Raw genomic sequence first — 224,541 nt, forward strand, 5'->3', positions numbered from 1 at the left:
CACCGAGATCTACACCCATGTTCTCGAGGAACGGCTGCGCGAGCTGGTGATGACCCACCATCCACTCGCCCGCGACTGACGGGGCCCGCGCCGGGACGCGGGCCTTGAACCCGCGCGACGCCACCCCCATAACCCTCCGGACCACACAACACAGCGAAAGATCATGGACGCCAGCACCGCCGCCACCGCAGGATTCGACGCAGCTCTCTGGATCACCGGCGGAGCGATCATCCTCCTGATCCTGATGTCGGCCTTCTTCTCGGGATCCGAGACCGCGCTGACCGCCGCATCGCGCGGCAAGCTGCGGGCCGCACAGGACCGCGGCTCGAAGGGTGCCCAGACCGCGCTGAAGATCACCGAGGACAGCGAACGCCTGATCGGCTCGGTGCTGCTCGGCAACAACCTCGTGAACATCCTCGCCACCTCGCTGGCGACCGCGCTTTTCACCGCGCTCTTCGGCGACAGCGGCGTCGCACTTGCCACGCTCGTCATGACGCTGCTGGTGCTGATCTTCGCCGAGGTGCTGCCGAAGACCTATGCCATCACCAATCCCGAGACGGCCGCCGCCGGGGTGGCGCGGCCGATCTCGCTCATCATCCTCGTGTTCTCGCCCATCGTCGGCGCGATCCGCGCGCTGGTGAGGATGCTGCTGCGGCTGGTGGGCGTGCAGACCGATCCCGACAGCCAGATCCTCGCCGTGCGCGAGGAAATCGCCGGCGCGCTGCAACTCGGCCACTCCGAGGGCGTGGTCGAGAAGGAGGACCGCGACCGTATCCTCGGGGCGCTGGACCTTGCCGAGCGCACCGTCGAGGAGATCATGCTGCACCGCTCGAACATCGAGATGGTCGACGCCGAGGCCGAGCCGCGCGCGATCCTGCAGCAGATCCTCGAAAGCAACTACACGCGCCTTCCGATCTACAAGGGCGACCAGGAGAACATCATCGGCGTCGCCCACGCCAAGGACCTGATGCGCGCCCTCTACGAGACCATTTCTGAGGCCGGCGACAAGGCTTCCGAGGCGCTCGACGTCTTCGCCATTTCCGACGTGATGATGAAGCCCTACTTCGTCCCCGACACCACGACGCTGGCCGACCAGATGCGGAACTTCCTGCGCAAGCATACCCATTTCGCGCTGGTGGTCGACGAATACGGCTCGCTCGAGGGGCTGATCACGCTCGAGGACATCCTTGAGGAAATCGTCGGCGAGATCACCGACGAGCACGACCCGGATGCCGAGCACCAGGTAAAGGCCGGCGAGGATGGCTGGTTCTGGCTCGACGGTGCGATGACCATCCGCGATCTCAACCGTGCGACCGACTGGTCCCTGCCCGACGACGAGGCCAACACCATCGCCGGGCTGGTGATTCACGAGGCCCAGATGATCCCGACCGTGGGCCAGCGCTTCAGCTTCCACGGCTTCCGCTTCGAGGTCATGGAGCGCGAGAACAACCGGATCACTCGGCTGCGCGTGCGGCCTCTCGAAACGCTGTCCCGCTGACGCCGTCGGAATTGCCCGACGACTCGGCGCTCAGCTCGATCGGAAGCTCTGCGCGCAGCACGTAGCCGTGCGGCTCGCGGCGCTGGTCGAGCCGCCCGCCGACCTGTGCCGCCGCGGCCTCCATCATGCGACCACCGAGCGCCGTCGAGGACCACTCCGGCACGCTGTCTTCCTCTGAAACAAGACGGTGGACGCCGTTGTCCTCGCAGACCAGCGTCATTTGGTTCACGCCGGTCCGGTTCAGCGAAAAGCGGATCTGCAGCGGCTCGCCCTGCTCGGGGTGGGCATACTTGGTCGCATTGGCCGCGAACTCGTTGGCGATGATCCCCAGCGACGCCGCCACGCGCGAGTCGACCTCCAGCGCCTCGGCGTAGGTCTCGATCCGTGTGCCCGACGGCGCCTGCCTTTGCAGCAGATGCCCCACCCGCTCGAGATAGGTGTCGAGCCCGACATGATGCATCTTCGAGGTGAGGTTCAGCTCGGCATGCAGCTGCGAGATCGCGTCGACCCGCCGCGCCACGGCATCCAGCGCCTCGCGCGCATCGTCGCTGTCCAGCCGGGCCCGGTAGAGCCGGATGGTCGACGCGACGGTTTGCAGCGAGTTCTTGACCCGGTGGTCGATCTCGCCGCGCAAGATTTCCTTGTTGCGCAGGGCACGCTGAAGGTCGAGCTGGCGCATGACCTGCCGGGCCATCACCAGGATAAGCTTCTTCTGGCGTTGCGAGAGTTGCCGGGGCACGGTGTCGAGTACGCACAATGTGCCAATGCGATGCCCCGACCGGGTGACGAGCGGCGCGCCGGCGTAGAACCGCATGTCCGACAGCGTGCCGCAGCAGAGCGGGTTGTCGGCGGTCCGCGGATCGGCGAGCGTGTCCTCGATCACCAGCAGCCCGTCATCGAGGATGGCATGGCCACAGATCGACTGGTCGAGCGGGGTCTCGGAGGGCTCGAAGCCATGGCGCGCACGGAACCACTGGCGGTGTTCGTCCACGAGGCTGATAAGCGTCACCGGCATGTCGAGCATGCTCGCCAGAAGGTCCACGACCTCGTCGAACGCGGGGTCGGGCGCGGTATCGAGCACACCGAAACTGTGCAGCTCGGCGAGCCGCTCGGCTTCGTTCTCGGGTTTGATCGGCATGACCATTGGAAAAGCGCCTTCGTTCGATTTCCCGGCGGTACACCCTACGGACAGGCGATTGCGGGTCAACCATCGGTGCGCGGCGGCCCCGGTTTCGGCCGAAAGTTGCGCGGAAAATATACCTTAATCCCCTGCCCCCCGGTAGCGTCAACAGGAGTCACCTTGACCCGCGCAGAAATCCTGCACGCGCTCCGGTTGTTTGCGCTATAAGGGCCCCATGGGAGGAACAGCCGTATTGATTCCCGCGGCCGGCGCCAGTCGCCGGATGCGCGGGGCCGACAAGCTTCTGCGCGAGGTCGAAGGCCTGCCCTTGCTGCGCCGACAGGCGCAGGAGGCGCTTCGGGCCGCCGATCATGTCGTGGTGACCCTGCCCGACCATGACCACCCGCGTGCCGCGGCGCTTCAGGGGCTTCCCGTGCAACTGGTCGCGGTGCCCGACGCTCATCTCGGTATGTCGTCGTCGCTGCGGCGGGGGGTCGGACTGCTGCCGCAGGGCATCGACGCGCTGATGGTGCTGCCCGCCGACATGCCGGACCTTACCGCGCAGGATCTTGCGGCGGTCATCGCCGCCTATCGCGCGATGCCGCAGGCCACCCTGCAGCGCGGCACCGCCGAGGACGGCACGCCCGGCCACCCGGTGCTTTTCCCGCGCGACTGTTTTCCGGCGCTCTTGGCGCTCAGCGGCGACATGGGCGCGAAGGCGGTGCTGGCGGCGAACATCCACCGGGTGCGCGACGTGCCGCTGCCCGGTCGCCGCGCGCTCACCGATCTGGACACGCCAGAGGCGTGGCAGGCGTGGGAAGCGGCGCAGGCCGCCGAGTGAGCCGCCCACCTCAGTCCATCGACCGGATCAGGATCGCGCGGAAGTCATTGACGTTGGTGCCGGTGGGCCCCGGCACGAAGAGCGCGCCGACGCGGTCAAACGCCTCCCAGGCGGCATTCCGCCCGAGCAGCGTCATCGCGTCCTCGCCACCTGCGCGCAGCGCTGCGGCGACCGTGCCGTCTGCAAAGGCGCCGGCGTTGTCCTCGGTGCCGTCGATGCCATCGGTGTCGGCCGAAAGCGCATGGATGCCGTCGATGCCGTCGATGGCATGGGCGAAGGCCAGCAGGAACTCGGTGTTGCGCCCGCCCTTGCCGCCGTCTCCCCGCAGCGTGACCGTTGTCTCGCCGCCGGACAGCAGCACCACGGGCGGTGTGAACGGCCGGCCCCGGGCCGCAACCTCGCGGGCGACAGCGGCGTGAACGAGGCCCACGTCGCGCGCCTCGCCCTCGATCGAATCCGACAGGATCGCGGCCGGTATGCCCTCGGCCTCGGCGGTGCGCGCCGCCGCTTCGAGCGACAGGCGGGCCGAGGCGACCACATGCACCTCGTTGCGGGCGAAGCAGGCATCGTCCGGCATCGGTGCCGCCGACGCAGGGCTGCGGATATGGTCGAGGATCCTGCCGGGCAGCTCGATCCGCCACGCCGAGATCATCCCCAGCGCGGCGCGGGCATCGACCGTGTCCGGCACGGTCGGACCGGAGGCCACCTGCGCCGGGTCGTCGCCGGGCACGTCGCTCACGATCAGGCTCACCACCCGCGCCGGCGCGCAGGCGGCGGCCAGCCGCCCGCCCTTGATCCGGCTGGCGTGCTTGCGGATCGCGTTCATCACCCCGATCGGCGCGCCCGAGCCCAGCAGCGCCCGGTTCAGCGCCTGCTCGTCCGCGAGCGTGAGCCCCTCGGGCGGGGCCGGCAGCAGCGCCGAGCCGCCGCCGCAGACCAGCGCGACCACCAGATCGTCCTCGGTCAGCCCCGAGACCGCCGCGAACAGCGCGTCGCTGGCGGCGAGACCGGCCTCGTCGGGGACCGGATGCGCCGCCTCGATCACCTTGAGGTGCCGGCAGGGCGCGGCGTAGCCGTAGCGGGTCACGACGACACCTTCCACCGGTGCGCCCCAGAGCCGCTCGAAGGCGGCGCCAAGTTGGGCTGCCCCCTTGCCGAGACCGATCACCACCGTGCGCCCCTTCGGCTTCTCGGGCATGGCCTGCGCCAGCGCGCGCTCCGGGTCTGCCGCCGCGACCGCGGCCTCGAAAAGCCGGGTCAGGAATGCTGTTTCGTCCGTCATGCGTGATGGTCCTCGCCTGATCCCTGCCTGTCGTCTCAGCCCCCTGCGGCGCGCACGCGCAGGCCGCTCGCCCGCGCGCCGCCGGTCTGACCGGGATCTAAGGACAGCTCTAGCTCGACGAGCGCGCCATTCTGGGCAATCACGTAATCCTGCACCGAGAGCACCGCGGGAACAACCGCTGCGGCGGCCTGCGCGTCGAGCCCCAACTGCGCGAGCAGCGCCTGCGCCTCGCCCGCCCGCAACGGCAGCAGTCCGGTGGCCCGCTCGAGCCCGCGGGAAAACCCGAGGACATAGCCAAAGGACGGTTGCGCCGCGATGTGCAGCCGCAGCTCCAGCTCGGCGGGATCGGTCGCGGGGCCAACCTCAACGCCCTCGGCGGCAAGGCTCGCATGGACCCGCGCGGTGTCGATCCCCTCGCCCGACTCGGTGCCGCCAACCGGCATGAAGAGCGGCGCGGGATGCCGCAGCGGCCCGCCAAGCGTGACGCAGGCCTGCAGCGCCTCGAAGGCGGCGGCGAGACCGGCAAGCGGGATGAGCCCCTGCGCCATGAGCGCCTCGGCGCGTGCCTCGGGCATGCCCTCGGGCAGCGTCGAGACCAGCGCCAACGGCATCCCGACGCGGTGGCGCGCGTCGGCCGCGGCCTCGGCCAGATGATCCCAGGCGGCGTCGGGGCATCGATCTTCGCGCGGGCACTCCATGACGAGAAGCGTCAGCACCGCCCGTCCCGACATGGTCTCGACCACGATCCGGGTCAGCTCCGGCGCAGGCAGGGTCACCGCCTCGAAGGCGTCGATGGGGTTCTCGGGCGGCTCCGCGAGCCCGAGCGCATCGCTCAAGGCCCGCTGCTGCGCCGGCGAAAAGGCGGGAAAGCTCAGCCCGCGACCGGTGCCGAGTTCACGGATCAGGCTTGCGGCGCAGCCCCCGAAGGACAGCGCGGCCAGCGTGTTGGCGGGCAGCGCACCGGTGACATGCAGGATCTTCAGCGCCTCGAGAAACGCCTCGGGCGTGCGCACCCGGGCCATGCCGCCCCGCGCGATCAGCGCTGTTGCGCCCGGCTCTTCGCCGGCGCGCAGCACGACGACCGATTTACCCAGCCGCTCCGCCACCTGCGCGAGCGACAGGAACAGCTCGGGGCCGCCGAGATCCTCGGCCTGCACCCCCAGCGCGGTGATGCGCTCGTCCTCGAGCAGCGCCCGCGCGAGAACAGCCATGCGGGTCTGCGCCGGCCCCGGGGCGGCCACCACCATGCAGGCAATCGGCAGGCCACGACGCTGCATGGTGAGCGTCTGCGCAAGGCTCGGGCTGCGGGCAAGAATGGCGACCCCGCGCCGCACCGGGTGCAGGCCGTGGGGCCCGTCCCAGATCGCGGCACGCTCCATGGCGTTGATCATGCCGCGACAACCGGGCCCCAGCAGCAGCATCTCGCCAGCGGCCTTGGCAAGCTCTGCCGCGTCGGCTTCGCCCGGCACCAGCGTCGCGCCGGTTCCAAACTCGGCCAGCGACGCGACCAGCGCCACCGCCGCCTCGCCCTCGGCACCGACGAAGGCCAGGTCCGGCGCGTCGGGCAGCCCCTCGACCGCCGCGAAGGCCCGAAGGCCGCCGACCGTGCGTTCCCCCGGCACCACGGGCCAGATGTCCCAGACGTATCCCATCTCGCGCAGGTTGGAGATCACGTCACGGCACCAGTTCTCAGACCCCAGGAGGGCGACCGAGCGCGGCTTCAGCAGGCGTGAATAATCTCGCGTCATGGCGGCAATGTCCGTGCACGGGCGCCTCCCATTGCGCCCTGACATAAGTTTTGCGTGAAGTGGCAGGGCGTTGCGAGCACTTTCGATCTGCCGTTACGGCAACCTCTCGCAGCTGCCGCATATTTCAGCGAGCCCGAGGGCGCGACCCTCAGCCGCGGTTCAGCCTGGCCAGATCGTAGCCGTACCAGCGCAGGATCTCCTGCGCCGCGCCAAGCCGCTCTCCGGGGCGCCCTGTGCGGTCCATGATCCAGACGCGTTTTCCGTCGGGATCGCCGAGCGCGGCGGTGCGGTTGTCGGCATCGAGCCAGTGCACCCAGATCCGTTGCCCTCCGAGCGTGAAACGTCCCTGGCCCTGCGCCTCGAATGGCATGGTCATCCCGTCGACGGCGATGCGCCCGGATGAAAAGCGCAGACGCGTGCCGGGCGCGATGCCGCCGCCCTCGACCACCACCCAGTCGCCGTCCAGCCTCGCCCCGGTCACGTCCGACTGGCTGGCGACCGGTGCGGTGGGATTGCGAAGCGGGATTGAAACCTCGGGCAGCGGAGCCTTGCCGGCACAGGCACCGAGCAGCAGGGCGAGAACCAGCGCGCGTCTCATGCCAGCCCCGCCAGCTCGCCGGTCACGGCGCCTGCCATGACCTCGCCGAAGCGCTCGTGCTCCGCGGCCTCCCAATGAACGCCGTCGCGGTCCGATACCGCCACATGCGCCCCGGCAGCGAGAAATGCGCAGCCGTGCCGCGCCGCGACGGCCCCGAGGTGATGCTCGAACATGGCCTGCCGCGCCTCGGCGCCGGCGAAGGCATCGCGCAGCGTGCCGATCTCGCGCACGGGCGCCGGGCAGACGATCACCTGCCGCCGGGTAACCGCCTCGGCGCGGGTGGCCAGCAACAGGCGTTCGACCGACCGTGCGATTTCGTGAGCCGTCACCGAGAAGCGCGGCTTGAGGTCGTTCGTTCCCAGCATCAGCACCATCAGGTCGATTGGCTTGTGACTGTGAAGAATGGCCGGCAAGACCTTGATGCCACTACGTTCTCCACCCTCGACAGGATCGTCGTGAACGGTCGTCCGGCCCGGCAGCCCCTCGGAAATGACGTCGTGCGCCGGACCCAGCCTGCGCGCCATGACCTCCGGCCAGCGCTGCATCTTGGGGTGCCGTTCAGAGACGCCGGCCCCCCGCATCGGCATGGTGCCATGCGTGTTGCTGTCGCCGTAACAAAGGATGACCGCCATGCACCTGCCCGTTCTTTTTTGCCTCCCCGGAAACATGGGCCAGCGCCTCGGGCGACACAAGGGCGACAGGGTTACGGCTCACTGCCGCGCAACCCGGGGGGCGTTTACGCGTTGGTAAGCGAGATTCGTCAGACTTCCCTGGAGGAGAAGACCGATGACCGCACAGATCCGCGCAACGGAAAGGGCCCGCGCTGAGCGCTTGCCGAGCGCAGCCGCCACCGAGCCTGCGCGCCCTTTGAAACGGCACCCGAGCGCCTTGCCGTCGCTGCGCATTCTGGCGCGGCTGCAGCAGATTGCCGAGCGCCGCGAAGCGCTGCGAGCGAGCGAGGGCTTCGAGGAAGAGCCCGCCCTTCCCGATAGTGTCGCGCGAGAATTCCAGGAACGTGGCGCCGCCTCGTTGCGCCCGCGAGACTAGCCGCGAAAGCCGGTCGCGACCACGAATTTCTCGGAAGAATCCGAACGACTTGCCGGCGGCTTCACGTTCGCGACCTTGTCGAAGCGCTGCTTGAGCAACGCCTGCAGCCCCTGCTCGGCGCCGCCCGCCAGCACCTTGGCGACGAAGGTGCCGCCCTCTTCCAGAACGTCGAACGCAAGTTCGGCCGCGGCCTCGCACAGCGCAATGATCCGCAGGTGGTCGGTCTGCTTGTGCCCCGAGGACGAGGCCGCCATGTCCGACATCACCACGTCGGCATTGCCGCCGAGCCACTCCTTGACCTTGTCGTCGGCGCCTTCGTCCATGAAATCGAGCTGGTAGATCTCGGCACCCGGGATCGGCAGCACCTCCTGCAGGTCTACACCCAGCACGAAGCCCTGCGGCTTGTTCTTCTTCTCCCCCAGCGCGTTGACCCGCGGCACTGCCACCTGGCACCAGCCACCCGGCGCGCAGCCAAGGTCGACCACGCGGGCGCCCGGCTTGAGGAAATGGTACTTCTCGTCGAGTTCGAGGATCTTGAAGGCCGCCCGTCCCCGGAAGCCCTCGTCCTTGGCACGCTTCACGTAAGGGTCGTTCAACTGACGCTGCAGCCAGCGGGTCGAGCTGGTCGTGCGCCCGCGCGCCGTCTTGACCTTCACCTTGAGGTCACGCTGCCCGCGTCCGGAGGTGTTCTTTCCCGTGGGTTTCTTCGCCATGGCCCGTGTCGTCTTTCATCGCTGCTTGCAGGGTCACATGGCCCCACAGGCGGCATTGTGCAACCAGATCAGCCCGGAGCCAACGACGCTTTCGACTCCTCGAGCAGCCGCGCGGCCTCGGACCCCTGGATTTTCGCGATGTCGTCCTGGTATTTCAGGATAGCACCGAGCGTGTCCGAGATCACCTCGGGCGACAGGTCGACCACGTCGAGCGCCAGCAGGCATTTCGCCCAGTCGATGGTTTCCGCCACGCCCGGCTTCTTGAAGATGTCCTCGGTTCGCAAGGCCTGCACGAAGGCCACGATCTCGCGGCTGAGCTCTGCCGCGATGGCCGGCTCGCGCGCAGTCAGGATCTCGACCTCGCGGGCGAAATCCGGGTAATCGACCCAGTGATACAGGCAGCGGCGCTTGAGCGCGTCATGCACCTCGCGCGTGCGGTTCGAGGTCAGAACGACGATCGGCGGCTCGGGCGCCGCGATGGTGCCAAGCTCGGGGATGGTCACCTGGAAATCGCTGAGGGCCTCGAGCAGGAAGGCCTCGAAGGGCTCGTCGGTGCGGTCCAGCTCGTCGATCAGCAGCACCGGCGGGCCGTTCTCGTCGGGGCGCATCGCCTGCAGCAGCGGCCGCTCGACAAGGAAATCGGGCCCGAAGAGCTCGCGCTGCAGCAGGTCGCGGTCGGCGTTGCCATCGGCCTCGGCGGTGCGGATGGCAATCATCTGGGCCGGGAAGTTCCACTCGTAGACCGCGCTGGACGCGTCGAGCCCTTCGTAGCACTGCAGCCGGATCAGCCGCCGTCCGAGCGACGCGGCCAGCGCCTTGGCGATCTCGGTCTTGCCGACACCGGCCTCGCCCTCGAGAAACAGCGGGCGGCCGAGCTTCAGCGACAGGAAGACGACCGTGGCGAGCGCCCGTCCGCAGACGTAGCCGGTCTGCGACAGCATCGCCTGCACGTCATCGATGGAATTGGGGTTCTTCATATGCGGCCTCCTCCTCGTGTTCCGGAGTGCCCGCCCGCGCCGGCCCGGTCAATACCCCCAAGGTCGCAGGTCCGCCGCTTCATTCCGGCAACACAACGCAGTGCGCGCGCCGCAAGATTGACGGTTCGCAACCCGAATGCAATGTTTTGCCGTGTAACAAGGCGCCACGGAGGCCGAACCTCCGGACAGGACGGACCGGGCAGGCCCATGGGTGACGAGACCGCGAAGGCGCAGGCATGCGCATAACCGCCGTGACATGCGTGAAGAACGAGGGCCCTTTCCTGCTGGAATGGGTGGCCTACAACCGGCTGCTCGGCGTCACCGACTTCCTGATCTACTCGAACGACTGCAGCGACGGCACCGACCGGCTGCTCGACGCGCTCGCGCCCCATGGCGTCGTGCACCTGCCGAACCCGGCCCGGGGGCGCAACTACCAGATGGAAGCGCTCAGGCACGCGGCCAAACAGGACATCGTGCGGCAGGCGGACTGGCTCTGGATCGCGGATGTCGACGAGTTCCTCAACATCCACGCGGGCAACCACACGATCCCCGCACTGATCGAGGCCTGCGGCGACCCGCAGGCGATCTCGGTCACCTTCCAGTATTTTGCCAATGGCGGCGTCGATCGCTTCGAGGACCGCCCCGTGATCGAACAGTTCACCCGCTCGCACAACCCCGACCTGTGGTGTGCCGAGACGGCGATCGAGGTCAAGACACTGGTGCGGTCGGATTTTCCGGTGCACTACCTCGGCGCGCACCGGCCGTTCTTCCGCAAGGGTCTCGATCCCGAGGGCATCCCCCGCTGGACCGATGGCTCGGGTCGCGAGGTGCCGCAGAAGTTCCTCGTCGCCGCCAACCCGCGCCGCATGCGCAAGTTCCCGGCGGCCGGAGCGCGGCAGCACGCGACGCTGAACCACTATGCGCTGCGCTCGCTCGACAGCTACCTCATCAAGACCGACCGTGGCGACGTGAACCGGAAGGACCGCGTCTTCGACGATCTCTACTGGCGCGAACGCAACGACCCCGCGTGGGAGGATCGCTCGATCCAACGCCACCTGCCGGCGCTGCAAGGCGTGCTCGAGGACATGAAACGCGGCGAAATCGGCGCGCGCCACGACGATTGCGTGCGCCTTCACCGCGCCCGGCGCGATGCGCTGATGGCGGACCCTGCCTACGCCCGGATGCATGCAGACCTGCGCGCCCTCCCGACGCTGCCGCCCGGAGAGCCGGAGCTGATGCGCGAACTGGGGCTTGCGCCATGACGGTGCGGGTCATCAACCTCGGGCTACCCAAGACCGGCACCACGACGCTTGGCGTCGCGCTCGACCGCGCGGGCCTCGTGGTCGCCGATTTCAAGCTCAGGCGTGGCAGCTGCCCCGACCGCCGCATCGCCGGCAGCTTCGTGGCGCGGCAACTCTACGACGGCTATTTCCGCTCGGGCGACCCGCTGGAACGGCTGGGGAGCATCGACGCGCTGACCGAGATTTCGGTCCTGAACGGCACGCTGTGCCTCTGGCCGCAGACCGATTTCGGGCTGATCGAGGCGCTGCGCCACCACCATCCCGCCATTCGCTTCGTCGCCTCGTGGCGCGACCCGGCCGAGACTGCGCATTCCATGCTGCGCTGGTCCGATCTCGGCACCCGGCGACTGCCGCAGGGCAACATTCCGGGGCTGCCCTCCGGCTACGGCGAAACCCGGCTGGAACGGGCGCAATGGGTGGCGCAGCATTACGCCTTCCTGCGTCGGATCTTCGCCGGTGATACGCGCTTCCTCGAGTATGACACCGCTGACCCGCAGGCCCCCGAGATGCTTTCGGCGCATCCCGGCATCACGCTGCCCTGGTGGGGCAAGGCGAACGAGAACCGCTCGATGCGATCGGTGGATACGCCATGAGGATCCAGCTCCACATCGGACCGGACGCGCTGTCCTCGGACCGGCTGCAAGCGGTGCTGCACGCCAAGCGCGACCGGCTGAGAGCCCAGGGCGTGCTCTACGCGCGCTCGGCCGGAGCGAAGAACCACACGCGGCTCTTCATGGCGGTGAGCGATCCGGCGGCGGTGGACGCGCTGCGGTTCTACCGAGGCTACACCGCGCCCGAGACACAGGCCGCGCTGCGCGAAGAGGTGATGCGCCAGCTCACCCGCGAAGTGAGGCAGGCCCGACCAGAGACGCTCATCCTGTCGGCGCACCAACTGGGTGGTCTCCTGACGTCCCAAAGCGAAATCAAACGGTTGAAGGGCGTTCTTTCACCGCTTTCGGAAGACATCCACGTGGTCGCGCATATCGACGATCCGGCGCGGATGCTGGTCCGGCGCTATGCCGCGCAGCTCATGGACGGGCGTGTAACCGGGCTCGATCTCGAGCTCGGGCTGATCGACCGCCCCGACTGGTGGCAGGCCGCGCTCGACACGCGCGCGGCGCCCAACCCGCGCACGGGACGGTTCACCGAGGCGCAATCGGCCGTCTTCTGGCTCGATTACAAACGGTTGCAGGCCGAATGGGAGGCCGTTTTCGGGACGGGCTCGGTCCGGTTCCGCAGCATCGACATGGCGCGGCTGCATGGCCCCAACGCCGCCGAGGAACTGCGCGCCGCCTTCGACATCCCCGAAAGCATCGGCCGTGCCGATCCGGAGCCGCTGCCCGAACCGGCCTCTGCGGCATGGCTCACGCGCCAGCGGCTTCTGAACGATGCGCTTCTGCGGCTGCTCGCACGGCGCAAGAGCATTCTTCCGCGCCAGGCGTGGCGGCAATGTCTGAACGAAATCAGGGTTCAAGGCGGCGACATTGATCCCGGCAGCCTCTACGCCATTTCCGACCGGTTCGCAGAGGACATCGCCGATCTCTGCGCCGCACACCCGGGCCTCGATCCGGCCCCGATGGCGCCGGATGCCCCTGCGCCGGAGTGGCGCGAGCCCGATCCGACCCTCGGTTTCCGCGCGACGCAGTATCTCATGGCCTTCCGAAAACGCATCGAGAAGGCCAGCCGCGAGGAAACAGTCGCAAGGGCTGCCGATCTTGCCGCGCTGCGGCCCGCTCCAGAGCCCATTGCGACCGTGTCCCACTCGTCCAAGGACGCGGCTCCCTCGGCGCAGGCCCCCACGCCGGAGCTTGTCCGTCAGACCCTCGAGACGCTCCGCCGCTCGTCGTTCGCACCGCACAACCGGCTGGGCTCGGTCGACGAGGAACAGGCAACGGCTAGCTTTCCGCCCATGCCACCGCGGGCGCTACCCGGGGGCAGCAGCGGCAACGTCATCGTTGCCTGCATGAAGAACGAGGCGCCCTATATCGTGGAATGGGTGGCCTATCACCGCGCCACCGGTATCGACAATTTCCTGATCTACACCAACGGCTGCGAGGACGGCACGACCGAGATCCTCGACCGGCTCGCCGCGATGGGCGTGGTCGAGCACCGCTCCAACGACGACTGGGCGGGCAACTCTCCGCAGCAGCATGCGCTCGACAAGGCGCTGTCCGAGCCTGTGATCCGCAATGCCTCTTGGATCGCGCATATCGACGTGGACGAGTTCATCAACGTGCGCTGCGGCAACGGCACCCTGCCCGATCTCTTCGCCCGCGTGCCCGACGCCACCAACATCGCGATGACCTGGCGGCTCTTCGGCCACGACGGCGTGACCCGGATCAAGGACCGTTTCGTCATCGACCAGTTCCAGAGCTGCGCCCCCAAGTTCTGTCCCAAGCCGCACACGGTCTGGGGTTTCAAGACGCTGTTCCGGAATATCGGCGCCTACGGCAAGCTCTCGTGTCACCGTCCCAACAAGCTTGCCGAGGGTTTCGCGGATCGGGTGAAATGGGTGAACGGTTCCGGCGCCGACATGACCGCCGAGGTGCTGAAGAACGGCTGGCGCAGTTCGAAGCGAACCATCGGCTACGACCTCGTGCAGCTCAACCATTACGCTTTGCGCAGTGCCGAGAGCTTCCTCATCAAGCGCCAGCGTGGACGGGCGCTGCACGTCGACCGCTCGATCGGTCTCAACTACTGGATCCGCATGGACTGGTCCGATGTCCGCGACGTGACCATCCGGCGCAACCTGCCCCGCCTGCGCGCCGAGTACGACCGGCTGATGACCGACCCCGGGCTGAAGGCATGGCACGCGCGCGGGCTCGACTGGCACCACACCAAGGCGCGCGAGCTGCACGCGACCCCGGAGTTCGAAGACCTCTACCGGCAGGCCGTGGCGCTGCGTCTCACCGAAACCGAGCGGGTGGCCTATGCGCTCGCCCTCGACGTGGAAAGCTGACCCGATGGACGGCACCGGCGCCCGCAACCCTGTCATGCTCTCGCGCGGACTGCGCATCCCCAAGCATCCGCAAATCACCACCGGCCGCATGCGCGGCGCGCTGCGCGAGGGCACCTACGAGCGCAAGGAATGCGACGCGGTCACCCGTGTCGTGCGCCCCGGTGACCGGGTGCTCGAGCTCGGCGGCGGCATCGGCTACCTCTCGACCCTGCTTGCGGTCAGGAAGAAGGTGGGCCGCGTCGTCAGCTACGAGGCCAACCCCGCGCTCATTCCCTATATCGCCAGCCTCCTCGCGGCGAACGCGGTCACGACGGTCGAGGTGCGCAACGCCCTGCTCACCCCCGAGGGCGGTGACCCCGTGGATTTCCACCTGCGGCGCAATTTTCTCGGCTCCTCGATGGACCGGGAGGCGGACCCCGAAAGCATCGTCGAGACGGTGAAGGTCGACCGGGACCGGCTGGGCGACGTGCTGTCCGAGGTCGCGCCGGACGTTCTGGTCTGCGACATCGAAGGGGCCGAGGCAACGCTGCTGCCCGCCGGCGACTGGTCGGGCCTGCGCTGCGCGGTCATCGAGTTGCACCCGCAGTGGATCGGTCAGTGCGGGGTTGAGGCGGTGTTCGACGCCATGCACCGGGCGGGGCTGACTTATTTCCCCAAGGCGTCGGAGGGCAAGGTGGTCACCTTCCGCCGGGGATGGTGAGCGCATGAGGATCACCGCCGTGCTCTGCGTCCGCAACGAGGGCGCCTTTCTGCTCGACTGGCTGGCGCATCACCTCGCCTGCGGCGTGAGCCACGTGGTCGCGCTGTCGAACGACTGCGACGACGGCACCGACGCGCTGCTCGACCGTCTCGAGGTGCTGGGGCACGTGACCCACATCCGCAACGACGGGCCGCACGACAAGGGCGGCATCCAGTTTTCGGGGCTGAAGCGCGCGGACCGGACCGAGGCGGTCCGGCAGGCCGACTGGCTGATCGCGCTCGATGTCGACGAGTTCGTCAATGTCCACGTCGGCACGCGCACCCTGCCCGACCTCATCGCCGCGCTACCCGAGGCCAGCGCCATCACCCTCACATGGCGGCTTTTCGGCAACGCCGGCGTCTTGCGCTACGAAGACCGCCCGATCCCCGAGCAGTTCACCCGGGCGGCGCCGGCGCGGATGCTCTGGCCGTGGCGCGCGTCGATGTTCAAGACGCTCTACCGCAACGACGGCACCTACGGCCGGCTCGGCGTGCATCGCCCGCGACAGCCCGAGCCCACACGCATCGAACAGGCCCGCTGGTTCGATGGCGCCGGACGCGCGCTGGAGGCGCAGTTCCGCACTCGCCGGATCTTTACCGACGTCGGGCGCGAGAGCCATGCGCTGGTTCAGCTCAACCACTATCCGCTCGGCGCGATGGAAAGCTACGTGCTCAAGGCCGACCGTGGGCGCGCGGTGCATTCCGACCACGCGCTCGGGCTCGACTACTGGGTCGAGCGCAATTTCAACGTGGTCGAGGACCGGTCGATCCTGGTTCTGGCGCCGCAGGTTGCCGAGCGGCGCACGGCGCTGGCCGCCGATCCCGAGCTGGCGCGGCTGCACGCGCAGGCGGTGGATTGGCGCCGCGTCCGCTTCGAGGCGCTGATGCGGCAGGAGCCCTACCGCGCACTCATGGGCCGGCTGATGATGACCCCGCCAAGCCGCCCGCTGGGGCCCGATGCAGCGGCGCTTCTGCATGGCCACGCGCTGCGGGCAAAGGGGGCGGACAGCTGAACCCTCGCCGCATGGTGTCGCCAAAACTTACCCCTGTTTCAGCACATTTCCGCCCCAAAGACAGGGCAATGTTTCGGTTAACCAAAATTCCGGCGATGCCACCGCGCATGCGGTGAAGTGACAAGTGGCAGGCGACAATGCAGGATGAAACCGACCTCTCGGCAGTGGATCTTTCCGGCGTCCGGCGGGGCCGATGGATCGGGGCGATCTCGGAGATCGGCGAGACGGACGGTTTCGCCGAACCGCTGGGAAAGCGCCACCACGGCGTCTTCGTGGAACGCGGCGACACGCTGCTGGTGAGCTTCGAGACCCTTCCCGGGATCGAGGCATTGTCGCCCACCTCGACCCCGCTCGGCTGGACCATGGCAATCAGCGAAGGCTGGTCGTCGCTGTCCGTGATCTCGGCCCGAGATACGTGGTTCCGCGATCCGCTGGTCTACGGCTTCTTCGACCAGTTGCTCGACGACGGCTTCTTCGACGAGTTCGACCGGGTGATCTTCTACGGGGCCGGACCCTGCGGCTATGCCGCTGCCGCCTACTCGGTGGCAGCGCCCGGCGCGCGCGTGCTGATGCTGCAGCCGCAGGCCACGCTCGACCCGCGCGTGACCGAGTGGGACGACCGGTTTGCCGACAAGCGGCGGCTCGATTTCACCACGCGCTACGGCTACGCGCCCGACATGGTCGACGCGGCGCAGCAGGCCTACCTGCTCTACGACCCGCGCGAACGGCTCGACGCGATGCACTCGGCGCTGTTTGCCCGGCGCAACGTCACCCGTTTCCGGCTGCCGTTCATGGGCAGCGCACTGCAGGGCAACCTGCTGGAGCTGGAACTGGTCGCGCCACTGCTGGTGGCCGCGGCCGACGGCACGCTGGATGACCTCAGCTTCGCCCGGCTGATGCGCAAGCGGCGGGACTACCCGCCCTACCTGCGAAAACTGCTGGCAAGGCTCGAGGGCGAGGGCCGGCTCGGCCTTGCGCAGGCGCTCTGCGAGAACGTCACGCGCCGGCTCGAGGCGCCGCGTTTCCGCCGACGGCTCGAGGTACTGCGCCAGGCCCGCGCCGAAGCCGGCACCTGACCGGCCTCAGCCCGCGATGGCCCGCAGCGCCCTTGCGCGGGCCGGCGGGATCGCCGCGACCTCGACGGCGGTGAAGACATGCAGCGTGTTCATCTCCCGATCGACCACGGCGTGGTCGCTGACCCATCCGCCCATGCCGAGGTAGGTCCGTAGCAACGGCGGAATCAGCCGCATCGCTGCGCGGGCGTCGGCCCCGGTCTGAGGGAAGCCCACGCGCTCGGGCGCCTTTTCCCCGACCCGCCAGGCCTCGGGCGCCAGGTGACGGCCGCGCAGATGCGCGAAGGCCGGCGCGTAGCGCTCCGGGTTCGTGCCGGCGAAGCTCGCGCATCCAAACAGAAGTCGCGCGCCGCCACGGTCCACCAGCGCGGTGATCGCAGCCCACGCAAGGCGCAGGATGTCGGGATCGTTCGACCCCGGCCGCAGGCAGAAACGGCCCAGCTCCATAGCCGGCCCGTCGAACGCGGCGAGCCGGTGCAGATCGTAGTACTGCGCCGAATAGCTGTCGGTGATCGCCGCACCATCGCCAAGCCAGAGATAACGGAAGCAGGCCACGAGAGCGCTCTCGGCCGTATCCTCGATGAGCACGTGCCGGCAGAGACTGTCGAAGCGGTCGATGTCCGGGGGGCCGTCCGGTCCGAAGAAGGCCTGCCCGCGCAGCGCCTGCGCGGCAGGGATCTCGTCCGGCACGGCGTGTCGAGCGCGGTAACGCCCGCGCCGCAGAAGCTCGGAGCGTTCCGTCCCGGCGGCGTCTGTGCTTGGCCGGGCTTGCATGACGGCGGCCCTACTGGTCGACGAACTGGCTGAGCGACAGCCCGCCGATGTTGCCGAAGAGCCTGCGGATGAAGCTCGTCTCGCCATCGCTGGTGCGGGTGATCCGGCGCGAGATCGGTACGACGTTGCCATCCTCGAGACCGTAGCGCGTGATGTTGTCGACGACGCCCGCGTCGTCGAAGGTGATGGCCAGAACCTCGCGGTCGACCACTTCCGGCGCCTGCCAGGCGAACTGCCGCATCTCGCTTTCGATGTAGTAATAACCGCCTTCGTTCAGCACGCCCGAGGCGGTCGGCACGCCGATCACGTCCTCGACGGTGCCGCGCGTGTCGACACCGGGCACGATCTGCTGCAGATCCTCCTCGGAGGGGGTGTAGCCGTGGGAGCGATATTGTGCGGTGCAGGCCGCCAGCCCGAGCATGGCCGCCATGGCCACCATCGCCTGTCTTCCGGGTTTTGCCATGGACTGCGTCCTGCCCTCTTGTCTTGGCCCTTGCGGGTCTTCTATCCCCGATTACATAACCAAGCCATGCGCTTCAAGCAAAGGAAAGGCGGCCCATGCCAAGAACCGGGTCACAGCCCGAGCGACTGAGAGTCGCGGCCCTGCGAAACACCGGCCCGACCAGCTTCGACATCCGGCCAGACGAAGCCGCGCGGGCGGCGCTGGCCGAGGAACTCGGCCTCTTGTCGCTGCGCAAGCTGCGACTGTCCGGCGAGATCCGGCCCGTGGGCCGCGACGGCTGGCAGCTCGACGCGATGCTTGGGGCGACCGTCACGCAGCCTTGCGTGGTCACGCTCGATCCGGTGACCACCCGTATCGACGAGCCGGTCGAACGTCTCTGGCGCCCTGACGAGGAGCTGCCCCAGCCCGAGGAAGGCTCGGAGATCGAGACACCCGAGGAAGACGCCGACCCGCTGCCCTCCGTCATCGACCTCGGCGCTGTGCTGTCGGAGGCCCTGTCGCTGGCGCTGCCGCCCTACCCGCACAGCGAGGCCGCCGAAGAGGTTGCCGAGGAACTGGCGGAAGCGGCCGAGCCCGACCCCGAGGACGAGCGCCCGAATCCCTTCGCGGCGTTGTCGGGATTGCGCGACCAGCTTGCCGAAAGCCCGAAAAAGGGTGAGAAGGACGACGACTAGCCCCGTCGGGCGCGAAATATCGCTTGCGATTCCTCGCGAAGTTTCTATTTTCGCGCCTTCATCGGAATTCCGGGTTGCCATGGCCCCTGCCTACAGACTAAGAGGCCGGGCACGCCCGAACGGAACCGGGCAACGAATTGCCCCCACACGCGAAAGATCGAGGTTGAGACATGGCCGTCCAACAGAACAAAGTATCCAAATCGCGCCGCAACAACCGCCGGGCGCATGACGCTCTCGTTGCCGGCAACCCCAACGAGTGCGACAACTGCGGCGAGCTGAAGCGCCCGCACCACGTCTGCCCCTCCTGCGGTCACTACGCCGAGCGCGAAGTCGTCGCCGTGGCCGACGAGGTCGATCTGGACGAAGACGCAGCCTGAAACAGCTCGAAGGCCCGCGCCGCATGACATCCGCTCAGGAAAAAACGCAGGCAAGCGGGCCTCTGGTGCTATCCATCGACGCCATGGGCGGAGATCGGGGGCCGGCAACCATCGTTGCCGGCCTTGGCATCTTTGCGCGTCGGAACAAGGATGCGCATTTCATCCTGCACGGCCCCGCCGAGGAGCTTCGCCCGCTGGTCGAAAAGCGCAAGCTTGCCGACCGCTGCGAGATCCGCGACGCGCAGGGTGTCGTCTCGATGGAGGACAAGCCCAGCCACGTGATGCGCAACGGGCAGGACACCTCGATGTGGTCCACGCTCGATTCGGTGCGCAACAAGGAAGCGGCCGTGGCCGTGTCCTGCGGCAACACCGGCGCGCTCATGCTGTTGTCGATGGTGCGGCTGCGCAAGCTGCCGGGCGTGAACCGCCCCGCCATCGCCGTGCTCTGGCCATCGAAGAACCCGCAGGGCTTCAACGTGATGCTCGACGTCGGCGCCGACATCCGCGCCGATGCCGAGGACCTGCTGAAATACGCGCTCATGGGCGTGTCCTACGCCCGCAACGGGCTGTCGCTCGAACGGCCGCGCGTCGGCCTGCTGAACGTCGGCACCGAAGAGCACAAGGGCCGCGCCGAGCTGAAGCAGGCGCATGAGCTGATCGCCGCACAGGCGGATTCCGCCGGCTTCGAGTTCGTCGGTTTCGCCGAGGGCGGCGACCTCTCCGGCGACCGCTGCGACGTGGTCGTCACCGACGGTTTCACCGGCAACATCGCGCTGAAGACCGGCGAAGGCACCGCCTCGCTCATCGGTCAGTTCCTGCGCGAGGCCTTCGCCTATTCGCCGCTGTCGCGGCTGGCCTCGCTGCTCGCGCTGACCTCGCTGAAGCGGCTTCAGGCGCGCATCGACCCGCGGCGCAAGAACGGCGGGGTCTTTCTCGGCCTGAACGGCACCGTGGTGAAGTCGCATGGCGCGGCCGACGCGACAGGTGTGGCAGCCGCGGTCGAACTGGCCTACGATCTGGCCCAGTCGGGCTTCGGTGCCCGGCTCGCCGAACGCATCGCAACCGCCGCCGGTGCAGCTGAAGACGGCGCCGCGGAAAGCGGCCTCGAGCAGAAGAAAGACGGAACGGATCCATGACCATACGGGCGCAGGTGGCAGGGGTCGGGCACTATCTGCCCGAGCGCATCGTCCCCAATGCGGAATTCGAGAAGACGCTGGATACCACCGACGAGTGGATCGTCAGCCGCTCCGGTATCGAGCGCCGACATTTCGCGGCCGAAGGTCAGGCTACCTCCGAGCTCGCAGCCCATGCAGCCGAAGCGGCGCTTGCCGATGCGGGCCTTCAGGCCTCGGACATCGACGCGCTGATCGTCGCGACCTCGACCCCCGATCTCACCTTCCCTTCCGCCGCCACCATGGTGCAGGCGCGGCTCGGGATGGAGACCGGTTTCGCCTTCGACGTGCAGGCGGTCTGTGCCGGCTTCGTCTACGCGCTGGCCAACGCCAACGCGCTCATCACCTCGGGCACCGTGCGCCGCGTGATGGTCATCGGGGCGGAGACCTTCTCGCGCATCCTCGACTGGGAAGACCGGGCGACCTGCGTGCTCTTCGGCGACGGCGCAGGTGCGCTGATCCTCGAGGCTGCAGAGGGTGACGGCACCCCTGACGACCGTGGCGTGCTGTCCGTCGACCTGCATTCCGACGGCCGCTACCGCGAGCTTCTCTACGTCGATGGCGGGGTCAGCACCAATTCGATCGGCCAGCTGCGAATGGAGGGCAAGGAGGTGTTCCGCCACGCGGTCGCCAAGCTCGCCGCCACCGCCGAGGCCGCGATGGACAAGGCCGGGATCACCGCCGCCGACGTCGACTGGATCGTGCCGCACCAGGCCAATATCCGCATCATCGCCGGCACCGCGAAGAAGCTGGGTCTGCCGATGGAGCAGGTCATCGTGACCGTGCAGGACCATGGCAACACCTCCGCGGCCTCGATTCCCCTCGCGCTGTCGGTCGGCAAGGCAGAGGGCAAGATCAAGCGCGGCGACATGGTCGTGACCGAGGCGATCGGTGGCGGTCTCGCCTGGGGGGCGGTCGTCCTGCGCTGGTAAGCGCCACGGCACGCCTTTTCCGGCCCGGAAAGCCGTTCTCCAAGTGCTTGATATTGACTCGGAAAATTCCGGCCCCCATGCTGTGCCAAACCGGGAGGGATGGGTATGAGCGAAAAGACTCTGACACGCATGGACCTGAGCGAGGCCGTCTTCCGCGAGGTTGGCCTGTCGCGCAACGAGAGCGCCGATCTTGTCGAGTCCGTGCTGCAGCACATGTCCGACGCGCTGGTGCGCGGCGAACAGGTCAAGATCTCGTCGTTCGGCACCTTCTCGGTGCGCGACAAGGCGGCGCGCGTGGGGCGCAACCCCAAGACCGGCGAAGAGGTGCCGATCCAGCCGCGCCGCGTGCTGACCTTCCGTCCCTCACACCTTATGAAAGAGCGCGTCGCCGCCGGCAACAAGAGGTAACGTCACATGAGCAAGTCCCGCGATGCCTTCCGCACCATCAGCGAGGTTGCGGAGCTGCTGGACACGCCCGCCCATGTGCTGAGGTTCTGGGAAAGCAAGTTCACCCAGGTGAAGCCGGTGAAACGCGCCGGCGGGCGCCGCTACTACCGACCCGGCGACATCGGCCTGCTGGCCGGCATCCGCAAGCTGCTGCACGACGACGGCATGACCATCAAGGGCGTGCAGAAGATCCTGCGCGAGCAGGGGGTGAAGCACGTCGCCACGCTCGCGCCTCTGCCGCTGGATGAGGAGAACACGCCCGAGACCATCGAGAGCGCGCCCTACATCGAGGCCGAGCCCGAAACCGGTACCGTGCTGCCCTTCGCGCCCCTTCAGCCCGCCGAGGCAGCTGAGCCCGCCGTCGCGCCGGAAACCTCGTCGGAGCCTGCGCCCGTGCCGGAGGCTCCCGTGCCTGCCGAGGCAGCCGCAGAGCCCACCGAGACCGAAAACGATGCCTGGCCCGCCTCTGCGGATAAGGCAGACGCCCCGTTCGATCACGCCGAGGCCGACATCCCCGACGCCCCGATGATGGCAGCGCATGAGGATACCGTTCCTCCGGTCGCAGACCACGAGGCGGTCCCGCAAGAGGACCACAGCGCCCCGATCACCGACGCGCCGCTCACCCCCGCCGATGACGGCGCGCATGCCCTGCCCGCCTTTCTCACGCACTCGCTCGAAGAGCGGACGACCGAGCCGGACACGCCGCTCATGGCCAGTGAGGCACAGGACGACGCCCCAGCCCCGGCGTGGCCTGAAGACGCGCCCGAAGCGACGCCTCGGGAGAGCGCAGCCGAGCGTCCGACGGAGCCCCCGCAGAGCCCCGAGGCGCCCGAGACAGACTCGCCCGAGGACCCTGCGACGGGGGCAATGGGCTCTTCCGAGGGTGGCCAACAGGAGCCCGTCGCCGACCAGCCGCCCCTCGCGGCAGAGAGCGAGGGCGTCGACGAAAAAGAGCCGGCACTAGATACAGTGGAAGCCACCGCCGATGCAGCGCCTATCACCGAGGCTCAGATCACCGAACCCGACGAGCACGCCGTCGAATCGGAGCCCATGGTGATTCCCGAGCTGCCGGATATCGACAATCTGCCACCGGCGCCGCCGGGACTGCTGACCCATCTTTCGCGCGTCGAGACGCTGTCCGCGGCGCAGGCCCGTGCCATTGCCCCGCAGGTTCAGGCGCTGCGCGACTGGCTGGCATCGAAGCAGGACGCCGCCCGCGACTGAATTGAAATCATGCTCGCTTTTCGCGCAATTTGGGGTTGCCCCTGCGCACAGAAACGGTATGACACGGCTCACAAGAAGTCGGGCTATGGCGCAGCCTGGTAGCGCGTCCGTCTGGGGGACGGAAGGTCGCAGGTTCGAGTCCTGCTAGCCCGACCAAATTCTCCCAACATGAAAATCCGAACACGCGGACCCCGCGTGTTGCCGGCGTGCGAGCCTCTCGCAGGCATGCGGGATTTTCGGCTCCCCTTCGGCTGCACCGCTTGCTAAGGACGGCCGAAGCAGAGGAGAGAGCGATGACCGGGGTGCTCGCAAACCAGCAGATCGCGACGATGATCGACGACGGGCGGATCATGCCCGGCGCAGCGCTGGCCGATGGCCAGATCCAGCCGGCGAGCCTTGACCTGCGTCTCGGGACCGAGGCGATCCGGGTGCGCGCGTCCTTCCTTGCCGGCACCGGGCGCAAGGTGTCGGACCGGCTCGACGAGTTCGAGATGCATCGCGTCGATCTCACGCAGGGGGCGGTTCTGGAAAAGGGCTGCGTCTACGTCGTGCCGCTGCTCGAACGTCTTTCCCTGCCCCAGGGTCTCACCGCCGTCGCCAACGCCAAGAGCTCGACCGGGCGGCTCGACCTGCTTACCCGCACGATCACCGACGGCGGCGCCGAGTTCGACCGCGTCTCCGATGGCTACGACGGCCCGCTCTACGCCGAGATCTGCCCGCGCAGCTTCTCGGTGCTCGCGCGCACTGGCATGCGCCTGAACCAGATCCGCTTCCGGCATGGCCAGTCAGTCCTGACCGATGCCGAGCTCACCGCGCTGCACGAGGCCGAGACGCTGGTCACCGGTGGCCCCGCCGTCATCGACCAGGGACTCGGCTTCTCGGTCGATCTCATGCCTGCCGAGGACACGCTCGTCGGCTGGCGGGCCAAGCCGCACACCGGGGTCATCGACCTCGACCGGCTCGGTCACTACGACCCGCTCGAGTTCTGGGATCCGCTGCGCAGCAATCGTGGCCAGCTGATCCTCGATCCCGATGCCTTCTACATCCTCGTCAGCCGCGAGGCGGTGCATATTCCGCCTGCCTATGCCGCCGAGATGGCGCCCTACCTCGCCATGGTCGGCGAGTTCCGGGTGCATTACGCCGGCTTCTTCGACCCGGGCTTCGGCCATGCGGGCGCCGGTGGCACCGGCTCGCGCGGGGTGCTCGAGGTGCGCTGCCACGAGGCCCCCTTCGTGCTCGAACACGGGCAGGTCGTGGGCCGGCTCGTCTACGAACGCATGGACGAACTGCCCACCCAGCTCTACGGCGCCGGGATCGCCTCGAACTACCAGGGCCAGGGGCTGAAGCTCTCCAAGCATTTCCGGGCCTGACCGGCCGGGATCTGCCGCTGTCCGCCCCTGTTCGTCGATCACAGTCACGCGTACGTCGCCTGACGCCGCGACTTTTTTCGCGGCGGCTCTCCATGCCGGTGTCGGCCTTGATAGAAGCCCTCCTGACCCCGAAGCCTCACGCAACACTCAACCTAAGATGGAATCTTGCGCATAGAGAGCTGCCTTCGTCTCCGGCGCAATTCGCCCGCATCTCCGCACGATTGGCACGCTCAAGCCAAAATATTCGAATGTGTCCCGGCCTTTTCCAAGTGCGCCGGGGAACGCCGTGAATGCGTTCACGTCTTTGGTTCCCACCACCTGAGGCTGTAGCAGCGAAGCGCCGTTTGCGAGTAATGGAATGGCGCTTTCCCGCTGATATGAAACGACTTTTCAGACAGCTCCGGAACCGCTTCACTGGATGGGCCGTTGTGGGCTCCAGATGGCAGCGGCATCCGTCGCAGCCCGAACAACATGAAAGGTAGTCCCATGTCCTTCGCGAAACCTGCACTGCTCTCCACCGCCATCGTCGGTATCCTTGCCTCCCCCGCAGCCGCTGCGCTCAGCGCGTCGGCGACCACCGAGCTCAACCTGCGCGCGGGTCCGGGGCCGCAGTACGAGATCCAGAACGTGATCCCCGCCGATGCCGAGGTCGACGTGGCCGGCTGCCTCGATCAGGCGGAGTGGTGCGAGGTGAGCTATGACGGCACGCAGGGCTGGGCCTACGCCGCCTACCTGACGACGCCCGTCGAGGAAGAGCCCGTGGTCATCTACGAGAACACCGACCGGCTCGAGGTCGAGACGGTGACATACGAGGATGACAGCGACGCTGCGATGGGTGCAGCCGCCGGTGGCACCTGGGGCGCAGCAGCAGGCGCGCTGCTTGTCGGCGGCCCGCTTGCCGCAGCCGGCGGTGCCATTCTGGGCGCAGGGCTCGGCGCGAATGCCGAGGTCGAGGAAAAGACCGTCACCTACGTGCGGCAAAACCCGGTCGAGCCGGTCTACCTGACCGGTGAGGTCGCCCAAGGCGCGGGCATCCCCGAGGAAATCGAGGTCTACACCGTTCCCGAGAGCGACTATGCCTACCTGAACGTGAACGAGATCCCGGTTGTCGTGGACCCCGAAAGCCGCCGCATCGTCCGCGTTATCCGGTAAGATCCGAACACGAAATCTTTCCCGCGAGCGATGCAGCGCGGGGCAGATCGGCGCCGGGGCCAGAAAGCCCCGGCGTTCAGTCTTCGAAAAGCTCGCTCTGACCGGGGGCGTCGCCCTCGTCTTCCGCGTCCTCGTCGCGTGTTCTGCCAAGCGGCGTCGTGCCGGGCGGCGGTCTATTGTCCAGCAAACCGGCGGCGCGCAACTCCTTGAGACCCGGCAGGTCGCGGGCGTTCTCGAGGCTGAAGTGATCGAGAAAGGTCTCGGTCACGACAAACGTCACCGGCCGCCCCGGCGTCATCTTTCGGCGCCCGAACCGGATCCACTCCATCTCGAGCAGCTGATCCACCGTCCCGCGCGATACGCTGACACCGCGGATCTCCTCGATCTCGGCACGGGTCACCGGCTGGTGGTAGGCGATGATCGCCAGGGTCTCGATCGCGGCGCGGCTGAGCTTGCGGGTCTCGACGGTCTCCTTCTGCATCAGGAACCCGAGGTCGGCCGCCGTGCGGATCGCCCAGGCGTCGCCGACGCGCACGACCTGCACACCGCGCCCCTCGTAGCGGGCCCGCAACTTCACCAAGGCCTCGGCAGGATCGCTGCCATGCGGCATCCGTGCTTCGAGATCGCGCAGGGAGACCGGCTCGGCAGAGGCAAAGAGCACGGCCTCGACCATGCGCTCCTGCTCATGCATCGTCGGCGCTTCGAAAAGCACGCCGGATGCCGCTTCGGAGGCCGTGGTCTCGGCCCCCTCCGGGGCGGTCTCGTTGGTGGTGTCTTGCTCAGGGATCATGGCGTTTCTCCCGTTTGCGCAGATGAATCGGCGCGAAGGTGTCCGACTGCCGTATCTCGGCATGGCCCTCCTTCACAAGCTCCAGCGACGCGGCAAAGGTCGCCGCCGTGGCCGAGCGCCATTTCACCGGGTCCGCATCCCAGCCGTCCGGCAGCCACGAGGAAATATCCGTCCACTGCCCTGCGAACCCGAGCAGCCCGCGCATCCGGTCGAGCGCCTCTTCCATCGTGTAGACGCTGTCGCGGTCCATCACGAACGGGCGGAACTCGTCGCGGGTGCGCAGCCGCGCGTAGGCCTGCATGAGATCGAGCAGCGTCGCGCTGTATTGCACGCTGCGCACACGCTCGACGGTCTCGACCTGCCCGCGCGCGAACACGTCGCGGCCCAGCCGGTCACGCGCCATGAGCCGTGCCGCGGCGTCGCGCATCGCCTGCAGCCGCTCCAGCTGGAAGGCCAGATGCGCCGCCATTTCCTCGCCGCTCGGGCCCTCGTCCTCGGGGTCCGGAGGCAGCAGCAGGCGGGATTTCAGGAAGGCGAGCCAGGCCGCCATGACGAGATAGTCGGCGGCCAGTTCGATGCGCAGCTCGTTCGCCTTTTCGACGAAGGCGAGGTATTGCCGGGCGAGCTCGAGCACCGAGATCTTGCGGAGGTCGACCTTCTGGGTGCGCGACAGCGTCAGAAGCAGGTCGAGCGGCCCCTCGAACCCGTCGACATCCACGATAAGCGCCTCGGCCGCGAGACGTTCGGCGACCGAGAGCGACTCCACGTTGCTCTGCGCGCGGTCCTCCGCCATCAGCGATGCCCGTTCAGAAGCGCCTCGCGCTCCGCGTGCAGCTCGGCCAGATCGACCTCGGCCGGGATCGTGCGGCTGGCAAGCGCTGCCTCGGCACGGGCGCGGGCCGGCTCGGACATCTCGCCCGCCCGGCGCATGAGCGCCACCATCTCGTCCATCTCGCCGTTGCAGTGCAGCACGCAGTCGCAGCCGGCAGCCAAGGCCGCCTCGCCGCGCTCGGCGACACTGCCCGACAGCGCCTCCATCGAGATGTCGTCGGTCATCAGGAAGCCGGTGAAGCCGATGTCCTCGCGGATCAGCCGGATCATCGCCGGGTCGATCGTGGCGGGCTCGGTGTTCAGCCCCTCGAAGACCAGATGCGCGGTCATGCCCAGCGGCATTTCGTGGAACGGGCGGAAGGCCTCGAAGTCGATGCGGTCGAGCTCGTCGCGGGGCGCGTCGATGCGCGGCAGGTCGAGATGGCTGTCGAGCTGCGCGAGACCGTGCCCCGGCAGATGCTTGATGACCGGCAGGACGCCGCCCTGCATCAGGCCCTGCGCCACGGCGACACCGATCTCGGCCACCCGCTCCGGGGTCTCGCCGTAGCAGCGGTTGCGCAGGAAGCGGTGGGTCTGGGGCCGCGCCACGTCGAGCATGGGCGCGCAGTTGCCGTCGATCCCGAGGCCCAGCAGCTCGGCGGCTGTGATCCGGTAACGCAGCCACATGGCGCGCGGCGCGTCGGCGCCGTAGCGGGAGACGTCGTCGAGCGGCGGCAGCCACTCGGTCGCCAGCGGCGGGCGCAGGCGCTGGACCCGGCCGCCCTCCTGGTCGATGAAGATCGGCGCGTGCCAGCCCACCACCTCGCGCAGATCCGAGGTCAGCGCGCGGATCTGGTCCGGCGTCTCGAGGTTGCGGGTGAAGAGGATGAAACCGAAGGGATCGGCGTCGGCGAAGAACCGGCGCTCGGCCCCGGTCAGACGCAGCCCTTCGGGCGCGAGGATCGCGGCACCACGACCGCCGCTCACCGCGTGGTCACCGGGATGCAGTCCGCCTGCTCGGCCACCAGCGCAGCGCAGAAACGGCGAGCGTCGGACAGGTCGGCGAAGCCATGGGCGCGGAGGCGGTAGAACACCCGCCCGCCCGAGGTGGCACGTTCGATGACACGGTCCTTGCCGTCCATGAATTCTTCGAAACGCGCCGAGAAGCGGCGCCACTCGCTGCGCGCGGTCTCGGGGCTGTCATAGGCCCCGAGCTGCGCGAGCCGGGTACCGGCGGGCAGCGTGTCGGGATCGACCTCGGTGGGGCCGGCCTGCGATTGCACGGCGGCCGCGATCATCGCGTCGGCAGACGGTTGCGTCGGCAGCGAGGCGGGCCGGACTTGCGGACGTAGCGAGCGCAGCAGCGCGCCGGCCGGGGCCGGTGCGGCATCCTCGGCCTCGGCGACCTCCTCGGCGTCGGGATCGGACAGTTCGGTGACGACCTCGGAGTCCTCGCCCGGCGCAAGATCCGACAGCGGCACCGCGTCGGCGGCGATCTTGTCGGCCAGCGCCTCCATGGGATCGACGCCTTCGGGCAACGGCTGGGCGCCCTCGGGGTCGCCGAGTGTGATCTCGGCATCCGACTGCGCGGCGCCGGTCCGGGTCGCGGGCGTGTCCTGCGGTGACAGTTCGGAAAGCGCCACGTCCTCGTCGCTCAGGCCGGAAGCTTGCGGTGCAAGAAGAAGCTTGTCCGGCACGGGCGCCGCGGTGCCGGTGCCGGCGACACCGTTGACCGCCAGCCCCTGATGATCCGCGAGCGTGCCGCCCGGGTCCTCGGGGGCGATGCGCATCGGGCCCTCCATGGCCTGCACGACCGGGATGCCTGTCACGTCACGCACCAGCAGCTTGTAGCCCCAGACACCGACGCCGCACATCAGCGCCAGCGACACCGCCGCGCCTGTCCAGTTGGCCAGGTTCGCAACCCTGCGCCCGCCCGGCGCCTGCCGTCCGGCAGGCCCCTCGTAGGTGAAATCCGCCATGTCTGCCTCGCTGCCCCGCGCCCGTCGAGATCGCGGTCTCTTGCTCTGCCCGTCAGTCCCCGGGGCGGCGCGGCATTCTTCGGCTCAGCGCATTTCTTCCACCGGGGTCACGCCCAAGATACCAAGGCCCGCGGAAATGACAACCGCGACGGCCCGGGCCAGTGCGATTTTGCTCTGGCTGGTGGCGGCGTCATCCTGCAGGAACCGAAGCGCCGGCTCGTCGTGCCCCTTGTTCCAGAGCGCGTGCAGGTCCGAGGCCAGTTCATTGAGCCAGATCGCGACCTTATGGGGTTCGTGTCCCTTCGCGGCGATCTCGACGAGACGCGGCCATTCGGCGAGTTTCTTCATCAGGCCGAGTTCGGACTCGTGGTCGAGCACCGACAGGTCGGCACCGCCGAGCGCCGCGTCCGAGACGTCGATCCCGGCCTCGGTCGCCTTGCGCATCACCGAGCAGATCCGTGCGTGGGCATACTGCACGTAGAAGACCGGGTTCTCCTTGGACTGCTCGACGGCCTTGGCGAAGTCGAAGTCGAGCGGCGCATCGTTCTTGCGGGTCAGCATGACGAAGCGGGTCACGTCGGGGCCGACTTCCTCGACCACGTCGCGCAGGGTGACAAACGTGCCGGCCCGCTTCGACATCTTGAACGGCTCGCCGTTCTTGAAGAGCTTCACCAGCTGGATCAGCTTGATGTCGAGCGGCGTCTTGCCGTCCGACAGCGCCGAGACCGCCGCCTTCATCCGCTTGACGTAGCCGCCGTGGTCCGCGCCGAAGACGTCGATGAGCTGGTCGTAGCCGCGCGTCACCTTGTCGTAGTGATAGGCGATGTCCGGCGCGAAATAGGTCCATGCCCCGTCCGACTTCATGATCGGCCGGTCGACATCGTCACCGTGTTCGGTCGACTTGAAGAGCGTCTGCTCGCGCGGCTCCCAGTCCTCGGGCAGCTTGCCCTTGGGCGGCTCGAGCGTGCCGCGGTAGATGAGGCCCTTGCTGCGCAGATCCTCGATCGCGGCCTCGATCTTCCCGGTGCCGTAGAGCGACTTCTCCGAGAAGAAGGTATCCATCTTCACGCCGAGCATCGCGAGATCCTCGCGGATCAGCGACATCATCTCCTCGGTGGCAAAATCGCGCACCTCTTCCAGCCAGACGGACTCGGGCGCGCCGACGTAGCGGTCGCCGACCTTTTCCTTGAGCTTCTCGCCCACCGGGATCAGGTAGTCGCCCGGATAGGTGCCGTCGGCGAACTCGACATCGTGGCCCTGCGCCTCAAGGTAGCGCAGGTAGACCGACCGCGCGAGCACATCCACCTGCGCCCCGCCGTCGTTGATGTAGTATTCGCGAGTGACGTCGTAGCCTGCGAAATCCAGCAGACTCGCCAGCGCGTCACCGAAGACCGCGCCGCGGGTATGGCCGACGTGCAGCGGACCGGTGGGATTGGCCGAGACGTATTCCACGTTGACCTTCTCGCCCTGCCCCAGGTCGGAGCGGCCGAAGTCGGTGCCCTGCCCCAGCACGGTCTCGGGCAGCGCCTGCCAGACCGACGGCGCGAGCCGCAGGTTGAGGAACCCCGGCCCCGCCACCTCGGCGCTGACGATCCGGTCGTCGGCACCGATCTTCGCGGCCAGCGCCTCGGCGATGTCGCGCGGCTTCTGCTTCGCGGGCTTGGCAAGCACCATCGCGGCGTTGGTGGCCATGTCGCCATGCAGCGGGTCTCGGGGCGGCTCCACCGTCACGGGGGCGGTGTTCAGATCGGCGGGCAGCGCGCCCTCGGCCTGCAGCGCCTCGATCGCCTGCAGCACAAGCGCGCGGATGTCGGTGAAGAGGTTCATCTGTTCTGTCTCCATGCGGTCGGCGCTTCCTCTATCACTTCGGCGGGCGGGGTCAAATGCCGGCCGTGCGCAAGAGCCGGCGAGACTACACCGGGGGCGCTGCCCCCGTCCGCGTTCCGCGGACTCCCCCGGGATATTTTCAGCCAGAAGAAACACCGGGCGCGTTGACCAGGGTTTCTTCTGGCCGAAAAATATCCCCGCCGGAGGCCGGCCGGACCGATCGGCCGGGCACGGGTTATGGATCGGAGCGCCGGTGTCAGCCCTTGGCAGCGACGCTCTTCATGGTGTCGTTGCCGTTCTCGTCCCGACGGTCCTCGGCGCGTTCCTGGCGCTTCGGCGCGACCACCACGAGGCGGGTGCCCTCGGTGTCCTTCACCTTGTCCTCGGGGCCGCGCAGCCGCAATGTGCCATGCGGGCCGAGGTCGGCGATCACGATGGCCTCGGGGTTCTTCTCGCGCCATTGTTCGAGCGGGAACTCGGCCGAGATCTTCGTCACGCGGATTTCCCAGCCGTCGGCGAGCCGCGCGTTGGCCTCGAAGTAGGACTCGTCCGCGCCGATCTTCTGCCCGCCGAGCGTTGCCGGCAGCGCGTGCCGGGCGGAGGCGTGGCGCATCCGCTTGAGCTGGAAGACGTGCTCGCGACCGAACTCCGGCGCGAGGTCGGTGGCCACCAGCGTGTTGTAGGCATCGTTGTCGGTGGCGGCGATGACCTTGTCGTAGGTCACGAAGTCGAGCTTGTGCTCGGCCGCCTCGGAGAGGATGTCGCCCCAGAAGGTGTCGAGCCCGGCCTCGCGCGCCTGCCGCAGATGCGCGTGGTTCGGGTCCGCGATCAGCACCGGCAGGTCGAGCTTGCGCAGCGCCATCCCCAGCGCCGTCGACCAGCGCGAGCCGCCGACGATCATCACGCCGGGCGTCTCGGTCGCGGTCAGCCCGAGCAGCCGCGCGAGCGGCGTGAGGGTGAAGCCATGCAGCACCACGGTCGCCGCCACCAGAGCGAAGGCCAGCGGCGCGACGCGGTCGCCATCGGACACTCCGAGCGCCGACAGCCGTTCCCCGAAGAGACCGGCCACGGCGACGAGGACGACCCCGCGCGGCCCGGTGAAGGCGACGAGCAGCCGTTCGCGCCACGGAATGTTGGAGAAGGCCAGCGCGGCGAGCACCGGCAGCGGCCGCGCGAGCAGGATCACCACCACGACGAAAAGCGCGGCGGACCAGTCGAGCGAGGCCAGCGTCTCGCGGCTCATGTTGGCGGCGAGCAGGATGAAGATCCCCGAGACCAGCAGGATCGTGGCGTGCTCCTTGAAGCGGCGCAGCTCGGCGTAGCTCGGCAGGTCGGCATTGGCGATCCAGAGGCCCATGATCGTGACCGCGAGCAGCCCGCTTTCGTGCAGCAGCGCGTCCGAGAGCGCGAAGACCATCAGCAGCAGCACGAAGAGCACCGGCACCTTCATGTATTCCGGAACCAGCGCATTGCGGAAGGCGCGGCTCAGGCCCCAGCCCCCGGCGATGCCGAGAACCAGCGCGCCGACGATGCCCACGGCCATGTCGACCGCGGCGGCGCTGGCGGATTCGGCGTTCTGCATGACGACCACGATCTCGAAGGCCAGCACCGCGGCGAGCGCCCCCACCGGGTCGTTGAAGATCGCCTCCCACTGCAGCAGCGCCGCCGGGCGGCGCTTGAGCCGGGCCTGACGCAACAGCGGCGCGATCACCGTCGGGCCGGTGACGATCATGATGCCGCCGAAGACCGCCGAGGTCTCCCACGAGATCCCGACGCCCCAGTGCAGCGCCGCACTCGAGGCGGCCCAGCCCAGCGGTCCGCCGACCAGCACGAGCCGCCGCACGCCGGTGGCGGCATCGCTGAGCGACTCGAAGTTGAGCGTCATGCCGCCCTCGAACAGGATGATCGCCACGGCGATGGCGAGCATCGGCTGCATCAGCGACCCGAAGTCCTCGGACGGGTCGAGCACGCCGAGACCCGGGCCCACGGCGAGCCCGGCCAGCAGCATCAGCACGATGGCGGGCAGCCGCAGCCGCCATGCCAGCCATTGCGAGCCGACGCCCAGCACGCCCACCAGCGCAAATCCGAGAACCGGGGCGATCCCGGCGGTTTCAGCCACAGCCATACACACTCTTCCTTTTGAAGCGGCCCCTGTCCGCGCAGCCGCTCACAGGAGATGACCCGTTTGCCGCCCCTGTCCAGTCCCTTCGCCGCAGCCATGCGCGAGGGTGTTACCGGATGGCATCCACGCGGGATGCGGCGGGGGTCAGCGGATGTCGTGAAGGACGTCGATATCCAGCAGGTCGGCGTGTGCCTGCAGCGCGAAACGGTCGGTCATGCCGGCGATGTAGTCCCCCACCAACCGGGCGAGCTCGGCCTCGTCGCGGGCGCGGTCGATCTCGCTGCGCCAGCGCTGCGGCAGTTTCTCGGGCTCGGCCATGTAGAGTGGAAAGAGATCGCGCACCACCTGCGTGACCTTGCCACGGATCTCCATGACCGAGGGCGCGCGATACATGCGGCGGAACAGGAAGCCCCGGATTTCCTTGAGCTTCTCCCACATGTCGTCGGAGAAGGCGATGACCGGGCGGCCCAGCTGGCGGATGTCCTCGGCGCATTGCGGGGCGGCATCCTCGAGCCGGGCACGGCTGGTGTCGATCACGTCCTCGACCATGTAGCCGAAGACCCGGCGCAGCGCCTCGTGCCGGCGGCGGTAAGGATCGAGACCGGGATACTTCGCGTCGACCTCGGCGTAGGCGGGCGCGATGAGCGCGAGTTCCGCGATCTCGTCCTCGGTGAAGAGCCCGGCGCGCAGGCCGTCCTGCAGATCGTGGTTGTTGTAGGCGATGTCATCCGACAGCGCCGCGACCTGCGCCTCGCCGCTCGCGTGGGTGTGCAGTTCGAGATCGTGGCGCGCGTTGTACGCGGCGAGCGTCACCGGCAGCGTCTCGCCCTCGGCCAACGGCAGCAGTGGGCCGTTGTGCTTGGCGATGCCCTCGAGCGTGTCCCAGGTCAGGTTGAGCCCGTCGAACTCGGCGTAATGGCGCTCAAGCGCGGTGACGATGTGCAGGGCCTGCGCGTTGTGGTCGAAGCCGCCGTAAGGCGCCATCAGCTCGGCCAGCGCGTCCTCGCCGGTGTGGCCAAAGGGTGTGTGGCCAAGGTCATGCGCCAGCGCCACCGCCTCGGTCAGGTCGGTGTTGAGCCCCAGCGCGTTCGACATGGTGCGCGCCACCTGCGCCACCTCGATGCTGTGGGTCAGCCGCGTGCGGAAGAAGTCGCCCTCGTGCTCGACGAAGACCTGTGTCTTGTGCTTCAGCCTGCGGAATGCGGAGGAATGGATGATCCGGTCGCGATCGCGCTGGAAGCACGAGCGAAAGGCGCTCTCTTCCTCGGCGAAGAGGCGCCCGCGCGCCTGGTCCGGATCGCAAGCGTAGTTCGCCATGCGCTGTGCCCTTGTCTGCGGCGGCCCTGCCGGGGGTCTCCCGGTTGCCGGCTGTCCTTGAGATCCCTATATTACGGCTGTCTGCCAAGTTAAACCGTTGAGAGGGCTCATAGATGAACCTGCCCCCGAAAGTGACCGAACGCGCCTTTGCCCGTCTCCACGAGATCGGTGCCAGCGCCCAGGGCAAGGCCCTGCGCGTGGCGATCGAGGGGGGCGGCTGCTCGGGCTTCCAATACGAGATCAAGCTCGACGATCCGGGCGACGACGACCTCGTTCTCGAGGGCTCGGGCGAGCGTGTCGTGATCGACGAGATCTCGCTGCCGTTCCTGACCGACGCGGTGATCGACTTCACCGAAGAGCTGATCGGCGCGCGTTTCACCATCGAGAACCCGAACGCCACGAGCTCTTGCGGCTGCGGCACGAGCTTCTCAATGTGATGCATCATAAGTGTGCCACAACATTCTGATTTAAATGAAGAAACGCCGCGATTTTTGTCGCGGCGTTCTTGCTTTTGACGGCGCGTCGGAGCGCCTGATGCAGCGCTCAGGGCAGGCTGACCGCGTCGGGCGCCGCGCCTTCCAGTGCAGCCGGGGCGAAATGCTCCAGCATCTGCTCCTGCGAGACCGGCTCGCCGCGCACGACCCCCTGCTCGAGGATCCAGTCGGCCTCGCTTGTCAGGAGCTCGGCCAGACCTGCATCGAGCTTCAGGCCGATCTCGACGTCCTGCCACATGGTCGCCAGCGCCTCGGGGGTCATGGCGCCCTGCATCGACTTGCTGACGGCGGCCATCGCGGCCTCGGGGTCGGCCTGAACGTCGGCGTCGGCCTTCGCGAGCGCGCCCATGAAGGCCGCGAGCGTCTCCGCCCGGTCGCCGGTCATCTCGGGCGTCGCGGCAAGGATGTAATGCACCTCGTAGCCCGGCACGCGCAGTTCGCCGTAACTGTCGCCAAGGGTCGATTTCGCGGCGCCGTAGAAGGTCGGGAACGGCACGATGCCATCGAGATCGCCGCGCGCCAGCGCCGGCACGAGATCGGGCGGCGCCGCGCCGACCACCTCTGCCTCGACGCCCGCGTCCTTCAGCACGCTGTCGAGATAGTAGTTCACGTTGGTGCCGATGGTGGTGCCGATGCGCTTGCCGGCAAGATCCGCCGGGCTGTCGTAGCTGCCGCTCTCGGTGTTGACGATCACCCGGCTGCCGGTAAAGCGGGCCAGGTCGCCGACGACGGCAAACTCCTGCCCGGTGAGCGCGCCCACGGCGGCGGGAAACTCGGCCATGAAGGTCACGTCGACCTGCCCGCCCAGCATTGCCTCGAAGCCCTCGCGGCCGGTGCGGAAGGCGACGAACTCGATGTCGAGCCCGGCGTCCTCGAAGTATCCCTTCTCGATGGCGACATCGACCTGTGGGGTCTGCGGGTTCGGAGTCCAGGCAAAGGTCAGCTCTTCGGCCGAGGCGAGAGCGGGCGTGAGAAGCGACGCGGCAAGCGCGGTCGTGGTCAGGATTTTCATGGATGCCTCCTTCAGGCAGTCAGCTCTGCGAGCGTGTCGAGGGGCGGGCGCAGAAGGCCCAGGATGTCTTCGCGGATGGTCAGCAGGTCCGAGCCGGAGCGACTGAGCGCGCGCGGCCGGGGCTGGGTCATCTCGTAGTGGCGGATCAGGCGGCCGGGGGCCTGGCTCATCACCCGCACGTCGTCGGCAAGCAGCAGCGCCTCGTCGACGTCATGGGTGACGAACAGCACCGTCGCGCCATGCTTGCGCCAGACGTTCAGCAACAGGTCGTGCATGACGAGCCGGGTCTGCGCGTCAAGCGCGCCGAAGGGTTCGTCCATCAGCAACACCCGCGCGCCGGTGGCAAAGGTGCGGGCGATGGCGACCCTCTGCTTCATGCCGCCGGACAGCTGCTGCGGATACTTGTCCGCATGCCGCCCCAGCCCGACCTCGTCGAGCGCCGCGCGGGCCCGGTCGATCTCTTCCCGTTTCGACAGGCCGAACTGCTTCAGCCCGAAGCGGACGTTCCCGAGCGCGGTGAACCAGGGGAACAGCGCGTACTGCTGGAAGATCACGCCGACCTCGGGCGAAGGCCCGGTGATCGGGCGCCCGTCGAGGGTGATGACCCCCTCTGCCGGCGCGACGAAGCCCGCGATGGCGTTCATCAGCGTGGACTTGCCGCAGCCCGACGGGCCGATCAGCGCGGTGAAGGTGCCGGGCTCGAGCGTGAGCTGGGTCCGGTCGAGCGCGGTCACCTCGCCCTGCTTGCCGTTGAACCGGATCACCACGTCGTTGACATGAACGCGGCCGGTGGATTGGTCGTTGCTGCCGGTCATGTGCCCTGCTCCCAGTGTACGAGTGCCTTGCCGATGCGGTGCACGATCAGGTCGGCCACCGCGCCGAGGATGCCGAGGATGATCAGCAACGAGAACATGCGGTCGGTGCGGATGTATTGCCGCGCCTCCTGCAGCCGGAACCCGAGCCCCGAGGACGCGCCCGAAAGCTCCGCCGCGACCAGGCTGAGAAAGGCCAGCGCCACGCCCAGACGGATGCCCGCGAAGATATGCGGAGCGGCGGCGGGCAGCACCACGGTCACGAACTCGCGCAGCCGCGAGGCGCCGAGCGAACGCGCCGCCCTCAGGTAGGTCTCGGGGACGTATTCCATGCCGTGGTGGGTGTTGAACCACACGGTAAGAAAGACGGTGTAGGAGACCACGAAGTATTTCGAACCCTCGCCGATCCCGAACCAGACGATGGCCACCGGCACCAGGGCGATGGCCGGGATCGGTCGCAGCAGGTTCAGGAACGGGTTGAGCAGCGTCCGCACGAGCGCCACGCGTCCGGTGAGCAGCCCCATCGCCACGCCAAGCGTCGCGCCGATGGCAAAGCCGATGCCGGCGCGGCCCAGCGACACGCCGAGATCTTTCTGCAGCGTGCCGTTCCGCCACATCTCGACCGTGGCGGACCACACCGACCAGGGCGCCGGGAAGATCGCCTCGGAGATCACGCCGGAGAGGCCGACGATGCTCCAGAGCCCGAGGATGAAGATGAACGACACCATCGGCAGCCCCACGCTGCCGCCGGCCGCCGCGAACTGCGCGAAGCGGGCACTGGCGGGCGGCTTGGGCCGGGTTGTCTTGTCGGGATGTTCCGTCACAGCCATGGCACCTGGCTTTCGGCGTAGCGGTGGGCGCGGAAGCAGGTGTTGTGCGCCCCGCGGATGAACTGGTTGAGCGGCGCCGGATACTCGGCGAACTCGGGGATGACGTATTCCCAGACGACCTCGCCCGCCGGCGTCACCTCGAACAGGCGACCAAAGGCGCTTTCGCAGATCAGCGTGTTGCCGTTGCCGAGCCGCTGCGCGCTGCCCATGAAGGGCGAGAAGAACGACGGCGCGTTGGGGTCGGTGTAATCCCAGGTCGTCTGCATGATCTTCGGGTCGAACTGGATGGCGCGCGAATAGGGGTTCGAAGATCCCGGCCGCAGGTTGCCGTTGTCGAACACGAGGATGCTTCCGTCGTCCATTTCAACCGGGGTGTGCTGCTGGAACACGACGTCGGGTCCGGCATGCCAGACGATCCGGCCCGTCGCCTTTTCAACCGCGATCACGCCCGAAGTCGTGCGCAGGCTCATCAGCACCAGCCCGTCGCGGGTTTCCGACACGCCGTTGATCATCGGCCAGTGACGCCGGTCGAAGATCGGATGAATCGGCAGGTCGGCCGGGTCGATATGATCCCAGATACGCCATTCCCACACGGTTTCGCCCTTGCGGTTCACCTCCTTAACGATATCCGACTGCACCACGCCGTCGGCACCGTCCTTGCGCGGGTCGCCCCCGCAGACGCGGGCGGCCTTGTCCGCCGGCAAGGGCGCGGCGACGGTGTAGAGCAGGTTGCCGTTCTTCAGCCATTGTCCGTCATGGTGATGAAGAATGTCTTCATGCCGCCAGACGATCTCGCCATCGGGGGTCGCCTCGTAGAAATCGCCCCCGTGCCAGAGGTCCCACGCCGGATAGAGCGCGGCCGAGGTCGCATGGCTGCCGTTGTAGCCGAGGTTGCCGTTCGGCAGGAGCACCGCGTCACGGCCCGGCCGCACCGGCATACACCACTGGTGGGCCACCTGCCCCTCGATATCCACCAGATCGACGACACCACCGCCGGTCTGCCGTGCAAACAGCGTATAGCCGCCGGCGGTCCGCGCGCGGTCGAGCGCCGTAAGACCCAGCCTTCGCCGGCAGAGCGTGATCTGCGAGACCTCGGTGCCGGTCTCGGAAAGTGTCAGTGCAGTATCGGGCATGTGCATGTCCTCCGCGCCATGTAAAACGTTTTAATGACTTGTAGACGTCACAACCGAATTGTTAAAACGATTTAACGATACGAATTGTCAGTTTTTCTTGCCTAGCAAGTAAATCAGGCGCATTCGCAACCTCAAAGCACAAGAAAATGGCACAGATTTCATGAACGGCCCCGACGGCACGACTCGCAAACGCATCACGGTCAAGGATGTCGCCCGCGCGGCGGGGGTCTCGCCCGGCACCGTCTCGAACGCGATCAGCGGCAAGCGCAAGGTCGATTCCGAAACCCGCGCCCGCATCGACGCGGCGATCCGCGATCTCGGTTATGTCCCCAACCTCGCCGCGCGCGGGATGCGCACCGGGCGGGCGAACACCATCGCGATCTTTTCCTCGATGCCCACCGCCGTCGCGGCCGGCCCGTCGAAGCTGGGCTTCCTGATGGAAATCGCCGCCGCCGCCGCGATTACCGCGCTCGAACGGAACGTCGCTCTGGTATTGGTGCCGCCGATCGAAGACCCCGAGACGGCGCTTGCCACCATCCCCTTCGACGGCGCGATCCTGCTCGAGCCCGAGCAGGACGACCCCTATACCGCGATCCTACAGGCGCGCGGCGTGCCCGTGGTTGCCATCGGCCCGGTGCCCGGCACCCCTGCCCCGGCGGTCCGGCTCGATCACGCGGAGACCGCCGGCGCGCTCGTCGATCATCTGGTCGAAGCGGGCGCCCGAAGCTTTCCGCTGGTGGTCGGTCTCAGCCAGCGCCAGTCGAACCGGGTCTTCCGCGAGGTCTACGCCGCCCGCATGGCCGAGGCCGGGCTGCCCTGCCGGATCGTGGAGGTGCCGGAAGCCGACGCCATGGCCGGAGCGGAAGCGGCGCTTTTGCGCGAGATCGACGATAACGGCCCCATAGACGGCGTCCTCGCACCGATCGACGCCATGGCCACCGGCGCCATGGCCGCATTGCGGGCGCGTGGCCTGCGGATCCCACAGGATGTCAGGGTGGCGACGCGCTACGACGGCATCCGCGCCCGCAGCGAGACACCGCCCCTCACCGCCATGGACCTGAGGCTCGATGACGTCGCGCGCCTCGCCACCGAGGCGCTGCTCGACCTGCTCGACGGCTCGGAGGCAGAACAGATCATCGACGCCCCGGCGCCACGGCTGGTGCCGCGCGGCTCGACCGGGTCGGCGTAGCGCGGCCCTCAGGCCGCGGCGGCGGCCTGCTCGCGGATGCGGTCGACCATGGCGCGCAGCCCGTTCGAGCGTTGCGCGGACAGGTGATCGTTGAGCCCAAGCCGCCCGAGCTCGGCCCGCGCGTCGAGCGCACCGACCTCGCCCACCGGCAGCCCGTCGTAGAGCCGGTGCAGCACGGCGATCAGCCCGCGCACGATCATCGCGTCACTGTCGCCCTGGAAGTGATAGGTGCCATCCTCTATCTGCGGATGCAGCCAGACCTGGCTGGCGCAGCCCTCGACCTTGGTGGCGGGCACCTTCAGCGCGTCGGGCATCGGCTCCATCGACTTGCCCATTTCGATCACCATGCGGTAGCGGTCTTCCCAATCCTCGAGAAACTCGAAATCCTCGACCACTTCTTCGAAGGCTGCCTGTGCCATGCGCGTCTCCTGTTCTTGCCCCACAGGTAGGCAGGCCGGGCGCAAAGGTCCAGCCCTCGCAAGGGGTGCTTTTCAAGCCATGCACAATGCGATAACCCCTTGGTGCAGACAGGCAGGGGGCAGCGGCACCATGAACAGAACTCTAACGGTCCTGATCCTCTCGGGCGTCGTGCTTTCGGGCTGCGCCACGGTGCGCGACTCGCGCGTCAACCCGTTCAACTGGTTCGGCTCCAGCACGCCTGCACCGGTAAACGTGGACCCCGAGGCCACCGGCGCCGCCAATCCGCTGATCCCGCAACGCCGTGCCTCGATCATCTGGGGCCGCGAACGGGAATACGCCGGTCGCCCGGTCGCCAATATCGACGAGCTGCTGATCGAGCGCCGCCCCGGCGGCGCGATCATCCGCGTCACCGGAATCGCCGACCGCGCCGGCCCCTTCGACGTGCGCGTCATCAAGGACGAGACGCTGAGCGATACCGATACGCTGGCCTACACCTTGAGCGCACTGCAATCGGCGGGCCCGCGCAACGTCGGGCCGCGCGCCCGCATGGTGACGGCGGCGGTCTGGCTCACCGACCAGGAACTCTACGGCATCCGCGAGATCCGCGTCGCAGGCCGCGACAACGCGCTGGCCACCCGCCGCTAACTGCACTCCGGATCTTCGTAAGGCTGGCGGCGCCCCTACGGGCGATCGCCTGTCTTTGAGCGGGCGCTGGCTGGTTCGGCATGGCCAGACCCGCCGAATGCCTGCAATCCAAAGCACATCGCCGCAGGGTGGGTTTCCACCCACCGCTCCGGCGAGCCTTGGTGCGAAGATATCAGATCTCGAAGACCTCGACGTCGCGCCCCTTCACGGCAAGACCGATCTCGCCGTCGCAGAGCCGCAGCGCGTCTTCGCCGAAGACCTCGCGGCGCCAGCCGGTCAGCGCCTTCACGTCGCGCAGCCCCGCCGCCATCGCGTCTAGATCCGACGCCGGCGCGATCAGCCGCGCGGCGACGCCCGACTGCTCGGTCCGCGCCTTCAGCAGCACCCGCAGCAGGTCGGCGAGCGCCGGGTTCACCTGCAGCTGGTCCTTGCGTCCGTCGATTTCCGGCAGGTCTTCCTTGGGGCAGTCCAGACCGGTCTGGATCGCCTTCAGGATGCCTTCGGCGATGGCGCCCTTGCGCGCCTCGCGCAGCAGCAGCCGCGAGCGCCCGAGATCCTCCATCGTCGCCGGCTTGGTCGAGGCAAGCTCGGTCAGCGCGTCGTCCTTGAAGACCCGGTTGCGGGGAATGTTGCGCGACTGCGCGTAATCCTCGCGGAAGGCCGCAAGCTCGCGCACCAGCGCGAGGAACCGGCGTGACGACGAGCGTGTCTTGACCCGCTGCCACGCATCCTGCGGCCGGGTGATATAGGTTTCCGGGTCGGTCAGCACGCCCAGCTCCTCGGCGACCCAGCGCGCCCGGCCGGTGCGCTCGAGCTCGGCGGCGAGGTATTCGTAGATCACCCGCAGGTGGGTCACGTCGGCCAACGCATATTTCTTCTGCGCGTCGGTCAGCGGACGGCGCGACCAGTCGGTGAAGCGCGAGCTCTTGTCGAGCGACTGCTTGGCCACCTTCTTCACCAGCGTCTCGTAGCCCACCTGCTCGCCGAAGCCGCAGACCATCGCCGCGACCTGCGTGTCGAAGAGCGGCTCGGGAATGACGCCGTGATCGATGAAGAAGATCTCGAGATCCTGCCGTGCCGCGTGGAACACCTTGACCACGGCAGTGTTGCGGAACAGTTCGAGCAGCGGGTCGAGCGACAGCCCGTCGGCCAGCGGGTCGACGAGAACGGCGTTCTCCTCGCCCTCGCCCGGCATTGCGAGCTGCACGAGGCAGAGTTTCGAATAGTAAGTCCGTTCCCGGAGAAATTCCGTGTCGACGGTGACGTAATCCACATGTGCTGCTGCCTCGCAGAACGCGGCAAGCTCTTCCGTCGTGGTGAGTGTCTTCATCTGGGCTCCGGCGGCTTCTTTTCTCTGTCCTCGATGCGCTCTCCTACACCTCACGGCGAGCGAGAGCAAAGGGAGGCCGAACAAAAGCCGGACAGCGATGCACCGTTGCAAAGGCACTCCGCCGATCCATTCCCAACCTTGATGGGGATGTTGCCAAACATTCATTTTCGAAATGGATTTCGCGGGCGTAGGGAAGCCGCAGTCTCGTCCCCACTTCAGGAGCTTCCCGCATGACCCTTCTCGATCACTGCCCCGCCCCCGCACGGCACGCGTCCCGCGTGGCCACCGCTGATATCGCGCAAATCGCCACGGCGGTGGCGCTGCTGCTGGTGTTCGGCGGCACCGCCCTGCTCGCGCCCGCCTCCGAGGTCGATCCGGCTGGCTGGCGCGGCAATGCCGCACCCTACGCGGTCACCTCGCGCTGAGACGCAGCATCTCGCGGTCGCCCTCGGCAAAGCGGCGCAGCACCGCCGGGTATAGCCGGTGCTCCTGCACCAGTACCCGCGCGGCGAGCGTGTCGGGGGTATCGTCCCGCAGCACCGGCACCACCGCCTGGCCGAGGATCGGCCCGTCGTCGAGCTCCGGCGTGACCTCGTGCACGGTGCAGCCGTGCTCGGTGTCGCCCGCCTCGAGCGCGCGGGCATGGGTGTGCAGCCCGCGGTATTTCGGCAGCAGGGAGGGGTGGATGTTGAGCATCCGCCCCTGCCATTTCGACACGAACCCGGCGGTGAGTACCCGCATGAACCCCGCGAGGCAGAGGATATCGGGCGCGGCCTTTTCCAGCTCGGCCTGAAGCGCATCTTCGAACGCCGCGCGGTCGCCCTTGAAGGGCCGGTGATCCACGACCGCCGTCGGCACGCCCATCTCGGCGGCCTTCGCCAGCCCGCCCGCGTCGGCGCTGTTGGCCAGCACCAGCACCGGGCGCGCCGGGTGATCGCCGGTCATGCTCTCGACCAGCTTCACCATGTTCGAGCCACCGCCCGAGATGAAGATGGCGACGCGCTTCACGACAGGCTGCCCTCGTAGGCCACGCCCGGCGTGCCGGTGACGCGGCCCAGCGTAGAGACCGTCTCGCCCTCGGCGCGCAGGAGATCTGCCAGCGCCTCGGCACGGTCGGCCGCGACCGCCAGCACCATGCCGATGCCGCAGTTGAAGGTCTTGAGCATCTCGGCCTGCGAGATGCCGCCCGTCTCGGCCATCCAGCCGAAGACCGGCGGCAGATCCCACGCACCGAGGTCGATGGTCGCGCCACAGCCCTCGGGCAGGACGCGCGGCAGGTTCTCGGTAAGACCGCCGCCGGTGATATGCGCCAGCGCATGCACGCCGCCCGCCTGCACCGCGGCCAGCGCGGGCTTCACGTAAAGCCGCGTCGGCGTCAGCAGTTCGGCGCCCAGCGAGCCCTCGGCCCAGGGGCAGTCCGCCTCCCAGCCAAGTCCCGAGACCTCGACCAGCTTCCGCACGAGGCTGTAGCCGTTCGAATGCACCCCGTCCGAGGCGAGCCCAAGCAGCACGTCACCCTCGGCCACGCCCGCAGGCAGCTCGGTGCCGCGCTCCATGGCGCCCACGGCGAAGCCCGCGAGGTCGAAGTCGCCCGCCGGATACATGCCCGGCATCTCGGCGGTCTCGCCCCCGATCAGCGCGGCGCCCGAGCGCACGCAGCCCTCGGCGATGCCCTCGACCACGCGTGCGGCGCTGTCGGTGTCGAGCTTGCCGGTGGCGAAGTAATCAAGGAAGAACAGCGGCTCGGCGCCCTGGCAGACAAGGTCGTTCACGCACATCGCCACGAGGTCGATGCCGACGCCGTCGAGATGGCCGGTGTCGATGGCGATGCGCAGCTTGGTACCGACGCCGTCGGTCGCCGCGACCAGCACCGGGTCGGAATAGCCCGCCGCCTTGAGGTCGAAAAGCGCGCCGAAGCCGCCCAGCCCCGAGACGGTGCCCGCCCGGTCGGTCCGCTTCGCCGCGGGTTTGATACGGTCCACGAGCGCGTTGCCCGCGTCGATGTCCACGCCCGCATCTGCGTAGGTGATGCCGTTCTTGCCGTCGCTCATGCCGCCCTCCGGATGTCTTGGCGGCGGCTTTAGCGCATGACCGGCACGAAGGAAAGCGCCAAGCCGCACCCCAGCACGCGCCCGAAATGCCTCCAGGGCCCACTCCGGAGCCAAGGCCTCCTCTTCCCATTCCGGCCAAGCCTACCAGGGGCACACCGTCCCTCGCCGCTTACCGCAACCGCGCACCACCGCCACCGAAGCGCACCGCCAGCCCCTTCTTCTCTTTCCAAATACCTCCGCCGGAGGCGGTCCTGCCCCTGCCGCCTCATATCCCGCCGAAAAGACGCGCGGATTTCCGCATTCCCCCCTTTGAAACCGCGCAGAACCTGCCTATATTCAAGTCGTCCCTTCGGGGACTATGGGCATAAACGCGCATGTAATAAGCGGATCGGACCCGGGGGCGGTACCCGGCGGCTCCACCAATAACCCTCGTTGGGGGATCATGGGGCCGAAACAGGATCGACGAACGTGTAAAGATGTAGCTTTGTCCCGGTGAGATACCACCGTTATCGGTTCACATTGCATAATTGCCAACGACAATCATGCTCCGGTTGCAGTTGCTGCGTAAGCGGCAACAAGACCGAAATCTTAAGCCCTTGCGCCTAGCAGCGTAAGGCGGGGTTCGCAGGCACCTGGCAACAGAAGCCTGCACTTTCCTCTCCTTTAAATCCTGCGGCCCGACCCGCCCATCGGACGGATTGACCGGCGGCACCCGTCCTTTAAGCTGCGTCGCCATGCTGCGCGCGCTCTGCCTCTGTCTCGCCTGTCTTGCCCCCGCGCCATCGCGCGGCTGCGAGACGGCGCTGCTGCTGGCGATGGACGTATCGAACTCGGTCGACGCCGCCGAGTACCGGATGCAGGCCGAGGGGCTCGCTTGGGCGCTCTCCGACCCCGAAATCGCCGAGATCCTCGTTGCGGACGGTGTCTCCATCGCCGTGCTGCAGTGGGCAGGCACCGACCGGCAACAGCTCTCGCTCGGCTGGACCAGCATCACCGCCCCCGCCGACGTGGTCGCGCTGCAGGCCCGCGCCCGCACCATGGCGCGCGCCTTCCTGCTCTCGGACACCGCACCGGCCTCGGCCCTGCACCGCGCGATCGACGCCTTCGCATCGGCGCCCTCGTGCAAGCGGCGGATCATCGACGTGTCGGGCGATGGCACCCCCAACGCCGGCGGCTCCGTGGCGGGCGCCCGACAACGCGCCGAGCGCGCCGGGATCACCGTCAACGGACTCGCCATCGAGGCCGCCGGCTACGGCCAGCCCGTCACCAACTTCTACCGCCGCCAGCTCGTGACCCGGGACGGCTTCGTCATCACGGCGCGCGGTCATCGCGCCTTTGCCGAGACGCTCCGCCGCAAGATGCTGCGCGAACTCTCGCGGGTCACGGGCTGAAACGCGATGTCATCATGCCGTCACGCGTCTCGGGCAGACCACTGACATGATTCCCCTCTCCCGACTGTTCATCGACTTCGGCCGTATCGGCCTGCTGAGCTTCGGCGGCCCCGCCGCGCAGATCGGCCTCATGCACCGGGTGCTGGTCGAGGAGCGCGGCTGGCTGAGCGAACGTCAGTTCCTCTCCGCCCTGAGCTTCTGCATGCTGCTGCCCGGCCCCGAGGCGATGCAGCTGGCCACCTATGCCGGGTGGCGCCTGCGCGGAACGGTCGGAGGGCTGATCGCGGGCACGCTTTTCGTGCTGCCCGGCGCGCTGGTGATCGGCCTTCTGGCGTTTCTCTACGCGGCATGGGGCAGCCATCCGCAGACCGAGGCGCTGATGCTCGGGGTCAAGGCGACGGTAATCGTCATCGTGCTGCAGGCGTTGGTGCGACTGGCGAAGAAGGCCCTGACGGGGCGCACGGCGGCCGTGATCGCCGTGCTGGCCTTCGCGGGGCTCTACTTCTTCTCCGTGCCCTTCCCGGCGGTGATCGCCGCCGCCGGTCTCTACGGCTGGGCGCGCATGGGCACCTCGGACACGTCCGGCCCGGCGCCGGAGCATGCAGCGCCCACCCTGCCCCGCATCGCGCTTTGGGCGGTGCTCTGGCTCGCACCACTACCGCTGCTTCTCGTGGCGGGACAAACGCTGCTGTTCGACCTCGGCCTGTTCTTCGCCAAGCTCGCCGTGGTCTCCTTCGGCGGCGCCTACGCCGTGCTGGCATGGATGGCGCAGGAGGTCGTGCAGCTGCGCGGCTGGCTCTCGCCCGAACAGATGGTCGACGCGCTCGGGCTGGCCGAGACGACGCCCGGGCCGCTCATCCTCGTCACCCAGTTCACCGGGCAGCTCATCGGTCACGAGGCCGGCGGCTGGCCGCTGGCGCTCGCGGCCTCGGTGCTGACGCTGTGGATGACCTTCCTGCCCTGCTTCCTGTGGATCTTCGCCTTCGCGCCCCACCTCGAGCGGCTGCTGGCGCGGCCCCGGCTGCAGGGCGCGCTTTCCGCCATCACCGCTGCCGTGCTGGGCGTCATCGCCAACCTGTCGCTGTGGTTCGCGCTGCACGTGCTCTTCGCGCGCACGGAGACGCTGCCCGCGCCGTTCACGGCGGTGGTTCCCGATATCACCAGCCTGCGCCCGGATGCGGTTGCGCTTGTGGCGCTCGCAGCCGTTCTCCTGCTCTGGCTGAAGCGTCCGGTACCGCTTGTGCTGGCCATCGCGGCGGCCGCCGGGTGGCTGATCGGCTAGCTCCCGGCCAGCGGCGCGGGCGGACGACCTCGCGAAAGCTGTCGAAATTTCCGGCCGCGAAGCCTTTTCCTCGCCGCCAAATCTAATAAGGTGGCGAGAACGACCACAAGGAATGGCACCATGTCTCGCGGCATCGACTACGGAAACCTCATGCATCGTGCGATGCGCGGCCTGATTCAGGACGTGCTGACCGACGTCGTGACTCGCGGCCTGCCGGGCGAGCATCATTTCTTCATCACCTTCGACACCCAGCATCCCGATGTCGAGATCGCCGACTGGCTGTCGGACCGCTACCCCGGCGAGATGACCGTCGTGCTGCAGCATCGCTATGACGACCTGGAAGTCACCGACGACGGATTCGCCGTGACCCTCAGCTTCGGCGAGGCACCGGAACGGCTGTATATTCCGTATGATGCCATCCGCACCTTCGTCGACCCCTCGGTCGAATTCGGCCTGCGTTTCGAGTCGAACGAAGAGCACGACGAGGACGATCCGACCCCGCCCGAGGACGATCCCGACGGCAGCGACGAGGGCGAGCAGCATCACGATGCCGAGGTCGTCCGGCTCGATTCCTTCCGCAAGACCTGATCCCGCGGCTTCGGGCCGCCCGCTCCGCGCGACGCCCCGAATGTTAACGGTATCCCTTGGTATGCAGCCTTGCCTTTCACGGCCCAAGGCGTAAGACATTGCGCGACCCGTGATCAGAGGAGGTTCCCCGTGACCCAGACCCGCACCGAAACCGACAGCTTCGGCCCGCTCGAGGTTCCCGCAGACAAGTACTGGGGCGCGCAGACCCAGCGCTCGATCATGAACTTCCCGATCGGCTGGGAAAAGCAGCCGGTGCCGATCATCCGTGCGCTCGGCGTGGTGAAAAAGGCCTGCGCCATGGCCAACAAGGCCAACGGCGCGATGGAGGCCGAGATCGCCGACGCGATCATCGCCGCCGCCGGCGAGGTGATCGACGGCAAGTTCGACGACAACTTCCCGCTGGTCGTCTGGCAGACCGGCTCGGGCACCCAGTCGAACATGAACGCGAACGAGGTGATCTCGAACCGCGCCATCGAGATGCTCGGCGGCGAGATGGGCTCGAAAAAGCCCGTGCACCCGAACGATCACTGCAACATGGGCCAGTCGTCGAACGACACCTTCCCGACCGCGATGCACGTTGGCATCGCCATGCAGGCACGCGACGTGCTGCTGCCGGGCCTGGAAAAGCTCGCCGCAGCGCTGGAAGCCAAGCGCGATGCCTTCGAGGGCATCATCAAGATCGGCCGCACCCACACCCAGGACGCGACGCCGCTGACGCTCGGCCAGGAATTCTCGGGCTACGCGCACCAGGTCCGCAAGGGCATCGAGCGCATCAACGCCTGCCTGCCCGACATCTACGAGCTGGCGCAGGGCGGCACCGCCGTGGGCACCGGGCTCAACACCAAGAAGGGCTGGGGCGAGGCCGTGGCCGCGAACATGGCCGAGATCACCGGCCTGCCCTTCGTCACCGCGCCCAACAAGTTCGAGTCGCTCGCGGCGCATGACGCGATGGTCATGTTCTCCGGCGCACTCAAGACCGTGGCCGCGTCGCTCTTCAAGATCGCCAACGACATCCGCCTGCTCGGCTCCGGCCCGCGCTGCGGTCTCGGCGAGCTGCTGCTGCCCGAGAACGAGCCCGGCTCGTCGATCATGCCCGGCAAGGTGAACCCGACCCAGGCCGAGGCGCTGACCATGGTCTGCGCGCATGTCATGGGCAACGACGCCGCCGTCGGCATCGCCGGCAGCCAGGGCCACTTCGAGCTCAACGTCTACAACCCGATGATGAGCTACAACGTGCTGCAGTCGATGCAGTTGCTGGGCGACAGCGCCTCGGCCTTCACCGACAACATGGTGGTGGGCATCGAGGCCAACGAACCGCGCATCGAGAAGCTGCTGCATGAATCGCTCATGCTGGTGACCGCGCTGGCCCCGACCATCGGCTACGACAACGCCACCAAGGTGGCCAAGACCGCGCACAAGAACGGCACCACGCTCAAGGAAGAGGCCATCAAGCTCGGCTTCGTCGACGAAGAGACCTTTGACCGGGTCGTCCGTCCCGAGCAGATGATCGGCCCCAAGGACTGATCCCCTTCCGGACCGGCCCCCGTCCCGGCGGGCCGGTCCCCTAGCGCGAACGTGATGCCGCGAGCGTTGCCCTTCGCGACGGATGCGACAAGCTCAGGGGCATGAAACGCCGCAGCTTCCTAGCCTCCGCCCTCGCCCTCCCTGCCCTTGCCCCGAGCCTTGCGCGCGCGCAGGACGCGCCGTCGCTCGAACGTGCGCTTGAAGGGGAAGACCAGCTTCACTCGATCCAGGTTCTGCGCGGCGACGAGCTCCTGCTGGCCGAAGCGCCGCGAGGCCCCGGCCTCGACCAGCTTGCCAACATCAAGTCCTGCTCCAAGAGCCTCGTCGCGCTGATGCTGGGACAGGCAATCGAAGCGGGCGCCATTGCCTCGGTCGATGCGTCCCTGAGCGAGGTCGCGCCCGGGCTCGTTCCCGATAGCGCCGACGAGCGCGTCGCGGCGATTACCATGGAGGATCTCGTCACCCTGCGCGCCGGGCTCGAGCGCACGTCGGGCGGCAACTACGGCGGCTGGATCGCCTCGGACAACTGGGTGGCGAACGCGCTGTCGCGGCCCATGGTTGCCACGCCCGGCGGGCGGATGCTCTATTCCACCGGAACCACCCATGTTCTCGGGGCCGCGCTTGCAGAGGCCACTGGCGAAAGCCTGCTCTCGCTGGCCCGCGACGGGCTCGGCCAGCCCTTGGACATCGAGATTCCGGCCTGGACCCGCGACCCGCAGGGCTACTACCTCGGCGGCAACCAGATGGCGCTGACCCCGCGCGCGATGCTGCGCGTGGCGCGGATGATGCGCGATGGCGGCCGCTACGAGGGCACGCAGGTCGTGCCCGCCGACTGGGTCGCGGCCTCGACCGAACCGCGCACCCGCTCACCCTTCTCGGGGATGTCCTACGGCTACGGCTGGTTCCTGACCGATTCCGGTTTCGCGATGGCGCGCGGCTACGGCGGACAGGTCATCGCCTTCCACCCGGAACGCGACCTTGCCGTGGCGATCACCTCGGACCCGATGCGGCCCGCCCGCTCGCAGGGCTATTTCGGAACGATCATGGCATTGATGGATGGCCCGATCCTCGCGATGAGCTAACTTTGAGGGACGCGAGGGAAACGTCATCATTGCGTGCCCTTGTACAAGTCTACATGGTGTCGGCATGAGCAATCTCATCAACCTGAACAAGGCCCGCAAGGCCCGCGCCAAGACCCGGAAGCGTGCCGAGGCGGACGAGAACGCCGTGCGCCACGGTCGCACCAAGGCGCAGAAGACGCTCGACAAGGCCAACGCGGACAAGGCCAACCGGCATCTCGACGGGCACAGGACCGAGGAATGACGGGACGGCCGGTCAAGCACTCCCTGAGCCTGCGTGGCCACCGCACCTCGGTTTCGCTCGAAGAGGCGTTCTGGAACGAATTCCGTGACATCGCCAAGGCCGAGGGCAAGGCGCTGAACCAGCTTGCCGCCGAGATCGACGAGACTCGCGGCATGGACGCCGGTCTGGCATCGGCCATCCGCGTCTACGTGCTGCACGCGCTGAAGGCCCGCGTCGACGATTGATCAGGGCCCGCCCCTTCTCTCGTAAAAACAAAAAGGCGGCGCCACGGCACCGCCTTTCTCATTTCTCACGCGCGTCCGGCGTCTCAGGCCTCGGCGAGCTTCTTCTCGCGGGCGTCGCGCAGGCGGGCGAAATCGTCACCGGCGTGGTAGCTCGACCGGGTCAGCGGCGTGGCCGAGACCATCAGGAACCCCTTGCCGTAGGCCGACTTCTCGTAGTTCTTGAACTCGTCGGGGGTCACGAAACGGTCGACCGCGTGATGCTTCGAGGTCGGCTGCAGATACTGGCCGATGGTCAGGAAGTCGACGTCGGCGGCCCGCATGTCGTCCATCACCTGGATCACCGCCTGGCGATCCTCGCCGAGGCCGACCATGATGCCCGACTTGGTGAAGATCGACGGGTCCTTTTCCTTGACCCGCTGCAGCAGCCGCAGCGAGTGGAAATACCGCGCGCCGGGCCGCACCTCGGGGTAGAGCCCCGGCACGGTCTCGAGGTTGTGGTTGAACACGTCCGGCTTGGCAGCCACGATGATGTCGAGCGCCTCGGGGCCGCACTTCAGGAAGTCCGGCGTCAGGATCTCGATGGTCGTGTCGGGCGAGCGATGCCGCACGGCGCGGATGGTCTGGGCGAAATGCTCTGCCCCGCCATCGTCGAGATCGTCCCGGTCGACCGAGGTGATGACCACGTGGTTCAGGCCGAGCTTCTGCACCGCGTCGGCTACGCGGCCGGGCTCGAACACGTCGAGCGCGTCGGGGCGCCCGGTGGCGATGTTGCAGAACGAACAGCCGCGCGTGCAGATGTCGCCCATGATCATCATGGTGGCGTGGCCCTGGTTCCAGCACTCGCCCGCGTTCGGACAGCCCGCCTCTTCGCAGACGGTGACGAGCTTGTGCTCGCGCATGATGCGATGGGTTTCCTGGTAGCCCTTGCCGGTGGGCGCCTTGACGCGAATCCAGTCCGGCTTCTTGGGCTGCGGATTGTCCTTGCGATGCGCCTTTTCCGGATGACGCTGGCCCGGGATCTTGATGTCGCGCAACGGTATATCCCCGCGATGTCTTGGCAATTCGCCCTGAACATATAGCACTCACCGGGGAGTTGCCAGTACGCTGCGCCGCCATCGTCCGGCCCGGCGGTCACGTTGCCGCGTTTTCCCGCGGTGCCACTCGCGGATGCGGTCATTTCCCGCTGGACGGGCCGCGCCCCCTTGGGTAGATCGAAAGACGGATGCGGGCGTGGCGGAATGGTAGACGCGTCGGATTCAAAATCCGATTTCCGAGAGGAAGTGTGGGTTCGATCCCCACCGCCCGTACCAATTTTCCTTGTCACAGGCGCTGCCCAGCAGACATGGCGCGGCTCCACCACGTCCTTTCAGCAAGCGCAGGACTGCCATTGCCAGCCCTTTGGGGCGCGGCGGCGCAAGCGCGCCTTGTTACCGCCCCCTTGGACTGATCCCTCCGAGCCGCCTTTGATGCGTTACTCGGTGGTCTCGACGATCAGCAGTTCGCGCTCGGAGGCGTCGCGCGCGTGGCTCAGTGCCTCCTGGTATTCGGGCGAATGATAGCAAGCCTCGGCGGCCTCGACGCTCTCGAACTTCGCGACGACGTTGCGCGGCCGGTCCTTGCCCTCGAGCTGAACGTAACGGCCCCCGCGCGCGATGAACTGGCCACCGTGCTTGGCGATGGCCGGACCGGCAAGCTTGGCGTATTTGCCGTAGGCGTCCTCGTCGGTCACGGTGACATGGGCGATCCAGAGTGCGGGCATGGTCAGAGTCCTTCCACGATGACAATGTCGCGCTTCGAGGCGCGCAGCGCGAACGGCAGGATGCGCTGGTATTCCGGTGACTCGAACCAGCGCATCGCGGCCGCCCGCGACGGGAATTCGATCACCACATGACGGCTGGGCGCTTCGCCCTCGACCACCGTCTGCGGCCCGCCCTTGACGAGGAACCGCCCGCCGAACTTCTCGGCGAGCGCGACCGTCTGGCCGGCGTAGATCGCGTATTCCTCATGGTCGGTGACGTCGATGCGGGCGATCATGTAAGCGGTCATCGGATCAGCCCTCCAGCACGGCTTCCGCCGCCTTGATGGCCTCGTCCGCCTGCGTCGCATCCTTCGCGCCGCCCTGCGCGAGATCCGGACGGCCGCCGCCGCCCTTGCCGCCGAGCGCACCCACGGCCGCCTTCACGAGATCGACCGCCGACAGCTTCTCGGTGAGGTCCGCGGTCACGCCCGCGGCCACCGCCACCTTGCCGCCGGTATCCGCGATCAGCAGCACCGCGCCGGTGCCGAGCCGTTCCTTGTGCTCGTCGATGAGGGGCGGCAGATCCTTGCCCGACACGCCCGACAGCACCTGCGCCACGAAGGGCACGCCGTTGACCTCGCGCGCCTCGGCGCCGCCGCCCTGCCCCGGTCCGCCAGCCATCGCGAGCTCGCGGCGCAGCTGCGCCACCTCGTTGTCGAGCTTGCGCCGCTCGTCGATGAGCGATGCCACGCGGGTGACAGCGTCGGGGCCATGCGCCTTGAGCAGCGTCTCGATCGCCGAGAGCGCCTTGTCGCGACCGCGCAGCTCGGCCATCGCGGCCTCGCCGGTCAGCGCCTCGATCCGGCGGACGCCCGCGGCCGACGCGCTTTCCGAGGTCAGGACGAACGCCCCGATCTCGCCGGTCTGCGCGACGTGGGTGCCGCCGCAGAGCTCGATCGAGTAGGTCTGCCCGTCGGCGCCCTTGCCCGAGCCGCTCTGCGTGCCCATCGACACGACGCGCACCTCGTCGCCGTATTTCTCGCCGAAAAGCGCCTGCGCGCCGATCTCGCGCGCGTCGTCAGGGGTCATGATCCGGGTCACCACCGGCGAGTTCTGCCGGACGTAGGCATTCACCTCGCGCTCGACCTGCGCCACCTCGTCAGCGGTCAGCGCCTTGGCGTGGCTGAAGTCGAAGCGCAGCCGGTCCGGCGCGTTCAGCGAGCCGCGCTGTGCGACGTGATCGCCAAGCGCGCGACGCAACGCCTCGTGCAGCAGGTGCGTGGCCGAGTGGTTGGCGCGGATCATGGCCCGCCGCTTGTGGTCGACCTCAAGCCCCACGGCCTCGTTCTTCGCGAAGCGGCCCGACTTGACGGTCACCTGGTGCGCGAAGACCTTGCCGCCGCCCATCTTCTGGGTGTCGGTCACCTCGGCCATGTCGTCCTCGTCCTCGAGCCGGCGCATCCAGCCGGTGTCACCGACCTGCCCGCCGCTCTCGCCGTAGAACGGCGTCTGGTTGAGGATGATCCAGCCGGTCTCGCCCGCTTCGAGCGCGTCGACCTCCTTGCCGTCGCGCACGAAGGTCAGCATCTGGCCCTCGGCGGTCTCGGTGTCGTAGCCAAGGAAGTCCGTCGCGCCCTGCGCTTCCGCGATGTCGAACCAGATGGCGAGATCCGCCGCCTCGCCCGATCCCGACCATGCGGCGCGGGCCTTGGCCTTCTGCTCGGCCATGGCGCTGTCGAAGCCCGACGTATCCACGGTGCGCTGACGCTCGCGCAGCGCGTCCTGCGTCAGGTCGAGCGGGAAGCCATAGGTGTCATAGAGCTTGAACGCGGTCTCGCCCGGCAGCGCGGCGCTGTCGGGCAGATGCGCAAGCTCTTCGTCGAGCAGCTTGAGACCGCGGTCGAGGGTCTGCTTGAAGCGGGTTTCCTCGAGCTTCAGCGTCTCCTCGATCAGCGGCTGCGCGCGGTGCAGCTCCGGGTAGGCGGCGCCCATCTGGCGGACCAGAGCCGGCACCAGCCGGTGCATGACCGGATCCTTCGAGCCCAGCATGTGCGCATGGCGCATCGCGCGGCGCATGATCCGGCGCAGCACATAGCCGCGACCGTCGTTCGAGGGCATCACGCCGTCGGCAATCAGGAACGAGGTCGAGCGCAGGTGGTCGGCGATCACCCGGTGATGCGTCTTGCCCGGCCCGTCCGGGTCGGTCGAGGTCGCATCCGCCGAGGCCTCGATCAGCGCGCGGATCAGGTCGGTGGCGTAGTTGTCGTTGGTGCCCTGCAGCAGCGCCGCGACCCGCTCGATCCCCATGCCGGTGTCGATCGACTGCATGTCGAGCTCACGCATCGAGCCGTCCTCGAACTGCTCGTTCTGCATGAAGACGATATTCCAGATCTCGACGAAGCGGTCGCCGTCCTCTTCCGGCGATCCCGGAGGGCCACCCCAGTATTTCTCGCCGTGGTCGTAGAAGATTTCCGAGCACGGGCCGCAGGGGCCGGTCGGCCCCATCATCCAGAAGTTGTCGCTGGTGGCGATGCGGATGATGCGGTCCTCTGGGACACCGACGCTCTTCCAGATCTCGGCGGCCTCGTCGTCGGTGTGGTAGACCGTGACCAGCAGCCGCTCGGCCGGGATGCCGAATTCCTTGGTCACCAGCTGCCACGCAAAGGGGATGGCCTCGCGCTTGAAGTAGTCGCCGAACGAGAAGTTGCCCATCATCTCGAAGAACGTGTGGTGCCGGGCCGTGTAGCCCACGTTGTCGAGATCGTTGTGCTTGCCGCCCGCGCGCACGCATTTCTGCGCGGTGGTGGCACGGGTGTAGTCGCGGGTCTCGACGCCGGTGAAGAGGTTCTTGAACTGCACCATGCCCGAATTGGCGAACATGAGCGTCGGGTCGTTGCGCGGCACGAGCGGGCTCGAGGGCACGATCTGGTGCCCCTGTTTCTCGAAGTAACCCAGAAAGGTGGAGCGGATATCGTTCAGGCTCGGCATGATTGTCCTTGGCTGGTGTCTCAGCGGTCCGCGCAGGTGTATCGCCCAGCCTGCGCTCTGTCCATAAGCCGTGATGCATAAGGAGCGCCCGTGCGGGGAAGCCCGAGGGCTCACGCTTCCGGCGCGCCTTTCGCGGCGGCCGCGCGCCTCCCCGAAGCCGGGCGCGCAACGAAAAAGCGCCCTCGTGGGGCGCTTTTCCATGTCATGATTTTATGCCTCGAGCTGGGGCGCGGGCCTCAGTCGTCCTCGACCATGTCGGGGTCGTCTTCGGCCATGTGGAACTCGAGCCCGTGCGCGGCACGGATCTTGTCCTCGATATCGAGCGCGACGCGGCTGTTCTCGCGCAGGAAGTTCTTGGCGTTCTCTCGCCCCTGCCCGATCCGCTCGTCGCCGTAGGAATACCAGGCGCCCGACTTGTCGACCACGCCGGCCTTCACCCCGAGGTCGAGCAGCTCGCCCATCTTCGAGATGCCCTCGCCATACATGATGTCGAACTCGACCTGCTTGAACGGCGGGGCAACCTTGTTCTTCACCACCTTCACGCGGGTCTGGTTGCCGACGACCTCGTCGCGGTCCTTGATCGACCCGATGCGGCGAATGTCGAGACGCACCGAGCTGTAGAACTTCAGCGCGTTGCCGCCGGTGGTGGTTTCCGGCGAGCCGAACATCACGCCGATCTTCATCCGGATCTGGTTGATGAAGATCACCATGCAGTTCGAGCGGCTGATCGAGCCGGTGAGCTTGCGCATCGCTTGGCTCATCAGGCGCGCCTGCACGCCGACGCTCGAATCGCCCATGTCGCCCTCGAGCTCGGACTTGGGCGTCAGCGCCGCCACCGAGTCGACCACGACCATGTTGACCGCCCCCGAGCGCACCAGCGTATCGGTGATCTCGAGCGCCTGTTCCCCGGTGTCGGGCTGCGAGATCAGCAGCTCGTCGAGGTCCACGCCAAGCTTCTTGGCATATTGCGGGTCGAGCGCGTGCTCGGCGTCGACGAAGGCGCAGACGCCGCCCTTTTTCTGCTGCTCGGCGACGCAATGCAGCGTCACCGTCGTCTTGCCCGAGGATTCGGGGCCGTAGATCTCGACGATGCGGCCCATCGGCAGGCCACCGATCCCCAGCGCGATATCGAGCCCGAGCGATCCGGTCGAGCTTGCCTCGATGTCCTTGAAGGCGTTGTCGCCCCCGAGCTTCATGATCGAGCCCTTGCCGAACTGGCGCTCGATCTGAGCCAGTGCCGAGTCGAGTGCCTTTTGGCGGTCTGCGTTTTTCTTGCTGTCCATAGTCAGAAGATCTGCCGTTGCCATGCGTTTCGATCCTTATTCCACACCCGCGCCAGAGCGGCAATCGCCCCTTTTGTTCGCGACTTGTTCTCACCCGATATGAGATCAAAACCGGAACATTACAAGAGATATTTTCGTGGACCACTCTTTCCCGCCAAGGTTAAAGAGTGGTTTACGAGCGAAAGAAACGACGGGGGCGGGCCATGCTGGTGTTCTGGAAAGCGCGGCTGGTGATGCTGGCGGTGCCCAAGACGGGCAGTTCCGCCTACGAGACGGCGCTTGCGCCCCACGCCTCGATGACAGTGCTCGATCCGCCCGAATTGAAACATGCACCGGTCTACCGGTACAACCGCTTCTTCCGGCCCATGCTCGAAAAAGTCGGCGGCAAGGACATGGAACTGATGGCCATCGTGCGCGAGCCCGTATCCTGGCTCGGGTCGTGGTATCGCTACCGGCAGCGCGGCTTTCTCGCGGGCCGCCCGACCTCGACCAGGGGCATGAGCTTCGACGCCTTCGTCGAGGCCTATACTCGCGGCGAGCGCCCGCCCTTTGCCAACGTCGGCAGCCAGGCGAAGTTCATCGAGCCCCGTCCCAATGGCACGGCCGTCACCCATCTCTTCCGCTACGAGCACCAGGCAAAAATCATCGGCTTTCTCGAGCAGCGGCTCGGCGTGACGGTCGACCTGCCGCAAAAGAACGTCTCCCCAGGTGCGGACCTCGCGCTTTCAAGGGAGACCGAGGCAAAGCTGCGGCGCAAATGCGCCACGGACTTCGAAGTCTGGGAGCGCGCCCTCTGATCCAGCCCCGGGGCGGGCCAGTCAGGTCATCTGCTGATGAACGGTCTCGGTCAGCTGACTGAGCGAGAAGGGCTTCGGCAGGAAGACCGACTCGGGCACGCGCTCCGTGCCTTCCTCGAACATGTCCTCGGCGTAGCCGGAGACGAAGACGACCCGCGTGTCGGGGCGCGCCTTCAGCGCCTCATTCACCCAGGTCGGGCCGTCCATACCCGGCATGATCACATCGGTCACGAAGACATCGACGCTGACGGCATCGTCCGAAAGCGTCTCGAGCGCCTCCTCGGCGCTGGCGGCCTCGAGCACCGTGTAGCCGCGCATACGCAGCGCGCGGGCGGCGAAGGCCCTGACCGGCGCCTCGTCCTCGACCAGCAGCACCACGCCACTTCCGGCCCTGGGCATGCGCCGCCGCTCGGGCGGGCGTGGCGGCACCTCTGCACCCACTGGCGGCGTATATGCCGGGAAGAGCAACGTGAAACAGCTCCCTTCGTCGGGCGTGCTGTCGACGAAGATGAACCCGCCGGTCTGCTTGACGATGCCGTAGACCGTCGAGAGACCAAGCCCCGTGCCCTCGCCCGTGCGCTTGGTGGTGTAGAACGGTTCGAAGACCTTCTGCAGGGAGTCCTGCGCGATGCCCACGCCGGCGTCACTTACCTTGACCGAGGCGTATTCGCCCGGCTCGACCATCGCCCGGTCGCGCTTCAGCGGCTCCAGCAAAAGACGACGCTCGGTCTCGATGCGGATCGTGCCGCCGTCGGGCATGGCGTCCCGCGCGTTGACGACGAGGTTCATCAGCACCTGCTCGAGCTGCCGCCGGTCGCCCCGGATTGCCGGGAGCACCGGGTCGTGGCTGAGCGTGAGCTCGATCTTCTCGCCCACCAGGCGGTTGAGCAGGTGGGTCAGATCCGAAAGCGTATCGCGGAGGTCAAGAAGCTCCGGCCGCAGCGTCTGCTTGCGCGAGAACGCCAGAAGCTGACCCACGAGTGCGGCAGCGCGGTTGGCGTTCTGGTTGATCTGCACTAGGTCGGCATAATCCGGGTCCCCCTGGTCGTGGCGCAGGAGCAGCAGGTCGCAGTGACCGGAGATGGCGGTCAGCAGGTTGTTGAAATCATGCGCGACCCCGCCCGCAAGCTGGCCGATTGCCTGCATCTTCTGGCTCTGGACGAACTGCGCCTCGAGCGTCTTGAGCTCGGTGGCATCGTTGAGCACCGCGACAAGCTCGCTCTTGCCGCCGACACGCACTCGGTTGAGCGTGACCTGCACGAACACCTCGCGGTCGGACCGGGCGAGGCGCAGGAACTCTGACCGCTGCAGGCCACGCCCGACCGCCGCCTCGCCAAGCCAGCCCTGGATCGAGCGCCCCAGACCCTCCATGAACTCGGCGATGTTGCGGCCATCGGCGCTGGCCGTGTCCAGCAGCCTGCAGGCGACGGCGTTGGCACGCAGGATCGTGCCGTCGCGGTCGAGCCGCAAAAGCGGCACCGGAAGGTCATCGAATCCCGACGGGGCCTCGGGCGCGTCGTCCTCTGCGGCGACCGGATCAAGCACCAGCTCCTGCCGGCCGATCCCGGCCTCGAGACAACGCGCGATGAAGCGCCGCGTGCCCTGCGGGGTCCTGAACCCGTGTTCGCGACCGGGGTGCAGGGGCGGATCCTCGAGCACGTCGTCAAGCTGCTTGATGCGGCGCCCCAACATGGATCGGGCCCGGCCGTTCATGAAAAGCACCGCGCCGCTGCGGCCAAGGGTCAGCACGGGCGGTTCGTCGATCTCGGGCTCGGTCTCGGGCGGGGTCAGCCCGGCCTCGATCCGCCAGAGCCCGTGTCCGCGCGCGAGCCGCCTCACCGACAGCTTAAAGCGGTCAGTATGTGTCGAAACGCTTTCACGTGCGAAGCCCTGCTCACTGGCCAGATCGTCCAGACGTCGCAGCACTGCATCGGCACTGACGATGCTTCGGCCGAGAATCTGCGGAAGGCCGCCGCCCCTGACCTCACCGAATTGCTGGCGCGCAGCGGCATTCGCCACGATGACGGTCTGGGCCCGGTTCGTCACCATGATCGGCGTGGCCGAATCCTCTGCCAGCCGATGGATCGTCTCGATCTCGAGTGCGGTGCGGTAGCGCCTCAGGCCGGCGGTTGCGGCGAGCAACACCGCCATCGCGGCAAAGGCTGCGGCAGCGGTGACCAGCGCAACCCCGAGGCCCGTGCCATCCTTCTGCACCGACAGGAGGGCACAGAGGGAGGCCAGCGCCAGCAGAATGCCGGCGCCGCGCAGGAAGCCGAAGGCCCTGCCCCGGTCGTGCTGAAGCTTTGCCGCGAACTCCGTCACCTGGCCCCCTTTCGCCGGTCAGCCTGCCCCGCCCTGTGTCGCACGGGGAAGCTTAACCAAAGGTAAACCAAAACAAAGTCCCTGTCCTCAAGCCCCTGGGCCGGCCCCGATCAATCGGTTCGGGTGAGGCAGGACAGGAAGAAGCCGTCGCCGCCGTCGCGCGGCAGGAACTGGCGTCGCAGCGTTTCGGACCAGCCGACATGTTCGGAGAGAAACGCATCGACCTGCTCGCCATTTTCCGGCGCGAGCACCGAACAGGTGGCATAGGCAAGCGTGCCGCCGGGCGAGACGAGCGGTGCGACCTCGCGCAGGATTTCGGCCTGCGTGGCACGGAGACGGTCGAGCCCCTCCGGGGTCAGCCGCCACTTGCCCTCCGGGGCCCGGCGCCAAGATCCGCTGCCGGTACAGGGCACGTCGCAGAGCACGAGATCGTAGGGCCCTCGCGGCTTGTCCTCCCGCCGGATCTTGGCCCCGGCCCGTGCGGCCCTTGCGGGCAGATCCGACATCCGCGCCGTGTTCGCATCATGCGCGTCGACAGGCCCCGCGAGACGAGCGGCCATGGCAAGCGCCTTGCCCCCGCCCCCGGCGCAGTAGTCGAGCACACGCATGCCGGGGCCGAGCGGCAACGCCTCGACAACCGCCTGGCTGGCGGCGTCCTGAAGCTCGACGAGGCCTTCGGAAAAGGCGCGCGAGCGGGCGACCCGACGGGCGCCCTCGAGCACCTCGAGCGCGGTGTCGGCCAGCGGATATGGCCGGGTGACGATGTCTTCCTCGCCCAGCGCGGCCTGGGCCGCGTCGCGCGAGGTGCGCAGGATGTTCACACGCAGAAAGACCGGCGCGCGATGCCGTAAAGCCTCGGCGGCCACGGCGGCCTCGCTGCCGAGCGAGCTTTCGAACAGCGGCGAGAGCCAGTCGGGCAGATCGAGAGCAACGGCGCCATCCGGCGCCTCGCCGGCGCTGCGCTCATCCGCGTCCAGTTCTTCCGGCGCGTGGCGGGCGCCGGTGAACAGCGTATCGGGGTCGATTTCCTGCTGCCGCAAAAGTCCCAGCATCCGCGCCCGCCCGGTCTCGCCGCCGCCCAGCGCCGCGGTCGAGCGCCAGCGGCGCAGCACGTCGAAGACGTGATCGCGCACCGCCGCACGGTCCTTGGAGCCCGCGAAACGCGCGCCCCGCGACCAGCCGAGCAACGCCTGCTCGGCCGGGGTGCCGGCGGCGATGCGGTCGAGGATCTCGGCCGCCGCCTGCACACGTGCCGCCGGGGTCATCCGATGCGGTAGTTCGGGCTTTCGCGGGTGATCGCCACGTCGTGCACGTGGCTTTCGCGCAGCCCGGCGTTGGTGATCTTCACGAAGTTGCAGTTGTGGCGCATTTCCTCGACGGTCGCGCAGCCGGTATAGCCCATCGCCGCGCGCAGGCCGCCAACGAGCTGGTGGATGACCGCGCCGGCCGAGCCCTTGTAGGGCACCTGCCCCTCGATCCCCTCGGGAACCAGCTTGTCCGAGGCCGCGTCCTTCTGGAAGTAGCGGTCGGCGGAGCCGCGCGCCATGGCGCCGAGGCTGCCCATGCCGCGATAGGATTTGAAGCTGCGGCCCTGGTAGAGGATGACCTCGCCCGGGGACTCGTCGGTGCCCGCGATCATCGAGCCGACCATGGCGCAGGAGGCGCCGGCGGCGATCGCCTTGGCGAAATCGCCCGAGAACTTGATGCCGCCGTCGGCGATCACCGGAACGTCTCCGGCCGCGCGCGAGCATTCCATCACCGCGGTGAGCTGCGGCACGCCGACGCCGGCGACCATCCGGGTGGTGCAGATCGAGCCCGGGCCGATACCGACCTTGACCGCGTCGGCGCCCGCGTCGATGAGCGCCTTCGTGGCCTCGGCGGTGGCGACGTTGCCGGCGATGACCTGAAGCTCGTTCGACATCCGCTTGGCGCGGGTGACAGCGTCGATCACGCCCTGAGAATGGCCGTGGGCGGTGTCGATCACGAGGATGTCGACGCCCGCGTCGACCAGCGCCTCGGAGCGCTCGAAACCCGCCTCGCCGACGCCGGTGGCCGCCGCGCAGCGCAGCCGACCGAGGTGGTCCTTGCAGGCAGTGGGGTTCACCACGGCCTTCTCGGTGTCCTTCAACGTCAACAGGCCGGTGAGCTTGCCGTTGGCATCGGTGACCAGCAGCTTCTCGATCCGGCGCGCGCGCATAAGGCTGATCGCCTCCTCGCGGTCGGCGGGCTCCTGCAGGATGGCGAGGTTTTCCGAGGTCATCATGACCCGCACCGGCGTGTCGTCCTTCTGGGCGAAGCGCATGTCACGGTTGGTGACGATGCCGACCACGTGTTTCTCGGCGTCCACCACCGGGAAGCCGGTGAAGCCGTAGCGCTCGGTCAGCGCCTTCGCGTCGGCGAGCGTCTGGTCGGGGGTCAGCGTGACCGGGTTGTAGACGATGCCGCTTTCGAAGCGCTTCACCCGGCGGACCTGCTGGGCCTGCTCGTCGACGGTGAAGTTCTTGTGGATGACCCCGATGCCGCCGGCCTGCGCCATGGTGATGGCCATGCGGGCCTCGGTCACGGTGTCCATGGCCGAGCTGAGCAGCGGGATGTTGAGGGCGATGGATTTCGTCACCTGCGTACGCGTGTCTGCGGTGCTCGGCAGAACGCCGGACGCCGCGGGAACGAGAAGAACGTCGTCGAAGGTGAGGGCCTCGCGAATCTCCATGGGGGTGGCTCCTTGGGAGGGGATCGGTTGGCACGTCCCTATTGCATGGATGCGCGGGAGGGGAAAGCCCCCTTCGGGCCGGTTGTTTCCCGGTCCCCTCCATCGCCCGGCGCGGCTGTCGGCGTATCGGGGGGCTCTGCCCCCGTCCCGGCGGGCGCCGGGACTCCCCCGAGGGTATTTGGGAAACCGGAGAAGAGGCGGGCGCCGGCGCATCGGGGGCAGCGATTGCGAAGCCGCGGCGGACGGCGCAGGGTGGCGGCACCGGACACTGATGGAGGGATCGACGTGGCACATGGATACGACGGCGGGCGGCTGAACCTGCCCTTTACCGGGATCTGCACCTTCGCGAAGAAGCCGTTCGTGGAGGACTGGACCCGGATCGAGGCGGATGCGGCAATCCTCGGGGCGCCGTTCGACGCGGGCACGCAGTGGCGTGCGGGGGCGCGGTTCGGGCCGCGCGGCGTGCGCGAGGCCTCGACGCTGTTCTCCTTCGGGCACGCGGGCGCTTACGACCACGAGGACGACGTCACCTATCTCGGGCCGGAGGTGCGGATCGTCGACATGGGCGACGCGGACATCGTGCATACCGACACGGTGGCGAGCCACGGCAACATCCGCGCTGGGGTCGAGGCGGCGCTTTCGGCGGGGACGCTGCCGGTGGTGATCGGCGGCGACCACTCGATCAACATACCCTGCATCGAGGCCTTCGAGGGGCATGCGCCCTTTCACCTGTTGCAGATCGACGCCCATCTCGATTTCGTCGACGAGCGCCACGGGGTGACGCGGGGCCATGGCAACCCGATGCGGCGGGCCGCCGAGAAGCCCTGGGTGAGCGGGCTCACGCAGGTCGGCATCCGCAACGTGAGCTCCATCGCCAAGGACGGCTACGACGCGGCCCGGGCGATGGGATCGGACATCCTCTCGGTCCGGCAGGCGCGCGTGCTTGGCGCGGCCGGTGTCGCGGAGCGGCTGCCGGCGGACGCGCCGGTCTACATCAGCATCGACATCGACGGCTTCTGCCCCTCGATCGCGCCAGGCACCGGCACGCCGAGCCATGGCGGGTTCCTCTACTACGAGGTGCTGGAGATTTTGCAGATCGTGGCACGGGAGCACCGGATCGTGGGCATCGACCTCGTGGAGGTGGCGCCGGACTACGACCCGACCGGGTCGACCTCGATCCTCGCGGCGCAACTGCTGATGAACCTGCTGGGCTTCGTGTTCCACGCCCGGGCGGCGCCGTAGTGGTCACATCGGCGGGGCGCCCCCTCGCCGTGAACGACCTGAAGCTGTGCCGACCGGCCGAGGCTCGCGCGTAACGGGTGGCGCAGAAACCGCGGGCGGGCCTAGCGAATCTCTTGCGCGGTTGGGGGCGGCTGCGTGAAGCTGGGACGGAGCAGTCACGGACATCAGAGAGCCAAAGGCCCATGTCGCTTCCCCTTGCCGGCGTCACCGTCGTCGATTTCAGCCGGATTCTCTCCGGTCCCTACGCCACCATGATCCTCGCCGACCTCGGCGCCGCCGTCATCAAGGTCGAACGCCCGGGGCGCGGCGACGGAGCGCGCGCGCTGCCGCCGCTGAAGGACGGCAAGAGCGCCTATTTCGCCACGCTGAACCGAGGGAAACGCTCGATCGCGCTGGATTTCGAGGACGAGACCGACCGCGCCCTGCTCGACCGCATTCTGGCGCGCGCCGACGTGGTGGTCGAGAACTTCCGCCCCGGCGTGCTGGCACGCCACGGGCTCGACTGGGAGACGCTGCACACACGCTTCCCCGCGCTCATCCATGCCTCGGTCAGTGGCTACGGCCAGACCGGGCCGGATGCGAAACGCCCCTCCTACGATGCGGTGGCGCAGGCTCGAGGCGGCATGATGGCGATGACCGGTGCGCCCGGCACACCGGCGCGTGCCGGCGGATCGGTGGCCGAGCTCGCCGGGGGCATGTTCCTCGCGCACGGGGTGCTCGCGGCGCTCTACGACCGGGCCCGCAGTGGCACGGGGCGACGGATCGACGTGGGCCTGCTCGACGCGCAAATCGCGATGATGGAGCAGGCGGTGACGCAGGCGGCCGTCGGCCCGGCGCCGGAGGCGGCCGGCACGCGGCACCCCTTGATCGCGCCCAGCGAGGCGGTGGCGGCCTCGGATGGGCCCTTCGTGGTGAGCGCCGGCACCGACGCGCAGTTCGAACGGCTGTGCATGTGCCTGCAGCTGCCCCTCTCCGACGACCCGCGCTTCGTCGACAACGCCGCGCGGCTGGCCCATGCGCGGCTGCTGAAGCGGCTGATCGAGGCGGCGACGCTCGAGCATCCCCGCTCCTACTGGCTGTCGCGGCTCACCGCGGCGGGGGTGCCCTGCGCCCCGATCCAGGACATGGCGCAGGTGTTGAAGGACCCGCAGCTCATGGCGCGCAACATGATCGTCGACGTGCTCGACCGCTTCGGACGCGCGACGTTCAAGGCGCCAGGCAACCCGATCAAGATCTCGGGGATGGAGGATCGCCCTGCCCGGCCCGCGGCGCCCGAGCTCGACGGCAACCGGGCCGACATCCTGCGCTGGCTCGGCGACGGGTGAGCGAGACGCCTTCGGACTTGCGTCGAAGCCGCGACTTTTCCACAAGGTGCCTACAATGCGCGCAGGAAAGGATCTGCCATGTCCAAGGACCCTCTCGTCGTCTTCACCCCCTCCGGCAAGCGCGGCCGCTTTCCCGTGGGCACGCCGGTGCTCACCGCCGCACGACAGCTGGGGGTCGATCTCGACTCGGTCTGCGGCGGCCGTGGCATCTGTTCGAAATGCCAGGTGAAACCCGCCTTCGGGGATTTCTCGAAGCATGGCATCCATTCGTCCGAGGACGCGCTCTCCGAATGGAACTCGGTCGAGGAGCGTTACGACGAAAAGCGCGGGCTGAAACCGGGGCGGCGGCTGAGTTGCCAGGCACAGATCCGCGGCGACGTGGTGATCGACGTGCCGCCCGAGAGCCAGGTGCACCGGCAGGTGGTGCGCAAGGCGGCTTCGGCACGGGTGATCGAGATGGACCCGGCGACGCGACTCTACTACGTCGAGGTCGACGAGCCGGACATGCACGAGCCGACGGGTGACCTCGAACGGGTGCAGCGCGCACTGCGGGCGCAGTGGGATATCCCCGAGGTGTCCACGGAGTTTTCCACATTGTCCGGACTGCAGCCGATCCTGCGCAAGGGCGGCTGGAAGATCACCGTGGCGCTGCACAGCACCGACGCGGAGGCGGTGCCGCGCATCGTCGCCGCCTGGCCCGGCCTGCTCGAGACCGGGATCTTCGGGCTTGCCATAGATCTCGGCTCGACCACCATCGCCGCGCATCTGACCAACCTCGACACCGGCGAGGTCGTCGCGTCCTCGGGGATCATGAACCCGCAGATCCGCTTCGGCGAGGACCTGATGAGCCGGGTGTCCTACGCGATGATGAACCCCGGCGGCGACGCCGAGATGACCGCCGCCGTGCGCGAGGCGATCTCGACGCTGGCCGAGGAGATCGCCGCCGAGGCCGGGATCGAGACCGCGCAGATCCTGGAGGCGGTCTTCGTCTGCAACCCCGTGATGCACCACCTGCTGCTGGGCATCGACCCGGTGGAACTGGGACAGGCGCCCTTTGCGCTTGCGACGTCGTCGGCGCTGAACCTGACCGCGGCGGATCTCGCGCTGACCTCGCTGCGCAGCTCGGCGCAGGTCTACGTGCTGCCCTGCATCGCCGGCCACGTCGGCGCCGATGCCGCCGCGGTGGCGCTGTCGGAAGAGCCGGGCAAGTCCGAGGACCTCGTGCTGGTGGTCGACGTCGGCACCAACGCCGAGATCCTGCTTGGAGACACCAGCCGGGTGCTCGCCTGTTCCTCGCCCACGGGGCCGGCCTTCGAGGGCGCGCAAATCAGCTCCGGCCAGCGCGCCGCGCCCGGCGCCATCGAGGCGGTGCGCATCGACCCCGAAACCAGGGAGCCGAAGTTCCGCATCATCGGCTGCAAGTTCTGGTCCGACGAGCCGGGCTTTGCCAAGGCGGCGGCACGCACCGGGATCACCGGCATCTGCGGCTCGGGTATCATCGAGGCGGTGGCCGAGATGCGCATGGCCGGCGTGCTGGACGCCAAGGGGCTGATCGGATCGGCCGAGCAGACCGGCACGGCGCGCTGCATCCCCGAGGGGCGGACGCACTCCTACGTGCTGCACGACGGCACCGCCGAGGGCGGCCCGCTGGTCAGCGTGAGCCAGGGCGATATCCGGGCGATCCAGCTGGCAAAGTCGGCGCTCTACGCGGGCGCGCGGTTGCTGATGGACGAGCGCGGCGTCGACAAGGTCGACCGCGTGGTGCTTGCCGGCGCCTTCGGGGCGCATATCTCGCCGCTACACGCGATGGTGCTCGGGATGATCCCCGACGTGCCGATCGACAAGGTCACCTCGGCAGGCAACGCGGCCGGCACCGGGGCACGCATCGCGCTGTGCAACCTCGCTGCACGGAGGCAGATCGAGCGCGACGTGCGCGAGATCACCAAGGTCGAGACCGCCATCGAGCCGCGCTTCCAGGAACACTTCGTCGCCGCCAACGCGTTGCCTCACGCCGTTGACCCCTTCCCCGAACTGCTTGCGCAGGTGACTCTGCCAGAGGTGAGTTTCAACACCGGCGGCGGCGAGGGTGGCGGTCGAAGGCGCCGGCGGCGCGGCTGAACGCTCGATCCGACCGCACACCTCATTTATGCGATCCGGCAGGAGGGGCGCTGCCCCTCTGCGCCTCACGGCGCATTCACCCCGGGGATATTTTTAGCCAGAAGAAGCACAGGGGGTGCGCGTCGTGGCCTCTTCTGGCTGCAAATATCCCCGCCGGAGGCAGGCCGGCACGTGCCGCCGGGCGCAGTTCCGGGGCCCCGGAGCCGATGTCGGTTTTCGGCAGTCCTGCTCACCGGCGGAGACAAGAAGCACGGAGCGTCGGATGCGGTAGGATTGCTCCCTGCTTGCGCAGGATGCAGCCCTCGCGTCACAGCGCATCGCGGAACACCATTTCGTCTGTTGCACCCCGCCGCCCCCCATGCTTCCTGCAAGGCGGACAACCGGAGACCTTGCTCATGCTGCGCCGCCTCTACGACTGGACCATGTCGCTTGCAGACCATCCCAAGGCGCTCTGGGCGCTGGCGGCGGTGTCCTTCATCGAGGCCTCGGTCTTCCCGATTCCGCCGGACGTGCTGATGATCCCGATGATCCTCGCCGCGCCCCGCCGGGCGTGGCTGATCGCGCTGGTGGCGACGGTGTCGTCGGTGCTCGGCGGCCTGCTGGGCTACGGCATCGGGCATTTCTTCTTCGAGGGCATCGGCCGGCCGATCCTCGAGGCGCTGGGCAAGGGCGACCACATTGCTGCCTTCAACGCGCGCTTCAACGGCGTGGGCTTCTGGGCGGTCCTGATCGCCGGCATCACGCCCTTCCCGTTCAAGGTGATCACCATCATGTCCGGCTGGACGGCGATGCCGATGGCCACCTTCGTCGTCACCGCCATCATCGCCCGCTCGCTGCGGTTCTTCGTGGTGGCGGGGCTGCTCCGGGCCTTCGGTGCGCCGATCCGCGATTTCATCGAACGGCGGCTCGGCCTTGTCTTCACCCTCTTCGTGCTGCTGCTGGTCGGCGGCTTCTACCTCGTGAGGTACCTGTGACCCTATCGCGCAACATTCTCATCCTGCTCGCCGCGGCGGGATCCGCCGCCGTGCTGCTCGGCGCCTTCGGCTTCCAGTTCCTGGGCGACCTGCCGCCCTGCAAGCTGTGCATCTGGCAGCGCTGGCCGCATGCCGCCGCCGTCGTCATCGGCGCCGCGGCGCTGGCCACGCGCGGCCCGGCGCTGCCGCTGCTCGGCGCGCTCTCGGCGCTGACCACCGCCGCCATCGGGTTCTACCATACCGGCGTCGAGCGCGCCTGGTGGGAAGGGCCGACCACCTGCACCTCCTCGGCGCCGGTCACCGGCATCAGCGCCGACGACCTGCTCAACCAGATCATGTCGGCCGAGATCCAGCGCTGCGACGAGGTCCTGTGGGATTTCCTCGGCCTCTCGATGGCCAGCTGGAACACCATCGCGAGCCTCCTGTTCGTCGCGCTCTGGATCGCCGCGGCCGTTAAGAAGAAGGCCTGAACCAAAGTTGCAGGCCGTCCGATCTGCACCTGGCGTCCGATGGCGCGGGGCGGATCGGGCGGGCATCTCCTGAAGCACCGGACAGGGGCACTCCCGCCCCCGACACGCTCCGGCAACACAGGAGATACCGCATGAAACGCCAGATCATCGCAGCCCTCGCCGTCCTCAGCTTCGCAGGCCCGGCGCTGGCCTCGCCCGAGATCGACGCGGACACCAAGGCCAAGGTCGAGCAGAAGCTCACCGCCGAGGGCTACGAGGTGCGCCGTGTCGACAGTGAAGACGGCATGATCGAAGTCTATGCGCTCAAGGACGGCGCCCGGCTGGAACTCTACCTCGATTCCGACCTCAACATCGTGAAGACCAAGGGAGAGGACTGAGCCCGCGCCCGCGGCGCTGCCCGCCGGATCCCCGCCGCCCCCTGTCCCGGGCCGGGCTGCGCGGGCCGCGCCGCCCCCTTCACAGGACATCGAGACCATGACGCATCACCGTATCTGGGACCCGCTCCTGCGCGTGTTCCACTGGAGCCTTGCGACCTTCTTCGTCGCCAACGCCTTCTTCACCGACCCCGAGGCGGACCTTCACCACTACGTCGGCTACATCATCGGCGGGCTGATCGCCTTCCGCCTGCTCTGGGGCTTCGTCGGGCCGCACTCGGCGCGCTTCGCGAGTTTCCTGCCCAACCGCGACCGCGTGCGGACCCAGCTTTCCGACATGGCCACCGGCCGGCGCCGCGTGCACCTCATGCACACGCCGCTCGGCGCGCTGATGATCTACAACCTGCTGCTGACGCTCGCCGCCATCGTGGCCACCGGCTACATGATGACCACAAACGCCTTCTGGGGCGTGGGCTGGGTCGAGGAAACCCACGAGCTGCTGGTCGACTGGGCCGAGATCTCGGTGCTCATGCACATCGCCGCGGTGCTGCATGAAAGCCGGCGCACCGGTGTGAACCTGCCCGGCGCGATGATCACGGGTGTCAAACATGTTCCCGATGGTGCAAACATCGAGTCATGAAGGACAAAGCCGCTGCCACGACGGAGCGGGCCAGCCCGCTCCTCGCGCTGATCACCGTGCAGAGCCTCTGCGCGGTCTTCTTCCTTGCCGATGTCGCCAGCGACGGGATCGAGATCGGCTGGCCGCCGTTCACGCACTGGCACTTCATGGTGGAGCTGCTGGCGGCGCTCGGGCTGATCGCCGCCGTCTTCGTCGAAACCCGCTGGCTGATGGGGCTGCTGCGGCGCAAGGTTCACCTCGAGCGGCAGCTCTCGCTCGCCGCCGGCGCTTTCCATGACATCGTCGACGCGCAGTTCCGCAGCTGGGCGCTCACGCCCTCCGAGCAGGACGTGGCGATGCTGATGCTCAAGGGGCTGTCGATCCCCGAGATCGCGCAGATCCGCGGCTCGGCCGAGGGCACGGTGAAATCGCATCTGAACGGGATCTACCGCAAGGCGGGCGTGACCGGCCGGGGCGCCTTCCTGAGCCTCTTCATCGAGGACCTGATGAGCACGCCGCTCGCGCCGCCGCAGGGCGAGGCCGCACCACGCACGGCCCCCTCGGGACAAGGCGCGAGAGAACAGGCGTGACAGCGCCCCCGGGCTCTGGCAAGACGCATCGCATGACCAATCGGCTCGCGATCTGGATCGGGCTTCTGATCCTTGCCGCCCTCGCGGTGGATGTCTGGGCGTTCGGCTCGGAACATCTGGTGTTTCTCGGGCGAAAGCTCTTCGTGCTGCTCGATTGGATGGCCTTCTGGCGCTAAACGGCGACAGGGCGCATCCGGGCCGGTTGACTTACCCCGGGCAACCTGCTGATTTGCGCACGAACGCCGCCTTCCGAAAAGCGAGGAGAACACCATGACCGTCAAAGTCGCCATCAACGGCTTCGGACGCATCGGCCGCAACGTGCTGCGCGCCATCATCGAATCCGGCCGCAACGATATCGAGGTCATCGCCATCAACGACCTCGGCCCGGTCGAGACCAACGCCCACCTGCTGCAGTTCGACAGCGTGCACGGCCGCTTCCCGGTCGAGGTGAAGGTCGACGGCGACACAATCGACGTCGGTCGCGGCCCGATCAAGGTCAGCGCCGAGCGCAACCCCGCCGACCTGCCCTGGGGCGACGTCGACGTGGTGCTGGAATGCACCGGCATCTTCACCGCGCGTGACAAGGCCGCACTGCACCTCGAGAACGGCGCGAAGCGCGTGCTCGTCTCGGCCCCCGCGTCGGGCGCCGACAAGACCATCGTCTTCGGCGTGAACCACGACAGCCTGACCGCCGACGATGTCGTCGTGTCGAACGCGTCGTGCACCACCAACTGCCTGTCGCCGGTCGCCAAGGTGCTCAACGATGCCATCGGCATCGAAAAGGGCTTCATGACCACGATCCACAGCTACACCGGCGACCAGCCCACGCTGGACACGATGCACAAGGACCTCTACCGCGCCCGCGCCGCGGCGCTGTCGATGATCCCGACCTCGACCGGTGCCGCCAAGGCCGTGGGCCTCGTGCTGCCCGAGCTGAACGGCAAGCTGGACGGCGTCGCGATCCGCGTGCCCACCCCGAACGTGTCGGTCGTCGACCTCGTCTTCGAGGCGAAGAAGGACACCACGGTCGAGGAAGTGAACGCCGCGATCCGCGCCGCCGCCGACGGCCCGCTCAAGGGCGTTCTGGGCTACACCGACAAGCCCAACGTCTCGATCGACTTCAACCACGACCCGCATTCGTCGATCTTCCACCTCGACCAGACCAAGGTCATGGACGGCAAGATGGTCCGCATCCTGACCTGGTACGACAACGAGTGGGGCTTCTCGAACCGCATGTCGGACACCGCCGTCGCGATGGGCAAGCTCATCTGATCGCACCGGACAGCGGGCCCACGGGCCCGGTTGGAACCGCTTCGAGGGGCGGGGTCGGAAACGGCCCCGCCCCCTTTTGCGTGAAAAAACGAGGTCTTGGCAGTGGCGCCGCTTCGCCCTGTGCGCGCCATGCAATTTCTGCAGGTCGGAGATCGGGTTTCGGAAGTTGTGCTGCGTTGCGGCATCGCTAGGTTAGCGCCAACGGCAACCGAAAAGGGGGGAGACGATGGAGACGCCCATGACCCACCTCTACGACAGCTTGAAGACCCGCCTCGAACGCCACGCCCAATACCGCCGGACCCTGCGCGAGCTGCGCAGCATGCCGCTCGACGTGGCACTCGATCTCGACATCGACAAGGGCGACGCACAGCGCATCGCCACCCGCGCCGTTTATGGCCAAGCCAGCGCCTGATCGCGGGCGCCAACCCCAAGGATGGATGACATGACCGTTCTGAACACGCTCTACCGCCGCTACGCCTACGACCGCGCCATCAACACGCTGAAGACACTGCCCGAGCGCACCCGCATGGATTGCGACATCGTCGGCCACGAGGCGGAACTTGCCCGCCGCGCTGTCTACGGCGCCTGATCGTCCGGCGCGAAGCGCTCTTGCAGCGCCTTGTATACCGGCGGCGTAACGAACTTGCTCACGTCGCCACCAAGCCGGGCGATTTCCTTGACCAGCTTCGACGCGATCGCCTGGTGCCGGGCTTCGGCCATCAGGAAGACGGTCTCGACACTCTGGTCCAGCGCCCGGTTCATGCCGACCATCTGGAACTCATACTCGAAGTCGGCCACCGCGCGCAGCCCGCGCACGATGATCTGCGCGCCCACGTCGTGGGCACAGTCGATGAGCAGGTTCTCGAAGGGATGGGCGACGATCTCGGTGCCGGTCTCTTCCGAGAGCGCGCGACATTCCTGTTCGATCATCGCGACCCGCTGCTCGAGCGTGAAGAGAGGCCCCTTGTCACCGTTGATGGCGACTCCGATCACGAGCCTGTCGACCAGCGCCGCGGCGCGGCGAATGATATCGATATGGCCCAGCGTGATCGGGTCGAAGGTGCCGGGATAAAGACCGATGCGCATGGGGTTGCCCCTCATCTACCGTTTTGCGGCACGCAACAATATTGCGTCGATGAATGCAACCCCCGGCGTTCGGTTTCCTTGAGCCTCAATAGCCCATGATCATGCCTTGCAGGGCATCCTTTTCCATCGCCAGTTCCGCGATCTGCGCCTTCACCACGTCGCCGATGGTGATCATGCCGACCATCACGCCGTCCTCGACGACCGGCATGTGACGGAAGCGGCCTTCGGTCATGCGGGCGAGAACGACGTTGCTGTCCTCGGCGCAGGTGCAGGTCTGCAGCGTCTTGGTCATCAGCTGGTCGACCCGCATCGACAGCACCTCTGCCCCCTCCGAGGCCAGCTGACGCACGATGTCACGCTCGGACAGGATCCCCTGCGCGGTCTGCCCATCCTCCGAGATCACCACGCCGCCAATGCGCCGCTCGGAAAGGACGCGCGCCGCCTCGGCAACGGTGGCGCCGGGGCCGACGGTGACGACGCCGTCGTCGGCCTTGTCCTTGAGAATCTGTTGAACCTGCATCCGGCTCTCCTCCAATCGCTCTTCTGCACGTGCAAACAGCGTCGCGGAGGGTGCGACATTTTGTCAAGTCATACCTTCGAGGCGGGTTAATTCCCGCCGCACGCCCTGGTGCAGTGCCTGTGCAAAGGTATTGAGCCGCCCCAGGCGGCGGTCGTCGGCGTGACGGATCAGGTAGAAACTGCGCGACAGCGCCACGTCGTCGGGCAGCACCTTGCGCAGGCCCGGCCCCGCCGGCAGCGCGAAATCATGCACGATTCCCAGGCCCGCCCCCTGCCGCAGCCAGTGGAACTGAACCGACACCGAGTTCGACGCCAGCCCCACCCGCTCGAGCCCGAGGTCGGCGAGGTAGTCGAGCTCCTTGTCGAAGATCATGTCGGGAATGTAGCCGACGAAGCGGTGCCCCTTCAGGTCTGCCCGCGTGCGGATCGGCGGATGCTGCGCGAGGTAGCCCTCGGAGGCGGCGAGATGCAGCCGGTAATCGGTGAGCTTCTGCACCACCAGCCGCCCGGCGGTGGGCGCCGAGACGCCGATGGCGATGTCCGCCTCGCGGCGGGACAGGTTCACGATGCGCGGCAGCGCGACGATCTGGATCTCGAGGTCGGGGTTCTGCGCGCCGATCTCGGCGCAGACCTGCGGCAGCAGGAAGTTGGCGCAACCGTCCGGCGCGCCGATGCGGATCTGGCCGGACATGCCCTCGCCGGTGCCGCGCACCGCTTCGGCACCCTGCCCCAGCGCCTGCTCGGCTTCTTCCGCATGGCTCATCAGCCGCGCCCCGGCCTCGGTCAGCGCGTAACCCTGCGGGCTTTTCGCAAAGAGCGGTTGGCCCAGCGCCTCCTCGAGCCGCGCCACCCGGCGGCCGACGGTCGCGGGATCCATGCGCAACACGCGCCCCGCGCCCGACAGGCTGTCGCCACGCGCCACCGCAAGGAATATCCGCAGGTCGTCCCAGTTGCTACGCATCGCTCACCTTTGCGAAAATGCAAAACCTTTTTGCCCGATTACCTCTGTTTCCTGCATTTCCGCAAGACTAAGGTCTGGCCAACCCCGACTTCCAGGAGGAGCGACCATGAAAGAACTGACGCATTTCATCAACGGACAGCACGTGAAGGGCACTTCGGGCCGCTTCGCCGAGGTGTTCAACCCGGCCACCGGCGAAGCCATCGCCAAGGTACCGCTTGCCAGCCAGGAAGAACTGAACGATGCCGTGGCCAAGGCCGCCGAGGCGCAGATCGGCTGGGGCAACACCAACCCGCAGCGTCGCGCGCGGGTGATGATGAAGTTCGGCGCCCTGATCAACGAGCACATGGACGAGCTGGCCGAGCTCGTGTCGCTCGAGCACGGCAAGACCCTGCCCGACGCCAAGGGCGACGTGCAGCGCGGTCTCGAGTTCGTCGAGGTCTGCATGGGCGCGCCGGCGATGCTCAAGGGCGAGTTCATGGACAACGGCGGGCCGGGCATCGACCTGTATTCGATGCGTCAGCCGCTCGGCGTGGTCGCGGGCATCACGCCCTTCAACTTCCCGGCGATGATTCCGCTGTGGAAGATGGCCGGCGCCCTCGCCTGCGGCAACGCGATGATCCTCAAGCCCTCCGAGCGCGTGCCCTCGACCGCGCTGCGCCTCGCCGAGCTGCTCATCGAAGCAGGCCTGCCCGAGGGCGTGCTGCAGGTGGTCAACGGTGACAAGGACATCGTCGACGGCATCATCGACCACGAAGAGATCCCGGCAGTGGCCTTCGTCGGCTCCACCCCGATCGCACAGTACATCTACGGCCGCGCCTGCTCGAACGGCAAGCGTGCCCAGTGCTTCGGCGGCGCCAAGAACCACATGATCATCATGCCCGACGCGGACATCGACAAGGCCGCCGACGCGCTGGTCGGTGCCGGCTTCGGCGCCGCGGGCGAACGCTGCATGGCGATCTCGGTCGCGGTTCCGGTCGGTCAGAAGACCGCAGACGCGCTGATCGAGAAGCTGGTCCCGCGCATCGAGGCGCTCAAGGTCGGCCCCTACACCTCGGGCGACGACGTGGACTACGGCCCGGTCATCACCCAGGCGTCGAAGGACCGCATCAACGGGCTCATCGCCTCGGGTGTCGAGCAGGGTGCGAACCTGGTGGTCGATGGCCGCAACTTCGAGCTGCAGGGCTACGAGAACGGCTTCTTCGTGGGTCCGTCGATGTTCGACAACGTCACGCCGGACATGGACATCTACAAGGAAGAGATCTTCGGCCCGGTCCTGAGCCAGGTGCGCACCGAGACCTACGACGAGGCGCTCGACCTGGTCATGAAGAACGACTACGGCAACGGCACGGCGATCTACACCGCCGACGGCGACACCGCGCGCGACTTCGCGCACCGGGTGAACGTCGGCATGGTCGGCATCAACTTCCCGATCCCGGTGCCGCTGAGCTACTTCACCTTCGGCGGCTGGAAGAAGTCCGGCTTCGGCGACCTCAACCAGTACGGCCCCGACGCCTTCCGCTTCTACACCAAGACCAAGACCGTCACGGCGCGCTGGTTCTCGGGCATCAAGGAAGGCGGCGAGTTCAACTTCAAGGCGATGGACTGACCTTCCGCATCGCATTGCATGCCTCACAGGAGCCCGCGCCACTTCGGCGCGGGCTTTTGCTTTCTGCAAAAGTGGTGCCCGCTCCCCAGAGCCGCGGCCCGTGCGACCGGAAGCGGCACCCGCCGCGGACGCCAGCCCGGTGACCTGCCTGCCTTACAAGGTGTCGACGCTCCCCCTCCTGCACTCACGGAAGGACGCGAGATGGTGCTGCTGGTTCAACAGGAGGATCCGCAAGGCGCTGATACTGATCGGCGTCGTTCGGAACAGCCTCACAGAGCTTCTTATGGACAGTCGCTGACGGCCCGGACAGCTAGGCAGCTACAGTCGCACCCCACGGCTTGATTTAAGATATATTCCATATACCTGTTTCTCGAGGAGGCCCCATGCCCGTCGAGACCGCCATCTTCGCAAGGCGCAACGTCGCCTACCAGCATTTCCACGGCACGATCGGCCCGGTAGACCATCTCGATGGTCTGCGCCGCGCTCTCGATGCTCCGCTCCACCGGACAGACACGGCACAGCTCGCCGACCTCTCGGCGGTCGATCACGTCTACACGGATTTCATGCGGACCCTGACCTTGGTCGCTCTCGAGGCAAGGCTCGCGAAAAGGGTGGATCCCGGGACGCGCTACGCGCTCTTCGCGCCGGACGATCTCAGCTTCGGCGCGGCGCGGATGTTCCACCAGATCGCCGAGACCGTGCTGCCCTACCACTTCGACGTGTTCTCGCGGCAGCAGCCAGCGCTCGCCCATATCCGGCAGCCCGAAAGCACGCTACGCGCCTTCCTGCGCGCCGCGCGCTGACCGGCCCCTTGCCCGAAACCCGCCGCTCTGCTTTCCTGACCCGCAGCGCAAGGGACACCGGAGGGCGCAGCAGATGCAGACGCCGGAATTCACGCTCGGCATCGAGGAGGAGTATCTTCTCGTCGACCGCGAGAGCCTTGCCTTGCACGAAGCGCCGCAAGACCTGCTGGATGCCTGCCGCGCCGAGCTCGGCGACCAGGTCAGCCGCGAATACCTGCAATGCCAGATCGAGATCGGCACCTTGCCCTGCACCGACATCGCCGCTGCCCGCGACGACCTGAAGCGCCTGCGCGCGACGATCTCGAAACTTGCCGCGCGGCACGGGCTCGCCCCCATCGCTGCCTCCTGCCACCCGCTGGCGCACTGGAAGAACCAGCACCACACCGACAAGGACCGCTACAACGACCTGCGCCGCGATCTCGGCGGCGTGGTGCAGCGCCTGCTGATCTGCGGCATGCACGTGCACGTCGGCCTCGGAGACGACACGTTGCGCGCCGACCTGATGCGACAGGCGAGCTACTTCCTGCCGCATCTGCTGGCGCTCTCCACCTCCTCGCCGTTCTGGCAGGGGCAGGACACCGGCCTTGCCAGTTACCGGATCTCGGTCTTCGACAACCTGCCCCGCACCGGCCTGCCGCCGCAATTCGCCAACTGGCAGGACTACCGCCGCTCGGTGCAGGTGCTGGTCGACCTCGGCGTGATCGAGGACGCCTCGAAGATCTGGTGGGACATGCGCCCCTCGGCCAGCTTCCCCACGCTCGAGACCCGGATCATGGACGTGCAGCCCCGCCTCGAGGACGCGCTCATGCTCGCCGCGCTCAACCAGTGCATCCTGCGGATGCTCTGGCGGCTCCGGCGCCGCAACCTGCGCTGGCGTATCTACGAGAACGTCCTGATCGCCGAGAACCGCTGGCGCGCGCAGCGCTACGGTGTGACCGAGGGGCTGATCGACTTCGGCGCCGCCTCGATCACCCCCTTCCCGCAGCTCGTCGAAGAGCTGATCGCGCTTCTCGAGGAGGACGCACGGGCGCTCGGCTGCCTGCCCGAGATCGAGCGCGCCCGCGAGGTCGTCGCCCGGGGCACCTCCGCCAGCCGCCAGCGCGCGGTCGCCGCCGCCGAGACGGGAGACGATGACGCCCGCATGCGCGCGGTGGTCGGCCACCTCATCGACGAATTCCACGACGGGCTCTGACCCGGGCAGCGGCCGCCCCTTGCACGGGGCGCCCCGGACGGGCATCTAGACCCGGTCCGCAGACCCGGGAGCGCCCATGAAGACCTGCATCGTCACATCCGACTATTTCGTCCCGGGCGAGACCTTCATCAACCGCCACATCGAACACATCTTCGGTGGCGACACCTGCGTGCTCGCCGGCCGTAGCAACGGCACCGACCCGCTCGGCAAACCGCTGTTCGTGCGGCGCGCACCGCTCAGCCCCGGTGACCGGCTGCGTGCCCCCTTCGCCATGGGCTGGAATGCCGCCGTCGAGGGCACCGGCCGCCTGCCCTTCGGCGACGCCAGGGCCCGCCTCGCAGCCTGGCTGCGCGCTGAACGGGTCGAGGTCATCCTAGCCGAGTTCGGCACGCAGGCCCTCGTGGTCGCGAAGCTCGCGCAGGAGCTCGGCATCCCCTGCTTCACCTACTTCCGCGGCACCGACGCCAGCTTCGCGCTGCGCTCGCGCCAGATCGTGCGCGCCTACCGCCGCATGATGCCGCGGCTCGCCGGCGTGTTCTCGGTCTCGCGGTTCCTGCTCGACAACCTCGCGCGGCACGGCGTCACCCATCCCAACGCGCATGTCGTGCCCTCCGGCGTCGACATCCGCCGCTTCACCCCGGGCGAAAAAAGCCCCGGCTCCTTCCTCGCCGTCGGCCGCATGGTCGAGAAGAAGGCGCCCCAGGTCACGCTGCGCGCCTTCGCCGCAGCCGCCCGCGACCGCGACGCACATCTGACGATGATCGGCGACGGCCCCCTGCTCGAGACCTGCCGCAGCCTCGCCAAAGATCTCGGCATCGCACCGCAGGTCACCTTCACCGGCGCCCTGCCTCATGACGCCGTGCGCGATCACCTCGCCCGGACCGAGGTCTTCCTGCAGCATTCCGTTACCGCGAAGAACGGCAACACAGAAGGGCTGCCCACCGCCATCCAGGAAGCGCTGGCCTGCGGCTGCATCACCCTCTCGACCCTGCACGCCGGCATTCCGGAAGCGGTCGAGGACAGCGTCAACGGCCTGCTGGTGCCGGAATGGGACGAGAGCGCCTTCGCCGACCGCATCGGCCAGCTGCTCGACATGGCCGACCGCAGCGCCATGACCCGCGCCGCCCGCGACACCGCCGTCGCCCGCTTCGACAACGCAAGGCTCCTCGCCAAGGTCGAGACCACCATCCGCGACACCCTCGCCGCCCGCGCCTGACCCAAGGGTCTTCTCCGGTTTCCAAATACCCTCGGGGGACTGCGCCCGCAGGGCGGACGGGGGCAGAGCCCCCTTTTCCCCGCAAGCCACAGGCGCACCCATCCGACGCAGAGCGCGCGGGGCTCACCCCGCTCACGCGCCTCCGCTTTCCCGCTTGCATCGCGGCCCGACTCCCGACACAATCTGAACAGTTGTTCAATTTCCATCATGGCAGGGAGGGCCGGACATGGATTTTGGTCTGAGCGAGGAGCAGACGGCGATCTTCGACATGGCCTACGGCTTCGGACAGGAGCACGTGACGCCAAAGGCGGCGGAATGGGAGACCGCCGGCACCATCCCGAGGGAGCTCTGGCACGAGGTCGGCCAGCTCGGCCTCGGCGGCATCTACGTCAGTGAGGACCACGGCGGCTCCGGGCTCGGACGGCTCGACGCCACGCTGGTGTTCGAAGCGCTGTCCATGGCCTGCCCCTCGGTCGCGGCCTTCCTGTCGATCCACAACATGTGCGCCAAGATGCTCGACCTCTACGGCTCCGAGGATCTGCGCGCGCGGTTCCTGCCGAAGGCGCTGACCATGGAGACGGTGTTCTCCTACTGTCTGACCGAACCCGGGTCGGGCTCGGACGCGGCGGCGCTGCGCACCCGTGCCGACGCGCAGGGCGACGCCTACCGGCTCGAGGGCACCAAGGCCTTCATCTCCGGCGGCGGCTACTCCGATGCCTACATCGTCATGGCGCGCACCGGCGGCGACGGCCCGCGCGGAATCTCGGCCATCGTGGTCGAGGACGGCACGCCGGGGCTCTCCTTCGGCGGGCTCGAGCAGAAGATGGGCTGGAAATCCCAGCCCACCCGGCAGGTCCAGATGGACGGCTGCACCGTACCGCGCACGAACCTGCTCGGCGACGAGGGCAAGGGCTTCCGCTACGCCATGGCCGGGCTCGACGGAGGGCGGCTCAACATCTCGGCCTGCTCGCTCGGTGCGGCACAGGCGGCGCTCGACGCGACCCTCGCCTACATGGCCGAACGCCAGGCCTTCGGACAGAGCATCGACCGCTTCCAGGCGCTGCAGTTCCGTCTTGCCGACATGGAGATCGAGCTTCAGGCCGCCCGTACCTTCCTGCGACAGGCGGCGTGGAAACTCGACCAGGGCAGCCCGGACGCGACGAAATACTGCGCCATGGCCAAGAAATTCGTCACCGAGGCCGGATCGAGGGTGGCCGACCAGTGCCTGCAGCTCCATGGTGGCTACGGCTATCTCGCCGACTACGGCATCGAGAAGATCGTCCGCGACCTGCGGGTCCACCAGATCCTCGAGGGGACGAACGAAATCATGCGGCTCATCGTGGCGCGCAGCCTGGTCTCGGGCTGAACGACCGGCAGCGCGCGCCCGCGACCGGGTCGCCAGACAAGAGACGGGAGCATGACAGACATCCACATCCGAAAGCAGGGCCGCGCCGGGCGCATCACCCTCACCCGCCCCAGGGCGCTCAACGCGCTGACCTATGACATGTGCATGGCGATCGAGGCCGCGCTCGACGAGTGGCGTGACGACGACGCCGTCTCGCTCGTGCTTCTCGACGCCGAGGGCGACAAGGCATTCTGCGCCGGCGGCGACATCGCCGAGATCTACCGGCAGGGCAAGGCCGGCGACTTCGACACCGGCCGGCGGTTCTGGCGCGACGAATACCGGATGAACGCGAAGCTCGCTGAATACGCCAAGCCCATCGTCAGCTTCCTGAACGGCTTCGTCATGGGCGGTGGCGTCGGGCTCGGCGGCCATGTCTCGCACCGCGTGGTCGGCGAAAGTGCCCAGATCGCCATGCCCGAATGCGGCATCGGCTTCGTTCCCGACGTCGGCGGCTCGCTGCTGCTGTCACGCGCGCCCGGGCGGCTGGGCGTCTACCTCGGCCTTACCGCCGCGCGCATGGGCCCCGCCGACGCGCTCCACGCCAATTTCGCGGATGTCTTCCTGCCCGAGGAGAAGTGGGAAGGCATCAAGACCGAGCTTGCCGACACCGGCGATCTCGAGGCGCTCGAAGAGGACGGCTACCCGCTGCCCGAAAGCCCGCTCGCCGCCGCCCAGCCCGAGATCGACCGGCTTTTCGCAGCCGGCGACCTTGCCGGGATCGCCACCGCCCTGGAGGGGGCCGAGGGCGAGCTCGCGGCACGTGCCCGCAAGGCGGTCGGGCGCAACTCGCCGCTCTCGATGGCGGTGACGCTCGAGATGCTGCGCCGGCTCCGGGCGGAGGCCGACCCCGACATTCGCACCGCATTGCGACAGGAATACCGCGTCTCGCACCGCATCGCATCCGAAGGCGACTTCCTCGAAGGCGTGCGCGCGCAGATCATCGACAAGGACCGCGATCCGCACTGGCGGCTCGCGCTCGACGAGGTGACCCCCGAGACGGTCGCCGCCATGCTGGCCCCGCTCGGAGAGGATGAACTGGCGCTCTAGAGGAGGCGCCGCCAAGGGGAGGAGAAGACATGAAGATCGCATTCATCGGGCTCGGCAACATGGGCGCGCCCATGGCGGCCAATCTCGCAAAGGCCGGCCACACGGTGACCGGCTTCGACGTCGCCGGCGCCACCGCCGAGGGCGTCGCGCAGGCCGGCTCGGGCCCGGAGGCCGTGGCGGAGGCCGAGGTCGTCATCACCATGCTGCCCAACGGCGCCATCCTGCGCAGCGTTGCCGACGAGATCATCCCCGCCATGGCGCCCGGCGCGGTGCTGCTCGACTGCTCCACCGTGGACGTCGACAGCGCCCGCGCCGTGGCCGACCAGGCCGCGGCTGCGGGTCTCGGCGCACTCGACGCGCCGGTCTCGGGCGGCATCGGCGGAGCGGCCGGCGGCACGCTCACCTTCATGGTCGGCGGCTCGGAGGAGGCCTTTGCCAAGGCGAAACCGCTCTTCGACATCATGGGCCAGAAGGCCGTGCACTGCGGCCCCTCCGGCAACGGCCAGGCGGCGAAGATCTGCAACAACATGATCCTCGGCGTCACGATGATCGCCACCTGCGAGGCCTTCGCGCTGGCCGACAAGCTGGGCCTGTCGCGTGAGGCGATGTTCGACGTGGTCTCGACCTCGTCGGGTTCGTCGTGGTCGATGAACACCTACTGCCCGGCGCCCGGCGTGGGGCCGACCTCGCCCGCCGACAACGGCTACAAGCCCGGGTTCGCGGCCGAACTGATGCTCAAGGATCTCGGCCTTTCGCAGCAGGCCGCCGAAACCGCCGACGCGGACACACCCATGGGCCAGCGCGCGCTCGAACTCTACCGCAGCTTCGTCGAGGACGAGGGCGGCAAGGGGCGCGACTTCTCGGCCATGCTGCCGAGGTTCGAGGGCCGCGGCAGAGGCTGAGCCGCAACAGGCTGCCCCGCGCCCGCCGATCATCGGATCAGTCAGCCGCGCCACATCGGGTGCTTGGCGGGTGCGGCACCCGGACCGGGCGCACGTGCTTCTCTTCAGGTGCAGGACGATGCATCCTGCGCCCAAGGAGACACCGCGCACATGACCTGGACCGGAACCGCGCCCGCCCTCGCAACGCTCGCACCGGAGAACCGCGCCGCCCTTGATCGGCTCGCACCATTCGCCGCACCGCGCGGGACCGTTCTGTTCCGCCCCGGTGACTCGGTCGAGGGATTCGTCATCGTCCTGTCCGGCCGTATCGACGTGTTCCTCACCGGCCCCACCGGCCGCGACATCCTGCTCTATGCCGTGGAACCCGGGCAAAGCTGCATCCAGTCGACGCTGGGACTGCTCGGCGGCGACGATTACTCCGGCGAGGCGGTCACCCGCAGCGACTGCCGGCTCGTGCTGATCCCGCGCGGCGTGTTTCTCTCCCTGATGGGCCGCGACGAGGGCTTTCGCACCTTCGTCTTCCACGCCTTCGCCCAGAGGATGCAGAGCATGATGCACCTCCTTGAAAAGGTTGCCTTTCAACGCATCGAATGCCGCTTGGCCGAAACGCTTCTGCAGCGGGCCGAGAATGGCGTCCTGCATGCCACCCATGCCGAGATCGCCACGATGATCGGTTCCGCGCGCGAGGTGGTCTCGCGCCGGCTCGACGCGTTTTCGCGGCGTGGAATTGTCGCGCTGGAACGTGGCAATGTCCGACTGCTCGACGAGGCGACGCTCCGGGGGATCGCGGACACCGGCGGTTGAGGTCACAGCCCCTTTCCCCGGTCGCTTCTCTCTCCGTGCCCTGCTAGAAGAGCCCCAAAAGGACGTACACGCATGGTCACGCTCGACATATTCTCCGATCCGATCTGCCCCTGGTGCTACATCGGCAAGGCCTATCTCGACCGCGCGCTTCTGGATGCGCCGGATCATCCCTTCACGATCCGCTGGCGCCCCTTCATGCTGAACCCCGAAATGCCGCCCGAAGGCATGGACCGCCGCGCCTACCTCGAGGCGAAGTTCGGCGGCAAGGCGCAGGCGGTGGAGGCCTACCTTCCGGTCACCGAGCATGCGCGCGACGCGGGGCTGGCGCTGGACCTCGACCACATCGCACGCACGCCGTCGACCGTCGACGCGCACCGTCTGATCCACTGGGCCGGCATCGAAGGGGTGCAGACCGCCGTGGTGTCCTCTCTCTTCCGCGCCTATTTCGAAGAGGGCCGCGACATCGGCGACCGAGAGGTTCTCGGCGACATCGCCGACGCCTGCGGACTGGACGCGAGCCTGGTCCAGCGGCTGCTCGCCTCCGACGCCGATCGCCGCGAAATCGTGGAAATGGATGCAGCCGCCCGCGGCATGGGGGTTACCTCGGTGCCGACCTTCGTCGTTGCCGGGCAGCATGCCGTGCCCGGCGCCCAGCCCACCGACCTCTGGTCCCGGGTCATCGCGGAACTTCGCGAGGGCGGCGCGCAGCCGGCACTGCCCTGACCGTTTCCTGACCGCTTCACCGCTGCGTGTGGCGCGCCAGCCATGCACCCGATGCATGGCTGACTTGCCACTTACCCCAAGGGTCGAGCGGTTGTGCCGGTATACCAATTCCCGTAGCCCGACGACAACGGCGGCGCACCGGCGAGCCAAGCACGCAGCGGCACCTCCGATCACCAAGGAGACAGAGGTTTCATGCGGACTGCCCCGGGACGAGTCGAATTCATCGCGCTGCTCGCGATGCTGTTTGCCACCATCGCCTTTTCCATCGACGCAATGCTTCCCGCGCTTCCCGAGATCGGCGAGGCGCTGACGCCCACGGACCTGAACCGGGCGCAGCTTGTGGTGACGAGCTTCGTTCTCGGCATGGGCATCGGCACGTTCTTCACCGGGCCGCTGTCGGACAGTTTTGGTCGCAAGCCTGTCGTCCTTGGCGGCGCCGCGCTCTATATCGCCATGTCCGCGCTCGCCGCGCAGGCGGAATCTCTCGAGTTGTTGCTGGCCGCGCGCCTCGTTCAGGGGCTTGGCGCGGCGGGCCCGCGCGTGGTTGCACTCGCCATCGTGCGCGACCTTCACTCCGGCCGCGACATGGCGCGGATCATGTCCTTCGTGATGATGGTCTTCACGCTCTTCCCGGCGCTTGCGCCCTCGATCGGGGCCTTCATCATTCATCTCGCAGGCTGGCGCGGGATCTTCGGTGTCTTCATCTTCTTCGCGACGGTCTCGTCGCTCTGGCTCATGCTTCGCCTGCCCGAGACGCACCCTGCCGAGAAGCGACGCCCCTTCAGTTTCGCGGTGATCGGTGCGGCAACCCGCGAGCTTCTCGGTCACGAGGTCGTGCGCATTTCGATTGCCGTGCAGGCGCTTGTCTTCGCGATGCTGTTCTCGATGATCTCCACTGTGCAGCAGATCTACGACATCAGTTTCGGCCACGGCGACAGCTTTCCGCTTTGGTTCGGGGGCGTGGCGATCCTCGCTGCCTCGGGCAGCGTGTTGAACGCGACGCTGGTCATGCGGCTGGGGATGCGGTTTCTCGTGACGACCATGCTTGCGATCCAGTCGGTCATGGCCGGCATCGCGCTTGTCCTGTTCGCCTTCGGTCTGACCGGGCCGATCGGCTTCGCCGCGTTTTTGGTCTGGCAACTTTCGGTGTTCTTCCAGATGGGGCTGACCGTCGGCAACATCAACGCAATCGCCATGGAGCCGGTGGGCCATATCGCCGGCCTCGCCGCATCGGTGATCGGCGCGCTCGCCACGGTCTCGGCGGTGATCATCGCGGTTCCGAACGGACTGATGTTCGACGGCACCCCCCTGCCGCTTGCTGCCGGGATCTTCGTCGAAGCCGTGCTGGCGCTGCTGCTCATGCGTCGGCTTGCCCGGGTCGAGGCTGCGGCGGGGCGCTGAACCGGGTGATCGCGGGTCATGCCCGGCGGCGCTGGTCGGAGCTGGCGTCGGAGCCGAGTGAAAAGGCGCCCATCTCGCCCAGAAGCTCCCGCGCATGGCCGCGCAGCCGCAGTCCCATGGCGGCCATCTCTTCGCTGAGCCCCGCGGTGTCCTGCGTTTCGCTGTCGAGCCGCGACAGGGTTTCCGAGAGTTTGGCCATCTCGCCCGACTGACCGCGGCTTTCGTCGCGGATGGTCGAGATCATGCCACTGACCGCGCTTACCTCTTCGACGATTGCGGAAAGCCTGGTTCCCGCCTCGTTGACCAGCCGCGCCCCGTTCGTCACCTGCGCTTCGCTGTCCATGATGAGCGTCTTGACCCCGGCCGCGGCCTCGGACGTGCGCTGCGCAAGCTGCCGAACCTCCGAGGCGACGACGGCAAACCCCTTGCCGCTCTCCCCGGCGCGCGCAGCCTCGACCCCGGCATTCAGCGCCAGCAGGTTGGTCTGGAACGAAATGTCGTCAATCAGGTCGATGATCTTGCCAACCTCCGAGGAGCTCTTCTCGATCAGGCGCATGGCCTCGATCGCCTCGTTCGTGACCGAGCCGCCCTGCTCGGCGCTCTCGCGCGCAACGCGGGCCCGATCGGAGGCGGTGCCGGCCTGATCCGCAGTGCCGTTCAGCGCCCGCGTGATCTCGGTGATGCCGCCGGCAGCCGCGCTCAGGTCGTGGGCCTGGCGTTCGCTGCGTGCGGAAAGGTCGCCGGTGACCGCCTCAAGCGCCTGCGCTTCTTCCTCGAAGGCCGTGGCTTTGTCGGTCGCGCCGCCAAGCGCCTCCTGGAGCTGGCTGACGGCCTGGTTGAAGTCGGCGCGCAGGCCCTCGAAGGCCTCGGGCATCTCGCCACCGATCGCACACCCGAGGTCCCGGTCTGCAAGGCGATGGAGATGCCGGTTGAAAAGCGCGACCACTTCGCGCGTTTCCCGCGCAGCGGCCTCGGCCCGGGCCTGTGCCTCTGCCGCCCTGTGGCTTTCGTCGGCTATCAGCTCACGGCTTTCCTCGAGCCGCGCGGTGGCGGCATTGCGCTGCAGGATCGCCATCGTGAGAATGGCCGTTTCCATCAACACGATGCCCCCGTGAAGAGCTGTCCGCATGATGTTCTCGACCAGCTCAATCGACGGATAGACCAGTGCCGGCAGGAAGAGTGTAAACGTTGCATGGTGCAGCGCCACCAGCGCGGCGGCATAGAGCAGCACGCTGACACGGCCCATCACCGAGATCCCGGCCAGCATCACGAAATATACCATGTGCGTGTCGATCTGCCATGGATGCAGCTGGTAGACGGCCGTCAGCACCATGACCTCGGCCACGACGGAGGTTGCGATCACGTAGTCGCTGAGCCGGCTTCCGATCCGCAGTGACATGATCGCGGCACCGACCAGACCCAGCGAGGACAGCGTGCCGGGCATCGCCGAGTTGCCAAGATAGAGATCCGAGGCGACCTGGACCGGGATCAGCATGATCCCGAGCAACAGGACGAGCATGGGCTCTCGCATGGTCCGGACACGGGACAGAAGCTTGGCGATCATGAAGATACTCCGCAGAGAGAGGCAAGCGTGCGCGCGTCCCGCACGGTCCAAGCACCCAGCGCCGCAAGTCTTTCGAGCGGCACCGGCTGGTCGAAGACCGCAAGCGTTCCGAACGGTGCGGCAAGGGGCCCGACCGGCTGGCCGCCGGCGGCCAGCACCAGCGCGGCAGCGGCCTGCCCCCAGGGCGGCGCGACCACGAGCACCGGCACCCCGGGCGTGCGGACTTCGGGCCCAAGCGCCGCAACAAGGCTGCTTCCGACCCCGGCGACAAGCGCCAGCGACATGAGCAGGGCATCGAGAGAAAGGCGAACACGCGCAGACATGGCTTGCCTTTAGCAGCCATGTTCTTTCCAATTTGTTACGGGCTGCCGAAAATTCCGGCAGGCGCCGTCACATTTCGTATACCAATGCATACATATCTTTTGCTCATGGCGAATCTGGTCTAATCCGCCACTGTCAGCACATGCCAAAGGAAAGGGATCCGCATGTCCAAGATCAAGGTTGAGAACCCGATCGTCGAAATGGACGGCGACGAAATGACCCGGATCATCTGGGACTTCATCAAAAAGAAACTGATCCTGCCCTACCTTGATCTCGACCTGCTCTACTATGACCTCGGGATCGAGACGCGTGACGAAACCAACGACCAGATCACCATCGACGCCGCCGAGAAGACGAAGGAGATCGGCTGCGCCGTCAAATGCGCGACCATCACCCCCGACGAGGCGCGGGTGGAGGAGTTCGGCCTCAAGAAGATGTGGAAATCGCCCAACGGCACCATCCGGAACATCCTCGGTGGCGTGGTGTTCCGTCAGCCGATCATCTGTCGCAACGTGCCGCGGCTGGTGCCGGGATGGACCAAGCCCGTGGTCATCGGCCGGCATGCCTTTGGCGACCAGTACAAGGCCACCGACTTCCACTTCCCCGGCTCGGGCACGCTGACCATGAAGTTCGTGGGCGACGACGGCGAGGTCATCGAGCGCGAAGTCTACCAAGCCCCGTCGGCGGGCGTCTACATGGGCATGTACAACCTTGACGCTTCGATCATCGACTTCGCCCGCGCCTCGTTCAACTACGGGCTCAACATGGGCTGGCCGGTGTATCTCTCAACCAAGAACACCATCCTCAAAGCCTATGACGGGCGCTTCAAGGACCTCTTCCAGAAGGTCTACGAGGAAGAGTTCGAGGCGGCCTTCAAGCAGAAGAACATCTGGTACGAGCACCGGCTCATCGACGACATGGTCGCCTGCTGCATGAAGTGGAACGGCGGTTTCGTCTGGGCCTGCAAGAACTACGACGGCGACGTGCAGTCCGACACGGTGGCGCAGGGCTACGGTTCGCTCGGGCTGATGACCTCGCAGCTGATGACGCCGGACGGCAAGATCGTCGAGGCCGAGGCGGCGCACGGTACGGTGACCCGCCACTACCGCCAACACCAGGAGGGCAAATCGACCTCCACCAATTCGATCGCCTCGATCTTCGCCTGGACCGGTGGTCTCAAGCACCGCGCAAAGCTCGACGACAACACCGCGCTCATGGCCTTTGCCACGACGCTCGAAAAGGTCGTGGTCGAGACCGTCGAATCCGGCTGGATGACCAAGGACCTCGCGCTGCTGGTGGGGCCGGACCAGAAGTGGCTGACCACGATGGGCTTCCTCGAGAAGGTGGACGAAAACCTCAACAAGGCATTGCACGGCTGAGCCCGGGGCCGGCCGCCTTACGGCGGCCCCCCTTGTCCACGTCGTCAGCTGCGACCCGGCGTCCCGCCCTGCTCCACACCCCGAACGGAAGCTGCAAGTCTGCACAGCCAGTCGCAGCTGCGGGGCGGGCTACCGCACGATCCAACACGTACGACCGACCTTTCTCGTCCCGAAAACCCCACGGCTCAACCAAACGACGAACCCAAGATGGCTTGACGGAGCGCCAAAAGGTCAGCATGACTGCCTCATGCAGATCCTTGGTAGCCCCCCGCCCGATCGCCACACGCTTTGGGAAGACGTTCAGGCGATGCTCGTCGGCACGACGCTCGTCGCGTTGTCGATCCAGTTCCTGCGCGCATCCGAGCTGTTCACCGGCCAGATCGCCGGGCTGTCCCTAGTGGTGTCCTATCCGACCGGCCTGCCCTTCGGCGCGATCTTCTTCGTGCTCAACCTGCCGTTCTACCTTCTGGCGATCCGGCAGCTCGGCTGGCGCTTCACGATCAAGAGCTTCACCGCGGTCGCGATGATGTCGGCCATCGCAGAAGGCCTGCCGCATGTGCTTACCATCAACGAGCTGCACCCCGCGCTTGGGGCGGCACTGTCGGGGATGCTGGCGGGCGTCGGCCTGCTCATGCTGTTCCGCCACGGCGCGACGCTGGGCGGCGTCGGCATCGTGGCGCTCTGGGCGCAGGACACCAAGGGCATCAAGGCGGGGCACGTGCAGCTGGGTTTCGACCTCTGCGTCTTCACCCTTGCGCTGTTCCTCTTCGACTGGGAGCGCGTGCTCTGGTCGCTTCTGGGCGCCGTCGTGCTGAACCTCCTGATCACGGTCAACCACCGCCGCGACCGCTACATCGCACGCTCCTGACACGCCGGGTCGGACCGCCCCAGAGGGGAATCGAGGGCGGCCAGCCGTGTCAGTCCGCGCGGGAAAGCATCCCCTTTTCGCGGCCTGCCGCGACCTCGCGTTCGCTCAGAAGCCCGTCGCCGTCGCTGTCCAGGTAGAGAAAGCCCTCGGTCGTGACCTCGGGCCAGACCTCCTGAACCTCGAACACCGTCAGCACGCCGTCGCCGTTGCGATCCGCCTCGCCGAACGAGGCGGCAGCCGCCGGAAAGGCGGCGCCGATCGCGAGAAAGGTCGTCAGCGTCCTTGTCATGCGGGGTCCTTCCGCGGTCCGTGAGTGGTGGCGAGATCGCCTGTGCCCATGTTGCCGAAACCGCGCCACACGGAAAGGCGCCCACCGTGACCGGTACGAAACGCGCGGGCCCCTGCCGGAAGCCGCCGGGACCGGCGGCGGCCCGTCGCCCATGCAAATGACACAGCCGTGGATCGGCGGAGTTCCACCGGGGCCCTCGCCCACCGCAGGGGAAGAGGGGCCGCGGCAAAACAAAAGGCGCGCCGCCGAAGCGACGCGCCTTTCCGCAAGCCGGTGGTGTCTTGGCTCAGACCGAAGCCTGGTAGATCTTGTCGATGTTGCTTCCGAGCGCGGCGTTGAAGTCGTCGTCCGACTGCTTCTTCGACAGGCCCTCGGCCAGCGCGCGGCTGAAGGAAGCGATCATCTTCGGCTGCTTGGCGAGCTTCTCGCAGGCGACGTCGGTCGAGTAGCCGCCCGAGAGCGCCACCACGCGCACGACGCGCGGATGATCGGCCAGCTCGTCGTAAAGTCCGTCGACGGTCGGGATCGTGAGCTTCAGCATGACGTCGTCGCCCTCTGGCAGCGCGTCGAGATGGGTCTTGATCTCGGCCTTCAGCATCTCTTCGGCCTCGGCCTTGGTGGGCGAATTGATATCGACCTCCGGCTCGATGATCGGCACCAGACGGGCGGCGACCACGGTCTTGCCGACCTCGAACTGCTGGTCGACGATGGCCTTCACGCCCTCGGCGTTGGCTTCAAGGATGACCGAGCGTTCCTTGGTGCCGAAGATCCCGAAGGTCTCCTTGGCTTCCTTGAGCAGATCCTCGAGACCCGGCATCGGCTTCATCAGCTGAACTCCGTTTTCCTTGTCGGCAAGGCCCTTGTCGATCTTGAGGAACGGCACGACGCCGCGCTTTTCCCAAAGGTACTGGGCGGTCGGGATGCCCTCGACCTCGCCGCGCATGGTACGCTCGAAGAGGATCGCGCCGAGCACCTTGGCGTCGGTGAAATCGGGAGCGGTGATGATGCGGCTGCGCATCTTGTGGATCTCGCCGAACATCTCGGCCTCACCGTCGTATTCGTCTTCCTCGACGCCGTAGAGACGCAGTGCCTTGGGGGTCGATCCGCCCGACTGGTCGAGCGCGGCGATGAAGCCCTTGCCGGTCGCCATCTTCTCTTTCTGTGCTTCGAAAACGCTCATGAGGAACCCTCTCTCCCATGCTGTAAATGCCTGTTTGCCAAAGGCATAGACGAGTGCGCACGGGATGGGTAGGTGGCCCGGAAAGGTTTAACGCTAACGTAAACCGCTAACGTGGGTCGACGCGCAGATTGATGCCGTCGCGGGCACGTACGGTCAGGAACGCGACCGGCTCGGGCACGCGGTCGGGCAGCGCGGTGAGCTTCAGGTCACGCAAAATGAGCGACAGCATCAGCGGCCCCTCGACCATCGCGAACCCCGCCCCGGTGCAGACCCGCGGCCCGGCGGAAAACGGCATGTAGGCGTCGCGCAGGCAGGCGCGACCGTTCTCGGTGCTCCAGCGCGCGGGATCGAAGCCGTCGGGGTTGTCCCAGAGCCGCGCGTGCCGGTGTTGGTGCCACGGCGACAACACGATCTGCGCGCCCTTCGGAACGTCCCGGTCGCGGAACCGCTCCGGGCAGGTCGTCTCGCGCACCATCATCGGCACCGGCGGATAGAGCCGCAGCGCCTCGCGGAACACGTCACGCGAAAGGCGCAGCTTCGCCATGTCCCCGAAGTCGGGCGTGTCGCCGAGCACCTGCGCCTCGTCTGCCAGTCGTGCCTGCCACTCGGGGTGCGTCGCGACTAGGTAGAGCGCCCAGGCCAGCGCCGAGGCCGAGGTCTCGTGCCCCGCCAGGAAGAAGATCGCCACCTGGTCGACCATCTCTTCGGTCGAGAAGGTCTCGCCGGTCTCGGGGTCGCGGGTCGTCATGATCTTGGTGGCAAGGTCGTCGGGCGCGGTGCCCGCCGCGATCTCGGCCATGCGCCGCTCGGTCAGCTCGGTGATCAGTGCGCGAATGCGCTTCGCGGCGGCCTTCGTGTCCGAACGGAAGAAACGCGGCATCCAGCGCGGCAGCGGCACGAAGGCCGCGAGGTTCAGGATCGGCTGGGTGCGCTGGTAGGCGCGGAACTCGTGGAACACCTTCTGCGCAAGCGCGTCCTCGATGGGGATCGAGAACAGCGTGCGGAAGATGATGTCGGCGGCGGCGTGGCTGGTGTGCTCCTCGATCTCGACGACGCCGCCCGCCTGCCCGCGAAGCCGCGCCAGCGCCGCCTGCGCGGCCTCCCACATCGCGGGATATGTCTCGCGCAGGCGCCCGCCCTCGAAGGCCGGGTCGATGATGCGTCGCTGCCGCTGCCATTGCGCGCCGTTGGTCAGAAAGACCGAGTCGCCCAGCAGCGGGCGCAGCCCCTCCGATATCCGGGATGACTTCGGAAAATCGAGCGGGCGTTCCCTGAGCACGGTCCTGACCAGCTCCGGCTGGTTCACGAGATAGGAGCGGAAGAACGGCGTGCGGAACTCCGCCATCCACGCCCGGTAGAGCCGCGCCGGCTGCGCCGAGAGGATATCCTCGCGGAAGAGCTTCACGTAGCGCCGCAGCGACACCCGGTCGGGGCGCGATTTCGGTTTCGGCGGCGTCATGACGCTCGCGATACGTCTTGCGAGACGAATTTCGACACCGGCGCGTCGATGCGGCTTTTGGACGGCGGCCGGTCGGCGTAGCGGCTGGCAAGGCTGAGAGGTCCGGCCGTGATCCGGAAGTAATCGTAATCGAGCGGCCGGTCGAAGGCGCAGAGATACTGGAAGTGCAGCCGGAAGAACCGCCAGCGCAGTTCGTTCCAGCGCGCCGGGCTCAACGAGCGGGTGAACTGCGCCGAGAAGACCAGCGGCCAGCGCTTGTCGGGCGGCGCCACGCCGCTCACCGCGACCGGATCGCAGAGCGCGAAGGCGCAGCCGTCACCGGGCGCCGTGACGTCGACCCAGGTCAGCTCGGGACGCGCCGAGAGATAGGCAAGGTCCGCCCGCAGCCGGTGCGCCTCGCGCAGGAAAGAGACCATGGGCACCACCTGCCCGAGGCTCAGGAACGCCAGTCGCGGCCCGTTGGCGGGCACCCTGCCCTGGCGGATGAGATCGGCGAGAATCGACACCGCGAGATGCGCGCCCGAGCTGTGACCCACCACCAGAACCTCGTCCACCTCCGCGCCGAACGCCTCGGCGATGGTGTCGGTGAAGACCGCCATGCGCGTCTCGAGCTCGGGCGGGTTGGCGCCCCGGAACTGCGCCGAGAAGGCATAATCGTGCATGAGGTAATAGGCGAAGAGCTTTCCGTCCTTCTTCTTGAACCGGCGCAGCAGCCAGACCGCCACGGTGGCCCATGCCCCCGCGCCGAGCAGCGGCGCGAAGACCCCGATCCACGGCTGCGCAAACAGCAGCAGGGCAAAGACCGCCCAGCCCGCGAACAGCGCCAGCAGCAGTTGCAGCAACAGCATCCCCACAGGGTAGAGCGCGGCGATCACCGGCCCCTTGCGCAGCCGCATCAGCCGCCGAAGGGCGCCCGTCGCGATGTATTCCCACGCGGTGCGGACCAGTTGCAGGTAGGTGGCGGGGATCGTCGTCGACATGCTGTCGCGCACGATGTCGGACCAGACGAGCACCTCGACATCGGCCTCGACATCGGCGCCATCCATGGACCCGGTGACATGCCAGCCGTAGCGACCCCCGGTCGCTTTCGGTTTCAGCCCGATCTCGTAGCCCGAGATCGCCGCCTGCGCCGCGCCCTCCTTGCGGTAGAGCTCGCGGTAGCGGCGCGGATGGATGGGGTCGTAGCCGGGGATGTAGAACACCCGGCGCCGTCTGATCTCCTGCCCGTCCAACGGCTCCATGACCCCTGCTCCTGCGCTTTTCCGCAAGCTTGCTTAACAGATCATGAGGGCAAGACTAAGGCAGCCCTGCGCGCGTCAGCCGAGTTCGCCGAGCGCCGGGAAGGTCTCGAGCAGCCAGAAGGAAAAGGCCGAGAATGCGCCCGTGAGCAGCGCGAGACCGACCGCGATGAGCAGCAGGCCCATGACCTTCTCGATCAGCCCCATGTGGCGCTTGAGCCGGTTCATCACGCCCATCGCCCGGCTGAGGAACACCGCCGCCAGCAGGAACGGCAGGCCCAGCCCGGCGGCGTAGACCGCGAGCAGCGCGGTGCCGCGCGCGACCGAGGTTTCCGATGCCGCCATCGATAGGATCGCGCCGAGCTGCGGCCCGATGCAGGGCGTCCAGCCGAAGGCGAAGGCGAGCCCCAGCAGGTAGGCACCGAAGGCCGAGCCTCCGGTATCGCCGGTCTCGATGCGAGCTTCGCGGTCAAGAAACGGAATGCGGAAGACGTGCAGGAAATGCAGGCCGAAGACGATCACCACAACGCCGGAGATCCGCGCCAGAAGCACCTGGTTCTGCAGGAAGAACATGCCCAGCCACGAGGCGGTGAAGCCAAGCAGCACGAAGACCGTGCTGAGCCCCAGCACGAAGAACAGCGCCGCGAGAAAGGCGCGCAGCCGGGCCCGGCCCCCCGCTTCCATCTCGGCGATGCTCACCCCCGACATGAAGGCAAGGTATGGCGGCACGATGGGCAGCACGCAGGGGCTGAGGAACGAGACAATCCCGGCGGCGAGCGCCACGAGCATCGCCGGCAGAAGACTGGCGTCTATGAGGTCGATTCCGAACATATGCTCTCGATAGAAGATACCGACGCCCGCGTCACGCGGCGCAGCGTCACATCCTCGTTGCCCCCGTTGGCGCGCGGGTTTCCGGACACAGCCCCCGGGGCCGACACGAAAAAGCCCCGGCGCGGGGCCGGGGCTTCCTGGTGTTCAGCATGTGGGGGCGATCAGAGACCGACCGACCACCAGCCGCGCCGCTTGGGCTTGCCGTCGTCCTTGTCCTCGCCGGCGGTTTCCGCGACCGGCTCGGGCTGACGCTCTTCCTCGGGCGCAGGCGCGCTCTCGGTCGCCTCTTCCGCCGGTTGCGGCGTCTCGGCCGGCTCCTCGGCTTCCTCGGCGGGTGCGGCTGCCTCCGGCTCGGCGGGCGCGTCTTCCGACGCAGGCTCGACGGCCGGTGCCTCCGCTTCCGGCGCAGGTTCGACTGCCGGAGCTTCCGCTGCCGGTGCCGCGACCTCCTCGGCCGCCTCCGGCTCGGGGTCCGCAACAGGTGCGGGCTCAGGCTCTGCTTCAGGCTCGGGCGCTTCGCTCACCTCGGCGGCAGGCGCTTCGGGCACGACCTCGGCGGTAGGCTCGGCCACCGGCGCGGCAGTTTCCTCGACCGCAGATGCGGGCGCGGCGTCGGCTGCGGGCGCGTCCGAAGCGTTCTCGGTCGCTGCCTCGGTTTCGGCCTTTGCAGGCTTCCGCGAGCGGCTGCGCGACCGGCTGCGCTTGGGCTTGGCAGGAGCCTCTTCCTCGGCGGCGGGCGCCTCGCCACTGGCGTCGGAGCTTGCCTCCACCGGCGCATCCGCAGCGGCTGCGACCGGCTCGGCAGGGGTTTCGCCCTTGTCCTTGGCCGTCTCTGCCGGCGCCTGCTCGGTCTTGTCCTCGGAGCCCTTGTCTTCGCCATTGGGGGCGGAGTCGTCACCGTTCTGGCCGTTCTCGCCGTTGTCCTTGTTCTTGGACCGCGAGCGACGGCGACGACGACGACGCTTCTTGGGCTTGCCCTCGTCCTCGCCTTCGGCCTCGGGGGCCGGCGCGGCGGCCTCGGCCACGGGTGCGGGCGCCTCCTCGGGGTCGACCTCTTCCGCCTCGGCGCTGTCCTCGTCGATCTGGTCCATCAGCGAGGTGTCGACCGACACGACCGGCGCGACCACCTCGGGCACGTTCCGGGTCGCCGTCTTGAACTTCTCCATGGTGAAGTCGGGCGAGACCAGCGCGGTGTCACCTTCGATCCGCACGGCCATGCCGTAGCGGGCCTCGATCATGGCGACGTGTTCGCGCTTCTGGTTCATCAGGTAGTTCGCGATGCCGACCGGGCACTTCACCAGAACCTCGCGCGAACGGCGGCGGGTGCCCTCTTCCTCGATCTGGCGCAGGATGTTCAGCGCCATGTTGTCGTCGGAGCGGATGAGACCGGTGCCGTGGCACGCGGGACACGGCTGGGTCGTCGCCTCGATCATGCCGGGGCGCAGACGCTGGCGCGACATCTCGAGCAGGCCGAAGCCCGAGATCCGGCCCACCTGGATGCGGGCACGGTCGGTCTTGAGCTTGTCCTTCAGCTTCTTCTCGACGGCGGTGTTGTTCTTCCGCTCGTCCATGTCGATGAAGTCGATGACGATCAGGCCGGCAAGGTCGCGCAGACGCAGCTGGCGCGCCACTTCCTCGGCGGCCTCGAGGTTGGTCTTGAGCGCAGTCTCCTCGATGGAGCCCTCTTTGGTCGCCCGGCCCGAGTTCACGTCGATCGCGACCAGCGCCTCGGTCACGCCGATGACGATGTAGCCGCCGGACTTGAGCTGCACGGTCGGGTTGAACATCGAGCTGAGGTAGCTCTCGACCTGGTAGCGCGCGAAGAGCGGCATCGGGTCGACGTAATGCTTCACGTTCTTCGCGTGGGACGGCATGATCATCTTCATGAAGTCCTTGGCGATGCGGTAGCCCTTCTCGCCCTCGACGTGAACCTCGTCGATCTCGCGATTGTAGAGGTCGCGGATCGAGCGCTTGATGAGGTCGCCTTCCTCGTAGATCTTGGCGGGCGCGACCGACTTGAGCGTCAGCTCGCGGATCTGCTCCCACAGACGCTGAAGATATTCGTAGTCGCGCTTGATCTCGGTCTTGGTGCGCTTGGCGCCCGCGGTGCGGATGATCAGCCCCGCGCCCTTCGGCACGTCGATCTCCTGCGCGATCTGCTTGAGCTTCGAGCGGTCGGTGGCGTTGGTGATCTTGCGCGAGATGCCGCCGCCACGGGCGGTGTTCGGCATCAGCACGCAGTAGCGACCCGCCAGCGACAGGTAGGTGGTCAGCGCGGCACCCTTGTTGCCCCGCTCTTCCTTGACGACCTGCACCAGCATGATCTGGCGCACCTTGATGACTTCCTGGATCTTGTACTTCCGGGCGCGCGGCTTGCGGCGCGGACGGATCTCTTCCTCGGTGTCGTCATCGGCGACCGACTCGATGCTGTCGTCCCGGGGATCGCTGTCGCCGTCATCGTCGTCGCAGTCGTCGCCCTCGTCCGAGACATCCCGCGCGGCGGGCTGCGCCTCGGCGGCGGGCGCCGTTTCGGTGCCGGCGTCGCTGTCGTTCGCCGGAGCCGGATCGGCCACGGGGGCGTCGGCCGCGCCTGCGGCGATGGTGTCCTCGACGACGTCGAGCGGCGTGTCACCGGCGCCCTCGGTCTCGAGGTCGATGGTCTCCATCCCCTTGATCTCGGAGACGTCCGCGCTGGCGGTCTTGTCGTCGTTGCCGGCGGTCTCGGCCTTGGAGCGCGAGCGCGACCGGCGCGACCGCGACTTGGAGGACCGCGAGCGCGACTTTTCCTTGTCGTTCTCGTCGTCGTCCTCGGCGGCGAGTGCGGCTTCTTCCTCCATCAGGGCCTGACGGTCCGCGACGGGGATCTGGTAGTAATCCGGGTGGATTTCAGAGAAGGCGAGGAAGCCGTGGCGGTTGCCGCCGTAATCGACGAAGGCGGCCTGGAGCGAGGGCTCCACGCGGGTGACCTTCGCGAGATAGATGTTGCCGGCTAGCTGACGCTTGTTCTCCGATTCGAAGTCGAATTCCTCGACCTTGTTTCCGTCGACCACCACGACGCGGGTTTCCTCCGCGTGGGTGGCGTCGATGAGCATTTTCTTTGCCATGTTGTCCGTCTGCACGGCGCGACGACGCCCTCCCCTGGCGGGTGAAGACGTGAGGCGGCGTGGCTTGTCTGGGCGAGTTGCGGCGCGCAGGCACGGGAAGACGCTCTGTCTTCGCCCGGGTGCCTCCATTGCGTCGCACGCTTCATCGCGGTTCTTCTCCGACGCTTGCACGGTGCGTCCGTGTAGCGCCTGTTTGCAGCCCGTCGCCTGAGCGGTCCGGGCGGTCTTCGGGTGGCCTTGCGGCCCGATCGGTCTGTTCCGGGTCCTTGAAGGGGACGCGCCGGAACAGCGAAACTCTCTGTGGCCTCTCGCAGGGCGGAGGTCCGGCGTTCAGCATAAAGGATCATCTGTGGAAAACACAATATGGAATGTGCGTCCGCGCGCAACATGTCCAAGGGTGTCCCGCCGGGTGCAACCGCAGCCGCACTGACGCGTTGAGGGACCAAGCGCCCGCATCGCGGGCGATCACCGAAACCGAAAAGGAGCACGACATGATCCAGAAAAAAGGGTCCGCGAACTGGAAAGGCAGCCTGACCGAGGGCACCGGCACGATCTCGACGGAGTCGCGCGTTCTGGAGAACGTGAACTACGGCTTCAAGAAGCGCTTCGAGGGCGAGCCGGGCAGCAACCCCGAAGAGCTGATCGGCGCGGCGCACGCGAGCTGCTTCTCAATGGCACTGAGCATGATCCTCGGCGAGGCGGGTTTCACCGCCGATGACATCTCGACCGAGGCCACCGTGTCGCTCGAGAAGAACGACGACGGGTTCGCCGTCACCAAGAGCCACCTCGACGTGAAGGCCTCGGTGCCGAACGCCACCGCGGCGGATTTCGACAAGGCCGCGCAGACCGCCAAGGAGAACTGCCCGATCTCGAAGCTGCTCGACACCGAGATCACGATGAAGGCAGAACTGGTCTGAGACCGCATTCCGGGAGGGGGCTCTGCCCCCGTCGCGCGCCGGGGCGCGCGCCTCCCCCGGGATATTTCCAGCCAGAAGAAACGCGCGCCCGGCACTGAGCGGGGCGCGCGTTTTTTCATCGGAGCGGCGGTGAGCTCAGCCGAGCGCCTTGAGCCGCTTGATGAGCGAAGAGGTGTCCCAGCGGCCGCCGCCCATGTTCTGCACGTCCTTGTAGAACTGGTCGACCAGAGCGGTGACCGGAAGCGAGGCGCCGGTCTCCTCGGCGGTGGCGAGGCAGATGGCGAGGTCCTTGCGCATCCAGTCCACCGCGAAGCCGTGGTCGAACTCGTCGTCGAGCATGGTCTCGAAGCGGTTGACCATCTGCCACGAGCCGGCGGCGCCGCCACCGATGACCTCGACCACCGCGCGGCCGTCGATGCCGGCCTTCTCGGCAAAGGCCAGCCCCTCGGACAGGCCCTGCACCAGGCCCGCGATGCAGATCTGGTTGACCATCTTGCACTTCTGGCCGGCCCCCGTGTCGCCGATGCGCTTGCAGAGCTTGGAATAGGCGTCGATCAGCGGCGCGGCACGGTCGTATTGCGCCTGCTCGCCGCCGCACATCACCACGAGCTGGCCGTTCTCGGCCCCGGCCTGCCCGCCCGACACCGGCGCATCGACGAAGCCCGCGCCGCGCGCGGCGGCGATCTCGGCAAGCTCGAGCGTCACCATCGAGCTGACGGTGGTGTGATCGACGAAGACCGTGCCCTCGGCCATGCCCGCGAAGGCGCCGTCGTCGCCGAGGCAGACGCTGCGCAGGTCGTCGTCGTTGCCGACGCAGGCCATCACGAACTCGGCGCCCTCGGCCGCCTCTCGAGGGGTCAGCGACAGCGTGCCGCCGTGCTCGGCCACCCAGGCTTCGGCCTTGGCGGAGGTTCGGTTGTAGACGGTGACGTCGTGGCCGGCGGCCACGAGGTGACCGGCCATCGGATAGCCCATCACACCCAGACCGAGGAATGCGCATTTCGCCATGGTTCAAGCTCCCGTTATCGCTGTCGTTGGCGGGACTGTCGCCCGGGTCCCGCCCCTTGGCAAGGGGGCGGCGGCGCGGTAATCCCGCACGAAGACCGAGGACAGCGGGGCACTCCTGATGGCATTTCTATTCCGGTGGCTTCTCAGGCTTGCCTCCGCGGCGATCGTTCTGGCGGTCATCGCGGTGGTGCTGGTCTACTACCTCGCCGCCCGCTCGCTTCCCGACTACGACAAGACGCTCGCGGTGGCGGGCACCGACGGCGAGATAGAAATCGTACGCGACAACTCGGCGGTGCCGCATATCTTCGCGGGGTCCGACGACGATGCCTTCTACGGGCTGGGCTACGCCCACGCGCAGGACCGTCTGTGGCAGATGGTGCTGCTGCGGCGCACCGTGCAGGGGCGCCTTTCCGAGGTGTTCGGCCGCCGCACGCTCGACACCGACATTCTCATGCGCCGGCTCGACCTCTACCCGCTGGCGACGCGCTCGGTCGCGGCGCAGGACCCCGAGACCCGGGCCGCGCTGCGCGCCTACGCCGCCGGGATCAACGCCCGCATCACCGAGATCAACGAGCAGAGCCTCGGCCGCGGCGCGCCCGAGTTCTTCCTCTTCAACGCGCCCATCGCGCCGTGGCAGCCCGCCGACAGCATCGCGCTGGTCAAGCTCATGGCGCTGCAGCTGTCCGGCCAGTTCCGCGACGAGATCCTGCGCGCCCGCACCTCGCTGCTGCTGCCCGACCCCGAACGGCTGGCCGACATCCTGCCCGACATCCCCGGCGACGGAACCGCCGCCCTGCCCGACTACGCGAGCCTGCTTCCCGGCGCGACCATGCCGCGTTACGCCAGCGCCCCGGCCACCGACCACACGGCGCTGTCGCCGGTGCCCGAGCGCGGCATGGCCGGCGCCTCGAATGCCTGGGCCGCCGCACCCGACCGCTCGGCCGGTGGCGGCACGCTGCTCGCCAACGATCCCCACCTTGGCTACACCGCACCCTCGACATGGTATCTCGCACGGCTGCAACTGCAGTCGGGCGACGTGATCGGCGGCACCATCCCGGGCATTCCGGCGGTGATGCTGGGCCGGTCCAAGCGGCTCGCCTGGGGGATCACCTCGTCGTATCTCGACGACCAGGACCTGCACATCGAAGAGCTGAACCCCGACAACCCCGAGCAATACCGCACCCCCGACGGCTGGAAACGCTTCGAGACGCGCCGCTCGATCGTCGAGATCCGCGACGCGGCGCCGGTCACCGTCACCCTGCGCTGGACCGACAACGGCCCGGTGCTGCCACGCTCGCGCTTCGAGCTCGAGACGATCACGCCGCCGGGTCACGTGGTCAGCATGAGCTGGACCGCGCTTTCCGACGAAGACAGCTCGATGAGCGGTGCTCTGAAGCTCATGCAGGCGGGAAGCGTCGAAGAGGCCTTCGAGGCCTCGAAGGCTTACGTCGCGCCTTCGCAGATGCTCACGGTGATGGACCGCGAGAGCGTCGGGCTGAAGCTGGTGGGCGCCATGCCGCGCCGCGATCCCGCGCATCAGAGCCAGGGCCGCATCCCCTCGCCCGGCTGGATCGAGGCGAACCGCTGGCAGGGCACCCTGCCCGAGGCGGACCACCCGTCGTGGATCGACCCGTCGGGCGGCATCGTCGGCAACACCAACAACAAGGTCGTCGACCGGCCCTTTCCGCTGCACGTCAGCTACAACTGGGGCGATAGCCAGCGCGTGATGCGCTGGCGGCAGCTGATGCAGGGACGCGAGGTGCACACCCGCGACAGCTTCATCGAGGCGCAGCTCGACACGGTGTCCCCGGCCGCGCGCACGCTGCTGCCGCTCATCGGCCGTGACCTGTGGTACACCGGCGAGGCCGCGGCAGAGGGCACCCCCGAGCGCCAGCGGGCCCGGGCGCTCGACCTGCTGGCCAACTGGAACGGCGAGATGAACGAGCATCTGCCCGAGCCGCTGATCTATGCCGCCTGGGTCCGCGCCCTTCAGGACCGGTTGATCCGCGACGAGCTGGGGCCGCTCGCCAACGACTACGACCACGTGGAGCCGCTGTTCATCGAGCGCGTCTTCCGCAACGTCGACGGCGCCGGCAAATGGTGCGACGTGATCCGCTCGGTGGCGGTGGAAAGCTGCAGCGACATCGCCCGCATGGCGCTTGACGACGCGCTGGTGTGGATCGGCGAGCGCTACGGGACGGCGCTGGAATCGCTGCGCTGGGGCGACGCGCACCAGGCGCTGCACAAGCATGCAGTGCTCGGCGATATCCCGGTGCTGCGCTACTTCGTGAACATCCGGCAAAGCACCTCGGGCGGGGATTTCACGCTCGAGCGCGGGGTGAGCTCCGGCAAGGGAGACGATCCGTTCCTGAGCGTGCACGGCGCCACCTATCGCGGGGTCTATGATTTCGCCGATCCCGACTCGTCGGTCTTCGTGACCTCGACCGGGCAGTCCGGGCACTTCCTGTCCCGGCATTACGACGATCTCGGAACGCTCTGGCGGCGCGGCGAATACATCCCGATGTCGCTCGACGCGGATCTTGCGCGGGCGGCGTCGATCGGGGTCACGCGCCTCGTGCAGGAATGACGAACGCGGCGGACGACAGCACGAAAATCACCAAGGAGGCGGCCCGTGCGCAGGCGCGTGCCGCGCTGGCCCACCGCTATCCCGGCATGCAATGGGGGCTCGGCTGCCTGAAGAACGCCGCCGGCCCGCTCGAGGCGCAGGTGTTCTGCGCGGCTCAGCCGGAGCAGAGGCTGGTCGTCAAGGTCTACGCGCCCGCCGAAGGCGCCCGCGCACGGGCACAGGCCGAGCGGCAGCGTGCCGTGGCCGCCGCGCTGCCTGGCGGCGCGCCGGAGGTTCTGTTCCTTGACGAGGCACGCGGGGTGCTGGCGATGGATTACGCCGACGGCCCCGTGCTTTCGGCACTCTGGCCGGTGCTCTCGGGTCGGGAGCGGCTGGCGCGGCTGGAGGAGGCCGGGCGCTGGCTCGCCGCGTTCCATGGCACGACCGCGCGTTCCCATCCGTTCCGCCCCAAGGGGCAGATCGCCTGGCTGCACCGGCTGTTCGACTGGCACGCCGAGGGCACCCGGGCCTTTCCCGAGGTCGAGGCCTTTCGATCGGACGTGGCCGGCATGGAGATCATGGCCCGCGAGGTGCGCGGCACGCCCGCGCGGCGCGCCGTCACCCATCGCGACCTGCACTTGTCCAACATCGTGGCCACGCAGGGCGGTCTCGTCGGACTGGACTTCGAGAACGCGAAGGAGGACGAACCGCTGCGCGATCTCGTCTGGCTCCTGATCGACGCCATGGTCCTTGCGCCGGAAGACGACGACCCGGCGCCGCTCGCGGCCGCCCTCGCCCGGGGCTACGGCCCGACCGGGACCACACCGGAGGCGCTGCTGTTCCTGCAGAGGTTGTTCGCGCTGGGAATCTGGGCGGCCACGCCCGCTGCCCCGTCGCGCCGACAGGCGGCCCGCTACCTTGCCGCACGGCGGATCATGGCCGTGAAGGATAAGCTCTTCGCGCCCTGAGCCGCGCGGCTCCTGCCGCTACTGCTTCGGCGAGGTGATCTCGCGCAGTGCATTGGGCTTCAGCACGGCAAGCACCCCGGCGGCAACAAGGCCAAGCACCAGCGTCATGAGGCTCGCGAGGATCACCGTTTCGATGCGCGCCTCGGCCAGCATGTCCACGTCCGAGATCATCGAGAGCGCCTCGAGAATGGTGAAGGTCAGCAGCGTGACACCAATGAACGAGCTGCGCGGAATGAAGCGGAAGGCCAGCGGGAACGCGGCCACGGCGAGAAGCACGGTCACCGCCGTCGGCGGCGACAGCTGCGACAGCGCAACCGAGGCGAGCGCCCCCACCAGTGTCGCCAGCGTCCGCTTGAGGCTGCGCGAGAACACCGCGCCATAGGGTGGCATCGACAGGATCACGAAGGTCAGCGGCAGCCAGAAGCCGTGGTCGTCGAACAGCTGGCCACCGAGCCAGACCGCAGAGACCAGCCCGATGCCGAAGACCACGCCGAAGGTCACGCTGTAGACACGGCTCTGGGCGGTCAGCGCCGCAGGCGTTCCGGCCCGGCCCAGCAGCACGGTGACCGAGACGCTCCAGACCATGCCGGCAAGGTAGAGGACGAAAAGCTGCGGCAGGTTGTCGTCAGGGATGATCGGCGCGGTGAACAGGGTCCAGGTCAGCAGCGCGCGCATTGCCGGGCGCGCAAGCTGGTGATGCGAGGCGATGGCGGTCATCACCGACAGGCAGCCCGCGACCAGAAGCGCCATGACCGGATCGCCGATTGCCACCATCCCCGCAAGACCCGTGGTCATCGTGGCGAGCAGCGCAACCAGCCCGCCGCCCTCGCGGCTGGCAAGGTGCGCCGGCATCGAGGCGGCAAAGGCCGCCATGCCGGCCACGCCGAAGAACCAGACCGCGACCGCCGGCGGGACGACCACGGCAAGCACCATCGTCGCCACGTCGCGCCACTTCATCGGCTGCGGGCCGTCGATGAACCAATCGAGGGATTTGGAAAGGCCGGGGTCCCGGGCCATGACGCGCACTCCATGCCCGTGTCGACGCAGGCGATCTAGTGCCCCCCGCCCCGGCGTCCAGAGCCGGAGCGGCGAAATCCGCCGGGATCAGAGCGTTTCGAACTGTGCCCGGTCCTTGGCGGTCCAGCGCACCTTCACGACGAAGCCGTCTTCGTCCTGGTGCTCGTGCTGGACGAGACCCTTGTTGAAGAGCCACGAGCGGCGGCGGCCATCGTCGAAGGCAAGCCGCAGCTCTTCCTCGACGGTCTCGCCCTGCAGCCGTTCGGTGACCTCGGCCAGCATCTCCTGCAGGCCCTCGCCGGTCAGCGCCGAGACGGCAAAGACGTCCTCCTCGCGCGCGGCCCGGGTCAGGATCGCGTCGCGGCTCTCGCCATCGAGAAGGTCGACCTTGTTCCAGACCTCGAGCAGCGGCACCTCTTCATCGACGCCGAGCGACTTCATGATTGCATCGACATCGGCGGCCTGCTCGGTGGTGTTCGGGTGCGAGATGTCGCGCACGTGCAGGATGATGTCGGCGGCCAGCACCTCTTCGAGCGTGGCGCGGAAGGCCGCGACCAGCTCGGTCGGCAGGTCGGAGATGAAGCCCACCGTGTCCGACAGGATGACCTCGATGCCCGTAGGCAGGCGCACCGCCCGCATGGTCGGGTCGAGCGTGGCGAAGAGCATGTCCTTGGCCATGACCTCGGCCCCGGTCAGCCGGTTGAACAGCGTCGACTTGCCGGCGTTGGTGTAGCCCACCAGCGCGACGATCGGGAAAGGCACCTTGGCACGCGCCTTGCGGTGCAGGTCGCGGGTCTTGACCACCCGGTCGAGCTGCCGGCGCAGCCGCACGAGCTGCTCGTCGATGGCACGGCGGTCGGCCTCGATCTGGGTTTCGCCGGGGCCGCCGACGAAGCCAAGCCCGCCCCTCTGACGTTCAAGGTGGGTCCAGGCCCGCACCAGCCGGGTGCGCTGGTAGGACAGATGCGCCATCTCGACCTGCAGCACACCCTCGCGGGTGGCGGCACGGTCCGAGAAGATCTCGAGGATCAGCCCGGTCCGGTCGAGAAGCTTCACTTTCCAGGCCTTCTCGAGGTTGCGCTGCTGCACCGGGGTCACCGGGCCGTCGACCAGCACAAGCTCGATCTCGTCGGCCTTGAGCTGCTCGGCGAGTTCCTCGATCTTGCCGGAACCGAACAGCGTGCCGGGGTGCGGATCGCGCAATGGCACGACGGCACCGCCCGCAACCTCGAGGTCCGGGAGCGCGGCCGCAAGGGCCATCGCCTCTTCAAGCGCCATCTCCGCATCGCGGCGGTCGCGGTCGGAGCGAATGTCGGGATGCAGGACCCAGGCGCGGGTCACATGCGGGTCATGTTCTCTCAATCGTTGCCGCCATCGCCATCGTAGAGGTTGATCGGCTGCGACGGCATGATCGTCGAGATCGCGTGCTTGTAGACAAGCTGCGACTGGCCATCACGGCGCAGCAGCACGCAGAAATTGTCGAACCACGTGATGACGCCCTGAAGCTTCACCCCGTTGATGAGAAAGACTGTGACGGGAACCTTGGTTTTGCGGACATGATTGAGGAATGCGTCCTGAAGGTTTTGTCTGTCCGAAGCCATTGAAATTGCCTTTGTTCTTGCCCTTTTGCCGCAGTGCGGCCTTCCCTCTGTCGAGCGAGTATGTAACGCGGTTTACGGAACTTCCAGCGGAAAATCCGGTCTTTGCCCAAATCCCGGGCGGTGGGTTGCCCGTTGGTCAGACCGCAGGCAAAGCCCCTCAGTCCCGCCAGAGACCCGGTGTCAGGAGCGCGATGATCGCGAGCAGTTCCAGCCGCCCGAGAACCATCGCCGCGCAGAGCGTCAGCTTGGCCCCGATCCCGAGCGCGCCCAGATCCACGGGCACCTCGGCGGCGGCCTGGATCAGCGGGCCGCAGTTGGTCAGCCCGGCGATGGTCAGCACCATGGCGTTCTCGAAGTCGAGCCGGAACAGGCTGAAGACCAGCGACAGCGCCGCGATCGACATGGCGAACATCATGAAGAACACCCACGCGACGAAGGCCCCGTGCCGCCGCATCCGCCGCGCCATGACGCCCGAGTGGCCGACCGAGTGCGGATGCACCAGCCGTTCGAGCTCGCGCTTGCCGGCGAGAAACAGCGCGTAGATCCGCAGCAGCTTCACCCCGCCCGCCGTGGTCGCCACGCCGCCGCCGATGATCGTGAGCCCCATCAGGATCAGCCCCGGCGTCGCCAGTCCCGACCAGCCCTGCGCCTGCGCCCAGTCGGCGCTTTCGAAGCCGGTGGTCGACAGGAACGACAGCGCCGTGAAGACCCCGCCCCAGAGCGCCCGGAAGCCGAGCAGCCAGTTCTGCTCCTCGCCGACCTCGAAGGACGCGATCCAGTGCCGCAGGAACAGCACCGCCGGAACCAGGATGGCGATGGACAGGCCCATCCGGAACTCCGGATCCTCGCGCAGCCCCGGCCGGTAGGAGGTGCCGGTGTCGCCCGAGAAGGTGAGCCGCGACAGCGCGAAGAACAGGAAGCAGAAGATGATCATCTCGCCCGCGACGCCCGAGCCCGCGTTCATCGGCCCGCCCACCGGCGAGATGCCCGAGGTCGCCATGGTCGACATCGCATGGCTGATGGCCACCAGCGGCGAATCCCCGGCGATCATCAGCATGATCCAGAGCGCCAGCGTCAGCGCCGCGTAGATCGGCACCAGCAGCCGCGACGAGGCCCCGAGCCGCTCGGCCGGGTCCGACATGTCGCGCCGCACCGCGCCGGCATCGACCGCCTGCCCCGGCTCGCCGCGGGCGGTGATCTCGAAGCCGCCGAGCGTCAGTGGCGCGAGGATCGCCGCCGCCGCCACCCACATCAGCAGCCCGCCCATCCAGCCGACCTGCGCCCGCCAGAGATGCTCGGCCGACGACAGCCGCCCCGGCTCGAACAGCGTGGCGCCGGTGGTGGTCAGGCTCGAGACCATCTCGAAGAAGGCATTGAGGAAGGTCGTCGTCCGCACCGCCTCGTGGAAGGGCACCGCCAGCATCGCCGGCAGCAGCACGAAGGCCGCCATGAGCGCGACGAGCTGGCGCGAAGCGGACTTGTTGTGGCGCCGGGTCGCCTGCGCGATGGCGATGAGCGCGGTCAGCACCATCCCGACGATACCGGCGTAGAAGAAGCTGCGGGCGTCGTGGAATTCCTCTTCCGCGAGCGCCACCGCCGCCGGGACGATCATCGAGGCACTGGCGATCCCGGTCAGCAGCAGGATCAGGGGCATGCGGTAGAGCGCGCGCATCCGTCTAGAAGAAATCGATCGAGACCTGGAGCAGCCGCTCGACCTCGGCCACGTCCTTGGACAGCGCGAAGATCACTACCCGGTCCCCGTCCTCGATGCGCAGGTCTCCGGTGATCTTCACCACCTTGTCGCCCTTGCGTACCGCCCCGATCAGCACGCCCTCGGGGAAGTCGATGTCGCGCACCGGCTTGCCGGCCATGGACGAGGTCGAGAGCACCTCGGCCTCGATCACCTCGGCCTCGGCGTCGCCGATGGAATAGACCGAGCGCACCCGGCCGTGGCGGATGTGGCGCAGGATCGAGCTTACGGTGGTGGCGCGCGGGTTGATGTAGGCATCGACGCCGAGCGGCTCCATCAGCGGCACCAGCGTCGGGTCGTTGACCAGCGCGATGGCCATGGGGCAGCCGGCGGACTTGGCGCGCACCGCCGCGAGCATGTTGGTCTTGTCGTCGTCGGTGACGCAGAGCACCGCGTCGGCGCGGTCGATGCCCGCCTCTGCGAGCAGCGCCGTGTCGAGCCCGTCGCCATGCAGCACGATGGTCCGCTCGAGCGCGTCCGCGGCCCGTTCGGCGCGCGCCCGGTCGCGTTCGATCACCTTGGCGCGGATGCGCTCGGTGCGCTTCTCGAGGGCGCTGGCCACCGCGAGCCCGACGTTGCCGCCGCCGATCACCACCACGCGCTCCTGCTTGCGCTGCGACTTGCCGAAGATCTCGAGCGCGCGGCGCATGTCGTCGCGGTGCACGATGATGTAGCAGGAATCGCCCGCGAAGAGCTGGTCGCCCGGCTCGGGCGCAAAGAGCGTGCCCTCGCGGCGGATGGCGACCACCACCGAGCGCAGCGTCGAGAACAGGTCGGAGAGCTGCCGCAACGGGGTGTTCACGATCGGGCAGTCGTCCTCGATGGTGAGACCGAGAAGCTGCGCACCGCCGCCGAGGAAGCGCTCGGTGTCGAAGGCCGCGGGCGCGGAAAGCCGCTGCTGCGCGGCCTCGGCGACCTCCTTCTCGGGCGAGATCACCACGTCGATCGGCATGTGGTCGCGCCGGTAGAGGTCGGAGTAGATCGCCGTCAGGTAGGATTGCGACCGCAGCCGCGCGACCTTGCGCGGGATGGCGAAGATCGAGTGGGCCACCTGGCAGGTGACCATGTTGACCTCGTCCGAGTAGGTGGCGGCGATGATCATGTCGGCATCGCGCGCGCCGGCCTTCTCGAGCACGTCCGGGTAGGAGGCGAAGCCCGCGATCCCCTGCACGTCGAGCGTGTCGGTGGCGCGGCGCACGAGATCGGGGTTGTTGTCGACGACGGTGACGTCGTTGCGCTCGCCCGAGAGGTGCCGGGCGATCTGCCAGCCGACCTGCCCCGCGCCGCATATGATGACCTTCATGGCACTCCTCGCCCTGGACGCCGTTTCATGCTGGCATGACACGCGGTGCAGGGGTGGTCAACGCCCCGCACCGCAGGGGGCCGGACCGCGTGTCGTTGCGGTCGCGACCGCGAGGGGCGCTGCCCCTCGGACTCCCCGGGATATTTCCGGCCAGAAGAAGCCGGGGGCGTGGCCCTAGAGCTGCGCGAGGGCGCGGGCCTTCCATTCGCGGTTCCAGGCGCGCACCGCCTCACGGCTTTCCCAGTCGTAGCGCGGATCGTCGGCCACGCGCGAGAAGAACAGCCGCCCCTGCCCGATGCGCCACGGATCGAGGATCAGCCCCTGCTGCATCGGCTGGCCGCGCGCGGTGATGATGACCGTGGCGTGTTCGAGCTTCATGTTGCGGGCGTTGGCAAGTGCGCGGTGCAGCTCGAGCGTGCGGAAGCCCTCGGCGTGCAGCGCGATCTCGAGCGCGTCGGCCCAGTCCTGGCAGACGCCTTTTTCGCGCAGGCCGTGCACCACCTTGAAATTATGGACCAGCGGCGGGTCGACCACCTGCCAGTCGCGCGCCCAGTCGAGCGGCTCCCTTACCGCGATCTCGGCGGCGCGGGCGGCCTCGGCCGGATCGACGCCGGGGCCGAGCGCGCGCAGCGCCTGCGTCACCTCGGCGACCTGGGCCTCGACCTCGGTCGCCGTCGGCGCGGCGGGCGGCGTTTCGGTCGACGTGGGTGAGCCGGCGCAGCCGGACAGCAGCGCCGCGCAGAGCAGCGCGCCCGCAATGCGAGCGACCTTCCGTCGTTTCATGCTCAGCCGACTTTCTGGACCGGATCGTCTTCGACATAGGCCATCCGGCCACCGGACTTGGCCCCGGTCACGACACCGAGCGACTTGAGCTTGCGGTGAAGCGCCGAGCGCTCCATGCCGACGAAGGCGGCGGTGCGCGAGATATTCCCGCCGAAGCGGTTGATCTGGGTGAGCAGGTACTCGCGCTCGAACGCCTCGCGCGCCTCGCGCAGCGGCAGGGTCGCCAGCGTGCCCGAGAGCACCACGCGGCCTTCCTCGTCATCGCCGGCGGGCGCCTCCTGCGGCAGTTCGCGGGCCTCGATCGGGCCCGTGCCCTCGCCGAGGATCAGCACGCGTTCAACGAGGTTCTTGAGCTGACGCACGTTGCCGGGCCAGACCATCGTCTGCAGCAGCGCCACCGCGTCATCGGAGAGCGCGCGCAGCGGCAGGCCCTGGGTCTTGTTGCAGACATCGATGAAATGGGCGGCGAGCAGCGGGATGTCCTCGCGCCGGTCCTCGAGGCTTGGCACCGCGATCGGCACCACGTTCAGGCGGTGGTAGAGTTCCTGCCGGAAGCGGCCTGCCTCGATCTCGTGGTCGAGGTTGCGGTTGGTCGAGGAAATCACCCGCAGGTCGACGCGGACCTTGTCGGAGCCGCCGACGCGGGTGAAGCTCTGGTCGACCAGCACCCGCAGGATCTTGGACTGGGTGCCGAGCGGCATGTCGGCGACCTCGTCGAAGTAGACCACGCCGCCGTGAGCCTGCTCGAGCAGGCCCGGCTCGATGCCGCGGTCGGGGGTCTCGCGGCCGAAGAGCACTTCTTCCATCGTCTCGGGGGCGACGCCGGCGCAGTTGACCGTCACGAAGGGCGCAGAGGCCCGCGCCGAATGCCCGTGGATGTAGCGCGCCGCCACTTCCTTGCCGCTGCCGGCGGGGCCGGTGAGCATCACCCGGCCGTTCGACTTCGTCACCTTGTCGAGCTGCGAGACCAGCGTGCGGAACGCGGCGCTGTCGCCGACCATCTCGGCCACTTCGGTCTCGCGGCGCTTCAGCTGCTGGTTCTCGCGCCGCAGCCGCGAGGTCTCCATCGCGCGGCGGATCACCACCAGCAGCTGGTCGATGTTGAAGGGCTTCTCGATGAAATCGTAGGCGCCCTGCTTGATGGCGGCCACCGCGATCTCGATGTTGCCGTGCCCCGAGATGATGATGATCGGGATGTCGGGATTGTCGCGCTTCACGGTCTTGAGGATGTCGATCCCGTCCATCTTGCTGTCCTTCAGCCAGATGTCGAGGATGAGCAGCCCCGGAGGCTCCGCGTTGACCTCGGACATGGCCTCGGTGGAATTGGCCGCGAGGCGGGTCGTGTAGCCCTCGTCCTCGAGGATGTCCCCGATCAGCTCGCGGATGTCGCGTTCGTCATCGACGATGAGGATGTCGCTCATGTCTGCCCCTCCAGTTCTGAAATGACTCTTGATTTATGGGCCGGCCGGGCCGGCGCGTGGCCGAGCGGCAGGCGGATGACCGCCATTGCACCGGCATGGCAGGCGCCGTCGAAGACGGGCGCGTCCTCGAGGACAAGGCTGCCGCCGTGCTCCTCGATGATCTTCTTGACGATGGGCAGGCCGAGGCCGGTGCCCTTGTCGCGGGTCGTCACGTAGGGTTCGAACAGCCGCGCCCGGTCCTCGGGCAGGCCGATGCCGTTGTCTGCGATGTGGATGAGCGCGCGCCCGTCGTCTTCGGAGAGAGTGACGCGGATCTCGGGCACGTAGCCCTCACCTGTGCCACTTTCCACATAGGTTTCAATGGCTTCACCGGCATTCTTGATGAGGTTCGTGAAGGCCTGCCCGATCATCGTGGCGTCAAGCTCGGCGGGCATCTCGGCATCCGGCAGCTCGATCCGGAAGCGCACGTCGGGCTGGCCGGTCTCCTGCAGAAGCGCCGCGCCGCGCAGCAGTGCCACCACGTCCTCGGGCTTGCGGTCGGGCTCCGGCATGCGGGCGAACTTCGAGAACTCGTCCACGATGCGGCGCAGGTCCTCGGTCTGGCGGACGATGACCTCGGTCATCTGGTCGAGCTTCTCGCTGTCCTCGCCCTCGAGCTTGCGGCCGAACTTGCGCTTGATGCGCTCTGCCGAGAGCCGGATCGGGGTCAGCGGGTTCTTGATCTCGTGGGCGATGCGGCGGGCAACATCGCCCCAGGCCGCCATCCGCTGCGCCGAGACGAGGTCGGTCACGTCGTCGAAGGCGACCACGTAGCCCTCGAGCGAGCCGTCCTCGCGGCGGCGCACGGACATGCGCACCAGAAGGTGTTCGAGCCGACCCTCGCGGCTGACCTTCACCTCTTCCTGCGCGGTCTCCTGCGCGGTCTCGCGGAGTTTCTCGAAGAGCGCCCCGAACTCGGGAACCGCAACGGTGATCGGCACCTCGGACTTGGTCTCCTGCCAGCCCAGCAGGCGCTCGCCCGAGCGGTTCACGAAGGTCACGCGCCCGGTGTCATCAAGTCCGACCACGCCGGAGGTCACCGAGAACAGCACCGAGTCGAACAGCCGCTGGCGGCGTTCGATCTGGCGGGTGTTCTCGAGAAGCGTCTCGCGCTGGCCCTTCAACTGGCGGGTCATCTGGTTGAAGTAGCGGCCGAGCATGGAGATCTCGTCGTCGCCCTCTTCCTCGATGACCTGCACGTCGAGATCGCCGGCCCCCACCCGCTGCGCGGCGCCCGCGAGGCGGCCGACGGGTCGGGCAAGCCGCTCGGCGAACCACAGGCCCAGCCAGGTCGCCGCGAGGATGAGCAACACCGCGAAGCCGAGGTACAGCAGTGCGAAATCGAAGAGCCTGCGCCCGCGCTCGCTTTCCTGCTGCTGGTAGAACTGCGCGGTGGCCTGCGTCTCGTCGAGCAGGTTCAGCAGGTTGCCGTCGACCGCGCGGCTGACGAAAAGATAGCGGTCGGCAAAGGCGTCGAGCGGCACCAGCGCGCGCAGCTCGTGGTTGTCCCAGTCGGGAACGAGCACGATGCCCTGCTCCTCGGCCAGCGCGATCTGCGCGATCGTCGGCTGCTCGTAGTCGAAGAGATACGACCGTTCGCCGCGCGCCCGGATCTCGCCGCCGCCGTCGATGACGTAAGCCTCGCGCAGGCCGCGCTGGATCTGGCCCTGTCCTTGCTGAAGGATTTGCCGGATGTCGCCGTCATCGAGCGCGAAGTTGGCACGCCGCGCCGCGTCGAGATAGCGGCCTAGCGCCTGCACGTCCTCGGTGAGGCCGCGGCGCTGCTCTTCCTCGTAGGCTTCGGCCGCAGCGAGCGAGGCGCCCACCACGTTCTGCACCCGGCTCGAGAACCATGTCTCGAGCCCGATGTTGATGGTGAGAACCGCGAAGACCGCGACGGTCACAGTGGGCAGCAGCGCCATCAGCGCGAAGACGCCGGTCAGGCGCAGGTGCAGCCGCGAGCCCGCCGATTGCGCGCGGCGGGCCGAGATCATCCGCGCGACCCGTGCCAGCACCAGCGCGGCCAGCAGCAGCACGTAGACAAGATCTGCCAGCAGCACGAGCCGGAGGCTCAGCTCGGTTCCCTGCCCCGCATCGAGCGGACCGAGCACCATGAAGGTGGCAAAGGCAAGAAGCGGCCCCAGCAGTACCAGCCCCAGGGTCGCGATGTTCTGCACGCGGCGCATTCGCCGCAGCCGGGTCAATCTTGCCCATGTGGCGCGATGCGCCACAGATTTCCGTGCCCGGGTGGCCACAGATGTACCTCGCCTTGATGTGCTGCCCGAAGCAGCGAACCGCCATATCCTGTGGCTTCTTCACCGCGCCGCCCGGGGGCGACGCAGCGCGGCCACATCTATGTGGCTCTTTTACATCAGTTTGCGGCGGCGTGTCACGCGAATATCCAGATCGGTGATCTTCTTGCGCAAAGTATTGCGATTGATTCCCAGAAGATCGGCGCATTTCGCCTGATTTCCGCCCGTCGCCTCGAGCGCGATCTCGATCAGCGGCGCCTCGACCTCCTTGAGGATCCGCGCATAGAGCCCCGGCGGCGGCAGCATGTTGCCGTGCAGGTCGAAATAGCGACGCAGATGCCGCGCGACCGAGGTCCCGAGCTTCTCGGCATCGCCGCCGCGCAGGATCGGGCCAGTGTCGGGCTGGTTGCCGAGCACCGCCTCGACCTCGGCGCGGCTGATTTCCTCGGCGCGCGAGGTCAGCGACAGGCGTCGGACCGAGTTCTCGAGCTGGCGCACGTTGCCGGGCCAGCTGTAGGCGCGGAAAAGCTCGGCCGAGTCCTTAGACAGCCACCGCTTCGGCGCCCCCTCGCGCTCGGCCCGGGCAAGGAAATGCTCGGTCAGCAGCGCGATGTCCTCGACCCGCTCGCGCAGGGCCGGCACGTTGATCGTCGCCCCCGAGAGGCGGTAGTAGAGATCCTGCCGCACGTGGCCCTCGTCCATCGCCTGCGCGAGATCGCCCTGGCTGGTGGCCATGAAGCGCGGCACGTGTTCGCCGGGAATGTCCATCATCCGCACGATGCGTGCCTGGATGTCGTCCGAGATGTCGGTGATCTCGTCGATCAGCAGCGTGCCGCCCTTGACCCGGGCAAGCACCCGGCTCGGGCCCTCGAGATCGGACAGGTCACCGCCGGTGACGGTGACGAACGGCAGCGTGCGGCGGTCCGAGAAGTCGTGGATCGCGCGCGCGATCAGCGACTTGCCCGTGCCGCTCTCGCCCGAGATCAGCACCGGAAGATCGGTGTTCATCACCCGCGCCACCAGCCGGTAGAGCGCCTGCATCGCCGGCGTCTTGCCCACCAGCGGCAACTCGTCGGGGCTGTCGGCGCCGATCGTCGCGGTTTCCTCGCGCTTCGGCGCGCGGTTGCGGTTGTCGAGCGCCTTGGCCGTGCGCTTCATCAGGTCCGGCAGATCGAAGGGCTTGGGCAGGTAGTCGTATGCCTCGGCCTCGGCGGCCTGGATCGCCGTCATGATGGTATTTTGCGCCGAGATCACGATGACCGGCAGCTCGGGCCGGTCCTGGTGGATCTTCGGCAGCATCTCGAGCCCGTTGCCGTCGGGCATGACCACGTCCGAGATGACGACGTCGCCCTTGCCCTCGCCCACCCAGCGCATCAGCGTGGTGAGCGAGCTGGTGGCGTGCACCTTGCAACCCGCACGCGTGAGGGCCTGTGTCAGGACCGTGCGGATCGTGCGGTCGTCGTCTGCGACAAGAACCGTGCCATCCATTAGCTCTTCTCCTCTGTCTCGCGCGGGGCGCGCGGAAGCGAAATGCGAAAGACCGTGCGGCCGGGAACGGAGTCCACGGAAATCCAGCCGTCATGGTCCGAGATGATCTTGCTGACCAGCGCGAGGCCCAGCCCCGTGCCGTTCTCTTTCCCCGAAACGAAGGGGTCGAACACATCGCCCTTGATGTCGTTCGGCAGGCCGGGGCCGTCGTCGACGACCTCGATCTGCAACGGCAACTTCTGGGTCGTCCCGTCCTCGCGCCGCATCCGGAAGGAATGCTCGTAGAAAGTGCGCAGGCGGATGGTGCCACCGGCCTTGGCATCGGCGGCCTCGGCGGCGTTCTTCAGCAGGTTCAGCACCACCTGGAGAAGCTGGTCCGGGTCGCCGTAGGCCAGCGGCAGCGAGGGATCGTAATCCTCGATGAACTTCATGTGCGCGCCGACGCCAAGCTGCGTCGAGCGCCGCGCCCGGTCGAGCACGTCGTGGATGTTGACCGGCTTCTTCTCGGGCACCGAGAGGTTGCCGAACTGCTCCACCTGCTCGAGCAGCTTCACGATGCGGCGGGTCTCGGCGACGATCAGATCCGTCAGCTCGAGGTCGTCCTTGCCGAGGTTCATCGACAGCAGCTGCGCCGCACCGGTGATGCCGGCAAGCGGGTTCTTGATCTCGTGCGCCAGCATCTCGGCCATGCCGATGGCCGATTTCGCCGCCGACTTCACCGAGTGGCTCTGGGTCATGCGGCCGGCGAGCTCGCGCGGGCTGATGAGCATGATGAACCAGCCGGGATACCCCTGCACCGGTGCGATCTGGAGATTGCAGACCAGCGGAGCGCGGGCGCCGGTGCCCACATCCACGTCGTTGACGAAAAGCGGTGTGCCGTTCTCGCGGGCCCGCGCAAGGCTTTCCTCGAGCGGGGCGTCTACCGCCAGCCGGTCCCAGATCGGCTGGCCGATCAGCCATTTCGCCGAGTTGTTCATGAAGCCCTCGGCCGCCGGGTTCATGTCGGCGATCCGCTCCTCCGCATCGAGGAGAATGGCCGGCACCGGGAGCGACGACCAGAGCTGCATCTGAAGCTCGCTGTTCATGCGGCCTCCATTAGCGCGTCTTCGAGCGCGGGTTTGAGTTGGGCCAGCACGCGGGCCGGGTCGCGCTCGGTCAGCACCGCGCGGCGCATGGCAGGCTCGGTGCCCGCCGCGTCCATGTACCAGCCAAGGTGCTTGCGGGCGCAGCGCACGCCAAGCTCGGGGCCGTAGAAGTCGATCATCGCGGCGTAATGGTCGCGCACGATCTCGGTCAGTTCCCGGCCTTGCGGGATCTCGGGGGCGGGCGTGCCGTAAAGCGCGTGCGAAATCTCGGCGAGCTTCCAGGGCGCGCCTTGCGCCCCGCGTCCGACCATCACGCCGTCGGCGCCGGACAGGCGCAGCGCCTCGCGGGCAGAGGCGGCATCGGTGATGTCTCCGTTGGCGACGACCGGGATCGACACCGCTTGCTTGACCGCGTGGATCGCCGCCCAGTCGGCGCGACCCTTGTAGAACTGGCAGCGGGTGCGGCCGTGGATGACCAGCATCCGGACGCCCGCAGCCTCGGCGCGCGGCGCGAGCTCGGCGGCGTTGAGCGTGTCGTGATCCCAGCCCAGCCGGGTCTTGAGCGTCACCGGCACGTCGACCGCCTCGGCCACCGCCTCGATCAGGCGCAGCGCATGGTCGAGATCGCGCAGAAGCGCAGAACCGGAATAGCCGCCGGTCACCTTCTTCGCCGGGCAGCCCATGTTGATGTCGATGACGCGGGCGCCCATGTCGGCGACCCGGCGCGCGGCCTCGGCCATCGGCTCGGGGGCGCGGCCGGCGATCTGGACCGAGGTGTTCTCGATCCCGGCGCCCAGTTCGGCCTTCTCACGTGTGCCGGGGCGCTCGGTGAGAAACTCGCCGCTCGCGATCATCTCGGACACGACAAGGCCCGCGCCCCAGCGGGACACGAGGCTGCGGAAGGGCAGATCCGTGATTCCGGCCAGCGGTGCCAGCATGACGGGAGGAGTGATCGTCCGGTCGCCCAGAGACAGTTTCAAACGCCTATTCCTTGTGCAGATGCTTGGGAGGTAACCCGCCCGCGACGCATATTCAATCGTTCAGCCCTGTTCTTGTCGCGACAAGAGCTCGTGCGCCTAGTTTTTAGGCAATCAGGGGCCACGCATTGCGCAGCGCACCGTCAGCGCCTAGAGAATGGCGCGCAAGAGAGGAGCCCCGCCATGGACATCGCCGCCATCATCGTCGCCGCCGGCCGGGGCACCCGCGCGGGTGGCGGACTGCCCAAGCAGTGGCGGGACCTGGCCGGTCGCCCGGTGGCGCGCTGGACCCTCGAAGCCTTTGCTCACCTGCCACGGATCATCCTCGTGATCCACCCCGACGACCGGGCCCGTGCCGAGGATGTGAGCGAGGGTTTGCCGGTGACGCTTATCGACGGCGCGGCGGACCGTGCGGGCTCGGTCCGGGCCGGTCTGGAGGCGCTGGCCGAGACTCCGCCCGACCGCGTGCTGATCCACGACGTGGCGCGCCCCTGCGTATCGCGGCGGCTGATCGACGCGGTCGTCGAGGCACTCGACCGCGCGCCCGGCGCCGCCCCGGCGCTGCCGGTGACCGACGCGCTCTGGACCGGTGCTGGCGACATCGTGACCGGCACGCAGGACCGCACCGGGCTGTTCCGGGCGCAAACGCCGCAGGGCTTCCGCTACGCCGAGATCCGCGCCGCCCATGCCGCCCACCCCGGCGGCGCCGCCGATGACGTCGAGGTCGCCCGCGCCGCGGGGCTGGACGTTGCCATCGTTCCGGGCGAGGAACGCAACCTGAAGATCACCGGCCCCGACGATTTCGCGCGGGCCCATGCCACCATGAAGGAGGACGCGATGGATATCCGGCTCGGCAACGGCTACGACGTGCACCGCTTCGGCCCCGGCGATCACGTCGTGCTCTGCGGCGTGACCATCCCGCACGGACGCGGGCTGCAGGGACATTCCGACGCGGACGTCGGCATGCACGCGGTCACCGACGCGCTCTACGGTGCCATGGCCGAGGGCGACATCGGCCGCCACTTCCCGCCGACCGACCCGCAGTGGAAGGGGGCCGCCAGCGAGATCTTCCTGCGCCACGCGGTAGACCTCGCCCGCTCCAGGGGGTTCACGGTCTCGAACGTCGATCTCACGCTCATCTGCGAGCGCCCGAAGATCGGCCCGCACGCCCCTGACATGACAGCAGAAATGGCGCGCATCACCGGGATCGCGCCCGACCGCATCTCGATCAAGGCGACCACCTCGGAACGGCTCGGTTTCACCGGCCGCGAAGAGGGTATCGCCGCCATCGCAACAGCAACGCTGGTGAGATCATGAAAGCCATTGCCTCCTTCTTCTACGTCGGCTTCCTGAAGCCCGCGCCGGGCACATGGGGCTCGCTCGCGGCGCTGCCGGTGGCCTATGCGATCCTGCTCATCGGTGGCTTCTGGCTGCTGATCGCGGCCACCGTCGCGGCCTTTGCGCTGGGGCTCTGGGCCACCCGCAGGCTCACCGAGGACGCCACCGACCACGACCCCTCGTGGATCGTCATCGACGAGGTCGTCGGCCAGTGGATCGCCCTGTTCCCGGTGGGTTACGGCGCGATGATGATGTCGGTCGAGTTCTGGCGCCTGTGGCCAGGCTGGGTCTCGGGGTTCCTGCTGTTCCGGCTCTTCGACATATGGAAGCCGTGGCTCGTCGGCCGTGCCGACCGCCGGGGCGACGCCATGGGCGTCATGCTCGACGACGTGATCGCGGGCGTGTTTTCTGCTATCGTGTCGATCATCCTTGCCGGCCTCGCCCATGGAGTCCTGATGTGACCGAAGTCATCGCCCGCGACATCCTCGCCCGCGCCCGCGCACGCGGCGCCACCGTCACCACCGCCGAAAGCTGCACCGGCGGCATGGTTTCCGCCGCGATCACCGACATCGCCGGCTCGTCGGACATCTTCCACCGCGGCTACGTGGTCTACTCCAACGCCGCCAAGCAGGAGCTGCTCGGCGTGCATGCCGAAACGCTGTCAGTCCACGGCGCGGTGTCGGAAGAGGTCGTGCAGGAGATGGCCGAAGGCGCGCGCCGCGCCGCCGAGGCCGATCTCGCCGTGGCGATCTCGGGCGTCGCAGGCCCCGGCGGCTCCGAGATGAAGCCCGAGGGCCGGGTCTGCTTCGGGCTCGCCGGCGCCACCGAGACGATCACCGAAACCGTCGATTTCGGCGCCCTTGGCCGCGCCAACGTCCGCGCGGCGGCCACGCACCACGCGCTCGAACTGCTGCAACAGGCGCTGTCGGACGAGTGACCGCTCAGGCGGCCGGGCCGTAGAGCTCTGCCGCCCGCCGTTCGAAGGCCCGCACGATCCGCTGCATCGCCTCGTAGAAGAACATGCCCGCAGCGCCCTGCAGCAGGCGGTTCTTGAACTCGAAATCGACGTGGAAATGCACGTCCACCCCGCCGTCCTCGACATCCTCGAACCGCCAGTTCGAAATCATGTGCCGGAACGGCCCGTCGAGATACTCGGTGTCGATGCGGTGGTCCTGCGGATAGAGCGTGACCCGGCTGCCGAAGCGTTCGCGGAAGACCTTGAACGAGATCACGAGGTCGGCAAGCATCACCTCGTGGTCGCCCTTGTCCTCGCGGGAGCGCACGCGCGCGGCGGCGGTCCAAGGCAGGAATTCCGGATAGGACGCGACGTCGGCCACAAGGTCGTACATCTGTTGCGCCGTGTAAGGCAGGTGTTTTGTCTCGGAGTGCGTCGGCATGTCTGTGTTTCTAGCGCCCGTTAATCGCGTGACAATCTCTGGGCGTTTCTTCATATGCTGAGCCCGGCAATGCAAGGGGAATGGCATGACGGAACGGCCCTACGTCGTGGACGAGATGATCTCGGCGAAATCCATCGCGGCCCGGATCGAGGAACTGGCGCGCGAGATCACCCGGGAATTCGGTGACACCGACAAGCTCGTGGTCGTCGGCCTCCTGCGCGGCAGCTTCGTCTTCATCGCCGACCTCGTGCGCGAGCTGAACCTGCCGGTCGAGGTCGATTTCCTCGAGGCCTCCTCGTACGGCGACGGCATGGAATCGAGCCGCGAGGTGCGCATCCTCAAGGACCTCCGCTCGCCGGTCGAGGGCCGCGACGTGCTGGTGGTCGAGGACATCGTCGACACCGGCTTCACCCTCAGCCACGTGCTGCGCCTGCTGCAGTCACGGGCGCCGCGCAAGCTGCGCACCATTGCCCTCCTCGACAAGCCCGCCCGCCGCGAGGTCGCGCTCAAGGCCGACTGGACCGGCTTCGAGATCCCCGACGAATTCGTCGTGGGCTACGGGGTCGACTTCGCGCAGCGCAACCGCAACCTGCCCTTCATCGGCAAGGTGCGCTTCCCGGAGGACTGAGGTGAGCCCGCTCTGGCTGGTCCGCATGGCCCGCTGGGTCCGCAATCCGCCGGGGCCCCGCAAGGTCACGCTGGTGCTCGCCGTGGTGGCGATCTGCCTTCTGATCTACGCCGTCGAGCGCTGGGTCGGCTGGCCCGAAGCACTGACCGGTGACCGCCTGCGCGCGCCGCTGCGGCTCAGCCACTGACACCGCCGGCGCGCCGGCGTCCGGCAAGCGCGTTCGGCCCACGGCACCCGCTCCATGATCGACGCCACCACGCAGGCCGCTTTGCCCTCGGCCGCCTCGCGCGTCGGCGCCCGACCGGCATGTCACGCGAAAATCACTGGACTTGCGCCCGCGACCTGTCAGCCTAGCTGCACCAGCATAGAGCCAGGGAGACTTTGATGAACCGTATTCTTACCGCCGTCACGGCGCTTTCCATCTGCACCGCGGGCATCGCGGCGGCACAGGATTATTCCGCCAACCTGAAAGCGCGGCAGGGTCAGTTCCGGATCTTGGCGATCAACCTCGGCACCCTCGGCGCGATGGCCAAGGGCGAGGTCGACTACGATGCCGATGCCGCCACCATGGCCGCCGAGTCGATTGTCTCCGTCAGCACCATCCACCAGCAGCCGCTCTGGCCCGAGGGCTCGTCCGAGATGGACATGGACGGCACCCGCGCCAAGGCCGAGATCTGGGACAACTGGGAGGATTTCGCCTCCAAGTGGTCGGCGCTCGGTGACGCGGCCGAAGCCATGCAGACCGCCGCCGGCGAAGGCGCCGAAGCCATAGGCCCCGCGCTCGGCGAGCTCGGCGGCGCCTGCAAGGCCTGCCACGACGACTACCGCGCGCCGCAAGGCTGATCGATGCGCAAGCTGCTTGGAACGGTGGCTCTGGCGGGGATCGTCCTCGCCGGGGCCGGCTATGTGATTTCTGCGCCCAAAACCCTCCCCGAGGGCACTTTCGACGGGGTCGAGGGCGACCCCGCGCGCGGCGAGACCGTCTTCACCGCCGCGGGCTGCGCGTCCTGCCACCACGCGCCCGACGCCGAGGGCGACCAGAAGCGCGTCCTCGCCGGCGGCCAGCGCTTCGCATCGGATTTCGGCACCTTCATCGCCCCGAACATCTCGCCCGATCCCGACCACGGCATCGGCGACTGGAGCCAGGAAGACTTCGCCAACGCCGTGCTGCGGGGCGTCTCGCCCGAGGGCGCGCATCTCTACCCGGCCTTCCCCTACACCGCCTACGCCCGCATGGACCAGCGCGACCTCGTCGACCTCTGGGCCTTCATGCAGACGCTGCCTGCGTCCGACACGCCGAGCCAGCCGCACGAGGTCGGATTCCCCTTCAACGTCCGCCGTGGCCTCGGGCTCTGGAAGCGCCTGTTCTTCGACGACGCCTGGGTGATGACCGAGGCCGAGGGCCAGGATCTCACCCGTGGGCGCTACCTCGTCGAGGCGCTGGCCCATTGCGGCGAATGCCACACGCCGCGCAACGCGCTCGGTGCGCTCGACCGCTCGGCCTGGCTCACCGGCGCCCCGAACCCCAACGGCGACGGCACCATTCCCGGCCTCACCCCGGACAAGCTCGACTGGAGCGCCACCGACATCGCCTACTACCTCGAAACCGGCTTCACCCCCGATTTCGACAGCGTCGGCGGTCACATGGTCGAGGTCGTCGAGAACTTCGGCCAGCTCTCCGAGGCCGACCGCACCGCGGTGGCCGCCTACCTCAAGGCCCTCCCCGCCGGCGGGGCAATGAACTGACCCCGCCCCTTCTCCGGTTGCGAAAATACCCTCGGGGGTGAGCGCGCCCCAGGGCGCGCGAGGGGGCAGAGCCCCCTTTCGCATCCCCCATCGGCCCGCGTGCCGTCACCGCGCCGGGACATCCCCCCTTAACACCGGCCCTCCGATCCCCTATCTGCCCCTGCATGACAGAGACATTGCATATCGTAGGCGGCGGCATGGCCGGGTCCGAGGCCGCCTGGCAGGCCGCAGAGATGGGCGTTTCCGTGGTCCTCCACGAGATGCGCCCGCAGGTGGAAACCTTCGCGCATCGGACCGGCAACATGGCCGAGATGGTGTGCTCCAACTCCTTCCGGTCGGATGACCACGAGCAGAACGCCGTGGGGCTGCTGCACTGGGAGATGCGCGAGGCCGGCGGCCTTCTGATGCGCGCGGCACATGCCCACCGCCTGCCCGCCGGCGGCGCGCTCGCCGTGGACCGCGACCGCTTTTCCGAGATGGTCACCGAAACGCTGCACGCGCACCCGAACGTCCGCGTCTCCCACGAGGAGATCAGCGAGATCCCCGACGACGGACAGTGGATCTTCGCCACCGGCCCGCTCACTTCGGATGCGCTCGGGCAGGCCATCGCGCGCGAGACCGGGACCGATGCGCTCGCCTTCTTCGACGCCATCGCGCCCATCGTCTACGCCGAGAGCATCGACATGGACACCGCCTGGCTGCAGTCGCGCTACGACAAGGGCGAGACCGAGGACGAGCGCCGCGCCTACGTCAACTGCCCGATGACCCGCGACCAGTACGAGGCCTTCATCGACGCCCTGCTGGCGGCCGACAAGACCGAGTTCCACGAGGGCGAGACCGCCGGCTACTTCGACGGCTGCCTGCCGATCGAAGTCATGGCCGAGCGCGGTCGCGAGACCCTGCGCCACGGCCCGATGAAGCCCATCGGCCTGACCAACGCCCACAAGCCCGAGGAAAAGGCCTATGCCGTCGTGCAACTGCGCCGCGACAACGCGCTGGGAACGCTCTTCAACATCGTCGGCTTCCAGACCAAGATGAAATACGGCGCGCAGGCCGAGGTCTTCCGGATGATCCCCGGTCTCGAGAACGCGCGTTTCGCACGTCTCGGCGGCATCCACCGCAACACCTTCCTCAACTCGCCCACCCTGCTCGACCGGCAGATGCGCCTGCGCGGCAAGCCGAACGTGCGCTTCGCCGGCCAGATCACCGGCGTCGAGGGCTACGTGGAATCCGCCTCGATGGGCCTCGCGGCGGGTCGCATGGCCGCGGCCGAGCTGCTCGGGCGCAGCCTGCCCGAGATCCCGCAGGACACCGCGCATGGCGCGCTGATCCACCACATCACCGGCGGGGCCGAGGCGAAGACCTTCCAGCCGATGAACGTCAATTTCGGCCTCTTCCGCCCGGTCGACGGGCTCAAGGGGGGCCGCCGCGGTCGCCGTGACCGCTACAAGGCCTATACCGACCGGGCCAAATCCGCGTGGTCGGACTGGCTCGCATCCCAGGAGGTGCCCGCATGAACTATGTCCTCGCGCTGCTGCTGCCGCCGCTGTCGATCCTCTTCACCGGGCGACCGATCCTGTCGATCATCGTCTTCTTCATCTGGGTACCGGCGATCCTGCTCTCGGGCGGGCTGACCCACCCGATGTTCATCCTGCTGGCATGGATCCTGATCTACCAGTCCGGGGAAGAGCGCCGCACCCGCCGGATCGAACGGTCCTACCGCGACTACGACTGAATGCGCACGCGCTTCGCGCCTTCGCCCACCGGCCCGCTGCACCTCGGCCATGCCTATTCGGCGCTGCTTGCGCACGACATGGCGCAGGCGGCGGGCGGCACCTTCCTGTTGCGGATCGACGATCTCGACCAGAGCCGCGCCCGCGCCGAATGGGAAGTGCAGCTGAAGGACGATCTGCGCTGGCTGGGTCTCGACTGGCCCGAGCCCTGTCGCCGCGAATCCGAGCATCTCGGAGAGTATGAGGCGGCGCTCGACCGGCTCTGGGACATGGGCTTGCTCTACCCCTGCCACTGTTCCCGACGCGACATCCGAGAGGCGCTTTCAGCTCCGCAGGAAGGCGCGCCGATCGGGCCGGACGGGCTGATCTACCCCGGCACCTGCCGCCCTTCCGCGCCGCCTGTCGGCCCGCGCCCGTCTGGCCTGACGCTCAGGCTGGACATGGCACGGGCTTGCAGCGCGATTGGTGAACCGATCTCATTTCAGGAAACCGGCAACGGTCCTGACGGAAAAACCGGCCGGATCGTCGCCACCGCGCAAGAGATGGTCGAGACGGTCGGCGATGTCGTCGTTGCACGCAAGGAGATGGGCGCCGCCTATCACCTCGCGGTGGTGGTCGACGACGCGGCGCAGGGGATCACCCAAGTGGTGCGTGGCGAGGACCTTTTCGACGCCACCCGGATCCATGTCCTGCTGCAAGGGCTTCTCGGGCTGCCGACCCCCGGTTACCACCATCACCGGCTGATCCGGGACGCCGACGGCAAACGGCTTGCCAAGCGCGACGATGCCCGGGCCATCGCGCTCTATCGCTCCGAGGGGCTCTCACCCAAGGATGTGCGCCGCTTGGTCGGACTTTGACGCGTCACGCGGCAACGCGCCAGTGGCCGCTTGTCACTCTGATCGGTGCGGTCCGGCGATACCTTCTATTTCAGCGCGTTTCCTTCTTCCGGGCCCAGCCCAGGAAAAGCCCGGCCGCACCGACCAGCGAAATGAAATAGCCGATGGGCATGATCCACCAAGGCGCTGCGGCGAGCTGCGTCGCGTCGACCGGTTCAGCGCCGAGGAAGGGATAGATCACGATGATGGCGATGCCGAGGATCAAGAGCCCCAGCGAAATTTGCATGATGCGCATGGTTGCCTCCATTGGGTATCCATGGAGAAACAGCGCGGCATGGGGGCGGAATGTTCCACTCCTCAAGCACGTGTGACCGAGCGGCAGGTCACGCCATCGGCGTCATGATCTCGACTTCTTCACCATTGCGCAGCGCCGTGTAGAAGCAGGAGCGGCGGTTGGTGTGGCACGCCGGCCCGGCTTGCTCGACCAGCGCGAGAAGGCAGTCGCGGTCGCAGTCCAAGCGCAGTTCGACCAGCTTCTGTACGTGACCCGAGCTTTCGCCCTTGATCCAGAAGGACTTGCGCGAGCGCGACCAATAGGTCACCCGTCCGGTCTCGAGCGTGCGGGTCACCGACTCGGCGTTCATCCAAGCCATCATCAGCACCTCGCTGCTGTCGGCATCCTGCGCGATACAGGGGATCAGGCCGGCGTCATCGTAGACCAAGGTCGCGGGATCGAAGCTCATCTTGCAAAAACCCTTTTGCACGCGGGACATCGCCCCCTATTTATGGGACACGATCCGAAAGGAAAAGCCATGTCCGCCGAGACCGACCTCATCAAGCTCTATTCGCAGCGCATCCTTGCCCTTGCCGCGGACATCCCGCGTACGGGCCGGCTCGAGACGCCCGACGCCAGCGTGAAGAAGCGCTCGCCGCTCTGCGGCTCGACGGTGACCGTCGACCTGAATATGGCGGATGGCGTCGTGTCGGACTATGCGCAGGATGTGAAGGCCTGCGCGCTGGGGCAGGCTTCGGCCGCAGTAGTGGGGGATGCCATCATCGGCCGCACGCCTGAAGAGATTGCCGAAGCCCGCGATGCCCTCCGCGCGATGCTGAAGGAAGACGGACCAACCCCGCCTGCCCCCTTCGACGAGCTCGAGGTGCTGCGGCCTGCGCAGGCCTACAAGAACCGCCATGCGTCGATCATGCTTGCGCTGGAAGCGGCCACCGAGGCCGCGCAGCAAGCGATGGCCGCCCAGAGCGCCTGACTTCCGGCAGCCCGCTGCCCCTCTACTTGGAACCCGCACAGCCGCCCTGTGGCCGCCCTCGTCCGGACGCTCAGGCAGCGCGCGAGGTTCCGGACGACCGTGCACCCTTGCCGTCGCCCGGCAACGCGATGTCGAACCGCTCCACGAGTTGCGACAGGGTGCCCGCGTCGCTGTTGAGCATATGAGCGGCCGCCGTGCTTTCTTCAACCATCGCGGCGTTTTGCTGGGTCACCTTGTCGAGGTTGCCGACGCCCGAGTTGATCTCGTTCAGGCCCTGCGCCTGATCCGAGGCAACCGTGGCGATTCCGCTGACGAGGTCGGAGATCTGGCCGATCTTGCTGACGACTTCCGACAGGGCCTCGCCGGCGCGTTCGACGAGCTGCACGCCGTCGCGCACCTGTTCGGACGAGCCGCTGATCAGCGTCTTGATCTGCTGCGCAGCGTCCGAGCTGCGCTGCGCCAGCGCCCGCACCTCGGAGGCGACCACCGCGAACCCACGACCCGACTCGCCCGCCCGCGCGGCCTCGACCCCGGCGTTGAGCGCCAGCAGGTTGGTCTGGAAGGCGATATCGTCGATCACGCCGATGATTTCGCTGATCTGGTTCGAGCTCTTCGCGATCCCGGCCATCGCGGCCACCGCGGAGCCCATGACCTCGCCGTTTTCCTCTGCCATACGCGCGGCGCTCCGGACGTTGGTTTCGGCCTCGCGGGTGGCCTCGGCGGCCTCGCGGACGCCTGTCAGAAGCACCTCGAGCGCTGCCGCGGTTTGTTCCAGCGTCGCCGCCTGCGTTTCGGTCCGATGGGAGAGCTCGTCGGACCCGCGCGCGATCTCCTCGGCGTTACCGTGAATGTTCATGGCGCTGACCCGCACCTCGTCCATGGTGGCGCGCAGGCTTTCCCCGGCGCGGTTGAAGTTCTCGCGCAGCGCTTCGTATTCCCCCGGGAACTGTTCGGCGATGCGATGCGACAAAATCCCCGACGCGAGCCGGTCGAGCGCCTCGGAAAGATGACGGACCACGTCCGCCTGCGCCTCGTGCGCCGCCATGCGGGCCTCTTCCGCCGCGCGCCCCTTTGCGAGCGTGCTCACGAGGTTTCCCAAGCCGCGCGCAAGGCGCCCGAACTCGTCCGCGCGATCCTGCGCCGGCAAGGGGCTGTCGTAGTCTCCCTCCGCCACACGCTCCATCGCGCCTCGCAACGCGGACAGCGGTCGCGTGATGATCCGGCGCAGCAGGAAAAGCGTCAGCATCATCATCCCCAGGAACACCCCACACGCGGTGAGCAGGATCGTGCGACGTTCGCGCGCCAGCTTCGCGAGCGCCTTCTCGTCGCTCCATGCGAGGGCCACCGCACCAGCTGGTTCGGCGCGCCCCGAAACCATGACGGGAACCGCGACCTTCATCCCCTTGTCCCCGGTCACGATCTCCTTCTGAGCGATTGCCCCGGTCGCGAGCGTTTCGAGCGCGTCCGTCTCGGAGGTTTCGCCGGAGCGACCGGCCACACTGCCGTCGGCCTGGAGAACAAGAAGCATATGGAGTTCACCGGCATGCCCCTCGCGCGCGAGATCGAGTTGCGAGGCAACCCGTTCGAAATCACCGAACCGCAGCGGCTGTGCAAGCGCAAGCGCCTGCGTCTGCGCGGTATTCCGTGCCGTCTCGACCAGATCGGCCCGGGCGATGCGCCCGGCAAGGCTGAGCGCCTGCCACGCCATGACAGACGCGACGAGAACCGTCGTTACGGCGAGGAGCAGCGCGATCCGGACCGAGACGGACTGAAGTACCGATCGCAGACCCCCACCTGGAACCCTGAGTTTCATGTCGGATCCCCGCCTTTCACATGAGAAGTTCGGCATTGAGACCAACGGTCATCGCGCCGATCGGGCGACCGGTCTTCGGGTCGCTGATGGTGAAGGAGACCTGCGCCTGGTAGGCTTGACTGGATTCATCGAAGGCCACTTCGCCATGATGCATCGCGTCTGGTCCAAGGGGGTAGGTTTGCGTGAATTTCGCCTCGTCCCCCTGCCAGTAGTCCGACGTCACGCCAGATGCCGCGACATTCAGTCCACGCGCATCCATGACGAGAATCTCGAGAATCGCGCCGTTGGCATCCGCCATGTGCGCCCGCAGCGCGTCGGCCAGCGGCCCATGCACCACCGCGTCGATGGTCGGCGTCTCGGCGGCACCGATTTCAGCCGCCCAGGCGGCATCGAGCGTGTCGATCGCGGCCTGGTCCAGCCCTGCAGTGGTCTTGTTCTGCACCTTGATGGCTGCGATCAGCGCCGGCTCGTCGAGCCACGGTGTGACCGCCTGCTCGATCATGGCGTCCATGGATTGCGTCAGTTCGGTCGCCGTGGCCTGCGATGCCGCAAGCCCGATGACGATGGCGGAAATCAGACCCTTCATTTCACTCTCCCAGGGAATGGACTCAAGACGGGCACGCCGTGGCGGCTCTGCCCCATCCTCTAGGGCCCAAATCCTCACGGCAGGTTAAGCCGGGCCGCAAATCGCTGGCATTCGAGGAAGATCAGGGCCATGAGGGATGTCAGACGTGACGGAGTTTGCATGCCCTACCTGATCCTCGCCCTTGCCGTTCTGGCCGAGACCATCGGCACCGCCGCGCTGCAGGCCAGCCAGCAGTTCACCCGGCCGCTGCCCTCGGTCGTGGTCGTCGTGGCATATGCGCTCGCCTTCTGGTTGCTCGCGATCTCGCTCAAGACCTTTCCCGTGGGGATCGCCTACGCGCTGTGGTCCGGGCTCGGGATCGTCTTCATCGCGCTCATCGGCATCTTCGTCTTCGGCCAGCGGCTGGACCTTCCCGCAGTGCTGGGAATGGCGCTGATCCTTGCGGGCATCGTCGTGATCAACCTGTTTTCGAAGGCCACGGCGCATTAAGGGGCTGGCAATTTGCGCCGCACCCCGCTAGGCGGACGACCGATACCTCCGATAAAGGCTGACCCATGGACCTTCGCAACATTGCGATCATCGCTCACGTGGACCACGGCAAGACCACGCTCGTCGACGAACTTCTCAAGCAGTCGGGCGCCTTCCGTGAAAACCAGGCCGTCGCGGAGCGCGCGATGGACAGCAACGACCTCGAGCGCGAACGCGGCATCACCATTCTCGCCAAGGCCACCTCGGTCGAGTGGAAGAGCACGCGCATCAACATCGTCGACACCCCCGGCCACGCCGACTTCGGTGGCGAGGTCGAGCGCATCCTGTCGATGGTCGACGGCGTGGTTCTGCTGGTGGACGCGGCCGAAGGCCCGATGCCGCAGACCAAGTTCGTGACCTCCAAGGCGCTCGCCCTCGGCCTGCGGCCGATCGTGGTGCTGAACAAGGTCGACAAGCCCGATGCCGAGCCCGACCGGGCGCTCGACGAGTGCTTCGACCTCTTCGCCAGCCTCGGTGCCGACGAAGACCAGCTCGACTTCCCGCATCTCTACGCGTCCGGTCGCTCCGGCTGGGCCGACGCCGAGCTCGACGGCCCGCGCAAGGATCTCTCGGCGCTGTTCAGCCTCGTGGTGAACCACGTGCCGGCGCCGAAGCAGATCAAGCACCAGGACGAGGACTTCCGGATGCTGGCGACCACGCTCGGCTCGGACCCCTTCGTCGGCCGCCTGCTGACCGGCCGCATCGAGACAGGCCGGGTGAAGGTCGGCCAGACGGTGCAGGCGATCTCGCGCATCGGCCAGAAGATCGAGCAGTTCCGCGTCACCAAGGTGCAGGCGTTCCGCGGTCTCGGCCTGCAGGACATCGACGAGGGCGTCGCGGGCGACATCGTCTCGCTCGCCGGCATGTCCAAGGCCACCGTCGCCGACACCATCTGTGCGCTCGCCGTCGACGAGCCGCTCGATGCACAGCCCATCGACCCGCCGACGATCACCGTCACCTTCGGGATCAACGACAGCCCGCTCGCCGGCCGTGACGGCAAGAAGGTCCAGAGCCGCGTGATCCGCGAGCGCCTGATGAAAGAGGCCGAATCGAACGTCGCAATCAAGGTTCAGGACACCCCCGGCGGCGAAGCCTTCGAGGTCTCGGGCCGCGGCGAACTGCAGATGGGCGTGCTGATCGAGAACATGCGCCGCGAGGGCTTCGAGCTGTCGATCTCGCGTCCGCAGGTCATCATGAAGGAAGAGAACGGCGTCCGCATGGAGCCGGTCGAGGAAGTCACCATCGACGTGGATGACGAGTACTCCGGCGCGGTGATCGAGAAGGTCACCGGGGCGCGCAAGGGCGAGCTTGCCGAGATGAAGCCCGCCGGCGCCGGCAAGACCCGGATCGTGGCGCATGTGCCGTCGCGCGGCCTGATCGGCTACCACGGCGAATTCCTGACCGACACCCGCGGCACCGGCGTGCTGAACCGTGTGTTCCACGGCTGGACCGAGTACAAGGGCGCCATCCCCGGCCGCCGCGCCGGCGTGCTGATCTCGATGGAGAACGGCGAGGCGGTGGCCTATGCACTGTGGAACCTCGAGGAGCGCGGCAAGCTCTTCGTCGAGCCGCAGGACAAGGTCTACCAGGGCATGATCATCGGCGAGCACGCCCGCGAGAACGACCTCGAGGTCAACCCGCTGAAGGGCAAGAAGCTCACCAACGTGCGGGCCTCGGGCTCGGACGACGCGGTGCGCCTCACGCCGGTGACCCAGCTCACGCTCGAGCAGGCAATCGCCTACATCAACGACGACGAGCTGGTCGAGGTCACCCCCAGCGTGGTGCGCCTGCGCAAGCGCTACCTCGATCCGCACGAGCGCAAGCGCATGGCCAAGGCCGCGCAGTAACACCGATGACGACACGCGCCGGGGCCATCTGATAGGATGGCCCCATGCGGTTTCTCTGTGTCCTCCTTCTCGGCACCTCCGTCGCCCGGGCCGAGTTGCTCTGCCCCGGGACCGAGATCACCGTGTCAGGCGCCGACCCCGCGACCGAGGCCCGCGTCTGCGCCATCGTCGAAGATGCCGCGCCCGGGCTCGCCGCCTGCGGCCTCCCGCTCGAAACACCGCTGTCACTGACGCTCGTGGACGATCTTCCGCAGGGATGCCTCGGCCTCTACCACTGTGGCGAGGGCCGGATCGAGATCCTCTCGCCCGACCTCCTCACGCAAAGACGCCTCCCCGGCAGCCTCTTCGCGGCCGTTCCCGGCGCGCCCTACTTCGACAGCATCGTCGTTCACGAGCTGGCCCACGCGGCGCATGACGCGCTGCCCTGCCCGAGCGGCGTCTGCCTCGCGACCAGCGAGTATCTCGCCTACAACATGCAGATCATGAGCCTCGCCCCCGAGGATCGCGCACACGTCGAAGCGGTCATCGACATGGGCGAGCGCGTCTCGCACGACGAGATCAGCGCGATGGTCCTGTTCTTCTCGCCGGACACCTTTGCAAGCCGCGCCTGGGCGCATCTCAACCAGCGCGACGACCCTTGCGCGTATCTCCGTCACGTCGCCAAGGGGGATTTCACCTTCGACCGAGCGGGGCCCTGACCCGCCCGGCCCTTCTTCTCTTTCCAAATACCCTCGGGGAGCGCGAGGGGCTGGCCCCTCGCCAGCGCGACGGCAGCGCCGGCGCAACGCCTCCCTGGCGCGAGAGCGCAACGCTCATCAGTGCCCGGGTCCGCCGCCTGGCTCAGAAGCCGCACTTGTCGCGCAGGAAGGCCAGCGCCACCTGCAGCCCGTCGGGGGCGATGCCATGCGCGGTGCCCTTCTGGATGTGGGCGTAGACCTCCTTCCAGCCGGCGCCCTGCAGCGCCTCGGCGGCGGCGGGCAGCGACTCGGGCGGCACCACGTCATCCTGGTCGCCGTGCACCAGCAGCACCGGCGGCTTCGAGACCGCCTCGTCGCCCAGCAGCTCCGGTTCGAGCAACCGGCCCGAGAACCCGACGACACCCGCGACCTCGTCCTCGCGGCGCGGCGCGACGTGCAGCGCCATCATCGTGCCCTGCGAGAAGCCGAAGAGCGCGATCTGCTCGGGCAGCAGGTCCTCGTCGACGCAGAGCGCATCGAGAAAGGCATCGAGATCCTGCACCGCGCGGGCCATGCCCGCCATCGCCTCTTCCTCGGACGAGCCGTCGATCCAGGGGATCGGGAACCACTGGAACCCGAAGGGCGCGCCGACGCATTGCTCGGGCGCGTCGGGCGCCACGAAGAGCGTGTCGGGCAGGTGCTCGCCCAGCGGGTCGGCAAGCCCGAGAAGATCGGCCCCGTTGGCGCCGTAGCCGTGCAGGAAGACGACGCAGGAACGTGTCTCGCCCGAAACGGGCGCCTTGCGGCCGGTTTGCAGAACGCGCGTCATGCGATGCCCTCTCGTTGTTTCTGAACGTGGTAGTAGGCCCAGAGCGCCCGCGCCGCAACCGCCCGCCACGGTCGCCACGGCTCGGCCATCTCGCGGAACGCCCGCTCCTTCGGCCGCTCCGGCAGTTCGAAGAGCAGCCGCGCCGACTCCTGCAGCGCAAGGTCGCCCGGCGCGAAGACATCCGCCCGCCCGAGCGAGAACATGGCGTAGATCTCGGCGGTCCAGACCCCGATGCCCTTGACCGCGACCAGCGTGCTCACCACCTCGTCGGTGGGTGCGTTGCGCAGCGCGTCGAAGTCGATGCCCGCGCCGGCCAGCGCCCGCGCATAGGTCGCCTTCTGCCGCGACAGCCCCAGCGCGCGCAGCCCGTCGTCGTCCGTGGCGAGGATCGCCTCGGGCGTCGTCATGCCCGCCGCCTCCAGCCGCGCCCAGATCGCGCGCGCCGAGGCCACGCTCACCTGCTGGCTGACGATGGCCGACAACAGCTGCGCGAAGCCGTCGGGGCGGCGGCGCAGCGGCAGCGGGCCGGTGAGTTCCAGCGCATGGGCAAACCGCGGCTCGGCGGCGCAGAGAAACGCCGCGCCCTCGGCCACGCAGTCCTCGGTCTCGATGATCCGTCCTACCAAACTCTGCTCCTTCCGTTTCCCTGGCCACAGGCCCGGGCAGCGCCAATCTGGCACATCCCCCGGCCCTTGCTCTACCCGCGATCTGCCCCTACCGCTATGCGCCATGGACACCGCACAAGATTCCCGCGCCCGCCGCAACGTCACCGTCCTGGTGCTCGCGCAGGCCCTGCTCGGCGCGCAGATGCCGATGATCTTCACCATCGGCGGGCTGGCCGGGCAGTCGCTGGCCAGCAACGCCTGTTTCGCCACGTTGCCGATCTCGATGATCGTGCTCGGCTCGATGTGCGCGGCAACGCCGGTCTCGGCCTTCATGCAGCGGTTCGGGCGGCGCGCGGGCTTCGTGCTCGGCACCCTCGGCGGCGCCCTCGGCGGGGCCGTGGGGGCCTACGCGCTGTTCATCGCATCGTTCCCGCTTTTCCTCGCGGGCAGCTTCCTCACCGGCATCTACATGTCGGCGCAGGGTTTCTACCGCTTCGCCGCCGCCGACACCGCCTCCGAGGCGTTCCGGCCCAAGGCGATCTCCTATGTCATGGCCGGCGGGCTCGCGGCGGCGATCATCGGGCCGCAGCTGGTGAAGCTGACCGCCGATGCCTACGTGATCCCCTTCGTGGGCACCTACGGCGCCGTCATCGCGGTAAACCTCGTCGGCGCCCTGCTCTTCCTGTTCCTCGACATACCGAAGCCGCCGGTGCCCGCCCATGACGCACCGCGCGGGCGCAGCCGGCGCGAGCTGCTGGCCACTCCGCGCATCGCCGTCGCGGTGATCTGCGCCATGGTCAGCTACGCGCTGATGAACCTCGTGATGACCTCGACCCCGCTTGCCGTGGTGGGCTGCGGCTTCGAGACCGGCGACGCGGCGAACATCGTCACCGCGCATGTGCTCGCTATGTATATCCCCTCGTTCTTCACCGGCCACATGATCGCCCGCTTCGGCGTCGAGAAGGTGGTGGCGCTCGGCCTCGTGATCCTCGCTGGCGCCGGCGGCGTCGCCCTGAGCGGCGTAGATCTCGAGCAGTTCTTCCTGGCGCTGGTGCTGCTGGGCATCGGCTGGAACTTCGGCTTCATCGGCGCGACCACCATGCTCGCCGGCGCGCATGAGCCGCACGAGCGCGGCCGGATGCAAGGGCTCAACGACCTGTTGGTGTTCGGCGGCGTGACCATGGCGTCGCTCGCCTCGGGCGGGCTGATGAACTGCTCGGGCGGCACCGCGCAGGAGGGCTGGACCGCGGTCAACATGGCGATGGCGCCGTTCCTGATGCTTGCCGGCGGTGCGCTGATCTGGCTGCTTCTGCGGCCCGAGACGCAAGCCGCCGAGTGAGGCTCCGGACGGGCGAACACCGCCGGTGCCCGCCGGTCAGATCCGGCCGGTCAGCGCCGCCCGCATGAGCCGGGCCCGGCGCCGGAACTCCGATATCTGAAGCTGCCCCTCGGCCACCCGCGCGGGCTCCTTCGCGGCGAGCTCCAGCAGCGGCCCCGCCTGCCACGCCGCAAGCAGTGCCGGCCGCGCCGCCTTCGGCACCGCATCAAGCTGCGCCCGTGCCTTCGCCAGCCGCTCCAGCCCGCTGCGCGCAAGAGCCGTCACCGCCTCGGCGCGACCATCCACCAGCGGGATGCGCCCCTGCGCCTCGAGCTCGGGCACAGCGCGCAGGAACTGCACCAGCCCCGCCGCGTAGCCCGCATTCATCGCCACGTCCTCGGGCATTCCGCCGAGCGCGCGACCGCAGGCCAGCATGAGATGCCCCGAGGTCTCGTCGATGTAGCGGTCGAAATGCTCCGCGTCCTCGAAGGCATCGCGGTAGACGTCCCAGCGCCGCGCGCCCACCAGCCGGTCGAGCGCCTCGGCGCTCTCGGCATCGAGCACCCGAGACAAGGGCGTCACCACCTCGTGCCGGCGCACGGTGCCGCCGGTGCGGATCTCCTCGAGCGCGTCGCGCCACCACTGCAGGCGCATTTCGGCGATCATCGATTCCTGCGTGAGCCAGGGCGCCCGCGCGACCTCGATGTTGAAGGCGTAGATCGGGAACAGCACGGCACGCGCCTCGACGGGCGCCGCCATGGTGGCTGCGAACCGGTCGGGGTCGCCGCGCTCCACGATCTGGGCACAGGCGGTCAGGTCGTCATCGAACTCCATGCGCTGCACCTATGTCGCGTCCGGTCGAAAGGAAAGGGTCAGCGCGGCCGCGCCAGCACCAGAAGATAGGCGATCCGCTCGGGTGCCTGCTGCCAGAGCGCGATCTCGCGCTCGGCGCCGTCGAGCACCTCCTCCATGGCCGGGCTCGCCTCGGGGCGCAGCGCCGCGATGCCCGCGGCCAGCGTGCCGTAATAGGCCGCCCAGGGCGCCCCGGTCAGAAGCCGCGTGTCGACGACCTCGTAGCCCGCTGCCTCGACCTGCGCACGCAGCCCCTCGCGGTCGGTGATGTCGGGCTCCGGCGCCCAGAAGTCCCGCACCGCCTGCGGCTCCTCGCCGCCCAGCAGCACTGCCTGCGAGAACGCCACGGCGCCGCCCGGCGCCAGCGCTCCGCGCCACGCGGTCAGCCCCTTGTCCACGCCGAGGAAATAGAGCGCCCCGGCCGACCAGATAAGATCATAGGGCCCGGACAGCACCGCCATGTCGCCCCGCCGCACGGAAACGTTCGGCAGTCCGTCGAGCCGGGCCTGCGCCGCCTCGACGAACTCCGGCACGGCCTCGATCCCCTCGATGCGCGCGTCGGGCAGACAGTCGGCCAGGGTCTGGCAATCCGCGCCGGTGCCGCAGCCCGCGTCGCAGACCCGCAGCGCGCCGCAGAGGCCCAGCCGCGTGACCGCCCAGCGGACCTCTTCCGGCAGTCCCGGCCCCTGCCGGTCGAGCCGGCTGTAGAGTTCGATGAACTCCGTCGGGATCTCCATCAGACCGCCTCTCCGCAATCGCGGATCAGCTTCCAGCGCACCGCGTCGAGCAGCGCCTCGAAGCTCGCATCCACTATGTTGGCGCTGACGCCGACGGTCTGCCAGCGCCGGCCACGCCCGTCCTGGCTGTCGATGATCACCCGCGTCACCGCCTCGGTTCCGCCCTGCGTGATCCGCACCTTGAAGTCGACCAGCCGCATGTCGTCGATCACCGACTGGTAGGGCCCGAGATCCTTCGCCAGCGCCTTCGCGAGCGCGTTGACCGGCCCCCGGTCGGCGCCGGCGTTGTCGAGGCTCTCGGAGACCGACAGCTTCTTCACGCCGTCGACCTTCACCACGACCACCGCCTCGGAGAGCGAGACCATCCGGTCGTACTTGTTCTTCCGCCGCTCGATGGTCACGCGGTAGCGCTTGACCTCGAAGAACTCCGGCATCCGGCCAAGCTCGTCGCGCGCCAGAAGCTCGAAGCTCGCCTGCGCGGTGTCGTAGACATAGCCCTCGGATTCGCGCTGCTTGATCCGCTCGAGGATTCGCGCCAGCGCCGGATCGCCCTTCTCGACCTCGAGCCCCGCTTCGGCCAACCTGCGCCGCAGGTTCGACTGCCCGGCCTGGTTCGACATCGGGATCACCCGGCGGTTGCCCACCGCGCCCGGCTCGATGTGCTCGTAGGTCGACGGATCCTTGAGGATGGCACTCGCGTGCAGCCCGGCCTTGTGCGCGAACGCCGAGGAGCCGACGTAGGGCGCCTGTCGCATCGGCACGCGGTTCAACACTTCGTCGAGCATCCGGCTCACCGGGGTCAGCCCCTCGAGCGCCTCGCGGCTGACGCCGATGTCATAGAGGCTGGCGTAGGGCTCCTTGAGCAGCAGCGTCGGGATCAGCGACGTGAGGTTGGCGTTGCCGCAGCGTTCCCCGAGACCGTTGAGCGTGCCCTGCACCTGCCGCACACCGGCGTCCACGGCGGCCAGCGTGCCGCCCACCGCGTTCTCGGTGTCGTTGTGGGTGTGGATGCCCAGCCGGTCGCCCGGGATGCCCCGCGCGATCACCTCCTTGACGATGCCATGGATCTCGAGCGGCAGCGTGCCACCGTTGGTGTCACAGAGCACGATCCAGCGCGCGCCCGCGTCGAAGGCCGCCTTCAGGCACTCGAAGGCGTAATCCGGGTTCGCCTTCCAGCCGTCGAAGAAATGCTCCGCGTCGAACAGCGCCTCGCGGCCCTGGGCCACGATATGCGCGACCGAGGCACGGATGTTCGCGACGTTCTCCGCAAGTTCGATCCCCAGCGCCGCGGTCACGTGGTAGTCATGGGTCTTGCCGACAAGACAGACCGCCTGCGTGCCGGCGTTCAGCACCGCGGCGAGCACGTCGTCGTTCTCCGCCGAGCGCCCGGCCCGCTTGGTCATCCCGAAGGCGGTCAGGGTGGCCCGCGTCGGGCCCACCTCCTCGAAAAACGCCGAATCCGTCGGGTTCGCCCCGGGCCAGCCGCCCTCGATGTAGTCGACCCCGAGCGCGTCCAGCGCCGCGGCGATGCGCAGCTTCTCGGCGGTGGAAAAGGAAATGCCCTGCGTCTGCTGCCCGTCCCGCAGGGTGGTGTCGTAGAGATAAAGCCGGTCCACCATCACCGCGCCCCTGTTTCTTCTGGCTGGAAATATCCTCGGGGGGGCTCGGCTTGCCCGAGCGGGGGGCAGACAGCCCCCCTCCGCCCCGCAACGCGCGCGCGACACTCCGGGGTCATCACAGCCCCTCCAGCTTCGCCGGATCGAAGCCTGCGCCGGGCAGCAACTCGACGCCCGCCTTCGACATGCGCACCTCGACCCCGGCCGCGACCAGCGCTGCCTTCATGCGGTCGACCTCCGAGAAATCCTTGGTCTCCATCGCCCGCGTGCGCGCGTCGGCGAGCGTCGCGGCCAATCCCGACAGGTCCACCGAGACCTCGGCCCAGGCGCCGAGCTCCGGCGTCAGAAGCCCAAGCAGCGTCGCGCCGGCCTTCAGAGCCGCCGCATCCCCGGCCGAGGCCAGCTTGTGCAGCTCTGCGATCGCGCCGGCGGTGTTGAGATCGTCGGCCAGTGCGAACAGCACCGTCTCCGGCACCGCCGCGGCCTCGACGCCCTCGACCATCCCGCGCCACTTGCGCAGCGTCGCCGCCGCCTGCTCCGCCTTCTCGGCGGTCCAGTCCATCGGCTTGCGGTAATGCGTCGAGAGCATCACGAAGCGGATCACCTCGCCCGGCACGGCGGGCTGGCCGTCGTGGCCCTCGAGCAGGTCGTGCACGGTGAAGAAATTGCCGAGCGACTTCGACATCTTCCGGCCCTCGACCTGCAGCATCTCGTTGTGCAGCCAGACCTTGGCGAAGCCGCCCTCGGGATGGGCGCAACAGCTCTGGGCGATCTCGTTCTCGTGGTGCGGGAACATCAGGTCGTTGCCGCCTCCGTGAATGTCGAAGGTGGCCCCCAGCAGCTCGTAACTCATCGCCGAGCACTCGATGTGCCAACCCGGACGGCCCACGCCCCACGGGCTTTCCCAGCCGGGCTGCCCCGGCGCGGAGGGCTTCCAGAGCACGAAATCCATCGGGTTGCGCTTGTAGGGCGCGACCTCGACCCGGGCGCCGGCGATCATGTCGTCGACCGAGCGCCCCGACAGCGCGCCGTAAGTCTTGTAGCTTTCCACCGCGAACAGCACGTGGCCCTCGGCCTCGTAGGCGTGCCCCTTCTCGATCAGGTCCGAGATCATCGCGATCATCTGCGGGATATAGGCGGTGGCGCGCGGCATCTCGGTGGGCTCCATGACGCCGACGGCGGCCATGTCATCCAGATACCATTGCGTCGTCTCGGCGGTGATCTCGCTGATCGAGCGGCCCGAGGCCTCGGCCCGCGCGTTGATCTTGTCGTCGACGTCGGTGAAATTGCGCACGTAGGTCACGTGGTCGGGCCCATAGACCTCGCGCATCAGGCGGAACAGCACGTCGAAGACGATGGCCGGCCGCGCGTTGCCGAGGTGGGCGCGGTCATAGACCGTCGGGCCGCAGACGTAGATCCGCACGTTATCCCGGTCGATGGGCTCGAAGAGCTCCTTCTTGCGGGTCCGGGAATTGGTCAGCCAGATGTCCATGGCGCGCTCCTTCGCACGAAGATCGCGGCGGGAGTAGCAACTTCATCTCAGGATTGGAATAGAAGACCTGCCCGCCGCTTGCCGGGCGGGGCCCGACAGATGTCAGCAGGGAATGCAGCAGATACGAATGATCGCTTGCGTGGTCATGTAAGAGCCATACACCGGAACGCCGCTCCGGTCCAGCCGCACGCTGGACGCCGGACACCGCCGCAGGGTGGGTTTTTCAACCTACCGCCCGCGCGCCCTCATCGTCCGCTCGCAACCTGTGCCCTGCGACGGCGCACCGGCCAGACCTCGAGAACGCCTGCCGACACCACCAGCGCTCCGCCGACGATCTCGAGCGGTGCGAGGTGCTCGCCCGCCAGAAGCGCCGCCGAAAGCGCGCCGACCAGAACCTCGGTCTGCATCAGGATGCCGACCCGCGCCGGGTCGAGCCGCAGCGTCGCCCACATCAGCGCGCAGAGCGACAGCCCCCACCAGCCGGCCCCGGCCAGCAGCGCGATCGCGACAAGCCCGGCGTCCGCCTGCGCCGCGAGGTCGCCGGGCCAGCCCGAGAAGAACGGCGTGGTCAGCGCCGCCGCCAGCAACGCGCCGAGCGCGAAGACGAAGGTCGCGGGCGCCGGGCCCAGCGTCGATTTCGCCCGTATGCCCGTGGTGCCGACCGCCCAGAGCACGCCGGCGACAAGTGCCAACCACTCGCCGGCGCCCCGCGGCATCGGCACCTCGCCACCCGCGCCCAGCATCACCAGCAGCCCGAGGATGCCCACCGCGATGGCAACCACCCGCAGCGCCGGCGTGTGCCAGCCCATGACGAAGCGCGCGATGAGCGTGCTCCAGACCGGCGTGAGGAAGTAAAGCAGGATGATGATCGCCACCCGCCCGTAGACCAGCCCGATGGAATAGAGCGCGAAGGCCGCGCCGCCCACGGCGATGGACCCGAGCGCAACCGGCCCCGCGGCCCGGATCTCGTCCCGGCGGCGCCACGCCACGGGCAGCAGCACCAGCGCGGCGACGGCGGTGGCGGCGATGGTGCCCCAGCCTCCGGGCAGGCCACGGTCGACCATGGCGCGCACCGGCAGCCAGTAGAAGCCCCAGAGCACCCCGGTGACGAGCACGATCAGGCTGGCGATGAAGGAGGTCCGATCCTGTGACATCACGACGATCTAGCAGAGCCGCACAGCCTGCCCAAGGGCCCAGCCTTCCAAAAGAAACGGGGGCGCACCGTGATGGCGCGCCCCCGCTCGGAAACGAGGCGATTGCCGGTCCTGCCGCCTACTGGTTCGCGCGCTCGGCCTCGAGCCGGCGGTAGGCTGCGACATTGTCGTTGTGCTCGGCCAGCGTGGTGGCGAAGTTGTGCCCATCCGCCGGGTCCAGCGTCTTGGCCACGAAGTAGACGTAGTCCGAATCCGCCGGGTTCAGCGCCGCCTCGATGCTCGCGCGGCCGGGGTTGGCGATGGGGGTCGGCGGCAGCCCGTCGATCACGTAGGTGTTGTAGGGAGTCTCGGCCCGCAACTCGGACTGGCGGATACCGCGCCCCAGCACACCTTCGCCGCCCGTGATGCCGTAGATCACCGTCGGGTCGGTCTGCAGGCGCATCCCGCGCTCGATGCGGTTGACGAAGACGCTGGCCACGAGGAAGCGCTCTTCGGCGTTGCCGGTCTCCTTCTCGACGATCGACGCCATGGTGAGCGCCTCCATCGGGTCGTCGTAGGGCAGATCGTCGGCGCGGTTCTGCCATGCCTCGGCCAGGATGACCTCCTGCGCGTTTTCCATGCGCTCGATGAGGCTGGCGCGGGTGTCGCCCCTGCTGACCTCGTAGCTGTCGGGGGCCAGCGTGCCCTCGGCGGGCACCTCGGCGATCTCGCCCTCAAGCACGTCGACCTGTCCGAGTTCCTCGACCACCTGCCAGCTCGTCACGCCCTCGGCAAGCGCCACCCGGAATCGGGTGCCGACGTCGTCGCGGTAGGCCGCGTATTCCGCCGGCGCCTCTTCCGCGGGATCGAACTCGAGCACTTCCGCGTAGCGGCCCTGTGCCGGGTCGAGCTCTCGCACCTGGACCTCGGCGCTGTTCACGCCGATGCGGTAGACCACCTCGGTGCCGCAGGTGGAGGCGCCACCGCGCGTGACGATATCGGTGATCTCCGACATCGAGGCGTGTTCGGGCACGAGGTAGGAGCCGGCCTTGAGCTGGCTGCTCTTCTCGGCGTAGTCCGCGCCCAGCCGGAAGATCATGCCGGACGTGATCGCGCCCTGCCCCTCGAGGTCACCCGAGACGCGGCTGAAGTTGCTGCCCCGGTCCACCTGAAGGCAGATTGCCTGGTCGAGCGGGCCTTCGGCGGCATACTCGTTCTGCGCCCAGAGCAGCAGGCCGCCGAAAAGGAACACGACGACCACGAGAAAGGTCATCGCGTTCGAGGCGATGTTTCGCCACATGGCTCAGTCCACCTTTCCGAAGATCACGCTCGCGTTGGTGCCACCGAAACCGAAGGAATTCGAAAGCGCGTATTTCACGTCGCGCGGGCGCTTGGCGTTGGGCGCGAGATCGAGCGGCGTCTCAACCGCCGGGTTGTCGAGGTTGATCGTCGGCGGCGCGACCTGGTCGCGGATCGCGAGAATCGAGAAGATCGCCTCGATGGCGCCGGCGGCCCCCAGAAGGTGACCGGTCGCCGACTTCGTCGACGACATGGTGACGTTCTTCGCGTGATCTCCGAGCATCCGCTCGACCGCGCCGAGTTCGATGGTGTCGGCCATGGTCGAGGTGCCATGCGCGTTGATGTAGTCGATGTCCGACGGCGCAAGACCGGCGGACTTCAGCGCGGCCCGCATCGAGCGCTCGGCGCCATCGCCGTCCTCGGACGGCGCGGTGATGTGGTAGGCGTCGCCGGACAGACCGTAGCCGATGACCTCGGCGTAGATCTTGGCACCGCGCGCCTTGGCGTGCTCGTATTCCTCGAGCACGACGACACCGGCGCCCTCGCCCATGACGAACCCGTCGCGGTCGGCGTCATAGGGACGGCTGGCCTTTTCCGGATCGTCGGCGCGCTTGGTGGACAGCGCCTTGCAGGCGTTGAAGCCGGCGATGCCGATCTTGCAGATCGCCGCCTCGGCGCCGCCCGCGACCATCACGTCGGCATCGCCGTACTTGATGAGGCGCATCGCATCGCCGATGGCATGGGCGCCGGTCGAGCAGGCGGTGACGACCGAGTGGTTCGGGCCCTTGAAGCCGTACTTGATCGAGACCTGACCCGAGATCAGGTTGATCAGCGCGCCGGGCACGAAGAACGGCGACACGCGGCGCGGCCCCTTCTGCTCCATCATGACGGCGGTGTTGGCGATGGAGTTCAGGCCACCGATGCCCGAGCCGATCAGGACGCCGGTGCGCTCCTGCCCCTCTCGGTCCTCGGGCGTCCAGCCCGCGTCCTCGACCGCCTGCTGCGCGGCGGCAAGACCGAAGAGGATGAAGGTGTCGACCTTCCGCTGTTCCTTGGGCTCCATGTAGGCGTTGACGTTGAACTCGCCCTCGCCCTCGCCCAGCGGCACTTCGCATGCATAGGTCGTGGCCAGCCCCTCGGGGTCGAACCCGGTGATCGGCCCCGCGCCCGACTTGCCGTCGAGGATGCGTTCCCAGCTCTTTTCGACACCGTCGGCCAGCGGCGTGACCAGCCCCAGCCCGGTTACCACAACGCGACGCATTGCTTGCCCTTCCCTCAGAATTCTTTCGTGGCACCGCTCTTACCCTGCCAGCCCCGCGATGAGCAAGCCTCGGAAGCCGCCTCAGGCCCAGTCCGGGCCGAGATCCGCCTTCGCGCGGTCGATCCAGTGCTCGCGCAGCCAGTCGCAGGGCTTCGAGTGGCGGATGAAACTGCCGTTCCAGCCCTCGAGCGCATCGGTCATCTTGGGCCGGCCGTGGAAGCAGACCACGCGGGCGTCCTCGGGCAGGCGCGGCTTGTGCAGCCAGTTGCGCGGGAACGGGTTGCAGTCATACTTGAACGACACAACCCAGTCGCCGGGGATATAGGTGAAGACACCCCGGTCCATCGCCTTGTGGCTGGTGTAGCGCTGCTCGGAGCCGCGCGCGTTCTCGACTTCCTTGTAGGCGCCCCGGGCGAGGTCCTCGTAGAGGAAGCCGTGCCGGGCCGGGTCGAAGCGGAACACGGAGCCGTGACCCGTGGGCCGGCCCTTGCGCTTCTCGGTCCAGTCGTGGCGCATGGCGACGGTGCCGGGCGCGAGGTCGTGGATCTCGTCGAGCGATCCGGTGATCACCACGTCGAGGTCGAAGCCGAGGAACGGGCCCTCGAGGTCGGGCACCAGGCCGGGGCGGAAGAGCGAGACCTTGCGCATCGCCCCCTGCCGGTTCGCCACCGCGAGCGCCTGCGCCATCGGCTCGGCGAAGGGCTCGACCGGGAGCGGCAGCACCTCGATGTCCGGGTGCAGCCCCTCGGCGTGCTCGGTCATGCAGAAGAAGCGGATCGGGCGCGCCATGTTGCGGCGCACGCCGCTGTAGAGCCGGTTCACGTATTCCGGCCCGAAGGCGGTGCCCCACTTGATGCAGATGATGTTGGCTCGTTGCGTCACGCGGCACCCCCGGCGTCTGGTCTGCCCGCGCTTTAGCCGAAAGCGGGCCGCTCTGCCATCCCGTTGGGCAGGAGACCGCGCAGGACCGGCGCGCCGCCGGTTCGCGCTAACGCCGATGCCCCGTCCCGGGCACACTTTCGGGGCGTGCCACCCCACGGGCCGCACTGTCTCATGCCACAGAAGAGGACCACCCGGATGAGCCACCCTTCCCCGATGCCCACCGAATCCCGGATCGCCGAAGCTGCCTATTATCTCTGGCTCGACGCCGGCTGCCCCGCCGGACGGGACGCCGACCATTGGACCGCCGCCGAGGCCGCGCTGCTGGCGGTGCCGCCGAAACCGAAACGCAAGCGCGCGGCGGCCGCCAGAAGCGCTCCGAAGGCGAAGGCCGGGGCCGCCGCCGGAAAAAGCGCCGCGAAGCCGAAGGCGAAGCGCAAGACCGCCAAGGCGCGGTCCGCCGAGGCCTGAAGCGTCTCGCCCCGTCCCCGGCGCCGGGACGAGCGGCGCCAGCAGATGCCTCCGGCGGGGATTTTTTCAGCCAGAAGAAGGGCCTGCGCCGCGCGTCGCTCCGGACCGTGGCGGCGCGGCATGGGCGATTTCCGGGCCCTGCTGACCGGCGGAGTGCGGCGCGTCCCGGGGACGCGCCGTGGGTCTTGGCGCCTCAGGCGGCGGGCATCCGGCGCTCGACGATCTCGGCATACCAGGAGCAGCCCGCCGGGATCGCCTCGTCGTTGAAGTTGTACTCCGGCGAATGCACCATCGCGCTGTCGCCGTTGCCGACGAGGATGTAGGCGCCGGGGCGTTCCTCGAGCATGAAGGCGAAATCCTCGCCGCCCATCACCAGCGGCGCCTCGGCGCAATCGCCGGCCACCGCGCGCGCCACCTCGGCGGCGAACTCGGTCTGCTCGTCGTGGTTGGCCATCACCGGGTAGTTGCGGGTGTAGCTGACCTCGGCCTGCGCGCCCATGGCGGCGGCGACGCCGGTGCAGATCTCGTTGATGCGGGCCTCGGCCAGATCCTGGTTCTCGGGGCTGAGCGTGCGCACCGTGCCGCGCATCTGCACCCGCGGCGGGATGACGTTGTAGGCCTGCGAGGAGGTGACGAAGCTGGTCACCGAGACGACGATCTGGCTCACCGGGTCGGCGTTGCGGCTGGCGATGCTCTGCAGCGCGAGCACGATCTGGGCCGAAATCACCGTGGGGTCGATGGTCTCGTGCGGCTTGGCGCCGTGGCCGCCGCGCCCGGTGACGGTGACGTCGAAGATGTCGGTCGCCGCGAAGAACGGCCCCGGGCGGATCGCGAAGCTGCCGAGCGGCTGGCCCGGCCAGTTGTGCATGCCGTAGACCTCCTGGATGCCCCAGCGGGCCATCATGTCCTCGTCGCACATCACCTTGGCGCCACCGCCGCCCTCTTCGGCGGGCTGGAAGATCACCACCACGGTGCCGTCGAAGTTGCGCGTCTCGGAGAGGTATTTCGCGGCGCCGAGCAGCATGGCGGTGTGACCGTCATGGCCGCAGGCGTGCATCGCCCCGGGAGTCTTCGAGGCATAGTCCACGCCGGTGTTCTCGGTGATCGGCAGTGCGTCCATGTCGGCGCGCAGGCCGATGACCTTGCCCGACCCGGTCCCCTTGCCCCTGATGACGCCGACCACGCCGGTGCGCCCGATGCCCTCGGTGACCTCGTCGCAGCCGAAGGCGCGCAGCTTCTCGGCGACTATGCCGGCGGTGCGGTGGGTGTCGAAGAGAAGTTCGGGGTTCTCGTGGAAGTCACGTCGCCAGGCCGTGATCTCGTCCTGCAGTTCGGCGAAGCGGTTCTTGACGGGCATGTCGGGGCTCCATTGGGGCTGATGTGAAAGTGATCCGGGCGAGCCTGCCACCGGGCGGGCCGCCCCGCAAGACGGCGCACGGCGGGCGCCGAGGCAGGCTCAGATGTTGGGGCCGGTGACGAGCTTCGAGCCGTCGGAGAAGCGCGACAGCCGGAAGCGGTGCAGGTCGTGGCCCGGATCGCGGCCGCGCGCCATGTCGGCGGCGATGCGTCCGAAGGCCGGGCCGATCCCGAAGCCGTGGCCGCACATGCCGGTGACGAGCGTGAGCCCGGGCAGCGCCTCCACGTCGTCGACCACCGGCACCACGTCGGGCATCACATCGATCATCCCTGCCCACGCGGCCTGCAACGGCGCCGCGCCCATCTGCGGGAAGTGGCGGGCGAAGCGCGCACGGCTCTCGGCGACCTTGGCGGCGTTCGGTTCGGGCGAGAGGATGCGCATGCGCTCGAAGGGGCTCTGCGCGTCGTCGCCCCAGCGGCGCGGCGTGCCCCAGGCGTCGGGATAGCCTGCGGGCGCCATGGTGCGGAGGCGGACGTCGAATTCTCCCGAGACAGCGAGCGGCAGGTAGCGGCGCAGTGCCCGGAAGGCATCGGGACCGATGAAGAGCTCGGAGAAGGCCGCGGGGGCGAGCGTGTAGCCGCCATCCTCGCGCGGGCGGAAGGCCAGCTTGTCATCGATGGCAGCGGTATTGACGGCCTGCGGCAGCCGCTCGGTGGCCATGGCGGTCGAGCGAACGGAGAGCTGAGGCAGGCTCACCCCGTGCCGGCGCAGGAACAGCGAGGACCACGCGCCGCCCGCCAGCACCGCGCGGGTGCAGCGGATGCGGCCGTGTTCGGTCACCACGCCGGCGAGCGCGCCGGCCTGCATGTCGAGGCCGCGCACCGCGCAGCCCTCGCGGATCACCGCGCCGTCGGCGGCGGCGAGCCGCGCCAGTTCGGGCACCGCGACCCAGGGCTCGGCCTTCATGTCCGAAGGCGTGTGCAGCGCCCCCACCCAGGGGCTGTCCTCGGCACCCAGAAGCGCCCTGGTCTCGGCGGCGTCGAGCATCCGCGAGGACACGCCCAGCGGTTTCGCCTCGTCGAGCCAGCCCTGGTATGCCGCCATGTCCTTGTCGTCGCGCGCGAGGTAGCTCACGCCCACGGTCTTCACCCCGAGGCGGCCATCGCAGTCGGCATCGAGCGCCGGCCACAGCTCCTGCGCCTCGAGCGCGATCGGGATCTCGGCCATGTCGCGGCCCTGCACCCGGATCCAGCCCCAGTTGCGCGAGCTTTGCTCGGCGGCGATGCGGCCCTTCTCGAGCAGCACCACCGAGAGCCCGGCGCGGGCGGCGTGAAGCGCGGTCGAGACACCGATCACCCCGCCGCCGATCACCACGAGGTCACAGGCCTCGGGCAGCGGGCCGTCATGCTCGCGTGGGCCCTCGTCGCGGAAGGGAAAGATCATGCGAGCTGCTCCAGCAGGCGCCGCATGAAATTCTGGCCGGCATCGAGCTGGGCGATCTCGATGTATTCGTCGGGCTTGTGGGCGATGTCGATGTCGCTGGGCCCGCACACCACGGCGTCGTAGCCTTCCGCCTGGAAATGGCTGGCCTCGGTGCCGTAGCTCACCTGCATCACACCGTTGTCGCCGGTCACCTGCCGCACCAGCGCCTCGGCGCTGTTGTCGAGCGTCGGCACCAGCGGTGGCAGTTCGAACATCGTGCGGACCTCGATGCGGGCCTCGGGGCAGACCGCCTGCATCTCGGCCTCGAGCCGGGCGACCTCGTCGCGAAAGCGGTCGGCCCACATCTGCGGATCCTCGCCCGCGATGACCCGGAACCCGAGACCGAACTCGCAGTCCTTGGCGGTGATGTTATGCGCCGTGCCGCCGTGGATCTGTCCGACGTGAACGTTGGTATAGGGCGGATCGAACAGCGCCGCGACGGCGTCCGGCGTGGCCTCGGCGTTCTCGGCGTTCACCCGGTTCGCCCAATCGATGAGCCTGGCGCCCCACATGATGGCCGAGACGCCCTTGTGCAGGATCGAGCTGTGCACCTCGACGCCATGCACATGCACCCAGAAGTTCACCCCGCCCTTGTGGCCGGTGACGGTCTTCATCATCGTCGGCTCGCCGACGATCACCGAGCGCGCCCGAGGCACCACGCCCTGCATCGCCTCGGCAAGATCGCGGCCGCCGATGCAGCCCAGTTCCTCGTCGTAGCTGAGCGCGAGCTGCAGCGGTGTCGTGACGCCGCGATGCCTGGCCTCGACCAGCGCCCAGATCGCCAGCGCATCGAAGCCCTTCATGTCGGTCGAGCCGCGCCCGTAGAGGCGGCCGTCGCGCTCGGTCAGGGTGAAGGGGTCGCTGGTCCAGGCCTGCCCGTCCACCGGCACCACGTCGGTATGACCCGAGAGCACGACGCCACCATCCTCTTCCGGCCCGACATGCGCGAAGAGCGCGGCCTTGAGGTCGGGCTCGGAGGGTTTCGGGTGGCGGTGGCTCTCGATGCCGTGGCTGGCAAGGTAATCTGCGACCCAGTCGATCAGCGGCAGGTTGGTGTCGCGGCTGACGGTCGGAAAGCTCACCAGCGTCTCGAGGATCTCGCGCGGCGAAAGGCGGGACGTCATGGGGTATCCTTCGTTTGTCTACATATGGACTAGCGCCCTGTCCGCCGCCGGGCAAGAGGCGTGCGACAGGCGCTTCGGCACGGCCCGCCGTACTGCCCGAAACCGCGCCGCTCAGTGGCGGTACTGCGGCTCCTCGGCATCGAGCTGGCGGCGGATCGCGGCAAGGTGGAGCCGGGCGGACCCGGAGTCGCCCTCGCGCATCTGCTCGTAGGCGGCCTGCGCCACGTCATGCGGCACCGGTGCGACCTTGCGGCCGGTCGACATCGCAAGCACCTGCACCTCGGCGGCGCGTTCGAGATAATATAGATCGTCCCACGCTTCGGCGATGGTGGGCGCCAGCACCATGACGCCGTGGTGCTTCATGAAGACGATGTCGGCGTCCCCGACGGCGCCGGCAATGCGGGCGCCCTCGGCGTTGTCGAGCGCCAGGCCGTTGTAATCATCGTCGACCGCCGTCCGCCCGTAGAACTTGAGCGCGGTCTGGCCGGCCCAGACCAGCGGGTCGCCCTCGGTCATCGACAGCGCCGTGGCGTAGGGCATGTGGGTGTGAAAGGCGACTCTCGCGCGCGGCAGGCGCCGGTGCATCTCGGCATGGATGTAAAAGGCGGTGGCCTCGGGCTCGCCCTCACCCTCGACCACGTTGCCCTCGAAGTCGCAGACCAGCAGCGACGAGGCCGTGATCTCGCGGAAGGCGAAGCCGTAGGGGTTCACGAGGAACAGGTCATCGTGCCCCGGCAGCACCGCCGAGAAGTGGTTGCAGATGCCTTCCCCGAACCCGTTGCGCGCGGCCATCCGGAAGCAGGCGGCGAGATCCTCGCGCGCGGTGCGGATCGCGTCGGTGGCAAGGTCGGGGCGGTTGTGGTGGGCAGGCGCGGCGGGGGCCGCGCGGTCGCGGAGGCTGTGGGCCATGGGAAGACGCTGTCCTTTCAGTGCAGATGCCGTGACGGCAGGATTGCCCGCACTCTCGGAGGACGCCCCGGGAAGCTCAATAGCCGCTGTCCGATGTCAGCACGAAATGACCCGGGGCGACTTCTTCGTAGGCGTTCGGTTCCGGCTCGTAGCCCACCGGGTGAATGGGCGACGGGATCGGCTTGAAATTGAGGTCCTTCTCGGACTTCCGCCTGTGCGGATCGGCCACCGGCACCGCCTGCATCAGCGCCCGCGTATAGGCGTGCTGCGGGTTGTCGAAGATGGCGGCACGCGGGCCGATCTCGACGATCCGGCCCAGATACATGACGCCGACGTTGTGGCTTACCCGCTCGACCACCGCCATGTCGTGGCTGATGAAGAGATACGAGAGCCCCAACTCGGCCTGCAGTTCCATCATCAGGTTCAGCACCTGCGCCTGCACGCTCACGTCGAGCGCCGAGACCGCCTCGTCGGCGACGATCAGCTTCGGCGACAGGGCGAGCGCCCGGGCGATGGCGACGCGCTGGCGCTGGCCGCCCGAGAGCTCGTGCGGATAGCGGCGCATGAAGCTGCGCGGAAGTTCCACCCGGTCGAACAGCATGGCCACCCGGTCGCGCATCTCCGCGCCCGAGTGAGTGCCGAAATTCCGCATGGGTTCAGCCACTTGATCGGCAAGGTTCATCTGCGGGTTCAACGAGGCAAAGGGATCCTGGAAGATCATCTGCATCTGCCGCCGCTCGTCGCGCAGCATGTTCGGCCCGAGCCCCATCACGTCGACCCCGTCAAGGTCGACGCGGCCCCGCAGCGGCTCGACCAGCCGCAGGATCGAGCGCCCGCAGGTCGACTTGCCGCAACCCGACTCGCCCACGAGGCTCAGCGTCTGGCCCTTGTTGAGGGTGAAGCTCACGTCCTCGACCGCGTGCACGTTGGCGATGGTGCGGCGGAAGAAGCCGCCCTTGACCGGGAAGCGCGTCGTCAGCCCCTCGACCGTCAGCAACGGCTTGTCGGTGCCGGGGATCGGGTTGATCTCGCCCTGCTCGCGCCCCAGAAGCTTCATCGGCTCGGGCAGCGGCTTGCCCTTCATCTCGCCGAGCTTGGGAACGGCGGCGAGCAGCGCCTTGGTGTAGGGATGCTGCGGGCGCTCGAAGATTTCCTCGACGGTGCCCTCTTCGACCTTGCGGCCGCGGAACATGACGACGACGCGGTCGGCCATCTGCGCGACCACCGCCATGTCGTGGGTGATGAACATCACCGCCGTGCCGGTCTCGCGCTTGAGCCGGTCCATCAGCGCGAGGATTTCCGCCTGGATCGTCACGTCGAGCGCCGTCGTGGGCTCGTCGGCGATCAGCAGCCGCGGCTTGCAGGCCAGCGCCATGGCGATCACCACGCGCTGCCGCATGCCCCCCGAAAGCTCGTGCGGATACTGCTTCAGCCGCCGCTCGGGCTCGGGGATGCGCACCTGCTTCATCAGCTCGAGCGCCCGGTCCTGCGCCTCGGCCTTGCTCATGCCGCGATGCACCCGCAGCCCCTCGGTCAGCTGGCGGCCGATGGTGAACACAGGGTTGAGCGCGGTCATCGGTTCCTGGAAGATCATGCCGATCTCGTTGCCGCGGATCTGGCGCATCAGGTCCTGGCCGGCCGAGGCCAGGTCGAGCGCGTCGCCGTCGCGGCGGTCGAACAGCAGCTTGCCGTTGGCGATGGAGCCGCCGCCGAACTCGATCAGCCGCATCAGCGTGAGCGACGAGACCGACTTGCCCGACCCGGATTCGCCCACGATGCAGACGGTTTCGCCGGCGTTGACGTCGAAACTCACGTCCTCGACGCCCGCGACGGTGCCGTCCTTGGTTTCGAACTCGACCCGCAGGCGGTCGATCCGGGCGATTGGGTTGTCGAGCATGGGCGGTCTCCAGAAGCTATCTGCGAACGCTACGGGCAGCTTTCGCCGGGTGTCAAACCCCGCATGCGGTTTCCGCAAAGGCAGAGCTTGCATTTTCGGAACGTTCTGTTTCGATGCTTCCACGATGGGGAGCAACGGGTCCGAAGAATGACCCTCCATACCGCCGAACCCGGTGTTCAGGTGCGGCGCGCAGGACAACATCCCCACAACAAGAATCATAAGGCCGGCAAAATCGCCGGCGCCCAACAAGGAGAGATCCATGACGCTCAAGACCCTACTTCTCGGGGCCGTGGCAACCAGCGCGATGGCGCCGGCCGCCTTCGCCGAACGCGGCGAGGACGGACACGTCAACATCATCTACTGGCAGGCGCCGTCGATCATGACGCCCTATCTCTCGGGCGGCACCAAGGACATCGAGGCCGCGAGCCTCGTGCTCGAACCGCTCGGCCGCTACACCGAGACCGGCGCGCTGGTGCCCTACCTCGCCGAGGAGATCCCCACCGTCGAGAACGGGGGCGTGAGCGAGGATCTGACCCAGATCACCTGGAAGCTCAAGGAAGGCCTTGTCTGGTCCGACGGCAGCCCGGTGACCTCGGCGGACGTGAAGTTCACCGCCGACTACTGCATGCACCCCGAGGGCGGCTGCGCACAGCTTGCGAAGTTCACCGGCGTCGAGAGCATCGACACGCCCGACGACCTGACCGTCGTGGTCAACTTCGACAAGCCGATGCCGAACCCCTACGGCCCCTTCATGGGCGGCCAGTCGCCGATCCTGCAGAAGGCCCAGTTCGAGCAGTGCCTCGGCGCCAACGCCTCGTCCTGCACCGAGGCCAACTTCAACCCGATCGGCACCGGCCCCTTCGTGGTCGACGAGTTCAAGCCGAACGACGTGATCTCGCTCTCGGCGAACTCCAACTACCGCGACCCCGAGAAGCCCGCCTTTGCCACCGTGACGCTCAAGGGCGGCGGCGATGCTGAATCGGCGGCCCGCGCGGTGCTTCAGACCGGCGAATTCGACTACGCGTGGAACCTCCAGCTTGCGCCCGACGTCCTGGCGAGCATGGCCGAGGGCGGCACCGGCACCCCCGTCTCGGCCTTCGGCACGCTGGTCGAGCGCATCGAGATGAACCTCACCGACCCGTCGCCCGACCTGCCCGAGGGCGAGCGCTCGACCGTGGCGCATCCGCACCCGATCCTGTCGGACGAGAAGGTCCGCCGCGCGCTCTCGATGGCCATCGACCGCGAGCTGCTGACCGAGATCGGCTACGGCCAGGCCGGCCGCGCGACCTGCAACCTCGTGCCCGCGCCCGAGCTCTACGCCTCGGACAACACCGAGTGCCTGACGCAGGATCTCGAGGGGGCCAAGGCGCTGCTCGAAGAAGCCGGCTGGACCGACAGCGACGGCGACGGTGTCCGTGACAAGGACGGCGAACCGCTTTCGCTGCTCTACCAGACCTCGACCAATGCGGTGCGCCAGGACTTCCAGGCGCTCATCAAGGACTGGTGGAACCAGATCGGCGTCGAGACCGAGCTGCGCAACGTAGACAGCTCGGTGTTCTTCGGCGGTGACCCGGGCTCGCCCGACACCTTCCAGAAGTTCTACGCCGACGTCGAGATGTACGCGAACAACTTCGACGGCACCGATCCGCAGAGCTACCTGTCGATGTATCGCTGCGGCAACGAGCCGAAGCCGTCGAGCCAGTGGCAGGGCGAGAACATCAACCGCTTCTGCGACGAGGAATACGACGCGATGCTCGACGAGCTGGCCAAGACCGGCGAGCTCGAGAAGCGTGGCGAGATCGCCAAGAAGCTCAACGACATGCTGACCAAGGAGAGCATGACCATCGTGCCGCTCGTCGACCGCGGCCGTGTTTCGGCGCATTCCAACACGCTTGGCGGCGTGGTGCTGAACACCTGGGACAGCGAGCTCTGGAACGCGGCCGACTGGTACCGCATCGAAGAGTGATCGCCTGACCTGCGTCGCGCGCCTCCGTCCCTCGTGGCGGGGGCGCGCCCGTTCCGAAAGCCCGCGATGACCGAGACGCTCTGGACCAGCGAACGCACCCTGTGGTGCGACGGGACCGACGCATTCCGCGCGCTCCTGCACCCCGAGGCCCGCATGGTCTTTGCCCTGCCCGGGCCGGCGCTCGACGCGGACGCGATCCTCGAGGCCATCGCCGCGGCTCCGCGCTGGAGCGACGTCGAAATTACCGACAGGACCGCCACCGCATTCGGAGACACCACGGTCCTGACCTATTCCGCCACCGGACAGCGCGCGGGCGAGCGCCCCTATTTCGCCAAGTGCGCCTCTGTCTGGTATCATACGCGAGACGGCTGGCGCATCGCGCTGCACCAGCAGACCCCGCTCTGAGGCCCGATACATGCTGACATACGCCGCCCGGCGCCTTGTGCTGTCGATCCCGACGCTCCTGTTCATCAGCTTCGTCATCTTCATGCTGCTGCAGCTCGCCCCCGGCGACCCGATGGCGCAGGTTCCCCTGACCGTGCCGCCAGAGGTGAAGCAGAAGATGCGCGAGGCGCTGGGGCTCGGACAGCCTCCGCTCGTGCAATACTGGAAATGGCTCGTGCAGGTGTTCTGGACCGAGCCCAAGATCTTCATCGACTGGCTGACCGCCGACAGCGCGCTGCTCGGCTGGCTGCCCGACACCCATCTCTACCAGGACGAGCTTCGGGTGATCTCGTGGCAGACCCGCTCGCCGGTGATGGACATCGTGCTGCAGCGCGTCCCGCAGACGCTCTGGGTGGTGGGCATGTCCTACGTGGTGGGCGTGCTGATCGCCCTGCCCATCGGCATCTACTCGGCCTACCGGCAGTATTCGGTCTTCGACCAGGCGGGCACCTTCATCACCATGATCGGCTTCTCGATCCCGCCGTTCTTCACCGGGCCGCTGCTGATCGTGATCTTCTCGGTCTACCTCGGCTGGTTCCCCTCGATCTACGACACCACGCACGAGGTCACCGACTGGGCGAGCTTCAAGTACCAGCTGAGCCAGATGGTGATGCCGGTCATGGTGCTGGCGTTGCAGACCACCGCGCAGCTGTCGCGTTACATGCGCGCCTCGATGCTCGACAACCTCAACCAGGATTACGTGCGCACCGCGCGGGCCAAGGGCCTGTCCGAGGCGGTGGTGGTCATGATCCACGTGCTGCGCAACTCGATGATCCCGGTGGTCACGGTGATCGCGCTCGGCGTGCCGGCGATCTTCGGCGGCGCCATCATCACCGAGAACGTGTTCAAGGTGAACGGCATCGGCCAGCTGCTCATCACGGCGCTCTTCGCCAACGACCTGCCGATGGTGATGACGCTGACGTTCATCTTCGCCTTCCTGATCGTGCTCTTCAACCTCATCGCCGACGTGCTCTACGGCCTGCTCGACCCGAGGATCCGCTATGACTGACAGCCCGCAGGACGATCTCATCCTCGCCGAAGGCGCCGACGCGCCGATCGAGGCGCTCAAGGACAAGGGACCGATGGCGCCGCCGCGCTCGAAGTGGCGCGACGTCTGGGACCAGTTCCGCAAGCACAAGGGCGCGATGATCGGGGCCTTCTTCCTGTTCGTCATCACCTTCGGGGTCCTGCTGGGCCCCTACCTCTGGACGCTCGATCCGCAGGCGCTCGACATCCGGTCCAAGGACATGCGCCCGATGTATACGGCGCTGTGGGACAGCACCGCCAAGGTCGGCTGGGCGCATCCGCTGGGCTCCGACCAGCTGGGCCGCGACAACCTCGCGCAGCTCATCGCGGGCGGCCGCGCCTCGATGGCGGTGGGCTGGGCGGCGATGGTGCTGTCGCTGGTCATCGGCACCGGCATCGGCGTGCTCGCCGGATTTTTCCGCAAGCTCGACGGGCCGCTCATGCGGCTCACCGACCTGTTCCTGTCACTGCCGATCCTGCCGCTGCTGCTGGTCGCGGTGACGCTCTTCCGCCAGCCGCTGCGCGCCAACTTCGGCCCCGAGGGCGGCATGTTCATCCTGATCGTGACCGTTGTCGGCATCACCTCGTGGATGCCGACGGCGCGCATTGTGCGCGGCGACATCCTCGCGCTGAAGGAACGCGAGTTCGTGCTGGCCGCCCGCTCCATCGGCACGCGGCCGTTCCAGATCATCCGGCGACACCTGCTGCCCAACGTGCTGTCGCCGATCATGGTCTCGGCGACGCTCGGGCTTGCCACCGCGATCATCACCGAAAGCGCGCTGTCGTTCCTCGGGGTGGGCTTCCCGTCGGACTTCCCGACGTGGGGCAAGATGCTGGCCGACGCCGTTGCCCGGATGGAGGATTTCCCCGAACGCGTGATGCTGCCGGGCATCGCGATCTCGCTCACGGTGCTGGGCGTCAACTACCTCGGCGACGGCCTGCGCGACGCGCTCGACCCGCGCATCCGGGGGCGCTGAGCCGAAGATGTCGCGGGCGGCGCACCGCCCGTGACGTCGGCGAGAGGCGCGGCGCGCAGAATCTTCACAGCCTTCTGCAGCCTCTGATGGTTTCGCCGCCAAGGGCGAACTGGTAGCCGCCGTTGTCCGAAAAGCTGGCCGCCGTGGTGCTGGCGGCCCCGATGTCGAAGAATTCGAGCGTATCATCTGGCATGATGGCCCCCCGGGGTCTGCCCGGGCGCCATGCTGCTGCAAAACCCCTAAGCGCGGATTAAGCGCTACTCGGCCGCGTCCTCCTCGCGCGGCGCGAGCTGGCCGAGCGACAGGATCGGCCCCGTGGCCTGACCGGTGGGCGAACCGCCAAGCGGCTCTTCCGAGATCGCGATGGCCGCGCCCGGCATCTGCAGGCCGAGGTCCTGCGGCACCGGGATCTGCGTCAGCTGCACCGCCGGGTCGACGAGCCCGAGCGAGATCGGCGTGTCGCCTTCCTCCGGGATCATCCAGATCTCGAGCGAGCGGTCGCCGGGCAGATCACCCGCGTCATGGCGCACCATGAAGGTGCCGCTGTCGGGCGCGTAATGCGCGAGCAGCTCGAGCCCGCGCGACGGAGTGTCGAGTTCGGCATAGAGATGCGGCGCGTCGCTGCCACGGTCGAGCAGCCCGCCGAACATCGCCGCCCAGGCGATGAGCGCGGCGGCCACCGCGCCGCCGAGATACGGCAGAAGCTGGCGCCACAGCGGTTTGCGCGGCGCGCCGAAGAGCGTCTGCTCGGTCCGGCGCAGCACCTGCGGCGGCGCCTCGACGGGGGCGATATCGTCGGTAAGCGTCGCGAAATACTGTTCCCAGGCCTCGACGTCCTGCCGCAGCTCGCGGTCCTGCGCGAGCTGCGCCTCGAACGCGCGGATCTCGTCCTCCGGCAGCAGGCCGAGGACATACTCCGCCGCCGCGGCTTCCCAGCCGCCCGGAAGGTCTGTTTCCTCTGGCCCGCTCATCGGCTCAGGCACTCCCTCAGTTGCATCAGGCTGCGGCGCAGCCAGGTTCGCACGGTGTTCAGCTTGACGCCGGAGGCGTCGGAGAGCTCGGCATATGTCGCGCCCTCGAGATAGGCCCGCCGCACCATCTCGGCACGGTCGGGCGGAAGTTCCGACATGCAGGCGAACAGCGCCTCCGCCTCGGCGCGCGCCTGCGTCTGTTGCGCCGGCCCCGGTGCGGGATCGGCCACGAGGTCCGCTGCCTCGATGGGAGCAGAGCTGCGCCGCTCCGCGGCATCGCGCTTGCGGCGCCGGTCGATCGCGGCGTTGCGCGCCAGCGTGATGAGCCAGGTCATCGGGGAATACCCGTTCACCCGGTATTGCCCGGCCCGGGACCAGATCTTGCAGAATGCGTCCTGCAACGCCTCCTCTGCCAGCGCCCTGTCATCCAAGACACGGAGGCACACGCCGAAAAGTTTCGCTGACGTCCGTTCATAAAGAAGCCGGAAGGACGCGCGGTCGCCCATGGCGATCCGGGCGATCAGATCTTCGATCTCGGCTTGCGGGGATGTCACGTGCGGATCACTCGGGGGGCTCGATGGGTCGTTGCTTCCAGAAAGCCTAGCGCGGCAGCGCAGGCGGGGCAAACGCTATCCGCCCGGCCGCCACGCCCTTGCCCTTCCCCTCGATATGTTGCACCACGGGTCAAACCGAGTTCACGACCCTTTACAGAGGCACGACATGAGCAGCGAGATCGACGTCAATGCGAAACCGACCGAAGAGATCGAGGTCCGCGAAGTCTTCGGCATCGACACCGACATGGTCGTGCACGGCTTCCCCGACCGCACCGACCGGGTGCCGGACATCGACAGCACCTACAAGTTCGACCCCGACACCACGCTGGCCATCCTCGCGGGCTTCCGCAACAACCGGCGGGTGATGATCCAGGGCTACCACGGCACCGGCAAGTCGACCCACATCGAGCAGGTCGCCGCGCGTCTCAACTGGCCCTGCGTGCGCGTCAACCTCGACAGCCACATCTCCCGGATCGACCTGATCGGCAAGGACGCCATCAAGCTCGTCGACGGCAAGCAGACCACCCAGTTCCAGGAAGGCATCCTGCCCTGGGCGCTGCGCAACCCCACCGCCATCGTCTTCGACGAATACGATGCCGGCCGCGCCGACGTGATGTTCGTGATCCAGCGGGTGCTCGAGACCGACGGCAAGCTCACGCTGCTCGACCAGAACGAGGTCATCACCCCGCACAAGCACTTCCGGATCTTCGCGACGGCCAACACCGTGGGCCTCGGCGACACCACCGGCCTCTACCACGGCACCCAGCAGATCAACCAGGGCCAGATGGACCGCTGGTCGCTGGTGGCGACGCTCAACTACCTCAGCATCGACGCCGAGGTTGCGATCGTCCTGTCGAAGGCGCCGCATTACAACAACGAGAAGGGCCGCAAGACCATCAAGCAGATGGTCACCGTGGCCGATTTCACCCGCCGTGCCTTCATGAACGGCGAGCTCTCGACCGTGATGTCGCCGCGGACCGTCATCGCCTGGGCGACCAATGCCGAGATCTTCCGCGATGTGGGCTACGCCTTCCGCGTCTCCTTCCTCAACAAGTGCGACGAACTCGAACGGCAGACCGTGGCCGAGTTCTACCAGCGCTGCTTCGACGAGGAACTGCCGGAGAGCGCCGCGCATCTGTCGCTCGCCTGAGCCTTGGCGCGTCCTGACACCCTGACCAGCCGTGCCTGTCGCCGCGGGCACGGACTGGCCATGACGGTCTGGCTCTGCGCCGCCGTTTCCGGCGAACGTGCGAACGCCAGCACCGCCGCGGACTGCGCGGCCTTCTGGCGCGGCGTCGCCGCCGAGCAACGCGCCATGCCCGGGCTCGGAATCTCGCCCGAGACCGCGGAGACCCTGGCTCGCAGTTTCGAAGAGCTTGCCTCACCCGATGCGGCCACCGCCGAGCGAATCTCCGGATACCGCCTGCTCTATCGTGGCCGCATCGACGGTGACCCCCAGAGCTCCGCCCTGTTCCGCCGCATTTCCCGGAGATGCGACGCACTTCTCGCAGAACAGGCGGCGCCCTCGTCCTGATCGCGCCGCAGTCATGGCCGGGCAGTACGCCGGCGTGATCTCTTCCCTCCGCCCTGCCCGTTGCTTTCCCCTTGCTAATCCGCGCGAGGGGCGCGAAACCTGTCGCCATGGCGAACCGCGACGACAACCCCGCTGATCCTTTCAAGAAGGCCCTGGCCGAGGCCACCAAGGTCATGGCCGACGACCGCGAGCTCACGGTGAACTACACCGTCGATCCCTCGGGCGTATCGGGCGACATCATGCGCCTGCCGCAGGTGAGCCGCCGGCTCACCCGTGACGAGGTGCTGCTGGCGCGTGGCACCGCCGACGCGCTGGCCCTGCATCGCCGCTACCACGATGCCGCGACGCATGCGCGCTACGCGCCCCCGGGCGAGATGGCCCGCGACCTCTACGAGGCGATGGAGACCGCCCGCTGCGAGGCGATGGGCGCGCGCGACATGCCCGGCACCGCCGGCAACATCGACGCGAAGATCGGTCACGAGGCCGCGCGCCGCGGCTACGGGCAGATCACCCAGCCCTCCGAGGCGCCGCTGCCGGTCGCCGCGGGCTACCTGATCCGTCACCTCGCCACCGGACGCGAGCTGCCGCCCGACGCCGATCACGTCATGGAACTCTGGCGTGGCTTCATCGAGGAGCAGGCCGGCGGCACGCTCGAGGGGCTCGAGGACACGCTCGCCGACCAGTCGGCCTTCGCCCGCTTCGCGCGCCGGATGATCACCGACCTCGGCTACGGCGACCAGCTCGGCGACGATCCCGACCAGATCGACGACGAGGACCAGGACGAGGCGGAGCCCGAGGGCGCCGAGGACGAGCAGCCCGATTCCACCGGCCAGGACGACGACCAGCAGGACGAGGCCGACGCCTCTCCCGAGCAGAGCCAGGACGAGACCCAGGACGCCAGCCAGGCGCAGGTCTCGGCCGACGACATGGCCGACCAGGAGATGGGCGAGGAAACCGAGATGCCCGAGGGCGAGGCGCCGATGGAGCCGCCCACCCCGGCGCCGGTGTCCGAGGCCGACCCCGCCTACAAGGTCTACGACGGCAGCCACGACGAGGAGATCCCCGCCGAGGAGCTCGCCGAGGCTCAGGAGCTCGAGCGGCTGCGCGCCTACCTCGACCAGCAGCTCGAACCGCTGAAAGGCGCGGTCTCGCGGCTGGCCAACAAGCTCCAGCGCCGGCTGCAGGCCCAACAGAACCGCTCGTGGGAGTTCGACCGCGAGGAAGGCATCCTCGACGCCGGCCGGCTTGCGCGCGTCGTCGCCAACCCGACCACGCCGCTGTCGTTCAAGGTCGAAAAGGACACCGAGTTCCGCGACACCGTGGTGACGCTGCTGCTCGACAACTCCGGCTCGATGCGCGGCCGGCCGATCTCGATCGCCGCGATCTGCGCCGACGTGCTCGCCCGGACGCTGGAACGCTGCAACGTCAAGGTCGAGATCCTCGGCTTCACCACCCGCGCGTGGAAAGGCGGCCTCGCCCGTGAGAAATGGCTCGGCGAGGGCCGCGAGCAGCAACCGGGCCGCCTCAACGACCTGCGCCACATCATCTACAAGCGCGCCGACGCGCCGTGGCGCCGCGTGCGCGACAACCTCGGTCTGATGATGAAGGAAGGCCTGCTGAAGGAGAACATCGACGGCGAGGCGCTGGAATGGGCGCACCGACGCATGGCCGGCCGGCCCGAGGCGCGCAAGATCCTGATGGTGATCTCCGATGGCGCTCCGGTCGACGATTCGACCCTCTCCGTGAACCCGGCGAACTATCTCGAGAAACACCTTCGCGACGTCATCGCCATGGTCGAGCGCAAGAAGCAGGTCGAACTGCTCGCCATCGGCATCGGCCACGACGTGACCCGCTACTACGACCGCGCGGTGACCATCACCGACGTCGAGCAGCTCGCCGGCGCAATGACAGAGCAGCTCGCCGCGCTCTTCGACAGCGACCCGCGCGCCCGCGCCCGCTTCATGGGCATCAAGCGCGCAGGCTGAGGGGCTCTGCCCCTCTTGCCCCGGACCTTGTCCGGGCCAATTCACCCCGAGGGTATTTGGAAACCGGAGAAGCCCCGGGCGCGGCGCATGCCCCTTCTTCGGTTTGAAAATACCCTCGGGGGTGTGGGGGCAGAGCCCCCGCCGCCTGCGCAGCGGGCGCTCATGAATGAATAGGGGAGCCCGAGATGTTCCAGACCTTCCAGGAAACCGCCCGCCCCGACCAGGGTCCGCCACGGCTCGCCGCGCTGCGGGCCGAGATGGCCCGCGAGGGGCTTGCGGGCTTCATCGTGCCGCGGGCGGATGCGCACCAGGGCGAATACGTCGCACCGCGGGACGACCGCCTCGCCTGGCTTACCGGCTTCACCGGGTCCGCGGGCTATTGTGTTGCCCTTTCCGACCGTGCCGGGGTCTTCGTCGACGGCCGCTACCGGGTTCAGGTGAAGACGCAGGTCGCCGACGTCTTCACGCCGGTGGACTGGCCCGAGGTCGGGCTGGCCGACTGGATCGCCGACAACCTGCCCGACGGCGGCGGCGTGGGCATCGACCCCTGGTTGTTTTCGGTGGAGCAGCTGCGCGCGCTCGAGGCGAAGCTCGACGGCGTGACCCTGACCCGCTGCGACAATCTCGTCGACCGGATCTGGGAGGACCAGCCTAACCCGCCGCGCGGCGCGGTCTTCGCGCAGCCGGTGTCGCTGGCAGGCGAGCCGCACGAGGACAAGATCGCCCGCCTCGCGCAGGGCCTAGGCGAAGCCGGCGCCTGCGTCATCACCCTGCCCGACAGTATTGCCTGGCTGCTGAACATCCGCGGTTCGGACATACCGCGCAACCCGGTGCCGCATGGCTTCGCCCTGCTCAACGCCGACGGTACGGTCGAGCTCTTCGTGGACGCGCGCAAGCTTGCGGATCTCGGCGACCATCTCGGCGACAAGGTCTCCGTGCTGCCGCCCGAGGGCTTTCTTGCCGCCGTGGCGACGCTCGGCGGCCGCGTGCAGATCGACCCGGCCAGCTGCCCGGTGGCCGTGGCAGACGTTCTCGCCGAGCGCTGCGAGATCGTCGAGGCGCCGGATCCCTGTCTGCTGCCCAAGGCCTGCAAGAACGCCGCCGAGCTCGAGGGCGCCCGCGCGGCGCACCTGCGCGACGGCGCCGCCATGGTCCGTTTCCTCGCTTGGCTCGACCGGCAGACGCCCGGCGCCTTCACCGAGATCGACGCCGTCACCGCGCTCGAGGCCGAGCGCCGCGCCACCAATGCGCTCCGCGACATCTCCTTCGAGACCATCGCCGGCACCGGCCCCGACGGCGCCATCGTGCACTACCGGGTGACCGAGGCCACCGACCGCACGGTGCGCGAGGGCGACCTGCTGCTGATCGACAGCGGCGGTCAATACGTGGACGGCACCACCGACATCACCCGCACCATCGCCATCGGCGACGTCGGCGCGGAGGAGTGCACCAACTTCACCCGCGTGCTGAAGGGCATGATCGCCCTGTCGCGGCTGCGCTTTCCGCAGGGGCTTGCCGGGCGCGACATCGACGCGCTCGCCCGGGCGTCGCTCTGGGAGGCCGGGCTCGATTACGGTCATGGCACCGGCCATGGCGTGGGCGCCTATCTCAGCGTGCACGAGGGGCCGGCGCGGATCTCGAGGATGGGAACGATCCCCTTCGCACCGGGCATGATCCTCTCGAACGAGCCGGGCTTTTACCGTGAGGGCGCCTATGGTATCCGGATCGAGAACCTCATCGCGGTCGAGCAGGCCCCGGGGCTTCCGGGACAGACCGTGCCGCGCATGCTGCGGTTCGAAACCCTCACATGGGTGCCGATCGACCGGCGGCTGATCGTGCCAGCCCTGCTCACGCAGGCCGAGCGCGACTGGCTCGACGCCTACCATGAAGAAGTGCGCGCGCGGATCGCGCCGCTTGTCGAGGGCCGGGATGCGGAGTGGCTGGCTGCGGCCTGCGCGCCGCTTTGACACAGGACTGTCGCAACGCGGCTGATATATGATCCGTGATCATACGGGGAGAGAGCATATGCTGAAACACATTACCATCCGTCCGGCCGAGGGCACCTGGGTCATCCGCGCCGGCGGCGCCGTTCTGGGCGAGAGCGGGCGCGCGCTCGAGCTGACCGAGGGCGACATGCCCGGCGTGATCTACTTCCCGCGCGACGACATCGCCACGGCGTTTCTCGAGCCGTCCGATTACCGCACCGTCAACCAGCACATCGGCGAGGCGACATACTTCAACATCGCCTCGAAGAGCCGGAGCTACGACAATGCGGTGTGGTCCTACGAGGCGCCGAAGGACGAAGCGGGCGAGATCGCCGGCTACCTTGCCTTCGAGGTTCAGGACGGGGTCGCCGTCGAACAGGTCTGAGCCCCTGCCCCGCCGACCTGTTCGGCGGGCGCCTTTGCGGTCCGCATCCAGCTTGCGATGGGGGATGCCGCAAGCCTCCCGCTCGGAATCAGGGCGAGGGACTGTATTTCACTGGCATTGGAAGCAGGAATGGTCACGCGAGGCCCCTCCGGGCACCGCGTTATACCTCACGCCTTCCCGGCGACCGGCATCGGTCGCGCGGAAGCGTCCCGCGCGCTGTAGCGTTACCGGATCTGCGTGCTGGCCGGGTAGATGAACCCGTTGATCGGGTAGGCCTTGCCGTAGGACCCGGGATTGCTCTCGACGCGCACGGACGACCAGTCGTTGTTGGCCGAGATGTCCTTGACCGACATGCCGAGCGAGACCTTGTTGCGCTCCCAGTTGGCGTGGTCGACGCGCAGTTCGCGCTCGGAGACAACCTCGGAGACCACGGCGACATGCCCCATGGGCATGCCACCCGTCGCTGCGAAGGCCATGACGGCACCGGGCACCGGCTGACGGCCGCGCTCGTAGGTGCCGGCGGCCTTGCCCCACCAGGTGTTCGCGTTGCCCCGGATCTGCACGCCGCTCGCGTTGCGGGCGAAGGGAACGCACCAGACGCGACGGCCCTGCGATTGCAGTTCCTTCACCTCGCGCAGCGCCATCGCACGCAGACCGAGGTCGATCCCTTCGAAAGAGTAGGCGATGTCGGGGGCCTTGACCGAACAGGCCGCCGTGGACAGCAGGATTGCACAAAGTAGCGGCAGGCCGAGCCGTGCCTTGCGAGCATGGGTTGCGCTCATTCGTCCCTCGAGATGCTGTTCTGCTCTGCTTCGTTGTTCTGCCCGAAGCTCGGTCACATCTTTTGACGATCGGTTAACCAAAGCCAAGCGCGCGTGACACGCTTCGGCAAAAATCCGCGCACACGGCTTGACTGCCGCACCAAATTGGAACGAACGGTTCAGTTTGATTTTGTCGATGAAGTGCGCGCCGTTGGCGATAGGCGGGTTCCACTCTCGGCGTCGAGCCTTCCGGGTCGGCCGAGAGTGTCCGATCAACGCGCTGGATGAGAGCCGTGGTCCCGTGATCGCGGTGCAGGCAACCTTATTGCCCGAACTTCACACCAACGCGCCAGGGGCCTGCGCCGGACATGCGCCCGGCGCAGCGTGGGTCAGCTGCGGTAATCGCGCAGGACCGAGTCCGCGATGGCTTCGCGGGTCAGCACGCCGATCACGTTCTCGGCGCGTGGAATCGACTTCTCGGGCACCACAAGAAGCGCCGCGTGGCCGCGGTCGGCCATGCGCGTCATGGCGCCCCGCAGGAAGCTCGATTCCTGTGCATAGCCCACCGGCGCGATGATCGGGCCGTGCCGCCTGGTCGGGTCCTGTGGATCGACACGGACGATGCCGACCACGTTGCGGCCCTCGGTCACCACCGCATAGACACGCTCTTCACCGAGCTCGGTGTCGACGACGCCGGTGCTGCCCAGTTCGGACTTCTCGAACACCGCCACGACTGGCGACATGAGCTCGCGTATGATCCGGATCGAGAAGCTGTGCGACCGGCTTTCGCGCGGGATGTGGTGGCCACGGCGCGAGAGCTTCGTGGTGTAGATGTCATCCTCGGAGATCGTGCGGCGCACCCCGAGCGCGCAGACCACCGCGATGATCGCCGCGACCGTGATCGTGTAGTCGCCGGTCATCTCGAAGATCATCATGATCGAGGTCAGCGCCGCGCCGGTCGAAGCCCCGACGATGGCCGCCATGCCGATCACTGCGAAGGTCACCGAGTGGAAGCCGAGATTCGGGAACAGCAACTCGAGCGTCGCGCCGAAGGCCCCGCCAAGCGCCGCCCCGAGGAACAGCGACGGCGAGAACACCCCGCCCGACGCGCCGGCGCTGAGCGAGATCGACGTGGCGATCATCTTCAGCGCGAAGAGCAGCAGCAGGAAGGCCGGCGTCGAGAGCTGGCCGGTCAGGATCGCCTCGATGGTGGCATAGCCCACGCTCTCGGTGTGATATTGGCCGGTGGTCAGCAGCAGGACATACATCAGCACGCCGAGCGACGTCATCCCGATGATGTTCTTGACGTAGGGATTGGCCTTCCAGCCGTCGAAAAGATCCTCGCAGCCGTAGAGCACCTTGACGAAGAGCCATGCCGCGAGACCCGCGATCAGGCCGAAGATCACGTAGAGTGGCAGCATGTCCACCGACAGCGGCACGAAGAGATCGGGGCGCACGTGCGCCGCCATCTGGAAGGCGGGCTCCATCCCGAAGGCAAGCCGGCCCACGTAGGTCGCGGTGCCGGTGGCAAGCACCACCGGCAGCAGGGTGCGCGCGCTGAACTCGGGCAGCATCAGCTCGACGGCGAACATCACCGCGCCGAGCGGCGTGTTGAAGGTGGCGGCGATGCCCGCCCCTGCCCCGGCGGCGACCATGGTGATGACCTGCCACGAGCGCAGCCGGAACGCGCCCCCCAGCACGGAGCCGATGCCCGAGCCGATCTGGATGATCGGGCCTTCGCGACCGACCGACGCCCCGGAACCGATCGACAGCGCCGAGGCCAGCGACTTGATCAGCACCACGGCGGGCCGGATCTTGCCGCCGCGATAGTAGATCGCGTCCATCACCTCGGGAACGCCGTGGCCGCGGGCCTCGGGCGCAAAGGTGCGCACCAGCCACAGAACGATCACCCCGCCGATGACCGGGGCGAGGATCACGAAGGGACCGTAGGGCGACGGCGGCGTCGGCAGGTTGGCGTCGTGCTCGAAGGAGAAGATGCCGAGAAAGGCGAGGTTGTGGATGACCGAGATGAGATAGCGCAGCAGGATCGCACCGATGCCGGTTACCACCCCGATCGCCACCGCGATCAGCGACAGGTAGACCATCGAGACCCGGCGGTTGTCATCCGTCTGGATCGACTGTGAGGTAAGACTTTCGTTCGTTGTCGTTTCGGTCATTTGGCTCATCCGGCAATTGAGGCTTCGGGCAGCGAAGTATATGGTCCGGCCATGCACGCCGCCGCCTGGACCGAACCGCTGTCCATCGCCTACGCCGATGAACGCCGCTTGCAAAGTCCGGCTGCGGCATGAATAGCACACAAAGGGGAAAATCAGCGCGGAGCCATGGCATGAAGATCACAACACACTGGCCGCGCGCCCGGCTGCGACCCGCCCAGATCATCGGCCTCGCCATCGCGCTGGTCGCCTGCGTCATCTATTTCGGTGTCCTGCACCTGCTGGACGGGCGGGCGAAATCCTACCTCGAGGAGGTTCGGCAGTCGAACCGCTCGCTGTACCTGACCATCCTGCGCCAGACGCAGGGGTTCGACACCTATCTTGCGGAATACACCGAGCTCGAGGGCTACGACAGCTTCCGCCCGCTCACGCCGGTCTTCCTCGTCGGACGCTGGACGATGCGGGACGAGCCGATGCGGCTGAGCCCCGGCACCACCCCGACCGAGTGCAGCAACCCTCTGACGCTGAACTACGGGCTGCTTCTCGAACATGACGCCGGCGGGCTCACCCTGTCGGTGCAGTATCGGATCAACGGCAAGATCGTCGAGGTCCGCAACGCGGCCACCGGCATCATGCCGATCCACCTTGTCAGCTACGGCGGCCAGCTCGATCACATCGAGTTCGTGCCCCCGGGCGAGAGCGAAACCGTCTACGGCTATCTCTGCGGACGCTAGCTCGCGCTCGAGCCAAGCCGAAACCGCGCCGGTCGCGCCGAAAGCGACCCGCGCCTTCCCCTCTCGACCGCGGTCCGGCGAGCGGGCACCCCATTGAAGGATCTCCCCATGCGCCATGCAGACGCCCTCGATCAACTGGCCGGGCTGCTCGGCCCGCGGCTCAGCCGGTCCGATGCCGAGCGTGCCCAGCACGGGCGGTCGGAGTCGCATTTCCCCACGGTCCTGCCGGATGCCGTCGCCTATCCCGAAACCGCCGCCGAAGTGCAGGAGCTGGTAAGGATCTGCGCCGAACATCGCTGCCCGGTGACCGGCTGGGGCGCCGGAACCTCGCTCGAGGGCCACGGGCTGGCGGTGAAGGGCGGCGTGGTCGTCGACTTCACGCGCATGAACAAGGTGCTCGAGGTGCGCCCTGCCGACATGGACGTGACCATCCAGCCCGGCGTGACGCGCGAAGCGCTGAACGAGGAGCTGCGCGCCACCGGCCTGTTCTTCCCGGTCGATCCCGGCGCCAACGCCTCGCTCGGCGGCATGGCGATGACCCGGGCCTCTGGCACCACGACGGTGCGCTACGGCTCGATGCGCGAGAACGTCCTCGGGGTCGAGGCGGTGCTGGCCGACGGCCGCATCATCCGCACCGGCACCCGAGCCCGCAAGAGCGCCGCGGGCTACGATCTCACCGCGCTGATGGTCGGATCCGAGGGCACGCTGGGGCTGGTGACCGAGCTCACCCTGCGGCTGCACGGTATCCCCGAGGCCACGAGCGCCGGCATCTGCGCCTTCCCCGACATGCACGCAGCGGTCACGGCGGTGATGGAGACGATCCAGATGGGCATTCCCATGGCCCGGATCGAGTTCGTCGATGCCGCCACCGCGCGCGCCTTCACCGCCTACTCGGGGCTCGAGATGGCCGAGGCACCCCACCTGCTTGTGGAGTTCCACGGCTCGCCGGAGAGCGTTGCGCAGGATGCCGAACGCTTCGCCGAGATCGTGGCCGATCACGGCGCCTCGCCGTTCCGCTGGTCGACCCGGGAAGAAGAGCGGCGGGCGCTCTGGGCGATGCGGCACAACGGCTATTACGCCATACTCGCGGCGCGCAAGGGCGCGCGGGGGCTGGTGACCGACATGTGCGTGCCGATCTCGCAACTGGCCACCGCGGTCGAGGAGACCCAGGCCGATATCGCGGCGGGGTCGATCCCCGGGCCGATCCTCGGCCACGTGGGAGACGGCAACTTCCACGCGATCCTGCTGATCGACCCGGACCAGCCCGCCGAACTCGAAGAGGCGAAGCGACTGTCGCATCGCATGGCCGAACGCGCCCTGCGGCTGGGCGGCACCTGCACGGGCGAGCATGGCGTGGGCATGGGCAAGCTGCCCTACATGGAGGCCGAACACGGCGCCGGCTGGGACGTGATGGGCGAGATCAAGCAGGCGCTCGACCCGCTCGGCATCCTGAACCCCGGCAAGCTGGTGCGTCAGGGCTAGGCAAGGGGTGGGTTGATACCCCACCCTACGGGCCTTGGTTCGCCGGGTCTCAAGCTAAAGAGCACGCGCGGCGCCAGCACCGCACGCGTGTCCCGCCTGCCGCATTTCCGGGCAGGCCGGCGCGCGTCCCACGGGTGCGTGTCAATTCCGGGGACAGACGGGATTAATCGCGGTATATCAAGGCACAGGATGCCGCGGTTCACCCGGCGCGAGTCGGGGATCGCGGCGCTGCACGCAAGCGAGAGACCGGCGATGACCACGCACCTTGAGACCGACACATCCCTCTGGCACCGCAGCAGTCGCGAACTGTTCAGGGCGGGCCCGCTCGACCGAGGCCTGAGCGTCGATCTCGCGGTGATCGGTGGCGGCTTCACCGGCTGCTCGGCGGCGCTCGAGGCGGCGCGGCGCGGCGCGCGCGTGGCGGTGCTCGAAGCCCGGGAGATCGGATACGGCGGCTCGGGGCGCAACGTCGGGCTCGCCAACGCCGGGCTCTGGCTCAAGCCCGACGACATCCTCGCCGAGATGGGCGACGCCGCCGGCCGGCGCCTGATCGCCCGGCTCGCCGAGGCGCCGGACGTGGTCTACGGCCTCATCGCGCGTGAGGGGATCGCCTGCGAGCCGGTGCGCAACGGCACCCTGCATTGCGCCCATGCGCCCTCGGGCATGACCGACCTCGAGGCGCGCTGCCGCCAAGGCAACGCTCATGGCGCACCGCTGCAGCTTCTCGATGCGAGCGAGGCGGCGAGGCGGGTCGGAAGCCGGGCGGTGCACGGCGCGCTCCTCGATCCGCGGGCGGGCACGGTGCAACCGCTGGCCTATGTCCGCGGGCTCGCCCGGGCCGCGCGCGATGCGGGCGCCCTGCTTTTCGAACAGAGCCCCGTCACCGAGGTTGCCCGCGACGGCGACGGCTGGCGGCTGGCCTGCAACGGCGAGAGCCTGCGCGCCGGCGCGCTGCTGATGGCGACAAACGCCTACCACGCACCCTTCCCCGGCGCGCGGCCGCCGGCCTACACGCCGGTGCATTTCGGCCAGTTCGCCACCGCGCCGCTGCCCGCGAGCCTCCGTGCACGCATCCTGCCCGGGGGCGAGGGCTGCTGGGACACCGCGCTGGTGATGTCGTCGTTCCGCACCGACGCGGACGGGCGGCTGATCATCGGCGGCATGGGCGACCTCGGTGGCCCCGGTGGCGGCATCCATGCCGCCTGGGCGCGGCGCAAGCTCCGGGAGCTCTTTCCCGAGGCGGCCGACCTGCCCTTCGAGCATGGCTGGTGCGGGCGCATCGCGATGACGTCGGACCACATTCCCAAGATCACCGAGATCGGCCCGCGCGGCTATGCCTGCTTCGGCTATTCCGGGCGCGGCATCGGTCCGGGCACGATCTTCGGGCAGTCGCTGGCGCGGGCGCTGCTGGACGACACTGCCGACGCTCTGCCGCTCGCGCCGGTCCGTGCCCATGCCGAGAGCCTGACGCGGCTCAAGGCGCGCTACTACGAGGCCGGCGCGAGCGCGATGCACCTCGTCGGCGCGCGTGGCGCCTGAGGCAGCGGGTCGGGGGCGCTGCCCCCGTCGCCTGCGGCGACTCCCCCGGGAATATTTCTGGCCAGAAGAAGCCCTGGCCGTTCGCGGCGGGTGGTGGGCCTCGGGACTGACTTTGCAGCCTGGTGGAAGCCCGGTGCGGCCCGGGCGAGCTGCTGGAGCGCTCAGGTGAGCAGCAGCACCAGCCCCGGGAAGGCCGTCAGCAGCGCCACGCGCAGCACGTCCATCGCGACGAAGGGTCCGAGGCCGCGGAAGATCGTGCCGAGCGGCACGTCGGGCACCACCGAGCGCAGCACGAAGGCGTTCATGCCAACCGGCGGCGTGATGTAGGAAATCTCGGTCACCATGACGACAAAGATGCCGAACCACACGAGGTCCACGCCCTGCGCCGCCATGATCGGGTAGAAGACCGGCACCGTCAGCATGATCATCGACAGGCTCTCGAGCAGGCAGCCGAGCGCGAGGTAGATGCAGAGGATGACGAGGATCGTCACCAGCGGCGTATCTCCGAAGAGCGCGAGGAACGTCTGGATGTCGCCGGTCATGCCCGACATGTTGACGTAGTTGGTGAAGGTCAGCGCGCCGAAGAGGATGAAGAACATCATCGAGGTGGTCTTCATCGTGTCGTAGAGAACCGAGATCATCCCCTCACGCGTGAACTTGCCCGAGAGCAGCACCAGCAGGAAGGCGCCGCCGGCGCCCATGCCGGCGCTTTCGGTGGGCGTGAACACCCCGAGGTAGATGCCGCCCATGACGAAGACGAAGAGCACCAACGCGCCGGCGGTGCCCTTGAGCGCGCGGATGCGGTCGCTCAGCGGCAGTTTCGACTCGGTCGGCAGGTCGATCTTCCCCAGCGCGATCGAGATGCGCACGGCGATGGCATAGCCGATCACGCCGATCAGCCCCGGGATCAGCCCGGCGAGGAACAGCCGCCCGATGTCCTGCTGGGTGAGGATGCCGTAGAACACGAGGATCACCGAGGGCGGGATCAGGATGCCCAGCGTGCCGCCGGCCGCGATCGAGGCGGTCGACAGCCGGTCGGGATAGCCGAAGCGCCGCATCGAGGGCAGCCCGATCCGGGTCATCGTCGCCGCCGTGGCCATCGACGAGCCACAGACCGAGGAAAACGCGCCGCAGGCGACGACCGTGGCCATGGCGAGCCCGCCCTTGCGGTGCCTGAGCCACGCGTAGGCCGAGGTGTAGAGCTCCTCGGCGATGCCCGACTGCACCACGAAATTGCCCATCATCAGGAACAGCGGCAGCACCGACAGCGAGTAGTCGCGGCCATTGTCGAAGAAGGCCGAACCGATCAGCGACAGCGCCGGCATCCAGCCGATGATCGAGGCGACGCCCGCGAGCCCCACCCCCGCCAGTGCCATCGAGATCGGCACGCCGAGCAGGAGCAGCACGGTGAGAACCGCCATGCCGATGGGCCAGTAGTCCATGTGCTTCAGTCCTTAAGCGCGCGGAACAGCCGGGGCAGCGGCACCAGCGCGGTGATCGCCGCGCCGAGCCCGGTGCAGACCGCGCAGAAATAGCCAAGCGGCGCGATCGGGATGCGCAGGCTGTTGGTGGCGCCGCCGTAGCTGCCGATCTGGCCCGCGTAGATCCAGATCCGCCATGTCACCACGGCGAGCACCACGGCCGAGAACAGGCCCGCCAGCGCCAGCCGCCACGGCTGGAGGCGCGGCGGCATCCGGTCGGTTACGAGATCGACCGTCACGTGTTCCTCCGCCAGCGCCACAGCCGGCAGGCCGAGGAAGATCACCGCCGCCAGCAGCAGTTCGGTCAGCTCCGTCGCCCCCACCAGCGGCGCGTTGAAGACGTAGCGCCCGATCACGTCGACCACCGTCATCCCCATGAGGCCGAGCAGCAGCACGCCCCCCAGCAGGGCGAGGGCCGTCCGTAACGCACCCGCGGGCGCGCCGCTGTGACTGGGCGCAGGCGCGCTCATTCCGTGCCCGCTTCCTTCGCGATCTCGGATTTCAGCATCTCGTAGGCCGCCTGTGCGTCGATGCCGGCCTCGGCCGCCTCGTCGAGCTTGGCCTGCACCAGCGGCGACAGTGCCTCGTCCCAGGCCGCAAGCTGCGCCTCGGTCGCAGGGGTGATGGCGATCTCGCCCTCCATGGCGGCGCGGCCCTCGGCGTCGGCGGCATCCCACATCCGGCCGGCCATGCGCGCCAGCGCCTCGCCGGTCACGCTGTCGATCTGCGCCTGCACCTCGGGGCTCAGGCTCTCCCACTTCGCCTTGTTCATCGCGATGTAGAACGAGGTATTGTAGAGCCCGCCCGGCACGTCGATCGCGGTTTCCAGCTGCGGGATCAGCTTGAAGAAGTTGACCGACTCGTAGGGGAAGAAGATCCCGTCCGCGACGCCCTGGCTCAGCAACTCGTAGGCCTTGGACGAAGGCCCCTCGACCGGAACCGCCCCGAGCGCCGAGGCGATCTCGTGCACGATGCCGCCGCCGACGCGGATCTTCACACCGTCAAGCACGTCGGGCGAGGACACGTCGCCTTCGTTGAGAAAGATTTCGCCGGGCCCGTGGCTGAACACTGCCAGCACCTTGACCTGGTCGTATTCGCCGGCGTCGCGCAGCATCTCGTCGAAGACGCGCCAGTAGGCGACTGAGATGCTCTCGGCGGTCTCGCCGAGGAACGGCAACTCGACGATGTTCGTGGTCTTGAACCGGCCCGGGTTGTAGCCCTGCACGCCGAAGGTGATGTCGGCGACGCCGTTCACCGCGAAGTCGAAATGCGCCTGCGGCGGCCCGAGCGGCGCGGGCAGGATGTTGGCGGTCACCTCGCCGTCGGTGGCCTCGGCGATCTGCTCGGTCATCGGAACGATCAGCTCGCTCACCAGAGGATGCGACGGCGGCAGCCAGTTGGCGACGGTAAGCACGGTTTCGGCATGGGCGGCAGATGCGAGCAGCAGGCTCAGCGCGGTGGCGGGCATGATAGTTTTCATGGGCGTGTCCCTGTTCGTTGTCCTCCCACCGGTCCGACCGCGCGACGCGGGGCCCGTGGCGGGTTGCCCCATCTGTCCTGCAAAGCCCCGCCCGGCGCAAGAGGCGCCGCGGCCTTTCCGCCGTCCGTGGCTTTCGGGGCGCGCAGGGGCCGGTCACGGGCGCCCCGCGCTGCCCTCGGATCAGGCAGTCAGTTCGCGCCAGAAGGCCGGGGTCAGGAAGACGAAGACGGTCAGCATCTCGAGCCGGCCGAGATACATGCCCAGCACCAGCACGAGCTTCACCGGGTCGCTCAGCGCGGCGAAGTTGCCCGCGGGTCCGATGATGTCGCCGACCCCGGGACCGACATTCGCAAGCGCGGTGAGCGCGCCGCTCATCGCCGTCGCGAGATCGAGCCCGAAGAGCGCCAGCACGCCCACCAGCGTCATGAAGGTCGCCATGTAGATCGAGAAGAACGAGATGACGCCGGCCATCACGTCATCCTCGACCGCCTGCCCCTCGTAGCGGATCACCGCCACCCGGTGCGGCGACTGGATCATCCTCAGCTGGTGCCAGACCGCGCGGGCGATCAGCAGCCAGCGCATCGCCTTGGCGCCGCCGGCGGTCGAGCCGGTGCAGCCGCCGACGGCGGTCAGGATGAAGAACGCCATCGCCGCGAAGGGCCCCCAGAGCGTGTAGTCGGTGGTCGCGAAGCCGGTGGTGGTGACCACCGAGACCACGTTGAAGGCCACCATCCGCAACGCCGTGAGCGGCGCCTCGTGCCGGGTCAGCACCAGCCAGAGCGTCAGCCCGCCGATGACCACCGCGAGCGTGACCAGCATCGCCTCGACCTGTTCGCTGCGGAACCGGCGGCGATAGATGCCCCGGATGTACCACGCGAAGGGCAGCGCCCCGAGCAGCATGAAGAGCGTCGCCGCCCATTGCAGGAACGGGCTCTGGAAATGCCCGAACGATGCGTCGTAACCCGAGTAGCCGCCGGTCGAGAGCGTCGTCATGGCATGTGTGATCGCGTCGAACGGCCCCATGCCGCCGGCCACGTAGACCAGCGCGCAGACTCCCATCAGGCAGAGATAGACCTGCAGCGTCGCCGAGGCGAAGACGGCGGCGTTGCGCAGTTCCTTGTCGCCCTTGTCCGAGCTTTCGGTGCGAAAGAGCTGCATGCCGCCGACCCGCAGGATCGGCAGCAGCGCGATGCCGGTGACGATGAAGCCGACGCCGCCCACGGCCTGCAGGATGGCGCGCCAGAGGATGACGCCGCGCGGCGTGTCGTCGAGCCCGCTCATCACCGTCGAGCCGGTGGTGGTGATCCCCGACATCGCCTCGAACAATGCATCAACGGGGGCAAGCTGCCACAGCCAGAGCGGCACCGCGCCGACGATCGCCGCCACCAGCCAGATCGAGGCAGTCAGCACGAAGGTATGCAGTCGTCGAAGATCGCGTGATGCGGTCGAGGCGGCGATGCTCAGCAGCACGCCCACGGTGCCTGCCAGGAAGCCCGCGAGCCCGAAGACCTCGGCCGTTTCGGGAAAGAACGCCGCGTCCACCTCCATGAGCGCGGCGAAGAAGACCATCACCAGTCCGTTGATGTAGACGACGAAGCTCATGGCTGTCTCTCGGCGCCGGCCCCAGTTGCGCACGCCCCCGCAAGATGCGGAGGCCACAGTGCCGCGTGGCGCGGCCCTCACGCCTGCCGCCGGCTGTCTCGCGTGTCCGTCACGGTCGGGGGCCTATGCCCCGCGACCGGAGGCGGGTCACCCGAGATCCTGCCCGAGGTGCTTGGCCACCGCGAAGATGTCCTTGTCGCCACGCCCGCACATGTTCGACACGATGACATGGTCCTTGGGCAGCGTCGGCGCGATCTTCATGACGTGCGCCAGCGCGTGGCTGGGTTCGAGCGCGGGGATGATGCCCTCGGTCCGGCAGGAGAACTGGAACGCCTCCAGCGCTTCCTTGTCGGTGATCGAGACGTACTTTGCCCGCCCCGTGTCGTGCAGCCAGGAATGCTCGGGCCCGATGCCCGGGTAGTCGAGGCCCGCCGAGATCGAGAAGCCCTCGAGGATCTGGCCGTCGTCGTCCTGCAGCAGGTAGGTCCGGTTGCCGTGCAGCACGCCGGGCCGTCCGCCGGTGAGCGAGGCGCAATGCTCCATCTTCTCGTCGACACCCTTGCCGCCGGCCTCGACGCCGATGATGTTGACCGAGGGGTCGTCGAGGAACGGGTAGAACAGCCCCATGGCGTTCGAGCCGCCACCGATGGCGGCGATCACGGTGTCGGGCAGACGCCCCTCGCCCTCGTGCTCTGGCAACTGCCATCGCACTTCCTTGCCGATGACCGCCTGGAAATCGCGCACCATCGCCGGGTAGGGGTGCGGCCCCGCGACGGTGCCGATGCAGTAGAACGTGTCGTGCACGTTGGTGACCCAGTCGCGCAGCGCGTCGTTCATCGCGTCCTTGAGCGTGCCGCGACCACTGGTCACCGGCACCACCTCGGCGCCCAGCAGGCGCATGCGGAACACGTTGGGCTGCTGGCGCTCGACGTCATGCGCCCCCATGTAGACCACGCATTTCAGACCGAACTTGGCGCAGACGGTGGCGGTCGCCACGCCGTGCTGGCCGGCACCGGTCTCGGCGAGGATGCGGGTCTTGCCCATGCGCTTGGCAAGGATGATCTGGCCCAGCACGTTGTTGATCTTGTGCGCGCCGGTGTGGTTCAGCTCGTCGCGCTTGAGGTAGATCTTCGCGCCGCCCAGTTCCTCGGTCATGCGCTCGGCGAAATACAGCGGCGAGGGCCGGCCCACGTAGTGTTTCCACAGGTGGTCCATCTCGTCCCAGAAGCTCTGGTCCGTCTTGGCGCGCTCGTATTGTTCCTCGAGTTCGAGGATCAGCGGCATCAGCGTCTCGGACACGAAGCGTCCGCCGTAAATGCCGAAGCGCCCCTTCTCGTCGGGACCGTTCATGAAGGAATTGACCAGATCGTCCATCGCGCTTCTCCGTCTCGCAATGGCCCTTCTCTAGAGCATCACCGCCCCCGCGACCAGCCCCGCATCTTCTTCTCTTTCCCAAATACCCTCGGGGGTGAATGCGGCGCAGCCGCAGAGGGGGCAGAGCCCCCGTGCCCTCTCCAACCCCGACCGGCACCCGGTCCGGTGCGCTCACGCATCCACGGGCGCGCACCGACGCTGCCCGAAAGCTCCGACGGACCGGCAGGAGCCGCCCCGCCCCTGCCCCGCTCTCAGCCCGCGCCCTCATCGATCTCGCGGGCAAAACCTGCCACGAAGCCGGCCAGCCGTTCGCGGGTCGCTGCATCGGTGAGCCGTCCGGTGTCGTCGAACAGACCGCCGGCCTTTGAGACCAGCATCCGCCCCTCGCACCAGGGACGGGTACCGAGTGCGCGCAGCACCGGCAGCCAGGCGTTCTGCGACAGCATCGTGCCGAAACCGCCCGGCGAGGCCCCGACGATCGCCACCGGCTTGCCGCGGAAAAGATCGGCGCCCGGCCCCGAGGCCATCCAGTCAACCGCGTTCTTGAAGACGCCCGGAATCGAGTTGTTGTATTCGGGCGTGACCAGCAGCAGGCCGTCGCTCGCCTCGAGCGCCCGGCGCAGGGCCAGCACCGGCTCCGGCGTGCCGTCCGCCTCGAGATCGGCGTCGTATAGCGGCACGCCGTGGATCGTGTGCGGTTCCAGCGTCACGCCCTCGGGGGCGAGTTCCGCGGCAGCGTGCAGCAGGCCGGTGTTGAACGACAGCCGGCGCAGGCTGCCCGACAGTCCCATGATGCGTGTCATGCGTGTTTCCCTCAAGACATCCCTGACTAGAGCAGTTTAGGCGGCGCGTCCCAGCGGTCCAGCCCCGGACGTCGCGCCATGCGCCGCCGCCGCCCGCTCGAGCGCCGGGTAGCGCAGCGCCAGCGTGACGCCGCGCGCGACGAAGGAGACATGCATCGCCAGCCACAGGCCGTGGTTGCCGAGCGGCCCGATCAGCAGCGGCAGCGCGGCGAAATACAGCGCCGAGGACAGGACCATCATGTTTCGCATGTCGCGCGAGCGCGTGGCGCCGATGAAGATGCCGTCGAACATGGTCAGCCCGAGCTGCATGACCGGCGCTGCCACCATCCACGGCAGGTAGAGCCGCGCCTCGGCGCGCACCGCCGGATCGGCTGCCATCACGTCGATCATCGCCGGCCCCAAAAGCAGGAATCCCAACGCCATCAGCACGGCGACGGCCACCGCCCAGAGGCTGGTGAGCAGCGCGCCCCGCCGCAGGTGTGCAAGCTGGCCCGCCCCGAAGGCCCGCCCCACCAGCGCCTCGGCGGCAAAGGCGAAGCCGTCGAGCGCGTAGCCGGTGATCATCAGGAACTGCAGCAGCACCTGGTTCGCCGCCAGCGTCTCGTCGCCGAACCGGCCACCCAGCAGCAGGAAGGTGACGAAGACCGCCTGCAGCAGCAGGGACCGGATCAGGATGTCGGTGTTGACCGCCGCCATGCGCATCAGCCGGGCGCCGTCGAAAATGCGTGCGATGTCGCGCGCGGCGCCACGGGCCAGGGTCTTGCGGCAGAGCCACAGGCCCATGGCAAGCCCCGCGTATTCCGCGAGGAAGGTCGCGGTGGCAACGCCCCCCACGCCCCGGTCGAGGCCGAGGACGAAAACGAGGTCGAGGCAGACGTTGATCCCGTTCATCCAGAGTTGGAGGGCGAAGACGCTGCGGGTCCGCTCCTGCGCGATGAGCCACCCGGTGATGCCGTAGATCGCGATGGCCGCCGGCGCCGACCAGATCCGGATGCGCATGTACTCGCGCGCCAGGGCCTCGACCTCGGGAGAGGCCGGCGACACGGCGAAGGCGCCGGCGAAGATGAGCGGTTGCAGGAGGATCAACAGTGCTCCGCCGGCGAGGCCGATCAGCAGGGCGCGCGACAGCAGCGCCGCGACCTCGTCGCGGTCGCCGGCGCCCGCCGCCTGTGCCGCGAGACCGACCGTGCCCATGCGCAGGAAGCCGAAGATCCAGTAGACCGCCGAGATCACGATGGCACCGACACCGACCGCGGCGATGGGCTCGGGCTGCGGGATCTGGCCGACGACGCCGGTGTCGACGGCCCCGAGGATCGGGATCGTGACGTTCGAGAGCAGGATCGGCAGCGCGATCTTCAGGACGCGCGCGTGTGTGATCGGCGTGCGGATCTCGGTCATGCGGCGTCTTTCACGTGGCGGAGGGGGCAGCGGGGGCTCTGCCCCCGTCCGCGCCTGCGCGCGGACTCCCCCGAGGGTATTTGTCGAACCGGAGAAAGGCCGGGCGCGGCACGCGGCGACCGGTGCTCAGGCTTCCTTGCGGGGCATCAGGAAATGCGCGTGGGCCTGCGCGATGGGACGGTTGTGGTTGTCCTGCCAGGCCTCGGCGCGAACGCTGGCGTAGCGTCGGCCCGAGCGGGTGACATGGGCGCGGGCGTAGGCGTCGCGCGGCAGCCCCGAGCGCAGGTAGTCCACGGTAAAGTCGATGGTCTTGGGCAGGCGCGGAAGCGCGCCGGCCTCGAGTTCCTCGAGGGTGAGGGTCCCGGTCTCGACGTCTTCCCAGAGCAGGCCCCAGCTCAGGGTGATGATCGAGGTGACCTCGAGGAACGCGGCGGTGACGCCGCCGTGCAGCGCCGGCAGTTGCGGGTTGCCGATGAGCTTCTCGTCGAAGTTCAGCACGCCGGTCAGCTCGTCGCCGCGGCGGTCGAAGCCGATGTTCAGGAAGCGGATGTAGGGCACCCGTCCGGCCAGCGCCGCGAGCGCGGCGTCGCGGCGCTGCTTGACCACCTGCATCGGCTCGGGGCGGGACCGGCTCATGGCTTGCGCTCCACGGTGAAGGTGCCGGTGGCGGTGGCGACCGGATTGCCGGTGTCGTCGTCATGCGCGGTGGCGCGCACGAAGGCCACCGAGCGGGTCACGTGATGGCATTCCGCCCGGGCCACGATCGCCTGCCCCGGCGTCGCGCCGCGCAGGTAGTCGATGCGCAGGCTGATGGTCGCCGTGCCACCCGGGTTCGACGGGTGCGCCATGGTCGCGGCACCGCCGCAGGTGTCCATCAGGGTCGAGACCGCGCCGCCGTGGATCACGCCGGTGTCGGGGTCACCGATCAGTTCGGGATCATAGGGCATGCGGATGACGGCGATGCCCTCGCCGATCTCGAGGATGTCCATGTTCAGCGCCCGCGCCTGGGGAATCAGGCGGATGAAGCTGCGGGCCAGCTCGGCCTTGTCGGCGCACATCGCGGATCTCCTTGCGTCGCGCCTTTCTTATGCGGGCCCGCAGGCGCCTGTGCAAGGGCAAGGGCGCCGCTGCGTCGGGGCGTGTTGCCCCCTGCCCCGCAACGGACTAGGTTCCGTCTCGGGCGAGCTTAGGAGGAGAAGATGAGCGACACCCGCCGTCTCAGCTTCAAGGAAATGTGCGAGGCCTTCGAGGTCACGCCGCGCACCCTGCGCTACTACGAATATATCGAGCTGCTCGCACCGGATCGCGAGGGACGCTCGCGGTTCTACGGTCCGCGCGAGGTCGCCCGCATGAAGCTCATCATGCGCGGGCGCAAGTTCGGCTTCCAGCTCGAGGACATCCGACAGTGGCTGGAGATGCGCGACAGCGACGGGACCGAGGCGCAGATGCGCACCTGGGTGGAGATGGCGGACCGTCAGCTCCTGGAGCTCGCCGAGCAACGCCGCCAACTCGACGAGGCGATGGAGGAGCTCCGGAGCCTCCGGGACGAGACCGCGAAGACGCTGGCCCCCTGAACGGCCGCCAGCGTGGCCCCCCAATCGCCCCATGCGCAGGCACGCGACCGCCGATACCGTTAAGAAGATTGCGAAAATTCGCCGATGCCGGATTGGCCGAGTTCGGTGGAGTTTGCGCGGGATGTCGTCTTATTGCATTCGAATGCAAGAATATTGTGACGCGTCAGCAGTGACGCGAAAGGAAGTTACGTCAACCTGAAAGTGACGTGGCGTCCCTGTTACGTCAACCAAATTTCCCATTGTAAGACGGGCTCAGAAAGCGCACCTCACCGCGCACCCTAACGCAACGTGAGGCTTTGAAACCGATGAGCGACGAGCAATTTATGACGATCCGCGAGATGTGCGACCTCTTCGAAGTCACGCCCCGGACCCTGCGCTTCTACGAGCAGAAGGAGCTGCTCTTCCCTAGGCGCGAGGGGCAGAAACGGCTCTTCACCCGGCGCGACCGCGCCCGCCTGAAGCTGATCCTGCGCGGCAAGCGCTTCGGCTTCAGCCTGGAAGAGATCCGCCAGCTGCTCGACCTCTACGACATGGGCGACCAGCAGCAGACGCAGATCGCCCGCACCTACGAGATCGCACAGGCGCGGCTCGACGACCTGATCCGTCAGCGCGACGAGCTGAACACCGCGATCAACGAACTGAAGGAACAGCTGGAGTGGGGCGAGCGGATGCTCGGCCAGATCCAGCATCGAAAGGCCGGCTGACACCGGCCCACGGCATCTAGGAGGAGAGTCATGCCAAGCTACACCGCCCCCGTCCGGGACATGCAGTTCCTGCTGCACGACGTCCTGGAGGTCAGCCAGGCCGGAATTCCCGGCTACGAGGAGCTTGACCGCGACACCACCGGCGCGATTCTCGAGGAGGCCGCGAAACTCGCGGAGAACGTGCTGGCACCGCTCAACCCCGTGGGCGACGCGCAGGGTTGCCGGCTCGAAAACGGCGTCGTGCGTACGCCCGATGGCTTCAAGGCGGCCTTCGACCAGATGCGCGAGGGCGGCTGGACCGCGCTCGACTGCGATCCGGAGTATGGCGGCCAGGGCCTGCCCTACCTGATGTCGACGGCGGTGGGCGAAATGTTCTCGGCCGCCAACATGGCCTTCAACATGTACCAGGGCCTGACCCACGGGGCCTACAACGCGATCCACGCGCATGGCTCGGAGGAGCAGAAGGCCACCTACCTGCCGAAGATGGTGAGCTGCGAATGGGGCGGCACCATGAACCTGACCGAGCCGCATTGCGGCACCGACCTCGGGCTCATCCGCACCAGGGCGGAGCCGCAGGACGACGGCAGCTACCGCATCACCGGCAACAAGATCTGGATCTCGGCCGGCGAGCACGACATGGTCGAGAACATCGTGCACCTCGTGCTGGCGAAGATCCCCGGCGGCCCCGAGGGCGTGAAGGGCATCTCGCTCTTCATCGTTCCGAAATTCCTGGTGAACGAGGACGGCTCGCTCGGCGCGCGCAACGCGGTGAGCTGCGGCGGGCTCGAAAGCAAGATGGGGATCCACGGCAACGCCACCTGCGTGATGAACTACGACGGCGCGACCGGCTTCCTCGTGGGCGAGGCGCACAAGGGGATGCGCGCCATGTTCACCATGATGAACGAGGCGCGGCTGGGCGTGGGCCTGCAAGGCTACGCGCAGGGCGTCGTGGCCTACGAAAACGCGCTCGGCTTCGCGAAGGAGCGCCAGCAGGGCCGCGCGGTGACCGGCGCGCAGATGCCCGACGCACCCGCGGACACGATCATGGTGCACCCCGATGTGCGCCGGAACCTGATGGACCAGAAATCCATCACCGAGGGCGCCCGCGCCTTCGTGTTCTGGGGCGCATCGCTGATCGACCAGGCGCACCGCTCGCAGGACAAGCAGGCCGAGGGGCTGATCTCGCTGCTGACCCCGGTGATCAAGGGCTTCCTGACCGACAAGGGCTTCGAGACCTGCGTGCTTGCCCAGCAGACGCTCGGGGGCTCGGGCTTCACCCGCGAATGGGGGCTCGAGCAGTTCGTTCGGGACGCGCGGATCACGATGATCTACGAGGGTACCAACGGCGTGCAGTCCTTGGACCTCGTGGGCCGCAAGCTCGCCGCGGATGGCGGCAAGCCAGTGATGGGCTTCTTCGAGATGGTCAAGAGCTTCATCGCCGAGAACAAGGGCGCCGATGCCGATTTCGACACGCAGTTCCTCGAGCCGCTGAAGGCCGCGTCGAAGGACCTGCAGTCGGCGGCGATGTTCTTCATGCAGAACGGCATGAAATCTCCCGACGAGGCGCTTTCGGGATCCTATGATTTCATGCACCTCTTCGGGCATGTCTGCCTGGGGTTCATGTGGGGGCGCATGGCACTGGCGGCGCGCAAGGGTCTCGAGGCCGGCGGCGACAAGGCGTTCCTAAACGCCAAGATCGCCACGGGGCGCTACTACATGGCGCGGCAGCTACCGGCGACGTCGATGCACCGCGCCCGGATCGAGAGCGGCGCGGCCCCGGTGATGGCGCTGGACGCGGAAAGCTTCTGACGCGAGGGTGGGCGGAAACCGCCCACCCTACGCCGGAGACATGCAATGCCGAAACGCTTTCGCCTGACCCGCCGCTTTTCCGTCGCGATGACCGAGGACGGCTATCGCGGGTTGCGTCGGTTCGCCGCCGCCGCCGGGCTCGACGAGGGCGAGGCGCTGTCATTTCTCTTCGAGAATTTCGACAGCGTGACCGATGACGAACTGCTCGGACACCGGCTGCGGCTGTTCAACGCCGAGCTGGAGGAGCGGAAACGGTGATCCGGAAGCGGAACCCCGCCTCCCTGCCCCATTGGCAGGAACCGGGGGTTTCACACCCCCGGACCCCCGTGAGGGTATTTGGAAAGAGAAGAAGGGACGAACCGCGTATCGAACCCGAAGAGATGAAGCGCTGGGTGGCAATCGGTCCACCCCGCCGTGCGACCCTGCGGTGGCAACGGCGGGGCTTCTCCTCTTGCGGTCATCGGCTCCTCAGCCTGTACCGCGGACACAGGATGGCCGTGTGAGATTAAAATGAAGTTACCCACGCTGCGGTCTTCTTCTCTTTTCAAATACCCTCGCGGGGGTGTGGGGGCGCGAAGCCCCCACTCCGATCCGCGCCGCCCCGCAACCAGCAAAGGACAACGCGATGACGATCAAGCTCTACTGCTTCGGCGAATCCGGCAATGCCTACAAGGCGGCGCTGCCGCTCGAGCTCTCCGGGCTGGACTGGGAGCCGGTAAAGGTCGACTTCTTCAATGGCGAGACCCGGACACCGGAATACCGCGCCTCGGTCAACGAGATGGGCGAGGCACCGGTCATGGTCGACGGCGACATCCGGCTCACCCAGTCCGGCGTCATCCAGTCCTACGTGACGGAGAAGTGCGGAAAGTTCGGCGGCACGACGCCGGAAGAGGCACGTGAGGTCATGCGCTGGGTGTTCTGGGACAACCACAAGCTCTCGAGCCAGGCCGGCATGACCCGCTTCCTCGCGAACTTCCTGTCCGAAGCGAAGCGGCCTGCCGAGGTGATCGCATTCATGCAGGGGCGCCTGAAGGCCGCGTACCAGGTGCTCGACGCGCATCTGGCGGGCCGGGAGTGGGTCGTCGGCGACGGCCCGACCAACGCCGATTTCTCCTGCTGCGGCTATCTCTTCTACCCGGAGCCCTTCGGCTTCACCCGCGCCGACTGGCCGGAAATCGACCGCTGGCTGTCGAACATCGAGGCGCTCGACGGCTGGAAACACCCCTACGACCTGATGCCGGGATCGCCCGCAGATCGGGTCTGAGCCCGACCGGGCGTTCAAAGCGCGCAAACAATGCACATTCTGACGGGCGGAGGAGACCGCCCGTCACAACCGAAAACGACATGACGCCCGCGTGCCGGGCGGACGAGGAGGAGCACATGACCGACGCCTATATCTACGACGCGCTGCGCACGCCGCGCGGCAAGGGCCGCAAGGACGGCGCACTGCACGAGGTGACCTCGCTGCGCCTCTCGGCGCTGACGCTGAACGCGCTCGCCGAGCGCAACGGCCTCGAGGGCCACGCGGTCGAAGACGTGATCTGGGGCAATGCCACCCAGGTCGCCGAACAGGGCGGCTGCCTCGCGCGCTCGGCCGTGCTGGCCTCGGACCTCGACCAGCGCATTCCGGGCCTGTCAATCAACCGCTTCTGCGCTTCCGGGATGGAGGCGGTGAACCTTGCCGCGAACCAGGTTCAGGGTGGCGCCGGCGAGGCCTATATCGCCGGCGGCGTCGAAATGATGGGACGCGTCGCCATGGGCAGCGACGGCGCGGCGATCGCGGTCGATCCGAGCCTTGCGATGAAGAGCTACTTCGTGCCACAGGGCATCTCGGCCGACATCATCGCCACCGAGTACGGCTTCAGCCGCGACGACGTGGACGCGCTCGCGATCGAATCCCAGAACCGCGCCGCCGCCGCCTGGGCGGACGGTCGCTTCTCGAAATCGGTGGTCCCGGTGCGCGACCAGAACGGTCTCGCGATTCTTGAACGGGACGAGGCCATGCGCCCCGGCACCGACATGCAGGCGCTCGGCGCACTGAAGCCGAGTTTCAAGGAGATGGGCGAGGTCATGCCCGGCTTCGACCAGCTCGCACTGATGAAATACCCGCATCTCGAGCGCATCGAGCACGTGCACCACGCGGGCAACAGCTCGGGCATCGTCGACGGCGCCGCCGGCGTGCTGATCGGCTCGAAGGCCTTTGGCGAGGGGCATGGTCTCAAGCCACGCGCCCGCATCCGTGCCACCGCCAAGATCGGCACCGATCCGACCATCATGCTGACCGGCCCTGTGCCGGTGACCGAAAAGATCCTGCGCGACAGCGGCATGGGCATCGGCGACATCGACCTTTTCGAAGTGAACGAGGCCTTCGCCTCGGTGGTGTTGCGCTTCATGCAGGCCTTCGACGTCGATCATTCCAGGGTCAATGTGAACGGCGGCGCCATCGCGCTGGGGCATCCGCTGGGCGCCACGGGCGCCATCATCATCGGCACGCTGCTCGACGAGCTCGAGCGCAGCGGCAAGGGCACAGGCCTTGCCACGCTCTGCGTCGCGTCCGGCATGGGCGCGGCCACGATCATCGAGCGCGTGTAAGGGGAGGCAAAGACATGACGCAGCATTTCACCATCGCCACCGACGCCGAGGGCGTCGCCACCATCACCTGGGACACGCCGGGCAAATCGATGAACGTGATGAGCATCGAGGGCTTCCACCAGCTCGACGGGCTGATCGACAACGCGCTCGCCGACGACGCGATCAAGGGCATCGTCATCACCAGCGGCAAGCCCGGCAGCTTCGCCGGCGGCATGGATCTCAACGTGATCGCAAAGATGCGCGACGATGGCGGTGACGATCCCGCCGCCGGCATCTTCGAGGGCATCATGTCCATCCACACCATCCTGCGAAAGATCGAACGCGCGGGCATGGACGAGCGCAACAAGGGCGGCAAGCCGATCGCCTGCGTCCTGCCCGGCACCGCGCTCGGCATCGGCTTCGAGATCCCGCTGGCCTGCCACCGGATCTTCGCGGCCGACAACCCGAAGGCCAAGATCGGCCTGCCCGAGATCATGGTCGGCATCTTCCCCGGCGCCGGCGGCACCACGCGGCTCAGCCGCAAGCTCGGCGCCATGGCGGCCTCGCCCTTCCTGCTCGAGGGCAAGCTCTCGGACCCGAAAAAGGCCAAGGCCGCCGGCCTGATCGACGAGGTCTGCGACGATCCGCTGGACGCTGCCAAGCAGTGGGTGCTCGCAGCCAAGGACGCCGACATCGTGAAACCCTGGGACGCCAAGGGCTGGAAGATGCCCGGCGGCGCGCCCTATCACCCGGCGGGTTTCATGACCTTCGTCGGCGCCAGCGCCATGGTCAACGGCAAGACCAAGGGGGTCTACCCGGCGGCCAAGGCCATGCTCAGCGCCGTCTACGAGGGCGCACTCGTGCCCTTCGACACCGCGCTCAAGATCGAGGCGCGCTGGTTCACCAACGTGTTGCTGAACCCCTCCTCCTCGGCGATGATCCGGTCGCTCTTCATCAACAAGGAAGCGCTCGAGAAGGGTGCGAACCGCCCCGAGGCTCCCGACCAGTCGGTGAAGAAGCTCGGCGTGCTCGGCGCCGGCATGATGGGCGCGGGCATCACCTTCGTCGCGGCGCAGGCCGGCATCGAGGTGGTGCTGCTCGACCAGTCGCGCGAGGCCGCCGAGAAGGGCAAGGGCTACACCGCGGACTACATGGACAAGGGCATTGCCCGCCGCAAGGCCACGCCCGAGAAGAAGGAGGCAGTGCTCTCGAAGATCACCGCCACCGACGATTACGCGCAGCTTGCCGGCTGCGACCTGATCGTCGAGGCGGTCTTCGAGGACCCGAAGGTCAAGGCCGGGGTCACGCAAGAGGTGCTCAAGCACGTGGGCCCGGACTGCATCTTCGCCACCAACACCTCGACCCTGCCGATCTCGGAACTGGCGAAAGCATCGGATACTCCGGAGCAGTTCATCGGGATCCACTTCTTCTCGCCGGTCGAGAAGATGATGCTGGTCGAGATCATCAAGGGCCGCGAGACCGGCGACCGGGCGGTGGCCAAGGCGCTCGATTTCGTGCGCCAGATCCGCAAGACGCCGATCGTGGTAAACGACGCGCGCTTCTTCTACGCCAACCGCTGCATCATCCCCTACATCAACGAGGGCATCCGCATGGTGGCCGAGGGCGTCTCGCCCGCGCTCATCGAGAACGCGGCGAAGCTCGTCGGCATGCCACTGGGCCCGCTGCAACTGGTCGACGAGACCTCGATCGACCTCGGCGTGAAGATCGCCAGGGCGACCCGCGCGGCGATGGGCGACGCCTATGCCGATGGCGCGGTGGATGAGGTGCTGTTCTGGCTCGCCGATGAGGGCCGGCTCGGGCGCAAGGCCGGCGCCGGCTTCTACGCCTACGACGAGAAGGGCAAGCGCAGCGGCCTCTGGGAGGGGCTCTCGGCGACATACCCGCTGTCCGAGACCCAGCCCGCGCTCACCGAGGTGCAGCATCGCCTGCTCTTCGCACAGGTGCTCGAGGCGGTGCGCGCGCTCGAGGAAGGCGTGCTCGAGGACATCCGCGAGGGCGACGTCGGCGCCATCCTCGGCTGGGGCTTCGCACCGTGGTCGGGCGGCCCGTTCAGCTGGCTCGACATGCTGGGCGCCGCCTATGCCGCCGAGCGCTGCGATGCCCTGAGCGAAACCTATGGCCCCCGCTTCGCCTGCCCGCAGCTCCTGCGCGACATGGCCGAAGACGGCGAGACGTTCTACGAGCGCTTCGCCTCCGACAAGGCCGCGGCCTGACATGCGACCGGCATCGCCCCGCCAGAACGGCCCGGGGCGATGCCTTCACCGGCCTGAAACCATTCACGGCTAGCGTCGAGCTAACGACGCGATTCCCCCAAGCCCGCATTGATAGCGTCGCTTGGAAAGGGCCGCCGAATGCAGATCGCTCATCAAATCGCTGTCACAAACCGGCGCCGCGCATCACGTCTCTGCGCAGGGGCTCGCCAGAACGGTCCCGCCGGCCTATGCTCAATGCCCCGCGTCGAAATGGCCGCGGACACACCGCCGACCGACCAGCGACAGGACAGCACCACGGACAGAAGACCATCGCCATGACCCGCCACATTCTCTCACATTCCCTTCCAGAGCATATCGCCGACGGCATCGTGCTCGTGCTGGGGGTCTGTTTCGCGGTGGGGGCGGTCTCGGCGCTCTTCGTCTGGGCCACGCTTGCCGCCGCGCCCGGCGCGGTCTGGCCCCTCGTGCCCTACGCGGCGGGACTGATCGGCAGCTTTTCCTTCTCGGCGGCCTACAACCTGACCCTTCACGCGCCGACGCGGGCGGTGCTGCGCCGCTTCGATCACGCGGCCATCTACCTGCTGATCTCGGGCACCTACACGCCGATGGCGCTGCTCGGCATCGGCGGCACCGCCGGCATCGCGCTCACCGCCGCCTCATGGACGATCTCCGCCATCGGCATCACGCTGAAGCTCACCTCGATCCACCGCTGGGCGCGGCTTGGCTTCGCGCTCTACCTCGCGCAGGGCTGGCTGGGCGGGCTCACCGCCTGGCCCTTCCTCACCAACCTCACGCCCGAGGCGCTGACCCTGCTGGTGGCCGGCGGCCTCGCCTACACGGTGGGCACGATCTTCCACCACTCGACGCGCATCCCCTACGCCCGCGCCATCTGGCACGGCCACGTGCTCGCCGCCGCGGTCAGCCACTACGCCGCGATCATCCTCGTCGCCCGCTGACCACGCGCCACGCCCCTGCTTCTTCTCTTTGACAAATACCCTCGGGGGTGAATGCGGCGCAGCCGCAGAGGGGGCAGCGCCCCCTGCGATCTCAACAAGGCCGAGGCCCTCCGGCAATCCGCCGGCCCGCACCAACAGCCCCGAGGAACGACGCCCTCAGAAAAACGCCTGGATGCCGGTCTGTGCCCGCCCGAGGATCAGCGCGTGCACGTCGTGCGTGCCCTCGTAGGTGTTCACCGTCTCGAGGTTCGCCGCGTGACGCATCACGCCGTATTCGATCTGGATGCCGTTGCCGCCGTGCATGTCGCGGGCCATCCGCGCGATGTCGAGTGCCTTGCCGCAGTTGTTGCGCTTGATGAGCGAGATCATCTCGGGAGCCGCCTGCGCGCCGTCCATGAGCCGCCCAACCCGCAGCGCCGCCTGCAGTCCCAGCGCGATCTCGGTCTGCATGTCGGCAAGCTTCTTCTGGAACAGCTGCGTCCCGGCGATCGGCTTGTCGAACTGCTTGCGATCGAGCCCGTATTGCCGCGCCTGCATCCAGCAGAACTCGGCCGCGCCCATCACGCCCCATGCGATGCCGTAGCGCGCGCGGTTGAGGCAGCCGAACGGCCCCTTGAGCCCCTCGACGTTCGGCAGCAGCGCATCCTCGCCGACCTCGACGTCATCCATGACGATCTCGCCGGTGATGCTCGCGCGCAGGCTCAGCTTGCCGCCGATCTTCGGCGCCGACAGCCCCTTCATGCCCTTCTCGAGCACGAAGCCGCGGATCTTGCCGCCATGCGCCTCGGACTTCGCCCAGACCACGAAGACATCCGCCAGCGGGCTGTTCGAGATCCACATCTTCGCACCCTTGAGCCGGTAGCCGCCCTCGGTCTTCACCGCGCGGGTCTTCATGCCCGCCGGGTCCGAGCCGGCGTCGGGCTCGGTCAGGCCGAAGCAGCCGATCCATTCGCCGCTCGCGAGTTTCGGCAGGTATTTCTGCCGCTGCGCCTCGGAGCCGTAGGCATAGATCGGATACATCACGAGGCTCGACTGCACCGACATCATCGAGCGGTAGCCACTGTCGACCCGCTCGATCTCGCGCGCGACAAGCCCGTAGCTCACGTAGCCCGCGCCGATGCCGCCATATTGCTCGGGCACCGTGACCCCCAGCAGCCCCTGCGCGCCCATCTCGGCGAAGATCTCCGGGTCGGTCTGCTCGTCCATGTAGGCGTGCTCGACCCGGGGCATGAGCTTGTCCTGCGCGAAGGCGCGGGCGCTCTCGGCGATCATGCGCTCGTCTTCCTCGAGCTGCGCGTCGAAGAGGAACGGATCCTCCCACGAGAAACCCGCGAGCGCGGGGTTGTCCTTGGGGCGAAGAGCGGGGGCGTCGGCCATCTGTCTCAATCCTTGTCTCGTCTCGGCCCGCACCCTACGCAAGATGCCCCGCACATGGAAACGAATTAATTTGCGCAAGGAATGAGGAAAACTCATAGCCTCAAGCGCTTCCCACCGCTAGAAAAGGTGCATGCGCAAAGCCTACATCCCCTCCGTGGCCGAGCTCGAGGCCTTCACCGCCTGCGCCCGGCGCGGCACCACGACGATGGCTGCCGAAAGCCTCGGGCTGACGCAGAGCGCGATCTCGCGTTCGCTCGCCTCGCTCGAGGACCGGCTGGGCGTTGCGCTCTTCAACCGCGTGCGCCAGCGGCTCGTGCTTTCGCCTGCGGGCCATGCCTTCCTTGACCGGGCCGAACATCTGCTCGCCGGGCTCGACGAGGCGGCAATGGGGGTCATGGCCTTCGGCGGGCGCGACGCCGTGCTGCGCATGGCGGTGCTGCCGAGCCTCGCGCGGATCTGGCTCATCCCGCGGCTCTCGGGCTTTGCGCGCGAGGCTCCCGAGATCAGCCTCGACCTCAGTGCGCGGCTGCTGCCGGTGGACTTCGGCCGCGAGCCGCTCGACCTTGCGATTATGCGCAGCGGGCATGACATGCCCGGTGTCACCTCGGAGCCGGTTCTGCCCGAGACGATGGTGATCGTCGCCGCGCCAGCGCTGCTGCGCGGCCGCGCGGCGCTGAGCGATGCCGAGCTTCTGGAGCTGCCGCTGCTGCAGCAATCCACCCGCCCGACGCTCTGGCTCGACTGGTTCCGGGGCTCCGAGACCGATCCCCGCCGCATCCTGCGCGGCGCGCGGCTCGATCATTTCGACATGATCGTCGACGCCGCCATCGCCGGACTCGGCGTGGGCATCGTACCCGAGATCGTCGCCCGGCCGGCGCTCGAGCGGGGCGCGCTGGCGCTGGCCGCGCCGCGCCGCTTCGAGACCGGCGAGCATTACGCGCTGATCCTGCCGGAGCGATCGCGGTCGAGCCCGCACGTCCAGCGCTTCCGAGACTGGCTGCTGCGCGAGATCGCCGGCTGACCGGGTTCAGCCCCCCGTCGCGCCGGTCAGCACGTGGGTCAGGTTGGCGCCGAGCGTCTCGCTGACGTAGCCGCCTTCCTGCAGGAAGAGCAGCTTGCGCCCGGTAGCGGCCAGCGCCGCGCCGATGCGGGTGAAGCCCTCCTGCGTGACCGCGAGCCCTTGGAACGGGTCGTCGATGGACGCATCGAGGCCCAGCGCCACAACGATCACGTCCGCCCCGAAGCTGTCGCAGCGCTCCAACGCCGTCGCCAGCGTGCCGAGGTAGTCGTCATCGCCGGTGCCGCGTGCAAGCGGCAGGTTGAGGTTCGTCCCCAGCCCCGCGCCCGCGCCGCGCTCCTGCGCATGGCCCCAGAAAAACGGGTAGAACCGCGCGGGATCGGCGTGGATCGACACCGTCAGCACGTCGCCCCGCTCGTAGAATATCCCCTGCGTGCCGTTGCCGTGGTGCACGTCGACATCGACGATGGCCGGGCGCAGGCCGGCTGCGCGCAGCCGTTCGGCGGCGATGCCGGCGTTGTTGAAGAAGCAGAAGCCGCCGGCGAGATCGGCAAAGGCGTGGTGCCCCGGCGGCCGCGAGAGCGCATAGGCCATGTCACCGCCCGCAAGCAGGTGGTCGGCCCCCGCGATGGCGCTCTGAGCCGACCAGTAGGCGGCTTCGAAGGTATGCTCGGCGATCGGACAGGCTGTATCCGCCTGGTGCCAGCCCGCCTGCCCCACCGCCGATTTCGGATAGCCGTCGGTGCGATTGGCGGGGTGGATGTTGGGAATGACCTCCGCGCCCGCGCCATCGATCCGCCGCCAGCGGGTATAGATGTTGCGCAGGAAGGTGATGTATTCGGCGGTGTGCAGCGCCGCGATGGGCCCGAGCCCCGCGTCGTCGGGCATCTCGAACCGGCAACCGGCGGCTTCGGCAGCGTCGGTCAGGATCTCGATCCGGCGCGGCTCTTCGGGGTTGGGCAGCAGCGTGCCGTTCGCCATGAAGTGCTGCGGCGCGTGCTTCCACTGCCGGGCGTCGAAGAATGCCTTCATGCCTTTTCTCCATGTGTTGCAAGATCCGCCGTCCGGGCCTCGTCCAGGAACATCTCGGTGTGCTGTGTGGCCGCGACGAAGCCCAGCCGGTCGTAGAAGCGCCGCGCGTCGGGGCTTGCATGGTAGACGTTGAGCTTCAGCGCCCGAGCGCCCCAGGTCTCGGCCGCATCCCGGGCGACCGCCGCCAGCAGCCGCGGCCCCAGCCGCTGGCCGCGCAGGTCCGGCGAGATCCATAGATCGGCGACGTAGGTCACCACCAGCCCCTTCGAGGTCGACATGGCAGGCGAGTAGAGCGCGACTCCTACGAGCCCCTCCGCCGTCTCCGCAAGGACCGCGCGAAACGCCGGATGGGCGCCGAAGCCCGCGCGCCGCAGGTCCTCGTCCGAGGCGCGGTGGGTGTCGCCGATGTCCGCCGAGAGCCGTGCCAGCGCGGCGTTGAGGGCGGGCACGTCGCCCGCCCCGGCCTGTCGGAATGTCACGCTCATATCGCCGTCCTGTCCGCGCCCTTGAGGCCCAGCATCGCGCGCGCCTCGTCGGGGGTGGCGGGCTCGCGTCCCAGCTCCTCGACGATGCGGCGGATCTTGGCGACCTGCTCGGCGTTGGATTTCGCCAGCGTCCCGCGCGCGATGGTCAGGCTGTCCTCGAGACCGACACGGACGTGCCCGCCCAGCGCCGCCGCCATGGTCGCGAGCGGCATCTGGTGACGCCCCGCCGCCAGCACCGAGAACTGGTAGCCATCGGGGAAGAGCTTGTCGGCAATGTGCTTCATGTGGACGAGGTTCTCCGGGTCCGGCCCGATGCCCCCCAGCACGCCGAAGACGAACTGCAGGAAGGGCGTGCCGGGCACCATGCCGCGATCCATGAAATGCCGCAGCATGTAGAGATGTCCGACGTCGTAGCATTCGAACTCGAACCGCGCGCCGCGTTTCTCGCCCATCTCGGTCAGCACATGCGCGATGTCGCGCGGCGTGTTCTTGAAGATGAGATCGTCCGAGCCTTCGAGGAACGGCTTTTCCCAGTCGTGCATCCAGGTGTCGATGCGCTGCGCCAGCGGGTAGAGCGCGAAGTTCATGCTGCCCATGTTGAGCGAGCACATCTCGGGCTCCGCCGCCTTGGGCCCGGCGAGCCGCTCGTCGAGCGTCATCACGGCGCTGCCTCCGGTGGTGAGGTTGAGCACCGCGTCGCTCGCCTGTTTCAGGCGCGGCAGGAAGGCGTCGTAATGCTCGGGCGCGGCCGAGGGCCGGCCGGTGTCGGGATCGCGCGCATGCAGGTGCAGGATCGCGGCGCCCGCCTCGGCCGCCGCCAGCCCCTGCTCGACGATCTCGTCGGCGGTGACCGGCAGGTAGGGCGACATCGAGGGCGTGTGGATCGAGCCCGTCAGCGCGCAGGTGATGAGGATCTTGGACATTCAGTGGACCTTGTCGAGTGCCGGAAGCTCGGCGCGGAACTGCGCGAGCGACAGGTCGAGCCCCTCGACGATCTCGTCGAGATGGGCATCGGTGACGATGAGCGGCGGACAGACGAGGATATGGTCGCCCTCCACCCCGTCGCGGGTCCGGCGCGAGTAGACGATGAGACCGTTCTCGTAGGCGATCTGCACGAAACGGTCGAAGGCACGCAGCTCCTTCGGCAGCGGCGCCTTGGTCACCGGGTCGGACATGAACTCGAAGGCGGTGAGCAGCCCCTTGCCGCGCACGTCCCCGATGATCTCATGCTTCTGCGCAAGCGCGTGCAGCCGCGCCTTGAGCTTCTCGCCCATGATGGCGGCGTTCCCGACCAGCCCCTGCCGGTCGATCTCGTCGAGCACGGCGGCACCGGCGGCACAGGCCAGCGGGTTGCCGGCATAGGTGAAGCCATGCGCGAAGCCGCCCTGGTCGAGCACCGGCCCGACGAGCCAGTCGGGCGCCACGATGCCACCGAGCGGCGCGTAGCCGGCGGCGAAGCCCTTGGACATCACCACGATGTCGGGCCGGGTGTTCCAGTGCTCGCAGCCGAGGAACGCGCCGGTGCGCCCGGCGCCGGTCATCACCTCGTCCATGATGAGAAGCACGCCATGGCGGTCGCAAATCTCGCGGATGCGGGCCATGTAGCCCTCCGGCGGCACCAGCGCCCCGGTCGAGGCCCCGCCCACCGGCTCGAGCACGAAGGCCAGCACGCTCTCGGGGCCCTCGCGCAGGATCTGCGCCTCGAGCATGTCGGCATAATGGTGTCCGGTGGCGGGGTCGTCGGGGTCGAGGCCATCAAGATAGGCTCGCGGCGCGGGCACCTTGGGCATCTCGCGCATCATCGGCGCGAAGGGCTCTGTGAGGCTGCGGTAGCCGGTCACCGCCAGCGCGCCCAGCGTGCATCCGTGGTAGGACGGGCTGCGCGAGATCACCTTCCAGCGGCTCCCCTGCCCGATGGCCACGGCATATTGCCGGGCGAGCTTCATGGCGCTTTCGATCGCCTCCGAGCCGCCGGAGACGAAGAACACCTTCGACAGCCCCTCGGGCATCTTCTCGACGGTCTTGGCCGCAAGCCGCTCCGAGGCCTCGGTCTCGAAGTGCAGACGGTAGCCGAAGGTGGCGCGGTCCATCTGCTCGCGCATCGCCGCCAGCACGCGCGGGTTGGAATGGCCGATGTTGCAGACCATCGCCCCCGACGAGCCGTCGAGGTAGCGTCGGCCGTCGGTGTCCCACATGTAGACGCCGCGCGCCTGGTCGAGCACGGGCTTGCGACCGTGCCCCTGGTAGAAAAGGTGGCTCATTCCGCCTCCCCGGGCAGCGCGGAGCAGTCCTTCGGACGAAAGCCGATCTCGACCTGCGCGCCTTCTTCGAATGGTTTCTCGTCGATCATGTTGAGCGCCTGCAGCTGGCGGTCGCCGAGCCGCAGGAAGTAGCGCACCGTCTGGCCCTGGTAGTCGACGGTCTCGACCGTGGCCGGCGCGGTGATCATTTCGGGGGGCGCGCTGCCGGGGGACAGCACCTGCAGCTTCTCGGCGCGCAGGACCAGCGTGGCAGGCCCCGCCCCGTCGAGCCGCTGCGCCTTGGCGGCGGGGATCGCGACCGGACCAAAGGGCGCGACATCGAGCGTCGTGCCCTCGGCGCCGGTCGACGTGCAGCGCGCGGGCAGCATGTTCGACGCCCCGAGGAAGTTCGCCACGAAGGCGCTTGCAGGGTTGTTGTAGACCTCGTCGGGGCTGCCCATCTGCTCGACCCGACCCGCGCTCATCACGACGATCTTGTCGGACATCGCCAGCGCCTCGGACTGGTCGTGGGTGACGAAGACGGTGGTGACGCCGATCTTGTCCTGGATCCGTTTCAACTCCACGCGCATGTCCTCGCGCAGGTTGGCGTCGAGCGCCGAGAGCGGCTCGTCGAGCAGCAGCACGTCGGGTTCGATGACGATCGCACGGGCCAGCGCGATGCGCTGCTGCTGGCCGCCCGACAGCGCCTTGGGGTAGCGTTCGCCCACATGCGGGAGCTGCACGAGATCCAGCGCGGCCTGCACGCGGCCGGCGATCTCGGAACTTGGAATGTCGCGGTATTTCAGACCGAAGGCGACGTTCTCGGCCACGGTCTTGTGCGGAAAGAGCGCGTAGTTCTGGAACACGATCCCGAGGTTGCGCTTGTGGATCGGCACGTTGTTGACCGCGCGCCCGCCGATGAGGATCTCGCCCTTGGTCGGATCGAGCAGCCCGGCGATCATGCGCAGGTTCGTGGTCTTGCCGCAGCCCGAGGGGCCGAGCAACGTGACAAAGGCGCCCTCGGGGATCTCGAGGTTGGTTTCATGCACCGCCGTGAACTTGTGGAAGCGCTTCACGACGTTGCGCAGGGTGACGGAGCTCATGTGTGTGTCCTTGCTCGGGCGTCGGGCTCAGCCGCCCCGGATCAGGCCCGGGGCGGCTGGCGGCTGGCCTCAGTAGCCCTTCTGGACCCGGCCGAAGGTCTTGGACCATTCCGCCTCGTGGCCGTTCCAGTACTCGGGATCGGCGAAGGTCAGCCCTTCGAGCGTGCCGTTCGGATCGAAGGCCGGCAGCGTCGGGATCTTCTCGCCGAGATCGACCTTGTTGGGGTCGAGCGCCGGCGGGTAGTTCTGCCCCTCGGCCACGGCGATCGACGTTTCGGGCGCCAGCATGAAGTTCAGCAGCTCCTCGCAGGCCTCCATCGGCGAGCCCTTGAGCACGAAGAGACACTCCTGCCAGCCGTAGCCGTTCGGCGGATCGTAGTAGCCGATGTCGTGGCCCTGCTCCTGCAGCGCGTAGATCCGGCCCGACCAGCCCTCGGTGACGTAGACCTCTTCCTCGGCCAGCAGCGACATCAGCTCGGCGCCCGAGGTCCAGTATTTCAGCGCGAGATCGCGGTGGGCGCGGATGGCATCCCACACGGCGTCCATGTCCTCGGCCCCGTTCGGGTCCTGCCCGGTCTGCAGCGAGGCGAACCAGATCCGCGTGCGCCAGTCGCCCCAGCCCGAGATCTTGCCCTTGTAGGCCTCGTCGATGAGGATCTTCGCACCCTTCTCCTTCATCTCGTCGTCCGAGATGTGCTTGCGGTTGTAGGCAAGCCCGGTGGTGCCGTAATCGTAGGGCACGCAGGACAGCGCCCCGCCCGACACCTTGCGGAACACGTCGACCAGCTTGGGGATCACGTATTGCAGGTTGGGGATGTTGTCCTCGTTGAGCTCGGACGACAGCCCGAGGTTGTGATAGCGCGCGTAGTCGAAGACGCCGGACAGGTGGGCGATGTTGTATTCGCCCGGCTGGCTCGCCTTGACCCGGCTGAGATACTCATCGCCACCGCCGAAGGTGCCGTCGACGACCTCGATGCCGGTCTTCTTGGTGTAGGGGTCGAAGGCATGCTTGCGGAACGCCTCCGACACGACGCCGCCCCAGCCGTCGAAACGCACCTGGCTCACGTCCTGCGCTAAGGCGCGGTAGGGCGTGACAAGACCGTAGGCCGCGCCCGCGGCCCCCATCAGGCCGAGGAACGTGCGCCGGTCGACGTCGCCGTTCATGTAGCGCTCGCGCAGGCGCTCGTAGCGGGTGGTGTTGTCCATCTTCTTCATCGTCTTCTCACTCCTTGTCGGAACACTCTGTCGGAATAATCCGGGCGATCTCAGCCGCCCTTCTTGGAAAGCTGCCTTGCGATGCCGGCGCCCAGCAGCGGCAGGCCGACGGTCATCACGATCATCACGGTGCCGAGCGCGTTGATCTCGGGGCTGATCGAGTTGCGCAGCATGGCGAAGATCTGGGTGGGCACCGTCTCGACCCCGCCCGGCTTCCAGAACAGCGTGCCGGTGATGTCGTCGAAGCTGATGGTGAAGGCGAAGAGCCCGCCCGCCAGCACCGCCGGCAGCATCAGCGGCAGGGTGATCTGGAAGAACGTCTGCCGCGGGCTCGCGCCGAGGCTCATGGCGGCCTCCTCGACGTCGCGGCGGATCGACACCAGCCGCGCCTGCACCACGAGGATCACGAAGGGCAGCGTGAAGATCACGTGACCGAAGAGCAGCAGGCCGAAGCTCTTGTTGACGCCCAGCACGTTGAGGAACAGCAGCAGCGCCACCGCGAGCACCACCTCGGGCACGAGGATCGGCGCGATCAGCAGGGTCGAGACCATGTTGGCCCCCGGCACCCGGTAGCGCACCAGCGCGAGGCTCGCGAGCACGCCCAGCGTGGTCGAGATCAGCGCCGTCAGCAGCCCGAGGATCACGGACGTGCGGAACGCCCGCAGGATCGCGTCGTTCTGCGCCAGTTCCACGAACCAGCGGAACGAGAAGCCGGTCATCGGGAAGCTGCCGAACTGCGACGCGTTGAAGCTGAGCAGCACCACCACCGCGACGGGCAGGAACATGAACAGGTAGACGAGGATCGCGTAGCCGCGAATGAAAAACCAGCCCATCAGCCCAGCCCCTTCATCAGTTGCGCCATGCCGAGATAGCGGTTGTAGATGCCCACAAGGATGCCCAGCACCACCAGCAGCATCAGCGACAGCGCCGAGCCCAGCGGCCAGTTGAGCTGGGTGATGATCGCCTCGAACACGAGGTTGGCGAACATCGCGTCGGTCGGTCCGCCGAGCACCAGCGGCGTGATGTAGGTGCCCGCCCCCAGCACGAAGCACAGCAGTCCGCCCGCCGCGAGACCGGGCAGTGACAGCGGCAGCGTCACCTGCAGGAAGCTCTGCCATTTCGTCGCGCCCAGCGAGTTGGCCGCGTCCTCGAGCGTCACGTCGATGCCGTCGAGGCTGACGAAGATGTTGAGGATCATGAACGGCAGCAGGAAGTGCACGAGGCCGAGGATCACCGTCGTCTCGTTGTAGAGCATCTGGACCGGCTCCGAGATCAGCCCACTCCACAGCAGAACCGAGTTCAGCGCGCCGGAGACCCCGAGGATGTTGATCCAACTCATCGTGCGTATGATGTAGCTGATCCAGAACGGCAGCATGAGCAGCAGCAGCAGCATCGCCTTGTTGCCGCGCGAACGGGCGATGAAATACGCCGAGGGGTAGCCCATCAGGGCGCAGACCAGCGTCGTGATGCCGGCGATCTTCAGCGTGTTCAGCAGGATGTCGCGGTAGAAGCGGTCGGTCAGAGCCTCGCGCCAGTTGTCGAGGTAGAAGCCGGCCTGATCCGCGCCGGTCGCCGTGCGCAGCCAGAAACTGTAGACCACGATGAAGCAGAGCGGCACGATCAGCAGCAGCGTGACCGCCGCCAACGCGGGTGAAAGCAGGATCCAGGGCTGACGTGCCTCGCGGGCCTCGACCGACATATGCGATTCCTCGAACGATTTTCTGTGGACGATGCTTCGGCTCGGGGGCACATTGATCAAATAGATAATCGGAATGTTCGATATAGATGAGACAAATACAGCCCGATCCCTACGATCCTGAGCGCATCGCCCGCGAGCTAGACTGGAACCTGCTGCGCACCTTCGTCGTGCTGGCCGAATCCCGGTCGGTGACCGAGGCCGCGGCACGGCTGCGGCTCAAGCAGCCCTCGGTCTCTTCCGCCTTGAAAAGACTGGAAGATCGCGTCGGGCGGAAGCTCATCTACCGGCAACCGGGGCGCTACGATCTGACCGAGGCGGGCCAGCTGCTCTACCGCGAGGCGGTCGAGATCAACGGCTCGATCCTGCGGCTCTCGACGCTGCTGCGCGAGATGACCGACGAGGTGCGGGGCCATGTGAAGCTTGCCGTGGCCAGTCACGTGGTCTGCCCATTCTTTGATCGCGTCCTGGCCGAGTTCCACGCCGCCCATCCCGGCGCGAGCCTGTCGATCGACGTGCATTCGAGCGCGCAGGCGCTGGCCGAGGTCTCGGCCAAGCGGGCCTCCTTCGCGATCTGCCTTGTCCGGGCACGCAATCCGCGGCTGGAATACAGCCGCCTCTATCGCGAGTTCTTCGGCCTGTTCTGCGGACCCTACCATCCCCTCTTCGGACGCGAGGGGCTCACGCCGGACGATCTCGACGGCATGCCCACGGTCAGCTTCGACACCGACCGGCTCGAGGACGTGCTGAAACCGGTGGCCCTGATGCGCGCGCAATCGAGGCTCGGCATGCGGATCAACGGCACCTCGAGCAATCTCGAAGAGGTGCGCCGGATGATCATCGCCGGACTCGGGATCGGCCCGCTGCCGGTCCATGTGGCGCAGCGCGATGTGGCCGACGGGCTGCTCTGGCAGGTGCCGCCCTTCTCCGAGCTTCCGGCGATCGACGTGCATCTCGTGTGGAACCCGCAGGCGGTGCTGAACCGGGCCGAGATGATCCTGCTGCAGATGATCCGCGACGCCATCGCGGCCACGCCCATCGAAGAGCGCACCTATCTTCCCGGCCCCGGCGGTTGACCGCGCGCGGAACGGACGGCCGGTGATTTCCGTTGCGCCATGAAGGCGGGCGGCGCGATACTCGTGGCATGTCGCCCGCCCCTCGGCATCACGGAGACCCATGGCCATGAAACCGCTTCTCGCCGCGCCGCTGCTGGCGCTTCTCGCCCTGCCCTCCCTGCCGGCCCCGGTTGCGGCCAAGACCGCCGTGCAGTCCCGCGACGGCATGATGGCGGCCTGCGCCGACACCGCCCGCCGTTACTACCGGCAGGACCGGGCACGCACGCAGATGCACTACGACCATCGCGACCGCGACGGGCTGCACCACGTGAAGGGCCGGATCTTTCTCGCGACCCGCACCGAGGAGTTCGCCTGCGCCTTCGAGCCGAGCGGCGCGCGGATGACGAGCTTCTTCACGGACGGCAAGCCTCGCCCCGGCGCGCTGCCGGGCCAGGGAAAGCGCCCGGCTGCGCAGGCTCCGGAGTTCCACGTCGGCGAAACGGTCGAGATCCGCGGAGCCCCGCGCAACGATATGCTGCCGCTGCACGACCGCCCCTCGAGCCGGGGGCGCGTGCTCGGCGGACTCTCGGACGGCGACCGCGTCCGCATCCTGCGCTGCAACCGTGAGAGCGGCACGCCGTGGTGCCAGGTTCGCGTGGGCAACGCCCAACGCGGCGACGGCTGGGTCGAGGCGCGCTACCTCTCACGCCCGGGACACGGCGCAACCGCACCGTCGCAGCGCCCGCAGGCCGGGGCAACGCACAGCGAGCGCGTGACCTTCGAACCGGGCGCCAGCAGCACCGTGCTGGAAAACCGGCTGGCCGCCGGCGCCGCGATCCGCTTCCTGGTCTCGGCGCGGAAGGGCCAGCAGCTCGACCTGCGGCTCGAGGGCAAGGGGCTCGGCTACCGTGTCATCGGTCCCGGCCAGACCCCGCCAAAGCGCCTCTCACCGTCGAGCGAAGCCTACCACGGCCGCCTCGCGCGGTCCGGAGACCAGGTGATCGAGGTGGTCAACCCTGGACGCGAGCGGCGGAAATTCCGCCTCGTGCTGAGGATCGAATGACGCGAAGGACCGGCCTATTGCCATCGAACCGCCGCCACGCGCCGAGGCGTCTTCCGGGGCTCGCCGCGCCCATGCTTGCCGCGCTGGCGCTTGCCGGCTGCGAACGCCTGCCGCTGCTCGCCTTCCTGCAGCCCGCGACGGATGCGAGCGAGTCCGAAACCATGCCGCCCGCTCGGGACCGCCTGCCCTGCGGCGCAACGCCAGCGCAGACGCTCTCCTGTCCCTACAGAGTGATGCGCAGCGACGATGGCCGCACGGTCGTTCTCGTGGCCATCCCCGGCGGGCCGCAGCGCATTCTCGAATTCCGGAACGGGGCGCTCGTGTCGTCGGATGCGCCGTCTGTGCTCGAGACCGCGCGCGAGGGGGACGGTCTCCGTGTCACCGTCGGCGGCGCGGAACACTACCTGATCGCCGACGAGATCCTGCGCGGCGGCTGAGGCCCCGATTGGCGGACAGACCGAGACCGGAACCAGCCTTGCCCGAAACGAAAAAAGGAGCGGCCCGAAGGCCGCTCCTTTCGGTTTCGCAGGCTCCGTCCCCGATCAGTTCGGGATCAGGTCCGGAATGATGGTCACGATGCCCGGTGCGAACCAGAGCAGCGCCAGACCCGCCACCTGGATCAGCACGAAGGGCAGCACCCCGCGGTAGATGTGCCCCGTGGTGACCGATGCCGGTGCAACCCCGCGCAGGTAGAACAGCGCGAAGCCGAACGGCGGTGTCAGGAACGAGGTCTGCAGGTTCACCGCGATCATGATGGTCACCCACTTCGGATCGAACGAGCCGCCGTAGATCACCGGCCCCACGATCGGCACCACGATGTAGATGATCTCGAGGAAGTCGAGCACGAAGCCGAGGATGAAGAGCACCAGCATGACGATCAGGAAGACCTTGTGCTCGTCGTCGAAGCTCTTGAGGAACTGCTGGATGTAGTGCTCGCCCCCGAAGGAGATCACCACGAGGTTCAGCAGCTGCGAGGCCACGAGGATGGTGAACACCATCGACGTCACCTTCGCCGTCTCGCGCACGGCAGGCCCGAGAACCCCCTGCTTGAGCAGCACCCAGCAGGCGAAGAACAGGCCGAACAGCGCGTAGAGATAGGCCGCCTGCGCCACGAGGAAGGCGATCCAGCTTTCGGCGCTGACCTCCTCGGCGTTGACCCGAAGATCGAAGTTCGTCCCCACGAGGATCATGATGATCACCGCGAAGGTCGAGTAGAGGATGATCTTCGGCGAACGGTCCAGCTCTCCGAGCTTGCGGTAGGCAGCGAGCATGATCGCGCCGGCCGCGCCCAGTGCCGCGGCGGGCGTCGGGTTGGTGATGCCGCCGAGGATCGAGCCCAGCACCGCGACGATCAGCACCAGCGGCGGAAAGACCACGCGGATGAGCTCGTTCTGCGACAGGCGCTGCGCGGCATGCTTGGCACCCCACAGGGTGATGAGCCATGGCACCGCCATCAGCACCACGGTCAGCCCCGACGAGCTCTGCGGGCCGAGGAACAGCGCGTCGACGATGAGCCCCAGCACGATGCCGCCCGCGCCCACGAGCAGCGGCAGCGGCTCGGACGAGGGTGACACCGCCCTGCCCCAGGCCAGCACGATGCCGAACAGCACCGACAGGATCGCGATACCGGTGCCGATCGGCGCGGCGGCGTCGATCTTGGCGGCATAGCGCTCGGCGATCTGCTCCTGCGTGAGGCGCTCGCTCTGCTCGATGCCGCCGGCCTCGTCGATGGCCGCCTGCTCGGCAACCGCCTCGTCCCAGGCGGACTGGCCGTGCAGGTCGATCATCGCCGCCTGGCACTCCTCGCTCACGCTGGTGCGCAGGCTGGCGGTCTGGCCGGCCTCGGAGAAGCTCGACACGGTCAGCGACTGCGAGCCGACGACGTTGATCTGCGACAGGCCGATGGTGGCCACGATGATCAGCAGCGGCACGCCGAGATACCAGGTGAAGGCCTCGCCGCGGGTGACCGGCTCGCCAAGGCCCGCCTCGCCCCGCACCGGCGGTGCCTTGGACGGGTTGAACATCGCGAAGCCGAAGGCATAGGCCGCGTAGAGGCCCGCCAGCAGGATGCCCGGCAGCAGCGCCGCCTGGAACAGGGTGCCGACCGAGACCACCGCCGGCTCGCCGAGGTAGGTCAGCGCGTCGGTGCAGCCCAGCGACTGCGCGCGGGCCTCCTGCGCGGTCGAGTAGAGATCGCCCGCGAGCGTGCCCAGCAGCACGATCACGATCGACGGCGGGATGATCTGCCCCAGCGTCCCCGAGGCCGCGATCACGCCCGTCGCGAGTTCCGGCGAGTAGTTGTTGCGCAGCATCGTGGGCAGCGCCAGCAGGCCCATGGTCACCACGGTCGCGCCGACGATCCCGGTCGAGGCAGCAAGGAACGCGCCCACGACGACGATCGACACCGCAAGACCGCCGGGCAGCGGTCCGAACACCCGCGCCATGGTCTTGAGAAGGTCGTCGGCGATCTTGGAGCGCTCCAGCACGATGCCCATCATCACGAACATCAGCACGGCGAGCAGCGTCTCGATGCTCTGGCCCGCGATGACCCGCTCGTTGATGCGGTTCACGATGAACGAAACGTTGCGGTCGAGCGCCGTTTCCCAGCCGCGGTCGAAGACCGGCTGCGCGTAGCGCGGCAGGTCCGGGTAGCGGAAGATGGATATGACATCTTCCTTCACCCCGCTCGCGACGAGGTCGCGATAGGCCTGCGAGCCGGTGTCGATGGCTTGATGAACGAGCAGCCCCGCGCTGTCGAGCGCGGCGATGATGCCGAAGGAGATGACCCCGGCGCCGCCGATGGCGAAGGCCACCGGGAAGCCCGAGAGAATGGCGGAAAAGAGCGTGAGAAAGACGATGATCAGGCCGATCTCGACGCCATCGAGTCCGAATAGCATTTAGGGTGTCCCTCTCAGAATTCCGCGTGATCGTAGGCTTCTTCACCAGCCTCGATACGGTCGTGATCGTGGTATTTGCCCTCGCTCTCGGGGCCTTCCTTCCACTCGAGATACGAGCGCCAGAAGAAGGTCACGCCCTGCAGGAAGATGAAGCCGCACATCAGCACGATCAGGATCTTGAACAGGAAGTAGGCCGAGAAGCCGTTGGGGCTGAAGCCGATGGTCTCGACGTTCCAGCGCAGCGCGCGGGACTTCATCAGCAGCCGGTCGAGCCCTTCCGAGGCCGACGGCTTGGGCACGATGAGATGCCGCCACAGGAAGAACCACGAGTAGAGCCAGATGAGCGTGGCCATCGGCAGCATGAAGAACAGGCTTCCGAACATGTCGATCATCTTCTTTGTGCGGTATTTCACCGGCGAGTAGATGAGGTCGACGCGGACGTGCCCGCCCTGCACGAAGGTGTAGGCAAGGCAGAGCGTCACGACGATGGCGTTGTAGAGCTTGAGCTCCTCGCTCCACCAGCTGACGTCGAAGGTGGCCGGGACGCCGAAGCCGAAGGACAGGTCGGGCCGCGCGAAGATGCGCTGCACGAAGATGATGACGACCTGCTGCAGCACCATGACGAGGCCCGCCCAGGCGGCGATACGGCCGACGGTGTTGTGGAACGCCTCGAGCCCGCGCACCATGCCCCACATGATGCGGTGGCGCCACATCCCGAGGGCGGTGAGCACCAGGAAGGTCGTCAGCACGACGTAGAACAGTTCCGGCGACGCGCCGTAGTACACGAAGCGCATGACCGCTTCCTTGTCCGACCAGTTCAGCCAGCTCGACGGATGCGTCAGGGCGTAGCCGAGATTCCAGAAGGACATGAGGATATTGCCGAAGAACAGGACCAGCGCGTCAAGGATCGCTCCGAACGCGCCGCCCGAGGCCGTCTCTTCCATGACCTGAGCCCCCCGATTGTCTTTGTTGTGTGATGCCGCCCGGCGGTCGCGGGTCGCCGGGCCGGCATGGTCAAAGCAGGAACGCCCCCGCGGCTCGCGGGGGCGCCTGATGCGAATGCTTGCGGATCAGAGACCCATGACGCGGTTACGCTGCGCCGAGAACGAGCCTTCCGAGCGGCTGATCCACTTCGCCGAGGACCGCAGGGACTCGTTGAAGCTCTCGTAGCACTTGGCGTAGATCTCGTCGTCCATGGGCTCTTCCATGACTTCCTTGGCCGCGGCGCCGAAGGCATCCCAGACGCTGTCGGGGAATTCCATCAGCTTCACGCCGCCGGACTGCAGACGCTGCAGCGCGGCCGAGTTGTTCGCCATGAACAGCGACATGGTCCACAGGTTCGACGCGCGCGCCACCTGCTCGACGATCTTCTGATGGCCCGGCGACAGGCTCTCGAAGACCTCGAGGTTCATGGTGAGGTTCAGGTTCGGACCCGGCTCGTGGAAACCGGCGGTGTAGTAGATCTTGGTGATCTCCTGGAAACCGGCCTTCTCGTCGGCCCAGGGACCGATCCACTCGGTGCCGTCGATCGCGCCAGAGCTGAGCGCCTGGTAGACTTCCGCGCCCGGCAGGTTCTGGACGCTCGCGCCCAGCTTGCCCAGCACCTGGCCGCCCTGGCCCGGCATCCGGAACTTGAGGCCCTGGAAGTCCTCGGGCGAGTTGATCTCCTTCGAGAACCAGCCGCCGGACTGCGGGCCGGTGTTGCCGGCCGGGAACGCCTTCATGCCGAAGATCGAATACAGTTCGTCGCCGAGCTCCTGGCCGCCGTCGTGGTAGAACCAGTTGGCGTATTCCATGAAGTTCATGCCGAACGGCACCTGGCTGAAGAACGACAGCGCCGGGTGCTGGCCGAGGAAGTAGTAATCGACACCGTGGTACATGTCGGCTTGGCCGGCCGAAACGGCATCGAATACCTCGAAGGCGCCCACGAGCTCGCCCGCGGCCTTCAGCTCGACCGTGAGGTCGCCGTCGGTGGCGGCGGTGATCTGGTCGGCGCAGTACTGCGCGCTGTCATGCACACCGGCAAGGCCGCGGCCCCAGGTGGTGACGAGTGTCAGCGTGCGCTTGCCCTGCGCGTAGGCCGGCGCGGCGAGCGCGGACGCGGCAGCAGCAGCGCCACCCGCGGTGGTGGCCCTCAGAAAGGAACGACGATCCATGTATATCCTCCCATGGTACTGTTGCGCGTGGCCGCTCCTTCGGCCCGCGCGGATCGTGAAGTGGGCTCACACTAGATTGTGACCGTTTGTCGGGGAATACCCATTGCTACGGAGGTGGGCAGCAATCTTGCGTCAAAGCCCCGCATTTCAGAGATTTTCGAACGCGCTTCCGTTGGGGAAGTCCGACGTTTCGTGGTTTGATCAGATCCGAATCAGCGACTATCCGGAGCCATGCCCACGATTCTCGACCGCCTGCGCCTGAGCTACGGACAGAAACTGTTTCTGCTCGCTTCGGTGCCGCTGATCCTCGCGGCGGCCGCCATCGCGGTCGTTGTCTCGTGGCAGGCCCGCGCCATGTCCGAGCGCGAGATCCGCGCGCTCGAGACCCAGCTCATCGAGACCAAGAAGGACGAGTTGCGCAACTACGTGACGCAGGCGCGCAACGGCTTCTACTTCATCTACGGCAGCGCGGCTCCCGACGACGTGGCGGCGAAGACCCGGGTCGCACAGATCCTCGCGGCAATGATCTACGGCGAGGACGGCTCGTTCTTCGTCTACGACTACGACGGCAACAACCTCGTCTCGCCGCGCCGCACCGAGATGATCGGCCGCAACTGGTCGGGGCTCACGGACAGCGAGGGCACGCCGATCACCGACCGGCTCATCGAGATCGCGCGGCAGGGCTCGGGCTACCACAGCTATCTCTGGCCGAAGCCCTCGACCGGGGAAGAGGCGCGGATGATCACCTTCGTGCTCGGTTTCCAGGACTGGCAGTGGGCGGTCGGCACCGGGGTGTGGATCGACGACATCGTCGAACAGGTGGCCGCCGCCCAGGCCGGGGTGCAGCAGCAGGTGCGGCGCACCTTCCTCTATATCGGCGGCATCACCCTGATGGCGCTGCTGATGGTGTTCTTCTCGGGCCTGATGATGAACCTGCGCGAGCGGCGGCTGGCGGATGCCAAGCTCAAGGAACTCACCCAGCGGGTGTTCGACGCGCAGGAGGAAGAGCGCGGCCGCGTCGCACGTGAACTGCACGACGGCATCAGCCAGATCCTCGTCGGGGTGAAATACGCGCTCGACGTGGCCCGTCGCCGGCTCTCGACCGGCGACGCCCGGGCCGGGGACGCGCTCGAGCGGGGACAGGAGAACCTGTCGGGCGCGATCCAGGAGGTGCGGCGCATCAGCCGCGACCTGCGGCCGGGAATGCTCGACGATCTCGGCCTCGGCCCGGCGCTCAAGGCGCTCGCCGACGACTTCAGCACCCGCACCGGCATAGAGACCAACTTCGAGACCGTGGTCTTCCGCAACCGGCTCGACCGCGAGGGGCGTATCGCGCTCTACCGCATCGCGCAGGAAGCGCTGACCAACATCGAGCGCCATTCCGGCGCCAGCCGGGTCGAGATGGACCTCCGGGGGCACCGCCGAGGCGCGACGCTGCGCATTTCCGACAACGGCACCGGCATCGACCCCGACACGCCGAAGGGCCGGCCCGGCATCGGCCTGCGCAACATGCAGGAACGGATGGACCAGCTCGGCGGCACCCTTCGCGTCTTGTCCTCGCGCGCCGGCACGGCTATCGAGGCGCAGATCCCCCTGACACACCTGCTGCCGCCTGAAGAGGGCAGTTCGCAACCCCCGAGGGCAAGCGCATGACCCGTCCGACCCGTGTTGCCATCGTCGATGACCACCCCCTCGTGGCCGAGGGGATCGAGGCCATTCTCGACAGCTACGACGACATCGAGATCGCCGCGACACTGTCGGACGGCCAGCAGATGATCGACCGGCTCGAGGCCCTGGCACCGGACGTGATCCTCATGGACCTCAACATGCCCGGGCTGAACGGGCTGTCGGCGACCGAGATGATCCTCGAACAGCGCCCCGAGACCCGCATCCTCGTGCTGTCGATGCACGACACGCCCGAATACGTCTCGACCGCGCTCGACCACGGGGCGATGGGCTACGTGCTGAAGGACGTGCCCAGCGACGAGGTGAAACGCGCGATCGACGCGGTGATGGCGGGCGAGCGCTACCTCTGCACCGGTGCCGAGGGCGCGCTTAAGCCGGTGATGTCCGGGGGGCGTGAACAGCTTACCAACCGCGAACAGACGGTGCTGCTGCAACTCGCGCAGGGGAAGTCGAACAAGGCGGTGGCGCAGGCGCTCGACATCTCGGTGCGCACGGTCGAGACGCATCGCAAGAACATCAAGCGCAAGCTGGGGATCAGTTCGACCGCCGGTCTCACGCGCTACGCGCTGGAACACGGCGTGCTGCAGGGCACCGGCGTCAACGGCTGAGGCCCTTCGCGCGCGGTGGCGTGCAGACGGTCTGTCGGGCAGAGCCCCGGCTGCATTCGCTCAAAACGCATCGCCTGATGCGCGGGACGCGTCGGTGGTCGGGCCGCACCGGTTGGGCAGCCCGCCGTCGTCAGATCATGCGACCCTTGGACGCGCTGTCATCGGCAGGCTGCGCCAGCGCCGGGATCACCAGCGGCTCCGACATGGCGTCGCGCGCCACCTTGCCCTCGTCGCCCGGAAGCGCGCCGAGCACCTGCACGAACGCCAGAAGCGCCAGAAGAACGCAGGCCTTCACCATGGTGAAATCCCGCACCGGCCGGTTGGATCTGCGATAGAACGTCATGTCACCATCCCTTGCACATTGAACTGGGCTTATGGCGCAAAGCTGCCCCCAAAGCATGTTTCATGCAATTCACGAAGGCGCGTGAACAGGTGATCGCAAGGTGCCTCCGATAGGTGAATAGCGCTGCCCTATTTCCGGAATGGCCGATTTTCTTTCCGAAAGTATCCACCGAAGGCAGATTTTTGAAACATCCGGAAAGATAAACTTGGATCAGGCCCCGATTCCGCAGTTGACGCCCGGCCCCCGTCCTCCTAATACTCGCCCCGCGCAATCTAGGAGCCCCGGCATGGAACGGCTGGTACTGATCGTAGGAAAATGGCGCATGGGCCGGTAACCCGGAACCATATTGGTCCCCCATGCGCCCCCGACACCCTCGGGGGCTTTTTTATTGCCGCAGACAATGAATGACGTCGTAAACGGAGACACGCGATGACACGTCAGATGACCGGAGCGAAAATGGTGGTTCAGGCCCTGAAGGATCAGGGTGTGGACACGGTATTCGGCTATCCCGGCGGTGCCGTCCTACCGATTTACGACGAGATCTTTCAGCAGAACGAGATCCAGCACGTGCTCGTCCGTCACGAGCAGGGCGCGGTTCACGCGGCTGAAGGATACGCGCGCTCGACCGGCAAGGTCGGCGTGGCGCTCGTGACCTCGGGGCCCGGCGCGACCAACGCGGTCACCGGCCTGACCGATGCGCTGATGGACTCGATCCCGATCGTCGTCCTGTCGGGCCAGGTGCCGACCTTCATGATCGGCTCGGACGCCTTCCAGGAGGCCGACACCGTCGGCATCACCCGCCCCTGCACCAAGCACAACTGGCTGGTGAAGGACACGGCGGACCTGTCCTCGAAGATCCACCAGGCGTTCCACGTCGCCTCGGCCGGTCGTCCCGGCCCGGTGCTCGTGGACATTCCCAAGGACGTGCAGTTCGCCAGCGCCGAGTATACCCCGAAGCCCAAGGCGCCGGTCGGCTATTACCAGCCGCAGGTCAAGGGCGACATGGAGACGATCACCGCGCTGGTCGAGGCGATCGAGAACGCCGAGCGCCCGGTCTTCTACACCGGCGGCGGCGTCATCAACTCGGGCCCGGCGGCAAGCCAGCTCCTGCGCGAGCTGGTCGAGGCCACCGGCATCCCGATCACCTCGACGCTGATGGGGCTCGGCGCCTACCCCGCATCGGGCAAGAACTGGCTCGGGATGCTGGGCATGCACGGTCTCTACGAGGCCAACATGGCGATGCACGGCTGCGACCTGATGATCAACATCGGCGCCCGCTTCGACGACCGGATCACCGGCCGCATCGACGCGTTCTCGCCGAAGTCGAAGAAGGCGCATATCGACATCGATCCGAGCTCGATCAACAAGGTCATCAAGACCGACTACCCGATCGTGGGCGACGTGGCGCATGTGCTCGAGGACATGCTGAAGGTCTGGAAGGCGCGCGGGCGCAAGGTCAACCGCGAGGCGCTCTCGAAGTGGTGGCGCCAGGTCGACGAGTGGCGCGCGGTCGAATGCCTGACCTACAAGAACTCGGAAACGGTCATCAAGCCGCAGTACGCGCTGCAGAGGCTCGAGGCGCTGACCAAGGGCATGGATCGCTACATCACCACCGAAGTGGGCCAGCATCAGATGTGGGCGGCGCAGTTCCTCGGCTTCGAGGACCCGAACCGCTGGATGACCTCCGGTGGCCTCGGCACCATGGGCTACGGCTTCCCGGCCTCGATCGGCGTGCAGATGGCGCACCCGGACGCGCTGGTCGTCAACGTCGCGGGCGAGGCATCGTGGCTGATGAACATGCAGGAGATGGGCACCGCGGTGCAGTTCAACCTGCCGGTGAAGCAGTTCATCCTCAACAACGAGCGGCTCGGCATGGTCCGCCAGTGGCAGCAGCTGCTGCACGGCGAGCGCTACTCGCAGAGTTGGTCCGAGGCGCTGCCCGATTTCGTGAAGCTCGCGGAGGCCTTCGGCGCCAAGGGCATCATCTGCAAGGATCCGGCGGATCTCGACGATGCGCTGATGGAGATGATCGAGCACGACGGCCCGGTGATCTTCGACTGCCTCGTCGAGAAGCACGAGAACTGCTTCCCGATGATCCCGTCGGGCGAGCCGCACAACAAGATGCTGCTCGGCGACGCGCAGGCGACCAACGCCATCGCCGGCAAGGGCGCGGTCCTGGTGTGATCCGCCGTTCCGCAGGGCGCCGATCCCAGGGCGCCCTGCCCCAGCCTTCCCGGACTTGCGTCCGACCTCCCCTGTTTCCGACCGGAAAGGATTCCAGATGTCCGCGCTACACATCAAGAAGGGCTCGAACAAGCACTCCGCCTACAACCTGCGCCCGACCTTCTCGGACGTGCAGGAGGCGCACACGATCACCGTATTGGTCGAGAACGAGCCGGGCGTGCTGGCGCGCGTCATCGGGCTGTTCTCGGGGCGTGGCTACAACATCGACAGCCTGACCGTGGCCGAGGTCGACCACGAAGGCCACCTGTCGCGCATCACCATCGTCACCACCGGCACGCCGCAGGTGATCGAGCAGATCAAGGCGCAGCTCGGCCGCATCGTTTCGGTCCGCGACGTGCGGGACCTGACGGCCGAGGGCAGCTCGGTCGAGCGTGAGCTGGCGCTGATGAAGGTGAACGGACAGGGCGAGAAGCGGGTCGAGGCGCTGCGCCTCGCCGATATCTTCCGCGCCAATGTTGTGGATTCGACGCTGGAGAGCTTCATCTTCCAGCTGACCGGGTCGCCCGAGAAGATCGACGCCTTCGCCGACCTCATGCGCCCCCTCGGGCTGGTGCAGGTGGCGCGGACCGGCGTCGCGGCACTGTCGCGCGGCAACACCTGAAACATCTTATCGATGCGGGCGCTCCAATGCGCCCGCCTCCTTTCCGAAGGTCGGGCCGGCTCAGCAGCTGACCTTCAGCGTATCCAGGCGCATGTTGCGATTGGGAAAAGGCACCACGTTCGAGCCGCGCCGTCCCGAGACATGCGACGGCCGCGCCGGCGGGAAATTCACGGCCCCCTGATCATGGTCCGCGCTGCTGCGCAGGTCATGCGCCAGCCCCACGAACTGACGCTGCACCAGCCGCGTCGGATTGCGCACGAGCCGCAGGTCATGCTCCTGAAGAAGCTCGAACTGGATCAGGTCACCCGCATCCAGGGCGACCCCGTCGTGCGAACTGGCGTCCTTGTCGTGATAATAGGCAAGGTCTCCGTGGTCCTCACACCAGATCACCGCTTTCTGATCAGACTGGTCGGCCCAAAGAACGACGCCGCACATCTTTTCCGTCATAATTGAAGCCCTTCACTCTCTCGAAGACAGCGTCCCCCATTTACCCGCGTCAGCACATCCAACGAAACGTGTCGCAGGCTTGCAATTTGTGCCATATCGGGTAAGACATGGTGCTATTAAGCGTCACACCTGACGCCAACCGGCATCAACCTCGGAGTATTTCAACGTGCGGCTGTCGCTTACTCAGCTGATTTCACTTCGAATTCGCACAAATGGACTGCGATATGACGCGAAATGATAGTCGGTCGGCATCGCAGCCGAACCCCGCCGAGCTACGCGGGATCTTTGGTGCGAATCTTCGTGAGATGTCACAGTCCGCGGCGTCCATATCGGCGCTCTGCCGCGATCTCGGAATAAACCGGACACAATTTAACCGGTATCTCGCCGGTGAAAGCTTCCCGCGTCCAGATGTACTCGACCGCATCTGCAGCTTTTTCGGTGTAGATGCCCGTATCCTGCTCGAACCGGTTGCCCAATTGAGCAAACCGAAGGCAGGGCTGCTGAACCATCCGTTCATCACCGACTTCGTCGGTGCCGGCATGTCCGACCTGAGCGAGGAAACCTTCCCCTCGGGCTTCTACCACTTCTCCCGCGCGGCCTTCACCGACAGCGAGCGTTTCGTGGTCGGCCTCGTGCACATCCGGCGCGAGGACGGCTTCACCTTCCTGCGCGGCTTCGAACCCAAGGAGGCGCTGGCCCTGCACAACATGCCGACCGATCCGCAGACCCGCGAGTTCCGGGGCATGGTGCTGCCACAGGCCGAGGGCATCGCCATGCTCGTCAGCCGCCGCGACGCGGTCACGACCTCTTTCAACTACCTGTCGCGGATGCCGGCCCTCGCCAAGCACTACTGGGTCGGATACGTCGTGCGGACCACGCAGGAAAACCCCACCGGCCGTCGCGCCGCGCGGCTGGTCTACGAGTATCTCGGGCATGACACACGGCAGGTCCTGCGCGCCGCGCGCTCCGCAGGCTACGTCGCCGCCGACGATCTTGTCCCCTTCCATCGCCGCCAGCTCCGCATCGGCGAGCCTTTCGTCTGAGACCCGGGACGCGGCCCCCGTCAGGTGGCCGGCACGCCGGTCACGTGCCCCTGCGCCGTCTCCTCGCCGCGCAGCAGGTCGTAGAGATGCCATGTCGCGTGTCCGAGCAGCGGCAGCACGACGAACAGCCCGAGGAACGCCGGCAGCATCGCGAGCAGCGTCACCCCGGCGATGAAGACCCCCCATGTGAACATGACCACCGGGTTGGCCAGGACATACTGGAACGAGGTGATCATCGCGGTCACGAAATCGATCTCCCGGTCCAGCAGCAGCGGCAGCGCAAGCACCGTGATCATGTAGAGCAGCGCCGCGAACCCCGCCCCCACCACCGTGCCGAAGCCCAGCATCCCCAGCCCGTTCGGCGTCAGGAACACGGCGTAGCTCGATGATACGTTGGTCATCACCGACAGCCCCATGAACAGGGCAAAGATCATGTGCGCAAGGAAGAACCAGAACAGGAAGACGATCACGATCACCGCGCAGATCGACGGCAGCTGGCGCTTCGACTGGCGAAAGATCACGCTGAAGATCTGCATCCAGTCCAGCGGCAGACCACGCTCCAGCCGGCGGCTGACATCGTAGAAGCCGACCGCCGCGAACGGCCCGAGCAGCGGGAAGCCGATCGCCGCGAAGACCAGCCAGTAGCTCTGTCCGGTGATCCAGGTGACCCCGGCCATGGCCAGCCCGGCAAGCACGTAGACCCCGGCGAAGACCAGCGCGAAACCGGGCGCGCGCCTCATGTCGGCGAATCCGCGTTTCAGCGCCTCGGCCAGCGTCGCGAAGGACACCCGCGCGAACGTCGGCACCCCGGGCTGTGGCGTATCGGTCATCCCGTCCCTCCCTCAGGTCAGACCCTGTCTCCCGCACCGAGAATAACCCGAAAGCCCCGTCGCCACGCAACCGTTTTGCACCACGACGCGAAACGGCCCGCGGTGAGGATGTCACCGCGGGCCGCATTCAATCGGGGTATCGCCGAACGACCGGCGAAAACGTCCGGGATCAGTCGGCGTTGGCGTCGGCGCGCGACTTGCCGGTCGCCTGCTGCGCCAGTGTCGCCGCCATGAACGGATCAAGGTTGCCGTCGAGCACGCCCTGCGTGTCGCTGGTCTCGTGGCTGGTGCGCAGGTCCTTCACCATCTGGTAGGGCTGCAGCACGTAGGACCGGATCTGGTTGCCCCAGCCGGCGTCGCCCTTGGCCTCGTGCTGGGCGTTGATCTCGGCGTGCCGCTTCTCCAGTTCCATCTGGTAGAGCCGCGATTTCAGCGCCTTCATGGCGATGTCGCGGTTCTGGTGCTGCGACTTCTCCGAGCTCGTGACCACGATGCCGGTGGGCGCGTGGGTGATCCGCACCGCCGAGTCGGTGGTGTTCACGTGCTGGCCGCCGGCGCCGGACGAGCGGTAGGTGTCGACGCGGATGTCGGCGGGGTTCACCTCGATCTCGATGTTGTCGTCGACCACCGGGTAGACCCAGACTGAGGCGAAGGAGGTCTCGCGCGTGCCCTTGCCGAAGGGCGAGATCCGCACCAGCCGGTGCACGCCGCTCTCCGATTTCAGCCAGCCATAGGCGTTCGGCCCCGAGATCTTGTAGGCGCAGGACTTGATCCCCGCCTCGGCGCCCGGTTCCTCCGACTGCAGCTCGACCTCGTAGCCGCGCTTCTCCGCCCAGCGGACATACATCCGCTGCAGCATCGCGGCCCAGTCGCAGGCCTCGGTGCCGCCGGCACCCGCGTTGATCTCGAGGAAAGTGTCGTTGCCGTCCGCTTCGCCGTCGAGCAGCGCCTCGAGCTCCTTCTGACCCGACTTCTCCGACAACGCCGCCAGCGCCGCCTCGGCATCCTCGACGACCTCGGCATCGTCCTCAATCTCGCCCAGCTCGATCAGTTCGACCTGGTCCGACAGCTCCTGCTTGATCGACTCGTAGGTCTCGATGGCGTCAACCAGCATCTGCCGGTCGCGCATGAGCTTCTGCGCCGCCTGCGGATCGTCCCAGAGGTTCGGATCCTCGACGCGGGCATTGAACTCCTCGAGCCGGTGCTGCGCCGTCTCCACGTCCAGCCGCTGGGCCAGCAGGTCGAGCGACTTCTCGATCTTTTCGACGGTTCTCTGGGTCTCGGCGCGCATGGCTTGGGCTCTCATCAGGATGTCTCGGTGGTCAGCGGGACATAAACCAGCGCCGCCGCCCCTTCAAGCGCCGCGGCGGCGTAAACCCGCCCCGGCCCTTCTCCGGTTCCGCAAATACCCTCGGGGGTGAATGCGGCAACGCCGCAGAGGGGGCAGAGCCCCCTGCCGCCCGTCACGTCCGCAGCCGGACCCGGCGGAGCGGAGCGGACTTACGCCCAGCCCCGGCCCAGGTCGTCCGTTCTCAGTAGAGACCGCCCGAGCTCAGCGTGCCGAAGCTCGCCTTGGGGCCGACCACGGCCTTCTTGCCGGTCGAGGTGGTCACCTGCCGCGCACGGGTGCTGCCGTCGGGCTGGATCACGTCGAAGTTGCCGCTCATCGCCCAGCCACCGTCGAGCTCGAGACCGAACAGCGGCTCCTCGCCGCGACGGAAACACTCGGACACCACGTTCGGCCCCGACGCGCCGTCGCCGACACGGGCGCCGGTAAAGCGGTCGATATTGATGAACTCGCAGGCCTCCGGCACCTTGAACTTGCCGCCGCCGTATTTCTTCACCGCCTTGGTCATGAAGCGCTGGAACACCGGACCGCACATCGAGGCCCCGTAGGCGCCGCGGCCGAGCGGACGGGGCGTGTCGTAGCCGATGTAGCAGCCGGCCACGATGTTCGAGGTGAAGCCGATGAACCACACGTCCTTGGCATCGTTGGTGGTGCCGGTCTTGCCGGCGGTCGGCACCGGCAGGTCGACGACCCCCGAGGCGGTGCCGCGCTGGACGACGCCCTGCATCATCGAGGTCAGCTGGTAGGCCGTCACCCCGTCCATGATCCGCTCGCGGTTGTTGACGATCCGCGGCCCCAGCCCCGGCGGAAGGTTCGGGTCGGCGCAATCGACGCAGACCCGCTCGTTGCCTCGGGCACTCTCGTGGTTGTAGATCGTCCGGCCGTAGCGGTCCTGCACCCGGTCGACGAGCGTCGGCTCGACCCGCTCGCCGCCATTGGCGAACATCGCGTAGGCCGAGATCATCTTGTAGAGGGTCGTCTCGTCGGCACCGAGTGCGTTGGCCAGAACCCGGCCCATGTGGTCGTAGACCCCGAACTTCTCGGCGTAGCGGCCCACGGTCTCCATCCCGACTTCCTGCGCGAGACGGATGGTCATAAGGTTCCGCGACTGCTCGATCCCGGTGCGCAGCGGCGTCGGGCCGTAGTAGGTGTTCGACGAGTTCTTGGGCCGCCAGACCCCCTGTGGCGTGTCGATCTCGATCGGCGCGTCAATGACGATGGTCGAGGGCGCGTAGCCCGAATCCAGCGCCGAGGCGTAGACGAAGGGCTTGAACGACGAGCCGGGTTGCCGCTGCGCCTGCGTCGCGCGGTTGAAGACCGAGTCCTGGTAGGAGAAGCCGCCCTGCATCGCGATCACGCGACCGGTGTTCACGTCCATCGCCATGAAGGCGCCCTGCACCTTCGGCACCTGCCGCAGCGTCCAGCGGATGAAGCTGCCGTCGCTATCGGTGATCATCTCGCGCACATGCACCACGTCGCCGCGCTCGAAGTTGTCGCGGAAGCTGCCGCGCATCCACGAGATGTCATCGCGCGGGACCGCATTGCCGCGCGGATCGTCCAAGGGTACGCCCTCGATCCCGAGCCGCATGGACTGGTCGCCCACTTCGAGCACCACGGCCGGGCGCCATTCGCTCTCGAGGTCGACGTCGCGCGCCACGCTGGTGCTGGCGAGCGCCTCGCGCCACGCTTCCTCGCTGCCGAGCCTGTCCTCGGGGATGGTCTTGCCGGTGCCATGCCAGCGGCCGAGACCCCGGTCGTATTGCTCGAGCGCGATCCGCAGGCTCTCGGCGCCCTCGACCTGCATTTCCGGGTCGAGCGTCGCACGCACCGACAGGCCGCCCGAGAAGAATTCGCCCTCGCCGAAATCCTCGGTGAGCTGGCGGCGGATCTCGTCGGTGAAGTAGTCGCGCGGCGGCAGCGAGCGCTGGTAGGGCTCGAAGTCGCCGTTCTGCACGGACTTCAGCGGCAGCGCCACCTCGGTCTCGTATTCCTGCGGCGTGATGTAGCCGTTCTCCTTCATCTCGCGCAGCACGTAGTTGCGGCGCGCGAGGAGCCGGTCCTTGTTGCGGACCGGGTGGAAGTCCGACGGAGCCTTGGGCATCGAGGCGAGGAAGGCCGCTTCGTGCGGGGCAAGCTCCGAGAGCGACTTGTTGAAGTAGACCTGCGCCGCGGCGGTGACGCCGTAGGAGTTCTGCCCGAGGAAGATCTCGTTCAGGTAGAGCTCGAGGATCTTCTCCTTCGACAGCGACTTCTCGAGGCGCGAGGCAAGGATGATCTCCTTGATCTTGCGCTCGGCACGGCGGTCGCCCGAGAGCAGGAAGTTCTTCATCACCTGCTGGGTGATCGTCGAGGCACCACGCACGTCACGGCCGCGCGATTTCACCGCGTCGACGGCGGCGGCGGCGATGCCGCGCACGTCATAGCCCTGGTGCTGGTAGAAGTTCTTGTCCTCGGCCGAGATGAACGCCCGCTTGACCAGGTCGGGAATCTGGTCGGCGGGCGTGAACAGGCGGCGTTCCTGCGCGAACTCGTCGATGACCCGGCCCTCGGTCGAGTAGATCCGGCTGATCGTCGGCGGGGTATACTGCGCGAGGCTCTCGTGGCTCGGCAGGTCCTGGCCGTAAATCCAGAACACGGCGCCGATCGACAGCGCCATCATCATGATCCCCAGCGTGATCACGCTGAAGATTCCGCCGAAGAAGGATAGAATGAACCGAGTCACCAAGGCTGCCCCTTTAGATTGTCGTTCCCCTTATACCCTGCCGGGGAGCGGGTCAAAACACACGCGCACGTGACGACGCGCGATTTCGCCGCCCCGCCCATCCAGGATCATTGACAGGATCACTGACGGCGCAGCCGCGCCAACGCCGCGTCCTCGAGCGCCCAGTCAGTGATACCGTCGCGGATGCCGGCCGCCATGCCGGCCCGCCAGATCGGGTCCTGCAGGTTGTCGAGATCGGCCGCCGTCGAGAGGAAGCCGACCTCGACCAGGACAGAGGGAATGTCGGCGGCCTTGAGCACCGAGAAACCGGCACGCCGCAGCGGGCGCTTGTGCACCGTGCCCACCGCGTTGCGGATGCCGTCCACGAGGTGCCGCGCCAGCGCCACGCCGCGCGGCGTGTTGTCGAGCCGCGCAAGGTCGAGCAGAACGTCGGCCACACGGTCGTCGGAGCCCGACAGGTCCAGCCCCGAGAGAAGGTCATCGCGGTCGTGCCGCTCGGCAAGCGCCGCCGAAGCCGCGTCCGAGGCGTCGTCGGACAGCGTGTAGACCGTGGCACCATGCGCGATCCCCTCCTCGATGGCGTCGGCGTGCAGAGACACGAAGAGATCGGCCCGCGCGTCATGCGCCAGCGCCACGCGCCCCTCGAGCGAGACGAAGACGTCGTCGTCGCGGGTCAGCACCACCTCGTAGCCGGCGCGGCGCAGCACGTCGCGCAGCTCGCGCGCGAAGGCGAGCATCAGGGCGGCCTCACTCTGTCCGTCGCGCTCGGCGCCGGGGTCGATGCCGCCGTGGCCCGGGTCGAGGACAATGCGTAACGGGGCGCCTTCCGCGCGGCGCATGGGGGCGGCGACAGTGGCGTCGGGCACGGGCAGATCCCAGCGCGGATCGCGCGGCGTGCCGGAGGCGGCGGCCATCTCCCCGGCGCTCGCCGGCACGAGGCGCAGCGCCAGTTCGGCGCGGCCCGATCCGTCGGCGACGCGCATGCCGGCCTGCTCGATCACCATGGGTTGACCCAGCACCGCCACCAGCCGGGACCAGCCCGAGCGGAACCCGCCGACGCGCAACTCGGTCACGCTGTCCGAGCGATCCATCGCCTCGGGATCGGCGCCGGTCCAGTCGACCTCGCGGAAATCGACGATCAGCCGCGCCGGGTCGGTCAGGGTAAAGGCCCGCCACGGCACGCCCTGGCTGAGCGTGAGCGACAGCTCGGTGCCGTCGCCCCAGCCGTCGTCCTCGAGCCGGCCCGACTCGAAAAGCGCGCGGCCGCCAAGATCCTGCGCCGCGGCCCAGGAGGCGGCGCAGATCGCCGCCAGAAGTAGAAGAATCCTGCTCATCCGCCTGCCACGTGTCCGTTTTTCCGCGACCCTAGCACGCGGCGCGCGGATTCGCCTATCGGGCGCGGCGCCGACGATCTTTGCCCGGAATACAGCGCCCGGTCAGCCCCGCGCCTGCATGAAGCGCTTGAGCCGCACCAGCCCTTCCTCAATGTCGGCGGTGCTGGCGGCATAGGAAAACCGCAGCGTGCCGTGCCCGCGGTCGGGGTCGAAATCGAGCCCCGGCGTGACCGCCACGCCCGCCTTGTCGAGGATCTCGGCGGCGAAGGCCCGGCTGTCGCCGGTGATGTGGCTCACGTCCGCGTAGACGTAGAAGGCGCCGTCGGGCGGCGCGATGCGGTCGAAACCCGCGCCGGGCAGACCGTCGAGCAGGATCTGCCGGTTCTTCGCGTAGACCGCGAGGTTCGCGTTGAGCTCCTCGGTCGCGTCCATCGCCGCGAGCGCCGCCACCTGCGCCGCGTGCGACGGGCAGATGAAGAGGTTCTGCGCCAGACGCTCGACCTGCCGCACCTGCCCCTCGGGCACCACCAGCCAGCCGATCCGCCAGCCTGTCATCGAAAAATACTTGGAGAACGAGTTGATGACGCAGACGTCGTCGGAAATCTCGAGCGCCGAGACCGCGCGGCGCTCGTATTCGATGCCGTGGTAGATCTCGTCGGAGAGGAACGTCGCGCCGTCGCCCTGGCAGGTGTCGATCATCGCGCCCAGCTCGTCGCGGGTCAGCATCGTGCCGGTGGGGTTGGCCGGCGAGGCCATCATCAGCCCCTGGTAGTCGAGCCCCTTCAGGTCGTCGGGCACCAGCTGGTAGCCGTTCTCGGGTGCCGCCGGGATCTCGACCGGCGCAATGTCGAGCGCCTTCATGATCTGCCGATAGGAGGGGTATCCCGGACGGCCCGTGACCAGACGGTCGCCCGCGTCGAAGAAGGCGGTGAATGCCAGCACGAAGCCACCTGAAGAGCCCGGCGTCACCACCACCCGGTTCGGATCGAGGTCGATGTCGTACCATTCGCCGTAAAGCTGCGCGATGCGGGCGCGCAGGGCCGGAATGCCGAGCGCCACGGTGTAGCCCAGCGGGTCGTTCTTCATGGTCTCCGCCAGCACGGCGCGCGCGTGTTCCGGCGCCGCCGAGGACGGCTGGCCGACCTCGAGGTGGATGATGTGACGTCCGGCTTCCTCGGCGACGCGGGCCGCCTCCATCACGTCCATCACAATGAAGGGATCGACCGCCCCCCTGCTTGAGTTTCGCATTCCGCTCTCCCATGGTGGCTTGGCTATTCGCTTAAGGGCGATATCGGGGAGGGTCAATGTTCGCGGTGGATCGTGTCCGGCTGCTGGCCGGACTTTTGCTGGCAGCGCTGTTTTTCGTGTCGGCGGCGCCGGCGCGGGCGGTGACGCTGCTGCGCGACGCCGACATCGAACATGCGCTCGACGCGCTGGCCGCCCCGGTGCTGCGCGCGGCGGGCCTCAGCCCCTCGCAGGTGCGGATGATGGTGGTCGACGACATGTCGCTCAACGCCTTCATCGTCGACACGCAGGCGATCTACGTGAACGCCGGGCTGGTGATGAAGCTCGACAGCCCCGAGGCGCTGCAGGCGGTGATCGCCCACGAGGCCGCGCACATGACCAACGGCCACATCGCGCGCCGCCTCGGCAACATGCGCAGCGCGCGCACCGCCGCCGCGCTCGGCATGGCCCTTGCCGCCGCCACTGCCGCCGCGACCGGCAGCGGCGATGCCGCCGCCGGCGTGCTCATCGGCTCGCAGGACGCGGTGATGCGCAACTTCCTGAGCCACACGCGGGCCGAGGAAAGCTCGGCCGACATTACCTCGATCCGGACACTGACGCGCGCCGGTATCGACCCCCACGGCGCGCTCGAAGTGCTCGAGCTGTTCCGTGGGCAAGAGGCACTGTCGGCCGGACGGCAGGATCCCTACATGCGCAGCCACCCGCTGACCCGGGACCGCCAGCGCGCGATGGCGGGGCTGGTGGCGGGTGCCAGGGGCGCCGCGTCCGGCACCGATCCCACCGCCGCCTACTGGTTCGCCCGCGCGCGCGCCAAGCTCTCGGCCTTCCTGCGCGCGCCGAACTGGACGCTGCGGCGGCTCGATCGCAGCCCCTCGCGCGACATCGCGCTGATGTCCGAGGCCGTCGCGCGGCACCGCCAGTCGGACCTGCGCCGCGCGCTCGCCGCCATCGACGGGGCCATCGCGATGCGCCCGCAGGATCCGTTCCTGCGCGACCTAAAGGGCGAGATCCTGCTGGAATCCCGGCAGGCCGGCCCGGCGATACAGGTCTACGATCAGGCCCGCAGGCTTGCCCCGCGCAACGCGCAGATCCTTGGCGGGCTCGGCCGCGCGCAGCTTGCCGCCGGGCAATACGGCGCCGCGCTGAAGACCCTCGAAGACGCCCGGGGCCGCGACTGGCGCGATGGCCGGGTGCTGCGCGATCTGGCCGTGGCCTACGCCAAGACCGGCAACGCTGGCATGGCCTCTGAGGCGACGGCACAGCGCTACGCCCTGCAGGGCCGGCTGAAGGACGCGGGCATCCACGCGAAACGTGCGGCCGGGCTGCTGCCGCGCGGATCCGCCCCGTGGCGCCGGGCGCAGGACGTGCTAGAAGCGGCGGAACGCGCGTCGAAGGACCGCTGAGACAAGAGACAGAGACACGCGCAGGCGCCGAATGATCGCGACTGCCCCGACACATCACAGGAAACGGAGACCCGATGCTCACCCGACTGACCCGCACCGCCACCACCCTGACGCTGACCGCCGGGATGCTCGCCGCGGCCCCCATCGCACAGGCGCAGGACATCGACTTCTCGGAGATGACGCCCGAGCAGACCGAGGCCTTCGGCGCGCAGGTCCGCGCCTACCTGATGGAAAACCCCGAGGTCATCATGGAAGCCGTCAGCCAGCTCGAGGCGAAGCAGGCCCAGCAGCAGGCCGCCAACGACGAGCAACTCGTGGCCGACAACGCCGACGCGCTGTTTCGTGACGGCTACTCTTACGTCGGCGGCAACCCCGACGGCGACGTGACCATCGTCGAGTTCTCGGATTACCGCTGCGGCTACTGCCGCCGCGCCTTCCCCGAGGTCGAGGAACTGCTCGAGAGCGACGGCAACATCCGTTTCATCCTGAAAGAGTTCCCGATCCTCGGCGAGGCCTCGGTGACCTCGTCGCGCTTCGCGATCGCCACCATGCTCGAGGCCGGCCCCGAGGCCTACAAGTCGATCCACGACGCGCTGATGACGCTGGAGGGCGAGCCCTCGGAGCCGGTGCTGCGCAAGCTCGCGGGCACGCTTGGGCTCGATGCGGATGCCATCATCGCGCGGATGTCCGACGAGGAGATCACCCAGCGCATCCAGGAAACCCGCGCGCTGGCACAGCGGATGCAGATCAACGGCACCCCGAGCTTCGTCTTCGGAGACCAGATGCTGCGCGGCTACGTGCCGCTCGAGAACATGCGCGACGTGGTCGAAGAGATCCGCTCGGAGAGCTGACCGACAGGCGGCGGCCCCCGGAAAGGCACGCGGGGCCGCCCCTTCTCTTATGATGCGCTATAAGCCGGCAATGCGCCCGGCCTTCGGGCTGCGCTGCGCGGCGTTCTCTGTCACCACCGGCAGATCGAGCCAGACCACGGTCAGCTCGCCGGGGCGCGACGACACCCCCATTCTGCCAGAAGACTGCTCGACGAAACCACGCACCATCGGCAGGCCCAGCCCGGACCCCTGCCCGCGCGGCTTCGTGGTGAAATAGGGCTCAAAGATGCTGCCCTGGATCGTCTTGGCAATGCCCTTGCCGCGATCGGTGACGCTGAACCGGATCGCCTTTTCCGGGTCGGCGGCGCTGCGCTGCGCGGCGAGCACGATTTCCCCGCCGCTGTCCGGCAGCGCGTCCCGTGCGTTGGAGATCAGCTCCAGCAGCGCCGTCCTCAGCTTTGCCGCGTCAACGTGGACTTCGGGCAGATCCGGCTCGACCGTCACCCGCAGGCTCTGGCCCGCGCCGAGCACCATTTCGGCCATCTCCGGCACCGGGCCAAGCAGCGCCTCGGGCGCCTCCGCGCGCGGGGCAAGGTGGTCACGCCGGGCCAGCGCCAGCAGACGGCTCGTCAGTTCCGCGCCCCGAAGCGCCGCGCGCTCGGCCTCGTCCATCAGCGCCGAGCGATCGTCGGGCGCAGGGCTGAGCCGGGCAAGCTCCATGTTGCCCAGCACCGCCGTCAGCATGTTGTTGAAGTCATGCGCCACCCCGCCGGTGAACTGCAGGATGGCCCGCTCGCGCTCGTCCGCGTGATGCTGGCCGGCATGACGATGCACCCGCGCCACGCCCCTGCGGACCCCGGTGCCCGCGCGCAGCAGGCAGGCCAGCGCGGCCAGGAGCGCGATGCTCATCAACAGCGTGTCGGGTGTCGCCGGGGCCTGCCACCAGAGCCAGCCGACGCGCCCCGCGATGGTGACGCAGGCCACGCCGAGATCGACGCGCAGCAGGCTCGGCTGCGCGGCCCGCATCGACAGCGACTGGAACCCGGCGGCGGCGAACAGGAGCAGCGACAGGATCCGATCCGGCCCGGAGCCGTCCCAGATGACCCACAGGTAGAGGCCGGGAAACGCCAGCAACAGACCGTTCAGGATCTGCGTCGCGATGATCGATCTCAGAGAAACGCTCGGCGCGAATCCGTCGGGCAGCCTGCGCAGGGCCAGGCAATGCAGCCCGAGCCCGGCAAGGAAGACGGGAAACCAGATGAACAGCGCCGGCCGGTCATAGATGTGCCAGTAGAGCGCGCAGCACAGGCCGAGCGCGGCGAACCGGAAATGGTAGCCGCGCGCAAAGGGGTTCTCGAGCAGTTTGAGCTGGTCGTAATCGACAAGCGTGGCGGCGGGATGGTCGGCGCGCATCGCTTTGCTCCCGCCCCCCACCGCCGTCATGTCCTACTCCGCCGCTTCCGGCGTCTTGGGCTGCGCTTCGATCTCGGCGGCCTTCTTCTCGACCTCCTCGACGATATGGTCGATCATCTGCTCGTTGGACATCGAATGCGACTTCTTGCCCGCGAGATAGACCATGCCGCGCCCGGCGCCGCCGCCGGTGAAGCCAACGTCGGTCATCAGCGCCTCGCCCGGGCCGTTCACCACGCAGCCGATGATCGACAGGCTCATCGGCGTCTTGATGTGCTCAAGCCGTTCCTCGAGCTTCTCGACCGTCTTGATGACGTCGAAGCCCTGCCGCGCGCAGGACGGACACGAGATGATGTTCACGCCGCGGTGGCGCAGGCCGAGCGACTTGAGGATCTCGTAGCCGACCTTGACCTCTTCGACCGGGTCGGCCGAGAGCGAGACGCGCAGCGTGTCGCCGATGCCCATCCAGAGAAGCTGGCCGAGGCCGATGGCGCTCTTGATGGTGCCCGAGGTCAGACCGCCGGCCTCGGTGATACCGAGATGGAGCGGCTTGTCGGTGGCCTCGGCTAGACCCATGTAGGCCGCCGACGACAGGAAGACGTCGGACGCCTTCACCGAGATCTTGAACTCGTGGAAATCGTTGTCCTCGAGAATTCGGATATGATCGAGCGCGGACTCGACCATCGCCTCGGGACACGGCTCGCCGTATTTCTCCAGCAGGTGCTTCTCGAGCGAGCCACCGTTGACGCCGATCCGCATCGAGCAGCCGTGATCGCGGGCGGCGGCGATGACCTCGCGCACGCGCTCCTCGCTGCCGATGTTGCCGGGGTTGATGCGCAGGCAGGCGGCGCCGGCCTCGGCGGCCTCGATCCCGCGCTTGTAGTGGAAGTGAATGTCCGCGACGATCGGCACCGGGCTCTCGCGCACGATTTCCTTGAGCGCCCGCGAACTGTCTTCATCGGGCACCGAGACACGCACGATGTCCGCCCCCGCCTCGGCGGCGCGCTGGACCTGCTCCACCGTCGCCTTGACGTCGGTCGTGATGGTGTTGGTCATGGTCTGGACGCTGATCGGTGCGTCACCGCCCACGGGCACGTCGCCCACCATGATCCGGCGCGACTTGCGGCGCTCGATGTTGCGCCAGGGACGGATTGGGTTGTGGCTCATGCGGGAAAGCCCCTCCAGAGAGCGTTGCTGACTTCCCGCGCAATCTAGCGATCTTGCCGCCCCGACAAAAGGGCGATTGCCGAAAACAGTCAGCCGTGCCTGCTCACGCTTCCGGCACAGGCGTGCCGGAGCGCTCGATCAATCTGTCAGGGTGGGCGCCGCGTTGAGCTCGGCAACGACCCGCTCCAGCGCGGCATCGCGCGAGGCGTCGGCCACCTGGTAGGTCGTCGTGAGGTTGTCGACCGACATCGCGAGGTTCTTCGTCACCGCGCCGGCCTGCCCGGCCGGCCCATAGGTCTGACCGTTGACGGCGAAGTAGATCGCGCCCGACTCGCCCACGCGCAGCGTCGCGGGCTCTTCGGTCGCCGGCAACTGGAAGGTGTCACCCTCGCTCATCGTCGCCTCGTAGATCACCGACCCGTCGGCGGCGCGCACCCGCACCCAAGCCGGGCGCACGGCGATCATCATCACGCCGGGGGCGCTGTCCTCGAGCACCTTGGGACGCCCGGGCGTGGCCTCGGTGCCGCCCGCGTCGGCGAACTGCGTGAGGTCTCCGAGGATGCGCTCAAGATCGCCGTCGCGCTGCGGATCGGCGGGCTCGTAGGCGGCATTGAGCAACTCGGGCTCGAGCGTCAGGTCACGGGTCACGGTGCCGGCAGGACCGACCGGACCATAGGTCTGACCGTTCATCGCGAAATAGATGGCACCGGACTCGCCTACATTGAGCTGCGGCTCGACGACGTTGTCCGGCACGTTCCAGGTATCGCCGGCATTCATCACGCGCTCATAGAGCACTTCGCCACTGCCGCTGCGCACGCGCACCCATGCGGGCCGTACCGCCACGAGGGTAACGTCGCTACCGGTGGCCGATGCGGGCACGGTCTGGCGCGGAGGCTGGGGCACGACCTGCGCGAACTGGCGCTCGGAACCGTCGGGCGCGGCGACGGCCGACGGCGCGGTCATCCCGCGCTGTGCAAAGGCCCCGACGGTCGACGGATCGAGCGAGGAGATCGGCGCATCACGGGCAACCAACACCGGCACATCAAGCGCCTGCGGCCGGTAGAGGCGATCCATCGCGTCGGCGCCCGGCGGCGAGAACGCCCCCATCCCATCGGCGCTTGCAGCCTTCGCCACCTCGTCATCTTCGTCCTGCGGCACAGCAGTGGCGCCGTCGAGCGGATCGAGTTCGCTGAGAACCACCGGGGTCTGGTCGACGGGGGCGAGTTGTACGCGCTGCACTTCGCGCAGCACCGACCAGCCACCGTAACCGATGCCGCCGATGAGCGCGATCAGCACGAGCACCG

215 protein-coding genes, 2 tRNA genes, 1 other RNA gene and 3 pseudogenes (1 of these 221 only partly in view) are annotated in these 224,541 nt (G+C 67.9%); 110 read left to right on the forward strand and 111 right to left on the reverse strand.

Annotated features, from left to right (window positions below; translation table 11 throughout):
- Positions 1–79, forward strand: a pseudogene (locus D6860_RS25580) (recombinase XerD); the annotation flags it as partial.
- An 84-nt stretch (positions 80–163) separates the two neighbouring features.
- Positions 164–1,498 carry an HlyC/CorC family transporter gene (locus D6860_RS01725; RefSeq protein ID WP_076624448.1) on the forward strand — a complete coding sequence of 445 codons (1,335 nt, stop codon included), beginning with the start codon at positions 164–166 and terminating at the stop codon, positions 1,496–1,498.
- Here D6860_RS01725 and D6860_RS01730 read toward each other — a convergent pair.
- Positions 1,455–2,642, reverse strand: coding sequence for a histidine kinase dimerization/phosphoacceptor domain -containing protein (locus tag D6860_RS01730; protein ID WP_076624447.1), 1,188 nt, complete (start codon positions 2,640–2,642; stop codon positions 1,455–1,457). The two genes, D6860_RS01725 and D6860_RS01730, sit on opposite strands and share 44 nt — an antisense overlap.
- Positions 2,643–2,853: 211 nt before the next feature.
- Between D6860_RS01730 and D6860_RS01735 the strand changes: the two genes are divergently transcribed.
- On the forward strand, positions 2,854–3,459 hold the full coding sequence (locus D6860_RS01735) for a nucleotidyltransferase family protein (protein WP_076624446.1): 606 nt from the start codon (positions 2,854–2,856) through the stop codon (positions 3,457–3,459).
- Between the two features lie 10 nt (positions 3,460–3,469).
- On the opposite strand, the gene D6860_RS01740 is transcribed toward D6860_RS01735, so the two are convergent.
- From D6860_RS01740 to D6860_RS01755, 4 genes are all read right to left on the reverse strand, one after another.
- Positions 3,470–4,741: a glycerate kinase type-2 family protein gene (locus D6860_RS01740; RefSeq protein WP_076624445.1), complete on the reverse strand. Its 1,272-nt coding sequence runs from the start codon at positions 4,739–4,741 to the stop codon at positions 3,470–3,472.
- Between the two features lie 35 nt (positions 4,742–4,776).
- Positions 4,777–6,489, reverse strand: coding sequence for a CoA-binding protein (locus tag D6860_RS01745; RefSeq protein ID WP_076624444.1), 1,713 nt, complete (start codon positions 6,487–6,489; stop codon positions 4,777–4,779).
- Between the two features lie 148 nt (positions 6,490–6,637).
- Positions 6,638–7,087 (reverse strand): lipocalin family protein, encoded by a 450-nt coding sequence (locus D6860_RS01750; protein WP_017469858.1) that lies wholly within the window; start codon positions 7,085–7,087, stop codon positions 6,638–6,640.
- Positions 7,084–7,719, reverse strand: coding sequence for a GDSL-type esterase/lipase family protein (locus D6860_RS01755; RefSeq protein ID WP_076624443.1), 636 nt, complete (start codon positions 7,717–7,719; stop codon positions 7,084–7,086). Before D6860_RS01755 ends, D6860_RS01750 begins: the two co-directional genes overlap by 4 nt.
- Positions 7,720–7,873: 154 nt before the next feature.
- Here D6860_RS01755 and D6860_RS01760 point away from each other — a divergent pair, with 154 nt between their 5' ends.
- Positions 7,874–8,134, forward strand: coding sequence for a hypothetical protein (locus D6860_RS01760; protein ID WP_017469631.1), 261 nt, complete (start codon positions 7,874–7,876; stop codon positions 8,132–8,134).
- On the opposite strand, the gene D6860_RS01765 is transcribed toward D6860_RS01760, so the two are convergent.
- Both D6860_RS01765 and D6860_RS01770 read right to left on the reverse strand, forming a co-directional pair.
- Complete coding sequence (locus tag D6860_RS01765; RefSeq protein ID WP_076624442.1) at positions 8,131–8,847, reverse strand: RlmE family RNA methyltransferase; 717 nt, start codon at positions 8,845–8,847, stop codon at positions 8,131–8,133. The two genes, D6860_RS01760 and D6860_RS01765, sit on opposite strands and share 4 nt — an antisense overlap.
- 68 nt (positions 8,848–8,915) lie before the next feature.
- A complete protein-coding gene (locus D6860_RS01770; protein ID WP_076624441.1) occupies positions 8,916–9,824 on the reverse strand; it encodes an AAA family ATPase in 909 nt (302 codons plus the stop codon).
- A gap of 236 nt (positions 9,825–10,060) precedes the next feature.
- On the opposite strand from D6860_RS01770, the gene D6860_RS01775 reads away from it, so the two are divergent.
- The 6 genes from D6860_RS01775 to D6860_RS01800 all read left to right on the forward strand — a co-directional run bounded on the left by D6860_RS01775 (position 10,061) and on the right by D6860_RS01800 (position 16,911).
- A complete protein-coding gene (locus tag D6860_RS01775; RefSeq protein ID WP_076624440.1) occupies positions 10,061–11,086 on the forward strand; it encodes a glycosyltransferase family 2 protein in 1,026 nt (341 codons plus the stop codon).
- Positions 11,083–11,718, forward strand: coding sequence for a sulfotransferase family protein (locus tag D6860_RS01780; protein WP_076624439.1), 636 nt, complete (start codon positions 11,083–11,085; stop codon positions 11,716–11,718). The genes D6860_RS01775 and D6860_RS01780 overlap by 4 nt, the downstream gene beginning before the upstream one ends.
- Positions 11,715–14,084, forward strand: coding sequence for a glycosyltransferase family 2 protein (locus D6860_RS01785; protein ID WP_076624438.1), 2,370 nt, complete (start codon positions 11,715–11,717; stop codon positions 14,082–14,084). Before D6860_RS01780 ends, D6860_RS01785 begins: the two co-directional genes overlap by 4 nt.
- Before the next feature lie 4 nt (positions 14,085–14,088).
- The gene (locus D6860_RS01790) at positions 14,089–14,784 is read left to right on the forward strand and encodes an FkbM family methyltransferase (protein ID WP_076624437.1); all 696 of its coding nucleotides are present in this window, start codon (positions 14,089–14,091) and stop codon (positions 14,782–14,784) included.
- A gap of 4 nt (positions 14,785–14,788) precedes the next feature.
- The gene (locus tag D6860_RS01795) at positions 14,789–15,835 is read left to right on the forward strand and encodes a glycosyltransferase family 2 protein (protein WP_076624436.1); all 1,047 of its coding nucleotides are present in this window, start codon (positions 14,789–14,791) and stop codon (positions 15,833–15,835) included.
- Positions 15,836–15,972: 137 nt separating this feature from the next.
- Positions 15,973–16,911: a phosphoadenosine phosphosulfate reductase gene (locus D6860_RS01800; RefSeq protein WP_076624435.1), complete on the forward strand. Its 939-nt coding sequence runs from the start codon at positions 15,973–15,975 to the stop codon at positions 16,909–16,911.
- Between the two features lie 6 nt (positions 16,912–16,917).
- Here the strand turns inward: D6860_RS01800 and D6860_RS01805 are convergent, their stop codons facing one another.
- Together D6860_RS01805 and D6860_RS01810 are read right to left on the reverse strand one after the other, a co-directional pair.
- The gene (locus D6860_RS01805; protein WP_083697857.1) at positions 16,918–17,682 is read right to left on the reverse strand and encodes a GNAT family N-acetyltransferase; all 765 of its coding nucleotides are present in this window, start codon (positions 17,680–17,682) and stop codon (positions 16,918–16,920) included.
- Between the two features lie 10 nt (positions 17,683–17,692).
- Positions 17,693–18,145 (reverse strand): outer membrane protein assembly factor BamE, encoded by a 453-nt coding sequence (locus tag D6860_RS01810; RefSeq protein ID WP_076624434.1) that lies wholly within the window; start codon positions 18,143–18,145, stop codon positions 17,693–17,695.
- Between the two features lie 95 nt (positions 18,146–18,240).
- Between D6860_RS01810 and D6860_RS01815 the strand changes: the two genes are divergently transcribed.
- From D6860_RS01815 to D6860_RS01855, 9 genes are all read left to right on the forward strand, one after another.
- Positions 18,241–18,819 carry a YceD family protein gene (locus D6860_RS01815; RefSeq protein ID WP_076624433.1) on the forward strand — a complete coding sequence of 193 codons (579 nt, stop codon included), beginning with the start codon at positions 18,241–18,243 and terminating at the stop codon, positions 18,817–18,819.
- A 170-nt stretch (positions 18,820–18,989) separates the two neighbouring features.
- Positions 18,990–19,196: a 50S ribosomal protein L32 gene (gene rpmF / locus D6860_RS01820; RefSeq protein WP_017469278.1), complete on the forward strand. Its 207-nt coding sequence runs from the start codon at positions 18,990–18,992 to the stop codon at positions 19,194–19,196.
- Between the two features lie 23 nt (positions 19,197–19,219).
- Positions 19,220–20,332: a phosphate acyltransferase PlsX gene (plsX, locus tag D6860_RS01825; RefSeq protein WP_076624432.1), complete on the forward strand. Its 1,113-nt coding sequence runs from the start codon at positions 19,220–19,222 to the stop codon at positions 20,330–20,332.
- Positions 20,329–21,300, forward strand: coding sequence for a beta-ketoacyl-ACP synthase III (locus D6860_RS01830; RefSeq protein ID WP_076624431.1), 972 nt, complete (start codon positions 20,329–20,331; stop codon positions 21,298–21,300). Before plsX ends, D6860_RS01830 begins: the two co-directional genes overlap by 4 nt.
- 105 nt (positions 21,301–21,405) lie before the next feature.
- Complete coding sequence (ihfA, locus tag D6860_RS01835) at positions 21,406–21,708, forward strand: integration host factor subunit alpha (protein ID WP_076624430.1); 303 nt, start codon at positions 21,406–21,408, stop codon at positions 21,706–21,708.
- Positions 21,709–21,714: 6 nt separating this feature from the next.
- Positions 21,715–22,971, forward strand: a complete 1,257-nt coding sequence (locus D6860_RS01840; protein WP_076624429.1) for a MerR family transcriptional regulator — start codon at positions 21,715–21,717, stop codon at positions 22,969–22,971.
- Positions 22,972–23,050: 79 nt separating this feature from the next.
- Positions 23,051–23,127 (forward strand) — tRNA-Pro (locus D6860_RS01845).
- Positions 23,128–23,264: 137 nt separating this feature from the next.
- A complete protein-coding gene (locus D6860_RS01850) occupies positions 23,265–24,341 on the forward strand; it encodes a 2'-deoxycytidine 5'-triphosphate deaminase (protein WP_076624428.1) in 1,077 nt (358 codons plus the stop codon).
- A 486-nt stretch (positions 24,342–24,827) separates the two neighbouring features.
- Entirely contained in the window at positions 24,828–25,493 is a 666-nt protein-coding gene (locus tag D6860_RS01855; protein WP_076624427.1) for a DUF1236 domain-containing protein, read from the forward strand.
- Positions 25,494–25,569: 76 nt separating this feature from the next.
- Here D6860_RS01855 and scpB read toward each other — a convergent pair whose 3' ends face one another.
- The 7 genes from scpB to D6860_RS01890 form a co-directional block, all read right to left on the reverse strand.
- Complete coding sequence (gene scpB, locus D6860_RS01860; protein ID WP_076625419.1) at positions 25,570–26,184, reverse strand: SMC-Scp complex subunit ScpB; 615 nt, start codon at positions 26,182–26,184, stop codon at positions 25,570–25,572.
- 88 nt (positions 26,185–26,272) lie between these two features.
- The gene (locus D6860_RS01865; protein ID WP_076624426.1) at positions 26,273–27,076 is read right to left on the reverse strand and encodes a segregation and condensation protein A; all 804 of its coding nucleotides are present in this window, start codon (positions 27,074–27,076) and stop codon (positions 26,273–26,275) included.
- The gene (locus D6860_RS01870) at positions 27,076–28,080 is read right to left on the reverse strand and encodes a glycoside hydrolase family 3 N-terminal domain-containing protein (protein WP_076624425.1); all 1,005 of its coding nucleotides are present in this window, start codon (positions 28,078–28,080) and stop codon (positions 27,076–27,078) included. Before D6860_RS01870 ends, D6860_RS01865 begins: the two co-directional genes overlap by 1 nt.
- On the reverse strand, positions 28,077–29,072 hold the full coding sequence (locus D6860_RS01875) for an SPOR domain-containing protein (RefSeq protein WP_076624424.1): 996 nt from the start codon (positions 29,070–29,072) through the stop codon (positions 28,077–28,079). Before D6860_RS01875 ends, D6860_RS01870 begins: the two co-directional genes overlap by 4 nt.
- Positions 29,073–29,156: 84 nt before the next feature.
- Complete coding sequence (gene argS / locus D6860_RS01880) at positions 29,157–30,899, reverse strand: arginine--tRNA ligase (RefSeq protein WP_076625418.1); 1,743 nt, start codon at positions 30,897–30,899, stop codon at positions 29,157–29,159.
- A gap of 256 nt (positions 30,900–31,155) precedes the next feature.
- Entirely contained in the window at positions 31,156–33,024 is a 1,869-nt protein-coding gene (locus tag D6860_RS01885) for a cation:proton antiporter (RefSeq protein ID WP_076624423.1), read from the reverse strand.
- Between the two features lie 141 nt (positions 33,025–33,165).
- Positions 33,166–34,338, reverse strand: a complete 1,173-nt coding sequence (locus D6860_RS01890) for a deoxyguanosinetriphosphate triphosphohydrolase (protein WP_017467777.1) — start codon at positions 34,336–34,338, stop codon at positions 33,166–33,168.
- A 113-nt stretch (positions 34,339–34,451) separates the two neighbouring features.
- On the opposite strand from D6860_RS01890, the gene D6860_RS01895 reads away from it, so the two are divergent.
- Entirely contained in the window at positions 34,452–34,775 is a 324-nt protein-coding gene (locus D6860_RS01895; RefSeq protein ID WP_017467776.1) for a HesB/IscA family protein, read from the forward strand.
- Between the two features lie 106 nt (positions 34,776–34,881).
- On the opposite strand, the gene D6860_RS01900 is transcribed toward D6860_RS01895, so the two are convergent.
- The 4 genes from D6860_RS01900 to D6860_RS01915 are packed head-to-tail and all read right to left on the reverse strand — an operon-like array spanning position 34,882 to position 38,619.
- Positions 34,882–35,844: an ABC transporter substrate-binding protein gene (locus D6860_RS01900; protein WP_076624422.1), complete on the reverse strand. Its 963-nt coding sequence runs from the start codon at positions 35,842–35,844 to the stop codon at positions 34,882–34,884.
- Positions 35,845–35,855: 11 nt separating this feature from the next.
- Positions 35,856–36,659, reverse strand: coding sequence for an ABC transporter ATP-binding protein (locus D6860_RS01905; RefSeq protein WP_076624421.1), 804 nt, complete (start codon positions 36,657–36,659; stop codon positions 35,856–35,858).
- Complete coding sequence (locus tag D6860_RS01910; protein WP_076624420.1) at positions 36,656–37,486, reverse strand: ABC transporter permease; 831 nt, start codon at positions 37,484–37,486, stop codon at positions 36,656–36,658. The genes D6860_RS01905 and D6860_RS01910 overlap by 4 nt, the downstream gene beginning before the upstream one ends.
- Positions 37,477–38,619 (reverse strand): aryl-sulfate sulfotransferase, encoded by a 1,143-nt coding sequence (locus D6860_RS01915; protein WP_076624419.1) that lies wholly within the window; start codon positions 38,617–38,619, stop codon positions 37,477–37,479. The genes D6860_RS01910 and D6860_RS01915 overlap by 10 nt, the downstream gene beginning before the upstream one ends.
- 160 nt (positions 38,620–38,779) lie before the next feature.
- Here D6860_RS01915 and D6860_RS25950 point away from each other — a divergent pair.
- Together D6860_RS25950 and D6860_RS01920 are read left to right on the forward strand one after the other, a co-directional pair.
- Positions 38,780–38,941: pseudogene (locus D6860_RS25950) on the forward strand (LacI family DNA-binding transcriptional regulator); the annotation flags it as partial.
- Positions 38,942–39,055: 114 nt separating this feature from the next.
- Positions 39,056–39,808 (forward strand): substrate-binding domain-containing protein, encoded by a 753-nt coding sequence (locus D6860_RS01920; protein WP_371683185.1) that lies wholly within the window; start codon positions 39,056–39,058, stop codon positions 39,806–39,808.
- Positions 39,809–39,816: 8 nt separating this feature from the next.
- Here the strand turns inward: D6860_RS01920 and D6860_RS01925 are convergent, their stop codons facing one another.
- A complete protein-coding gene (locus D6860_RS01925; protein WP_076624417.1) occupies positions 39,817–40,227 on the reverse strand; it encodes a SufE family protein in 411 nt (136 codons plus the stop codon).
- Between the two features lie 130 nt (positions 40,228–40,357).
- On the opposite strand from D6860_RS01925, the gene D6860_RS01930 reads away from it, so the two are divergent.
- A complete protein-coding gene (locus D6860_RS01930; protein ID WP_017467519.1) occupies positions 40,358–40,873 on the forward strand; it encodes a hypothetical protein in 516 nt (171 codons plus the stop codon).
- A gap of 172 nt (positions 40,874–41,045) precedes the next feature.
- On the opposite strand, the gene rnd is transcribed toward D6860_RS01930, so the two are convergent.
- Entirely contained in the window at positions 41,046–42,203 is a 1,158-nt protein-coding gene (gene rnd, locus D6860_RS01935; protein ID WP_017467518.1) for a ribonuclease D, read from the reverse strand.
- Positions 42,204–42,433: 230 nt separating this feature from the next.
- On the opposite strand from rnd, the gene D6860_RS01940 reads away from it, so the two are divergent.
- Complete coding sequence (locus D6860_RS01940; protein ID WP_017467517.1) at positions 42,434–42,628, forward strand: hypothetical protein; 195 nt, start codon at positions 42,434–42,436, stop codon at positions 42,626–42,628.
- On the opposite strand, the gene purN is transcribed toward D6860_RS01940, so the two are convergent.
- Together purN and purM are read right to left on the reverse strand one after the other, a co-directional pair.
- A complete protein-coding gene (gene purN / locus D6860_RS01945; RefSeq protein WP_076624416.1) occupies positions 42,615–43,211 on the reverse strand; it encodes a phosphoribosylglycinamide formyltransferase in 597 nt (198 codons plus the stop codon). The two genes, D6860_RS01940 and purN, sit on opposite strands and share 14 nt — an antisense overlap.
- Entirely contained in the window at positions 43,208–44,254 is a 1,047-nt protein-coding gene (purM, locus tag D6860_RS01950) for a phosphoribosylformylglycinamidine cyclo-ligase (RefSeq protein WP_076624415.1), read from the reverse strand. Before purM ends, purN begins: the two co-directional genes overlap by 4 nt.
- 304 nt (positions 44,255–44,558) lie before the next feature.
- On the opposite strand from purM, the gene ssrA reads away from it, so the two are divergent.
- From ssrA to D6860_RS01990, 8 genes are all read left to right on the forward strand, one after another.
- Positions 44,559–44,907, forward strand: a transfer-messenger RNA (tmRNA) gene (gene ssrA, locus D6860_RS01955).
- 81 nt (positions 44,908–44,988) lie between these two features.
- Entirely contained in the window at positions 44,989–45,645 is a 657-nt protein-coding gene (locus D6860_RS01960) for a DUF1194 domain-containing protein (RefSeq protein ID WP_076624414.1), read from the forward strand.
- A 46-nt stretch (positions 45,646–45,691) separates the two neighbouring features.
- On the forward strand, positions 45,692–46,927 hold the full coding sequence (gene chrA, locus D6860_RS01965; RefSeq protein ID WP_076624413.1) for a chromate efflux transporter: 1,236 nt from the start codon (positions 45,692–45,694) through the stop codon (positions 46,925–46,927).
- Positions 46,928–47,047: 120 nt separating this feature from the next.
- Positions 47,048–47,515: an SspB family protein gene (locus D6860_RS01970; RefSeq protein WP_076624412.1), complete on the forward strand. Its 468-nt coding sequence runs from the start codon at positions 47,048–47,050 to the stop codon at positions 47,513–47,515.
- A gap of 129 nt (positions 47,516–47,644) precedes the next feature.
- A complete protein-coding gene (gene fumC / locus D6860_RS01975; protein WP_076624411.1) occupies positions 47,645–49,039 on the forward strand; it encodes a class II fumarate hydratase in 1,395 nt (464 codons plus the stop codon).
- Between the two features lie 101 nt (positions 49,040–49,140).
- Complete coding sequence (locus D6860_RS01980; protein ID WP_076624410.1) at positions 49,141–50,121, forward strand: serine hydrolase domain-containing protein; 981 nt, start codon at positions 49,141–49,143, stop codon at positions 50,119–50,121.
- A gap of 64 nt (positions 50,122–50,185) precedes the next feature.
- A complete protein-coding gene (locus tag D6860_RS01985; RefSeq protein ID WP_017469938.1) occupies positions 50,186–50,362 on the forward strand; it encodes a DUF4169 family protein in 177 nt (58 codons plus the stop codon).
- Positions 50,359–50,586, forward strand: coding sequence for a ribbon-helix-helix domain-containing protein (locus tag D6860_RS01990; protein WP_017469939.1), 228 nt, complete (start codon positions 50,359–50,361; stop codon positions 50,584–50,586). The genes D6860_RS01985 and D6860_RS01990 overlap by 4 nt, the downstream gene beginning before the upstream one ends.
- 83 nt (positions 50,587–50,669) lie before the next feature.
- Here D6860_RS01990 and lipA read toward each other — a convergent pair whose 3' ends face one another.
- A complete protein-coding gene (gene lipA, locus D6860_RS01995) occupies positions 50,670–51,620 on the reverse strand; it encodes a lipoyl synthase (protein WP_076624409.1) in 951 nt (316 codons plus the stop codon).
- A 190-nt stretch (positions 51,621–51,810) separates the two neighbouring features.
- Between lipA and D6860_RS02000 the strand changes: the two genes are divergently transcribed.
- Positions 51,811–51,896, forward strand: a tRNA-Leu gene (locus D6860_RS02000).
- A gap of 161 nt (positions 51,897–52,057) precedes the next feature.
- Here the strand turns inward: D6860_RS02000 and D6860_RS02005 are convergent.
- The 4 genes from D6860_RS02005 to recA form a co-directional block, all read right to left on the reverse strand.
- Positions 52,058–52,345: a DUF1330 domain-containing protein gene (locus tag D6860_RS02005; protein WP_076624408.1), complete on the reverse strand. Its 288-nt coding sequence runs from the start codon at positions 52,343–52,345 to the stop codon at positions 52,058–52,060.
- 2 nt (positions 52,346–52,347) lie between these two features.
- Positions 52,348–52,632, reverse strand: coding sequence for a DUF1330 domain-containing protein (locus tag D6860_RS02010; protein ID WP_076624407.1), 285 nt, complete (start codon positions 52,630–52,632; stop codon positions 52,348–52,350).
- Positions 52,633–52,636: 4 nt separating this feature from the next.
- A complete protein-coding gene (gene alaS, locus D6860_RS02015) occupies positions 52,637–55,312 on the reverse strand; it encodes an alanine--tRNA ligase (RefSeq protein ID WP_076624406.1) in 2,676 nt (891 codons plus the stop codon).
- Between the two features lie 236 nt (positions 55,313–55,548).
- The gene (gene recA, locus D6860_RS02020; protein WP_076624405.1) at positions 55,549–56,619 is read right to left on the reverse strand and encodes a recombinase RecA; all 1,071 of its coding nucleotides are present in this window, start codon (positions 56,617–56,619) and stop codon (positions 55,549–55,551) included.
- Positions 56,620–56,798: 179 nt separating this feature from the next.
- On the opposite strand from recA, the gene D6860_RS02025 reads away from it, so the two are divergent.
- A complete protein-coding gene (locus tag D6860_RS02025) occupies positions 56,799–57,392 on the forward strand; it encodes a gamma-glutamyl kinase (RefSeq protein WP_076624404.1) in 594 nt (197 codons plus the stop codon).
- A 21-nt stretch (positions 57,393–57,413) separates the two neighbouring features.
- Here the strand turns inward: D6860_RS02025 and D6860_RS02030 are convergent, their stop codons facing one another.
- The 3 genes from D6860_RS02030 to guaB form a co-directional block, all read right to left on the reverse strand.
- Positions 57,414–59,714 carry an ATP-binding response regulator gene (locus D6860_RS02030; protein ID WP_076624403.1) on the reverse strand — a complete coding sequence of 767 codons (2,301 nt, stop codon included), beginning with the start codon at positions 59,712–59,714 and terminating at the stop codon, positions 57,414–57,416.
- A 110-nt stretch (positions 59,715–59,824) separates the two neighbouring features.
- The gene (locus tag D6860_RS02035; protein ID WP_076624402.1) at positions 59,825–60,979 is read right to left on the reverse strand and encodes an RsmB/NOP family class I SAM-dependent RNA methyltransferase; all 1,155 of its coding nucleotides are present in this window, start codon (positions 60,977–60,979) and stop codon (positions 59,825–59,827) included.
- The gene (guaB, locus tag D6860_RS02040; protein ID WP_076624401.1) at positions 60,976–62,424 is read right to left on the reverse strand and encodes an IMP dehydrogenase; all 1,449 of its coding nucleotides are present in this window, start codon (positions 62,422–62,424) and stop codon (positions 60,976–60,978) included. Before guaB ends, D6860_RS02035 begins: the two co-directional genes overlap by 4 nt.
- 285 nt (positions 62,425–62,709) lie before the next feature.
- Here guaB and speB point away from each other — a divergent pair, with 285 nt between their 5' ends.
- From speB to D6860_RS02090, 12 genes are all read left to right on the forward strand, one after another.
- A complete protein-coding gene (gene speB / locus D6860_RS02045; RefSeq protein ID WP_076624400.1) occupies positions 62,710–63,666 on the forward strand; it encodes an agmatinase in 957 nt (318 codons plus the stop codon).
- 182 nt (positions 63,667–63,848) lie between these two features.
- Positions 63,849–64,991 carry a CaiB/BaiF CoA transferase family protein gene (locus D6860_RS02050; RefSeq protein ID WP_076624399.1) on the forward strand — a complete coding sequence of 381 codons (1,143 nt, stop codon included), beginning with the start codon at positions 63,849–63,851 and terminating at the stop codon, positions 64,989–64,991.
- 78 nt (positions 64,992–65,069) lie between these two features.
- Positions 65,070–67,109, forward strand: a complete 2,040-nt coding sequence (locus tag D6860_RS02055; RefSeq protein ID WP_076624398.1) for an ASKHA domain-containing protein — start codon at positions 65,070–65,072, stop codon at positions 67,107–67,109.
- 395 nt (positions 67,110–67,504) lie between these two features.
- Entirely contained in the window at positions 67,505–68,083 is a 579-nt protein-coding gene (locus D6860_RS02060; RefSeq protein ID WP_076624397.1) for a YqaA family protein, read from the forward strand.
- A complete protein-coding gene (locus D6860_RS02065; RefSeq protein ID WP_076624396.1) occupies positions 68,080–68,553 on the forward strand; it encodes a disulfide bond formation protein B in 474 nt (157 codons plus the stop codon). The genes D6860_RS02060 and D6860_RS02065 overlap by 4 nt, the downstream gene beginning before the upstream one ends.
- Positions 68,554–68,684: 131 nt before the next feature.
- Positions 68,685–68,930: a PepSY domain-containing protein gene (locus D6860_RS02070; protein ID WP_076624395.1), complete on the forward strand. Its 246-nt coding sequence runs from the start codon at positions 68,685–68,687 to the stop codon at positions 68,928–68,930.
- Positions 68,931–69,027: 97 nt separating this feature from the next.
- Positions 69,028–69,567, forward strand: coding sequence for a cytochrome b/b6 domain-containing protein (locus tag D6860_RS02075; protein WP_076624394.1), 540 nt, complete (start codon positions 69,028–69,030; stop codon positions 69,565–69,567).
- Entirely contained in the window at positions 69,564–70,136 is a 573-nt protein-coding gene (locus D6860_RS02080; protein ID WP_017468963.1) for a helix-turn-helix transcriptional regulator, read from the forward strand. The genes D6860_RS02075 and D6860_RS02080 overlap by 4 nt, the downstream gene beginning before the upstream one ends.
- Positions 70,137–70,168: 32 nt before the next feature.
- The gene (locus D6860_RS25145; protein WP_017468964.1) at positions 70,169–70,312 is read left to right on the forward strand and encodes a hypothetical protein; all 144 of its coding nucleotides are present in this window, start codon (positions 70,169–70,171) and stop codon (positions 70,310–70,312) included.
- A 94-nt stretch (positions 70,313–70,406) separates the two neighbouring features.
- Positions 70,407–71,408 carry a type I glyceraldehyde-3-phosphate dehydrogenase gene (gene gap / locus D6860_RS02085; RefSeq protein ID WP_076624393.1) on the forward strand — a complete coding sequence of 334 codons (1,002 nt, stop codon included), beginning with the start codon at positions 70,407–70,409 and terminating at the stop codon, positions 71,406–71,408.
- Positions 71,409–71,646: 238 nt separating this feature from the next.
- Positions 71,647–71,820 carry a DUF1127 domain-containing protein gene (locus D6860_RS25150; RefSeq protein WP_164845628.1) on the forward strand — a complete coding sequence of 58 codons (174 nt, stop codon included), beginning with the start codon at positions 71,647–71,649 and terminating at the stop codon, positions 71,818–71,820.
- Between the two features lie 30 nt (positions 71,821–71,850).
- Positions 71,851–71,997, forward strand: coding sequence for a hypothetical protein (locus D6860_RS02090; protein ID WP_017468699.1), 147 nt, complete (start codon positions 71,851–71,853; stop codon positions 71,995–71,997).
- Here D6860_RS02090 and coaD read toward each other — a convergent pair.
- The 3 genes from coaD to D6860_RS02105 form a co-directional block, all read right to left on the reverse strand.
- Complete coding sequence (gene coaD, locus D6860_RS02095; RefSeq protein ID WP_017468700.1) at positions 71,985–72,494, reverse strand: pantetheine-phosphate adenylyltransferase; 510 nt, start codon at positions 72,492–72,494, stop codon at positions 71,985–71,987. The genes D6860_RS02090 and coaD overlap by 13 nt on opposite strands.
- Before the next feature lie 85 nt (positions 72,495–72,579).
- A complete protein-coding gene (locus tag D6860_RS02100; protein ID WP_017469183.1) occupies positions 72,580–73,014 on the reverse strand; it encodes a CBS domain-containing protein in 435 nt (144 codons plus the stop codon).
- Positions 73,015–73,077: 63 nt separating this feature from the next.
- Entirely contained in the window at positions 73,078–73,974 is an 897-nt protein-coding gene (locus tag D6860_RS02105) for a LysR family transcriptional regulator (RefSeq protein WP_076624392.1), read from the reverse strand.
- Positions 73,975–74,080: 106 nt separating this feature from the next.
- On the opposite strand from D6860_RS02105, the gene D6860_RS02110 reads away from it, so the two are divergent.
- The 10 genes from D6860_RS02110 (at position 74,081) to D6860_RS02155 (ending at position 85,073) form a co-directional block, all read left to right on the forward strand.
- Positions 74,081–75,580 carry a CoA-acylating methylmalonate-semialdehyde dehydrogenase gene (locus tag D6860_RS02110; RefSeq protein WP_076624391.1) on the forward strand — a complete coding sequence of 500 codons (1,500 nt, stop codon included), beginning with the start codon at positions 74,081–74,083 and terminating at the stop codon, positions 75,578–75,580.
- A 383-nt stretch (positions 75,581–75,963) separates the two neighbouring features.
- Positions 75,964–76,383 carry a hypothetical protein gene (locus D6860_RS02115; protein ID WP_076624390.1) on the forward strand — a complete coding sequence of 140 codons (420 nt, stop codon included), beginning with the start codon at positions 75,964–75,966 and terminating at the stop codon, positions 76,381–76,383.
- 73 nt (positions 76,384–76,456) lie between these two features.
- Positions 76,457–77,575: a carboxylate-amine ligase gene (locus D6860_RS02120; protein ID WP_076624389.1), complete on the forward strand. Its 1,119-nt coding sequence runs from the start codon at positions 76,457–76,459 to the stop codon at positions 77,573–77,575.
- A gap of 76 nt (positions 77,576–77,651) precedes the next feature.
- Positions 77,652–78,791: a glycosyltransferase gene (locus D6860_RS02125; RefSeq protein ID WP_076624388.1), complete on the forward strand. Its 1,140-nt coding sequence runs from the start codon at positions 77,652–77,654 to the stop codon at positions 78,789–78,791.
- A gap of 226 nt (positions 78,792–79,017) precedes the next feature.
- On the forward strand, positions 79,018–80,157 hold the full coding sequence (locus D6860_RS02130; RefSeq protein WP_076624387.1) for an acyl-CoA dehydrogenase family protein: 1,140 nt from the start codon (positions 79,018–79,020) through the stop codon (positions 80,155–80,157).
- A 51-nt stretch (positions 80,158–80,208) separates the two neighbouring features.
- The gene (locus tag D6860_RS02135; protein ID WP_076624386.1) at positions 80,209–81,243 is read left to right on the forward strand and encodes an enoyl-CoA hydratase/isomerase family protein; all 1,035 of its coding nucleotides are present in this window, start codon (positions 80,209–80,211) and stop codon (positions 81,241–81,243) included.
- 29 nt (positions 81,244–81,272) lie between these two features.
- On the forward strand, positions 81,273–82,145 hold the full coding sequence (gene mmsB, locus D6860_RS02140) for a 3-hydroxyisobutyrate dehydrogenase (RefSeq protein ID WP_093411642.1): 873 nt from the start codon (positions 81,273–81,275) through the stop codon (positions 82,143–82,145).
- A 150-nt stretch (positions 82,146–82,295) separates the two neighbouring features.
- Positions 82,296–82,949, forward strand: a complete 654-nt coding sequence (locus D6860_RS02145) for a Crp/Fnr family transcriptional regulator (protein ID WP_076624224.1) — start codon at positions 82,296–82,298, stop codon at positions 82,947–82,949.
- Positions 82,950–83,021: 72 nt separating this feature from the next.
- A complete protein-coding gene (locus tag D6860_RS02150) occupies positions 83,022–83,672 on the forward strand; it encodes a DsbA family oxidoreductase (protein WP_017469757.1) in 651 nt (216 codons plus the stop codon).
- A gap of 192 nt (positions 83,673–83,864) precedes the next feature.
- Positions 83,865–85,073, forward strand: coding sequence for a multidrug effflux MFS transporter (locus D6860_RS02155; RefSeq protein WP_076624223.1), 1,209 nt, complete (start codon positions 83,865–83,867; stop codon positions 85,071–85,073).
- Positions 85,074–85,089: 16 nt separating this feature from the next.
- Here D6860_RS02155 and D6860_RS02160 read toward each other — a convergent pair whose 3' ends face one another.
- Positions 85,090–86,637, reverse strand: coding sequence for a methyl-accepting chemotaxis protein (locus tag D6860_RS02160; protein ID WP_076624222.1), 1,548 nt, complete (start codon positions 86,635–86,637; stop codon positions 85,090–85,092).
- Positions 86,634–86,960: a hypothetical protein gene (locus D6860_RS02165; protein WP_076624221.1), complete on the reverse strand. Its 327-nt coding sequence runs from the start codon at positions 86,958–86,960 to the stop codon at positions 86,634–86,636. The genes D6860_RS02160 and D6860_RS02165 overlap by 4 nt, the downstream gene beginning before the upstream one ends.
- A 162-nt stretch (positions 86,961–87,122) precedes the next feature.
- Here D6860_RS02165 and D6860_RS02170 point away from each other — a divergent pair, with 162 nt between their 5' ends.
- Both D6860_RS02170 and D6860_RS02175 read left to right on the forward strand, forming a co-directional pair.
- Positions 87,123–88,337 carry an NADP-dependent isocitrate dehydrogenase gene (locus D6860_RS02170; RefSeq protein ID WP_076624220.1) on the forward strand — a complete coding sequence of 405 codons (1,215 nt, stop codon included), beginning with the start codon at positions 87,123–87,125 and terminating at the stop codon, positions 88,335–88,337.
- 247 nt (positions 88,338–88,584) lie between these two features.
- Positions 88,585–89,205 carry a YitT family protein gene (locus tag D6860_RS02175; RefSeq protein ID WP_076624219.1) on the forward strand — a complete coding sequence of 207 codons (621 nt, stop codon included), beginning with the start codon at positions 88,585–88,587 and terminating at the stop codon, positions 89,203–89,205.
- A gap of 49 nt (positions 89,206–89,254) precedes the next feature.
- Here the strand turns inward: D6860_RS02175 and D6860_RS02180 are convergent, their stop codons facing one another.
- From D6860_RS02180 to D6860_RS02205, 6 genes are all read right to left on the reverse strand, one after another.
- Positions 89,255–89,494, reverse strand: a complete 240-nt coding sequence (locus D6860_RS02180; RefSeq protein ID WP_017468165.1) for an EF-hand domain-containing protein — start codon at positions 89,492–89,494, stop codon at positions 89,255–89,257.
- A gap of 286 nt (positions 89,495–89,780) precedes the next feature.
- Entirely contained in the window at positions 89,781–90,674 is an 894-nt protein-coding gene (locus D6860_RS02185; RefSeq protein ID WP_076624218.1) for a fructose bisphosphate aldolase, read from the reverse strand.
- 106 nt (positions 90,675–90,780) lie between these two features.
- Complete coding sequence (locus D6860_RS02190) at positions 90,781–92,133, reverse strand: cytochrome P450 (protein WP_017468184.1); 1,353 nt, start codon at positions 92,131–92,133, stop codon at positions 90,781–90,783.
- Positions 92,130–93,374: a hypothetical protein gene (locus D6860_RS02195; RefSeq protein WP_076624217.1), complete on the reverse strand. Its 1,245-nt coding sequence runs from the start codon at positions 93,372–93,374 to the stop codon at positions 92,130–92,132. The genes D6860_RS02190 and D6860_RS02195 overlap by 4 nt, the downstream gene beginning before the upstream one ends.
- A gap of 75 nt (positions 93,375–93,449) precedes the next feature.
- A complete protein-coding gene (locus tag D6860_RS02200) occupies positions 93,450–94,202 on the reverse strand; it encodes a cytochrome c biogenesis CcdA family protein (RefSeq protein WP_017470004.1) in 753 nt (250 codons plus the stop codon).
- Between the two features lie 161 nt (positions 94,203–94,363).
- Entirely contained in the window at positions 94,364–97,306 is a 2,943-nt protein-coding gene (locus D6860_RS02205) for an Rne/Rng family ribonuclease (RefSeq protein ID WP_076624216.1), read from the reverse strand.
- 491 nt (positions 97,307–97,797) lie between these two features.
- Between D6860_RS02205 and D6860_RS02210 the strand changes: the two genes are divergently transcribed.
- A complete protein-coding gene (locus D6860_RS02210; protein ID WP_076624215.1) occupies positions 97,798–98,223 on the forward strand; it encodes an OsmC family protein in 426 nt (141 codons plus the stop codon).
- Between the two features lie 135 nt (positions 98,224–98,358).
- Here D6860_RS02210 and D6860_RS02215 read toward each other — a convergent pair whose 3' ends face one another.
- Positions 98,359–99,231, reverse strand: coding sequence for an NAD(P)-dependent oxidoreductase (locus tag D6860_RS02215; RefSeq protein WP_076624214.1), 873 nt, complete (start codon positions 99,229–99,231; stop codon positions 98,359–98,361).
- 118 nt (positions 99,232–99,349) lie between these two features.
- On the opposite strand from D6860_RS02215, the gene D6860_RS02220 reads away from it, so the two are divergent.
- The gene (locus D6860_RS02220; RefSeq protein WP_076624213.1) at positions 99,350–101,818 is read left to right on the forward strand and encodes a penicillin acylase family protein; all 2,469 of its coding nucleotides are present in this window, start codon (positions 99,350–99,352) and stop codon (positions 101,816–101,818) included.
- Positions 101,815–102,765, forward strand: coding sequence for a phosphotransferase family protein (locus tag D6860_RS02225; protein ID WP_076624212.1), 951 nt, complete (start codon positions 101,815–101,817; stop codon positions 102,763–102,765). Before D6860_RS02220 ends, D6860_RS02225 begins: the two co-directional genes overlap by 4 nt.
- 18 nt (positions 102,766–102,783) lie before the next feature.
- Here the strand turns inward: D6860_RS02225 and D6860_RS02230 are convergent, their stop codons facing one another.
- The 11 genes from D6860_RS02230 to dusB form a co-directional block, all read right to left on the reverse strand.
- A complete protein-coding gene (locus D6860_RS02230; protein ID WP_017467233.1) occupies positions 102,784–103,782 on the reverse strand; it encodes an FUSC family protein in 999 nt (332 codons plus the stop codon).
- A gap of 87 nt (positions 103,783–103,869) precedes the next feature.
- On the reverse strand, positions 103,870–105,123 hold the full coding sequence (gene hflX, locus D6860_RS02235; RefSeq protein WP_017467234.1) for a GTPase HflX: 1,254 nt from the start codon (positions 105,121–105,123) through the stop codon (positions 103,870–103,872).
- Between the two features lie 17 nt (positions 105,124–105,140).
- Positions 105,141–105,383 (reverse strand): RNA chaperone Hfq, encoded by a 243-nt coding sequence (gene hfq / locus D6860_RS02240; protein ID WP_017467235.1) that lies wholly within the window; start codon positions 105,381–105,383, stop codon positions 105,141–105,143.
- Positions 105,384–105,540: 157 nt separating this feature from the next.
- On the reverse strand, positions 105,541–107,055 hold the full coding sequence (locus D6860_RS02245) for a TrkH family potassium uptake protein (RefSeq protein WP_076624210.1): 1,515 nt from the start codon (positions 107,053–107,055) through the stop codon (positions 105,541–105,543).
- 4 nt (positions 107,056–107,059) lie between these two features.
- On the reverse strand, positions 107,060–108,436 hold the full coding sequence (gene trkA, locus D6860_RS02250) for a Trk system potassium transporter TrkA (RefSeq protein WP_076624209.1): 1,377 nt from the start codon (positions 108,434–108,436) through the stop codon (positions 107,060–107,062).
- Between the two features lie 174 nt (positions 108,437–108,610).
- Entirely contained in the window at positions 108,611–109,219 is a 609-nt protein-coding gene (locus D6860_RS02255) for a hypothetical protein (RefSeq protein ID WP_076624208.1), read from the reverse strand.
- Between the two features lie 2 nt (positions 109,220–109,221).
- On the reverse strand, positions 109,222–110,640 hold the full coding sequence (locus tag D6860_RS02260) for a nitrogen assimilation response regulator NtrX (protein ID WP_076624207.1): 1,419 nt from the start codon (positions 110,638–110,640) through the stop codon (positions 109,222–109,224).
- The gene (locus tag D6860_RS02265) at positions 110,637–112,865 is read right to left on the reverse strand and encodes a sensor histidine kinase (protein ID WP_076624206.1); all 2,229 of its coding nucleotides are present in this window, start codon (positions 112,863–112,865) and stop codon (positions 110,637–110,639) included. Before D6860_RS02265 ends, D6860_RS02260 begins: the two co-directional genes overlap by 4 nt.
- A 180-nt stretch (positions 112,866–113,045) precedes the next feature.
- Positions 113,046–114,419, reverse strand: coding sequence for a response regulator (locus D6860_RS02270; RefSeq protein WP_017468186.1), 1,374 nt, complete (start codon positions 114,417–114,419; stop codon positions 113,046–113,048).
- The gene (locus D6860_RS02275; RefSeq protein WP_076624205.1) at positions 114,419–115,504 is read right to left on the reverse strand and encodes a two-component system sensor histidine kinase NtrB; all 1,086 of its coding nucleotides are present in this window, start codon (positions 115,502–115,504) and stop codon (positions 114,419–114,421) included. Before D6860_RS02275 ends, D6860_RS02270 begins: the two co-directional genes overlap by 1 nt.
- A complete protein-coding gene (dusB, locus tag D6860_RS02280; RefSeq protein ID WP_076624204.1) occupies positions 115,501–116,484 on the reverse strand; it encodes a tRNA dihydrouridine synthase DusB in 984 nt (327 codons plus the stop codon). Before dusB ends, D6860_RS02275 begins: the two co-directional genes overlap by 4 nt.
- Before the next feature lie 180 nt (positions 116,485–116,664).
- Here dusB and D6860_RS02285 point away from each other — a divergent pair, with 180 nt between their 5' ends.
- The 3 genes from D6860_RS02285 to D6860_RS02295 are packed head-to-tail and all read left to right on the forward strand — an operon-like array spanning position 116,665 to position 118,756.
- Entirely contained in the window at positions 116,665–117,798 is a 1,134-nt protein-coding gene (locus tag D6860_RS02285) for a bifunctional 2-C-methyl-D-erythritol 4-phosphate cytidylyltransferase/2-C-methyl-D-erythritol 2,4-cyclodiphosphate synthase (protein ID WP_076624203.1), read from the forward strand.
- Positions 117,795–118,280, forward strand: a complete 486-nt coding sequence (locus tag D6860_RS02290; RefSeq protein WP_017469693.1) for a phosphatidylglycerophosphatase A family protein — start codon at positions 117,795–117,797, stop codon at positions 118,278–118,280. The genes D6860_RS02285 and D6860_RS02290 overlap by 4 nt, the downstream gene beginning before the upstream one ends.
- Positions 118,277–118,756: a CinA family protein gene (locus tag D6860_RS02295; protein ID WP_076624202.1), complete on the forward strand. Its 480-nt coding sequence runs from the start codon at positions 118,277–118,279 to the stop codon at positions 118,754–118,756. Before D6860_RS02290 ends, D6860_RS02295 begins: the two co-directional genes overlap by 4 nt.
- Positions 118,757–118,760: 4 nt before the next feature.
- Here D6860_RS02295 and D6860_RS02300 read toward each other — a convergent pair whose 3' ends face one another.
- Positions 118,761–119,216, reverse strand: coding sequence for a type II toxin-antitoxin system RatA family toxin (locus D6860_RS02300; RefSeq protein ID WP_076624201.1), 456 nt, complete (start codon positions 119,214–119,216; stop codon positions 118,761–118,763).
- Between the two features lie 85 nt (positions 119,217–119,301).
- Here D6860_RS02300 and hpt point away from each other — a divergent pair, with 85 nt between their 5' ends.
- From hpt to gluQRS, 7 genes are all read left to right on the forward strand, one after another.
- The gene (gene hpt, locus D6860_RS02305; RefSeq protein WP_017469023.1) at positions 119,302–119,844 is read left to right on the forward strand and encodes a hypoxanthine phosphoribosyltransferase; all 543 of its coding nucleotides are present in this window, start codon (positions 119,302–119,304) and stop codon (positions 119,842–119,844) included.
- Between the two features lies 1 nt (position 119,845).
- Entirely contained in the window at positions 119,846–120,031 is a 186-nt protein-coding gene (locus D6860_RS02310; protein ID WP_017469022.1) for a hypothetical protein, read from the forward strand.
- 197 nt (positions 120,032–120,228) lie between these two features.
- The gene (locus D6860_RS02315) at positions 120,229–120,687 is read left to right on the forward strand and encodes a c-type cytochrome (RefSeq protein WP_076624200.1); all 459 of its coding nucleotides are present in this window, start codon (positions 120,229–120,231) and stop codon (positions 120,685–120,687) included.
- A 3-nt stretch (positions 120,688–120,690) separates the two neighbouring features.
- The gene (locus tag D6860_RS02320) at positions 120,691–121,590 is read left to right on the forward strand and encodes a c-type cytochrome (RefSeq protein WP_076624199.1); all 900 of its coding nucleotides are present in this window, start codon (positions 120,691–120,693) and stop codon (positions 121,588–121,590) included.
- A 164-nt stretch (positions 121,591–121,754) separates the two neighbouring features.
- On the forward strand, positions 121,755–123,107 hold the full coding sequence (trmFO, locus tag D6860_RS02325) for a methylenetetrahydrofolate--tRNA-(uracil(54)-C(5))-methyltransferase (FADH(2)-oxidizing) TrmFO (protein WP_076624198.1): 1,353 nt from the start codon (positions 121,755–121,757) through the stop codon (positions 123,105–123,107).
- Positions 123,104–123,325, forward strand: coding sequence for a hypothetical protein (locus D6860_RS02330; RefSeq protein ID WP_017468510.1), 222 nt, complete (start codon positions 123,104–123,106; stop codon positions 123,323–123,325). The genes trmFO and D6860_RS02330 overlap by 4 nt, the downstream gene beginning before the upstream one ends.
- Entirely contained in the window at positions 123,326–124,180 is an 855-nt protein-coding gene (gene gluQRS, locus D6860_RS02335; RefSeq protein WP_076624197.1) for a tRNA glutamyl-Q(34) synthetase GluQRS, read from the forward strand.
- A gap of 70 nt (positions 124,181–124,250) precedes the next feature.
- Here the strand turns inward: gluQRS and D6860_RS02340 are convergent, their stop codons facing one another.
- Entirely contained in the window at positions 124,251–124,454 is a 204-nt protein-coding gene (locus D6860_RS02340) for a hypothetical protein (protein ID WP_128549212.1), read from the reverse strand.
- Positions 124,455–124,542: 88 nt separating this feature from the next.
- Complete coding sequence (gene hisI, locus D6860_RS02345; RefSeq protein ID WP_179949470.1) at positions 124,543–124,902, reverse strand: phosphoribosyl-AMP cyclohydrolase; 360 nt, start codon at positions 124,900–124,902, stop codon at positions 124,543–124,545.
- Between the two features lie 69 nt (positions 124,903–124,971).
- On the opposite strand from hisI, the gene D6860_RS02350 reads away from it, so the two are divergent.
- Positions 124,972–125,424 (forward strand): iron-sulfur cluster assembly scaffold protein, encoded by a 453-nt coding sequence (locus tag D6860_RS02350; protein WP_076624195.1) that lies wholly within the window; start codon positions 124,972–124,974, stop codon positions 125,422–125,424.
- Between the two features lie 70 nt (positions 125,425–125,494).
- On the opposite strand, the gene D6860_RS02355 is transcribed toward D6860_RS02350, so the two are convergent.
- Positions 125,495–126,952: a methyl-accepting chemotaxis protein gene (locus D6860_RS02355; protein WP_157895882.1), complete on the reverse strand. Its 1,458-nt coding sequence runs from the start codon at positions 126,950–126,952 to the stop codon at positions 125,495–125,497.
- Here D6860_RS02355 and D6860_RS25585 point away from each other — a divergent pair, their 5' ends adjacent.
- Complete coding sequence (locus D6860_RS25585) at positions 126,953–127,261, forward strand: hypothetical protein (RefSeq protein WP_157895881.1); 309 nt, start codon at positions 126,953–126,955, stop codon at positions 127,259–127,261.
- Here D6860_RS25585 and D6860_RS02360 read toward each other — a convergent pair.
- The gene (locus D6860_RS02360; RefSeq protein ID WP_017467163.1) at positions 127,254–127,823 is read right to left on the reverse strand and encodes a hypothetical protein; all 570 of its coding nucleotides are present in this window, start codon (positions 127,821–127,823) and stop codon (positions 127,254–127,256) included. The two genes, D6860_RS25585 and D6860_RS02360, sit on opposite strands and share 8 nt — an antisense overlap.
- A 159-nt stretch (positions 127,824–127,982) precedes the next feature.
- On the opposite strand from D6860_RS02360, the gene D6860_RS02365 reads away from it, so the two are divergent.
- From D6860_RS02365 to D6860_RS02375, 3 genes are all read left to right on the forward strand, one after another.
- Positions 127,983–128,312 carry an SMR family transporter gene (locus tag D6860_RS02365; RefSeq protein ID WP_017467162.1) on the forward strand — a complete coding sequence of 110 codons (330 nt, stop codon included), beginning with the start codon at positions 127,983–127,985 and terminating at the stop codon, positions 128,310–128,312.
- Between the two features lie 65 nt (positions 128,313–128,377).
- Positions 128,378–130,198: a translational GTPase TypA gene (gene typA, locus D6860_RS02370; RefSeq protein WP_017467161.1), complete on the forward strand. Its 1,821-nt coding sequence runs from the start codon at positions 128,378–128,380 to the stop codon at positions 130,196–130,198.
- 44 nt (positions 130,199–130,242) lie between these two features.
- On the forward strand, positions 130,243–130,896 hold the full coding sequence (locus D6860_RS02375) for a DUF6639 family protein (protein WP_076624193.1): 654 nt from the start codon (positions 130,243–130,245) through the stop codon (positions 130,894–130,896).
- A gap of 142 nt (positions 130,897–131,038) precedes the next feature.
- On the opposite strand, the gene D6860_RS02380 is transcribed toward D6860_RS02375, so the two are convergent.
- Positions 131,039–131,704, reverse strand: a complete 666-nt coding sequence (locus D6860_RS02380) for an alpha/beta hydrolase (protein WP_076624192.1) — start codon at positions 131,702–131,704, stop codon at positions 131,039–131,041.
- Positions 131,701–132,330, reverse strand: coding sequence for a DNA-3-methyladenine glycosylase family protein (locus D6860_RS02385; RefSeq protein WP_076624191.1), 630 nt, complete (start codon positions 132,328–132,330; stop codon positions 131,701–131,703). The genes D6860_RS02380 and D6860_RS02385 overlap by 4 nt, the downstream gene beginning before the upstream one ends.
- A gap of 103 nt (positions 132,331–132,433) precedes the next feature.
- Between D6860_RS02385 and D6860_RS02390 the strand changes: the two genes are divergently transcribed.
- A complete protein-coding gene (locus D6860_RS02390) occupies positions 132,434–133,648 on the forward strand; it encodes an MFS transporter (protein ID WP_076624190.1) in 1,215 nt (404 codons plus the stop codon).
- Positions 133,649–133,684: 36 nt separating this feature from the next.
- Here the strand turns inward: D6860_RS02390 and D6860_RS02395 are convergent, their stop codons facing one another.
- The 8 genes from D6860_RS02395 to D6860_RS02430 all read right to left on the reverse strand — a co-directional run bounded on the left by D6860_RS02395 (position 133,685) and on the right by D6860_RS02430 (position 142,899).
- Positions 133,685–134,461, reverse strand: coding sequence for a phytoene/squalene synthase family protein (locus tag D6860_RS02395; protein WP_076624189.1), 777 nt, complete (start codon positions 134,459–134,461; stop codon positions 133,685–133,687).
- A 38-nt stretch (positions 134,462–134,499) separates the two neighbouring features.
- The gene (locus tag D6860_RS02400) at positions 134,500–135,216 is read right to left on the reverse strand and encodes a class I SAM-dependent methyltransferase (RefSeq protein WP_076624188.1); all 717 of its coding nucleotides are present in this window, start codon (positions 135,214–135,216) and stop codon (positions 134,500–134,502) included.
- Complete coding sequence (cimA, locus tag D6860_RS02405; protein WP_076624187.1) at positions 135,216–136,835, reverse strand: citramalate synthase; 1,620 nt, start codon at positions 136,833–136,835, stop codon at positions 135,216–135,218. Before cimA ends, D6860_RS02400 begins: the two co-directional genes overlap by 1 nt.
- A gap of 115 nt (positions 136,836–136,950) precedes the next feature.
- Positions 136,951–138,324 carry a cysteine--tRNA ligase gene (cysS, locus tag D6860_RS02410; protein ID WP_076624186.1) on the reverse strand — a complete coding sequence of 458 codons (1,374 nt, stop codon included), beginning with the start codon at positions 138,322–138,324 and terminating at the stop codon, positions 136,951–136,953.
- Positions 138,325–138,569: 245 nt separating this feature from the next.
- On the reverse strand, positions 138,570–139,478 hold the full coding sequence (locus tag D6860_RS02415) for a DMT family transporter (protein ID WP_076624185.1): 909 nt from the start codon (positions 139,476–139,478) through the stop codon (positions 138,570–138,572).
- Positions 139,479–139,596: 118 nt separating this feature from the next.
- A complete protein-coding gene (mltG, locus tag D6860_RS02420; RefSeq protein WP_076624184.1) occupies positions 139,597–140,757 on the reverse strand; it encodes an endolytic transglycosylase MltG in 1,161 nt (386 codons plus the stop codon).
- 3 nt (positions 140,758–140,760) lie between these two features.
- Complete coding sequence (gene fabF, locus D6860_RS02425; protein WP_076624183.1) at positions 140,761–142,017, reverse strand: beta-ketoacyl-ACP synthase II; 1,257 nt, start codon at positions 142,015–142,017, stop codon at positions 140,761–140,763.
- An 81-nt stretch (positions 142,018–142,098) separates the two neighbouring features.
- Complete coding sequence (locus tag D6860_RS02430; RefSeq protein WP_076624182.1) at positions 142,099–142,899, reverse strand: glycosyl transferase; 801 nt, start codon at positions 142,897–142,899, stop codon at positions 142,099–142,101.
- A gap of 195 nt (positions 142,900–143,094) precedes the next feature.
- Between D6860_RS02430 and D6860_RS02435 the strand changes: the two genes are divergently transcribed.
- Positions 143,095–143,367 carry a DUF2934 domain-containing protein gene (locus D6860_RS02435; RefSeq protein ID WP_206512188.1) on the forward strand — a complete coding sequence of 91 codons (273 nt, stop codon included), beginning with the start codon at positions 143,095–143,097 and terminating at the stop codon, positions 143,365–143,367.
- A gap of 193 nt (positions 143,368–143,560) precedes the next feature.
- On the opposite strand, the gene D6860_RS02440 is transcribed toward D6860_RS02435, so the two are convergent.
- From D6860_RS02440 to D6860_RS02460, 5 genes are all read right to left on the reverse strand, one after another.
- Complete coding sequence (locus D6860_RS02440; protein WP_017467733.1) at positions 143,561–144,724, reverse strand: M20 aminoacylase family protein; 1,164 nt, start codon at positions 144,722–144,724, stop codon at positions 143,561–143,563.
- A 99-nt stretch (positions 144,725–144,823) separates the two neighbouring features.
- A complete protein-coding gene (locus tag D6860_RS02445) occupies positions 144,824–146,167 on the reverse strand; it encodes an NAD(P)/FAD-dependent oxidoreductase (RefSeq protein ID WP_076624181.1) in 1,344 nt (447 codons plus the stop codon).
- Positions 146,164–147,330, reverse strand: a complete 1,167-nt coding sequence (argE, locus tag D6860_RS02450; RefSeq protein WP_076624180.1) for an acetylornithine deacetylase — start codon at positions 147,328–147,330, stop codon at positions 146,164–146,166. Before argE ends, D6860_RS02445 begins: the two co-directional genes overlap by 4 nt.
- A 111-nt stretch (positions 147,331–147,441) precedes the next feature.
- Positions 147,442–148,239, reverse strand: coding sequence for an aldolase (locus D6860_RS02455; RefSeq protein WP_076624179.1), 798 nt, complete (start codon positions 148,237–148,239; stop codon positions 147,442–147,444).
- Positions 148,240–148,315: 76 nt separating this feature from the next.
- On the reverse strand, positions 148,316–150,136 hold the full coding sequence (locus D6860_RS02460; RefSeq protein ID WP_076624178.1) for an ABC transporter ATP-binding protein: 1,821 nt from the start codon (positions 150,134–150,136) through the stop codon (positions 148,316–148,318).
- Positions 150,137–150,395: 259 nt separating this feature from the next.
- On the opposite strand from D6860_RS02460, the gene D6860_RS02465 reads away from it, so the two are divergent.
- The 4 genes from D6860_RS02465 to D6860_RS02480 all read left to right on the forward strand — a co-directional run bounded on the left by D6860_RS02465 (position 150,396) and on the right by D6860_RS02480 (position 154,549).
- On the forward strand, positions 150,396–152,102 hold the full coding sequence (locus D6860_RS02465; RefSeq protein WP_076624177.1) for a peptide ABC transporter substrate-binding protein: 1,707 nt from the start codon (positions 150,396–150,398) through the stop codon (positions 152,100–152,102).
- A gap of 66 nt (positions 152,103–152,168) precedes the next feature.
- Positions 152,169–152,507 (forward strand): nuclear transport factor 2 family protein, encoded by a 339-nt coding sequence (locus tag D6860_RS02470; protein ID WP_017467805.1) that lies wholly within the window; start codon positions 152,169–152,171, stop codon positions 152,505–152,507.
- A gap of 10 nt (positions 152,508–152,517) precedes the next feature.
- On the forward strand, positions 152,518–153,555 hold the full coding sequence (locus tag D6860_RS02475) for an ABC transporter permease (protein WP_017467806.1): 1,038 nt from the start codon (positions 152,518–152,520) through the stop codon (positions 153,553–153,555).
- The gene (locus D6860_RS02480; RefSeq protein ID WP_076624176.1) at positions 153,548–154,549 is read left to right on the forward strand and encodes an ABC transporter permease; all 1,002 of its coding nucleotides are present in this window, start codon (positions 153,548–153,550) and stop codon (positions 154,547–154,549) included. The genes D6860_RS02475 and D6860_RS02480 overlap by 8 nt, the downstream gene beginning before the upstream one ends.
- Positions 154,550–154,613: 64 nt before the next feature.
- Here D6860_RS02480 and D6860_RS25860 read toward each other — a convergent pair whose 3' ends face one another.
- The 3 genes from D6860_RS25860 to D6860_RS02490 form a co-directional block, all read right to left on the reverse strand.
- Positions 154,614–154,742 (reverse strand): hypothetical protein, encoded by a 129-nt coding sequence (locus D6860_RS25860; RefSeq protein WP_256359813.1) that lies wholly within the window; start codon positions 154,740–154,742, stop codon positions 154,614–154,616.
- Positions 154,743–154,806: 64 nt separating this feature from the next.
- Complete coding sequence (locus tag D6860_RS02485) at positions 154,807–155,520, reverse strand: anti-sigma factor (protein ID WP_076624175.1); 714 nt, start codon at positions 155,518–155,520, stop codon at positions 154,807–154,809.
- Positions 155,517–156,074, reverse strand: coding sequence for a sigma-70 family RNA polymerase sigma factor (locus D6860_RS02490; RefSeq protein WP_076624174.1), 558 nt, complete (start codon positions 156,072–156,074; stop codon positions 155,517–155,519). The genes D6860_RS02485 and D6860_RS02490 overlap by 4 nt, the downstream gene beginning before the upstream one ends.
- A 166-nt stretch (positions 156,075–156,240) precedes the next feature.
- On the opposite strand from D6860_RS02490, the gene cobS reads away from it, so the two are divergent.
- From cobS to D6860_RS02515, 5 genes are all read left to right on the forward strand, one after another.
- Complete coding sequence (gene cobS, locus D6860_RS02495; protein ID WP_076624173.1) at positions 156,241–157,224, forward strand: cobaltochelatase subunit CobS; 984 nt, start codon at positions 156,241–156,243, stop codon at positions 157,222–157,224.
- Between the two features lie 60 nt (positions 157,225–157,284).
- Positions 157,285–157,608, forward strand: coding sequence for a hypothetical protein (locus tag D6860_RS02500; protein ID WP_017468594.1), 324 nt, complete (start codon positions 157,285–157,287; stop codon positions 157,606–157,608).
- Positions 157,609–157,715: 107 nt separating this feature from the next.
- A complete protein-coding gene (gene cobT, locus D6860_RS02505) occupies positions 157,716–159,593 on the forward strand; it encodes a cobaltochelatase subunit CobT (protein ID WP_076624172.1) in 1,878 nt (625 codons plus the stop codon).
- Positions 159,594–159,778: 185 nt separating this feature from the next.
- Positions 159,779–161,560 (forward strand): aminopeptidase P family protein, encoded by a 1,782-nt coding sequence (locus D6860_RS02510; protein ID WP_076624171.1) that lies wholly within the window; start codon positions 159,779–159,781, stop codon positions 161,558–161,560.
- 58 nt (positions 161,561–161,618) lie between these two features.
- Complete coding sequence (locus D6860_RS02515) at positions 161,619–161,963, forward strand: DUF427 domain-containing protein (RefSeq protein ID WP_076624170.1); 345 nt, start codon at positions 161,619–161,621, stop codon at positions 161,961–161,963.
- Between the two features lie 224 nt (positions 161,964–162,187).
- Here D6860_RS02515 and D6860_RS02520 read toward each other — a convergent pair whose 3' ends face one another.
- Together D6860_RS02520 and D6860_RS02525 are read right to left on the reverse strand one after the other, a co-directional pair.
- Positions 162,188–162,745, reverse strand: a complete 558-nt coding sequence (locus D6860_RS02520) for a CHAP domain-containing protein (RefSeq protein ID WP_076624169.1) — start codon at positions 162,743–162,745, stop codon at positions 162,188–162,190.
- Positions 162,746–163,113: 368 nt separating this feature from the next.
- Positions 163,114–164,901, reverse strand: coding sequence for a chloride channel protein (locus tag D6860_RS02525; RefSeq protein ID WP_083697835.1), 1,788 nt, complete (start codon positions 164,899–164,901; stop codon positions 163,114–163,116).
- 170 nt (positions 164,902–165,071) lie between these two features.
- Between D6860_RS02525 and D6860_RS02530 the strand changes: the two genes are divergently transcribed.
- The 3 genes from D6860_RS02530 to D6860_RS02540 all read left to right on the forward strand — a co-directional run bounded on the left by D6860_RS02530 (position 165,072) and on the right by D6860_RS02540 (position 168,653).
- Positions 165,072–165,632, forward strand: a complete 561-nt coding sequence (locus tag D6860_RS02530) for a hypothetical protein (RefSeq protein WP_076624167.1) — start codon at positions 165,072–165,074, stop codon at positions 165,630–165,632.
- Between the two features lie 108 nt (positions 165,633–165,740).
- Positions 165,741–167,114, forward strand: a complete 1,374-nt coding sequence (locus D6860_RS02535; RefSeq protein ID WP_076624166.1) for an FAD-binding oxidoreductase — start codon at positions 165,741–165,743, stop codon at positions 167,112–167,114.
- A 252-nt stretch (positions 167,115–167,366) separates the two neighbouring features.
- Complete coding sequence (locus tag D6860_RS02540; protein WP_076625405.1) at positions 167,367–168,653, forward strand: NAD(P)/FAD-dependent oxidoreductase; 1,287 nt, start codon at positions 167,367–167,369, stop codon at positions 168,651–168,653.
- A 161-nt stretch (positions 168,654–168,814) separates the two neighbouring features.
- On the opposite strand, the gene D6860_RS02545 is transcribed toward D6860_RS02540, so the two are convergent.
- The 9 genes from D6860_RS02545 to D6860_RS02585 form a co-directional block, all read right to left on the reverse strand.
- Positions 168,815–170,095: a TRAP transporter large permease gene (locus tag D6860_RS02545; RefSeq protein WP_076624165.1), complete on the reverse strand. Its 1,281-nt coding sequence runs from the start codon at positions 170,093–170,095 to the stop codon at positions 168,815–168,817.
- 5 nt (positions 170,096–170,100) lie between these two features.
- Positions 170,101–170,604 (reverse strand): TRAP transporter small permease, encoded by a 504-nt coding sequence (locus D6860_RS02550; protein ID WP_076624164.1) that lies wholly within the window; start codon positions 170,602–170,604, stop codon positions 170,101–170,103.
- Entirely contained in the window at positions 170,601–171,614 is a 1,014-nt protein-coding gene (locus D6860_RS02555; RefSeq protein WP_017468574.1) for a TRAP transporter substrate-binding protein, read from the reverse strand. Before D6860_RS02555 ends, D6860_RS02550 begins: the two co-directional genes overlap by 4 nt.
- A 180-nt stretch (positions 171,615–171,794) precedes the next feature.
- Positions 171,795–173,216 (reverse strand): TrkH family potassium uptake protein, encoded by a 1,422-nt coding sequence (locus tag D6860_RS02560; protein WP_076624163.1) that lies wholly within the window; start codon positions 173,214–173,216, stop codon positions 171,795–171,797.
- Between the two features lie 147 nt (positions 173,217–173,363).
- Positions 173,364–174,590 carry a tryptophan synthase subunit beta gene (gene trpB, locus D6860_RS02565; protein WP_076624162.1) on the reverse strand — a complete coding sequence of 409 codons (1,227 nt, stop codon included), beginning with the start codon at positions 174,588–174,590 and terminating at the stop codon, positions 173,364–173,366.
- 251 nt (positions 174,591–174,841) lie between these two features.
- Positions 174,842–175,393, reverse strand: a complete 552-nt coding sequence (locus D6860_RS02570; protein WP_076624161.1) for an NADPH-dependent FMN reductase — start codon at positions 175,391–175,393, stop codon at positions 174,842–174,844.
- A 36-nt stretch (positions 175,394–175,429) separates the two neighbouring features.
- Entirely contained in the window at positions 175,430–176,791 is a 1,362-nt protein-coding gene (locus tag D6860_RS02575; protein ID WP_076624160.1) for an MATE family efflux transporter, read from the reverse strand.
- Positions 176,792–176,917: 126 nt separating this feature from the next.
- Positions 176,918–177,427, reverse strand: coding sequence for a PaaI family thioesterase (locus tag D6860_RS02580; RefSeq protein ID WP_076624159.1), 510 nt, complete (start codon positions 177,425–177,427; stop codon positions 176,918–176,920).
- Positions 177,424–177,849: a PaaI family thioesterase gene (locus tag D6860_RS02585; RefSeq protein WP_076624158.1), complete on the reverse strand. Its 426-nt coding sequence runs from the start codon at positions 177,847–177,849 to the stop codon at positions 177,424–177,426. The genes D6860_RS02580 and D6860_RS02585 overlap by 4 nt, the downstream gene beginning before the upstream one ends.
- A 141-nt stretch (positions 177,850–177,990) precedes the next feature.
- Between D6860_RS02585 and D6860_RS02590 the strand changes: the two genes are divergently transcribed.
- From D6860_RS02590 to D6860_RS02625, 8 genes are all read left to right on the forward strand, one after another.
- Positions 177,991–178,365: a MerR family transcriptional regulator gene (locus tag D6860_RS02590; RefSeq protein ID WP_076624157.1), complete on the forward strand. Its 375-nt coding sequence runs from the start codon at positions 177,991–177,993 to the stop codon at positions 178,363–178,365.
- A 305-nt stretch (positions 178,366–178,670) separates the two neighbouring features.
- Entirely contained in the window at positions 178,671–179,069 is a 399-nt protein-coding gene (locus tag D6860_RS02595; protein WP_179949468.1) for a MerR family transcriptional regulator, read from the forward strand.
- A gap of 30 nt (positions 179,070–179,099) precedes the next feature.
- The gene (locus D6860_RS02600) at positions 179,100–180,878 is read left to right on the forward strand and encodes an acyl-CoA dehydrogenase C-terminal domain-containing protein (protein WP_076624156.1); all 1,779 of its coding nucleotides are present in this window, start codon (positions 179,100–179,102) and stop codon (positions 180,876–180,878) included.
- Between the two features lie 45 nt (positions 180,879–180,923).
- Positions 180,924–181,136, forward strand: coding sequence for a hypothetical protein (locus tag D6860_RS02605; RefSeq protein ID WP_076624155.1), 213 nt, complete (start codon positions 180,924–180,926; stop codon positions 181,134–181,136).
- A gap of 367 nt (positions 181,137–181,503) precedes the next feature.
- The gene (locus D6860_RS02610) at positions 181,504–182,142 is read left to right on the forward strand and encodes a glutathione S-transferase family protein (protein ID WP_017467370.1); all 639 of its coding nucleotides are present in this window, start codon (positions 181,504–181,506) and stop codon (positions 182,140–182,142) included.
- 116 nt (positions 182,143–182,258) lie between these two features.
- The gene (locus tag D6860_RS02615) at positions 182,259–183,470 is read left to right on the forward strand and encodes an acetyl-CoA C-acetyltransferase (protein WP_076625404.1); all 1,212 of its coding nucleotides are present in this window, start codon (positions 182,259–182,261) and stop codon (positions 183,468–183,470) included.
- 14 nt (positions 183,471–183,484) lie between these two features.
- On the forward strand, positions 183,485–185,683 hold the full coding sequence (locus D6860_RS02620; RefSeq protein ID WP_076624154.1) for a 3-hydroxyacyl-CoA dehydrogenase NAD-binding domain-containing protein: 2,199 nt from the start codon (positions 183,485–183,487) through the stop codon (positions 185,681–185,683).
- A gap of 314 nt (positions 185,684–185,997) precedes the next feature.
- On the forward strand, positions 185,998–186,639 hold the full coding sequence (locus D6860_RS02625) for a PAQR family membrane homeostasis protein TrhA (protein ID WP_076624153.1): 642 nt from the start codon (positions 185,998–186,000) through the stop codon (positions 186,637–186,639).
- Between the two features lie 156 nt (positions 186,640–186,795).
- Here D6860_RS02625 and D6860_RS02630 read toward each other — a convergent pair whose 3' ends face one another.
- Positions 186,796–188,016, reverse strand: a complete 1,221-nt coding sequence (locus D6860_RS02630; RefSeq protein ID WP_076624152.1) for an acyl-CoA dehydrogenase — start codon at positions 188,014–188,016, stop codon at positions 186,796–186,798.
- A 130-nt stretch (positions 188,017–188,146) separates the two neighbouring features.
- Here D6860_RS02630 and D6860_RS02635 point away from each other — a divergent pair, with 130 nt between their 5' ends.
- Positions 188,147–189,037, forward strand: a complete 891-nt coding sequence (locus tag D6860_RS02635) for a LysR substrate-binding domain-containing protein (protein WP_076624151.1) — start codon at positions 188,147–188,149, stop codon at positions 189,035–189,037.
- 6 nt (positions 189,038–189,043) lie between these two features.
- Here D6860_RS02635 and D6860_RS02640 read toward each other — a convergent pair whose 3' ends face one another.
- The 8 genes from D6860_RS02640 to D6860_RS02675 form a co-directional block, all read right to left on the reverse strand.
- Positions 189,044–190,066: a histone deacetylase family protein gene (locus D6860_RS02640; protein ID WP_076624150.1), complete on the reverse strand. Its 1,023-nt coding sequence runs from the start codon at positions 190,064–190,066 to the stop codon at positions 189,044–189,046.
- A complete protein-coding gene (locus D6860_RS02645; RefSeq protein ID WP_076624149.1) occupies positions 190,063–190,551 on the reverse strand; it encodes a GNAT family N-acetyltransferase in 489 nt (162 codons plus the stop codon). The genes D6860_RS02640 and D6860_RS02645 overlap by 4 nt, the downstream gene beginning before the upstream one ends.
- A complete protein-coding gene (locus tag D6860_RS02650; protein ID WP_076624148.1) occupies positions 190,548–191,474 on the reverse strand; it encodes a 3,5-dioxohexanoate:acetyl-CoA acetone transferase in 927 nt (308 codons plus the stop codon). The genes D6860_RS02645 and D6860_RS02650 overlap by 4 nt, the downstream gene beginning before the upstream one ends.
- On the reverse strand, positions 191,475–192,812 hold the full coding sequence (locus D6860_RS02655; RefSeq protein ID WP_076624147.1) for an aminotransferase family protein: 1,338 nt from the start codon (positions 192,810–192,812) through the stop codon (positions 191,475–191,477).
- Complete coding sequence (locus D6860_RS02660) at positions 192,809–193,894, reverse strand: ABC transporter ATP-binding protein (RefSeq protein ID WP_076624146.1); 1,086 nt, start codon at positions 193,892–193,894, stop codon at positions 192,809–192,811. The genes D6860_RS02655 and D6860_RS02660 overlap by 4 nt, the downstream gene beginning before the upstream one ends.
- A 69-nt stretch (positions 193,895–193,963) precedes the next feature.
- Positions 193,964–195,100 carry an ABC transporter substrate-binding protein gene (locus tag D6860_RS02665; RefSeq protein ID WP_076625403.1) on the reverse strand — a complete coding sequence of 379 codons (1,137 nt, stop codon included), beginning with the start codon at positions 195,098–195,100 and terminating at the stop codon, positions 193,964–193,966.
- A 59-nt stretch (positions 195,101–195,159) separates the two neighbouring features.
- Positions 195,160–195,942 carry an ABC transporter permease gene (locus tag D6860_RS02670; RefSeq protein WP_076624145.1) on the reverse strand — a complete coding sequence of 261 codons (783 nt, stop codon included), beginning with the start codon at positions 195,940–195,942 and terminating at the stop codon, positions 195,160–195,162.
- A complete protein-coding gene (locus D6860_RS02675; RefSeq protein ID WP_076624144.1) occupies positions 195,942–196,808 on the reverse strand; it encodes an ABC transporter permease in 867 nt (288 codons plus the stop codon). Before D6860_RS02675 ends, D6860_RS02670 begins: the two co-directional genes overlap by 1 nt.
- An 86-nt stretch (positions 196,809–196,894) precedes the next feature.
- Here D6860_RS02675 and D6860_RS02680 point away from each other — a divergent pair, with 86 nt between their 5' ends.
- The 3 genes from D6860_RS02680 to D6860_RS02690 all read left to right on the forward strand — a co-directional run bounded on the left by D6860_RS02680 (position 196,895) and on the right by D6860_RS02690 (position 199,360).
- Positions 196,895–197,881 (forward strand): LysR family transcriptional regulator, encoded by a 987-nt coding sequence (locus D6860_RS02680; RefSeq protein ID WP_017468131.1) that lies wholly within the window; start codon positions 196,895–196,897, stop codon positions 197,879–197,881.
- A 106-nt stretch (positions 197,882–197,987) separates the two neighbouring features.
- The gene (locus D6860_RS02685; protein WP_157895880.1) at positions 197,988–198,923 is read left to right on the forward strand and encodes an SH3 domain-containing protein; all 936 of its coding nucleotides are present in this window, start codon (positions 197,988–197,990) and stop codon (positions 198,921–198,923) included.
- Positions 198,924–198,940: 17 nt separating this feature from the next.
- Entirely contained in the window at positions 198,941–199,360 is a 420-nt protein-coding gene (locus tag D6860_RS02690; protein WP_017469002.1) for a hypothetical protein, read from the forward strand.
- A 105-nt stretch (positions 199,361–199,465) separates the two neighbouring features.
- On the opposite strand, the gene D6860_RS02695 is transcribed toward D6860_RS02690, so the two are convergent.
- The 3 genes from D6860_RS02695 to D6860_RS02705 form a co-directional block, all read right to left on the reverse strand.
- Complete coding sequence (locus D6860_RS02695; RefSeq protein WP_076624142.1) at positions 199,466–201,820, reverse strand: TRAP transporter large permease; 2,355 nt, start codon at positions 201,818–201,820, stop codon at positions 199,466–199,468.
- Positions 201,821–201,834: 14 nt separating this feature from the next.
- The gene (locus D6860_RS02700; RefSeq protein ID WP_017467187.1) at positions 201,835–202,764 is read right to left on the reverse strand and encodes a TRAP transporter small permease subunit; all 930 of its coding nucleotides are present in this window, start codon (positions 202,762–202,764) and stop codon (positions 201,835–201,837) included.
- Between the two features lie 126 nt (positions 202,765–202,890).
- Positions 202,891–203,976, reverse strand: coding sequence for a TRAP transporter substrate-binding protein (locus D6860_RS02705; RefSeq protein WP_017467186.1), 1,086 nt, complete (start codon positions 203,974–203,976; stop codon positions 202,891–202,893).
- 231 nt (positions 203,977–204,207) lie between these two features.
- On the opposite strand from D6860_RS02705, the gene D6860_RS02710 reads away from it, so the two are divergent.
- Both D6860_RS02710 and D6860_RS02715 read left to right on the forward strand, forming a co-directional pair.
- Positions 204,208–205,629 carry a cache domain-containing protein gene (locus tag D6860_RS02710; protein WP_076624141.1) on the forward strand — a complete coding sequence of 474 codons (1,422 nt, stop codon included), beginning with the start codon at positions 204,208–204,210 and terminating at the stop codon, positions 205,627–205,629.
- Positions 205,626–206,270, forward strand: coding sequence for a response regulator transcription factor (locus D6860_RS02715; protein WP_076624140.1), 645 nt, complete (start codon positions 205,626–205,628; stop codon positions 206,268–206,270). The genes D6860_RS02710 and D6860_RS02715 overlap by 4 nt, the downstream gene beginning before the upstream one ends.
- Positions 206,271–206,400: 130 nt before the next feature.
- On the opposite strand, the gene D6860_RS02720 is transcribed toward D6860_RS02715, so the two are convergent.
- The gene (locus D6860_RS02720) at positions 206,401–206,613 is read right to left on the reverse strand and encodes a hypothetical protein (RefSeq protein WP_017466981.1); all 213 of its coding nucleotides are present in this window, start codon (positions 206,611–206,613) and stop codon (positions 206,401–206,403) included.
- A 429-nt stretch (positions 206,614–207,042) separates the two neighbouring features.
- Here D6860_RS02720 and D6860_RS02725 point away from each other — a divergent pair, with 429 nt between their 5' ends.
- Positions 207,043–208,797 carry an acetolactate synthase 3 large subunit gene (locus tag D6860_RS02725; RefSeq protein WP_017466980.1) on the forward strand — a complete coding sequence of 585 codons (1,755 nt, stop codon included), beginning with the start codon at positions 207,043–207,045 and terminating at the stop codon, positions 208,795–208,797.
- A gap of 97 nt (positions 208,798–208,894) precedes the next feature.
- Positions 208,895–209,458: an acetolactate synthase small subunit gene (gene ilvN, locus D6860_RS02730; RefSeq protein ID WP_017466979.1), complete on the forward strand. Its 564-nt coding sequence runs from the start codon at positions 208,895–208,897 to the stop codon at positions 209,456–209,458.
- 60 nt (positions 209,459–209,518) lie between these two features.
- On the opposite strand, the gene D6860_RS02735 is transcribed toward ilvN, so the two are convergent.
- Positions 209,519–209,905, reverse strand: a complete 387-nt coding sequence (locus tag D6860_RS02735) for a hypothetical protein (RefSeq protein ID WP_017466978.1) — start codon at positions 209,903–209,905, stop codon at positions 209,519–209,521.
- Positions 209,906–210,129: 224 nt separating this feature from the next.
- On the opposite strand from D6860_RS02735, the pseudogene D6860_RS25955 reads away from it, so the two are divergent.
- Together D6860_RS25955 and D6860_RS02740 are read left to right on the forward strand one after the other, a co-directional pair.
- A pseudogene (locus D6860_RS25955) lies at positions 210,130–210,342 on the forward strand (helix-turn-helix domain-containing protein); the annotation flags it as partial.
- A gap of 39 nt (positions 210,343–210,381) precedes the next feature.
- Entirely contained in the window at positions 210,382–210,948 is a 567-nt protein-coding gene (locus D6860_RS02740; RefSeq protein ID WP_017466976.1) for a hypothetical protein, read from the forward strand.
- 20 nt (positions 210,949–210,968) lie between these two features.
- Here the strand turns inward: D6860_RS02740 and D6860_RS02745 are convergent, their stop codons facing one another.
- From D6860_RS02745 to D6860_RS02765, 5 genes are all read right to left on the reverse strand, one after another.
- The gene (locus D6860_RS02745) at positions 210,969–211,778 is read right to left on the reverse strand and encodes a DUF2189 domain-containing protein (protein WP_076624139.1); all 810 of its coding nucleotides are present in this window, start codon (positions 211,776–211,778) and stop codon (positions 210,969–210,971) included.
- Positions 211,779–211,947: 169 nt separating this feature from the next.
- Entirely contained in the window at positions 211,948–213,069 is a 1,122-nt protein-coding gene (prfB, locus tag D6860_RS02750; protein WP_076624138.1) for a peptide chain release factor 2, read from the reverse strand.
- Between the two features lie 241 nt (positions 213,070–213,310).
- Positions 213,311–215,848 (reverse strand): penicillin-binding protein 1A, encoded by a 2,538-nt coding sequence (locus tag D6860_RS02755; RefSeq protein ID WP_076625401.1) that lies wholly within the window; start codon positions 215,846–215,848, stop codon positions 213,311–213,313.
- A 119-nt stretch (positions 215,849–215,967) separates the two neighbouring features.
- Entirely contained in the window at positions 215,968–217,182 is a 1,215-nt protein-coding gene (locus D6860_RS02760; RefSeq protein WP_076624137.1) for an N-acetylmuramoyl-L-alanine amidase, read from the reverse strand.
- Between the two features lie 102 nt (positions 217,183–217,284).
- Complete coding sequence (locus D6860_RS02765; RefSeq protein WP_076624136.1) at positions 217,285–218,430, reverse strand: pyridoxal phosphate-dependent aminotransferase; 1,146 nt, start codon at positions 218,428–218,430, stop codon at positions 217,285–217,287.
- Between the two features lie 56 nt (positions 218,431–218,486).
- On the opposite strand from D6860_RS02765, the gene D6860_RS02770 reads away from it, so the two are divergent.
- Both D6860_RS02770 and D6860_RS02775 read left to right on the forward strand, forming a co-directional pair.
- Positions 218,487–219,830 (forward strand): M48 family metalloprotease, encoded by a 1,344-nt coding sequence (locus tag D6860_RS02770; protein ID WP_076624135.1) that lies wholly within the window; start codon positions 218,487–218,489, stop codon positions 219,828–219,830.
- A 74-nt stretch (positions 219,831–219,904) separates the two neighbouring features.
- Positions 219,905–220,681 (forward strand): DsbA family protein, encoded by a 777-nt coding sequence (locus tag D6860_RS02775; protein WP_076624134.1) that lies wholly within the window; start codon positions 219,905–219,907, stop codon positions 220,679–220,681.
- A 57-nt stretch (positions 220,682–220,738) separates the two neighbouring features.
- On the opposite strand, the gene D6860_RS02780 is transcribed toward D6860_RS02775, so the two are convergent.
- From D6860_RS02780 to D6860_RS02790, 3 genes are all read right to left on the reverse strand, one after another.
- Positions 220,739–222,073, reverse strand: coding sequence for a sensor histidine kinase (locus D6860_RS02780; protein ID WP_162277747.1), 1,335 nt, complete (start codon positions 222,071–222,073; stop codon positions 220,739–220,741).
- A gap of 33 nt (positions 222,074–222,106) precedes the next feature.
- Positions 222,107–223,237 carry a flavodoxin-dependent (E)-4-hydroxy-3-methylbut-2-enyl-diphosphate synthase gene (ispG, locus tag D6860_RS02785; protein ID WP_076624132.1) on the reverse strand — a complete coding sequence of 377 codons (1,131 nt, stop codon included), beginning with the start codon at positions 223,235–223,237 and terminating at the stop codon, positions 222,107–222,109.
- Between the two features lie 138 nt (positions 223,238–223,375).
- Positions 223,376–224,541, reverse strand: partial view of a helix-turn-helix domain-containing protein gene (locus D6860_RS02790; RefSeq protein ID WP_076624131.1) — the 3' portion only. It continues 469 nt past the right edge of the window; 1,166 of the gene's 1,635 nt are visible here — the last part of the coding sequence; its start codon lies beyond the right edge, outside the window; the stop codon is at positions 223,376–223,378.

This window comes from Salipiger sp. D13 (genome assembly GCF_003703915.1).
Classification (GTDB): Bacteria; Pseudomonadota; Alphaproteobacteria; order Rhodobacterales; family Rhodobacteraceae; genus Salipiger; species Salipiger profundus.

Bases quoted from the DNA above. Each gene is read 5' to 3' on its own strand.
- D6860_RS01725 (WP_076624448.1), top strand. From the start codon at position 164: ATGGACGCCAGCACCGCCGCCACCGCAGGATTCGACGCAGCTCTCTGG.
- D6860_RS01730 (WP_076624447.1), bottom strand. From the start codon at position 2,642: ATGGTCATGCCGATCAAACCCGAGAACGAAGCCGAGCGGCTCGCCGAG.
- D6860_RS01735 (WP_076624446.1), top strand. From the start codon at position 2,854: ATGGGAGGAACAGCCGTATTGATTCCCGCGGCCGGCGCCAGTCGCCGG.
- D6860_RS01740 (WP_076624445.1), bottom strand. From the start codon at position 4,741: ATGACGGACGAAACAGCATTCCTGACCCGGCTTTTCGAGGCCGCGGTC.
- D6860_RS01745 (WP_076624444.1), bottom strand. From the start codon at position 6,489: ATGACGCGAGATTATTCACGCCTGCTGAAGCCGCGCTCGGTCGCCCTC.
- D6860_RS01750 (WP_017469858.1), bottom strand. From the start codon at position 7,087: ATGAGACGCGCGCTGGTTCTCGCCCTGCTGCTCGGTGCCTGTGCCGGC.
- D6860_RS01755 (WP_076624443.1), bottom strand. From the start codon at position 7,719: ATGGCGGTCATCCTTTGTTACGGCGACAGCAACACGCATGGCACCATG.
- D6860_RS01760 (WP_017469631.1), top strand. From the start codon at position 7,874: ATGACCGCACAGATCCGCGCAACGGAAAGGGCCCGCGCTGAGCGCTTG.
- D6860_RS01765 (WP_076624442.1), bottom strand. From the start codon at position 8,847: ATGGCGAAGAAACCCACGGGAAAGAACACCTCCGGACGCGGGCAGCGT.
- D6860_RS01770 (WP_076624441.1), bottom strand. From the start codon at position 9,824: ATGAAGAACCCCAATTCCATCGATGACGTGCAGGCGATGCTGTCGCAG.
- D6860_RS01775 (WP_076624440.1), top strand. From the start codon at position 10,061: ATGCGCATAACCGCCGTGACATGCGTGAAGAACGAGGGCCCTTTCCTG.
- D6860_RS01780 (WP_076624439.1), top strand. From the start codon at position 11,083: ATGACGGTGCGGGTCATCAACCTCGGGCTACCCAAGACCGGCACCACG.
- D6860_RS01785 (WP_076624438.1), top strand. From the start codon at position 11,715: ATGAGGATCCAGCTCCACATCGGACCGGACGCGCTGTCCTCGGACCGG.
- D6860_RS01790 (WP_076624437.1), top strand. From the start codon at position 14,089: ATGGACGGCACCGGCGCCCGCAACCCTGTCATGCTCTCGCGCGGACTG.
- D6860_RS01795 (WP_076624436.1), top strand. From the start codon at position 14,789: ATGAGGATCACCGCCGTGCTCTGCGTCCGCAACGAGGGCGCCTTTCTG.
- D6860_RS01800 (WP_076624435.1), top strand. From the start codon at position 15,973: ATGCAGGATGAAACCGACCTCTCGGCAGTGGATCTTTCCGGCGTCCGG.
- D6860_RS01805 (WP_083697857.1), bottom strand. From the start codon at position 17,682: ATGCAAGCCCGGCCAAGCACAGACGCCGCCGGGACGGAACGCTCCGAG.
- D6860_RS01810 (WP_076624434.1), bottom strand. From the start codon at position 18,145: ATGGCAAAACCCGGAAGACAGGCGATGGTGGCCATGGCGGCCATGCTC.
- D6860_RS01815 (WP_076624433.1), top strand. From the start codon at position 18,241: ATGCCAAGAACCGGGTCACAGCCCGAGCGACTGAGAGTCGCGGCCCTG.
- rpmF (WP_017469278.1), top strand. From the start codon at position 18,990: ATGGCCGTCCAACAGAACAAAGTATCCAAATCGCGCCGCAACAACCGC.
- plsX (WP_076624432.1), top strand. From the start codon at position 19,220: ATGACATCCGCTCAGGAAAAAACGCAGGCAAGCGGGCCTCTGGTGCTA.
- D6860_RS01830 (WP_076624431.1), top strand. From the start codon at position 20,329: ATGACCATACGGGCGCAGGTGGCAGGGGTCGGGCACTATCTGCCCGAG.
- ihfA (WP_076624430.1), top strand. From the start codon at position 21,406: ATGAGCGAAAAGACTCTGACACGCATGGACCTGAGCGAGGCCGTCTTC.
- D6860_RS01840 (WP_076624429.1), top strand. From the start codon at position 21,715: ATGAGCAAGTCCCGCGATGCCTTCCGCACCATCAGCGAGGTTGCGGAG.
- D6860_RS01850 (WP_076624428.1), top strand. From the start codon at position 23,265: ATGACCGGGGTGCTCGCAAACCAGCAGATCGCGACGATGATCGACGAC.
- D6860_RS01855 (WP_076624427.1), top strand. From the start codon at position 24,828: ATGTCCTTCGCGAAACCTGCACTGCTCTCCACCGCCATCGTCGGTATC.
- scpB (WP_076625419.1), bottom strand. From the start codon at position 26,184: ATGCATGAGCAGGAGCGCATGGTCGAGGCCGTGCTCTTTGCCTCTGCC.
- D6860_RS01865 (WP_076624426.1), bottom strand. From the start codon at position 27,076: ATGGCGGAGGACCGCGCGCAGAGCAACGTGGAGTCGCTCTCGGTCGCC.
- D6860_RS01875 (WP_076624424.1), bottom strand. From the start codon at position 29,072: ATGGCGGATTTCACCTACGAGGGGCCTGCCGGACGGCAGGCGCCGGGC.
- argS (WP_076625418.1), bottom strand. From the start codon at position 30,899: ATGAACCTCTTCACCGACATCCGCGCGCTTGTGCTGCAGGCGATCGAG.
- D6860_RS01885 (WP_076624423.1), bottom strand. From the start codon at position 33,024: ATGGCTGTGGCTGAAACCGCCGGGATCGCCCCGGTTCTCGGATTTGCG.
- D6860_RS01890 (WP_017467777.1), bottom strand. From the start codon at position 34,338: ATGGCGAACTACGCTTGCGATCCGGACCAGGCGCGCGGGCGCCTCTTC.
- D6860_RS01895 (WP_017467776.1), top strand. From the start codon at position 34,452: ATGAACCTGCCCCCGAAAGTGACCGAACGCGCCTTTGCCCGTCTCCAC.
- D6860_RS01900 (WP_076624422.1), bottom strand. From the start codon at position 35,844: ATGAAAATCCTGACCACGACCGCGCTTGCCGCGTCGCTTCTCACGCCC.
- D6860_RS01905 (WP_076624421.1), bottom strand. From the start codon at position 36,659: ATGACCGGCAGCAACGACCAATCCACCGGCCGCGTTCATGTCAACGAC.
- D6860_RS01910 (WP_076624420.1), bottom strand. From the start codon at position 37,486: ATGGCTGTGACGGAACATCCCGACAAGACAACCCGGCCCAAGCCGCCC.
- D6860_RS01915 (WP_076624419.1), bottom strand. From the start codon at position 38,619: ATGCCCGATACTGCACTGACACTTTCCGAGACCGGCACCGAGGTCTCG.
- D6860_RS01920 (WP_371683185.1), top strand. From the start codon at position 39,056: ATGGAAATCGCCGCCGCCGCCGCGATTACCGCGCTCGAACGGAACGTC.
- D6860_RS01925 (WP_076624417.1), bottom strand. From the start codon at position 40,227: ATGGCACAGGCAGCCTTCGAAGAAGTGGTCGAGGATTTCGAGTTTCTC.
- D6860_RS01930 (WP_017467519.1), top strand. From the start codon at position 40,358: ATGAACAGAACTCTAACGGTCCTGATCCTCTCGGGCGTCGTGCTTTCG.
- rnd (WP_017467518.1), bottom strand. From the start codon at position 42,203: ATGAAGACACTCACCACGACGGAAGAGCTTGCCGCGTTCTGCGAGGCA.
- D6860_RS01940 (WP_017467517.1), top strand. From the start codon at position 42,434: ATGACCCTTCTCGATCACTGCCCCGCCCCCGCACGGCACGCGTCCCGC.
- purM (WP_076624415.1), bottom strand. From the start codon at position 44,254: ATGAGCGACGGCAAGAACGGCATCACCTACGCAGATGCGGGCGTGGAC.
- D6860_RS01960 (WP_076624414.1), top strand. From the start codon at position 44,989: ATGCTGCGCGCGCTCTGCCTCTGTCTCGCCTGTCTTGCCCCCGCGCCA.
- chrA (WP_076624413.1), top strand. From the start codon at position 45,692: ATGATTCCCCTCTCCCGACTGTTCATCGACTTCGGCCGTATCGGCCTG.
- D6860_RS01970 (WP_076624412.1), top strand. From the start codon at position 47,048: ATGTCTCGCGGCATCGACTACGGAAACCTCATGCATCGTGCGATGCGC.
- D6860_RS01980 (WP_076624410.1), top strand. From the start codon at position 49,141: ATGAAACGCCGCAGCTTCCTAGCCTCCGCCCTCGCCCTCCCTGCCCTT.
- D6860_RS01985 (WP_017469938.1), top strand. From the start codon at position 50,186: ATGAGCAATCTCATCAACCTGAACAAGGCCCGCAAGGCCCGCGCCAAG.
- D6860_RS01990 (WP_017469939.1), top strand. From the start codon at position 50,359: ATGACGGGACGGCCGGTCAAGCACTCCCTGAGCCTGCGTGGCCACCGC.
- D6860_RS02005 (WP_076624408.1), bottom strand. From the start codon at position 52,345: ATGCCCGCACTCTGGATCGCCCATGTCACCGTGACCGACGAGGACGCC.
- D6860_RS02010 (WP_076624407.1), bottom strand. From the start codon at position 52,632: ATGACCGCTTACATGATCGCCCGCATCGACGTCACCGACCATGAGGAA.
- alaS (WP_076624406.1), bottom strand. From the start codon at position 55,312: ATGCCGAGCCTGAACGATATCCGCTCCACCTTTCTGGGTTACTTCGAG.
- recA (WP_076624405.1), bottom strand. From the start codon at position 56,619: ATGGCAACGGCAGATCTTCTGACTATGGACAGCAAGAAAAACGCAGAC.
- D6860_RS02025 (WP_076624404.1), top strand. From the start codon at position 56,799: ATGCTGGTGTTCTGGAAAGCGCGGCTGGTGATGCTGGCGGTGCCCAAG.
- D6860_RS02035 (WP_076624402.1), bottom strand. From the start codon at position 60,979: ATGACCCCGGCGGCACGTGTGCAGGCGGCGGCCGAGATCCTCGACCGC.
- guaB (WP_076624401.1), bottom strand. From the start codon at position 62,424: ATGGAGATTCGCGAGGCCCTCACCTTCGACGACGTTCTTCTCGTTCCC.
- D6860_RS02050 (WP_076624399.1), top strand. From the start codon at position 63,849: ATGTCGCTTCCCCTTGCCGGCGTCACCGTCGTCGATTTCAGCCGGATT.
- D6860_RS02055 (WP_076624398.1), top strand. From the start codon at position 65,070: ATGTCCAAGGACCCTCTCGTCGTCTTCACCCCCTCCGGCAAGCGCGGC.
- D6860_RS02060 (WP_076624397.1), top strand. From the start codon at position 67,505: ATGCTGCGCCGCCTCTACGACTGGACCATGTCGCTTGCAGACCATCCC.
- D6860_RS02070 (WP_076624395.1), top strand. From the start codon at position 68,685: ATGAAACGCCAGATCATCGCAGCCCTCGCCGTCCTCAGCTTCGCAGGC.
- D6860_RS02075 (WP_076624394.1), top strand. From the start codon at position 69,028: ATGACGCATCACCGTATCTGGGACCCGCTCCTGCGCGTGTTCCACTGG.
- D6860_RS02080 (WP_017468963.1), top strand. From the start codon at position 69,564: ATGAAGGACAAAGCCGCTGCCACGACGGAGCGGGCCAGCCCGCTCCTC.
- D6860_RS25145 (WP_017468964.1), top strand. From the start codon at position 70,169: ATGACCAATCGGCTCGCGATCTGGATCGGGCTTCTGATCCTTGCCGCC.
- gap (WP_076624393.1), top strand. From the start codon at position 70,407: ATGACCGTCAAAGTCGCCATCAACGGCTTCGGACGCATCGGCCGCAAC.
- D6860_RS25150 (WP_164845628.1), top strand. From the start codon at position 71,647: ATGACCCACCTCTACGACAGCTTGAAGACCCGCCTCGAACGCCACGCC.
- D6860_RS02090 (WP_017468699.1), top strand. From the start codon at position 71,851: ATGACCGTTCTGAACACGCTCTACCGCCGCTACGCCTACGACCGCGCC.
- coaD (WP_017468700.1), bottom strand. From the start codon at position 72,494: ATGCGCATCGGTCTTTATCCCGGCACCTTCGACCCGATCACGCTGGGC.
- D6860_RS02100 (WP_017469183.1), bottom strand. From the start codon at position 73,014: ATGCAGGTTCAACAGATTCTCAAGGACAAGGCCGACGACGGCGTCGTC.
- D6860_RS02105 (WP_076624392.1), bottom strand. From the start codon at position 73,974: ATGCGTAGCAACTGGGACGACCTGCGGATATTCCTTGCGGTGGCGCGT.
- D6860_RS02110 (WP_076624391.1), top strand. From the start codon at position 74,081: ATGAAAGAACTGACGCATTTCATCAACGGACAGCACGTGAAGGGCACT.
- D6860_RS02115 (WP_076624390.1), top strand. From the start codon at position 75,964: ATGCCCGTCGAGACCGCCATCTTCGCAAGGCGCAACGTCGCCTACCAG.
- D6860_RS02120 (WP_076624389.1), top strand. From the start codon at position 76,457: ATGCAGACGCCGGAATTCACGCTCGGCATCGAGGAGGAGTATCTTCTC.
- D6860_RS02125 (WP_076624388.1), top strand. From the start codon at position 77,652: ATGAAGACCTGCATCGTCACATCCGACTATTTCGTCCCGGGCGAGACC.
- D6860_RS02130 (WP_076624387.1), top strand. From the start codon at position 79,018: ATGGATTTTGGTCTGAGCGAGGAGCAGACGGCGATCTTCGACATGGCC.
- D6860_RS02135 (WP_076624386.1), top strand. From the start codon at position 80,209: ATGACAGACATCCACATCCGAAAGCAGGGCCGCGCCGGGCGCATCACC.
- mmsB (WP_093411642.1), top strand. From the start codon at position 81,273: ATGAAGATCGCATTCATCGGGCTCGGCAACATGGGCGCGCCCATGGCG.
- D6860_RS02145 (WP_076624224.1), top strand. From the start codon at position 82,296: ATGACCTGGACCGGAACCGCGCCCGCCCTCGCAACGCTCGCACCGGAG.
- D6860_RS02150 (WP_017469757.1), top strand. From the start codon at position 83,022: ATGGTCACGCTCGACATATTCTCCGATCCGATCTGCCCCTGGTGCTAC.
- D6860_RS02155 (WP_076624223.1), top strand. From the start codon at position 83,865: ATGCGGACTGCCCCGGGACGAGTCGAATTCATCGCGCTGCTCGCGATG.
- D6860_RS02160 (WP_076624222.1), bottom strand. From the start codon at position 86,637: ATGATCGCCAAGCTTCTGTCCCGTGTCCGGACCATGCGAGAGCCCATG.
- D6860_RS02165 (WP_076624221.1), bottom strand. From the start codon at position 86,960: ATGTCTGCGCGTGTTCGCCTTTCTCTCGATGCCCTGCTCATGTCGCTG.
- D6860_RS02170 (WP_076624220.1), top strand. From the start codon at position 87,123: ATGTCCAAGATCAAGGTTGAGAACCCGATCGTCGAAATGGACGGCGAC.
- D6860_RS02175 (WP_076624219.1), top strand. From the start codon at position 88,585: ATGCAGATCCTTGGTAGCCCCCCGCCCGATCGCCACACGCTTTGGGAA.
- D6860_RS02180 (WP_017468165.1), bottom strand. From the start codon at position 89,494: ATGACAAGGACGCTGACGACCTTTCTCGCGATCGGCGCCGCCTTTCCG.
- D6860_RS02185 (WP_076624218.1), bottom strand. From the start codon at position 90,674: ATGAGCGTTTTCGAAGCACAGAAAGAGAAGATGGCGACCGGCAAGGGC.
- D6860_RS02190 (WP_017468184.1), bottom strand. From the start codon at position 92,133: ATGACGCCGCCGAAACCGAAATCGCGCCCCGACCGGGTGTCGCTGCGG.
- D6860_RS02195 (WP_076624217.1), bottom strand. From the start codon at position 93,374: ATGGAGCCGTTGGACGGGCAGGAGATCAGACGGCGCCGGGTGTTCTAC.
- D6860_RS02200 (WP_017470004.1), bottom strand. From the start codon at position 94,202: ATGTTCGGAATCGACCTCATAGACGCCAGTCTTCTGCCGGCGATGCTC.
- D6860_RS02205 (WP_076624216.1), bottom strand. From the start codon at position 97,306: ATGGCAAAGAAAATGCTCATCGACGCCACCCACGCGGAGGAAACCCGC.
- D6860_RS02210 (WP_076624215.1), top strand. From the start codon at position 97,798: ATGATCCAGAAAAAAGGGTCCGCGAACTGGAAAGGCAGCCTGACCGAG.
- D6860_RS02215 (WP_076624214.1), bottom strand. From the start codon at position 99,231: ATGGCGAAATGCGCATTCCTCGGTCTGGGTGTGATGGGCTATCCGATG.
- D6860_RS02220 (WP_076624213.1), top strand. From the start codon at position 99,350: ATGGCATTTCTATTCCGGTGGCTTCTCAGGCTTGCCTCCGCGGCGATC.
- D6860_RS02225 (WP_076624212.1), top strand. From the start codon at position 101,815: ATGACGAACGCGGCGGACGACAGCACGAAAATCACCAAGGAGGCGGCC.
- D6860_RS02230 (WP_017467233.1), bottom strand. From the start codon at position 103,782: ATGGCCCGGGACCCCGGCCTTTCCAAATCCCTCGATTGGTTCATCGAC.
- hfq (WP_017467235.1), bottom strand. From the start codon at position 105,383: ATGGCTTCGGACAGACAAAACCTTCAGGACGCATTCCTCAATCATGTC.
- D6860_RS02245 (WP_076624210.1), bottom strand. From the start codon at position 107,055: ATGCGCGCGCTCTACCGCATGCCCCTGATCCTGCTGCTGACCGGGATC.
- trkA (WP_076624209.1), bottom strand. From the start codon at position 108,436: ATGAAGGTCATCATATGCGGCGCGGGGCAGGTCGGCTGGCAGATCGCC.
- D6860_RS02255 (WP_076624208.1), bottom strand. From the start codon at position 109,219: ATGAAACGACGGAAGGTCGCTCGCATTGCGGGCGCGCTGCTCTGCGCG.
- D6860_RS02260 (WP_076624207.1), bottom strand. From the start codon at position 110,640: ATGAGCGACATCCTCATCGTCGATGACGAACGCGACATCCGCGAGCTG.
- D6860_RS02265 (WP_076624206.1), bottom strand. From the start codon at position 112,865: ATGCGCCGCGTGCAGAACATCGCGACCCTGGGGCTGGTACTGCTGGGG.
- D6860_RS02270 (WP_017468186.1), bottom strand. From the start codon at position 114,419: ATGGATGGCACGGTTCTTGTCGCAGACGACGACCGCACGATCCGCACG.
- D6860_RS02275 (WP_076624205.1), bottom strand. From the start codon at position 115,504: ATGAACAGCGAGCTTCAGATGCAGCTCTGGTCGTCGCTCCCGGTGCCG.
- D6860_RS02285 (WP_076624203.1), top strand. From the start codon at position 116,665: ATGGACATCGCCGCCATCATCGTCGCCGCCGGCCGGGGCACCCGCGCG.
- D6860_RS02290 (WP_017469693.1), top strand. From the start codon at position 117,795: ATGAAAGCCATTGCCTCCTTCTTCTACGTCGGCTTCCTGAAGCCCGCG.
- D6860_RS02300 (WP_076624201.1), bottom strand. From the start codon at position 119,216: ATGCCGACGCACTCCGAGACAAAACACCTGCCTTACACGGCGCAACAG.
- hpt (WP_017469023.1), top strand. From the start codon at position 119,302: ATGACGGAACGGCCCTACGTCGTGGACGAGATGATCTCGGCGAAATCC.
- D6860_RS02315 (WP_076624200.1), top strand. From the start codon at position 120,229: ATGAACCGTATTCTTACCGCCGTCACGGCGCTTTCCATCTGCACCGCG.
- D6860_RS02320 (WP_076624199.1), top strand. From the start codon at position 120,691: ATGCGCAAGCTGCTTGGAACGGTGGCTCTGGCGGGGATCGTCCTCGCC.
- trmFO (WP_076624198.1), top strand. From the start codon at position 121,755: ATGACAGAGACATTGCATATCGTAGGCGGCGGCATGGCCGGGTCCGAG.
- D6860_RS02330 (WP_017468510.1), top strand. From the start codon at position 123,104: ATGAACTATGTCCTCGCGCTGCTGCTGCCGCCGCTGTCGATCCTCTTC.
- gluQRS (WP_076624197.1), top strand. From the start codon at position 123,326: ATGCGCACGCGCTTCGCGCCTTCGCCCACCGGCCCGCTGCACCTCGGC.
- D6860_RS02340 (WP_128549212.1), bottom strand. From the start codon at position 124,454: ATGCGCATCATGCAAATTTCGCTGGGGCTCTTGATCCTCGGCATCGCC.
- hisI (WP_179949470.1), bottom strand. From the start codon at position 124,902: ATGAGCTTCGATCCCGCGACCTTGGTCTACGATGACGCCGGCCTGATC.
- D6860_RS02350 (WP_076624195.1), top strand. From the start codon at position 124,972: ATGTCCGCCGAGACCGACCTCATCAAGCTCTATTCGCAGCGCATCCTT.
- D6860_RS02355 (WP_157895882.1), bottom strand. From the start codon at position 126,952: ATGCTTCTTGTTCTCCAGGCCGACGGCAGTGTGGCCGGTCGCTCCGGC.
- D6860_RS25585 (WP_157895881.1), top strand. From the start codon at position 126,953: ATGGAGTTCACCGGCATGCCCCTCGCGCGCGAGATCGAGTTGCGAGGC.
- D6860_RS02360 (WP_017467163.1), bottom strand. From the start codon at position 127,823: ATGAAGGGTCTGATTTCCGCCATCGTCATCGGGCTTGCGGCATCGCAG.
- D6860_RS02365 (WP_017467162.1), top strand. From the start codon at position 127,983: ATGCCCTACCTGATCCTCGCCCTTGCCGTTCTGGCCGAGACCATCGGC.
- typA (WP_017467161.1), top strand. From the start codon at position 128,378: ATGGACCTTCGCAACATTGCGATCATCGCTCACGTGGACCACGGCAAG.
- D6860_RS02375 (WP_076624193.1), top strand. From the start codon at position 130,243: ATGCGGTTTCTCTGTGTCCTCCTTCTCGGCACCTCCGTCGCCCGGGCC.
- D6860_RS02380 (WP_076624192.1), bottom strand. From the start codon at position 131,704: ATGACGCGCGTTCTGCAAACCGGCCGCAAGGCGCCCGTTTCGGGCGAG.
- D6860_RS02390 (WP_076624190.1), top strand. From the start codon at position 132,434: ATGGACACCGCACAAGATTCCCGCGCCCGCCGCAACGTCACCGTCCTG.
- D6860_RS02395 (WP_076624189.1), bottom strand. From the start codon at position 134,461: ATGGAGTTCGATGACGACCTGACCGCCTGTGCCCAGATCGTGGAGCGC.
- D6860_RS02400 (WP_076624188.1), bottom strand. From the start codon at position 135,216: ATGGAGATCCCGACGGAGTTCATCGAACTCTACAGCCGGCTCGACCGG.
- cimA (WP_076624187.1), bottom strand. From the start codon at position 136,835: ATGGTGGACCGGCTTTATCTCTACGACACCACCCTGCGGGACGGGCAG.
- cysS (WP_076624186.1), bottom strand. From the start codon at position 138,324: ATGGACATCTGGCTGACCAATTCCCGGACCCGCAAGAAGGAGCTCTTC.
- D6860_RS02415 (WP_076624185.1), bottom strand. From the start codon at position 139,478: ATGTCACAGGATCGGACCTCCTTCATCGCCAGCCTGATCGTGCTCGTC.
- mltG (WP_076624184.1), bottom strand. From the start codon at position 140,757: ATGTGGCGAAACATCGCCTCGAACGCGATGACCTTTCTCGTGGTCGTC.
- fabF (WP_076624183.1), bottom strand. From the start codon at position 142,017: ATGCGTCGCGTTGTGGTAACCGGGCTGGGGCTGGTCACGCCGCTGGCC.
- D6860_RS02435 (WP_206512188.1), top strand. From the start codon at position 143,095: ATGAGCCACCCTTCCCCGATGCCCACCGAATCCCGGATCGCCGAAGCT.
- D6860_RS02440 (WP_017467733.1), bottom strand. From the start codon at position 144,724: ATGCCCGTCAAGAACCGCTTCGCCGAACTGCAGGACGAGATCACGGCC.
- D6860_RS02445 (WP_076624181.1), bottom strand. From the start codon at position 146,167: ATGATCTTTCCCTTCCGCGACGAGGGCCCACGCGAGCATGACGGCCCG.
- argE (WP_076624180.1), bottom strand. From the start codon at position 147,330: ATGACGTCCCGCCTTTCGCCGCGCGAGATCCTCGAGACGCTGGTGAGC.
- D6860_RS02455 (WP_076624179.1), bottom strand. From the start codon at position 148,239: ATGGCCCACAGCCTCCGCGACCGCGCGGCCCCCGCCGCGCCTGCCCAC.
- D6860_RS02460 (WP_076624178.1), bottom strand. From the start codon at position 150,136: ATGCTCGACAACCCAATCGCCCGGATCGACCGCCTGCGGGTCGAGTTC.
- D6860_RS02465 (WP_076624177.1), top strand. From the start codon at position 150,396: ATGACGCTCAAGACCCTACTTCTCGGGGCCGTGGCAACCAGCGCGATG.
- D6860_RS02470 (WP_017467805.1), top strand. From the start codon at position 152,169: ATGACCGAGACGCTCTGGACCAGCGAACGCACCCTGTGGTGCGACGGG.
- D6860_RS02475 (WP_017467806.1), top strand. From the start codon at position 152,518: ATGCTGACATACGCCGCCCGGCGCCTTGTGCTGTCGATCCCGACGCTC.
- D6860_RS02480 (WP_076624176.1), top strand. From the start codon at position 153,548: ATGACTGACAGCCCGCAGGACGATCTCATCCTCGCCGAAGGCGCCGAC.
- D6860_RS25860 (WP_256359813.1), bottom strand. From the start codon at position 154,742: ATGCCAGATGATACGCTCGAATTCTTCGACATCGGGGCCGCCAGCACC.
- D6860_RS02485 (WP_076624175.1), bottom strand. From the start codon at position 155,520: ATGAGCGGGCCAGAGGAAACAGACCTTCCGGGCGGCTGGGAAGCCGCG.
- cobS (WP_076624173.1), top strand. From the start codon at position 156,241: ATGAGCAGCGAGATCGACGTCAATGCGAAACCGACCGAAGAGATCGAG.
- D6860_RS02500 (WP_017468594.1), top strand. From the start codon at position 157,285: ATGACGGTCTGGCTCTGCGCCGCCGTTTCCGGCGAACGTGCGAACGCC.
- cobT (WP_076624172.1), top strand. From the start codon at position 157,716: ATGGCGAACCGCGACGACAACCCCGCTGATCCTTTCAAGAAGGCCCTG.
- D6860_RS02510 (WP_076624171.1), top strand. From the start codon at position 159,779: ATGTTCCAGACCTTCCAGGAAACCGCCCGCCCCGACCAGGGTCCGCCA.
- D6860_RS02515 (WP_076624170.1), top strand. From the start codon at position 161,619: ATGCTGAAACACATTACCATCCGTCCGGCCGAGGGCACCTGGGTCATC.
- D6860_RS02520 (WP_076624169.1), bottom strand. From the start codon at position 162,745: ATGAGCGCAACCCATGCTCGCAAGGCACGGCTCGGCCTGCCGCTACTT.
- D6860_RS02525 (WP_083697835.1), bottom strand. From the start codon at position 164,901: ATGACCGAAACGACAACGAACGAAAGTCTTACCTCACAGTCGATCCAG.
- D6860_RS02530 (WP_076624167.1), top strand. From the start codon at position 165,072: ATGAAGATCACAACACACTGGCCGCGCGCCCGGCTGCGACCCGCCCAG.
- D6860_RS02535 (WP_076624166.1), top strand. From the start codon at position 165,741: ATGCGCCATGCAGACGCCCTCGATCAACTGGCCGGGCTGCTCGGCCCG.
- D6860_RS02540 (WP_076625405.1), top strand. From the start codon at position 167,367: ATGACCACGCACCTTGAGACCGACACATCCCTCTGGCACCGCAGCAGT.
- D6860_RS02545 (WP_076624165.1), bottom strand. From the start codon at position 170,095: ATGGACTACTGGCCCATCGGCATGGCGGTTCTCACCGTGCTGCTCCTG.
- D6860_RS02550 (WP_076624164.1), bottom strand. From the start codon at position 170,604: ATGAGCGCGCCTGCGCCCAGTCACAGCGGCGCGCCCGCGGGTGCGTTA.
- D6860_RS02555 (WP_017468574.1), bottom strand. From the start codon at position 171,614: ATGAAAACTATCATGCCCGCCACCGCGCTGAGCCTGCTGCTCGCATCT.
- D6860_RS02560 (WP_076624163.1), bottom strand. From the start codon at position 173,216: ATGAGCTTCGTCGTCTACATCAACGGACTGGTGATGGTCTTCTTCGCC.
- trpB (WP_076624162.1), bottom strand. From the start codon at position 174,590: ATGGACGATCTGGTCAATTCCTTCATGAACGGTCCCGACGAGAAGGGG.
- D6860_RS02570 (WP_076624161.1), bottom strand. From the start codon at position 175,393: ATGACACGCATCATGGGACTGTCGGGCAGCCTGCGCCGGCTGTCGTTC.
- D6860_RS02575 (WP_076624160.1), bottom strand. From the start codon at position 176,791: ATGACCGAGATCCGCACGCCGATCACACACGCGCGCGTCCTGAAGATC.
- D6860_RS02580 (WP_076624159.1), bottom strand. From the start codon at position 177,427: ATGAGCCGGTCCCGCCCCGAGCCGATGCAGGTGGTCAAGCAGCGCCGC.
- D6860_RS02585 (WP_076624158.1), bottom strand. From the start codon at position 177,849: ATGTGCGCCGACAAGGCCGAGCTGGCCCGCAGCTTCATCCGCCTGATT.
- D6860_RS02590 (WP_076624157.1), top strand. From the start codon at position 177,991: ATGAGCGACACCCGCCGTCTCAGCTTCAAGGAAATGTGCGAGGCCTTC.
- D6860_RS02595 (WP_179949468.1), top strand. From the start codon at position 178,671: ATGAGCGACGAGCAATTTATGACGATCCGCGAGATGTGCGACCTCTTC.
- D6860_RS02600 (WP_076624156.1), top strand. From the start codon at position 179,100: ATGCCAAGCTACACCGCCCCCGTCCGGGACATGCAGTTCCTGCTGCAC.
- D6860_RS02605 (WP_076624155.1), top strand. From the start codon at position 180,924: ATGCCGAAACGCTTTCGCCTGACCCGCCGCTTTTCCGTCGCGATGACC.
- D6860_RS02610 (WP_017467370.1), top strand. From the start codon at position 181,504: ATGACGATCAAGCTCTACTGCTTCGGCGAATCCGGCAATGCCTACAAG.
- D6860_RS02615 (WP_076625404.1), top strand. From the start codon at position 182,259: ATGACCGACGCCTATATCTACGACGCGCTGCGCACGCCGCGCGGCAAG.
- D6860_RS02620 (WP_076624154.1), top strand. From the start codon at position 183,485: ATGACGCAGCATTTCACCATCGCCACCGACGCCGAGGGCGTCGCCACC.
- D6860_RS02625 (WP_076624153.1), top strand. From the start codon at position 185,998: ATGACCCGCCACATTCTCTCACATTCCCTTCCAGAGCATATCGCCGAC.
- D6860_RS02630 (WP_076624152.1), bottom strand. From the start codon at position 188,016: ATGGCCGACGCCCCCGCTCTTCGCCCCAAGGACAACCCCGCGCTCGCG.
- D6860_RS02635 (WP_076624151.1), top strand. From the start codon at position 188,147: ATGCGCAAAGCCTACATCCCCTCCGTGGCCGAGCTCGAGGCCTTCACC.
- D6860_RS02640 (WP_076624150.1), bottom strand. From the start codon at position 190,066: ATGAAGGCATTCTTCGACGCCCGGCAGTGGAAGCACGCGCCGCAGCAC.
- D6860_RS02645 (WP_076624149.1), bottom strand. From the start codon at position 190,551: ATGAGCGTGACATTCCGACAGGCCGGGGCGGGCGACGTGCCCGCCCTC.
- D6860_RS02650 (WP_076624148.1), bottom strand. From the start codon at position 191,474: ATGTCCAAGATCCTCATCACCTGCGCGCTGACGGGCTCGATCCACACG.
- D6860_RS02655 (WP_076624147.1), bottom strand. From the start codon at position 192,812: ATGAGCCACCTTTTCTACCAGGGGCACGGTCGCAAGCCCGTGCTCGAC.
- D6860_RS02660 (WP_076624146.1), bottom strand. From the start codon at position 193,894: ATGAGCTCCGTCACCCTGCGCAACGTCGTGAAGCGCTTCCACAAGTTC.
- D6860_RS02665 (WP_076625403.1), bottom strand. From the start codon at position 195,100: ATGGACAACACCACCCGCTACGAGCGCCTGCGCGAGCGCTACATGAAC.
- D6860_RS02670 (WP_076624145.1), bottom strand. From the start codon at position 195,942: ATGGGCTGGTTTTTCATTCGCGGCTACGCGATCCTCGTCTACCTGTTC.
- D6860_RS02675 (WP_076624144.1), bottom strand. From the start codon at position 196,808: ATGTCGGTCGAGGCCCGCGAGGCACGTCAGCCCTGGATCCTGCTTTCA.
- D6860_RS02680 (WP_017468131.1), top strand. From the start codon at position 196,895: ATGAGACAAATACAGCCCGATCCCTACGATCCTGAGCGCATCGCCCGC.
- D6860_RS02685 (WP_157895880.1), top strand. From the start codon at position 197,988: ATGAAACCGCTTCTCGCCGCGCCGCTGCTGGCGCTTCTCGCCCTGCCC.
- D6860_RS02695 (WP_076624142.1), bottom strand. From the start codon at position 201,820: ATGCTATTCGGACTCGATGGCGTCGAGATCGGCCTGATCATCGTCTTT.
- D6860_RS02700 (WP_017467187.1), bottom strand. From the start codon at position 202,764: ATGGAAGAGACGGCCTCGGGCGGCGCGTTCGGAGCGATCCTTGACGCG.
- D6860_RS02705 (WP_017467186.1), bottom strand. From the start codon at position 203,976: ATGGATCGTCGTTCCTTTCTGAGGGCCACCACCGCGGGTGGCGCTGCT.
- D6860_RS02710 (WP_076624141.1), top strand. From the start codon at position 204,208: ATGCCCACGATTCTCGACCGCCTGCGCCTGAGCTACGGACAGAAACTG.
- D6860_RS02715 (WP_076624140.1), top strand. From the start codon at position 205,626: ATGACCCGTCCGACCCGTGTTGCCATCGTCGATGACCACCCCCTCGTG.
- D6860_RS02720 (WP_017466981.1), bottom strand. From the start codon at position 206,613: ATGACGTTCTATCGCAGATCCAACCGGCCGGTGCGGGATTTCACCATG.
- D6860_RS02725 (WP_017466980.1), top strand. From the start codon at position 207,043: ATGACACGTCAGATGACCGGAGCGAAAATGGTGGTTCAGGCCCTGAAG.
- ilvN (WP_017466979.1), top strand. From the start codon at position 208,895: ATGTCCGCGCTACACATCAAGAAGGGCTCGAACAAGCACTCCGCCTAC.
- D6860_RS02735 (WP_017466978.1), bottom strand. From the start codon at position 209,905: ATGACGGAAAAGATGTGCGGCGTCGTTCTTTGGGCCGACCAGTCTGAT.
- D6860_RS02745 (WP_076624139.1), bottom strand. From the start codon at position 211,778: ATGACCGATACGCCACAGCCCGGGGTGCCGACGTTCGCGCGGGTGTCC.
- prfB (WP_076624138.1), bottom strand. From the start codon at position 213,069: ATGCGCGCCGAGACCCAGAGAACCGTCGAAAAGATCGAGAAGTCGCTC.
- D6860_RS02760 (WP_076624137.1), bottom strand. From the start codon at position 217,182: ATGAGCAGGATTCTTCTACTTCTGGCGGCGATCTGCGCCGCCTCCTGG.
- D6860_RS02765 (WP_076624136.1), bottom strand. From the start codon at position 218,430: ATGCGAAACTCAAGCAGGGGGGCGGTCGATCCCTTCATTGTGATGGAC.
- D6860_RS02770 (WP_076624135.1), top strand. From the start codon at position 218,487: ATGTTCGCGGTGGATCGTGTCCGGCTGCTGGCCGGACTTTTGCTGGCA.
- D6860_RS02775 (WP_076624134.1), top strand. From the start codon at position 219,905: ATGCTCACCCGACTGACCCGCACCGCCACCACCCTGACGCTGACCGCC.
- D6860_RS02780 (WP_162277747.1), bottom strand. From the start codon at position 222,073: ATGCGCGCCGACCATCCCGCCGCCACGCTTGTCGATTACGACCAGCTC.
- ispG (WP_076624132.1), bottom strand. From the start codon at position 223,237: ATGAGCCACAACCCAATCCGTCCCTGGCGCAACATCGAGCGCCGCAAG.